Origin of the sequence: Agrobacterium sp. P15N1-A (assembly GCF_044626815.1) — a bacterium.
Taxonomy (GTDB): Bacteria; Pseudomonadota; Alphaproteobacteria; order Rhizobiales; family Rhizobiaceae; genus Agrobacterium; species Agrobacterium leguminum.
In genome coordinates, this window is the sequence record NZ_JBIUPF010000011.1 from 1 (window position 1) to 165,748 (window position 165,748).

153 protein-coding genes, 3 tRNA genes, 3 pseudogenes and 2 riboswitches are annotated in these 165,748 nt (G+C 59.7%); of the genes and pseudogenes, 75 read left to right on the plus strand and 84 right to left on the minus strand.

Going from position 1 to position 165,748, the window contains the following annotated elements; translation table 11 throughout:
- The coding region (locus ACIK7D_RS26225) for a hypothetical protein (RefSeq protein ID WP_400157980.1) at positions 1-1,091 on the plus strand (1,091 nt) is incomplete at its 5' end.
- The gene (locus tag ACIK7D_RS26230; protein ID WP_400157981.1) at positions 1,092-1,619 is read left to right on the plus strand and encodes a hypothetical protein; all 528 of its coding nucleotides are present in this window, start codon (positions 1,092-1,094) and stop codon (positions 1,617-1,619) included.
- A gap of 147 nt (positions 1,620-1,766) precedes the next feature.
- Here ACIK7D_RS26230 and ACIK7D_RS26235 read toward each other — a convergent pair.
- The 5 genes and pseudogenes from ACIK7D_RS26235 to ACIK7D_RS26255 form a co-directional block, all read right to left on the minus strand.
- Positions 1,767-2,000, minus strand: a pseudogene (locus tag ACIK7D_RS26235) (ATP-dependent Clp protease proteolytic subunit); the annotation flags it as partial.
- 18 nt (positions 2,001-2,018) lie between these two features.
- Positions 2,019-3,208, minus strand: a protein-coding gene (locus ACIK7D_RS26240; protein WP_400157982.1) for an IS3 family transposase whose coding sequence is annotated in 2 segments (ribosomal slippage) — positions 2,019-2,956 and positions 2,956-3,208 — 1,191 coding nt in all. Because the reading frame shifts where the segments join, the coding sequence is not laid out codon by codon here.
- Positions 3,209-3,272: 64 nt separating this feature from the next.
- Positions 3,273-3,650 (minus strand): annotated as a pseudogene (locus ACIK7D_RS26245) (ATP-dependent Clp protease proteolytic subunit); the annotation flags it as partial.
- 41 nt (positions 3,651-3,691) lie between these two features.
- The gene (locus ACIK7D_RS26250; protein WP_137451899.1) at positions 3,692-4,048 is read right to left on the minus strand and encodes an SRPBCC domain-containing protein; all 357 of its coding nucleotides are present in this window, start codon (positions 4,046-4,048) and stop codon (positions 3,692-3,694) included.
- On the minus strand, positions 4,045-4,359 hold the full coding sequence (locus ACIK7D_RS26255; protein WP_003524773.1) for a helix-turn-helix transcriptional regulator: 315 nt from the start codon (positions 4,357-4,359) through the stop codon (positions 4,045-4,047). The genes ACIK7D_RS26250 and ACIK7D_RS26255 overlap by 4 nt, the downstream gene beginning before the upstream one ends.
- Positions 4,360-4,518: 159 nt before the next feature.
- Between ACIK7D_RS26255 and ACIK7D_RS26260 the strand changes: the two genes are divergently transcribed.
- Entirely contained in the window at positions 4,519-6,075 is a 1,557-nt protein-coding gene (locus ACIK7D_RS26260; protein WP_400157983.1) for a phospholipase D family protein, read from the plus strand.
- A gap of 15 nt (positions 6,076-6,090) precedes the next feature.
- Here the strand turns inward: ACIK7D_RS26260 and ACIK7D_RS26265 are convergent, their stop codons facing one another.
- Together ACIK7D_RS26265 and ACIK7D_RS26270 are read right to left on the minus strand one after the other, a co-directional pair.
- Positions 6,091-6,924: a response regulator gene (locus ACIK7D_RS26265; protein ID WP_120947574.1), complete on the minus strand. Its 834-nt coding sequence runs from the start codon at positions 6,922-6,924 to the stop codon at positions 6,091-6,093.
- A 160-nt stretch (positions 6,925-7,084) separates the two neighbouring features.
- Entirely contained in the window at positions 7,085-9,598 is a 2,514-nt protein-coding gene (locus tag ACIK7D_RS26270; protein ID WP_400157984.1) for an FAD-dependent oxidoreductase, read from the minus strand.
- Between the two features lie 61 nt (positions 9,599-9,659).
- On the opposite strand from ACIK7D_RS26270, the gene ACIK7D_RS26275 reads away from it, so the two are divergent.
- The gene (locus ACIK7D_RS26275) at positions 9,660-9,785 is read left to right on the plus strand and encodes a hypothetical protein (RefSeq protein ID WP_269314738.1); all 126 of its coding nucleotides are present in this window, start codon (positions 9,660-9,662) and stop codon (positions 9,783-9,785) included.
- Between the two features lie 75 nt (positions 9,786-9,860).
- On the opposite strand, the gene ACIK7D_RS26280 is transcribed toward ACIK7D_RS26275, so the two are convergent.
- From ACIK7D_RS26280 to ACIK7D_RS26290, 3 genes are all read right to left on the minus strand, one after another.
- Positions 9,861-10,199 (minus strand): hypothetical protein, encoded by a 339-nt coding sequence (locus ACIK7D_RS26280; RefSeq protein ID WP_080816929.1) that lies wholly within the window; start codon positions 10,197-10,199, stop codon positions 9,861-9,863.
- Positions 10,196-11,245 carry a hypothetical protein gene (locus ACIK7D_RS26285; RefSeq protein WP_400157985.1) on the minus strand — a complete coding sequence of 350 codons (1,050 nt, stop codon included), beginning with the start codon at positions 11,243-11,245 and terminating at the stop codon, positions 10,196-10,198. The genes ACIK7D_RS26280 and ACIK7D_RS26285 overlap by 4 nt, the downstream gene beginning before the upstream one ends.
- A 531-nt stretch (positions 11,246-11,776) precedes the next feature.
- Positions 11,777-14,458 (minus strand): mechanosensitive ion channel family protein, encoded by a 2,682-nt coding sequence (locus tag ACIK7D_RS26290; protein ID WP_400157986.1) that lies wholly within the window; start codon positions 14,456-14,458, stop codon positions 11,777-11,779.
- A gap of 122 nt (positions 14,459-14,580) precedes the next feature.
- Between ACIK7D_RS26290 and ACIK7D_RS26295 the strand changes: the two genes are divergently transcribed.
- The 6 genes from ACIK7D_RS26295 (at position 14,581) to ACIK7D_RS26320 (ending at position 17,274) form a co-directional block, all read left to right on the plus strand.
- Complete coding sequence (locus ACIK7D_RS26295; protein ID WP_003524764.1) at positions 14,581-14,835, plus strand: GlsB/YeaQ/YmgE family stress response membrane protein; 255 nt, start codon at positions 14,581-14,583, stop codon at positions 14,833-14,835.
- Between the two features lie 155 nt (positions 14,836-14,990).
- Positions 14,991-15,066 (plus strand) — tRNA-Lys (locus tag ACIK7D_RS26300).
- A 395-nt stretch (positions 15,067-15,461) separates the two neighbouring features.
- Positions 15,462-15,947 (plus strand): hypothetical protein, encoded by a 486-nt coding sequence (locus ACIK7D_RS26305; RefSeq protein ID WP_080816927.1) that lies wholly within the window; start codon positions 15,462-15,464, stop codon positions 15,945-15,947.
- A gap of 172 nt (positions 15,948-16,119) precedes the next feature.
- Positions 16,120-16,371, plus strand: coding sequence for a hypothetical protein (locus ACIK7D_RS26310; protein WP_020810465.1), 252 nt, complete (start codon positions 16,120-16,122; stop codon positions 16,369-16,371).
- A gap of 200 nt (positions 16,372-16,571) precedes the next feature.
- Positions 16,572-16,802, plus strand: coding sequence for a hypothetical protein (locus ACIK7D_RS26315; protein WP_003524760.1), 231 nt, complete (start codon positions 16,572-16,574; stop codon positions 16,800-16,802).
- A 283-nt stretch (positions 16,803-17,085) separates the two neighbouring features.
- Positions 17,086-17,274: a hypothetical protein gene (locus tag ACIK7D_RS26320; protein ID WP_003524758.1), complete on the plus strand. Its 189-nt coding sequence runs from the start codon at positions 17,086-17,088 to the stop codon at positions 17,272-17,274.
- A gap of 132 nt (positions 17,275-17,406) precedes the next feature.
- On the opposite strand, the gene ACIK7D_RS26325 is transcribed toward ACIK7D_RS26320, so the two are convergent.
- Positions 17,407-17,655 carry a hypothetical protein gene (locus ACIK7D_RS26325; protein ID WP_003502962.1) on the minus strand — a complete coding sequence of 83 codons (249 nt, stop codon included), beginning with the start codon at positions 17,653-17,655 and terminating at the stop codon, positions 17,407-17,409.
- A gap of 680 nt (positions 17,656-18,335) precedes the next feature.
- Here ACIK7D_RS26325 and ACIK7D_RS26330 point away from each other — a divergent pair.
- On the plus strand, positions 18,336-18,773 hold the full coding sequence (locus ACIK7D_RS26330) for a PACE efflux transporter (protein WP_065656143.1): 438 nt from the start codon (positions 18,336-18,338) through the stop codon (positions 18,771-18,773).
- Between the two features lie 23 nt (positions 18,774-18,796).
- Here the strand turns inward: ACIK7D_RS26330 and ACIK7D_RS26335 are convergent, their stop codons facing one another.
- The 5 genes from ACIK7D_RS26335 to ACIK7D_RS26355 form a co-directional block, all read right to left on the minus strand.
- Positions 18,797-19,762 (minus strand): alpha/beta hydrolase family protein, encoded by a 966-nt coding sequence (locus ACIK7D_RS26335; RefSeq protein ID WP_400157987.1) that lies wholly within the window; start codon positions 19,760-19,762, stop codon positions 18,797-18,799.
- A 112-nt stretch (positions 19,763-19,874) separates the two neighbouring features.
- Positions 19,875-20,480 carry an ABC-type transport auxiliary lipoprotein family protein gene (locus ACIK7D_RS26340; protein WP_080816923.1) on the minus strand — a complete coding sequence of 202 codons (606 nt, stop codon included), beginning with the start codon at positions 20,478-20,480 and terminating at the stop codon, positions 19,875-19,877.
- 15 nt (positions 20,481-20,495) lie between these two features.
- Entirely contained in the window at positions 20,496-21,866 is a 1,371-nt protein-coding gene (locus tag ACIK7D_RS26345) for an MlaD family protein (protein WP_262535381.1), read from the minus strand.
- Positions 21,867-21,874: 8 nt separating this feature from the next.
- Positions 21,875-22,711, minus strand: coding sequence for an ABC transporter ATP-binding protein (locus ACIK7D_RS26350; RefSeq protein WP_035223193.1), 837 nt, complete (start codon positions 22,709-22,711; stop codon positions 21,875-21,877).
- A gap of 10 nt (positions 22,712-22,721) precedes the next feature.
- Positions 22,722-23,882 carry an ABC transporter permease gene (locus ACIK7D_RS26355; protein ID WP_269314743.1) on the minus strand — a complete coding sequence of 387 codons (1,161 nt, stop codon included), beginning with the start codon at positions 23,880-23,882 and terminating at the stop codon, positions 22,722-22,724.
- Between the two features lie 143 nt (positions 23,883-24,025).
- Here ACIK7D_RS26355 and dgcA point away from each other — a divergent pair, with 143 nt between their 5' ends.
- Positions 24,026-25,009, plus strand: a complete 984-nt coding sequence (gene dgcA, locus ACIK7D_RS26360) for an N-acetyl-D-Glu racemase DgcA (protein WP_400157988.1) — start codon at positions 24,026-24,028, stop codon at positions 25,007-25,009.
- A 531-nt stretch (positions 25,010-25,540) separates the two neighbouring features.
- Here dgcA and ACIK7D_RS26365 read toward each other — a convergent pair.
- Complete coding sequence (locus ACIK7D_RS26365; RefSeq protein ID WP_059760137.1) at positions 25,541-26,380, minus strand: UDP-2,3-diacylglucosamine diphosphatase; 840 nt, start codon at positions 26,378-26,380, stop codon at positions 25,541-25,543.
- A gap of 227 nt (positions 26,381-26,607) precedes the next feature.
- Between ACIK7D_RS26365 and ACIK7D_RS26370 the strand changes: the two genes are divergently transcribed.
- The 4 genes from ACIK7D_RS26370 to ACIK7D_RS26385 all read left to right on the plus strand — a co-directional run bounded on the left by ACIK7D_RS26370 (position 26,608) and on the right by ACIK7D_RS26385 (position 32,360).
- Positions 26,608-28,923 carry an NADP-dependent malic enzyme gene (locus tag ACIK7D_RS26370; RefSeq protein ID WP_020809546.1) on the plus strand — a complete coding sequence of 772 codons (2,316 nt, stop codon included), beginning with the start codon at positions 26,608-26,610 and terminating at the stop codon, positions 28,921-28,923.
- A 136-nt stretch (positions 28,924-29,059) separates the two neighbouring features.
- Positions 29,060-30,163 carry a DUF2865 domain-containing protein gene (locus ACIK7D_RS26375; protein ID WP_400157989.1) on the plus strand — a complete coding sequence of 368 codons (1,104 nt, stop codon included), beginning with the start codon at positions 29,060-29,062 and terminating at the stop codon, positions 30,161-30,163.
- A gap of 377 nt (positions 30,164-30,540) precedes the next feature.
- Positions 30,541-31,200 (plus strand): hypothetical protein, encoded by a 660-nt coding sequence (locus ACIK7D_RS26380; protein ID WP_080816920.1) that lies wholly within the window; start codon positions 30,541-30,543, stop codon positions 31,198-31,200.
- Between the two features lie 206 nt (positions 31,201-31,406).
- Complete coding sequence (locus ACIK7D_RS26385) at positions 31,407-32,360, plus strand: hypothetical protein (protein WP_137003604.1); 954 nt, start codon at positions 31,407-31,409, stop codon at positions 32,358-32,360.
- A gap of 68 nt (positions 32,361-32,428) precedes the next feature.
- On the opposite strand, the gene bluB is transcribed toward ACIK7D_RS26385, so the two are convergent.
- A complete protein-coding gene (gene bluB, locus ACIK7D_RS26390; RefSeq protein WP_127756902.1) occupies positions 32,429-33,142 on the minus strand; it encodes a 5,6-dimethylbenzimidazole synthase in 714 nt (237 codons plus the stop codon).
- A 76-nt stretch (positions 33,143-33,218) separates the two neighbouring features.
- Positions 33,219-33,402, minus strand: a riboswitch (cobalamin riboswitch).
- 116 nt (positions 33,403-33,518) lie between these two features.
- Positions 33,519-34,349, minus strand: coding sequence for a hypothetical protein (locus ACIK7D_RS26395; RefSeq protein ID WP_400157990.1), 831 nt, complete (start codon positions 34,347-34,349; stop codon positions 33,519-33,521).
- 191 nt (positions 34,350-34,540) lie between these two features.
- Here ACIK7D_RS26395 and ACIK7D_RS26400 point away from each other — a divergent pair, with 191 nt between their 5' ends.
- On the plus strand, positions 34,541-34,918 hold the full coding sequence (locus ACIK7D_RS26400; RefSeq protein ID WP_020809550.1) for a glyoxalase superfamily protein: 378 nt from the start codon (positions 34,541-34,543) through the stop codon (positions 34,916-34,918).
- 249 nt (positions 34,919-35,167) lie between these two features.
- Here ACIK7D_RS26400 and ACIK7D_RS26405 read toward each other — a convergent pair whose 3' ends face one another.
- Complete coding sequence (locus ACIK7D_RS26405; protein WP_080816915.1) at positions 35,168-36,847, minus strand: NAD+ synthase; 1,680 nt, start codon at positions 36,845-36,847, stop codon at positions 35,168-35,170.
- Between the two features lie 222 nt (positions 36,848-37,069).
- Between ACIK7D_RS26405 and ACIK7D_RS26410 the strand changes: the two genes are divergently transcribed.
- The 3 genes from ACIK7D_RS26410 (at position 37,070) to sthA (ending at position 41,817) form a co-directional block, all read left to right on the plus strand.
- Positions 37,070-39,010 carry an LTA synthase family protein gene (locus tag ACIK7D_RS26410; RefSeq protein ID WP_400157991.1) on the plus strand — a complete coding sequence of 647 codons (1,941 nt, stop codon included), beginning with the start codon at positions 37,070-37,072 and terminating at the stop codon, positions 39,008-39,010.
- A 116-nt stretch (positions 39,011-39,126) separates the two neighbouring features.
- Complete coding sequence (locus tag ACIK7D_RS26415; protein ID WP_080816914.1) at positions 39,127-39,660, plus strand: DUF1003 domain-containing protein; 534 nt, start codon at positions 39,127-39,129, stop codon at positions 39,658-39,660.
- A gap of 753 nt (positions 39,661-40,413) precedes the next feature.
- A complete protein-coding gene (gene sthA, locus ACIK7D_RS26420) occupies positions 40,414-41,817 on the plus strand; it encodes a Si-specific NAD(P)(+) transhydrogenase (protein WP_004433043.1) in 1,404 nt (467 codons plus the stop codon).
- Positions 41,818-42,065: 248 nt separating this feature from the next.
- Here the strand turns inward: sthA and ACIK7D_RS26425 are convergent, their stop codons facing one another.
- The 4 genes from ACIK7D_RS26425 to ACIK7D_RS26440 form a co-directional block, all read right to left on the minus strand.
- Entirely contained in the window at positions 42,066-42,716 is a 651-nt protein-coding gene (locus tag ACIK7D_RS26425; RefSeq protein ID WP_127756905.1) for a hypothetical protein, read from the minus strand.
- A gap of 263 nt (positions 42,717-42,979) precedes the next feature.
- Complete coding sequence (locus tag ACIK7D_RS26430; protein ID WP_400157992.1) at positions 42,980-43,507, minus strand: AAA family ATPase; 528 nt, start codon at positions 43,505-43,507, stop codon at positions 42,980-42,982.
- Between the two features lie 212 nt (positions 43,508-43,719).
- Entirely contained in the window at positions 43,720-45,198 is a 1,479-nt protein-coding gene (gene tig, locus ACIK7D_RS26435; RefSeq protein ID WP_400157993.1) for a trigger factor, read from the minus strand.
- Positions 45,199-45,437: 239 nt separating this feature from the next.
- Positions 45,438-45,520 (minus strand) — tRNA-Leu (locus ACIK7D_RS26440).
- 661 nt (positions 45,521-46,181) lie between these two features.
- On the opposite strand from ACIK7D_RS26440, the gene ACIK7D_RS26445 reads away from it, so the two are divergent.
- The 3 genes from ACIK7D_RS26445 to trmFO all read left to right on the plus strand — a co-directional run bounded on the left by ACIK7D_RS26445 (position 46,182) and on the right by trmFO (position 49,020).
- The gene (locus tag ACIK7D_RS26445) at positions 46,182-46,328 is read left to right on the plus strand and encodes a DUF1127 domain-containing protein (protein WP_004433052.1); all 147 of its coding nucleotides are present in this window, start codon (positions 46,182-46,184) and stop codon (positions 46,326-46,328) included.
- A gap of 481 nt (positions 46,329-46,809) precedes the next feature.
- Positions 46,810-46,953: a DUF1127 domain-containing protein gene (locus tag ACIK7D_RS26450; protein WP_003495735.1), complete on the plus strand. Its 144-nt coding sequence runs from the start codon at positions 46,810-46,812 to the stop codon at positions 46,951-46,953.
- Positions 46,954-47,562: 609 nt separating this feature from the next.
- Complete coding sequence (gene trmFO, locus ACIK7D_RS26455) at positions 47,563-49,020, plus strand: methylenetetrahydrofolate--tRNA-(uracil(54)-C(5))-methyltransferase (FADH(2)-oxidizing) TrmFO (protein ID WP_400157994.1); 1,458 nt, start codon at positions 47,563-47,565, stop codon at positions 49,018-49,020.
- A gap of 37 nt (positions 49,021-49,057) precedes the next feature.
- Here trmFO and ACIK7D_RS26460 read toward each other — a convergent pair whose 3' ends face one another.
- Genes ACIK7D_RS26460 through ACIK7D_RS26470 form a run of 3 tightly spaced genes read right to left on the minus strand, consistent with a single transcriptional unit; the run spans position 49,058 to position 51,475 of the window.
- Complete coding sequence (locus tag ACIK7D_RS26460; protein ID WP_137453171.1) at positions 49,058-49,627, minus strand: TadE/TadG family type IV pilus assembly protein; 570 nt, start codon at positions 49,625-49,627, stop codon at positions 49,058-49,060.
- 5 nt (positions 49,628-49,632) lie between these two features.
- Positions 49,633-50,166: a TadE/TadG family type IV pilus assembly protein gene (locus ACIK7D_RS26465; RefSeq protein ID WP_400157995.1), complete on the minus strand. Its 534-nt coding sequence runs from the start codon at positions 50,164-50,166 to the stop codon at positions 49,633-49,635.
- On the minus strand, positions 50,153-51,475 hold the full coding sequence (locus tag ACIK7D_RS26470; RefSeq protein WP_262535410.1) for a pilus assembly protein: 1,323 nt from the start codon (positions 51,473-51,475) through the stop codon (positions 50,153-50,155). The genes ACIK7D_RS26465 and ACIK7D_RS26470 overlap by 14 nt, the downstream gene beginning before the upstream one ends.
- Positions 51,476-51,906: 431 nt before the next feature.
- Between ACIK7D_RS26470 and ACIK7D_RS26475 the strand changes: the two are divergent.
- From ACIK7D_RS26475 to ACIK7D_RS26495, 5 genes and pseudogenes are all read left to right on the plus strand, one after another.
- Positions 51,907-53,031 (plus strand): annotated as a pseudogene (locus ACIK7D_RS26475) (S-(hydroxymethyl)glutathione dehydrogenase/class III alcohol dehydrogenase); the annotation flags it as partial.
- Positions 53,032-53,322: 291 nt separating this feature from the next.
- Positions 53,323-54,063, plus strand: coding sequence for a hypothetical protein (locus ACIK7D_RS26480; RefSeq protein ID WP_400157996.1), 741 nt, complete (start codon positions 53,323-53,325; stop codon positions 54,061-54,063).
- Positions 54,064-54,168: 105 nt separating this feature from the next.
- Positions 54,169-54,432 (plus strand): acyl carrier protein, encoded by a 264-nt coding sequence (locus tag ACIK7D_RS26485; RefSeq protein WP_080816906.1) that lies wholly within the window; start codon positions 54,169-54,171, stop codon positions 54,430-54,432.
- Positions 54,429-55,958 (plus strand): AMP-binding protein, encoded by a 1,530-nt coding sequence (locus ACIK7D_RS26490; RefSeq protein WP_400157997.1) that lies wholly within the window; start codon positions 54,429-54,431, stop codon positions 55,956-55,958. Before ACIK7D_RS26485 ends, ACIK7D_RS26490 begins: the two co-directional genes overlap by 4 nt.
- Entirely contained in the window at positions 55,942-57,219 is a 1,278-nt protein-coding gene (locus tag ACIK7D_RS26495; RefSeq protein WP_400157998.1) for a type III PLP-dependent enzyme, read from the plus strand. The genes ACIK7D_RS26490 and ACIK7D_RS26495 overlap by 17 nt, the downstream gene beginning before the upstream one ends.
- On the opposite strand, the gene ACIK7D_RS26500 is transcribed toward ACIK7D_RS26495, so the two are convergent.
- From ACIK7D_RS26500 to coaD, 6 genes are all read right to left on the minus strand, one after another.
- Positions 57,220-58,377 (minus strand): aminodeoxychorismate synthase component I, encoded by a 1,158-nt coding sequence (locus tag ACIK7D_RS26500; protein ID WP_400157999.1) that lies wholly within the window; start codon positions 58,375-58,377, stop codon positions 57,220-57,222. It lies immediately after the preceding gene.
- A gap of 37 nt (positions 58,378-58,414) precedes the next feature.
- Entirely contained in the window at positions 58,415-59,545 is a 1,131-nt protein-coding gene (gene tgt, locus ACIK7D_RS26505; protein ID WP_031233875.1) for a tRNA guanosine(34) transglycosylase Tgt, read from the minus strand.
- Positions 59,545-60,627, minus strand: coding sequence for a tRNA preQ1(34) S-adenosylmethionine ribosyltransferase-isomerase QueA (gene queA, locus ACIK7D_RS26510; RefSeq protein ID WP_400158000.1), 1,083 nt, complete (start codon positions 60,625-60,627; stop codon positions 59,545-59,547). Before queA ends, tgt begins: the two co-directional genes overlap by 1 nt.
- 323 nt (positions 60,628-60,950) lie before the next feature.
- Complete coding sequence (locus tag ACIK7D_RS26515; RefSeq protein WP_020810245.1) at positions 60,951-61,460, minus strand: peptidylprolyl isomerase; 510 nt, start codon at positions 61,458-61,460, stop codon at positions 60,951-60,953.
- 36 nt (positions 61,461-61,496) lie between these two features.
- Positions 61,497-62,066, minus strand: coding sequence for a peptidylprolyl isomerase (locus ACIK7D_RS26520; RefSeq protein ID WP_400158001.1), 570 nt, complete (start codon positions 62,064-62,066; stop codon positions 61,497-61,499).
- Between the two features lie 29 nt (positions 62,067-62,095).
- Entirely contained in the window at positions 62,096-62,590 is a 495-nt protein-coding gene (gene coaD, locus ACIK7D_RS26525; protein ID WP_059760169.1) for a pantetheine-phosphate adenylyltransferase, read from the minus strand.
- 436 nt (positions 62,591-63,026) lie between these two features.
- On the opposite strand from coaD, the gene ACIK7D_RS26530 reads away from it, so the two are divergent.
- The 9 genes from ACIK7D_RS26530 to ACIK7D_RS26570 all read left to right on the plus strand — a co-directional run bounded on the left by ACIK7D_RS26530 (position 63,027) and on the right by ACIK7D_RS26570 (position 70,670).
- Positions 63,027-63,206, plus strand: a complete 180-nt coding sequence (locus tag ACIK7D_RS26530; RefSeq protein ID WP_003522749.1) for a hypothetical protein — start codon at positions 63,027-63,029, stop codon at positions 63,204-63,206.
- Positions 63,207-63,246: 40 nt separating this feature from the next.
- Complete coding sequence (locus tag ACIK7D_RS26535) at positions 63,247-63,381, plus strand: hypothetical protein (RefSeq protein WP_003522748.1); 135 nt, start codon at positions 63,247-63,249, stop codon at positions 63,379-63,381.
- Positions 63,382-63,413: 32 nt separating this feature from the next.
- Complete coding sequence (locus ACIK7D_RS26540) at positions 63,414-63,626, plus strand: hypothetical protein (protein ID WP_162936548.1); 213 nt, start codon at positions 63,414-63,416, stop codon at positions 63,624-63,626.
- Positions 63,627-63,639: 13 nt separating this feature from the next.
- Positions 63,640-65,532 carry a peptidyl-prolyl cis-trans isomerase gene (locus ACIK7D_RS26545; protein WP_400158002.1) on the plus strand — a complete coding sequence of 631 codons (1,893 nt, stop codon included), beginning with the start codon at positions 63,640-63,642 and terminating at the stop codon, positions 65,530-65,532.
- Between the two features lie 16 nt (positions 65,533-65,548).
- A complete protein-coding gene (gene trpD / locus ACIK7D_RS26550; protein ID WP_262535425.1) occupies positions 65,549-66,562 on the plus strand; it encodes an anthranilate phosphoribosyltransferase in 1,014 nt (337 codons plus the stop codon).
- Between the two features lie 10 nt (positions 66,563-66,572).
- Complete coding sequence (trpC, locus tag ACIK7D_RS26555; protein WP_400158003.1) at positions 66,573-67,388, plus strand: indole-3-glycerol phosphate synthase TrpC; 816 nt, start codon at positions 66,573-66,575, stop codon at positions 67,386-67,388.
- Between the two features lie 7 nt (positions 67,389-67,395).
- Positions 67,396-67,887 (plus strand): cyclic pyranopterin monophosphate synthase MoaC, encoded by a 492-nt coding sequence (gene moaC / locus ACIK7D_RS26560; protein WP_020809135.1) that lies wholly within the window; start codon positions 67,396-67,398, stop codon positions 67,885-67,887.
- Entirely contained in the window at positions 67,888-69,105 is a 1,218-nt protein-coding gene (glp, locus tag ACIK7D_RS26565; protein WP_400158004.1) for a gephyrin-like molybdotransferase Glp, read from the plus strand.
- A gap of 494 nt (positions 69,106-69,599) precedes the next feature.
- Complete coding sequence (locus ACIK7D_RS26570) at positions 69,600-70,670, plus strand: GGDEF domain-containing protein (RefSeq protein WP_080816896.1); 1,071 nt, start codon at positions 69,600-69,602, stop codon at positions 70,668-70,670.
- A 224-nt stretch (positions 70,671-70,894) separates the two neighbouring features.
- On the opposite strand, the gene ACIK7D_RS26575 is transcribed toward ACIK7D_RS26570, so the two are convergent.
- The 3 genes from ACIK7D_RS26575 to ACIK7D_RS26585 form a co-directional block, all read right to left on the minus strand.
- Positions 70,895-71,503, minus strand: a complete 609-nt coding sequence (locus ACIK7D_RS26575) for a pyridoxamine 5'-phosphate oxidase family protein (protein ID WP_400158005.1) — start codon at positions 71,501-71,503, stop codon at positions 70,895-70,897.
- Positions 71,504-71,557: 54 nt separating this feature from the next.
- Complete coding sequence (locus ACIK7D_RS26580; RefSeq protein ID WP_080816894.1) at positions 71,558-73,369, minus strand: monovalent cation:proton antiporter-2 (CPA2) family protein; 1,812 nt, start codon at positions 73,367-73,369, stop codon at positions 71,558-71,560.
- Between the two features lie 278 nt (positions 73,370-73,647).
- On the minus strand, positions 73,648-74,016 hold the full coding sequence (locus ACIK7D_RS26585; protein WP_003522738.1) for a gamma-butyrobetaine hydroxylase-like domain-containing protein: 369 nt from the start codon (positions 74,014-74,016) through the stop codon (positions 73,648-73,650).
- A gap of 107 nt (positions 74,017-74,123) precedes the next feature.
- On the opposite strand from ACIK7D_RS26585, the gene moaA reads away from it, so the two are divergent.
- From moaA to mobB, 5 genes are all read left to right on the plus strand, one after another.
- Positions 74,124-75,173, plus strand: coding sequence for a GTP 3',8-cyclase MoaA (gene moaA / locus ACIK7D_RS26590; protein ID WP_262535435.1), 1,050 nt, complete (start codon positions 74,124-74,126; stop codon positions 75,171-75,173).
- Between the two features lie 172 nt (positions 75,174-75,345).
- Positions 75,346-76,314 carry a DMT family transporter gene (locus ACIK7D_RS26595; protein ID WP_003522736.1) on the plus strand — a complete coding sequence of 323 codons (969 nt, stop codon included), beginning with the start codon at positions 75,346-75,348 and terminating at the stop codon, positions 76,312-76,314.
- 1 nt (position 76,315) lies between these two features.
- On the plus strand, positions 76,316-77,515 hold the full coding sequence (locus ACIK7D_RS26600) for a multidrug effflux MFS transporter (protein WP_400158006.1): 1,200 nt from the start codon (positions 76,316-76,318) through the stop codon (positions 77,513-77,515).
- Positions 77,512-78,138, plus strand: a complete 627-nt coding sequence (gene mobA / locus ACIK7D_RS26605; protein WP_400158007.1) for a molybdenum cofactor guanylyltransferase MobA — start codon at positions 77,512-77,514, stop codon at positions 78,136-78,138. Before ACIK7D_RS26600 ends, mobA begins: the two co-directional genes overlap by 4 nt.
- Positions 78,135-78,650 carry a molybdopterin-guanine dinucleotide biosynthesis protein B gene (gene mobB, locus ACIK7D_RS26610; RefSeq protein ID WP_080816891.1) on the plus strand — a complete coding sequence of 172 codons (516 nt, stop codon included), beginning with the start codon at positions 78,135-78,137 and terminating at the stop codon, positions 78,648-78,650. The genes mobA and mobB overlap by 4 nt, the downstream gene beginning before the upstream one ends.
- 289 nt (positions 78,651-78,939) lie before the next feature.
- Here mobB and ACIK7D_RS26615 read toward each other — a convergent pair whose 3' ends face one another.
- From ACIK7D_RS26615 to ACIK7D_RS26675, 13 genes are all read right to left on the minus strand, one after another.
- Positions 78,940-80,505, minus strand: coding sequence for a LysM peptidoglycan-binding domain-containing M23 family metallopeptidase (locus ACIK7D_RS26615; protein WP_162936636.1), 1,566 nt, complete (start codon positions 80,503-80,505; stop codon positions 78,940-78,942).
- 345 nt (positions 80,506-80,850) lie between these two features.
- Positions 80,851-81,504: a protein-L-isoaspartate(D-aspartate) O-methyltransferase gene (locus tag ACIK7D_RS26620; RefSeq protein WP_003522731.1), complete on the minus strand. Its 654-nt coding sequence runs from the start codon at positions 81,502-81,504 to the stop codon at positions 80,851-80,853.
- On the minus strand, positions 81,501-82,271 hold the full coding sequence (gene surE, locus ACIK7D_RS26625) for a 5'/3'-nucleotidase SurE (protein ID WP_400158008.1): 771 nt from the start codon (positions 82,269-82,271) through the stop codon (positions 81,501-81,503). The genes ACIK7D_RS26620 and surE overlap by 4 nt, the downstream gene beginning before the upstream one ends.
- Before the next feature lie 206 nt (positions 82,272-82,477).
- The gene (gene serS / locus ACIK7D_RS26630) at positions 82,478-83,761 is read right to left on the minus strand and encodes a serine--tRNA ligase (protein WP_174022421.1); all 1,284 of its coding nucleotides are present in this window, start codon (positions 83,759-83,761) and stop codon (positions 82,478-82,480) included.
- Positions 83,762-83,863: 102 nt separating this feature from the next.
- On the minus strand, positions 83,864-84,667 hold the full coding sequence (tatC, locus tag ACIK7D_RS26635; protein WP_080816887.1) for a twin-arginine translocase subunit TatC: 804 nt from the start codon (positions 84,665-84,667) through the stop codon (positions 83,864-83,866).
- Complete coding sequence (tatB, locus tag ACIK7D_RS26640; RefSeq protein ID WP_400158009.1) at positions 84,664-85,431, minus strand: Sec-independent protein translocase protein TatB; 768 nt, start codon at positions 85,429-85,431, stop codon at positions 84,664-84,666. The genes tatC and tatB overlap by 4 nt, the downstream gene beginning before the upstream one ends.
- A gap of 157 nt (positions 85,432-85,588) precedes the next feature.
- Positions 85,589-85,795, minus strand: a complete 207-nt coding sequence (locus ACIK7D_RS26645; RefSeq protein WP_003509722.1) for a twin-arginine translocase TatA/TatE family subunit — start codon at positions 85,793-85,795, stop codon at positions 85,589-85,591.
- Positions 85,796-85,923: 128 nt separating this feature from the next.
- The gene (scpB, locus tag ACIK7D_RS26650; RefSeq protein ID WP_137003629.1) at positions 85,924-86,658 is read right to left on the minus strand and encodes an SMC-Scp complex subunit ScpB; all 735 of its coding nucleotides are present in this window, start codon (positions 86,656-86,658) and stop codon (positions 85,924-85,926) included.
- Entirely contained in the window at positions 86,648-87,496 is an 849-nt protein-coding gene (locus tag ACIK7D_RS26655) for a segregation and condensation protein A (RefSeq protein ID WP_400158010.1), read from the minus strand. The genes scpB and ACIK7D_RS26655 overlap by 11 nt, the downstream gene beginning before the upstream one ends.
- A gap of 58 nt (positions 87,497-87,554) precedes the next feature.
- Positions 87,555-88,571 carry a beta-N-acetylhexosaminidase gene (gene nagZ, locus ACIK7D_RS26660; protein WP_400158011.1) on the minus strand — a complete coding sequence of 339 codons (1,017 nt, stop codon included), beginning with the start codon at positions 88,569-88,571 and terminating at the stop codon, positions 87,555-87,557.
- A gap of 260 nt (positions 88,572-88,831) precedes the next feature.
- Positions 88,832-91,873, minus strand: coding sequence for an SPOR domain-containing protein (locus ACIK7D_RS26665; RefSeq protein ID WP_400158012.1), 3,042 nt, complete (start codon positions 91,871-91,873; stop codon positions 88,832-88,834).
- A gap of 66 nt (positions 91,874-91,939) precedes the next feature.
- Complete coding sequence (gene argS / locus ACIK7D_RS26670) at positions 91,940-93,697, minus strand: arginine--tRNA ligase (protein ID WP_003522720.1); 1,758 nt, start codon at positions 93,695-93,697, stop codon at positions 91,940-91,942.
- 75 nt (positions 93,698-93,772) lie between these two features.
- Entirely contained in the window at positions 93,773-94,990 is a 1,218-nt protein-coding gene (locus tag ACIK7D_RS26675) for a deoxyguanosinetriphosphate triphosphohydrolase (protein ID WP_003522718.1), read from the minus strand.
- Between the two features lie 215 nt (positions 94,991-95,205).
- Here ACIK7D_RS26675 and erpA point away from each other — a divergent pair, with 215 nt between their 5' ends.
- Both erpA and xth read left to right on the plus strand, forming a co-directional pair.
- Complete coding sequence (erpA, locus tag ACIK7D_RS26680) at positions 95,206-95,538, plus strand: iron-sulfur cluster insertion protein ErpA (RefSeq protein WP_020811519.1); 333 nt, start codon at positions 95,206-95,208, stop codon at positions 95,536-95,538.
- A 96-nt stretch (positions 95,539-95,634) separates the two neighbouring features.
- On the plus strand, positions 95,635-96,432 hold the full coding sequence (gene xth, locus ACIK7D_RS26685; protein WP_400158013.1) for an exodeoxyribonuclease III: 798 nt from the start codon (positions 95,635-95,637) through the stop codon (positions 96,430-96,432).
- A gap of 74 nt (positions 96,433-96,506) precedes the next feature.
- Here xth and exoR read toward each other — a convergent pair whose 3' ends face one another.
- The 6 genes from exoR to ACIK7D_RS26715 all read right to left on the minus strand — a co-directional run bounded on the left by exoR (position 96,507) and on the right by ACIK7D_RS26715 (position 104,742).
- Positions 96,507-97,301, minus strand: a complete 795-nt coding sequence (gene exoR / locus ACIK7D_RS26690) for an exopolysaccharide production regulator ExoR (RefSeq protein WP_003509731.1) — start codon at positions 97,299-97,301, stop codon at positions 96,507-96,509.
- Positions 97,295-97,597, minus strand: a complete 303-nt coding sequence (locus ACIK7D_RS26695; protein WP_236776264.1) for a hypothetical protein — start codon at positions 97,595-97,597, stop codon at positions 97,295-97,297. Before ACIK7D_RS26695 ends, exoR begins: the two co-directional genes overlap by 7 nt.
- Before the next feature lie 268 nt (positions 97,598-97,865).
- The gene (locus ACIK7D_RS26700; protein WP_137003634.1) at positions 97,866-99,149 is read right to left on the minus strand and encodes an outer membrane protein transport protein; all 1,284 of its coding nucleotides are present in this window, start codon (positions 99,147-99,149) and stop codon (positions 97,866-97,868) included.
- Positions 99,150-99,609: 460 nt separating this feature from the next.
- Positions 99,610-102,453 (minus strand): valine--tRNA ligase, encoded by a 2,844-nt coding sequence (locus tag ACIK7D_RS26705; RefSeq protein WP_400158014.1) that lies wholly within the window; start codon positions 102,451-102,453, stop codon positions 99,610-99,612.
- A 219-nt stretch (positions 102,454-102,672) separates the two neighbouring features.
- Entirely contained in the window at positions 102,673-103,680 is a 1,008-nt protein-coding gene (gene popZ / locus ACIK7D_RS26710; protein ID WP_400158015.1) for a cell division protein PopZ, read from the minus strand.
- 390 nt (positions 103,681-104,070) lie between these two features.
- On the minus strand, positions 104,071-104,742 hold the full coding sequence (locus ACIK7D_RS26715) for a protein-L-isoaspartate O-methyltransferase (RefSeq protein WP_400158016.1): 672 nt from the start codon (positions 104,740-104,742) through the stop codon (positions 104,071-104,073).
- Positions 104,743-105,046: 304 nt separating this feature from the next.
- Between ACIK7D_RS26715 and ACIK7D_RS26720 the strand changes: the two genes are divergently transcribed.
- Positions 105,047-105,120 (plus strand) — tRNA-Cys (locus ACIK7D_RS26720).
- Between the two features lie 106 nt (positions 105,121-105,226).
- On the opposite strand, the gene ACIK7D_RS26725 is transcribed toward ACIK7D_RS26720, so the two are convergent.
- Positions 105,227-105,379 (minus strand): DUF3309 family protein, encoded by a 153-nt coding sequence (locus tag ACIK7D_RS26725; RefSeq protein WP_003495626.1) that lies wholly within the window; start codon positions 105,377-105,379, stop codon positions 105,227-105,229.
- Between the two features lie 708 nt (positions 105,380-106,087).
- On the opposite strand from ACIK7D_RS26725, the gene ACIK7D_RS26730 reads away from it, so the two are divergent.
- Together ACIK7D_RS26730 and ACIK7D_RS26735 are read left to right on the plus strand one after the other, a co-directional pair.
- Complete coding sequence (locus tag ACIK7D_RS26730; protein WP_127756938.1) at positions 106,088-106,393, plus strand: hypothetical protein; 306 nt, start codon at positions 106,088-106,090, stop codon at positions 106,391-106,393.
- Between the two features lie 94 nt (positions 106,394-106,487).
- On the plus strand, positions 106,488-106,733 hold the full coding sequence (locus tag ACIK7D_RS26735; protein ID WP_080816871.1) for a DUF982 domain-containing protein: 246 nt from the start codon (positions 106,488-106,490) through the stop codon (positions 106,731-106,733).
- Between the two features lie 513 nt (positions 106,734-107,246).
- Here ACIK7D_RS26735 and wrbA read toward each other — a convergent pair.
- Positions 107,247-107,846: an NAD(P)H:quinone oxidoreductase type IV gene (gene wrbA, locus ACIK7D_RS26740; protein ID WP_059760465.1), complete on the minus strand. Its 600-nt coding sequence runs from the start codon at positions 107,844-107,846 to the stop codon at positions 107,247-107,249.
- 277 nt (positions 107,847-108,123) lie between these two features.
- Here wrbA and ACIK7D_RS26745 point away from each other — a divergent pair, with 277 nt between their 5' ends.
- From ACIK7D_RS26745 to ACIK7D_RS26790, 10 genes are all read left to right on the plus strand, one after another.
- Entirely contained in the window at positions 108,124-108,915 is a 792-nt protein-coding gene (locus tag ACIK7D_RS26745) for a competence/damage-inducible protein A (protein ID WP_127757059.1), read from the plus strand.
- A gap of 222 nt (positions 108,916-109,137) precedes the next feature.
- Positions 109,138-109,983 (plus strand): universal stress protein, encoded by an 846-nt coding sequence (locus ACIK7D_RS26750; RefSeq protein WP_127756939.1) that lies wholly within the window; start codon positions 109,138-109,140, stop codon positions 109,981-109,983.
- A gap of 110 nt (positions 109,984-110,093) precedes the next feature.
- Entirely contained in the window at positions 110,094-110,591 is a 498-nt protein-coding gene (gpt, locus tag ACIK7D_RS26755) for a xanthine phosphoribosyltransferase (RefSeq protein WP_003523375.1), read from the plus strand.
- 553 nt (positions 110,592-111,144) lie between these two features.
- A complete protein-coding gene (locus ACIK7D_RS26760) occupies positions 111,145-111,276 on the plus strand; it encodes a hypothetical protein (RefSeq protein ID WP_272870571.1) in 132 nt (43 codons plus the stop codon).
- Positions 111,266-115,084 (plus strand): vitamin B12-dependent ribonucleotide reductase, encoded by a 3,819-nt coding sequence (locus ACIK7D_RS26765; RefSeq protein WP_400158017.1) that lies wholly within the window; start codon positions 111,266-111,268, stop codon positions 115,082-115,084. The genes ACIK7D_RS26760 and ACIK7D_RS26765 overlap by 11 nt, the downstream gene beginning before the upstream one ends.
- 253 nt (positions 115,085-115,337) lie before the next feature.
- On the plus strand, positions 115,338-116,567 hold the full coding sequence (locus ACIK7D_RS26770) for a nucleotidyltransferase (protein ID WP_400158018.1): 1,230 nt from the start codon (positions 115,338-115,340) through the stop codon (positions 116,565-116,567).
- Complete coding sequence (locus tag ACIK7D_RS26775) at positions 116,564-118,276, plus strand: ThiF family adenylyltransferase (RefSeq protein WP_400158019.1); 1,713 nt, start codon at positions 116,564-116,566, stop codon at positions 118,274-118,276. Before ACIK7D_RS26770 ends, ACIK7D_RS26775 begins: the two co-directional genes overlap by 4 nt.
- A 38-nt stretch (positions 118,277-118,314) precedes the next feature.
- Positions 118,315-118,752 (plus strand): Mov34/MPN/PAD-1 family protein, encoded by a 438-nt coding sequence (locus ACIK7D_RS26780; protein ID WP_400158020.1) that lies wholly within the window; start codon positions 118,315-118,317, stop codon positions 118,750-118,752.
- A complete protein-coding gene (locus ACIK7D_RS26785; RefSeq protein WP_400158021.1) occupies positions 118,749-119,828 on the plus strand; it encodes an SAVED domain-containing protein in 1,080 nt (359 codons plus the stop codon). Before ACIK7D_RS26780 ends, ACIK7D_RS26785 begins: the two co-directional genes overlap by 4 nt.
- A gap of 279 nt (positions 119,829-120,107) precedes the next feature.
- Positions 120,108-121,178, plus strand: a complete 1,071-nt coding sequence (locus ACIK7D_RS26790; protein WP_400158022.1) for a hypothetical protein — start codon at positions 120,108-120,110, stop codon at positions 121,176-121,178.
- Positions 121,179-121,546: 368 nt separating this feature from the next.
- On the opposite strand, the gene ACIK7D_RS26795 is transcribed toward ACIK7D_RS26790, so the two are convergent.
- Positions 121,547-122,188 (minus strand): winged helix-turn-helix domain-containing protein, encoded by a 642-nt coding sequence (locus tag ACIK7D_RS26795; protein ID WP_400158023.1) that lies wholly within the window; start codon positions 122,186-122,188, stop codon positions 121,547-121,549.
- A gap of 247 nt (positions 122,189-122,435) precedes the next feature.
- Here ACIK7D_RS26795 and phnC (ACIK7D_RS26800) point away from each other — a divergent pair, with 247 nt between their 5' ends.
- The 5 genes from phnC (ACIK7D_RS26800) (at position 122,436) to crcB (ending at position 127,377) form a co-directional block, all read left to right on the plus strand.
- A complete protein-coding gene (phnC, locus tag ACIK7D_RS26800; protein ID WP_400158024.1) occupies positions 122,436-123,287 on the plus strand; it encodes a phosphonate ABC transporter ATP-binding protein in 852 nt (283 codons plus the stop codon).
- Positions 123,288-123,359: 72 nt separating this feature from the next.
- Entirely contained in the window at positions 123,360-124,265 is a 906-nt protein-coding gene (gene phnD, locus ACIK7D_RS26805; RefSeq protein ID WP_400158025.1) for a phosphonate ABC transporter substrate-binding protein, read from the plus strand.
- A gap of 79 nt (positions 124,266-124,344) precedes the next feature.
- A complete protein-coding gene (gene phnE / locus ACIK7D_RS26810) occupies positions 124,345-125,304 on the plus strand; it encodes a phosphonate ABC transporter, permease protein PhnE (RefSeq protein WP_400158026.1) in 960 nt (319 codons plus the stop codon).
- Positions 125,305-125,315: 11 nt separating this feature from the next.
- Complete coding sequence (gene phnE / locus ACIK7D_RS26815) at positions 125,316-126,833, plus strand: phosphonate ABC transporter, permease protein PhnE (RefSeq protein WP_400158027.1); 1,518 nt, start codon at positions 125,316-125,318, stop codon at positions 126,831-126,833.
- Between the two features lie 38 nt (positions 126,834-126,871).
- A riboswitch (Fluoride riboswitch) is annotated at positions 126,872-126,945 on the plus strand.
- A 24-nt stretch (positions 126,946-126,969) separates the two neighbouring features.
- Positions 126,970-127,377 carry a fluoride efflux transporter CrcB gene (gene crcB / locus ACIK7D_RS26820; RefSeq protein ID WP_400158028.1) on the plus strand — a complete coding sequence of 136 codons (408 nt, stop codon included), beginning with the start codon at positions 126,970-126,972 and terminating at the stop codon, positions 127,375-127,377.
- Positions 127,378-127,459: 82 nt separating this feature from the next.
- Here the strand turns inward: crcB and arsB are convergent, their stop codons facing one another.
- The 4 genes from arsB to ACIK7D_RS26840 form a co-directional block, all read right to left on the minus strand.
- Positions 127,460-128,533 (minus strand): ACR3 family arsenite efflux transporter, encoded by a 1,074-nt coding sequence (gene arsB, locus ACIK7D_RS26825; protein ID WP_400158029.1) that lies wholly within the window; start codon positions 128,531-128,533, stop codon positions 127,460-127,462.
- 69 nt (positions 128,534-128,602) lie between these two features.
- Positions 128,603-129,037: an arsenate reductase (glutaredoxin) gene (gene arsC, locus ACIK7D_RS26830; protein WP_400158030.1), complete on the minus strand. Its 435-nt coding sequence runs from the start codon at positions 129,035-129,037 to the stop codon at positions 128,603-128,605.
- Positions 129,034-129,561: an arsenate reductase ArsC gene (locus ACIK7D_RS26835; RefSeq protein WP_400158031.1), complete on the minus strand. Its 528-nt coding sequence runs from the start codon at positions 129,559-129,561 to the stop codon at positions 129,034-129,036. The genes arsC and ACIK7D_RS26835 overlap by 4 nt, the downstream gene beginning before the upstream one ends.
- A complete protein-coding gene (locus ACIK7D_RS26840) occupies positions 129,558-129,911 on the minus strand; it encodes an ArsR/SmtB family transcription factor (protein ID WP_400158032.1) in 354 nt (117 codons plus the stop codon). The genes ACIK7D_RS26835 and ACIK7D_RS26840 overlap by 4 nt, the downstream gene beginning before the upstream one ends.
- Positions 129,912-130,190: 279 nt before the next feature.
- Here ACIK7D_RS26840 and ACIK7D_RS26845 point away from each other — a divergent pair, with 279 nt between their 5' ends.
- From ACIK7D_RS26845 to aioR, 3 genes are read left to right on the plus strand one after another with little or no spacing between them, the layout of a single operon-like run.
- Positions 130,191-131,114: a PhnD/SsuA/transferrin family substrate-binding protein gene (locus tag ACIK7D_RS26845; RefSeq protein ID WP_400158033.1), complete on the plus strand. Its 924-nt coding sequence runs from the start codon at positions 130,191-130,193 to the stop codon at positions 131,112-131,114.
- Positions 131,111-132,577 carry a sensor histidine kinase gene (locus ACIK7D_RS26850; RefSeq protein ID WP_400158034.1) on the plus strand — a complete coding sequence of 489 codons (1,467 nt, stop codon included), beginning with the start codon at positions 131,111-131,113 and terminating at the stop codon, positions 132,575-132,577. Before ACIK7D_RS26845 ends, ACIK7D_RS26850 begins: the two co-directional genes overlap by 4 nt.
- Complete coding sequence (aioR, locus tag ACIK7D_RS26855; RefSeq protein ID WP_400158035.1) at positions 132,567-133,880, plus strand: arsenic response regulator transcription factor AioR; 1,314 nt, start codon at positions 132,567-132,569, stop codon at positions 133,878-133,880. The genes ACIK7D_RS26850 and aioR overlap by 11 nt, the downstream gene beginning before the upstream one ends.
- 129 nt (positions 133,881-134,009) lie before the next feature.
- On the opposite strand, the gene ACIK7D_RS26860 is transcribed toward aioR, so the two are convergent.
- Positions 134,010-134,717 carry a cysteine hydrolase family protein gene (locus ACIK7D_RS26860; RefSeq protein WP_400158036.1) on the minus strand — a complete coding sequence of 236 codons (708 nt, stop codon included), beginning with the start codon at positions 134,715-134,717 and terminating at the stop codon, positions 134,010-134,012.
- A gap of 90 nt (positions 134,718-134,807) precedes the next feature.
- Here ACIK7D_RS26860 and ACIK7D_RS26865 point away from each other — a divergent pair, with 90 nt between their 5' ends.
- The 4 genes from ACIK7D_RS26865 to glp (ACIK7D_RS26880) are packed head-to-tail and all read left to right on the plus strand — an operon-like array spanning position 134,808 to position 139,763.
- Positions 134,808-135,338 (plus strand): arsenate reductase (azurin) small subunit, encoded by a 531-nt coding sequence (locus tag ACIK7D_RS26865; RefSeq protein ID WP_400158037.1) that lies wholly within the window; start codon positions 134,808-134,810, stop codon positions 135,336-135,338.
- A 13-nt stretch (positions 135,339-135,351) separates the two neighbouring features.
- Entirely contained in the window at positions 135,352-137,976 is a 2,625-nt protein-coding gene (locus tag ACIK7D_RS26870) for an arsenate reductase (azurin) large subunit (protein ID WP_400158038.1), read from the plus strand.
- A 56-nt stretch (positions 137,977-138,032) separates the two neighbouring features.
- Complete coding sequence (locus tag ACIK7D_RS26875) at positions 138,033-138,422, plus strand: c-type cytochrome (protein WP_400158039.1); 390 nt, start codon at positions 138,033-138,035, stop codon at positions 138,420-138,422.
- Between the two features lie 51 nt (positions 138,423-138,473).
- Entirely contained in the window at positions 138,474-139,763 is a 1,290-nt protein-coding gene (gene glp / locus ACIK7D_RS26880) for a gephyrin-like molybdotransferase Glp (protein ID WP_400158040.1), read from the plus strand.
- Positions 139,764-139,798: 35 nt separating this feature from the next.
- Here glp (ACIK7D_RS26880) and phnE (ACIK7D_RS26885) read toward each other — a convergent pair whose 3' ends face one another.
- The 4 genes from phnE (ACIK7D_RS26885) to phnD (ACIK7D_RS26900) form a co-directional block, all read right to left on the minus strand.
- On the minus strand, positions 139,799-140,617 hold the full coding sequence (gene phnE / locus ACIK7D_RS26885; RefSeq protein WP_400158041.1) for a phosphonate ABC transporter, permease protein PhnE: 819 nt from the start codon (positions 140,615-140,617) through the stop codon (positions 139,799-139,801).
- Complete coding sequence (gene phnE / locus ACIK7D_RS26890; RefSeq protein WP_400158042.1) at positions 140,617-141,435, minus strand: phosphonate ABC transporter, permease protein PhnE; 819 nt, start codon at positions 141,433-141,435, stop codon at positions 140,617-140,619. Before phnE (ACIK7D_RS26890) ends, phnE (ACIK7D_RS26885) begins: the two co-directional genes overlap by 1 nt.
- Positions 141,432-142,271: a phosphonate ABC transporter ATP-binding protein gene (gene phnC, locus ACIK7D_RS26895; RefSeq protein ID WP_400158043.1), complete on the minus strand. Its 840-nt coding sequence runs from the start codon at positions 142,269-142,271 to the stop codon at positions 141,432-141,434. Before phnC (ACIK7D_RS26895) ends, phnE (ACIK7D_RS26890) begins: the two co-directional genes overlap by 4 nt.
- A gap of 65 nt (positions 142,272-142,336) precedes the next feature.
- Positions 142,337-143,293, minus strand: coding sequence for a phosphate/phosphite/phosphonate ABC transporter substrate-binding protein (gene phnD / locus ACIK7D_RS26900; protein WP_400158044.1), 957 nt, complete (start codon positions 143,291-143,293; stop codon positions 142,337-142,339).
- A gap of 150 nt (positions 143,294-143,443) precedes the next feature.
- Between phnD (ACIK7D_RS26900) and ACIK7D_RS26905 the strand changes: the two genes are divergently transcribed.
- From ACIK7D_RS26905 to arsK, 3 genes are read left to right on the plus strand one after another with little or no spacing between them, the layout of a single operon-like run.
- Positions 143,444-143,764: an ArsR/SmtB family transcription factor gene (locus tag ACIK7D_RS26905; RefSeq protein WP_400158045.1), complete on the plus strand. Its 321-nt coding sequence runs from the start codon at positions 143,444-143,446 to the stop codon at positions 143,762-143,764.
- A gap of 52 nt (positions 143,765-143,816) precedes the next feature.
- On the plus strand, positions 143,817-145,238 hold the full coding sequence (locus ACIK7D_RS26910; RefSeq protein WP_400158046.1) for an FAD-dependent oxidoreductase: 1,422 nt from the start codon (positions 143,817-143,819) through the stop codon (positions 145,236-145,238).
- Positions 145,235-146,467, plus strand: a complete 1,233-nt coding sequence (gene arsK / locus ACIK7D_RS26915) for an arsenite efflux MFS transporter ArsK (RefSeq protein ID WP_400158047.1) — start codon at positions 145,235-145,237, stop codon at positions 146,465-146,467. Before ACIK7D_RS26910 ends, arsK begins: the two co-directional genes overlap by 4 nt.
- A gap of 535 nt (positions 146,468-147,002) precedes the next feature.
- Here arsK and ACIK7D_RS26920 read toward each other — a convergent pair.
- The 10 genes from ACIK7D_RS26920 to ACIK7D_RS26965 all read right to left on the minus strand — a co-directional run bounded on the left by ACIK7D_RS26920 (position 147,003) and on the right by ACIK7D_RS26965 (position 156,796).
- On the minus strand, positions 147,003-147,689 hold the full coding sequence (locus ACIK7D_RS26920) for a winged helix-turn-helix domain-containing protein (RefSeq protein WP_400158048.1): 687 nt from the start codon (positions 147,687-147,689) through the stop codon (positions 147,003-147,005).
- A gap of 14 nt (positions 147,690-147,703) precedes the next feature.
- Positions 147,704-148,387 carry a phosphate regulon transcriptional regulator PhoB gene (phoB, locus tag ACIK7D_RS26925; RefSeq protein WP_400158049.1) on the minus strand — a complete coding sequence of 228 codons (684 nt, stop codon included), beginning with the start codon at positions 148,385-148,387 and terminating at the stop codon, positions 147,704-147,706.
- A 19-nt stretch (positions 148,388-148,406) separates the two neighbouring features.
- On the minus strand, positions 148,407-149,120 hold the full coding sequence (gene phoU, locus ACIK7D_RS26930) for a phosphate signaling complex protein PhoU (RefSeq protein WP_400158050.1): 714 nt from the start codon (positions 149,118-149,120) through the stop codon (positions 148,407-148,409).
- A gap of 46 nt (positions 149,121-149,166) precedes the next feature.
- A complete protein-coding gene (gene pstB / locus ACIK7D_RS26935; RefSeq protein ID WP_400158051.1) occupies positions 149,167-149,982 on the minus strand; it encodes a phosphate ABC transporter ATP-binding protein PstB in 816 nt (271 codons plus the stop codon).
- Between the two features lie 13 nt (positions 149,983-149,995).
- Positions 149,996-151,306 carry a phosphate ABC transporter permease PstA gene (gene pstA / locus ACIK7D_RS26940; RefSeq protein WP_400158052.1) on the minus strand — a complete coding sequence of 437 codons (1,311 nt, stop codon included), beginning with the start codon at positions 151,304-151,306 and terminating at the stop codon, positions 149,996-149,998.
- The gene (gene pstC, locus ACIK7D_RS26945; RefSeq protein ID WP_400158053.1) at positions 151,306-152,685 is read right to left on the minus strand and encodes a phosphate ABC transporter permease subunit PstC; all 1,380 of its coding nucleotides are present in this window, start codon (positions 152,683-152,685) and stop codon (positions 151,306-151,308) included. Before pstC ends, pstA begins: the two co-directional genes overlap by 1 nt.
- A 57-nt stretch (positions 152,686-152,742) precedes the next feature.
- Positions 152,743-153,780, minus strand: coding sequence for a PstS family phosphate ABC transporter substrate-binding protein (locus tag ACIK7D_RS26950; RefSeq protein ID WP_400158054.1), 1,038 nt, complete (start codon positions 153,778-153,780; stop codon positions 152,743-152,745).
- Between the two features lie 625 nt (positions 153,781-154,405).
- Positions 154,406-155,035, minus strand: coding sequence for a hypothetical protein (locus tag ACIK7D_RS26955; RefSeq protein WP_400158055.1), 630 nt, complete (start codon positions 155,033-155,035; stop codon positions 154,406-154,408).
- Between the two features lie 22 nt (positions 155,036-155,057).
- On the minus strand, positions 155,058-155,690 hold the full coding sequence (locus ACIK7D_RS26960; RefSeq protein ID WP_400158056.1) for a 7-cyano-7-deazaguanine synthase: 633 nt from the start codon (positions 155,688-155,690) through the stop codon (positions 155,058-155,060).
- Positions 155,687-156,796 carry a nucleoside 2-deoxyribosyltransferase gene (locus ACIK7D_RS26965; RefSeq protein ID WP_400158057.1) on the minus strand — a complete coding sequence of 370 codons (1,110 nt, stop codon included), beginning with the start codon at positions 156,794-156,796 and terminating at the stop codon, positions 155,687-155,689. The genes ACIK7D_RS26960 and ACIK7D_RS26965 overlap by 4 nt, the downstream gene beginning before the upstream one ends.
- 18 nt (positions 156,797-156,814) lie before the next feature.
- Here ACIK7D_RS26965 and ACIK7D_RS26970 point away from each other — a divergent pair, with 18 nt between their 5' ends.
- Positions 156,815-157,126, plus strand: a complete 312-nt coding sequence (locus ACIK7D_RS26970; protein WP_400158058.1) for a hypothetical protein — start codon at positions 156,815-156,817, stop codon at positions 157,124-157,126.
- Positions 157,127-157,783: 657 nt separating this feature from the next.
- Here ACIK7D_RS26970 and ACIK7D_RS26975 read toward each other — a convergent pair.
- From ACIK7D_RS26975 to ACIK7D_RS26985, 3 genes are all read right to left on the minus strand, one after another.
- On the minus strand, positions 157,784-159,643 hold the full coding sequence (locus ACIK7D_RS26975) for an AAA family ATPase (RefSeq protein WP_400158059.1): 1,860 nt from the start codon (positions 159,641-159,643) through the stop codon (positions 157,784-157,786).
- Positions 159,644-159,654: 11 nt separating this feature from the next.
- Complete coding sequence (locus tag ACIK7D_RS26980; RefSeq protein ID WP_400158060.1) at positions 159,655-160,281, minus strand: hypothetical protein; 627 nt, start codon at positions 160,279-160,281, stop codon at positions 159,655-159,657.
- A 360-nt stretch (positions 160,282-160,641) separates the two neighbouring features.
- Positions 160,642-160,845 carry a hypothetical protein gene (locus ACIK7D_RS26985; protein ID WP_045022592.1) on the minus strand — a complete coding sequence of 68 codons (204 nt, stop codon included), beginning with the start codon at positions 160,843-160,845 and terminating at the stop codon, positions 160,642-160,644.
- Positions 160,846-160,955: 110 nt separating this feature from the next.
- Here ACIK7D_RS26985 and ACIK7D_RS26990 point away from each other — a divergent pair, with 110 nt between their 5' ends.
- Positions 160,956-161,552: a type II toxin-antitoxin system VapC family toxin gene (locus ACIK7D_RS26990; RefSeq protein ID WP_400158061.1), complete on the plus strand. Its 597-nt coding sequence runs from the start codon at positions 160,956-160,958 to the stop codon at positions 161,550-161,552.
- Positions 161,553-161,659: 107 nt separating this feature from the next.
- Here the strand turns inward: ACIK7D_RS26990 and ACIK7D_RS26995 are convergent, their stop codons facing one another.
- The 4 genes from ACIK7D_RS26995 to ACIK7D_RS27010 all read right to left on the minus strand — a co-directional run bounded on the left by ACIK7D_RS26995 (position 161,660) and on the right by ACIK7D_RS27010 (position 164,122).
- Positions 161,660-161,848, minus strand: a complete 189-nt coding sequence (locus tag ACIK7D_RS26995; protein ID WP_400158062.1) for a hypothetical protein — start codon at positions 161,846-161,848, stop codon at positions 161,660-161,662.
- Positions 161,848-162,891, minus strand: coding sequence for a serine/threonine-protein kinase (locus ACIK7D_RS27000; RefSeq protein WP_400158063.1), 1,044 nt, complete (start codon positions 162,889-162,891; stop codon positions 161,848-161,850). The genes ACIK7D_RS26995 and ACIK7D_RS27000 overlap by 1 nt, the downstream gene beginning before the upstream one ends.
- The gene (locus ACIK7D_RS27005) at positions 162,884-163,339 is read right to left on the minus strand and encodes a hypothetical protein (protein WP_400158064.1); all 456 of its coding nucleotides are present in this window, start codon (positions 163,337-163,339) and stop codon (positions 162,884-162,886) included. The genes ACIK7D_RS27000 and ACIK7D_RS27005 overlap by 8 nt, the downstream gene beginning before the upstream one ends.
- Before the next feature lie 390 nt (positions 163,340-163,729).
- Positions 163,730-164,122, minus strand: a complete 393-nt coding sequence (locus ACIK7D_RS27010) for a hypothetical protein (RefSeq protein ID WP_400158065.1) — start codon at positions 164,120-164,122, stop codon at positions 163,730-163,732.
- A gap of 282 nt (positions 164,123-164,404) precedes the next feature.
- On the opposite strand from ACIK7D_RS27010, the gene ACIK7D_RS27015 reads away from it, so the two are divergent.
- On the plus strand, positions 164,405-165,706 hold the full coding sequence (locus ACIK7D_RS27015; protein WP_400158066.1) for a DNA cytosine methyltransferase: 1,302 nt from the start codon (positions 164,405-164,407) through the stop codon (positions 165,704-165,706).
- The last annotated feature ends 42 nt before the right edge of the window (positions 165,707-165,748 follow it).

Here is a 165,748-nt window from a genome sequence, read left to right on the forward strand (position 1 = left end):
TTAAAAGTCCCATGTGGATCACTCCGTTGCCCCCGTCGCTCTCCGCGTTGGGGGGGAAGGTTCACATGGCTCAATTCTCAATGGAAATTATGCGCCTAACCGGCTCAGTTCTGCGCGGAAACCAACATTCAAAGACCTTTCAGGCAAATCTTGGTAATTGCGGGACGCAAGGTTTTGCCTCGCCCTGCGGTACAAATCTTGAGACGCTCGCCGAGCATGCCCGGAACAATCCTCAGCTCTTTGCCCAGGAAGTCCATCACATCATCGGCGATGCCGTCGCCGATGTTCTGGCTCGCTATGAGCCGACACTTGACGGCCATGCGATGTCTAACGGACAGAGCCGCGAATTCCAGGAAAGTTTGGCAACAGCGTATGCCTGTGCAATCGCCTGGAGTTCGCTCACTGGCGATCCGTCTTTTATCCGCAACCTAAACATGAGCCTGTCATCTATCGACAATCAGTCCGGCATCAATGCCTATCGCGGTATGGCGGGCATCGTACTTGAGAAGATTGGCCCTGCAGACCCTGCGACTGGCAAAGGGACACCCGTGGATCTCGCGTATGTCGATGACTGGATGGGGCAAGGAATCTCGAATGAAGGTGAGTTGGCAAACCGAGCGGATCGTAGAACAGCAGCAGGTATCGTGTTGAGCGGTGTTGTTGCGACACCGGCAGGAACACAGCTCGCGGTTGACAGGGTTGTTGCAAAAATACTTCCGGATAATGTGACGGTATACCGTGTGGAAGGCGCTGCCAATCAACGTCTTGTCGTAGGCATTGACGGTAGCGTGGCAATTATCGGAGATAACACGTTGTTTCTGAATTTTGGAAACGCACAGCGTGCGCAAGACTTCTTCTCTAAACGGATAACGCAAGGAATGACTGACGTATCTGTAAAGACCTTTAAGGTTCCGAAATCGTTTTTGGATGAGTTACGACAAGCCGCGGTGGTTGAGCGGCAAGCGTCACAGTTTCCTGATGCTCCGATTGTTGTTGACCAGACAAAGGCAACTGATCAGTTCGGCTTGAGAAAATCACACTTTGAGCAGTTAAATAGTGTGATTATTCAGGGCAGTGGGAGATTGAATTAAATGGAGAGCTTCCGTTTAAGCTTGCTGAATGCAGAGAGCGACGCGTTAGCAGGAAAGGCAAACGCATACTGCATGTTGGACGGAAATTTTGTTGACGTCGAGGTAGCGGTGTTGCTGGGCCACGCAGGGGAGTTGGTTTCGAAACTGGAGGAGCTATTCGTTCTGGTTAATTCAGTGTCCAGAACTTCTCCATCACTCGAAGTTTGGAACGCTGTCTTACCAAAATGGTTCATCGAGGCTTGTGCGCCGGAAGCAACTCAAGACCAACTCGAGGAAGAGATGTCTTTAAAGAGATCAATGATCTTTGAAGAGTGGGTTAACATGATGAATTCAAAACCATGGTCAGTTAGCAGTTGGGTGTACTGGTTTGAACCAGCTCGACGGAATTGGTTTTGGAACAAAGGAAAAGAGATAACCCCAAAGAATATTTCCTTGAATATTTTTACTATTGATCACCCCCTTACTACAGATTCATTGAGGTGGGCAGTAAAAACTGCAGGCGGCGAAGTTAAGAGCATTGATTGTTGAACCTGGTTTTTAGTCGGCAACATTCTCGATAAGACGCGCCGGTAGTATGCGACAATATCAAACCAGCTTTGTGAGAATTTGACGTGGCAGGAACCATCTTGGCCGCCGTCCGTCCCGGCCCGCAATATGCGGGCGGGACACTTTAACTTATGCCGCAACATCCTCACGAACGCCCAGAATGCGGTCGATCAGGCCCCATTCCAGAGCTTGCTCCGCCGTCATGAAAAAATCCCGGTCCATGGCCGCTTCGAATTTCTCATAGCTGCGTTTGCAATGTTCGGAATAAAGCCGCGTCATACGATCCTTAGTCTGCCGCATCTCTTCGGCATGGATCAGCATGTCCGACGCCTGTCCCTGAAAACCGCCCAGCGGTTGATGAATTGACCTGCCACTGAACCTTCATCCAGCGGCGACTAGAGCCTCGGCGGTTTTGAATACGCCAAGTGGCGTGGTGGGAGCAACCGGCGGAAACGCGAAGCTTTCATCTTGCGCAGCGTTGGAGCCGGTTGCGGCGATGGTCCCGGCAAAGTCTGCCGGGGTTTTGTATCCGAGCGATGAGTGCGGCCGGAAATGGTTGTAATCGTCCGCCCATTCAGCAATGGCGCTTCGGGCATGATCGAGGCCGAAGAACAGGCTTTCGTTGAGCAGCTCGTCGCGCATGCGCCCGTTGAAACTCTCGACATAGCCATTCTGCATCGGCTTTCCCGGCGCGATGTAGTGCCATTCGACCTTGTGATCTTTCGACCAGGCGAGGATGGCATTCGACGTTAGTTCGGTGCCGTTGTCGGAGACAATCATTCCTGGCCTGCCGCGTCGTTCGATCAGCGTCGTCAGTTCTCGGGCGACACGTCGACCGGAGATAGATGTGTCCGGGATCGCTGCCAGGCATTCGCGCGTGACGTCATCGACAATGTTGAGCACGCGGAAGCGTCTGCCGCAGGCAAACTGGTCATGGACGAAGTCCAGCGACCAGCGGGCATTGGCCTTCGCTTCAACCAGGATCGGTGCACGCGTGCCGACAGCACGCCGCCTGGCTTTCCGCTTGCGAACGGAAAGACCTTCCTCGCGATACAGCCGGTAGATGCGATTGACGCCCGACGGCTCTCCGTCCCGCCGAAGCAGGACGAACAGCCGCCGATAACCGAAGCGCCGTCGCTCATTGGCCAAGTCGCGCAGCTTTGCTCTCAGCGCCACCTCCGGCGGTCGGCACGACCGGTAGCGGATCATCTTGCGGTCAGCAGATATGATCTGGCAGGCCCGCCGTTCCGAAAGACCCATCACGGCCTTCAGATGCGTGACGGCGTCACGCTTGGCGGCAGGCCCTACCATTTTTTTGCAAGAAGCTCGCGAAGTGCGGCTGCATCCAGCATCTGTTCGGCCAGCAGCTTCTTCAGCCTCGCGTTCTCGTCCTCAAGCGCCTTCAGCCGCTTCGCCTCGGAGACTTCCATGCCGCCGTATTTGGCTTTCCAATTATAAAACGTCGCTTCGGAAATTCCATGCTTGCGGCAAAGGTCGGCCACCTTCGCGCCAGCCTCCTGCTCCTTCAGCACCGCAATAATCTGCTCTTCCGTAAATCTCTGCTTCTTCATGCGTCCGTCCTTTAATGGGCCGGACCCTAATCCATCCTGGAGGAAATTCTCAGTGGCAGGTCAGAATGTGGATGCTGGCATTGGGAAGGGCGCTCCGCTCGCCCGGTTCACCCGCCATCAGCAGAAACGATCCCATGGAGCGGGCCGTTCCCATGCAGAGCGTATGAACGGGTGCGCGGATATAATGCATGGTGTCATACATGGCGAGACCGCTGGTCACCACACCGCCCGGCGAATTGATATAGAGATGGATCGGTTTCTTCGGGTTTTCCGCCTCGAGAAACAGCAATTGCGCGCAGACCAGCGCCGAAACCGCATCGTTCACCTCACCGTTGAGGAAGATGATCCTTTCCCGCAACAGCCGGGAATAAATATCGAAAGACCTTTCTCCCCTAGACGATTGTTCGACTACCATAGGGACGAGTTGCATCGCTTCGCGCATCGGCGAACTCCTGTCGTTGAAATGTCGGGGAACGTTCCGGATCAGGCGGCGAGCTTGATCGGCGAACCGTTGTGGTTTGCGGCGGCCTGTATCATCCGGCCGGTATTGACGGGCAGGTCGTGAATGATGCGCAGGCTGGTGCCGCCATGGGCATTCGCCGCGATCCTGAAGGTGACGGTGCTTTCCAGAAATGGCGGATTATCCTCGCGCAGCCGGTAGCGCACCTCTTCGCCGGGCTTGATATCGATTGCGTCAGGTTCCGCCAAAACCTCCTTCGGCAGCCAGTTTTCACGAAACGCCGGAATGCTGATGGCGCGCCAGACCTTTTGCGGCGGCTCGTCCAGATCATATTCAAGCTCGATGCCGTTTTTCGGCGCTTCCGGTGTCTGCCTGTTCATTGGTCCATATCCTTCAGCAGGAGTTTGAGAGCCTCAATGCGCTGCGGCCAGTAGGCGCGATATTTGCCGAGCCAGGCCGCAATGCGCGTCAGCCCGTCCGGATCCACTTCATAATTGACGAAACGGCCCTGCCGCTTCTCGACCACCAGCCCCGCCCCGCGCAACACTGAAAGATGCTGCGACATGGCCGGCTGGCTGATCTCGATCCCCTCACGCAGGGCGGAAGCGTTCATGGCGCCATCCGCCAGCTTTTCGAAAATGGCGCGTCGCGTCGGATCGGCCAGCGCCCGGAAAATATCGTTCTCTGTCATGACAACACATAAGCACACACTTATGTGATTCACAAGCCCTTTCGGCGCGTGGAAAACGCGCCTTTTTCACGCCGAAGGCACGAGGTGCGGTGAACGCTTTATCCCCTCGCGCGTTTTCATCCCGCCTGATACTCTTAGGGCCGGGAGCGACCAAAACAAGTGACTGCATTTACGGTCTTCATCGTCATTCTTCTTATGGTCATCGGGCCGAGCCTGTTTGTCGTCATCGGCAAGCAGCGGGAAAAGGCCATTCCCAAGCGCCCCTCCACCGCCCTGCCCCTTGCCGAAGACGCGACGACGCTGGACCGGCACTGGCAATCGATAAGAAACGGCTGGAACGAGAAGAATGCGCTCTGCCTGCTGCATTCCAACCTCGATGCCTTTGCGGTGCGCGTGGCGGCGGCGCGTGCCGCCGGGCGCAGCCTCGATCTGATGTATTATATGTGGAATGCCGACCTGACCGGACGGCTGATGATGCGCGAAGTCATCGCCGCGGCCGATCGCGGCGTGCGGGTGCGCCTGCTGCTCGACGATCTCGGCGTCTCCATCTCCGATCGCATCTTCCACGCCATCGACAGCCATCCGAATATCGAGTTGCGACTGTTCAACCCCACCCGGGCGCGGGAAAACATCCTGCATCGAAGCATCGAGCTGGTGCTGCGCTTCCGAAGCGTCAACCGGCGCATGCACAACAAGGCCTGGATTGCCGACGGGCGGGCCGTGATCGTCGGCGGGCGCAACATTGGCGACGCCTATTTCGACGCCGCCGAGCGAGCGAATTTCCACGATTTCGATATTCTCGGTTTCGGCAACATCGTCGCCGACGCGACCGAAATCTTCGACGATTACTGGAACAGCGCCGTTGCCGTGCCCGTGCGGTCGCTGCTGGCAAGACGGCCAAACAAACTCGCCAGATTGCGCCGCGAACTGGATGCCCTGCCGAAAAGCGAGGCCGCCAAACCCTATCTGGAGCGGATCGAAAGCCAATATGACCGCGACCATTTCCTGATGTCGGACCGCCTGCACTGGGTCGAAGCGGCGGATATCCTTGCCGACCCGCCGGAAAAGGCGGCTGGCAAACGCCGCAAGGGTCATAACTTCCTGATGGAGAGCCTGCTGCCGCTGATGCAGGCGGCAAGCGACAGCCTGCACATCACATCGCCCTATTTCATTCCCGGCAAACAGGGCGTGGGGATATTTCTACAGCTCGCCGAGAACGGCGTGTCGGTCGCCATCCTCACCAATTCGCTGGCCGCGACAGATGTGGCCGCCGTTCACGCCGGTTATGCCCGCTACCGAAAACCGCTTCTCTCGGGCGGGGTGCGCCTGCACGAGCTGCGCGCGCAGGCCGATCAGTCCAACTTCACCCTGCGCGGCTCGGGACAGGCGAGCCTGCACACCAAGGCTTTCACCCGCGATGGCAGGACCGGCTATATCGGCTCGCTCAATTTCGATCCACGCTCTGCCTCGCTCAATACGGAAATGGGCGTCGTCTTCAACTCGGCGCCGCTGGTTGCCTGTATGGACGAGATATTTGCCGGCGAAATCCGCCGCAGTATGAGCTTCGAGCTGGAAATCGACAAAGGCAGGCACATTGTCTGGATGACGGAAGAACAGGGGCGCACGAAAACCTACCGGCGCGAACCCGACGCCGCCATCAGCCGCCGCATCGTCGCCGGCATCATGCGCTTCCTGCCGTTTGAATCGCAGCTTTAACCGGGAAAGCCTAGCTCAGGCCGCCGGCCTTACCCCCGCTTTCGCCAGCTGTATCTGCACCAGCGTATCGAGGTTCTGGTTGACCCGGCAATAAAACTCCTCGTCGATGAAGGGGCGCAGCATGAAATCATTGCCGCCGGCCTTCAGGAACCGCGCCGAAAGCAGCCGGTTGGTGGAGGAGGACACCCCGATGATGCGCAGCTCATGCGACCCGCGCACGGTGCGGATGCGCCGCGTCAGTTCGAAACCGTCAATATCGGGCATGTTGTAGTCGGTCACCACGAGGCCGATATCGGGGTTGGCCTTCAGGATATCGAGCGCCTTCGCACCGCTGTCGGCCAGGCTGACGCGGAAGTTATAACGCTTGAGGCGGCTGGAAAGCAGCGCCCGCGCGGTCGGGCTGTCATCGACGATCAGCACATGGTGGCGATGATTGGTGAGGAAGCGACAGACGGATTCCGTCAGCATATCCACGGCGAAAATATTGTCCTTAAGGATATAATCAACCACATCCTTGGCGATCAGCGTTTCGCGCGTCCCCTCGTGAAAGGTGCTGGTGAAAACGATGGTCGGGATCGAAAGATCGATCAGATATTCCAGCGCCTCGCCCTTTTCCGCCCCCGGCAGGTTGATGTTGGAAATCGCCAGCGTCACCGGTTCGGGAGAATGTTCGTAACAGGCCTGCAATTCCTCGAAATTGCGGCACACTTCCACGGTAACGCCCAGCAGCTCCTTCAGGCGCATGCTCACCATCTGGGTGAACACATTGGTATCTTCCGCCAGCAAGATGCGGCTGTTGGTAAAAGGCACGCCAGAATATTGCATGCCCGTAATGCCTAGAAAATTCATTCTGCCCCGATCCCCCATCGTATGTCAGGGAAAGATAGCAGGCTCATTTTTCAGAATCATTAATAACACTTTTGCCGGAAAAGCAGTTGAGCACATGCTTACCTAAACGGAAATACGGCCCACGAGGGGCCGTATTCCAACTTTGGGAGGGGATTGGATCTTACACGCGCAGAAGCGCATTGTCGGTGTCGAACGGGCTCTCTTCCACCACTTCGGCATCATAGGACGTACCGAGAATGCGGATTTTGAGCTTGGTGCCCACGGCTGCATAGTCCGGCTTGAGCATGGCAAGTGCGATGGATTTGCCCATACGCCAGCCGAAACCGCCGCTTGTCACACGGCCGGCAAGCGCACCGTTTTCATCGACGATCGCTTCCGAACCGCGCGCATCGACATCCGTATTGCCTGACACGGTGAGCGTCGAGAACACCCATCTCGCGCCGCCTTCCTTGTAAGCAACCAGCGCATCGCGGCCGATGAAGGATTTTTCCGGGCGCACGAAGCGGTCGAGACCCGATTCATAGGCGTTATATTCGACCGACAGTTCACGTCCCATGTTGCGATAGGATTTTTCGAGCGACATGGAGACCATGGCGCGGATACCGAAGGGCTTGATGCCGAATTCGGCACCTGCTTCCATCAGCCGGTCGAAGATGTAATTCTGCATCTCGATCGGGTGGTGCAGTTCCCAGCCAAGCTCGCCCACGAAGTTGACGCGCAACGCATGCGCCGTCGCCACGCCGACGGAAATCTGCTTGCCGGTGAGCCAGGGGAAATCCTTGTTCTCAAGGCTGGTGCGGGTCAGCTTCTTCAGGAGATCGCGCGACTTCGGACCGGCAAGAACCAACACGCCATATTTCTGCGTGATCGGCTGCAGCACCACGGAACCGTCTGTGGGCGCAAGGCGGCGCAGAACGTCATGGTCATGCGCTTCGAGACCACCGGCCGAAACCATGTAGAAGCGGCCCGGCGCCCATTCATAAACCGTGAATTCCGCCTTCACGCCGCCATTCGGCGTCAGAAGATGGGTGAGCGCAATACGGCCGCGCTTCTTCGGCACGATGTTGGCGAGAATGCTGTCGAGCCATGCCCGCGCGCCGGGACCGGACACTTCCATCTTGGCGAAGGCCGACATATCGAGCACGCCGACATTCTGGTGGACATTCTTCACCTCGTTGCCGACATGTTCGAAATAATTCGAGCGGCGGAACGACCATTTCTCGACGATACGGCCGTCCTCCAGAGCCGGCGCATGGTTGTGGCTGGTGATGACATCCGCACCGACGCCGAGATCTTCTTCGCGCAGCGCATAACCTTCCGGCGCATACCAGTTGGCACGCTCCCAGCCATAGACCGAGCCGAACACGCCGCCGAGCTTCTTCAGGCGGTCATAAACCGGCGTCGTCTTCAGCGGGCGGGCGGCGGAGCGCTCTTCGTCCGGATAATGCATGGTGAAGACGTTGGCATAGGCTTCCTCGTTCTTGGCGATGAGGTAGCCTTCCGTGGCGTAAGGGCCGAAGCGGCGCGGATCGACACCCATCAGGTCGAGCGTCGGCTCGCCATCGACGATCCATTCGGCCAGCTGCCAGCCGGCGCCGCCGGCAGCGGTGATGCCGAAGGAATGGCCTTCGTTCAGCCAGAAATTCTTCAGGCCCGGTGCGGGGCCGACAATCGGGTTGCCGTCGGGCGTATAGGCGATGGCGCCGTTATAGACCTTCTTGATGCCCACTTCGCCAAAGGCCGGAACACGCACCATGGCGGTTTCGATATGCGGCATCAGGCGGTCGAGTTCTTCCTGGAACAGCTCATATTCGCTGTCGTCGGAGGGACCGTCGACATAACAGACCGGCGCGCCGACTTCATAAGGACCGAGGATCAGGCCGCCCGCTTCCTCGCGCATATACCAGGCCGAGTCGGATTCGCGCAGGACGCCCATTTCCGGCAGGCCCTGGCGGCGACGCTCCTGAATGGCCGGGTGCGGCTCGGTGACGATATATTGATGCTCGACCGGGATGACCGGGATGTTGATGCCGACCATCTCGCCGGTCTTGCGGGCAAAGGAACCCGTGCAGGAGATGATGTGTTCGGCGATGATCTCGCCCTTGTCGGTCGTCACCTTCCAGTGACCGTCTTCCAGCTGCTCGATGGCGGTGACGGTGGTGTTGCGATAGATCGTCGCCCCGCGGTCACGCGCGCCCTTGGCGAGCGCCTGCGTCAGATCGGCGGGCTGGATATAACCGTCATCGGGATGCTGGATGGCGCCGAGCAAGCCGTCCGTCTCGCAGAGCGGCCAGATTTCCTTCACCTGCTCCGGCGTCAGCATGTTGACGCGCACGCCGATGGTCTCGGCAATGCCGGCATAATACATATATTCGTCCCAGCGATCCTTGGTGCGGGCGAGACGGATATTCGAAACCTTGGAGAAGCCGACATTCATGCCGGTCTCTTCCTGAAGCTCCTCATAAAACTTCACGGAATATTTGTGAATCTGGCCAACCGAATAGCTCATGTTGAACAGCGGCAAAAGCCCGGCCGCATGCCAGGTGGAACCCGAGGTCAGCTCCTTGCGCTCGATGAGAACGCTGTCGCTCCAGCCCTTCTTGGCAAGATGATAAAGCGTCGAAACGCCAACGACGCCGCCACCGATCACCACCGCCCGTGCATGTGTCTTCATTTACAGAACCCCTGAAAAGCGCCGGCCTTGCCTTATTCCGCCGACATTGGATGGGAGGAATATGAAGCGCTTGCGGGTTGTTCAGCCGCCTGATTGCGACATGGCCATAGGGTGCTGCGACAGGGAAGAAATTGCCGCCATCGAGCTGGGCTTTCGTATTGCCGCCGCCCAGCAGGACGACGAATGAGAGGATGTCGGAAAAATACCTACTATGGCAGCGTCGGGATTTTCAAACCTCATGGCACCCAAGACCAGCAGACGCCTATTTGGACCACCTGTTCTGAAGCTCCTTCTGCATATCAAGCATTTTAGGCTCATCCAGCTTGAAGTCCTTCAGCATGTTATTGCCTGGGATAATGATCGTTTCCTTGAGCACGGGGGCACCCGGCAAGTTATGGATACCGCCGCCGCCCGGTGCCGGTGGTGGAATGGGAATAGGACTCCTGGGACCGGGCGGTGGTGGAGGCTCGCAAGGTGGAATCTCATATCGGCAGTCTATGGCAAATGGGAGGAAGACACCATTGACGGGCTGTGCAAACACCTCTTGCGAATTCATCAAAAATGAAACGGCAAGTCCGAAAAAAATCGAAGCGCTTTTCATTTCCCTGCCTCCGTTGAGGTCGCACATGCCAGCACGGTGCCTTTTACTTTTTTATCAGCGGAGGCTTTCGCCAGATCGTCCCTCCAAGCAGGCGTGCTGCCACGCATACCCAGTGAAACGGAATTGAACCCGATAACTAGTGGCCGCGCAAAACGACGATCAGAAAATAGGCCCGAACTATTGGCGCTGCGGATGGCGTTTTCAGCCGCAAGCCTGTCCTTTATGGCGGCCTCTGCCGGAACGTCTTTGGGCGGTTCCGTGGCCGATGACGTCACAGCGTCCTGCAATTTCTCCATGTCGGGCTGACGGCTGGCCAGATTGGCTTCGATCAGCCGACCACGCCCGTTAGTGACCTTCACACCGCGCGTGAGGAATGCCTGGCGCACCACAAGCAGCCGGATGTCATAGATGTAGCGCAGACCGCAATCTTTGGTTTCCGCACTTCTCAAAATGTCGCGGCCGAGAATATAGGACAGCTTCTCCCGCAGATATTCATCGTTACAAAGAAGCTGCGTCTTCTCGCCGGCACAAAACTGAATCAATGCGTATTGAGCGTGAAAAGGATTGATGGCGTAGGTCTGGACGTTCTGCAGCTCGATTTCCTCGACATCAGCACGCGCGCCACCGAAACCGATAGTGTTCCAGAGGCCGGCCATGCCTTCCCTTCGCTCGATCTTGATAACCGGGAAGAGCACATCCTTTACCTCAAGACCCGAGGTCGTGCCATTATTCTGGACTTCGCTGCGCGGCTGCGAAAGGGCAAGCTTTTCCTCACCCTGCTGCCAGGTATTGTCACCGAAATAAGGGGCTTCCGATTTCAGGGAAAGATATTGTCGAAGATCCGGTATCTGCGTCACCTTGACGTAGCGGCCAATGAAGGATTCGCTCTGGAGATCGTCCGGCAGCGATTTAAACTTATGGCCTGAATCTACGACTTCGGCGATGATATCGCCGACGTAGATATCCTCCTGGGGCGGATAGACCGGCGTTATGCCCAGCCTTCGGATGGATTCGTTCCAGCGCTTCGGCAGGTAATCGTCGGTCACATCCGTCTCACCCATCAGGAAAAACAGACCCGCCGAGCCGATAACGACCCCCGCCGTTAGAAGGGACAGCCGGGCGGCATGGGGCTGCGTGCACGCCCAAAGCCCCTTCAGCTTCTCACGAAGAGATGTTTTTGCAGGAACCGGGCCCGGAGGCTGGGCAGGCTGGGCAGGCTGGGCAGGCTGGGCAGGCTGGGCAGGCTGGGCAGGCTGGGCAGGCTGGGCAGGCTGGGCAGGCTGGGCAGGCTCGGCATTCTCATCGACTGGATCCGGCATTTGAACCCCGACAGGAAAGAAATAAACTAAATAATAACTATAATATATCAACTTACAGTTTACTTATCAATACAGTCATTGCGGGTATTTCGATTGTTTTTCATGACGGCAGCCGCGCATATCCGGCCTCCATCAAAATAAAAAGCTGCCCCGGGAAGTATCCATCATTCACCGCAACGCAGCCGGGTGCGAGATTTGGTCCCGCACCCATCGGAACCGATACCGACGGCCCCAATGATCGGCATCGGCCGTAGCCGCTCAATTGTCCTTGCCGACCACCTTCGCCGCCGTCGGCTGTTCCGCAACGGCCTTGTCGCCCGTCTTGTCACCTGCCTTGCCCGCATCCTTTTCCGGCACAGCGCCGGCAACGGGCGCTGCGGCACCCGTATGGGCCACCACCGCCTTGTCACCCTCCTCCGAAAGCAGCGCCGCCAGCATCTGCGGGTTGGCGTCGCCTTCCACGTGGATGTTGAGGTTGCGCTGCGGGAACGGGATATCGATCCCCTCCTCCCGGAAGCGCTGGAGGATTGCGATACGGAGCGCGTTTTTCACGCCAAGACCGTTCGAGAGATCGGCAAGATGGAAACGCAGTTCGAAATCCAGCGAAAAATCGCCGAAGCGGAGGAACTCCACATGCGGCTCGGGATTGCGCAGAACCGGCGGCTGGGCGCGCACGAGTTCCAGCAGAATATCCATGACCTTCTGCGGATCGGAATCGTAGGAGACGGAAACGGGAATTTCCGCGCGCATGATGCGGTTTCGGTGTGTCCAGTTGCCGACCGAGGAATTGATGAATTCAGAATTCGGCACGATGATCGACTGACCGCGGAAGGTTTCGATTTCGGTGGCGCGCACGGAAAGCCGCTTGACGGTGCCTTCCGTCGTGCCTGTCACCACCCAGTCCCCCACCTTGAAGGGGCGTTCGACCAGCAGGATGAGGCCGGAGACGAAGTTGGAGACGATGTTCTGCAGGCCGAAACCGATACCGACCGAAAGGGCCGACGCCACCAGCGCCAGGCTGGAAAGGTTGAGACCGGCCGAAGACACGCCGAAGATGGCCGCCACCGCGATACCGAGATAACCGATACCGGTCTTGACCGAATTGCGCACCCCGGCATCCACCTGGCCGCGCGCCATGACGTTATTGTCCAGCCACTTCTGGAACCAGCGGGTGATGATGTAACCGATGGCGAAGACGAGGACGCCGCCGAAGAGGCCGATCAGCGAAATGGAGGCATTGCCGACGGTGATGCCGGTCAAGAGGCGATAGGCCCAGCTTTCGATATCGCCCGGCTGGAAGCCCCAGGAAAACAGGATGAGCGGCACGCCGAAGGCAAGCGCGACGGCATAGATGCCAAGCCCCGCGGCAAGGCCGGCCTGATCGAGCGCGACCACGCCGAGACCGAAACGCCGGGCGAGATAACGGCCGGCAAGCGATTCCGCAAAGGCGCCCTGTCGGGAAATCGCCTTGCCGGAGAGAATGCCGATATACATCGTCGCCAGCACCGCGCCGGTGGCGACGATCTGCGTGGCAAGGAAGCGTGCAAGCCCGACATAACCCGTCAGGCAGGCGCCGATGAGAACGAGGCCGCCCACCCGCAGCAGGATGACCAGCCAGCGCGGCAGACGCTGGTTGCCGGTCTCGTAATCCTGCCCCTCGCCGATCACCGGCCGCAGGAACGATACGGTCAGCAGAATGAGGCCGATGATGATCGAGGCGAGGAAGCTTTTGGCAACGGTGACGATCAACGGCGAATAAAGCGTCTCGCTGATCGTGCCGAACAGGTAATCGAGCCCGTTGACGAGCGCCATCAGCAGCACCGCCGAGGACAGCGTGTGCGCGCCCTTGTTGGACACCTTCAGAAGCCGCCATTCCGGCTGCGTCGGCGCAAAGATCGCATAGCTCAGCCGCGAGACGAAATAAACGAAACCGGTGACCGCCATCGCCCCGAACAGGATCGGCGCGATGTCTGATCGCAGCACGTTGAAATTATCGAGGAAGAAGGCGGAAGTGACGAGAAACAGGAACAGTGACAGCGACTGCACCATGGTGGACCAGAAGGCCACCGAAAGCCGTCTAAGATAGGAAGGCTCGCCCGTAAAGGCCCGCCGGTCCATGCGGCTGCCGAAAAAGCGGTAACCGCCCACGAGAAACAGCAGGGCGGCCATGATCGACAGCGTCACCGCCCCGAACATCGGCAGGCGCTTGTAATTCCAGACGAAGCTCGCCCAGCTGCTGAAAGCGTTGTTGAGGTTGGTCAATTCGGTCAGAAAGGCGGAGGAGGCATCGCCCAGTGTCTGCGCCGAAACTTCGGTGCGCTTGAACAGCGTGGCGGCGAAAAGCGCCCGGCGAACGGCGGTGATGTTATTGGAAATCTGCGCGGCATTGGTGGCCGTGCTCTCCACCTCGCCGGCAATCGCATTCACCTCGGCCCGTTCCGCCGTCAGCCGGTTTCGCTCCTCCGTCACCATACTCGCCTCCGGCGGCTGGTCGTCCGCAGGCGCCGCACCGAGCGCATCCAGCCGGGTCTTGATCTGGTCGAGGCGGGTGCGCAGCTTGGTGTTGGCGGCGGCGGCATCGGCGGCAATGGTGTCGGCGCGGCCCTTCAGGTCCACAAGCTGCACATCGTCGCTGCCGCCCGCTTCCACCTGTTTGGCGATCGCGGCGACATCGGCCTTCCATTTCTCCAGTTCCGCCCTCGCCTGTTCGACGGTCGAAGCCTGGATAGCCACCGGGGCGGGCGATGTTGTTTCCCCCTGCGCCGCCACCGGCATTGGCGACAAGAGACCGCCGGCCAGAAAAAGCACCATGGCCATTATCGCCGCCATGGCGCTCCTTTGCCGCCGATCCCGCACCAGGCCGTCGAACACCCTTCTGCCGTCCATCAATCCGCCGAACATCAACCGCACATCCATGCCTTTCGTCTCTTTGCGCCGCATCAGGCTTTTTAGCGCCTGCCGCGCGGAAAACCACCCGCATAAAGCGAGGTTTTCAGGAGTTTGCCTTGCTTTTCACCACGAGAATCATCACCTTTGATGATGCAGCAACATGGGAGGAAATCATGGAATCTGCTGGCATTGGCTGGATCGCAGCCATCATCATCGGTGGTGTCGCCGGGTGGCTCGCCGAACAATTCATGAAAAGCAATATGGGTGTTTTCATGAACATCCTTCTTGGAATCGTCGGTGCGATCGTCGCCAACGCCATCCTTTCGGTGTTTGGAATCGTTTTGACGGGTTGGCTCGGTTATCTCATCGCCGGCTTCATCGGCGCCTGCATCCTCATCCTTATCGGCCGGGCTTTCAGGCGCGGATGAATAAAAGGAAAAATCCGTAAAACCCCGGATTTCCAGACTTTTCCAGCGCGACTGAAATTTTTTCGTCACAAAAATCGAAGAAATTTCATTTCCGCGCTGGACAAGCCCAAACTTCCCCTTTATACGCCCCCTCACACCGCCACACGGTGCCGGTCGGGTGATTAGCTCAGTTGGTAGAGCAGCTGACTCTTAATCAGCGGGTCGTAGGTTCGAGCCCTACATCACCCACCAAATTCTCTTATTAAAGAACTGAATAATAAGAGAATTTTGCATGCCGTGACTATTTATGTCCGACGATTGTTTCTAATTTATATTCCGTTCTGTTCTCTTCTGTATATTAACAACAGCTGCCCAACGACAAAGCACCAGAATGGACCGCCTCAGTATTTTGTCTGGAACGTTTCAGCCTGCTGCATCGTGAGACGTTCCAAGTGTAACTAACGACTCGACAGTAAACCCAAGTCATGCGCAAATAAGACTATCCATACACACTCTCTTGGATGGGGATGATGAGAAGGGTTACCTGTGCCGCGTTGTTTCTCTGTCTCGGGACCGTTCCAGTGTGGGCGGAAACATCGTCCCAAGAGACAATACTATGGAAAGATCTACCGGGATGGTCGGTGCGCATGGACCCTTCTATGGGTAATGCATGCTACGTCTCGAGTGTCTATCAAGACGGAACAGTTGTTCGCCTAGGGTTCAATTTCCTCAACGACGTTCGCCAGCTTTATTTTTCTTTGGGCAACGCCAAGTGGAAATCCCTTGAGGCCGGTAAAGAGTATCCTGTTCGAATTCAATTCGACAACAACACTCCTTGGGATGCAACGGCTTCGGCCATAAACATGAACTCCGTGAATCATCTCCACATCAACACGAAAGACGCTGACTTCGCTCAAGAGTTCAGCAAGAAACTTGGTTTGCGTGCATACTACGCGGGGAAACAAATCGTAGCACTCCGGCTCAAAGGAACCTCGAGGGCGATTGAGGAGATGCTGAACTGTCAGGACACCGTAACGAAGTATCTGAACTCGAAAAGCGCCCCGCCAAAGAACGCCGATCCGTTCGCAACCACTCCTTCCGTTAAAACTTCTGAAGATCCATTCGAGTTGTAAAACGCAAACATCAAACCCATCACCGGTTCCTATGCCTTCGCACGCCGCCCGCATGTTGGCGGTTCGCACTGTCGCCCCAACGAAAAGCATGCCCCGGGATTTCAGTAGCTCTAAAAGCTGGAAACAGGCCCTCCACCGGCAACCTTTCCCCAAAGCTGTCTCAATCGTCCTTATGATCGGGACCATGAGATTGCTCATCAACATATTGCTTTTCATTCTCGGCGCGGTCGGGAGCGGGATATGTGCGTTTTTATTATCGGCAGCGCTTGCCGATTCCGGATTTCTCGGCTCCTGTTTTGAGGGAAACTGCGCCTATGCGGCGCTTTTCATGGTGCTGCCCGTCACATGGTTCGTGCTTTTTGCGCTTTATGTGATGGCGCTGCTGATCTGGCGGCGAAAGCCTTTCCGGAACGGAAGGCTCTGAAAACGGAGGTGGCGACGTCATCGCCGCCGCGCACGCGTTGACAGCGGTTAAGACTTGCCGCTAACGTCCGCCTGCTGGGGGATTCGCTGCCAGTGATATGCGGGCCTCATGAGCAACCCGATATCACCGGCCTCTGAATGTGCATGTTCCGATTTGCGTCTCGCGTATGTGGGCATGACGGAAAACAGGGAGACCAAAGGATGCGGGCCGCAATCAATTCCCCGTCGCTTTCGATCGACACCATGGACTACCAGGCCGAGTGCCAGTTCGCGCTGGAACCTTCCATTCACGGGCTGATCGAAAAAGCGGAACATGCCGGCTGGAACCGCCAGCAGGCCGCCCTCGCCATCGTCGCTCTCGCCAGCGAGCATCTCACCGATCTATTGTCCGCCGGCGGCGTTCCCGCGCCGGATCAACGCCCCCTCTCCTGATATCCTCCTTAAGCCGGGCGGATCAGCGCCTGCGTCATCGAAACATCATCGCAAAAATCAACACAACATGTCCGGAGTGTCCCTGTCGACACTGCCGGAACAGGTTTGTGCCGTGAAGGTCAACGTGTGGGCAAAGCCGATCCCGCACGGCACCCGACGCCGCCTGTCGCGCCCCGGTCCTTTCATCGCGCCGGGCACCCAATCGCCCGCCAGCAACCCTGCCATAGTGTTGACACAAGCCACCAATAATGAGAACATAAAGTGAACATTATGGAGGTCAGCGATGAACACAGCAGACGCAGCCATAGAAAATGCCCTCTCCGTTGTCGCCCGCTCCCGCGATATGCGCGAACGCGCGCTCGAGCGGCGGCGCGAGCTGCAACGGCGAACGGAAGTCATCATTACCCGGCCGCTTTACGTGCTCAAAAAGAACGAAGGGCCGAAACAGCTGTCGCTGAAACTCGACAGCTAGTCGCCGATGCAAAGAACGGGCAAGAGCGGCGCTGTGAAAGCGGAGGTTGCCCCGCCTTCCTCCTGAAAGCAAAATCCCGTGCGGATCACCTCACGCACGGGATTTTCAGAATGAAGAGGTTGTTGTTCCTGTTTATTGCATGCGTTGCATTGCGGCTTCTGGTTCACCGGTCGTCGCAACCGCTGCCGGAAGGCGGTCGGTCTTTTTCAGGATGACAACTGGCTTTTCCACCGGATCTGTCGGCGGAACGATGCTTGCGGTTTTGAATTCACGGTCTACGGCAGGAACGGAAGCGTTGATCTGTTGATGACCTGCGCATTCCGCAAGCGCTGCACTGGCGGAAAAACCAAAGACAGCGGCGATAATGAGAACTGATTTCATGTCATTCTCCCTTCGCTCTGGTGGCAATCTCCAGTCTAGGTGGAGACGGGCCGGATTGAAAATCACACTTTAGAGACATCTAAAGCTCATCATCATTTCGGCAGTCGTCGTCATCAATGTGCGGGGGCAGGCAACAGGCAAATGCCTTAGCCCTTATTTCTTCCGCACATCCAGCGGATTTCGGCAAAGCGGTCTGCGAAATATCATCGCCACATAACTTCCCTTAAGAGAAATGAGGCTTGGCGTGTAAGTCGAAACCTTCGCCGTGTTGGCGGCCTTTATCGTTCTCCCCTCAGAGGAATTCTGCTGCATGGCACGCCTCCTTCCATAAGCGATAACGAAAATGCGCCCGTCTTGTTCCGCATCGTCCTCTCTTTGCTCCGAGAGAGATCGAGGTGCTGCCGCGTATTTCTTCTCCCCGCCGGGGAGAAGGTGGCCCGAAGGGCCGGATGAGGGGCTAGCGCAGAGATATGCGGAGAGCTTGCCCCCTCATCCCGCTGCCGCGGACTTCTCCCCGGCGGGGACAAGAAACAAGCGGCGACCTTCCAGCCATATCCAAGGCACCAAATGCACGCGCTTGAAAAATTCGCCCAAAACCTCTATATGACCCAGCGCGAGGACGACCTCGGCCATATCGGCGACAGCATGCGGGACGGCCCGGTCACATACCGGAGAATGAAATGCGTTCCCTGCAAGATCGTATCCGCCACGCCCTCAGTTTCGAAATCATCGGCCTTTTGCTCGTCATTCCCTTGGGCGCGCTGCTTTTTGGCATGCCTATGGAGGATATCGGCATTGTCGGCCTCGTCAGCGCCACGTTGGCGACGGTCTGGAACTATGTCTACAATCTCGGCTTCGACCACGCCATGCAGCGGCTGAAAGGCACGACGCTGAAGACGCCCGCCCTTCGGGTTGCCCATGCCGTGCTGTTCGAACTCGGTCTGCTGATCGTGCTGATGCCCTTCATCGCCTGGTATCTGAATATCAGCCTTGCCCACGCGCTGGTGATGGATATCTCGTTTGCGCTGTTTTACGTGGTCTATGCTTTTGTCTTCAACTGGAGCTACGACCGCGTTTTCCCCCTGCCGGAATGGAAGTCGCAGCAGGACGCCGCCTGACCGGCGCGGAGAGGAACGATGCCTCAGCGCAGCGACGCCTTGAAGAAGCCGACGACATCGGTGTTGAAGCTGCGGTGAAACCCCGCCCGGTCGAAACCCGCCGCATCGCTGCAAATCTGGGGCACGACCTTTTCCATCTCTGCGGGGCAAGGGGCGATAAAGGAAAAGTGCCCCGCCCCTTTTACCATTCGATAGTCCGGTTTTACCGGCAGATCGTCGCGCAGCCTTGCAACATCCTGCGGCGCGACACCATCGCCGCCGCGTTCCGAACTCCAGAGCTGGACCGGGATCGTGATATTCTTCAGGTCGCCCGCGCCGGGAAAGGCATTCAACGGGTCGGCGGCAACCACAGCCTTTATCCGCGCATCCTGACCGCCATGCTGCGGCAATGTCGTCTTCTGCCGCATCTGCGTGCAAATCGGCGCCTGCGGGTCGGGACAGGGCAGCCCGGCATTGGCAAAATCAGGCGTGCCGCCGGCAAGCACCAGCGCGGTATAACCGCCGCGCGAAAATCCGAAGACACCGATCCGCCCGGCATCGATGGAACCGGCGTCGCTAAAACCTTCAAGCAGATGATCCAGCAACCGGGCAATATCCGCCGGACGGCCCGTCAGCGCGGAAAGCTCGCCGGCCTTCTTCATTTCAAGCGCATTGTCTCCGGGGTGATTGATCGCCGCGACAATGAAGCCGGCATCCGCGAGCGCCGCCGCCGTATCCCGATGGCTGAAATAGGTGCCGCCAAAGCCATGAGAGATGACGACGAGCGGATACTTCCCTTCAGGAACAGGGCAATCGCGCACGGCGGGCAAAATAAAGGGACCGATCCTCACCTCTTCCGGGGCGGCCGCGCAGGGCGACCACACCGCAGCCTTCATGGCAGCCTTGCCATTCGCGGCTGGAATGTCGATCAGCCGGAGACCGGCCGCCATGGCGGCGCCCGTTCCAGACAGGGCGGAAAACATAAGGCAAAGCAGCAGCAGAAATCGCATCACCAACTCACGGATCGGGCTCACGGATCGGGACCATTATGCATAGGCCGATCGGTGACCGGCGCTACGCGAACATAAAGCGGTTTCCTGTGGCGGCAATAACGCCGAGCGCTTAAAGCGATTTCAGCGTCCAGGCCACGATATCGCGCGTGGCGGCGGCAAAGGCCTGATCCAGCGCCTTCACGAAATTGGCGTTGCCGGAACCGCTGACGCGGGCGCTGGCGCGGAACACTTCCTGCGCCTTCACCGTGCCGTTGCGGTCGTTCAGGAGCTTCACCGATATTTCGATATTGGCGATATTCTTCGCCGTGTCGATTTCAAAGGCGCGAATATCGGTCACGACCTGATAGTCGATTGCCAGCCCCTGCCCCGGCCGGCCGACGCCGCCGAGCTTGCCGGTATCCTCGAAGGCTTCCACCAGCTTGGATTGCACCATGCGCGGCAGGCGGTCGCTCCATTGCGAATTGCCGAGATATTGCACCTCCGAGCCGGAAAGGCGCACCACGATGTTTTCACTGTCGAGCGCCTTCAGGGCGGTCGGATCGGCGATCAGCAATTGCCGGCTTTTCAGCGAAGGTCCCTGCGCCACCGCCGCCGAAGAGACGGAGAGATCGAAAGTATCGTTCTTCGGCGCACCCGCGCAGCCCGCCATCAAGGCGGCAAACAGCGGAGCCAGAATGAGGGCGCGGCGCAGACGGCCGTTCATCAATCGTGTCATTGGCCCATACCCCTCTTAGCGCCTTGTTCTGCCATCATATTGTTTCACGGTTTCGCCGCCGAAAATCAACCGCTGCGGATCGCGGTCGATATTGGTGATGGCATTGTTGAGATTGTCGACCGTGACCCGCGTGCTGCCGATCAGCGCCTGGAAATCCTTCAGGCCCGAGCTGGAGAAACGGGTCAGATTGTCGGCAATCGGCCCGATGCGGGCATTGAGATTGTCAGCCACCGCCTTGAACGATGTGAGCGTCTCGCGCGCCTTGGCAAACAGCGAATTGGCGTCATCGGTACCGAGCATGCCGTCCACCTTGGCGAGAATGCCGTCGACGCGGCTGGAAGCGAGGTTCAGCTTGCGGCCCATTTCGGTAAAGTCGGAAACCGCCTGGTCGATATCGGCACGGCGGGCGCCGACATCGTCGGCGATCCGTTTGAAGTTCGCCACGGCATCGCGCGCATCGGCGGTCGCAGAGGAAACGTCGTCAACCACGGTGCCCACCTTGGCGGGATCGACGGAGGCGAGAAGCGCATCCGCACGCTTTACCACGGTCTGCACTTCCGTGCTCGCCGCTTCGAAATTGCGCGCCGTGCTCTGCACGGTTTCCATGATGCCCTGAATATCGCTGGAAGCGGAAGCGACATCCTTCGTCACCTTGTCGACATTCGACAGGATGGAATCGATCTTGCCGGCATCCACCGCCTTCACCAGATCCTCGATGGCCGTCAGCGTGCCGTCGAGACGCACCGAAACCGACTGTACCGTTGTAGAAAGCGAGCTGAGGCTGGCGATGAAATTCTTGATGCCGTCGGAATTGGCCGCCAGTGCATCGGAGAATTTCTCGGCATTGCGCACCGTCTGCGTCAAGGGGCCACGCGCATCCTGCACGAAACCCTGCAATTCGCCGATGGCGCCATCGGCGCGCTTCAGGATTTTGTCGGCGGTGGCAAGCAGGTTGGTGACGCTGGAAAGATCGGCCGTCAGTTCCGCCGGAACGCCGCTTTCGACGGCTTTCTGCAGAATGCGCTCGCCATCCTTGTTGCCGCCGGAAAGCTCGATATAGGCAGCGCCCGTCAGGCCCTGAATTTCAAGCACCGCGCGCGTGGATGGGAAAACCGGCGCATCGGCCTGCACTTCGGTAAAGGCGATGGAATAGGCCGGGTCGTCGCGGTCAATGGCAAGGCCGCGCACGGTGCCGACCGGAATACCGTTGAAGCGCACGGGAGAACCGACGGAAAGGCCGTTCGCGGAGCCGGGAATACGCACGACAAGCTGGGCCGTCGGGCCACCGCGACCGAACTCGGCCATCCAGTAAACGAAGCCGAATGCGGCGGCGATCACGATCAGCGTGAAAATTCCGACTATGGTGTAGTTCGCCTTGGTTTCCATGCTTCTTGTTACTCCACCGGATTTTCGTGTCTGCCGTCCGGAAGAACGACAGAGCGCGCCCGTTTGCCGCGGAAATAGGACTGCACCCATGGGTCGTCGCAGGCGAACATGTCCTGCAATGTCCCTTCCACCAGCACCTTCTTCTGGCCCAGCACCGCAATGCGGTCACAGACGGAGAAGAGGCTGTCGAGGTCGTGCGTCACCATATAGACGGTCAGGCCGAGCGAATCGCGCAAGCGCGCAATCAGCATATCAAATTCCGCCGCCCCGATGGGATCGAGGCCGGACGTCGGCTCATCGAGGAAGACGAGGTCGGGATCGAGCGACAGCGCCCGGGCAAGCGCCGCGCGCTTGATCATGCCGCCGGAAAGCTCGGAAGGATACTTGTCGCCCGCATCGGGCTTCAGCCCCACCATCTCGATCTTCAGATAAGCAAGCTCGTCCATCAGCTTCTTGGGCAGATCGAGATATTCGCGCATCGGCAGCTGGATGTTTTCCTTCACCGTCAGGCCGGAAAACAGCGCGCCCTGCTGGAACAGCACACCAAGCCGCTGGTCGAGCATCATGCGGTCGTCTTCGCTCGCCTTGTCGTAATCGGTACCAAGAATGCGGATCGCACCCGCCTGCCGCGGCAGGAGCCGCAAGATCGCGCGCATCAACACGGATTTGCCAGCACCGGAGGGGCCGATGAAACCGAGGATTTCACCGCGATAGACATCAAGATCGAGATTTTCGAGCACGTTGCGGCCGTTGAAACCGACGGTCACGCCCTCGACGGAAAGCACCACCTCGCGCCCGTCTTTCCCGGTTCTGGTCTCCTGCGGTTTCTGGTCCAGTTTCTCCAACGCGCCCTCCCTAGAAATCGATGGCTGCGTAGAAGATGGCGAAAAGACCATCCACCAGAATGACGACGAAGATCGACTTCACCACCGAGGAGGTGACGTGCTGGCCGAGCGATTCGGCCGAACCGCCCACCTTCATGCCTTCAACGGCCGCGACGATGCCGATGATGAGCGCCATGAACGGCGCCTTGATCATGCCCGCAGCAATGGTCGATTCTTCGACAGCGCCATGCAGGCGCGACAGGAACACCTCAAACGTGATGCCGGAATAAAGCAGCGCCACGATGGCCGCACCGAAAAGCGCTGCAAAATTGGCGAGAATGGTCAAAAGCGGCAGCGCTATGGTGAGCGCCACCAGCCGCGGAAACACCAGCACGCCCACGGGGTTGAGGCCGATCACCTTCAGCGCGTCGATTTCCTCGCGCATCTTCATCGAGCCGATTTCCGCCGTGATCGCACTGCCGGAGCGGCCGGCGATCATGATCGCGGTCAGAAGCACACCGATTTCGCGCAATTGCAGAATGCCGACGAGATCGACAACGAAGACTTCCGCACCGAAATATCTGAGCTGGAACGCGCCCTGCTGCGCGATGATCGCGCCGATCAGGAACGACATCAGCATGATGATCGGCACGGCGCGCACGCCCATATGGTCGATCTGGTTGACGATCGCAGCCGGCGAGACGCCGCGCCCGCGCCCAAGCTTCATCTGCGCACCGCGCACGGCCGAGCCGAGAATATACATGCCCGCCAGGAAATCCGCGCCATTCTGGATGACGGCCTTGCCGACGGGCGCAAAAATACGCTCGGCGAGCCCCACCTTCGCAGCGGCTTCGCCTTCCATCTCCACCTTTTCCGGCAACTGGCCGATGACCTCTTCGATACGGTCATTGCCCGTCACGGTGACGGTGGCGCCATTTGCCTCGAGGTCCTTGCGCAGACGCTGGATGATCCATGCGCCTGTCGTATCGATGGCCTCGACGGAAGAAAGATCGATTTCCACCGGGCCGGCGGATTTGCTCTTTTCGATCTTTTCAAGATTGGGGAAAACACCGGCGAGATTGCTGTTGCGCCAGGAACCGCTCATGACAAAACGCAAGCCGCCGCCGGAGACGCTGTCGTCTTCGGTGATTGCGGCCGGGTTCGCCTGTTGCCGTGTGTCCTGTTCTTGCATAATGCTCCGAGCGAGTGCAGCCGTCACGAGATTCTTAAAGGTTTCATAACGTTTTGGCCTCCGGCAAGCCACAGTGACGGCCGACAATTCGTGATAAATTTGGCGTCATGTGTCTTTTGCCGCCCAATCGGAAGTGAAAAAACATGCCCCGTTACCTGCAAGCCACAACAGAACGTTTTCCCGTCGCCGGCAGCTTCACCATTTCACGCGGCACCCGCACGCATGCGGATGTCGTAACGTGCACCATCCGCGATGGTTCCTTCGCTGGCATTGGCGAATGTGTGCCCTATCCGCGTTATGGCGAAAGCATCGAAGGCGTCATCGCCGATATCGAGGCGATGGCGCAGCAGATCGCCGGCGGTGTGACACGGCAGGAACTGCAGCAGGCGATGCAACCCGGCGCCGCCCGCAATGCGGTCGATTGCGCGCTGTGGGACCTCGAAGCCAAGATCAGCGGCAAAACCGCCGCCGAGCGCATCCTTGGACAGGCGGCAAAGCCGCTCGTCACCGCCTACACCATCTCGCTTGCCGACCCCGAGACCATGGCCGCGAAGACGGCGGAAAACGCAGGCCGCCCGCTGCTGAAGATCAAGACCGGCACGGCGGATGACGAAGCGCGTTTAAGAGCCGTGCGCGCCGCCGCACCCGAAGCGCGCATCATCATCGACGCCAATGAGGGCTGGAACGATTATAATATCGAATATTATCTGCGGCTTGCGGCAGAACTGAAGATATCCCTGATCGAGCAGCCGCTACCCGCCGGCAAGGATGACATCCTCGCCCGCATCGACCATCCGGTGCTGATCTGCGCCGATGAAAGCGTGCATTCCACGAAGGACCTCGCCGCCCTGCGCGACCGTTACGATGCGATCAACATCAAGCTCGACAAGACCGGCGGCCTGACCGAAGCGCTCGTCATGAAGGCCGAGGCCGAAAGGCTCGGCTTCACCATCATGGTCGGCTGCATGCTCGGCACCTCGCTCGGCATGGCGCCTGCGGTGCTGGCAGCACAGGGCGCGGCCTTCGCCGATCTCGACGGGCCGCTGCTGCTGGCGCAGGATCGTGAGCCGGGACTGGTTTATGAGGGTTCGCTGGTTTATCCGGCGCGGCCGGAACTGTGGGGGTAAGCCACTAATATTGGAAGTAGTGAGTCAAGGTGAGCCGCAACGTCGCCCCTTGTTTCTTCTCCCCGCCGGGGAGAAGGTGGCCCGAAGGGTCGGATGAGGGGGAGGCTGTGCCGGATGTCGGAGAGCAAGCCCCCTCATCCCGCTGCCGCGACCTTCTCCCCGGCGGGGAGAAGACGAAAGACGCACCCGCTCGCCTTAAATGCCGGAATGGCTCGTCTATGAGGAAGGCATGGTTATCCGGTCCCGCCGGAATTGCGGAAGTCTCGCCCAGGCACCGCACGCCAAGGCGGCATGTTCCGCGCGCCTTACCCAAAGAGTCACAGGGAAGATTGTAGAACCTCTCCTCCGTCATGCCGGGCTTGATCCGGCATCCAGCCACGGCGCGTCTGCGCGGTGAGAGTCTTACGCGATCAAAGACTTGATCGCGCTGGATCCCGGCTCAAGGCCGGGATGACGGTGTGCGGATATTGCCACTCATCGAATGCGGCATTCCATACGAGCCTATCGTCAGCGCCCGTCAAACGCGCCAACTCAGGCCGCGTGCTTCCCGATCAGCCCCGGAATATCCACCGGCTCCATCTCGTCCGATGCCTGTTCGGCGGTAACGTCGCTCGTCTGCATCCAGGTGATCAGCTCGAAGCTGCCATCGGCATTTTCGGCAATCGCCGTGCAGCTTTCCACCCAGTCGCCGGTGTTGATGTAGCGGATGCCGTCCATGTCTTCCATGACAGCGTGGTGAATGTGGCCACAGATGACACCGTCGACATTGTTGCGGCGCGCCTCTTCGGCCACCACGCGCTGGAATTCGCCGATGAAGTTGACCGCGTGCTTGACCTGCAGCTTGGCCCAGGCCGAAAACGACCAGTAAGGCAGGCCGATGCGGCGGCGCACGGCGGCGATGGCGATGTTGAGCGCAATCGCCGCGTCGTAGGCCCAGTCGCCGAGATAGGCGAGCAGGCGGGCGTTGCGCACCACCACGTCGAACTCGTCGCCATGGATGATGAGGTACTTCTTGCCGTCGGCCGCCTCATGGATCATGCGCTCGGCCACTTCGATGCCGCCGAAATGCATGCCGGGAAATTCCCGCAGGAATTCGTCATGATTGCCGGGAATATAAACGATGCGCGTTCCCTTGCGGGCCTTGCGAAGAAGCTTCTGCACCACGTCGTTGCAGCCCTGCGGCCAGTACCAGCTGCGGCGCAGACGCCAGCCGTCGACGATGTCGCCGACGAGAATGATCGTCTCGGCCTCGTGATATTTCAGGAAGTCGAGCAGATAGTCCGTCTTGGCCGCCTTGGAGCCGAGATGAACATCCGAAATGAAAAGCGTTCTGAACTGTCTGGTTTCGATTTGACCGGCCACGGATTTCATCCCCCTGTTCGGTTGCGTCCCTGCGGCTTTCTTACCTCTCAGAACCAGACTCGTGTTTCAGCAACATGACAGACGCCGGTTTTTATAGGGAATATGACGAAAGCCTTCACGAAAACGCGAATAAGCCATGGCCGCATTTGCATAAGGTGCGGTCAAATAACGGCTGTACCACGGGGAAGTTTGTTGTATTCAGGGGTCCGGAATTGAACCAGACATGACGGTGGAAAATGACCTCTCACGATAAGAACAACACGCCCGCCAACACGGCAAAGGCCGACATCGAGGAACAGGCGCTCTTTTTCCACCGCTATCCGCGCCCCGGCAAGCTGGAAATCCAGGCCACCAAGCCGCTCGGCAACCAGCGCGATCTGGCGCTCGCCTATTCGCCGGGTGTTGCCGCCCCCTGCCTCGCGATCCACGAAAATCCGGAAACGGCGGCGGAATATACCGCCCGCGCCAACCTCGTCGCCGTTATTTCCAACGGCACGGCGGTGCTCGGGCTTGGCAATATCGGCCCGCTCGCTTCCAAACCGGTGATGGAAGGCAAGGCCGTCCTCTTCAAGAAATTCGCCGGCATCGACGTTTTCGATATCGAAATCGATGCACCCGGCATCAACGACATGGTCTCCACCATCGCAGCGCTGGAACCCACCTTCGGCGGCATCAACCTTGAGGACATCAAGGCGCCGGAATGTTTCGAGGTGGAACGCCAGCTGCGCGAAAAGATGAATATCCCGGTCTTCCACGATGACCAGCACGGCACCGCGATCATCGTCGCCGCCGCCGTCACCAATGCGCTGGAACTGGCCGGCAAGTCGCTCTCGAGCGTCAAGATCGTCGCCTCGGGCGCAGGTGCGGCAGCCCTTGCCTGCCTCAACCTGCTCGTCGCCATGGGCGCGAAAAAAGAAAACATCTGGGTCCACGACATCGAAGGCCTCGTTTATGACGGCCGCAACACGCTGATGGACGAGTGGAAGGAAGTTTACGCCCAGAAGACCGACAAGCGCGTCCTGGCCGAAACCATCGACGGCGCGGATGTCTTCCTCGGCCTTTCCGCCGCCGGCGTGCTGAAGCCGGAACTGCTGGAGCGCATGGCGGAAAACCCGCTGATCCTGGCGCTTGCCAACCCCAATCCGGAAATCATGCCGGAGGCGGCGCGCGCTGCCCGTCCGGATGCGATGATCTGCACCGGCCGTTCGGATTTCCCGAACCAGGTCAACAACGTTCTCTGCTTCCCCTATATCTTCCGCGGCGCGCTGGATTGCGGCGCAACCACGATCAACGAGGAAATGAAGATGGCCGCCGTGCAGGCCATCGCCGAACTCGCGCGGGAGGAAGTCTCCGAAGTGGCCGCCAAGGCCTATAGCGGCGAAACGCCGGTCTTCGGCCCGAACTACCTCATCCCCTCGCCCTTCGATCCGCGTCTCATCCTGCGCATTGCACCAGCCGTTGCCCGCGCCGCCGCCGCAAGCGGCGTCGCCGCCCGGCCGATCACCGATTTCGAAGCCTATCTCGACCAGCTGAACCGTTTCGTCTGGCGCTCCGGCTTCATCATGAAGCCGGTCTTCAATGCCGCGAAAGCCGCCGAAAAGAAGCGTATCATCTTTGCCGAAGGCGAAGACGAGCGCGTGCTGCGCGCCGCCCAGGTGCTTCTGGAAGAAGGCACCGGCATTCCGATCCTCATCGGCCGCCCGCAGATTATCGAAACGCGCCTGAAGCGCTTCGGCCTGCGCATCCGCCCGCATACGGATTTCGCCGTGGTCAACCCGGAAGACGATCCGCGCTACCGGGACTATGTCGATGACTATTTCGCCCTTGTCGGCCGCGTCGGCATCAACCCGGAAGCAGCCCGCACCATCGTGCGCACCAACACGACCGTCATCGGCGCGCTGTCGGTGAAGCGCGGCGAAGCGGATGCGCTGATCTGCGGTCTCGAAGGCCGTTATGACCGCCACCTGCGCGACGTGAACCAGATCATCGGCAAGCAGGAAGGCGTTCGCTCCTTCGCCGGCCTCAGCCTGCTCATCACCCAGCAGGGCGCGCTGTTCCTGACCGATACTTTCGTGAACTATGACCCGACCTCCGAGGAAGTGGCGGAAATGGCCATTCTCGCGGCCAAGGAAATCCGCCGCTTCGGCATCACGCCGAAGATCGCCCTCGCCAGCCATTCCAATTTCGGTTCGCGCGATTCCGAAAGCGCCCGCAAGATGCGCCGCGCCCTGAAGATCGTGCAGGAAGCCGCACCGGAACTGGAAGTGGACGGCGAAATGCAGGGCGGCTCGGCCCTTTCGGAAGCGCTGCGCAAGCGCGCCATGCCGAACAGCGTGCTGACCGGCGAAGCGAACCTCCTGGTTTTCCCGAACCTCGATGCCGCCAACATCACGCTCGGCGTCACCCGCACGCTGACGGAAGGCCTGCATGTCGGCCCGATCCTGCTCGGCACGGCCCTGCCCGCCCATATCCTGTCGCCCAGCGTCACCTCGCGCGGCGTCGTCAACATGGCGGCGTTTGCCGTGGTGCAGGCCTCGCATCCTTCGGTGTGATAGAGGGCGCATTAACGCAATTTTGAACAGGCTGTTGCCGCCTTGCGGCAACAGCCTATGTTATCTTCCCGAAACACGGATGTCGTGAAGTATAACGCCCCTGCCACCGGCCGGGGACATCGAACGGATCGAACAATTGACCCGCCGCAGCCGCATCATCGGCCTCCTGCTTCCCCTTGTTTTCACCGCACCGGCCGCCGCTTTCGCGGATCAGGTCTGCGACATGCTTTATGCGCAGTTGCGCGAACCGCCCCGCGTCATCGGCAATACGGCCGAGGTGCGGCGTTACGCCAATGCGCTCGCCCGCCAGAATATCGTCATCCGCAAGATCAGGAACGACCTGCGCGGCTATGGCTGCTCGTCCGGCAGCGTCATCGTCTATGGCAATCCCAATGCCGGTATCTGCGCCGAAATCGGCGATGCGCTGGCGGAAGCGGAAAGCGAGCGCGACGCCATCATCCGTGACCGCGACGACGCCATGGCGGCCGCGCGTAGCGACGACGGCGACATCAGGCGTCAGCGCATTCTCGCCGCCCTCGATGCCAATGGCTGCAACACCCTGCCGCAGACGGAAACGCAATTGCCGCCGCCTCCGGATGTGACGCGTTATCCCGACGCCTTTCGGCAGAACGGCGACGAACCGGGACAGGCGGGGCTTTCGCCCTACCCCAACGCCGCCGCCGAGGGCGGGCTGCGGACGCTGTGCGTGCGCACCTGCGACGGCTCGTTTTTCCCCATCGCTTCCAATGCCTCACCGCTCGATTTCCGCGCCCAGGCGGAGCAGTGCGAGAAAATGTGCCCGGGGACCGAGACGGAGCTTTATTTCCACTCCATGACGGATCAGGAAACCGCCGACATGGTGTCTGCGGAAACAGGCAAGCCCTACAGGGACCTGCCAACCGCATTCGCTTACAGAAACGCCACGGCAAAAGCGCCGGGCTGCGCCTGCAACATGGCCGCCTATCACAAGGAAATGCAAAAGCAGGAAGAGGCCGCCCGGCCGCAGCCCGAAAAACCCTATTCCGGCATCACCACCATTCCATCACCGCAAGGTGACAAGGCTGAGAAACCCGCCGAACAGCAGCAGGCCGCCAAGCCGCCGGAACAGCCCGTTCCCGAACGCGACTATGACCCGAACGACAGCCGCGTCCGCGTTATCGGTCCGAAATTCCTGCCCGACCAGACAGGCCGGATCGACCTGAAGAACCCGGCATTGAAGGGCATTCAGCCGCAGCAATAATGGCGGCACCACCAGCCCTTGCATATTCCAATGCACCAAACGCGATGCGTCACTTCCGTACAGGCCGCGCCCATCCCCGTGGCCTGCTTCGAGCCAGCCACAGCCATGGATAAACACATTCTTCACCTCATTTGCCGACAAATATTCATATAGAAGTTGTATGCGCGAACGCGATTGACTTCGCTGTAAGAGTGCATATTATTAAAAAATCCACTTAAAGTGGATCAGCATCACATGCAAAATATATATACGCCGTGCGGCTTTAGCCGCGCGCGCCTTTCATGCATCTCCAGACGACCATGTCGCCCACCTCGAACCCGAGTGGACGATCAGAGTTTCATTGACCTATGAAACACACAACCATCAGGAGTATAGCCATGACATCCATTCAGATCACCGCAACCGGCGTCAAATTGCTCGATCCTTTCGTCCCGGTCATTGCAACTTTGCCGACAGGCGAAGCGAAGGAATCCTATTCCATCTCGGTTTCCGGCATGGGACAGCTGACCGGCATTTCCTATACCGTGCCGGCGCATACCACGGGAAAAATCAAGGCCCAGCTGCAAATCTCGGCCCTTTCCAGCCAGGATGTGAAGGACCTCAACACGCTTGCGCTCGGAATGCTTGATGCTTCCTACCGCGAGGAGATCAACGAATACGAAAAGACCACGGCCAGCGCCAATCTTTCAGTCTGGACGTGGTTCTTCGGCGGCGGCGGCGCTTCCGCCTCTTATGAAAAGACCAAACAGGAAATGCGCTCCAAGGGCCTGACGGATCAGCAGATCACCATGCTGATGGACGCCTTCCTGGAGCGCGCGAAAAACATGTCGACGGTCGAGATCGAGTTCTATGTGAACAATCAGAGCAACGACTACGCCGTCTCCGGCGACGTCTATCTCTACACGGTTTCCGGCACCATCAGCACTGAAAAAGGTACCTCCCAATACCGCATGCTGGCCGATCAGGCGGCGGCCGGCGGTCCTCCGCCGGCCGGCGGCGGCGCTCCCTCCAGCGGCAAGATCATTCCGCTGAATTGAGGGCTCGCAGGCATGGGCGGCGCAGCCCTTCACCCCCCGGGGCGCGCCGCCCCTTTTGAGCATTTCCCGGAAAAGCGGAGCCCGGTTTTCCGTCCGGAAATGCGTGAAAACAAAGAGTTAGAGTGTTTTCGTGATTCGAGGAAAAGCGAAAAAACTCTAAAAAACCGGACATCCGTCCTTCACCCCCTTTTCCATGAGGCAAGCGAATGACTTTCGAGGAACTCACGGCGCTCAAGGAGCGGCATTACCATCAGCTGACAGGCATACCCGGTGTCACGGCGATCGGCGTCGGGTTGCTTGAGGACGCCGCCGGCGAACTGACACAGGAGCTTGGCCTGATCCTTTACCACCGCGCGCCGGACCCATCGCTGAAGGCAGGTCTGATGACGACGCTCGGCGGCGCGCCGCTGCAGGTGCGGGAAGGGTCCTTCGACCGCCCGAGCGAGGCGGTGCGAGAACTGCCCGCGCCCGGGACGGCATGGAAGGATCACCCCAGACGCCTCTCCGACAACCCGCGCGAAAAAGTCGTGGAGCCGATGGTCGGCGGCATCAGCGGCAGCCCGGATTACTGGTCCTGGACGGATACCGTCGGCACCATCGGGCTGGTCGTGCGGGCCGCCAACGGAACGCCGATGATCATGAGCAATGCGCATGTCATCTGCCGGGACAATGCCCAGGTCGGCGATGACGTGTCGCAGCCGGCGCGCACCTGGTTCGGCGATCTTGCCGCCAATATCGTCGCGTTCCAGAAGGGCAACATCGTCTATCAGGGAACGACCTATGGCGTCGATGCGGCCGTCGCCAGCCCGGCAAATGGCCGGCTCGCCACCATCGGCGCAATCTACAACCTCCCCTCGCCGGTGGGGGCGGCCGTTGCGGCGCTCAACATGAATGTTACGAAATCGGGTGTGACGACCAATATCACCAATGGCGTCGTTTCCGGCTTTTACGACGTGCAGCAGCCGAATATGCGCAACCAGATCGGCATATCGCCGCGCCGCGCCGGCGAGGTCTTCAGCCAGCCGGGCGATAGCGGCAGCGCCGTCATCGACACCGCCGGCAATAATGTCGTCGGATTGTTCTGGGGTGCAAGCGGCGCGATCAGCCTCGCCAGCCCCATTCACCCCATCCTCAATCTTTTTAACTGCACCGTCGTTTGAAGAGACGATGGCCATCCTTCCCGGCCCACCCTTCCCGGTTTCGTCCGGGAGGGGTGGATTGCGCCCGGTCAACCGCCCCAGCGGTTACGAAACACCAGCTCCTCCAGCGGCACGCGCTGCCGCCAGCCCTTCACCGCCAGTTCCGGCTCGTTATAGAGCGCATCGACACGGCCGAGGCAAAGCCAGGCGACGATTTCGATATGGTCGGGAATATCGAGAATGGTGCGAATGTCGCTATCGTGGAAAATGCTGACCCAGCCGACGCCGATGCCTTCGGCGCGCGCCGCGAGCCAGAGATTCTGGATGGCGCAGACTGTGGAATAGACATCCGTGCGTGGATTATGGGTGCGGCCCAGCACCACCTTGCCGCCGCGCGTCGGATCGCAGGTGACGCAGATGCTGAGCGGCGCCTTGCGGATGCCTTCGAGCTTGAGACTGCGATAAAGCGCCTGCTGCTCGCCCGTAAACATCGCCGCCGCCTCCTCATTGGCGCGGCTGAAGGCCACAAAGGCCGCCTGACGGACAGCGCCATCGGTGACGAGGGTAAAATTCCATGGCTGCATGAAACCAACCGAGGGCGCGGAATGGGCCGCCTTCAAAAGACGCTCCACCAGATCCTCCGGCAGCGGGTCCGGCAGAAACTGGTCGCGCACGTCGCGACGGGTCTCGATGGCGCGGTAAATCGCCTCGCGTTCCTCACCGGAAAACGGGCGGGCGGGCGAGAGAGCATGATCGAACGAACTGGCGCCGGGCGGATTGCTTACGGACGAATCGGCTGGCATCGTTTATCCCCAACAATGCGAAGGCCGGGCGCAAATGCGCACCCTGCCTAGACAACAACCTGCCGCCGTCCGCGCGGTTCGGTCTATTTCGTCAGGCCGGTCTTCTGACTAGGCTTCATCCGCCCTTTTTGCCTTCCCGAATTGCTCCAGTGGCTTTTAAAAAAGAACGTCCGCCTCACAGCGCTGGGCACGTTCCGGTCTTTCACCGGATTCCCGATTCTCCCGCCGCATGGGCAGGCACCTGACAGGGAAGCTATGGGCAAGAAAGCTTGCGGATGCAAGCTTCTTTGCGGGCGGTGCGACGATGTGACCATGGCACCCCCCACCTCCGTCATTCCGGCCTTGAGCCGGAATGACGGGCCCTCCTTTTACCGCATCACTCCACGGGGAAATACCTGACATAAGCGAACTCATCCCCGTCAGGCGACCAGTTGGGCGAATTCATCGTTCCCTGCCCGCCGAAAAGTTCGAACAGCGTCTCGGCATTGCCGCCATCCATATCCATCAGCCGCACCCGCACATCGAGATCGCGCGGATGGTCGAAAACGTCACCGTCATAGGAAACGAACACCACCTTGTCTCCCTTCGGAGACGGGTGCGGAAACCAGTCGCCATAGGGGCTGTCGGTGATGCGCTCGACGGCGGAGCCATCCACCCGCACGCGCCAGATCTGCATTTGCCCGGTGCGGCTGGAATTGAAATAGATCCACTCACCGTCAGGCGAATAATCCGGCCCGTCATTGCGGCCTTCGCCATGGGTCAGCCGCGTCTCGACGCCGCTTGCTATATCCATCGAATAGATATCGAAGACCTGATCGCGAATGCCGCAATAGGCAAAGCCCTTCCCATCCGGCGACCAGCCATGCCAGTAGGAAGGAAGATTTTTCGTCATCAGCCGCGGCGCACCGCCCGCCGAGGGCATGAGATAGATGGCGCTCTTGCCGAATTCCACCTTGTCGGAAATGGCGTAAAGCGACCCATCCGGCGAAATGCCGTGATCGTTGTTGCAGAGCGTGGCAAAGCCGGTATCGACCTTTTCCTGCGAAATATCACCGGTAAGAGACAGGCGATAAAGCAGCCCTTCGCTGTTCAGCAGCAGGTATTTTCCATCCGGCGACCAGTTCGGCGCTTCGAAGAGATCGGGTGTCTGCCACACCACCCGCATCTGCCGGGTGCGGATGTTGAAGATTTCGATGGAGCTGCGCATTCTGCCTCCCGGGCGTGTCCGTGTCTCGTTCAAAGCGCCCGACAATGCAGACATTCCGTTTGCATCCGCCATCGCCTCGATTATGATCCTAGGGCGGCAGGCACCGTCCTGCAAATTCAAACCGGAAAAAACGCCAGCGCTTCGGCACCGTCCGTGACCTTTGCCGTTTCTCCCAGATCCGAGGTTCCGCGATGAATACCATCGCCGATCACGGCATCCGCTTCGGCCGGATCGCCGCAATGCTTCCTGTCAAAAATATCGAAAAGGCCCATGATTTTTATGTCGGTGTTCTAGGCTTTGAAAAGACCTTCGAAAACGGCACCCCCGTCGGCTTCATGATCCTCAAACAGGGCAATGCCGAGCTGCACCTGACATTGCAGCCCACCCACAAGGCAGCGCCCTTCAATGTGGCGCATATGATGGTGAGCGATGTGGACGCGCTGCATGCGCTCTGCAAGAGCCAGGGCTTGCGCATCATCAAGGGCCTGCAGGACAAGGATTACGGTCTGAGGGCCTTTGTGTTTGAAGACCCGGATGGCAACCGCATCGATGTGGGGCAGGTTATTTAAGGCAAGTGAACGGCGCGGCGTGTCCGCGCCGTCTGTTTAAACACGAAGCCCCACTGTGGAACGAGCGCATGCCACTTGTTTCTTCTCCCCGCAGGGGGGAAGTCCGCGGCAGTGGGATGAGGGGGCGACGGTAGAGATAAATCGAGAGGTTGCCCCCTCATCCGACCCTTCGGGCCACCTTCTCCCCGACGGGGAGAAGAAACGGCGGCAACGCCGGGCAAAACATCCGCTACCAGCGCCTTCCTTCAATCACCGATCCCGGAACCGGTTGGTGATCGGATAACGCCGGTCACGCCCAAAGTTCTTCTTGGTGATCTTCACACCCGGGGCCGATTGCCGGCGCTTGTATTCGGCGAGATAGAGCAGATGCTCCACCCGGTGCACGGTCGCCACATCATGGCCGCGAGCCAGAATTTCCTCGACCGACATTTCCTTCTCGACCAGGCATTCAAGAATATCGTCCAGCACCGGATAAGGCGGAAGCGAGTCCTGGTCGGTCTGGTTGGGGCGCAATTCGGCCGATGGAGCCTTGGAAATGATATTGGCCGGGATCACCTCGCCGGAAGGGCCGAGCGCGCCGGGCGGCACATGGGCATTGCGCCAGCTGGAAATGGCATAGACCTGCATCTTGTAGAGGTCCTTGATGGGGTTGAAACCGCCATTCATGTCGCCATAAAGCGTGGCATAACCCACCGACATTTCCGACTTGTTGCCCGTCGTCACCACCATGGAGCCGAACTTGTTCGAAACGGCCATCAAAATGGTGCCGCGCGTGCGGCTCTGCAGGTTTTCCTCGGTAATGCCCTCTTCCGTGCCCTCGAAGAGATCGGAAAGCGCCGAGAGGAAACCCTCCACCGGCTCGACGATCGGCACGATATCGTAACGGCAGCCCAGCGCCTTGGCGCAATCGGCCGCGTCCTTCAGCGATTCTTCCGATGTATAACGGTAAGGCAGCATGATGCAGCGCACCCGCTCCTCGCCAAGTGCATCGACGGCTAGGGCGGCACAGATCGCCGAATCGATGCCGCCGGAAAGGCCGAGAACCACGCTCTTGAAGCCGTTCTTGTTGACGTAATCGCGAAAGCCTAGCATGCAGGCGCGGTAATCCGCCTCCTCGCCTTCGGGAATCTTCGAGAAAGGCCCGCTGTCGCAATGCCAGCCATCGGCCGTACGTTTCCAGTCGGTAACGGCAAGTGTGGCCTCGAACTGGCTCATCTGGAAGGCAAGCGTCTTATCGGCATTGAAGCCAAAGCTTGCACCGTCAAACACCAGCTCGTCCTGCCCGCCCAGCTGGTTGGCGAAGACCAGCGGCAGGCCGCTTTCGATAACCTGCCGCAGCGCCACCTGATGGCGCACATCCAGCTTGCCGCGATAATAGGGCGAACCGTTCGGCACCAGCAGGATTTCCGCCCCGCTTTCGGCCAGCGTCTCGCAGACACCCATATCGTTCCAGATTTCCTCGCAGATCGGAATACCGATCCGCACACCCCGGAAATTATAGGGGCCGGAAATCGAGCCCTCAGAGAAAACACGCTTCTCGTCGAACTCGCCGTAATTCGGCAGGTCGATCTTGTCGCGCAGCGCGATGATCTTGCCGCCATCCAGAAGCGCCACGGAATTGTGCCGGCCCGTCTCACCCTGTCGTGGAAAACCGATGACGACGCCCGGCCCGCCATCGGCGGTTTCCGCCGCCAGCTCTTCCACGGCCTTCAGGCATGCTTTCAGGAAAGCCGGCTTCAGCACCAGATCTTCCGGCGGATAGCCGGATATGAAGAGCTCCGTCAGCAGCAGAAGATCGGCGCCCTGCGTCGCCGCATCGGCCCTCGCCTCGCGCGCCCTGGCGAGATTGCCCGCCACGTCGCCAACAGTGGGATTGAACTGCCCAACGGCAATCCGGAGATGGTTCTCTATATCGTGTCTGTCGCTCATGGCTTTTCAATACCGCGCCCTTGCCCGCTCCGCAACGCGGCAATTGCATGGCGGCGTCCGTTACGCTTCGTCCGCGCGCGTTCACGCTAAGGTTATCGCCGCACCCGCCAGACTCTTCAAAGTTCATGTCGCGTTCATCGCGCTTATGTGACAGTTACATGACACTTTTGCGACACCCGATTCACCTCCCCGGATCGGCCGTGCCGCCTGCAATACCGGAGTATGGGTTTGAGAGATTCGGCGCCAAAAACAACGGCTTCCGAAAAGGCTGGTTTCGTCTTTTCGCCTGCATGGACAAGGAGCCTTTCCAAGCTTTCGGGCATCGCCTATCCGCTTGCCAATCTGACGGTCGCGTCCGTCGTGCTGGTCGTGGCGCTGGAGTGGATCGCCCGCGGTTCGCTCACGGATGTCGGCGCTTTCCTCACCTCCTCCGCCCGCCCCGGCATGACCACCATTGCCGCCGTGCTTGCCCTCCTCGTGGCGCTGGATGCACTTCTTGGCAGGCGTTACCTGTCGCTAATCGCGCTTGCGCCGCTCTGCGCGCTGACGGGGCTGATTTCGGCGCAGAAACAGACCTATCTTTCCGATCCGCTTTATCCATCCGACCTGCTGTTTGGCCGCCAGATCCTCGAGCTTCTGCCGACCATGCTGAAGGCCCAGCCGCTGACGGCAGCCCTCGTCGCCCTCGGCATCTGCGCCACGATTGCCGCTCTCGCAGCGCTGTGGCTGCTGGCGCGCCGCCATTCACCGGGCTTGAGCTGGCGCGAACGCACCGCCGGTCTCGCGCTGGCGCTGCCGCTTCTTGCCGGTCTTGCCTCGCTTATGGACTATTCGCATTATTCCTGGGTGCGCGATCGCCTCAACATCATTCCTATGATGTGGGATCAGCAGGAAAACTACCGCCATAACGGCTTCCTGATGGCCTTTGCCTTCAATATTCCGATGGCCAATGTCTCGGCGCCGCAGGGTTACGGCGAAAACACCATTGCCGACCTGACCTCCGAGCCCGCCGCCTTCGCCGCCAACAAGGGCGATTACCCCGATGTCATCATGCTGATGAGCGAATCGCTGTGGGATCCGACGCAGCTGGAAAATGTGAACCTCTCCGCCGATCCCATGCCGACGATCCGCGCCAAACAGTCCGGCAACGTCTTTTCCCCGGAATTCGGCGGCATGACGGCGAATGTGGAATTCGAGGCGCTGACCGGCTTTTCCAACGCCTTCCTGCCCTATGGCAGCATTCCCTATCAGCAATATATCCGCCGCCCCGTGCCCTCGCTCGCCAGCTTCTTCCGTGGCGAAGGTTATTCCGCCATCGCCATGCACCCGTTCCAGGAATGGTTCTGGAACCGCAAGCAGGTCTATCAGAATTTCGGCTTCGAGGAATTCCGCTCCGAAGAGACGCTGCCCGCCATGGAAAAACGCGGCAACTTCGCCTCCGACGATGCGCTGATGGACGAGATCATGGCGACGGCCGAGAAGGCGCAGAACCCGCTCTTCCTCTTCGCCGTCACCCTTCAGGGACATGGTCCCTACGAGGCGACCCGTTATGCCGAGAACACCATTGGCGTCGAAGGCGCCCTTTCTGCCTCGGCCTCGCAGGCGCTCGCCACCTATTCTCAAGGCGTGGCGGAAGCCGACGAAGCGCTGCTGAAACTGATGCGCTGGGCGAAGAAGCGCGACCGTGAAACCATCATCGTCCTCTTCGGCGATCACCTGCCGCCGCTCGGTCAGACCTTCGTGGAAAGCGGCTATATGCCGGGCATGGTGGCCAGCCGCCGCGCGCCGCTGGAGGTGATGAAGAAGGAACACGAGACGCCGCTCGTCGTCTGGTCCTCAAAGAAGGGCGTGCGCAAGAATATCGGCACCATCAGCCCGGCGCTTTTGCCCTATCACGTGCTGAAGACGGCTGGCTTCTCCGATCCTTTCTATACCGGCACGCTTGGCGAAGTGCAGCAGGCCTTTTCCGTCATCGACCGGCATATGCTGGTGACGACCGACGGCAAGGCCCTGCCCGACTGGTCGATCGCGCCCAATGCCGTTCCCGACGTGGTGCGCGATTACCGCCTGCTGCAATTCGACATGATGTTCGGCCAGCAATATGGCCGCGAACGCTTCTTCCCCGGTTTCAACTGGCTGCACGAGGGCGCGCCATCGGTCTGATGTTTTTCGGCGGGGACGCCTGAACCGCATGGCGGTGGAAATCGTTTGAATTCCACCGCCATGCGGGTTTATCTCGGGAAACATCCGCATCGCCCCATCAGAACCGGAGACACACCGTGTCAGATATCTCCGACTATATCGTTTCGCATTTCAAGCGTTCCTCCCGCGAAATCGGCGAAGTGGAGCGGCGCATTCTGGAACTGTCGCACCAGAAAAAACTGATTTCGCGCGACACCAATGCCGAATTTTCCGCCGGCGCCAGTCTCGGCGACAGGTTGGCCGATAATATCGCCAGGGTCGGAGGCTCCTGGGGTTTCATCCTCGGTTTCTGCTTTTTCCTGATCTTCTGGGCAATCATCAACACCATCATCCTGACCACCGGCGCTTTCGATCCCTACCCTTTCATCTTCCTCAACCTGCTGCTTTCCATGCTGGCGGCCATTCAGGCGCCGATCATCATGATGTCGCAGAACCGCCAGGCCGCCCGCGACCGTTTCGAGGCCGCCAAGGACTACGAGGTGAACCTGAAGGCCGAGCTTGAGGTTCTTTCCCTGCATGAAAAGATCGATGTGAAAGTGCTGGCCGAACTGGCCGCGCTCCGTCAGGACCTTGCCGCACTGCACCGCCATGTCACCCGCAAGGAAGACTGACGCCGGAAAAATTCATCCCCGCTTTTCCCCACTCCGCGACGCGCTGTTAGATTAAACGCAGTCCCGCCGGGTGGACGCCAGACGTGGCGGAAACCGAGGGACGGTTCTGATAGGGACGGTGGCGCGTTCGTGACGACAGGACCATTTCGCAAAGCGCGGTGCACGGCCCTTTGCGAAATACGGCATGGTGAAAGACCCGGCTGCGCAACGCATCCGACCCACACCAACCTCAACCGAAGCGCAGCCGGGCAATCGCCCGACGCACGCTGCCCCATCCCCGACCGGCAGCGCCGGGCGGGATGAAGCTGTTGGGGTTTTAGGGCGTTTTCAGGAGTGAAGGGAGGAGCGTGGGGCTTTACCCCCTCTGCCCTGCCGGGCATCTCCCCCTCAAGGGGGGAGATCGGCAGGAGGCGCGAACACCACTTCATTCGCAAATATCGAGATGGGCGAAACCTGCCCGCAGATCGATCTCCCCCCTTGAGGGGGAGATGCCCGGCAGGGCAGAGGGGGGTAAGCCCCACGCTCCTTCGCCCTCCATGAATCGCACAACCTCCTGAAACCTCACCCCCAGTTACGAATCCGTCAGATTCTTGCGCTACAGATTGACGCAGGCGTTTGTTGCATTGCACTCTTGCGGGCAAGGCTGAGGGGGAATCACTCCCCATCGTCAAAATGGCATCACGACCATTTCGCGGCGACGCCGTGCCGGATGCGACATCCGGTCATTGCAATAATTCTGTTCCGGGGTTTTTCATGCACCAGTTCGATCTGATTGTTGTCGGCAGCGGTCCGGCGGGAAGACGGGCCGCCATTCAGGCCGCCAAGCTCGAAAAGAGGGTTCTGGTCATCGAGAAGGGCAGCCGCGTCGGCGGCGTTTCCGTGCACACCGGCACCATTCCATCGAAGACCCTGCGCGAGACGGCGCTCAACCTTACCGGCTGGCGCGAGCGCGGTTTTTACGGCCGCGCCTATCGCGTCAAGCAGGAGATCGATGCGGAAGACCTGCGCCGCCGCCTGCTCATCACGCTGGATCACGAAGTGGAAGTGCTGGAACACCAGTTCGCCCGCAACCGCGTGCAGCACATTCGCGGCACGGCGAGCTTCATCGACGCCAATACGATGAAGGTGGTGAAGAGCGACGGCGAGATCATGACCGTGACGGGCACCTCCATCCTGCTGACCATCGGCACCCGCCCCTACCGGCCGCCGCATATTCCCTTCGATGGCGAGGCGGTGCTCGACTCGGACGAGATTCTCGAGATCAAGGAACTGCCGCGCTCCATGGTCGTGGTCGGCGCCGGCGTCATCGGCATCGAATATGCCACCATCTTCAGCGCGCTCGACACGCAGGTGACGGTGGTGGAGCCGCGCGAGACCATGCTGGAATTCATCGACAAGGAAATCGTCGAGGATTTCACCTATCAGCTGCGCGACCGCAACATGAAGCTGATCTTCGGCCAGAAGGCGGAAAAAGTGGAGCGCGACGAAAGCGGCAAATGCCTCGTCTCCCTCGGCAATGGCCGCGTGCTGAAGGCCGAGACGGTGCTGTTTGCCGCCGGCCGCGTCGGCGCCACCGATACGCTCAACCTTTCGGCCTGCGGGCTGGAGGCCGACAGCCGCGGCCGCCTGAAGGTCGATCCCGAGACCTTCCAGACCTCGGTGCCGAACATCTATGCCGCCGGCGACATCATCGGTTTCCCGAGCCTTGCCTCCACCTCCATGGAACAGGGCCGCATCGCCGCCCGCCACGCCGTCGGCGCACCGGCCGGCGAACCGCCGCAATTCTTCCCCTATGGCATCTATGCCGTGCCGGAAATCTCCACCTGCGGCCTGACGGAAGAAGAAGTCATTGAACGCGGCATTCCCTATGAATGTGGCATCGCCCATTTCCGCGAGACCTCGCGCGGCCACATCATGGGCCTCGACAGCGGCCTCTTGAAGATGATCTTCTCGCTGAAAACCCGCCGCCTGCTGGGCGTCCACATCGTCGGCGAAGGCGCGACCGAACTGGTGCATATCGGCCAGGCGGTGCTGAACCTGAAAGGCACTGTGGAATATTTCGTGGAAAATACGTTCAACTATCCGACCCTTGCCGAAGCCTACAAGATTGCGGGGCTGGATGCGTGGAACCGCATGGGTGAGATCAAGAAGGATTGAGCGGAGTATTCGGCAGAACTGCCAAATGCCATGCGGCCGCTCGTGGCAAGGTCGTAGCCTCCTCTCCCCGTCACCCCGGACTTGATCCGGGGTCCAGCCAGCCCAAGTCCTTGGGCTGAAAAGACTCCCCTCACGGCGCAGACGCGCCGTGGCTGGATGCCGGATCAGTCCGGCATGACGGAAGAGAGACATTCATCTGCAGCTTCCCATTTATCTAGAGACGACCCCGGCGCAGACAGCCAGTCCCCTCACCACCGAATACTATACCGCGCGCTCACCCCCGGCCGGAAATGATCCGCATAACCCTGATCGAGCGTCCCCCGCACCGTCAGGTGATCGCCCAGTTTCTGCTCCACCGCCACGCCGCTGCTGAACTCGTTGAAACTATTGCGGCTCGCCCCCGTCAGCACAAACGCCGTGCCGGTTTCGGAGCGGGAAAGGCGCAGCGACTGCGATACATCCAGCCCGTTCCATTGCTGCGCCGTGCCGTCATAACGCACGGTGAAATTGCGGTTCGCCTCGATATCCAGCTCCGGAGTGACGATGCGCTTCTGCTGCGAGGTCACGGAAACGCTGCTCGATCCCGTCAGCGCGTTGACGATCACACCGACATCGCGCGCAAGCGAGACGCCGGGCAATTGTTCGGCCAGCAGCGTGACATTGCCCCATACCCGCACCGGCGTATCCACCACCTGCCCCGTCTTCGAGGCATTCATGCCCATTTCCAGTCCCGCCCGAATGGGCGTATCGACCGGCAGTTTCGCGCCGATGCGCGCCGTATAGGAACGGTCGGAATTCTTCACCGGCTTCCAGATCAGCCCCGCCTCATCGGCATGGGCCGTGGTGCCCGTGGCGGTGAAAAGAGACAATAGAAGGGTAAAACCCGTTCGTGGCGACATATCCTGTCCCCTTGCAAATTAAGGGCGCACCGGGAGAACCCGGCAGGCACGGTAAAAGCTTAAGGCCAATGGTTTGGCAGCGATAAGGCCGCACAAGAGCGGCACATAATGCCCGAACGACCGCATGCAGCGGCCGGGGCAAATCATGCTGAGCAGGGTGCCAGATGAACGGGAGATGAACAAGAGCAGATGCAGCAAAAAATTATGCTGCACTGCATTGTGATCGAAACGAAGATATGGAAGCCCGCGCGCTGCAAGTTTCCTCAGGCTGAGACAACGCAGCGGGCCAGAATATCGTCGACCACCATGTCCAAGGACCTTGATGAATCAATGACCGTTGCATCTGCGGGAAGGTCTTCTTTCCTCGCATGGAGTTGCAGGACAAACTCGCGTTCGGCCGGTTTTCCGCCGAACTCGCCCTCGGGCCTTTCTGTCAACCGTCTTCGCAGGGTCGCGACGTCGACATCCAGAACGAAAACCTGATCGAAGAGCTCTATAAAACGCTGAAAGTTTCTGGAGCCGCCGCAGAAGAACGTGTTTGTATGACGCCGATCCGTCACAAGCGCCTGAACTTTTTCGACATCCCAAATATGACGCCGGTGTCGGTAGACCATATCCCCATCGCCCTGAAACAGGGAGAGATCGACCGGTTCGCCGGTTTCAGGATCGCCCTTGTAGGCAAGCTCACGGTCGCCGTGGATGACATGATAGCCACGCCGCTGGAGTTCCGTTGCCACCGAGGTTTTACCCGTGCCGGAAACACCCTCGATCAAATAGTTTCTGACACCCATGGCACGACCCTTCAACCTTCCCAGGCATTGTGGCGATGGTGCCGATACTTTCCGATCCGGCAGCCACGGTTTCTGACGATAGCGATCCAGAATAACGCAACGATGTCAAAAGTCTGAAACCGCGCAAACAGCGCCAGGAAACCAGACGCCCAAACAAAAAGGCCGCAGCTTTCGCCACGGCCCCTTGTTCAATCAGCTTACACTGAAGAAGATTATTCGGCGTCGCCTTCAGCGGCCTTCTTCTTGGCCGGAGCCTTCTTCTTCGGAGCGGCTTCTTCGCCTTCAGCGGCGTCGTCAGCCTTGGCGGCAGCCTTTTTCTTGGCCGGGGCCTTCTTCTTGGTTTCCGTTGCTTCTTCGGCGTCGTCAGCCAGCAGCTCTTCCTTGGAAACGGTCTTGTCCGTTACCGAGATTTCGGAGAGCAGCTTGTCGATGACCTTTTCTTCGAAGATCGGAGCGCGCAGCGAAGCGGAAGCGCCGGGGGTGTTGCGGAAGAAATCGAGGATTTCCTTCTGCTGGCCCGGGAACTGCTGCAGCTGCTGGAACAGCGCGCGCTGCATTTCTTCTTCGGTCACTTCGACGCCGGCCTTTTCGCCGATTTCGGAGAGAACGAGGCCGAGACGGACGCGGCGTTCAGCCAGCTTGCGATATTCTTCGCGGGCTTCTTCTTCGGTCGTGTCTTCGTCAGCGAAGGTCTTGCCGGACTGGGCAAGATCGGTGTTGATCTGGCGCCAGATGTTGTCGAACTCGGCGTCAACCAGGCCAGCCGGCGTGTCGAACTTGTACATCTCGTCCAGCTGGTCGAGAATCTGGCGCTTGACCTTCTGGCGGGTGACGTTGCCGTACTGGCTTTCGATCTGGCCCTTGACGATTTCCTTCAGCTTTTCAGCCGATTCGAGACCGAGCTTTTCAGCCAGTTCGTCGTTGATTTCAACGGCAGCAGCAGCGGCAACTTCCTTGACGGTGATGTCGAAGTTGGCTTCCTTGCCGGCAAGGTTTGCAGCCGGGTAGTCAGCCGGGAAGGTAACGGTGATGGTCTTTTCATCGCCAGCCTTGACGCCGACCAGCTGGTCTTCGAAGCCGGGGATGAAGCGGCCCGAACCGAGAACCAGTTCAGCATCTTCAGCAGCGCCGCCGTCGAAGGCAACGCCGTCAACCTTGCCGAGATAGTTCATGGTGACGCGGTCGCCGTCAGCGGCCTTGCCCTTCTTGGTCTCGTAGGTGCGGGCGCTTTCAGCGATCTTGAGAATCTGCTCGTTGATTTCGTCTTCGGAGACTTCAACAACTTCGCGGGTAACCTTGATACCGTCATTGGCCTTCAGTTCGATGGCCGGGATGATTTCATAGGCAACGGTGAATTCGAAATCGGATTCAGCCGACAGGATCTTTTCGGCTTCCTGCTCGTCTTCAGTCATGGAGATGGCCGGCTGGGTAGCAGACTTTTCGCCGCGGCTGGAGAGAATTTCGGTCGGCTTTTCACGAACCAGTTCATTGACGAGGTCAGCCATGATGGACTTGCCGTACATCTTCTTCAGGTGGCCCATCGGCACCTTGCCGGGACGGAAGCCGTTGATGCGAACCTTGTCCTTGGCGTCAACCAGGCGCTCGTCCAGACGGGCCTTCATGTCGGCGGCCGGAATAACGACCTTGAGTTCGCGCTTCAGCCCTTCAGCGAGCGTTTCGATAACCTGCATTTTCCTAACCTTCACATCATGGCGGCGGTGCTCAGACAGCCGTTGGTTTACTTTCGAGCACTGCGCCGGAAACATCGTTCCCCGGCCGTGGCTTCCCTTATTTCTTTACACAAGCGCCTGCCGGACACCATTCAGCCTGCACCGGAGAAAAGACCAAAGGGGAGAAATGAACCCCGAAGCTCCCCGCATCTTATAAAGATGCACTCTGGCGCAAGCGTGGCACAGCCATGCCTTGCTTGTGGTGCGGGTAGAGAGACTCGAACTCCCACGCCGAAGCGTTGGTACCTAAAACCAATGCGTCTACCAATTCCGCCATACCCGCACGTTGGGCGGCGGTATGTCACAATGTTCAGAAAGGGTCAAGCACGCCTTATCGCCGCCTTTCGTTTCCTCCGGACTTTTCTCATCCCCGCGCCGGTGGCAGAAGCCGGCCGCCCTCTCCGCTTATTCGCCGCCCGCACCGGGGGACAGGGCGCAACAGCCGGGCGGAGGCGATTCCGGGCGGAAAACGGCAAGCCGCACCGCATCCGCCTCTCATCGACTTCCCGATCCGCCTCACCCGGCATATCGCATGCAGGCAGGCGCGGAAAACTGGCAATATTTATGCGGCTACATTGACATTATATAGCGCGCGCCGCAGTCCACATTGCCAGATTGCCGGCCCATGCTCCAAACCAGCGATTCAGGGCTTCCGCACCCTGCCCCGCCCCTTATCCGGTCATCCCTCACGCCTTCGCACTGCCGAAGCCCCGGACGATCACCAAAAGCACACAAATTGGTCACAAATTATGCATGAATCGCCGAAATCGGCCTGATTTACCGGCTTGCATTGCAATGGGTGCATAGGTGACATCTTGCTTTGTCTGTTTTTGTTTTGATTAAACCGATTATATTCATGGTCATACAGAGATCGAGTTCAGCCCCGGACCAAAGCCTCCCAAGACTGGCCGCAGAGACTGAACAGCACGAAGAGGAAGATGAAAATGAACATTGCACGCTCGCTCACCAACTGGCGCAAGTATCGTCAGACCGTAACCGAACTCGGCCGCATGACCGACCGCGAACTGAGTGACCTCGGCATTGGCCGCCAGGACATCCGCCGCGTCGCCAAGACCGCCGTCGGCTTCTGATTATACGCCCCGCCGCTCCTTGCGGCGGACGCGAGACGACCTACCCAAAAAGGCCTGAGGCTCCCGCCTCCGGCCTTTTTTTCGTTTTGGGCGGTTCTCCGGGTGGAAGCGGCACTGCCGCAGCCGCCCGCAGTGTCAGCCGATGAAAAATGCATCGATGGCCGACCATTTGCGCAGCGCCCGGATAGCGTCCGAGCCCCTCCCGATGCGCCTTTTTACACCGGAAAGCCTCTTTAGCGCCGCCAAAGGCTGCAAAACCCGTCAAAACCGCCTGAAACACAGGCATTTCCGCTCATATTTTGTCCAGATGATATTCAAAGCCGCAAATTTAGCCGACATACTGCACAAATGCATGGCAGTAGCCTAAATTCTGCACTGCACAACATGGCTCAATGTCTATATATAAACCTCAACAGCCGAGAGCACAGAGAAACACTGAGCCGGCAGACGAAATCAACAGAGATAGATTGAGGAAACGACCATGAACCCCATCCGCATCGCAAAGAACTGGATCTCCTACCGCCGCACGATCAACGAACTTGGCAGCCTTTCCAACCAGGCTCTGAGCGACATCGGCCTGACCCGTTACGACATCCGTAACGTAGCAGCCCGTTCGTTCCGCTAAGGCGTAAACGATCGTCCCGCTGCCCGACCTCCAGGGCGCGACGATTGAGCGACAGGTAAAAAAAGCGGCGCCTCTGGCGCCGTTTTTGATTCTGGCAGGATCTACTGGAAATTCTCGCCAGTCGGTGATTGACGAACATCGGCCCGGCGCACCACGCCATGCGGCACCGCCCCCCCTTTCTTGTCGGTTGCTGGTTCGCTACGCTCCTCTCCCGTCATGCCGGTCCCCGGAACAAGCCCGAGGATGATCCGGCATCCAGGCACGGCGCGTCTGTGCTGTGGGAAGAGTCCTTTCAGCCCAAAGACTTGGGCTGGCTGGATTCCGGCTCAAGGCCGGAATGACGGAGGAAGATGGTCCACTACCAAAAACGCTGCCAACCATCACAGCAAATTACACATCCAGGACGGAAACGAGATCGCTCGTTACATTCGGGCGGCTCGCGGGCATAAAGACCACATCCTCTCTCACATCCCTATCCTCAAAAACATTTGGCTGCCCCGGCCATGCATGCTAGTGCATCCGCAAACAATGCCGCGTCCTTCGGGACCCGCGCGGAACAATCACTCGAAAGACAGCCGCCGGACGGGAGCCTTTGCCCCGCGGCCGCCCATGGACGCCAGCATGCAAGACAAGACCACTTCTCCCATTCACGTCGTGGGCGGCGGACTGGCCGGTTCGGAAGCCGCATGGCAGATCGCACAAAGCGGTGTGCCCGTCATCCTGCATGAAATGCGCGGCGTGCGCGGCACGGATGCGCATAAGGGCGATACGCTGGCGGAACTGGTCTGTTCCAATTCCTTCCGCTCAGACGATGCGACGGCCAATGCGGTCGGCGTCATCCATGCCGAAATGCGGCTTGCCGGTTCTCTCATCATGGCCTGCGCCGACAGGCACCAGGTGCCGGCCGGCGGCGCACTCGCCGTCGATCGCGACGGGTTTTCCGAGGCCGTAACGAAAGAGCTGGAAAGTCACCCTCTGGTGACGATCGTTCGCGAAGAGGTAAATGGCCTGCCGCCGAAGGAATGGGGCAACTCGATCATCGCCACCGGCCCGCTGACCTCGCCGGATCTCGCCGCCGCTATTCAGGCCGAGACGGGTGAAGATGCGCTCGCCTTCTTCGACGCCATCGCCCCCATCGTCCACCGCGACAGCATCAACATGGATATCTGCTGGTACCAGTCGCGTTACGACAAGGTCGGCCCCGGCGGCACCGGCAAGGATTATATCAACTGCCCGCTGAACGAGGAGCAGTACAACGCCTTCATCGACGCGCTGATCGCCGGCGATACGGTGGGTTTCAAGGAGTGGGAAGGCACGCCCTATTTCGATGGCTGCCTGCCTATCGAGATCATGGCCGAGCGCGGCCGCGAAACGCTGCGCCACGGCCCGATGAAGCCGATGGGCCTGACCAACGCCCATAACCCCACCGTCAAGGCCTATGCCGTCGTGCAGCTGCGCCAGGACAATGCGCTCGGCACGCTCTACAACATGGTCGGTTTCCAGACCAAGCTGAAATATGGCGTTCAGGCGGATGTATTCCGCATGATACCCGGCCTCGAAAATGCGGAATTCGCGCGCCTCGGCGGCCTGCACCGCAACACCTATATCGATTCCCCGATCCTGCTCGACCGCTCGCTGAGGCTGAAATCGCGGCCGGACCTGCGTTTTGCCGGCCAGATCACCGGCTGCGAGGGTTACGTGGAAAGCGCCTCCGTCGGCCTCCTCGCCGGCCGCTTCGCCGCCGCCGAACAGAAGGGCGAGACCCCGAGCCTGCCGCCGGCCACCACCGCGCTCGGCTCGCTCCTCAACCACATCACCGGCGGCCACCTTTCCTCCGATGATGAGCCGGGCAAACGCTCCTTCCAGCCGATGAACATCAATTTCGGCCTCTTCCCGGAACTGGCGCCGGGTTCAATCGTCAAGCCGGAAGGCGTGAAGCGTTTCCGCGGCAAGGACAAGACGATCATGAAACGCCAGCTCATTGCCGCGCGGGCGTTGCAGGATTGTGCGGCGTGGCTCGGAACTGACGAAACGGCACCGGAGACCGACAACGTTCAACATCGTTGAGCGAACTATCGCTATGAAAAGTCTGTAGCCAATTCCATCAGCGAACATTCCAGAACGACCAGTCCGACTTGCCCTTCTGATATTTGTAATGTCGGGAGAAATACGGGTTGACTGCCGTCACATACTCGAACTCGATGGTCGTATCGCTCAGCAACGAAATGAGCGGGCGATATTTGTAGCGACCCGAAATCACGATTGCCGTCTCTTCGGCCTTGAAGTTTCCTGCCGTCAATACCTTGTCCCACTTCACATTTTCGGCGTTGCCAAAAAAATTGTGGGGAGGAAATTCGGTCACGGGGACGTCACCCACGAGCTTGGCGCTCCTGAGCGTCAGATCGAGCTTTTCGGGATCGAGCGGCCGGCCAGCTTTCATGACAAAGGATTTGACTCCGCTTCTGACGCGCTCCTCGAATTCCGGAAAGCGGGCGGACCAGCGAGCTGTATTGTCCACCAAAGTCACGAAACGGTCGTAGCTTAGCCAGCCGCGCCCGAGTTCGATTGCCAGCGCCAGCACCAGAATCAGCACAGGCATCAACAGGGCGAATTCCACGGCGGCCACGCCGGAACGGGAACGCAGCAGCAGGACAGAGAGAGATTTCAGCTGCATCGCGATCACTCCGTCACCCGAACGGCGGTGATCGCCAGCGACACATTTTGCAATTGCGGATTCTTTCCAGAGCCGGAGAAAAGCAGATGGGTGGTGGGAAGAATGAATTTCCACTCATAACCAAGCGCCAGCAGATATTGTCCGGCCGCCGCGCTTGGCGTTTCGAAGCTGTTCTCAATCGGAAATTTCACCGGTGAAGCAGCAAGGTCCGCATCCGCAATAGCGGTAAGCGATATCTTCATATTCTCTTCCGTAGTGGGGAGCAGAAAATTGGACGCAATTATGTCCCTGAAGTCCACCTTGCTGACGACCGTTCTGTTGGCCGCGGCCTTGCGAAGATATTCAGCGCCGGCACCGGCGGCCGTCGACATGTTGAGGCTGAAAAAAAGCGCAAGGCTAACTTCGATGGTGCCAAAGATCAGCACGAAATAGATCGGCAAAAGCAAGGCGAATTCGATGGCGCTCGCCGCCCGGACATCGGCAGCGAATGGCCCAAACAGATCGCGCAGACGGCGACGCAATGTCTCAAAGAGAGTCAAGATATGTGACCTCGAATGCAGTGATGATACCGCCCAGACTGTCGCTCGTCCCGGCAGCCGCAATCGACAGTTTGTAAAGCGAATAGGTATCGACTGTGACTTTGTAGCTACGGCGCTCCCAGCGGATTTCATCCGCCTTCTGGCTCATCTGAATGATTTTTTTTGCTGGACCCGTTTGCGGACGCAGCACCTGCAGTGAAATCTCGATATCGTTCGAGCCTTCGTAATCTCGGTTACGCCCGTTATACCACACCGAGATTTCATATTTGCCTGGATGCATCTCCACATATTTGAAGATCGAGCTGTTGGCGTCGCGTCTTTTTTGCCCTTCCCAATGGCTGTCGAGTTCGACGGCATAGCGGGTTGGCGGTATTCGCTCGTTTTTGCTGACAAACGAAGTTTTGTCGCTGTTCTCTTCCTCTTTATCGCACTGCTGCGCCTCCGGCGGCTGGGAGGCCTTTTCCTCCCGCTTTGAGGGTTTGCTGCCGGCGGTCGATGCTTTTTCCTCGGACTTCGAGGCGTCCTTGTCATTTGGCTGCTCTTTGCCGGCGACCGTCGTGTCGGTTTTCTCTTTGGGAGTAGCGATCTGCGGCTCTGAAGTGCACGCTATCCCGGCAGTCGTCGGTTTTTCCTGTTCCTGCTCCCCATAACCCTGCCAGCCATGGTTCTTTCGGCAATCGGCATTGCTCCAGTCCTGGAGCTCGATACCCGGCCCCGTACCGCCATCCCATCCCAGTTCGGCATAGGTATAAACACCCCAGCAGCCGTTGGGTGTTTTGGCTCCTTTGCCGTTTTTCAGTATACGTTCCGTGCCGTTCAGCGATTTTTCGAAAGTGTTGTTGACGATGACCTCACCGTCATGGGGATAGGGCGGAATACCGCCGCAACGATAGGACAGCCGGTAGTCCAGTTTTTCGGTCTGGAACATCTTGCCGAACACGGTCTTGTAGCTGAACTTCGCCTCTATATCCGTCGTCAACCAATCGATCTTGACATCCCGGCTCACCACATCCTGCTTGGTGGAACGGATCATGGCATCGAAGGTGTCCAGTACGTTTTTACGGCGGACGTCGTCCAGCGGCACATTCGTTCGCGTCGGTTTCGTCGAACGCTCGCAGGCCTGCGCAATCACACGTTTGGACTGGCTGTAATAGGCCAAGGCCCGGCCACCTTCGAACAGAAGCCCAAAAAACAAAAGGAAAACCGGCAGAAGCAACGCCGTCATGATCGCGAAGGAGGCCGCGCGGTCCTTCATGAAAAGCGAAAACAGCCCTTCACGAACACCCTTTTTTCTTGTCCACTCAAACATCCTGAAAACACCGTCTCATGTCGCTCATCGCGGCGGGAAAGGCGCGCTGTGAAAAGCGGTGCGCCAGGGTTTCTGCCACGCTAAAAAATATCCGGCCTACCGCCGGGTGCTAAAAATTGCCTGTCGATTGGCGACTGCTTTTTTCGCAAGCAGTTCTCGCCAACCTCTCAAAATCCACGGGGTTGTTAGCATGGAAACCGTAAACCAAAGACCAACAAAAACCGGAAAATATGCTGCAAATTCATATGCTTAATTCATTTATTAATAAATTAGAACATATGAATTATTGTGGCCGTGCCGGTCATCGCCGGGCCGTTTTCGGTAATGCAGTTTTCTTCGGGGCGACAAACTTGGGCTCGCCCCTTGTCCCTCCAGCCAAGCTCGGGCAAAACAGCCCTGTTCAATCACAAGACAATGCCAGGAGATAAGATATGGACGTTCGCGCCGCAGTTGCCATTCAGGCCGGAAAGCCGCTTGAGGTCATGACCGTTCAACTCGAAGGCCCGCGCGCCGGCGAAGTGCTGGTTGAGGTCAAGGCGACCGGCATCTGCCATACCGATGATTTCACCTTGTCGGGCGCCGATCCGGAAGGCCTGTTCCCGGCCATTCTCGGCCATGAGGGCGCGGGCGTCGTCGTCGATGTCGGACCGGGCGTCACCTCGGTCAAGAAGGGCGACCATGTCATTCCGCTCTACACGCCGGAATGCCGCGAATGCTATTCCTGCACCTCGCGCAAGACCAATCTGTGCACCTCCATCCGCGCCACCCAGGGTCAGGGCGTGATGCCGGACGGCACGTCGCGATTCTCCATCGGCAAGGACAAGATCCATCATTATATGGGCTGCTCGACCTTCTCGAACTATACGGTTCTGCCGGAGATCGCGCTCGCCAAGATCAATCCCGACGCGCCCTTCGACAAGGTCTGCTACATCGGCTGCGGCGTGACGACCGGCATCGGTGCGGTCATCAACACCGCCAAGGTCGAGATCGGCTCCACGGCGATTGTCTTCGGTCTCGGCGGCATCGGCCTTAACGTGCTTCAGGGCCTGCGCCTCGCCGGCGCGGACATGATCATCGGCGTGGACATCAACCCCGACCGCAAGGCCTGGGGCGAGAAGTTCGGCATGACCCACTTCGTCAACCCGAAGGACGTCGGCGACGACATCGTGCCCTATCTCGTCAACATGACGAAGCGCAATGGCGACCTGATCGGCGGCGCGGATTACACATTCGATTGCACCGGCAACACCAAGGTCATGCGGCAGGCGCTGGAAGCCTCGCATCGCGGCTGGGGCAAGTCGGTCATCATCGGCGTTGCCGGCGCGGGCCAGGAAATCTCCACGCGCCCGTTCCAGCTCGTCACCGGCCGCAACTGGATGGGCACCGCCTTTGGCGGCGCACGCGGCCGCACGGATGTGCCGAAGATCGTCGACTGGTACATGGAAGGCAAAATCCAGATCGACCCGATGATCACCCACACCATGCCGCTCGAAGACATCAACAAGGGCTTCGACCTGATGCACAAGGGCGAAAGCATCCGCGGCGTCGTGGTTTATTGTTTGTATAAAACAAGGGGGGGCGCGCGCAACCGCGCGCGCCCGCCATTTCATGCAAATGTGATCGCCTCCAACCCGCTGCAGCCATTGCGATTAACGGGACGGTAAATCTATCGTCGTAAGCCGATACTGCGCGGTGGAGTTGAAAATCCCTCCCCGCCCAGAGCGACGCCAGACCTGCGGAGAGCGACCCTGAAAATCGTACCGATCGACAACGGAAACCGCGTCGCCGCCGTCGCTCTTCTGGCGAAAGGCTTCCCGGAAAAAAGCGAGGCCTTCTGGTCGCGCGGATTGTCGCTCGTCAGCGAACATCATGAACGGCGCGAACTCGGCGCGATCGGGCAATTGCTGATGAAGGGCGACGATGCCGTAGGTGTGCTGCTGACGATCAAAAGCCGCCTGTCGGAGACCGAAAGGATCGTCGTCAACCTGTCGAGCTGGTATGTGGAGCCTTCCTGCCGCTGGTTCGCCCCGCGCATGTTGCAGATGGCCTCCTCCAATGAGGGCGAAATCTTCACCGATCTCACCCCCTCTCCCGAAGCCTGCAAGCTGAATGAGAGGCTGGGCTTTGCGACGGTGACCGATTGCACGCTTTTTTATCCGCTGCCCCTTGCAGCGCTTCGCCCGGCAAGCGCACGGCTGCGCCCGCCAGGCGAGATAAAACCGGAAATACTCTCCGCCGAAACGCACGACATGCTGGAAGACCACGCCCGTCTCGGCTGCATCGTGGCGGTTATGGAGGCGGAGAACCGCCATTACCCGCTGGTCTTCCTGAAAACCACGACCAAAAGATTGCCATCCGCGCGCCTCATCCATTGCGAAGACCGGCAGGTCGCGCAAAGGCACATATCCGCAATTGCCCGCCACCTTCTCGGCCATGGCCGGCTTGCGCTGACCATGGCGGCAACGGGCGCAGAGCGAAAGGCCGGCGGGCTTGCCGCACATAAATCTGCACCGATACAAGTAAAAGGCGCATGGAACCCACGATTTATTAACGAAGCATACTCAGAGTTGGTGTTATTGCCACCGTAGGTATTTTAGTGAGTCGTGCGCGACTTGATGGAATCTTGGCCTTTACAGAAAAAGCGCCGTTCCGGGCAGGTCATTGGGAAACACGCGGGAAATGGGAGAACGAGCATGCTTGCAGCGAAAAAGAGTGAAATCGACGTTGCCGATACCATCTATTCCTATCTCTCCAACCGTTTTCCCGCCTATGCCCCCTTTTCCGCCGACACGCTGCTGCTCGAAGGAGGCGTGATCGATTCGCTCGGCTTTCTGGAGCTGATGATCTTCCTTGGCGAAAGTTTTGGCATCATTCTCGATGACGAACATTTCACGCCTGAAAATCTCGGCACGCCGGCCGATCTCATCGCCTTCGTCCTCAGGGAACGGAGGAGATGACACCCCATTTCCTGCTGCACCACCTGCTTACCGCACATGCGCTAAACGACGATCAGGCCCTCGTTTATAAAGAACACTCAGTGAGTTATCGCGGATTCGCGGTGGCTGCTGCGTGGTATGCCGCAGCATTACAGGCAAAGGGAGCGGAACGCGGAGACCGCGTCGTCATCTATCTACCGCGCGGCCTTGAGGAATGCTGGTCGATCTTCGGTGTGAGCATGGCCGGCGGCGTTTTCGTCCCCGTCAATGCGCTGCTGAAGGCGCAGCAGATCCGCCATATCGTCAGCGATTGCGGCGCGAAAATCGTCATCAGCAGCGCGGCGATGATGGATGAGTTGAAGACGGCGCTGGAAGACCTTCCCGATGTCACGGTGCTGCTGGCGGAAGAGATCGAAACCCGCGCAACGCCTGCCCGCCCTTCGGCGGCAATCGGCGAGGACCTCGCGGCGATCCTCTATACCTCCGGCTCCACCGGCTCGCCGAAGGGCGTGATGCTGTCGCACCGCAATCTTCTGGCCGGCGCCCGCATCGTGCGCACCTATCTGGCAATCACCGGCAGCGACCGCATTCTGTCCCTCCTGCCCTTCAGCTTCGATTATGGCCTGAACCAGTTGCTGACGGCGGTTGAACAGGGTGCGGCCACGATCATCTCCACCTTCCGGCTGGGCGATGAGATCGTCCGCGATCTGCGCGACCATGCCATCACGGGTCTCGCCGGCGTGCCGACGATCTGGGCGATCCTGACAAAAGCGGCCCCGTCGCTTGCAAAGACGCCTCTGCCGCATCTGCGTTACATCACCAATTCCGGCGGACGCGTGCCGCAGGAAACCGTAAAAGCGCTGCGCGAGAAGCTGCCAGATACGAAAATCTACCTGATGTATGGCCTCACGGAAGCCTTCCGCTCCACCTTCCTGCCGCCCGATGAAATCGACCGCCGCCCGACCTCCATCGGCAAGGCCATTCCCGAATGTGAAATCTTCATCGTCACCGCCGAGGGACAAAGGGCGAAGCCGGGTGAGCCCGGCATTCTCGTCCATCGCGGCCCGACCGTCTCGCTGGGTTACTGGAACCGGCCGGAGGATACGGCAAAGGTGCTGCGCCCTCACCCCTTCATTCCGGCGGCGCTGGGCGGCGAGACCGTGTGTTATTCCGGCGATCTGGCGGTAGAGGACGAGGATGGTTTCTTCAGTTTCGTCGCCCGCAACGATGCGATGATCAAATCGTCCGGCTATCGCATCAGCCCGACCGAGGTTGAGGAAAGCCTGATGTCGACAGGCCTTTTCCAGCAGGTCGCCGTCATCGGCCTGCCGGACCCCTTCGCGGGTGAAAAGGTCCATGCCGTGGCGACTGCCGCCAACCAGAATATCGATGTAACGGCGGCGCTGAAGAAGGCCGCCGAAATGCTCGCCCCCTTCATGATCCCGCGCGCCATCGAACTGGTCGAACGGCTGCCGGTCACGGCCAATGGCAAGGTGGATTACCGCGCGCTGGTGCGCGAACGGACGGACAATGGCGCCAACGGATAAACCCCAGAGCCACGGCCCGGCTTTTGCGGCCGGGTTGTTCGACATAAGCGAGAACGATCTGATGATCGGCGGACTTCCCGTGCGCGATATTGTCGCCGGGACCGGAACGCCTTGCTTCCTCTATGACGCCGCCGCCATGCGCCGCGCCTATCGCGATCTCGAAACCGCGCTCGGCGGTTTTGCCGATATCTATTATTCGGTGAAGGCCAACCCCCTGCCCGCCATCGTCTCGCTTTTCCGGCAGGAAGGTGCGGGTGCGGAAATCGCTTCCGTCGGCGAATACCGCGCCGCCATCAGGGCCGGCGTCGCAACGCAAAACATCATCTTCGCCGGCCCCGGCAAAGGCATGGCCGAGCTGCGCGAAGTGATCGAGGGCGGCATCGGCGAAATCCACATCGAAAGCGCCGAGGAAATCGCCCGCATCGAGGCAATCGGCAAGCCGGTCAAGGCTTCGATCCGCATCAATCCGGTGCCGGATGCACAGGCCGGCGCGATGCGCATGGGCGGCAAGGCCACCGCCTTCGGTTTCGATGAGGAAGAGCTGGAAAATGTCCTGCCGCTCTTCAAGGACGCCCGATATATCGATCTCGTCGGCGTCCATATTTACGGTGGCACGCAGATCCTCGATGCCGACATGCTTGTCTCCCAGTGGCGACACGGCATTTTCCTTGCCGCGCGCATGGCCGGGATGCTCGGCAAGCCGCTCGAAACCATCGATCTTGGCGGCGGTCTCGGCATTCCCTATTTCGCAGGCGAAACGCCGCTCGATCTTGAAAAAGTCAGCGCCGCCATTCCCGACCTCAAGGCGCTCGTAAAGGCGCATCCGCTGATAACCGACGCCCATGTCATCGTCGAACCCGGCCGTTTCCTCGCCGGTCCCGGCGGCGTCTATGTGGCGGAGGTGAATTCGGTAAAGACCTCGCGCGGCACCACCTTCGTGGTGATGGATGGCGGCATGCACCACCACCTCGCCGCCTCCGGCAATCTCGGCCAGATCGTCAAGCGCAACTATCCCATCGTCGCACCGGCCATGATGCTGGCGGAGCATGAAGAGACGGCAACCATCGTCGGCCCGCTCTGCACGCCGCTCGATACACTCGCCCGCAATGCGGCGCTGCCAAAGCTCAAGGCCGGCGATCTCCTCGCCATCCTGCAATCGGGCGCCTATGGCGCCAGCGCCAGCCCTGCGGGTTTTCTGAGCCATGCGGCGGCGAAGGAGGTGCTGGTGGAGAATGGGGTGTTTGAGGTGATCGGGCGATAATCACCCCCGCAGCAACCTGTCCCCCACCGCGAACTTCGATTTCAACAGACACTCGTCATATTCCGCCTCGGCAACGGAATCGAACACGATACCGCCGCCGACATTGAAGACGGCGCGGCCGTCGTCAAACAGGCTGAGCGTGCGGATCGCCACGGAGAACCGCATCTCACCCCTTGGAGACATGAAGCCGATTGCGCCGCAATAGGCGTCGCGCGGCGTTGCTTCCAGCTCTCGCAGGATTTTCATCGCCCACATTTTCGGCGCGCCGGTAACGGAGCCGCAGGGAAACAGGGCGGCGAGGATATCTTCCACCGTCATGTCAGGCAGAAGTTTCGCCCGCACATGGCTGACCATCTGGTGCACGGTCGGATAGGTCTCGATATCGAACAGCCGTGGCACATCAAGGCTGCCGACTTCGGTGATGCGGGAAATATCGTTGCGCAGCAGATCGACGATCATGCGGTTTTCGGCGAGCGTCTTTTCGTCCGCCAGCATTGCGGCGATAATCGCCCGGTCTTCTTCCGCATCGGCCCCGCGCGGCGTCGTTCCCTTCATCGGATGGGTTTCGATGAAACCTTCCCCATCAACCGAGAAGAATAGTTCCGGTGAGCGCGACAGGATGACCGGCCCACCAAGATCGACCAGCGCGCCATATTTCACCGGCTGCCGTTCGATCAGCGACCAGAATGCCGTCAGCGGATCGCCGCTCCAACGGGCATGGACCGGCATAGTCAGATTTCCCTGGTAACAGTCGCCGCGACGCAGATGGTCGTGCAGCCGCACGAAGCGCTGGCAATAGTCTTGAAGGGTCCATGCGGGCACGGGATCGGACAGAAACGCATCCGCATCCGGCAGATTTGCCGGGCGCGCAAACCGTCCCTCATCCGGCTGCGGGCCGGAAAAGACGCCGAAATTGAGAAACGGCACGTTGCGAGGCTCGTCCGCGAAAGGCGCAAGCTTCGGCTCGAACAGGAAACCCGCTTCGTAGGACATATAGCCGGCGAGGTATTTCCCGGCCCGGCGCAGCTCTTCCATGCGCTTGAGCGCAGCAAAAAACGACGCCGACTCGTCCGCGACGATGATCTCTTCCGGCTCGGTGAAGGCTGTCACCGTGCCGGTCGTATCATCCCGGAAAAGAACGTAAGGCGCGTGTGCCAAGGAAAGCGTCCGAAACAGGAGAAAAACTCGGGAAGAGTCAGATGGGGTCTATATCGCCCCGCGCCCACATTTCGATAGTTTCCGCATAAAAATCGGCGAAACGGCCTTCCTCGATAGACTTGCGGATACCCTGCATCAGCTCCTGATAATAGGCAAGATTGTGCCAGGAGAGCAGCATGCCGCCCAGCGCCTCATTGGCGCGGGTGAGATGATGCAGATAGGCGCGGGAATAATCGCGCGAGGCCGGGCAATTGGACTGCTCGTCGAGCGGGCGCATATCCTCGGCATGGCGGGCATTGCGGATATTGACCTTGCCGCGCCGGGTAAAGGCAAGCCCGTGGCGACCGGAGCGGGTCGGCATCACGCAGTCGAACATGTCGATGCCGCGCGCCACCGATTTCAGAATATCGTCCGGCGTGCCGACACCCATCAGGTATCGCGGTTTTTCGGTGGGCAGCACCGGCAGGGTGATGTCGAGCATGCCGAGCATCACATCCTGCGGCTCACCGACGGCAAGGCCGCCGACCGCATAACCCTTGAGATCGAGCTGCTTGAGGCCCTCTGCGGAACGAATGCGCAGATCCGGCTGGTCGCCGCCCTGCACGATGCCGAACATGGCCTTGCCGGGTTGCTCGCCAAAGGCGACGCGGCAGCGCTCGGCCCAGCGCAGCGACATTTCCATGGCGCGCTCGATTTCCTTGCGCTCGGCCGGCAGCGCGATGCATTCATCGAGCTGCATCTGGATATCCGAATCGAGCATGCCCTGAATTTCAATCGACCGTTCCGGCGACATGTGGTGCAGCGAACCGTCCACATGGCTCTTGAAGGTCACGCCCTGCTCGTCGAGCTTGCGCAGGCCGGAAAGCGACATCACCTGAAAACCGCCGCTGTCGGTGAGGATCGGATGCGGCCAGCGGATCAACTCGTGCAGGCCGCCAAGGCGGGCGACACGCTCCGGACCCGGCCGCAGCATCAGGTGATAGGTATTGCCGAGAATGATATCGGCGCCCAGCTCGCGCACCTGATCGAGATACATGGCCTTGACGGTGCCGACCGTGCCGACCGGCATGAAGGCGGGCGTGCGGATGACGCCGCGCGGCATGGCGACTTCGCCGAGGCGCGCGCCGCCGCTCGTGGCTTTCAGGGTGAAGGTGAATTTGTCGTGCATCAGTTTTTCCGGAACAACAGGCTGGAATCGCCATAGGAATAGAAGCGGTATCCGGTTTCGATGGCGTGCTTATAAGCGTCACGCATCGTTTCGAGACCGCAGAAAGCCGAAACCAGCATGAACAGCGTCGATTTCGGCAGGTGGAAATTCGTCATCAGAATATCGATCGCGCGGAAGCGGTATCCCGGCGTGATGAAAATGCCGGTGGCATCGGACCATGGGTGGATAACGCCATTCTCGTCGGCAGCACTTTCGATCAGGCGCAGCGAGGTCGTGCCGACACAAACAATCCGTCCGCCGCGCGCCTTTACGGCATTCAGCCGGTCGGCGGTTTCCTGCGACACATGGCCGATCTCGAAATGCATCTTGTGGTCGTCGGTATCGTCGGACTTCACCGGAAGGAAGGTGCCTGCCCCAACGTGAAGCGTCACGAAATGCCGCTCGATGCCCACCTTGTCCAGCGCGGCAAACAGATCGGGCGTGAAATGCAGCCCGGCGGTGGGGGCGGCAACGGCTCCCTTTTCGCGGGCGTAGATGGTCTGGTAATCGATCTGGTCCTGCGCATCTTCCGGGCGCTTGGCGGCGATATAGGGCGGCAGGGGAATATGGCCGACGGAGGCAATCGCCTCGTCCAGCACCGGGCCGGAAACGTCGAACAGCAGCGTGATCTCGCCATCCTCGCCCTTTTCCTCGACGGTGGCTTCCAGGTGGGCAAGGCCGCAGGCATTGTCGCGCTCATAACCGAACCGGATGCGGTCGCCCTGCTTGATGCGCTTGCCGGGACGCGCGAAGGCCTTCCAGCGGGATTGATCGGTACGCATGTGCAGCGTGGCCGAAACCGCCGTCTCCGGCGCGCCTTCGCGCAGCCTGACACCTTCCAGCTGGGCGGGAATGACGCGGGTGTCGTTGAAGACAAGCGCATCGCCGGGCTTCAGGAAGGATGGCAGGTCGAAGACGCGGTGGTCTTCCATACGGTTTTCATTCGGATCGACGACGAGCAGGCGCGCGCTATCGCGCGGGTTCGCCGGGCGAAGGGCGATATTCTCCTCGGGCAGATCGAAATCGAACAGGTCTACACGCATGAAAGGGTCTTCCAGAAATCCAATTTGACACGGCACGGTGTTTTGCGCCCCGACGCATCCGCACCCCTCACCCCCTCATTCCTGTGCTTGTCACAGGAATCCAGTCGGCGCGCGTCTGCGCGGCGGGAGGAGTCCTTTCAGCCCAAGGACTTGGGCTGGCTGGATTCCTGTGACAAGCACAGGAATGAGGGAAGAAGAGAACGACGCGACGGATGGCAAGCGTCAAAACTGCTGCGTCCATCCTTAAAATCACGTACCGTCAATAAACGTCAAAACCCGCCTCGCATAGACTGCGAGACGGGTCGAACTGCAATTTCCGAAAATCAGGCCGCAGAAGCGAGCTTGATGGAAACGATCGAATCCGGGTCCTTCACCGGCTCACCGCGCTTGACCTTGTCAATGGCTTCCATACCCTCAATGACCTGGCCCCAGACGGTGTACTGCTTGTTGAGCCACGGCGAATCCGTGAAGCAGATGAAGAACTGCGAGTTGGCGGAGTTCGGGTTCTGCGAACGGGCCATGGAGCAGGTGCCGCGCACGTGCGGAATGGCGGAGAACTCGGCCTTCAGGTCCGGCTTGTCGGAGCCGCCCATGCCGGCGCGGGCCGGGTTGAAGCTTTCCGCACCCTTCTTGCCGAACTTCACGTCGCCCGTCTGGGCCATGAAGTCTTCGATGACGCGGTGGAAAACGACGCCGTCATAAGCGCCTTCCGATACGAGTTCCTTGATGCGGGCGACGTGACCCGGAGCAACTTCCGGCAGCAGCTGGATCACGACCTTGCCGGTCGTCGTTTCCATGATGATGGTGTTTTCCGGATCCTTGATCTCGGCCATGATTATTCTCCTCTGTTCGGGCTCTATTGCCCTACCTTACTTCTTGCCGACGGTGACCTTGATCATCCGGTCGGGGTTGGAAACTTCGCCGTTACCGCCGGCGCCACGCTTGATCTTGTCCACGGCTTCCATGCCGGACACGACCTTGCCGACCACGGTATATTGACCGTTCAGGAACGGACCGTCGGCAAACATGATGAAGAACTGCGAGTTGGCGGAATTCGGATCCTGCGAGCGGGCCATGCCGACCACGCCGCGCGTGAAGGGAACCTTGGAGAATTCGGCCGGAATATCCGGCAGGTCGGAACCGCCCGTACCCGCACGCTGGGCGTTGAAGCTCTTTTCCATGTTGCCATACTGCACGTCGCCGGTCTGCGCCATGAAACCGTCGATGACGCGGTGGAAGGCGACATTGTCATAAGCGCCCTTCTTGGCCAGCGCCTCGATCTGCGCCACGTGCTTGGGCGCGACTTCCGGCATCAGCTCGATGACGACGGGACCGTCCTTCAGCTGGACGGTGAGAAGTTCGGCGGCGGAAGCGAAGGTGCTGGCGGCGAGAGCGCCTGCAAACATGGCGCCGGCAAAGGCAAATCGAACGAGTTTCATCGGATTGGCTCCAGAATGTGGGGCTGAAGTCAGCGCTTCAGCTTGGCGTTGAGGGCTTCAAGCACGGCTTTCGGCACGAAGGCGTCGACATTGCCGCCCATGGCGGCGATCTGCCGGACCAATGTGGCTGTAATGGGTCGCGACGAGGTGCCGGCGGGCAGGAATACGGTCTGGATATCGGGCGCCATCTGGCGGTTCATGCCGGCCATCTGCATTTCATAATCGAGATCGGTGCCGTCGCGCAGGCCGCGCAGCAGAAGGCGCGCGCCGTGCTGGCGGGCGGCATCGACGACAAGATTATCGAAGGAGACGACTTCCATGCGCGCAGCTTCGCCCGGCAGATGTTCGGCAAGCGCCCGCTTTATCAGCCCTGCTCGCTCCTCGAAGCTGAACAGCGGCGCTTTTCCGGGATGAATGCCGACGGCGACGATGACTTTCGACGCCACGTTCAGCGCCTGAATAAGCACATCCAGATGTCCGTTGGTCATCGGATCGAAGGATCCTGGATAAAAGGCAATCGTCATATCGCTCTCAGGTGGTGGGCGCGTCTCGACGCTTCAGCATATGTGCCGCCTTTTGTCATGGAGAGGCACGCGGCGCAAGACTTTATAACCACCCCTCACAAGCGCGGCTGCGGCGTGAACCCCGGATGAATGGGCCGTTCAGTGCGGTTTCAGAGCTATTTTGTTTAAATGCACAACATCGGGAAACCGAAACGCCCCTCACTCGTTAAGCATCCGGAGAATTGAAAATGCTGGCCTTCATGATCGTCCTTTCGATCATCGCATCATTCGCTGCCGAGTATCTTTTTCTCGAATGACGACATCAGCCAGTTTCCTGAACGCCAGATGAACGAGCCATTCAAGGAAGTTTCACAGGCGCGATGCTAATCGATTTTTACGGTTGACGCGGAACATGTTGAGACATGGCGCGTTAAGAAAGAACCAAAGGAACGGACAGATGTTTATAAGAGAAAAACAGTCTACTTCGGCGAAAATCAGCGTCATCAGCACAGCCTGGACAGTACTGGTTATCGCAATGGTAGCAACCACGTTTAGCCTTTATGAACAGAAGCCTGAAAAGCTGGGACCGGACTATCCGCAGCTGACCGCCCGTTATCAGTATATGAATTATTACTGATAGCGGAGAGAATTTCCTCGAAACTCCCGGAGACGATATCATGTTCACATTTCTGACAATGCTTCTTGCCCTGATCAGCGTTATGTTCGTGACATCAATGGTCTCCGTGGTCGCCGAGATGCGACGTGAGGACGAGGAATTCAAGGCGATGATCCGGCGCGACCGCGCCTTCTGAGCGCGACGGGCCGGGCAGACGGCCGCTTAAAAGTGATTCTTTTCAACCGCCTGGACCTTCCGGGCGGTTTTATTTTGCGCCTCGCGGCAAAGACGATGGTGGAAAATCCCGCCTCCAATCACACAAGCGTTTTCAAAACCCCGTTTTTCCAAGGCAAATTCCCTTCAATTTCCGTTTGGATTGATTTAAGGAACGCCGATACGTTGCGGGCCGGACAGCCGGCGACCGCGATGACGTTCCTGTGAGGTTTGCATAACGATGCTCGATTCCCTGAGAAATGCTTCTCGAACCATGGCAGCCAAGCTGCTGCTTCTCCTGCTTGTTGTCTCTTTTGGCATCTGGGGCGTTTCCGCATCGCTTGTCACCGCCAATTCCCACGCCGTCATGACGGTGGGCGACCAGACGGTCAGTCCCGAGGAATTCCGCCTCGCCTATCAGCGCCAGATTTCCGATCTCAGCCGCCAGTTCGGCACAAGGCTGACGACCGAACAGGCCAAGGCCTTCGGCATCGACCGTCAGGTCTTCAGCCAGCTTGCGGCCGGTGCAGCGCTTGACGAGCTGGCCTCGAAGATGAATCTCGGCCTTTCGGAAAACCGCCTCGCCAACCTCATTGCCGAAGACCCGGCCTTCAAGTCGGTCAACGGCCAGTTCGACCGCAATCTCTTCAGCGAGCGTCTGCGCAATTCCGGCTTCCGCGAGGATGACTATATCAAGGAACGCAGCAAGGTCGCCGTCCGCAGCCAGATCGTCGAAGCCGTTTCCGACGGTTTTGCCGCGCCGCAGGTGCTGGTGGATGCGCTGAAGCAATATCGCAACGAGCAGCGCGCCGTCGATTACGTCATTCTTTCGAACGCCGTCATTCCGCCGGTCAAGGCGCCGGGCGACGACGTGCTTGCCCCCTGGTTCGAAACCAACAAGACGAAATATCGCGCGCCCGAGTTCCGCAAGTTCACCTATGTGAAGCTTGAGCCGTCCGATATCGCCGATCAGGCCGCCGTCACCGACGCCCAGATCGCCGATTATTATAACAGCCACAAGGACAGCTTCCGCACCGCCGGCCGTCGCACGGTGGAGCAGCTGACCTTCCCTGAAAAGGAAATGGCAGAGGCCGCCGCTGAGCAAATCCGCCTCGGCAACACCACCTATGACCAGGTGGTGAAGGATCAGGGCAAGACCGCTTCCGACGTGACCCTCGGCGAATTCACCAGGGATACCATCCCCGACCAGTCGATTGCCGACGCCGCTTTCGCCATCCAGAAGGATGGCGGCGTATCGCCGGTGGTCCAGGGTTCCTTCGGCCCGGTTCTCCTGCGCGTCACCGGCATCAAGCCGGAAACGACCCGCACGCTGGAGGAGGCGAAGGAAGATATCCGCAAGGACCTCGCAACCGCCGCCGCTGCGGAAGAAATCACCAATGTTCACGACCGTTACGAGGATCTGCGCGCCGGCGGTTCCTCGCTCGCCGATGCGGCAACGCAGCTGAACCTGAAACCCGTCACCATCGCCGCCATCGACGCTTCCGGCCTCGATGAAAAGGGCGATGCGGTAGCGGGTCTGCCCTCCCCGCAGCTGGCGCAGGAGGTCTTCAAGACCGAACCCGGCACGGAAGCGCTGCCGATCAATCTCGGCCGTGAAGGCTACATCTGGTTCGATGTCGACCAGATCATCGCCGCCCGCGACCGCACGCTTGCCGAAGTTCGCGACGATGTCGTGGCCGACTGGACGGCCGAGCAGCAGCGCAACGCGCTTGCCGCCAAGGCCGAGGAACTGAAGGCGCGCGTCGAAAAGGGCGACACGCTGGAAGCCGTGGCCGGTGAGCTGAGCCTTGCCGTCGAACAGAAATCCGGCCTGCGCCGCAACAGCGAAGACGCTATTTTCGGCCAGCAGACGATCGCGGCGGTCTTCTCCGGCGCGGAGGGCAAGGTGGGTACGGCGGCTGATGCCGACGGTTCCAGCCGTATCCTCTTCAAGGTCACCTCGGTCGACACCAATGCGCCTGCCGACGCGCTCGCCAATGACGACCAGCAGTTCGCCGCCATCGCCCGCGCGGCCGGCGACGACATGCTGGACCAGATGGTCAACCGCCTGCAGAATGACTATGGTGTCACCATCAATCAGGCCCTCGCCGATCAGGCGATGGTCGGCTTCTAACCCGGGGGGCGACAAGATGGCCGAACTGAAGCCGCTGATCGCCAAGGTCGCAAATGGAGAAAGCCTGAACCGCGAGGAATCGCGGGCGGCTTTCGACATTCTGATGTCGGGCGAAGCCACGCCGTCGCAGATCGGCGGTTTCCTGATGGCGCTGCGCGTGCGCGGCGAAACGGTGGACGAAATCGTCGGCGCCGTCTCCTCCATGCGTTCCCGCATGCTGCCGGTTTCGGCCCCCGCCAATGCCATCGATATCGTCGGCACCGGCGGTGACGGTATCGGCACCTATAATATCTCGACGCTCGCCTCGATCATCGTCGCCGGCACCGGCCTGCCGGTCGCCAAGCATGGCAACCGGGCGCTGAGCTCCAAATCAGGCACGGCGGATGCGCTCTCGGCGCTCGGCGTGAAGCTCGATATCGGTCCGGAACTCATCGCCCGCTGCATCAGCGAGGCGGGTCTCGGTTTCATGTTCGCGCAGCTTCACCATTCGGCCATGCGCCATGTCGGCCCAAGCCGCGTCGAACTCGGCACGCGCACGATTTTCAACCTGCTCGGCCCCCTCTCCAACCCGGCCGGCGCCAAGCGGCAACTGCTCGGCGTCTTTTCGCCGCGCTGGCTGGTGCCGCTTGCCGAAGTGCTGCGCGATCTGGGTTCGGAAAGCATCTGGGTCGTGCATGGCGACGGCATGGACGAGGTGACGACCACGGGCGTTACCCATGTCGCGGCACTGGAAAATGGCAAGATCCGCACCTTCGACCTGACGCCGAAGGATTTCGGTGTCGAGCCCGCTTCCATGGAAGATCTGAAGGGCGGCGACGGCATTGCCAATGCGGCGGCGCTGCGCGAGGTTCTGTCCGGCAAGCGCAACGCCTATCGCGACGTGTCGCTGTGCAACGCGGCCGCAGCGCTGGTTATCGCCGGCAAGGCGGAAACACTGTCTCAGGCGATGGCGATCGTCAGCGAGGCGCTGGACAGCGGCAAGGCCGCAGCCGCACTCGACCGTCTGGTTGCCGTGTCCAACGAAGAATGAGAGCGAGCTCATGAGCGACATTCTGAAAAAGATCGAGATTTACAAGCGCGAGGAAATCGCCGCCGCCAAGGCGAAGGTTTCGCTGGCCGATCTGAAGGCCATGGCCGCAGACCAGAGTGCGCCGCGCGGTTTCTACAGGGCGCTCCGGGCAAAGCAGGCCGAAGGCAAGTTCGGCCTGATCGCCGAAATCAAGAAGGCCAGCCCCTCCAAGGGCCTCATCCGTCCGGATTTCGATCCGCCGGCGCTGGCGGCCGCCTATGAAGCCGGCGGCGCCGCCTGTCTTTCGGTGCTGACGGATAGCCCAAGCTTTCAGGGCGCGCCTGAATTCCTGACCGCCGCCCGCAATGCCTGCGCCCTGCCGGCGCTGCGCAAGGATTTCATGTTCGAGACTTATCAGGTGCATGAGGCCCGCGCCTGGGGCGCGGACTGCATTCTCCTCATCATGGCCTCGCTTTCCGACGACGAGGCGAAACGCCTTGAAGACGAGGCTTTCGCGCTCGGCATGGATGTGCTGGTGGAAGTGCATGATGAGGAAGAGACGGAACGGGCGCTGAAGCTCTCCTCGCCGCTTCTCGGCATCAACAACCGCAACCTGCGCACCTTCGAAGTCAGCCTCGAAACCAGCGAGAAGCTGGCGGGCCTCGTGCCGGCGGAAAAGCTGCTGGTCGGCGAAAGCGGCATCTTCACCTTCGAGGATTGCCAGCGTCTCGAAAAAAGCGGCATCGGCACCTTCCTCGTCGGCGAAAGCCTGATGCGCAAGGACGATGTGACGGCGGCCACCAAAGCCCTTCTGACCGGCAAATCCGGCATTCTGGCAGCGGAATGATGCAGCGATGAGCGAGGCTGGAAAGCTCACCCATATCGATGCTGGCGGCGAGGCGCATATGGTCGATGTCGGCGACAAGGCCGAGACCGTCCGTGTCGCCGTCGCCGAAGGCTTCGTGAAGATGAAGCCGGAAACGCTGGCGCTCATCCGCGAGGGTAATGCCAAGAAGGGCGATGTCATCGGCACCGCACGCCTCGCCGGCATCATGGCCGCCAAACAAACGGCAAATCTTATCCCGCTCTGCCATCCGCTGATGCTGACAAAGGTGGCGGTGGACATTGCCGAAGACGCCGCCCTGCCCGGCCTGCGGGTTGAAGCGCTGGTAAAACTGTCCGGCAAGACCGGCGTGGAGATGGAAGCACTGACTGCCGTCTCCATCGCCTGCCTGACGATCTACGACATGGCCAAGGCCGCCGACAAGGCGATGGAAATCGTCAATATCCGCCTTCTCGAAAAGAGCGGCGGCAAATCCGGCGATTTCCGGCGACAGGAGACTTGAATGAAACCGCTGCTGCCCGTGGATGAGGCCATAAGACGCCTTCTGGAAGCAGCGGTTCCGGTGACCGAAAGCGAAACCCTGCCGCTCGCCGAATGCGATGGCCGGGTTCTCTCGGCCGATCTCATTGCACGCCTCACCCAGCCGCCCTTCGATGCCTCGGCCATGGACGGTTATGCGCTGCGCAGCGCCGATGCGGCGGCGATCGGCTCGGTCCTCACCGTCATCGGTCAGGCCGCCGCCGGCCATGCCTTTACCGGCACGGTGGGTGAAGGCCAGGCCGTGCGCATCTTCACCGGCGCGCCCGTGCCGCTGGGTGCGGATACCATTCTCATTCAGGAAGATGCCGAAGTGCTGGAGGGCGGAAAAATCCGCACCGCCTTCGACGTCACCGCGGGGCGACATATCCGCCCGCGCGGACAGGACTTTACCGAAGGCGAAGCGGCCCTGAAGGCCGGGCGGGAACTCGGTTTCACCGACCTGACGCTCGCGGCAGCGATGAACCATGCCGCGCTCACTGTCTATCGCAGGCCGCGCATCGCCATCCTCGCCACCGGCGACGAGTTGCTGCCGCCGGGAAGCGCGCCGCAGCCCGCGCAGATCATCGCCTCCAACACCTTCGGCGTCGCAGCCCTCGCCCGGCAGGCAGGTGCGGACGTTCTCGATCTCGGCATCATCGCCGATGATGACAGGCTGATCCGCGCCGCCATCGGCAAGGCCGTTGCGGCGAAGGTCGATGTGCTGGTGACGCTCGGCGGCGCCTCCGTCGGCGACCACGACCTCGTGCAGGCTGCCTTGAAGGCGGAGGGCATGCAGCTCGATTTCTGGCGCATCGCCATGCGTCCGGGGAAACCGCTGATGGTCGGGTCCATCGGCGCCATGCAGGTTCTGGGCCTGCCCGGAAACCCGGTTGCCAGCCTCGTCTGCGGCCTGCTGTTCCTCGAACCGCTGCTCCGCAGCATCGCCCGCCGCGCGCCGCTGCAACGCACGGCCACCGCCCGCACCGCCACGCTGTTGAAAGCGAATGATCACCGGCAGGATTATCTGCGCGCCCGTTTCAGCACGGACGAAAACGGCCTGCTGGTGGCGGAAGCCCATGCGAAGCAGGATTCATCGATGATGAAGATATTGGCCCATTCCGACGGGCTGATCGTGCGCCCGCCAAATGCGCCGGCGGCGGCGGCCGGGGCGGAATGCCCGGTCATCAGGCTGAAACCCTGACACGCAGGCGATGCGGCCGGCAGCATAACTGACCTCTTCCTGAACCCCACCGAATGGTTGCCGCGCCGTCACAAAACGGCGCTGCCGCGTGCCGCATGGCACAGAAACCGAAGATAAGACTGTAACATTCCTGTATCCCGGCACGAATGACAAAAAAAACCGCCTATAGGCAGGATTTCCACGAATTCAAAAACCACCGCGCCTTTCCGCCCAGGGATTATTTCTCCATATTGTTGTGCCAAAATAAATCACACGAATCCCGTTATTGGGATTGACAGAATAAATGCGATGCTGTCACCAAGGCGAATAGTAGAGGGAAAAAATTCCGGAATTCTTCAAAATAAAAATTACTTATATTTATCAATTAAATAAAATAAAAAGTGACAAAAATGAAGTTTCCGGGCACAAAAATTAGTTTCCCATAAATTAAGCTTTCCAAAACGAGCTTCATAATAATAATCATAGTCGATAAGCAGACTCACTGGAGTTTCTTGATGAACACGGCATCCACGCCCAAAACCACGGGGCCCGACATTGCCGGGCAGATTGCCTATGCCATGCGGAGCATGGGTGTTTCGCCGATCCCGCGTAACTACAGCCTCTTTTACGAAGCCTATATCGGTTCGAACCCTGCCCTGACGAAGGATCTGGCCGCGCTTGGAAACCGGGTCACGCAGGAGGATCTGGACGAGCTGTCCTCACGTTACGGGGAAGGCAATCCCGCCCGGTCCATCGACGATGCGCATGAGAAGCTCAGGCGCGAACTGGAGGGTCTTCTGGGCACGCTGAGGCGCGAACAATCCTCCATCGAAAACTACAACAGGATTCTCGGCGAAACGCGCCAGCGCATCGATGACAAGAACGCCGCCAGCAGCAATATTCTGAGGAATGCAATTTTGCTGCTGGCCGAGGCCACCGGCTCGAAGATCATCGACGGCGAAAAGGCCTTCAATGATGTCAACCGCCATGCCGAGGAAATGCACCAGGTGCGTCTGGAGCTGGATGAGTACAAGCGCATCGCCAATACGGATTCGCTGACGCGCCTGTCCAACCGGCGCGCCTTCGACGACCGGCTGGCATCCGTCTATGACAGCTCCATCGGCCTGCAATATACCACGCTCGTCCTGCTCGATATCGATCATTTCAAGCGGATCAACGACACTTTCGGCCATCCGGTCGGCGACAAGATTCTCGCCACCGTCGCCTCGGTCATCCGCGCCAATGTCCGCAAGGATGGTTTTGTCGCCAGAAGCGGCGGCGAGGAATTCGCCATCATTCTGGACGGCAATACGCCGGAAGAGGTGATGGTGATGTGCGAGCGCATCCGCCTGTCGCTGGAAAGCACGCCCTTCCGCAATTCGAGATCGGGCGCCGACTACGGCACGGTGACGATCTCCCTCGGCTTCGCTTCCGCCGCGCAGGCCACCAACCCGAGCGAGCTTTACGGCCATGCCGACACCGCGCTCTACCATGCCAAGGAAACCGGCCGAAACCGCTCCGTCTATTACGAGGACGGCATGCAGAAGAACTATACCGGCAAGAACTGGCTGATTTATCGGACGTGAGGATGGTGGTGTGCGCGCCACTATCTCCCCCGTCATGCCGGACTTGATCCGGCATCCAGTCACGGTGCGTCTGCGCCGTGAAAAAGTCTCTCGCGATCAAGGATTTGATCGCGCTAGACCCCGGATCCAGTCCGGGGTGACGGAGTGAGACGCTCCGCTTTCGCCAATGGCGTAAGCCTTGCGAGGATTGCCTCAGCGGCCCGATGGTCGGTCGTTACTGCGCCTCACCACATGGTCTTCGCCGCCCTCGCCGCCCATTCCCGGTCATAGGTCTCCTGATCGAATTCGGCTTTAGCCGCCTTGAGCAGAAGACCGGGTGTCGGAAGCGAGGCCGGATCGACGAAATTATCGGGGTTCCACAGTTCCGAGCGCATCAGCGCCCGTGCGCACTGGAAATAAACTTCATCGATTGTCACCACGATGACGGTGCGCGGATGTTTACCATCCATCTCGAAGCTTTCCAGCAGGTCGAGATCGACGGAGACCACGGCGCGGCCGTTGATGCGCATCGTCGTATTCGAGCCGGGTATCAGGAACATCAGCGCCACGCGCGGATCGCGCACGATGTTCAGAAGCGAATCGACACGGTTATTGCCGCGCCAGTCCGGCAGAAGCACGGTCCTCTCATCGGCCACCCGGACCACGCCGCCCTTGTCGCCGCGCGGCGAACAGTCCATGCCTTCCGGCCCGACCGTCGCCAGCGCCAGGAAGGGCGAAGTCTCGATCATCAGCCGGTATTCGGCCGTCAGCGTGGCTGTCACCTTGGCGATCGATGCCTCGCTCGTGCTGTCATAGATGGCCTTCAATTCCTCAACCGTGCGAATGATCGTCATGTCCGTTCCTATCCCTGCCAATTCCCTCTGTCGCCGCCGAAAGACCGGGGCGTCCTATTCCTCTGCGGCTTCCGCCTTTTCCCGCTCGGCCCGCTCGCGCGCGGTGCGGGCGGCAACGAGGTCGGCAGGCTGGGCGTTGCCACGGATCAGCGAACGGCCGGCATAAATGCCGCCGACGACTTCCATGGCGAAACGTTCCTCGTCGCGGTCGCGGAATTCTTCCACCAGACGCGCGGCGTCTTCCCGCTCCTCGCCCATGGCGCCCAGCACTTCCTCGCTGAAATTCAGCGCCGATTCCAGCGTTTCGCGGATCTGGTAATCGACGCCGGCCTTCAGCAGATCGATCGCGTGGCCGCGGTCGTAAGCGCGGGCGAGAACCGGAACCAGCGGGAATTCGTGCTTGACGATTTCCGCGATCCTGACGGCCGCCTCCTTGTCATCGACACAGATAAGCACGGCACGCGCCGTGCTCGCGCCGGCAGCATGCAGGATTTCCGCCCGCGAACCGTCGCCATAATAGACCTTGAAACCGAATTCCGCCGCATCGCGTACGAAGTCGGCATCCTTGTCGATCAGCGACAGCGTGTAGCCCCGCGCCAGAAGCGGCTGGCTGACGATCTGGCCGAAACGGCCGAAACCGATCAGCAGAATGCTGCCCTCGACATTTTCAGGTACGTCGAGATCGTCGGTATTGGGAACCGCCGCCGGCACCAGCCGGTCATGCAGAATGACCATCAGCGGCGTCAGCACCATGGAGATGATGATTGTCGCCGTCAGTATGGCGTTCGCCTCCCGGTCGAGAATGCCGGCGCTGACGGCGGCCGAATAGAGCACGAAGGCGAATTCGCCGCCCTGCGCCATCAGCACCGCCCGTTCCAGGCTTTCGCGCCGGGTGGTGCCGAGCGCCCGCGCCACGCCATAGATCAGGAAGGCCTTGAGCAGCATGTAGCCCGCGACGCTGATGACCACGAGCTGCCAGTTGGAGGCGATGACGGCAAGATCGATCGCCATGCCGACACCGAGGAAAAACAGGCCGAGCAGAATGCCGCGAAACGGCTCGATATCCGCTTCCAGCTGATGGCGGAAGGAGGATTCCGACAGCAGCACGCCGGCAAGAAAGGCGCCCATGGCCATGGAAAGGCCGCTGACCTGCATCAGAAGCGCCGAACCCAGCACCACCAGCAGCGCCGCGGCCGTCATCACCTCCCGCGCGCCGGAAGCCGCGAGCAGGCGAAAGAACGGGTTGAGAAGATAACGCCCGGCGAGGATGAGCGCACCGACGGCGGCAAGCGCAATACCGACGGAAGCCCAGCGCTCCGACGCCGTCACATGTTCGCCGCCCGAACCGAGGAAGGCGACAAGCGCGAGCAGCGGCACGATGGCCAGATCCTCGAACAGCAGGATGGCGATGATGCGCTGGCCTTTCAGGCTCGACATGCTGTTGCGCTCCTGCAGCATCTGCATGACGATCGCCGTCGACGTCAGCACGAAACCGGTGCCGGCGACGAAGGACATGATGACGGGAAAACCGAGACCGACCCCGATCAATGTCAGGCCCGCCATGCAGACCAGCACCTGCAGCGCACCCAGCCCGAAAATATCCTGCCGCATCGACCACAGCCGCGACGGCTGCATTTCAAGGCCGATGATGAACAGGAACATCACCACGCCGAGTTCCGCTATATGCAGAATGGCCTGCGAATCGGAGAAAAAACCGAGACCGTAAGGCCCGATCACCAGACCGGCGGCCAGATAGCCGAGCACCGAACCGAGACCGATGCGCTTGAAGATCGGCGCGGCGACAACGCCCGCCGCCAGCAGTACGACCACCTGGGCCAGATCATTTCCGTTCGCTTCTACAGCCACACGCCACCCCGTTTAAATAGTGAGACAAGAGCTTTGCCCTCGTCCGATTATCGGCAACGCGCAAGAACATTTCCTCCGTCATGCCGGACTGGATCCGGGATCCAGCCACGGCGCGTCTGCGCCGTGAAAGGACTCTCCCGCGATCAAGGACTTGATCGCGCTGGACCCCGGATCAAGTCCGGGGTGACGAAGCGCGAATGCAACAACGTTGTCAAACGCAGCAGTTCTTCAACCCCTTTGCCATCATTCTCACGAGGGCGTCTCCCTCGCTGTTTTCTCTACCGGTATCGCGGTTCCCTGCTCAAGCCCTTTTCGGCGAGCTGCCGCTCATAATCCGCAAACAGCGCATCCCCGGTCTCACCCAGTTCCTTCAGATATTTCCAGGTGTAGATGCCGCTATCGTGGCCATCGTCGAAAACGATGCGAACCGCATAATTGCCGGTGGCCACCATGGAACGGATGGTAACATCGCGTTTGCCGGGCACCGTGACCTTTTGTCCCGGCCCATGGCCCTGCACCTCGGCCGAGGGCGAAAGCACGCGCAGCATCTCGGCCTGAAGCCGGTAAACGCTTCCATCATCGAAGGAAACGGTCAATTCGCGCCGGTCTTTCGACACAAGCAGCTCGGTCGGCCAGGCATCGCTCATTTTTCACTTCCGTAAGCTTATAATATGCGTCAGAATTACGGACTTGCCTCACGATAGGCAAGCCACTACATCATTTGAAAGGCGCATCGCGCAATGAGGATGGAGACGTGAACAGTTTCCCCGGATCGCTTGAAAAAGCGCAATTCCTGACGGAAAACAACGCACCGATGATTGATCCCTTCGGCCGCGCCATCACCTATCTGCGCGTTTCCGTCACCGACCGTTGCGATTTCCGCTGCACCTATTGCATGTCCGAACACATGACCTTCCTGCCGAAGAAAGACCTTCTGACGCTGGAAGAGCTTGATCGGCTCTGTTCCGTCTTCATCACGCGCGGCGTGCGCAAGCTCAGGCTCACCGGCGGCGAGCCGCTGGTGCGCAAGAACATCATGTCGCTGGTAAGGAACCTCGGCCGCCATATTCGCACCGGCGCGCTGGAAGAATTGACGCTGACCACCAATGGCTCGCAACTTGCCAAATATGCTGATGAGCTGGCCGATTGCGGTGTCAAGCGCATCAACGTCTCGCTAGACACGCTCGACCGCGACAAATTCCGCCACATCACCCGCTGGGGCGATCTCGACCGTGTCATGGAGGGGCTCGACGCCGCCCAGGCCGCGGGTATCAGGGTCAAGCTCAACGCGGTGGCGCTGAAGGACTTCAACGACGCCGAAATTCCCGATCTCATGCGTTTCGCCCACGGTCGCGGCATGGACCTGACGGTGATCGAAACCATGCCGATGGGCGAGATCGAGGAAGACCGGACCGACCGCTACCTGCCGCTTTCGCAGTTGCGCGCCGATCTCGAAAAGAGCTTCACGCTCATCGACAGCGATTACCAGACCGGCGGCCCCGCCCGTTACGTGACGGTGAAGGAAACCGGTGGCCGGCTCGGCTTCATCACGCCGATGACGCATAATTTCTGCGAAAGCTGCAACCGCGTCCGCCTCACCTGCACCGGCACGCTTTATATGTGCCTGGGCCAGGATGACGCCGCCGATCTGCGCACCGCGCTGCGCGCCTCCGACAGCGACGCCTATCTTTCCAGCGCCATCGATGAAGCCCTTCTGCGCAAGCCGAAGGGGCATGATTTCATCATCGACCGCACCCACAACCGGCCTGCCGTCTCCCGCCATATGAGCGTGACCGGCGGCTGAGCGACGGCTGACACTGTTTCTCGTCCACCCACCCATATAAACGGTTGAAATGCCGGCTGTGCCGTGCCACGTCTCTTTACATGGAGGAATGCGCGGTGACGCCGGAAAGGCGGCCCAAATCGCCCCCGAAAGGGCGGCCGGGAAAACCGCGCATGGTCTGGGATATTTTGGAATGGCATTGACGGACAATACGCGCGGCGCCCTGTTGATGGCGCTCGCCATGGCAAGCTTCACGGCCAATGACGCCCTGACGAAATCCGTCACCCCCTATATCAACACCGGCCAGATCATGTTCGTCCGCGGCATCATGACGGTGGTGCTGATCTACATCGCCGCCCGCCATTTCGGCGCGCTCCGGCCGCTGAAAACCCTCATGCGCCCCATCATCATCCTGCGCTGTCTCTGTGAGGTGACGGCGGCCGTGCTCTATCTGACGGCGCTCGGCCTCATCGAATTTTCCAATGCCTCGGCCATATTGCAGTCCCTGCCCCTGGTGGTGACGCTGGGTGCGGCGCTGTTCCTGCGCGAACCCGTGGGCTGGCGGCGCTGGGTGGCGATAATCGTCGGTTTTATCGGCGTGCTCGTCATCATCAGGCCCGGCCCGGAAGGCTTCACGCCGGGCGCGCTTCTGGTCGTCGCATCGCTCGCCGTCACCGCCGCGCGCGATCTGCTGACCCGGAAAATGTATGCCGATGTGCCCTCGCTCGCCATCACCGTCATCACCGCCTTCGTCAACATGGCGGTGGGCGGCCTGCTGATCGTGCCCTTCGGCGGCTGGCAACCGATGAACTTCATGATCGTATCGCATCTGGCCGCTTCGGCCATTCTGGTGCTCGTCGGCTATCAGGCGATCATACTGTCGATGCGATCAGGCGAAATCTCCTTCGTCGCGCCGTTCCGTTATACCGGCCTGCTCTGGGGCTTCATGATCGGCGTGTTCTTCTTCAACGAAAAGATCGACAATTACACCATCGTCGGCGCCATGATCGTCATCGGTTCGGGCCTTTATACCTTCTATCGCGAAAGCCTGCGCAAGCGCTCGCAGATGGCCAAGCGCGCAGCCGCCACACCCACCGCCGCGACCACGGTACGGCCGGCTTCCGTAACGAAAACTGCCGTTACGGAAGAGGCGGGAGAATGACATGAACAGCGGCCGTTTTCTGGACAGGACCACCCCGCCCCACATCATCACGCTGGTGGTCATCGCCGGCGTGGCGGCGCTGTGCATGAATGTGTTCCTGCCCTCGCTTGCGGCCATGGCGGTTTATTTCGAGACCGACTACGCGGTGATGCAATTTGCCGTTTCGGGTTATCTTGCCGCCACCGCCTGCCTGCAGCTCATCATCGGCCCGCTTTCCGATCTCTTCGGACGCCGCCCGGTCATGCTGGCCAGCATCGCCATCATGATCGTCGCAACGCTCGTCTGCATGCTCGCGCCCAATATCACCGTCTTCATGATGGGGCGCGTTGCGCAGGCAGCCGTCGTTTCCGGCTTCGTGCTGGCGCGCGCCATCGTGCGCGACATGGTGCCGATGGAACAGGCGGCCTCGATGATCGGCTACGTGACCATGGGCATGTCCGTGGTGCCGATGGTGGGGCCGACGGTTGGCGGCCTGCTCAACGACATTTCCGGCTGGCAGTCGAGTTTCGCCCTCCTTGCCCTGCTCGGCGTCGGCATTCTGGTGCTCGCCTGGTTCGATCTCGGCGAAACCAACCACAATAAATCGGCGAGCTTTTCGCAGCAGTTTCACGCCTGGCCGGAACTTCTGCGCTCGCCGCTATTCTGGGGTTATGCGCTGACCTCGACCTTCTCATCGGGCATGTTCTTCTCCTTCCTCGGCGGTGCGCCCTTTGTCGGCAGCGTGCTTTACGGGCTTGCGCCGGCCATGCTCGGCCTGCAATTCTTCTTCATGGCCAGCGGTTACATGCTCGGCAACTTCATCTCCGGCCGTTATGCCAGCGAAATCGGCATTACCCGCATGATGCTGTCGGGCAATGTCATCGCCATTGCGGGCATCGCCACGACCATGCTGCTGATCTCCGCCGGGGCGGAAAGCGCCTATGCGTTTTTCGTCCCGCTCGCCTTGATCGGTGTCGGCAACGGCGTAACGCTGCCAAGCGCCAATGCCGGCATGGTCAGCGTCCAGCCGCATCTGGCGGGTTCCGCCTCCGGCCTCGGCGGCGCGATGACCATCGGCGGCGGCGCAGCGCTCTCGGTGCTCGCCTCCTCGGTCCTGTCCAGGGAGGACGGAACCTGGCCGCTTCTTCTGGTGATGCTGGCGACCGGCCTTGTCGCCCTCCTCACCACCTATGTCGTAAGGCTGCAGGAAAAGCGGGAATGACGGCCCCTTTCGAAATACCCGGTCTCGTGCTCGCCGGCGGGCTTTCGCGGCGCATGGGCAGCAACAAGGCGATGGTGCAATTGGGCGATGCGCCCCTCATCTCCCATGTCATCAGCCGCATCACCCCGCAGGTCTCAGATGTCACCATCAACGCGGCCAATGGCTGGGCGGAGAGTTTCGGCCTGCCGCTATTGCCCGATACGCTGAACGGCCATGCCGGACCGCTCGCGGGTATTCTGGCCGGCATGCGCCATTTCCAGCACCGCGGGGATGCGGTGAGCCACTTCCTGACGGCGCCTGCGGACAGCCCGTTTTTCCCGGACGATCTCGTGGCGCGGCTTTGCGAACACCTGTCGGACAATGCGATCGTCATCGCCGCCTCCAGCGGCCAGCTTCACCCGGTTTTTGCGCTGTGGCCGCTGGCGCTGGCCGACGATCTCGAGGCGTGGCTGAAGAACGATGCGAACCGGCGCATCCGCGCCTATCTCGCCCGGCATGTCACCATCGGCGTGGCCTTCCCGCCGCTGGAAACGGCAAAGGGCAGCCTCGATCCGTTCTTCAACATCAACACGCCGGATGAACTGGCGCTGGCGCGCAGCTATCTGGAGAACCTGGAATCATGACAGCACAAAAGGTCTTCGGCATCGCCGGCTGGAAAAACTCGGGCAAGACCGGCCTTGCGGTCCGTATCGTCACCGAGCTGACGGCGCGCGGCTACCGCGTCTCCACCATCAAGCACGCCCATCATGATTTCGATATCGACAAGGTCGGCGCGGATAGCTGGCGTCACCGGCAGGCCGGCGCACATGAAGTCACCATCGTTTCCGGCACCCGTTTCGCCATCATGCATGAATTGCGCGGCGAACCGGAACCCTCCTTCGAGGATATTCTCGCCCGCCTCGCCCCCTGCGATCTGGTGCTGATCGAAGGTTACAAATACGAGCCGGTGCCGAAGATCGAAGCACGCCGGCTGGAGGCCGCCAAGACCGAACCGCTTGCACCGCTCGATCCGCATATCGTCGCAATCGCCGCCGATCACGCGGTGACGGACACGGCGCTACCGGTTTTCGATCTCGACGATACCGGCGCGATTGCCGATTTCATCGAGAAGACGGTGGGTCTGGTCAGGGGTTAGACACGTAGCGGCTCGACGTGACTTGGGCTGCATCCCCACATCCGTCATACCGGCCTTGAGCCGGTATCCAGCCAGCCCAAGTCCTTGGGCTGAGGAGACTCATTCCGCCGCGCGGACGCGCGTCGACTGGATGCCGGATCGGGTCCGGCATGACGGAGGAGAAAACCGCGAGAAACCAATACCCACTAAGCCCGAGGCACCCATTCCAGAACTTTTTCCGCACGCATTACCCCAAAAATGAAAAAGCCGGGCTCTTCACCCGGCTTCATCATTCCTTGAGACGCAATACCTATTCAAGGAAACTGGAGGGGTTCACCGGCGTCGCATCCTTGCGAACTTCGAAGTGAACCTGCGGACGCTTGGCGCTGCCGGTCATGCCCGATGTGGCGATGGTCTGGCCGCGCTGGACCTTCTGGCCGCGCTGCACGTCGAGATTGGCGGCGTTGCCGTAAACGGTGACCTTGCCGTCGTCATGGCGGACGAGAACCGTGTTGCCGAGCTGCTTCAGGCCGTTGCCCGCATAGATGACCACGCCGTTTTCAGCGGCCTTGATCGGCGTGCCCTCGGGGACGGAGATGTTGATGCCATCGTTGCGGCTGCCTTCGACATTGTCGCCGAAATTGTTAATGACCGCGCCACGAACCGGCCAGCGATATTTGCCGATGCCCGTGGATTCCGGTGCGACGGAAGCCATGTCGGCCTTCTTCTCGATGTCGCTGACACTGGCGGTGGCCGGTGTGGCAGGCGCAGTCGGAGCCGCGGCAGCAGCCGGTGCCTTGTAGGGCTCAGGCTTGGCCGATGCGGTTTCGACCGGCTTGGCCGCTTCCTTGGCGGGAACGGAAGCCGTCTTGATGGCATCCGTCGAAGCGCCCGGCATGTTGAGCGTCTGGCCGACGCGGATGCTTTCGTTGCTGAGACCGTTCGCCGCCTTGAGGGCAGCGACCGACACGCCGTTCTCGCGGGCAATCTTCGCCAGGCTGTCGCCGGGCTGAACCTTGTAACCACCGGTGGGCGGCAGCGGCTTGCCGCCGGGAGGCGTCAGCTTGCCGGTCTCGGAGGAAACCTTGTCACGGGCGGCGGCCTGCGACGGCAGCACGGCCACATTCCCCTCGGGGCTACGCAGCGGTGTCGGCTGGTCGCCATTGCGGTTAAGGGCGATATCGCCAGCCGCGTCCTTGGCGGCATTGCGGATCTGACCGAACTTCGGAATGAGGATCGACTGGCCAGCCTGCGCCGAGGATGCGGTCTTCAGACCGTTGACGCGCAGCAGTTCCTTTTCCGGAACGCCGTAGCGGTTGGAGAGGGTCGCGATGCTTTCACCGGGACGCAGGGTCACGGAGGAAGCGCCATCGGTGTGCCAGCCGTTCTTGTCGGAACGAACGGTTGCGGTCGTCAGATTGTCGGTAACGGGAGCGGCAGCCTGCCGGGCGGGCGCTGCAAGAGATGGCGCGGCCTTGGGCTGAGCGGACGGGAAAGGCTGGGCCATGGCTTCGTTGCGGGTCGACGGATCGCGGTTTGCCACCGCCGTCGGCGCCGACAGCTCGGAGCGCTGCACCGGAGAGGCCGAAGCCGAGCGGGCCGTGGAAGGCTGGACGCCGCCATAACCACCCGATTGCGGGTAGGAATTACCCGCCATGTTCTGGTTGGCATAACCGCCCTGCGGTGCGGCAGAGGCGTAACCGCCATTCATGTCGCCCTGCGGAACCGGGGCCTGCCCGTAAGCACCGCCGCCCTGACGGGCAGGAATTGACGCCGTGGTCATCTGGTCCGGTCCACTGGAAAAGAGGCCGCTGAACCGCGTTGCATCCGAGCTACAGCCCGTTGCGACGCTTGCCAGCAATGCCGCTGCGAACATTTTTGCGACTGATTTTCCGATTTTAGACGAATGTCTCATACGCATGACTCGATCTACACTGACGCCAACCCGCCGCATCGAGACCGATCCGGCACAAATTTCACTTCTTGCAAGGCCCATTTCCCGAGGTGGGGAAAACCATGCGTCGATGTTTATGATTAAAGCGCGTTAGTGTTACCACGCCGTTAAAACGTTAAGCCGTTCAGCGCTTTTTTGACACTTCGATAACCATGACGAAAACCGGATGCGTCATGTTGATACAATAATGATATTGAAAATCAGATAGTTGCGGCAATTCAGAACATTAGGAGACAAAAATAGAATGTCTCCAAAATTTTCATTTTGTCACAAATGACGCGCAATATGGGTGCTGAGCGGCAGGTAAGGCGCCTCGAACAGCTCTTCCTTCTCGAAGCGGCTGCCGGTCTTGGAGAAGCGCGTCATCACGCAACGCTCGTCTTCGAGAATGATCGGCGCGATCATCATGCCGCCCGAAACGATCTGTTCGGCAAAGAAGCGGGGCATGGTGGTGAAGGCGGCGGTGGAGACGATGCGGTCGAAGGTACCCTCGCCCACGAGGCCGTTGCTGCCATCCGCCTGGCGGATGACGACATTGCGAATGGAGAGATCGTCTAGACAGTTCTGCGCCTGCTGCACCAGCGTCTTGTAACGCTCCAGCGAAAAGACGCGCTCCACCCGGCGCGCGATGATCGCGGTCATGAAACCGCTGCCCGTGCCGATTTCCAGCACGCGCTGGCCGGGTTTCAGCTGCAGGCGGGCAAGGATCTTCACCGCCATGTCGGCGCCTTCCATGAAGGCGCCGCAGTCGATCGGGATCGTGCGGCTGGAATAGGCGTCCGCCGCAAATTGCGGCGGCACGAATTTGGAGCGCGGCGTCTGCTCAACCGCCGTCAGAAGGTCGAGATCGGAAATCCCCTCGCCCCTTAGGCGGAGAACAAGAGCGGCAAAACCTTCCTTTTCGACCATTGCGGATTTCAATCGGCGACTCCGAATCCAAGTGCTTGCGCAACCCGATCCTTCACCGTGTAGTCCGTCAGGTCAAGCTTAAGCGGTGTGACGGAAATCTTGCCATGTTTCAAAGCGTGGATATCGGTGCCTTCGCGGAAGGTGCCGAGACGCTCGCCGAAGCGCAGCCAGTAATAGGGAAAACCGCGGCCGTCCTGTCGTTCTTCCACGGTCAGGCCGAAATCGAGCTTGCCCTGCCCGGTCACGGAAATGCCCTGCACATCCTTGGGCGCGCAATTGGGGAAATTGAGATTGAGGAACGTGCCATCAGGCAGATCGACATTCATCAGCTTGCGCAGAAGGTCCGGCGCATAGGTTTCGGCGACTTCCCACGGCACGACACGGCCGTCGACATGGCTGAAGGCCTGGCTGAGCGCGAAGGAACGCACGCCCTGCAGCGTGCCCTCGATGGCGCCGGCAATAGTGCCGGAATAGGTCACGTCATCGGCCATGTTGGCGCCGGCATTAACGCCTGACAGCACGAGGTCGGGCTTCTCAGGCAGAACTTCGCGAATGCCCATGATGACGCAATCGGTCGGTGTGCCGCGCAGCGCATAATGTTTGTCGGAAACTTTTCGCAGGCGCAGCGGTTCGGAAAGCGTCAGCGAATGAGCAAGGCCGCTCTGGTCGGTCTCGGGCGCGACGATCCAGACATCGTCGGACAGCGTGCGGGCGATACGCTCCAGCACGGCCAGACCTTCGGCGTGGATACCGTCGTCATTCGTCAGCAAAATCCGCATGTTTTCCTCCGCTGCTGTATCCCACTATGAGGACACAATGATTTCTCTCACAGAAGCACCCCCACGACCGTCATTCCGGCCTTGAGCCGGAATCCAGTCGACGCGCGTCTGCGCGGCGGGAAGATTCTTTTTCAGCCCAAGGACTTGGGCTGGCTGGCTTCCGGCTCAAGGCCGGAATGACGGCCGCGTCTTTAGCAGACGAACAGTCAGGCCGCCTTCTCGATGCGCTTCAGACCGCCCATATAGGGCAGCAGCACGTCTGGAATTGTGACGGAACCGTCCTCGTTCAGATAATTTTCGAGAACCGCGATCAGGCAGCGGCCGACGGCCGTGCCGGAGCCGTTCAGCGTGTGCACGAATTTCGTCGCCTTGTCGTCCTTGCCGCGATAACGCGCATTCATGCGCCGCGCCTGGAAATCGCCGCAGACCGAGCAGGACGAAATTTCGCGATAGGTGTTCTGGCCGGGCAGCCACACTTCCAGATCGTAGGTCTTGCGGGCGCTGAAGCCCATGTCGCCGGTGCAGAGCGTCATGGTGCGGAAATGCAGGCCAAGGCGCTTCAGCACCTCTTCGGCGCAGGCCGTCATGCGCTCATGTTCCGCAACGGCGCTTTCCGCATCGGTGATGGAGACGAGTTCGCACTTCCAGAACTGGTGCTGGCGCAGCATGCCGCGCGTGTCGCGCCCGGCCGAGCCCGCTTCCGAACGGAAGGACGGCGTCAGCGCCGTGAAGCGCAGCGGCAGCTTCTCCTGATCGAGAATTTCGCCGGAGACGAGGTTGGTCAGCGTCACTTCCGCCGTCGGGATCAGCCAGCGGCCATCCGTGGTCCTGAACAGGTCCTCGGTAAATTTCGGCAATTGGCCGGTGCCGAACATCGCCTCGTCGCGCACCATCAGCGGCGAGGACACTTCGGTATAACCATGTTCGCCGGTGTGGAGGTCGATCATGAACTGGCCGAGCGCCCGTTCCAGACGCGCGAGCTGGCTGGTCAGCACGGTGAAGCGCGCACCGGAAAGCTTGGCGGCGCGCTCGAAATCCATATAGCCGAGCGCTTCGCCGATATCGAAGTGTTCCCTGGCCTCATGGTTCCAGCCGGGCTTCTGGCCGACCACGCGGGTCACCACATTGTCATGCTCGTCATTGCCGTCGGGCACGTCGTCGAAGGGCATGTTGGGCAGGCGCGACAGGGCGTCGTTCAGCTCGGCGGTGACCTGACGGTCCTCCTCCTCCGCGCGCGGCATGTTGTCCTTGAGATCGGCGACTTCGGCTTTAAGCTTTTCGGCAAGCTCCATGTTCTTCTGCGCCATGGCGGCGCCGATTTCCTTGGAAGCGGCATTGCGGCGCGACTGCATGTCCTGCAGGGACTGGATGACGGAACGGCGCTTTTCATCCAGCGCGATCAGGCCGCTGGCGGCAGGCTCCGCACCTCGGCGTGCAAGCGCCGCATCGAAAGCTTCGGGGTTTTCGCGTATCCATTTAATGTCGTGCATCGTCGTTCCAGACCGTTGTTGCATCGTCCGTGTTTTACAGCAAAACGCCGGGCATCAGCCCGGCGCGAGGAAATGTCGTGAGCGGCGAGACCTTCAAGAATATCAGGTCTCCTCCAGCTCCGTGCTTGCGGATTCTGCCGCACGTTTCCTCTCCACGAGTCGAGCCATGTAGATGGAAATCTCGTAGAGAATGATCGCAGGCAGCGCAAGACCGATCTGGGACATGGGATCCGGCGGCGTCAGCACGGCGGCGACCACGAAGGCCATGACGATCGCGAACTTGCGCTTCTCACGCAGCCAGTCGCTGGTCAGAAGCCCGACACGCGCCAGAAGCGTGGTCACGACGGGCAACTGGAACACCAGACCGAAGGAGAGAACCAGCGTCATGATGAGGCTGAGATATTCCGACACCTTCGGCATCAGCGAAATCGCCACCTCGCCATCCTCGGGCAATTGCTGCATCGCGAGGAAGAACCACATGACCATGGGCGTGAAGAAGAAATAGACGAGCGCCGCACCGATGAGGAAAAGGATCGGCGAAGCGATGAGGAACGGCAGGAAGGCTGCCCGTTCGTTCTTGTAAAGCCCGGGCGCGACGAATTTATAGAGCTGCGAGGCGACCACCGGAAACGAGATCACCATCGCGCCGAACATGGCGACCTTGATCTGCGTGAAGAAGAATTCCTGCGGCGCGGTATAGATCAGCGACGATTTCGTGACATCGAGGCCCGCCCAGAGAACCGCCCATTTGTAAGGAATGACGAGCAGGTTGAACAGGTGCTTGGCAACGGCGAAACAGGCGATGAAGGCGACGAAGAACGCGCCGAGCGCCCAGATCAGCCGCGTGCGCAACTCCATGAGATGTTCGATAAGCGGCTGCGGCTTATCCTCGATATCCCCGCTCATGCTTCATCCTTTTTGGGCTTTGCGGCCTTGGTTTTTGCCGTTTTCGCCGGCTTGGTCTCGGCCACGACCGCCTTGTCTGCGGCAGACTTCCTGACGGTCGCCTTTTTGGCGACGGCCTTCACGGTGGGATTGGGAACAGCGGGCTTCGAAACGGCGGGCTCACTGGTTTTCGCGGCAGTTTTCACAACCGGGGCGGTTTCAGGCGTTGCCGCCGCGGCCTTGCTGCGGGCGGCGCGTTTGGGCTTGGCGGCAACCGCTTCGGCCTCCACGGTCGCAACCGATTTCGCCCGCGCGCGCTTCGGCTTCTCCTCCGTAGCGACGGCTGCGGCAACCGGCGCGGCGGATGCGGCGACAGCAGGCGGCGCATCCGGCAGCTTCATCTCCGGTTCGGGCACGCTGACCAGCGGCGCAACCGGCTCGCCTGCGACAGGCGCAGGGGTGGAAGACAGGCCGTCCGGCGGGGTGGTCGCCTTCTGCAGATCGGACTTGATCTCGTTGCCGAGCTGGCGAAGCGGGTTCATCGCATCGCGCAGCGAGCTGGTGGGGTTGAGATTGCGGACATCGGAGATGGTCTGGCGCACATCGTCCATGTCGGCCTCTTTGAGGGCCTCGTCGAACTGGGTGCGGAAATCCCCCGCCATCTTGCGAAGGCCGGCCATCGTCTTGCCGAAAGCGCGGATCATGGGCGGCAAGTCCTTCGGCCCGACGACCACGATCAATACGACCGCAATCACCAGAAGCTCGCTCCAGCCGATATCTAACATCAATATGCTCCCGAGACCCTAGCGCATCGGCCCCAAAAATCGGAATCGATTTTCGACCGGAACGATGCGCAACATACAAGTGGTAGAGCGTCCTTGTACGTCCGAAAGAACGCACGGCGCTCTAGCGCCAGTCCCACACCAAGCGGCGACAGGCCGCTTACTTGATCTCGTCAGCCTTGTGGTCGACGGTCTTCGTGTTGGCATCGGCCGGCGGCGGCGTCTGGTCTTCGTCAGCCATGCCCTTCTTGAAGCTCTTGATGCCCTTTGCGACATCGCCCATCAATTCCGGGATCTTGCCGCGTCCGAAGAGGACGAGAACGATCACCAGCACGATGAGCCAATGCCACACACTAAAAGAACCCATAACTGAAACTCCTGAATTTCGCTTTCAGACGATGTAAGACGTTTGAAAGGCTTTTTCAAACGACAAATCGTCGCTTCGACAGCGAGTGCGCATAAAGTTTTCGTGGCCCCGCCAACAGGATGGCGATATCAGTCGTCGCCATCGCCGCCGCCCGGCGCAAGCAGGCCCAGTTCCTCGAGATCGAGCTGCGTGATCGGGTCTTCGTCCTCCCGCAATTCGTCGCTCATCATCGGCAGAGGAACGCCGAAATTGGAGGGAATGCGGCCCGAAAGCAGCCCTGCCCCCTTAAGCTCCTCGAGGCCCGGCAGATCGCGCAATTCCTCAAGGCCGAAATGGTCGAGAAACTCCACCGTGGTGCCGATCGTCACCGGCCTGCCGGGTGTACGCCTGCGGCCACGGAACCTGACCCAGCCCGCCTCCATCAGCACGTCAAGCGTGCCGCGCGAGGTCTGCACGCCGCGGATTTCCTCGATTTCGGCGCGTGTCACCGGTTGATGATATGCGATAATCGCCAGAACTTCCAGCGCCGCGCGCGACAGCTTCTTCGGCTCCTTTTCCTCGGCGCGGATGACGAAGGAAAGATCGCCGGCGGTGCGGAAGGCCCATTGCCCGCCCACCTGCACGAGATTGACGCCCCGCTCCGCATAAAGAACCTTGAGATGCTGCAGAATGGCGACGACATCCATGCCGCGCGGCAGGCGCTCGGCGATGAAAGCCACGGAAACCGGCTCGGACGAGGCAAAGACCAGGGCCTCGGCGATCCGCTCGGCCTCCCTCAGCTGGCGCTCGGAAAATACCGTGGTTTCGGGCTCTGCCCCTTCGGCCGCGATGGTGGCCTCGGCGGTCTCATCGTCATTCATCATTGTCAGTCCTTTCGGCATTCACCGCACGGTCGTCTCGTCCACCCCTGCGCATATAAATCGGCTGGAAAGCGCCCTCCTGCCGGATTTGCAGCGAGCCCTCGCGCACCAGCTCCAGCGAAGCGGCAAAGGCGCTGGCTATCGCCGTCACCCGCATGGCGGGATCGGGCACATATTGCAGCAGATATTGATCGAGCACGGTCCATTCCCCGACATCGCCGAGGAGATGGGTCAGAAGCTCACGCGCCTCGACAAGCGACCAGACCTGCCGTTTTTCAATCGTGACCTGGGTAATCGCCTGCCGCTGCCGCAGATTGGCATAGGCGCTCAGGAGATCGTAGAGATTGGCCTCATAGGCCGAGCGGTTGATATGCGGAATATGCTCCGGCGCGCCACGGGCAAAAACATCGCGGCCGAGCTGGGCGCGGTTGACGAGGCGTTCCGCCGCCTCGCGCATCGCCTCCAGTCGTTTCAGCCGGAACGCCAGCGTCGCGGCCATTTCCTCGCCCGAGGGACCGTCATCCTTCGATTGCTGCGGAATGAGGAGCTTGGATTTGAGGAAGGCGAGCCAAGCCGCCATGACGAGATAATCGGCCGCAAGCTCGATGCGCACGCGGCGCGCGCTTTCCACGAATTGCAGATATTGTTCGGCGAGCGCCAGCACCGAAATGCGCGACAGATCGACCTTCTGCGTGCGGGCAAGATGCAGCAGCAGATCGAGCGGGCCTTCGAAACCCGCGACATCGATGACCAGCCCGGCCTCGCCCGTCAGCCGCTCCGGCGTCACATCCTGCCAGAGCTTGTCCATCGGTGTCGAATTGCGAGACTTGTCTGCGGCCATTGTTCCATCCGCCGGGCGTCCGGCCTGTCGTCCCGAGTAACGGGCCGCCGCCCGACTGTCAGGAAACGGCCCACATGGCGTTGAATTCGGCTCTCAGCTCCGCTTCGTCGGAAGGGTCCGCAGCGGGGAAACCCGCTTCCACGGCCCGCACCCGCTCCAGCGAACGGCCGGAAAGAACGGGAACCTCCTTCACGACCTCAAGCATTTCACCCATCACACCGTTGCAATGCAAGACTATATCGCAGCCGCCCGCAACAATATTCGCAGCTCTTTCACCGAGCGTGCCCTTCAGCGCATTCATGGAACTGTCGTCGGACATCAGCAGGCCGTCAAAGCCGATCCGGCCGCGAATGATGTCCTCGATCACCTTCGGCGAGGTCGTCGCCGGCCGTTCGCGGTCGACGGCGTTGAACACCAGATGCGCGCTCATCGCCATCAATTCGCGGTTCAGCGCCCGGAACGGCACAAAATCATGGGCGTCCAACTCATCGAGCGATACATCGACGACCGGCAGTTCATGGTGCGAATCCACCATGCCGCGGCCATGGCCTGGCATATGTTTCATGACAGGCAGCATGCCGCCCGCCTTCAGGCCGTCGGCCGCCGCCTGCCCCATCTCGGCCACCATTGTCGGCGTGTAGCCATAAGCCCGATTGCCGATGACATTGCTGGCGCCTTCCACCGGCACATCGAGCACCGGCAGGCAATCGACGTTGATGCCGAATTTCATGAGGTCGAAAGCATGCAGGCGCGACATCAGCCAGGCGGCGCGCAGGCCCGCCCCCCGGTCGCGCTCATAGATTTCACCGAGAATGCGGGCATTCGGATAGGCCTGCAGGATCGGCGGCTTGATACGCTGCACGCGCCCGCCCTCCTGATCGATCAGAACCGGCGCATCTGGCCGCCCGACGGCATCGCGCATGGCGGCGACGAGATCGGTAATCTGCTGCGGCTCGCCAATATTGCGCCCGAACAGGATGAAGCCCCAGGGCTGCTCATCGCGGTAAAGGGCAATCTCGTCGGCAGTCAGCGAAAGCCCGCTGCATCCGAGGATCATAGCTTTGCAATCGGTCATGGTGTCACGCCTGTTACAGAATAGATGGGAAGAACTTTGCCTGCTCCTCGGCCAATGCCGGTGCGGCGACGTTTACCGTCCGTCACCCCGGCCTCCGAGCCGGGGTCCAGCGCGATCAAGTCCTTGATCGCGTAAGACTCGTTTCACGGCGCAGACGCGCCGTGGCTGGATGCCGGATCAAGTCCGGCATGACGGAGGTTAGCTGCTCCGTCACTGTCGTTAGACAATCAGCGCCGGGGTACTACCCCCGGCGCGTATCTTCACCGCGCCACGAGGCAGCTACCGCCGGCCGAGCGGAACTTTTCGCACAGCGCCACGGCTTCGTTCTTGTCACCCGCCGGGATGCGGACGCGGTAGAACGTGCCCTTGCCGGCGATTTCAGCGGCCTTGATGTCGACGCCGCGTCCACCGATGACCGAGCCGAACTTGGCCGACATGTTCTGGTAGGACTTCTGGGCTTCGGCCTGGCTCGGCAGCGAGGCGATCTGGATGTAGTAGCCACCGGCGGAAGGCGTGCTGGTCGCTGCCGGCGTCGCGGCTGCCGTCTGCTGCTGCGCGGCCTGCGGCTGCGCCGGAGCGGTCGCGGGGCGGACATTGCCCTGGTTGGTCACCGTTGCCACCACATTGGCGGGCTGCGAGGACGGACGCGCCGCAGGAAGCGGTGCTGCCGACTGCGCTGCCGGCTTGGCGGCGGCGGCAGGCGTATTTGCCTGCGGCTGAGCCTGTTCCGGCGCGACCGGAACCCGCGATGCGGCGATGACGGCGGGAGCGCCCTCACCGGGCTTGGCGGTCTGCGGTGCTGCAAGCTCCTCGACCTTGTCGGCCTTCGGCGGCTGGGCTGCCGGCACCTCGACCTCCTGGGCAACCAGCGTGCCGTCAGGCTTGACGATCATGGTGCGGACCTTGCGCGGCGAAACGCCGGTTGCAGCCGAACCTTCGGTCTGTGCGGCCTTTTCTTCCGGCGAAAGCAGGCGCGGATCCTCGGTCTCGCCAACCGGCGTGCCGGCGGCTTCCACATCCGCGTCGTTTTCGCCTTCCAGCGGCAACTGTTCGGGGATCAGCGTGCGCTGAACCACATCCACCGGCTGCTCGTTGCTGGAAATCAGCGCCGGCTGCTTCGGATCGGCAGCGCTGCCACCGGCCACGCGGTCATAAACCGCCTTGTCCTGGTTCGGCACAACGCGACCGCCCGGATTTTCCGGAACGACCTTCATCGGATCGTTATCGGCGGAGATGATGACCGGCGCGCCATTGGAACCGGTGCTGGACGAACCGCCGGAGACCAGCGCGTAAACGCCGCCACCGATCAGCACCAGACCGATTGCGGCGGCAACCGGCATGATCCAGCGGCGACCGCCGCGTTCATCTTCCTCACGATAGGCCGCCTGATGGTCGACATAGGTGTTTTCGGCATCGCGCGGGGCGCTGCCGCGGGAAGCCGCAGCCTCCTGCATGGAGCGGCGGAAATCCTCTTCCAGCGCCCGTTCGAATTCGTCGGCCTCTTCCGGAGCCTGCGCGGGACGCGCCTGGGCGGCGCCACGGTTTTCCGCATGTTTATGACGGTCGAGACCGCCGGCAACCGCAGGCGCAAACAGCGTCGCAAGCTCGGTATCGATATCGAGATCTTCCTCATGACGGCGCGCGGCAGGCTTGGGTTCGAAAACCCCGACCGGCAGTTCCGGCACGTCCATCTCGACGATGTTTTCCGGATGTTCTTCCGTCTCGCCGATCTGCGAAGGATCGAAAGGCAGGCTTTCCAGCGTCTGCGGCGCGGCCGGCTGCGGTGCTGCGGCGGCCGGACGCGGCTGAACCGCAGCAGCGGCCACCGGTGCCACGGCGGCAACGGGGGCCGGGCGCGGCTGAGGTGCCGGCTGTTCCCTCACCGGCTGCGGCGCAACGGCAGCAGCGGCGACCGGAGCGGCCGGCGGCTGGCGAACGGGCTGCGGTGCGGGCGCAGGCGCAACTTCCGCCTCGGCAATTTCAGACAGGTCCAGATCAAGATCGAGATCGTCGAGCGCAAGCTCGAAATCATCGTCGTTGAAGCCGCCGAAATCCGTGAAATCAAGTTCTTCAACAGGTGCTGCGGGCGGAGCAGCGACAATCGGCGCCGCCTTCACCGGCGCGGCGGTAACCACGGGCGGCTCCACCTTTGCAGCCTGCGCAGCGGGAACATCCTGCACCAGCGGTGTTTCGCCGCGACCGGGAATGGAATATTTCGCGACGTCGTAAATCAACTCGTCCATCGGCGAGAGATGTTTCGCTGCCGGCTTCTCGGCAACCTCGAACGCCAGAGGCTCTGCGGCAGGCGCAAAGGTCTCGGCGACCGGAGGCGTAAAGGACGGCGCGGTCTCTTCCGCCCGCACGACGGCAGGCGCGGGAGCGGGCTCCACCTGCGGCTCGATACGGACTGCGGCAGGCTGCTGTTCTGAACGCGGCTCGACCCGCTTCGGATCGGCGGCTGAAACATCCCGGCGCGCGCCGAAATTGGCGAGCGGCAGCCGCAGGCTGGAAAATTCCAGCGAGGAACGGCCGCCATGCGACGGCGGACGCACGGAAACCGGTGCGAGCGCTTCCTCGGCGACAGCTATTTCCACCTCATCGGCGAGATCGAAAGCCTGCGGCTCCGGCGCATAGGAATGACCATCGGCGTGAATGTTGCTCGAAACATCGGCCGGAAGCTCCGGCATCGTGTGCCATTCTGGCTCGACGGGTTCTGCGGCCTGCGGTTCTTCCCATGCCACCTGCTGGGCGGCGGGCTGGTAAACCATCGGCTCGGCGGGACGCGGCTGGCGCGAATGCACATCGAAAACTTCCGCCACCGCGGAGGCATCGTCGCGGAAATCCGCACGAATGTCCTGCGTGGTCGTTTCGACATAGTTGTGAATATAGGCCTGATCGACTTCCGGGAGCGGCTCTTCCCTCACCTCCGGTGCGGATGCGGCCACGGGCGCGGGTTCGTCCGCCGGCGCAAGCTCGGGCTCGCGGCGGGCGAAAACCGATTCGACACGCTGCATGAAATCGTTGGGGTGGATGCCCGCACGAACATCGTTTGCCGGGTCAAGAACGACCGGATCGGCGTGCGGCGCATCGTAAACCTCGAACTCCCGCAGAAGCTCGTCCTCGAGGTTGAATTCCGGTTCGCGGCGGGTCACCGGCGAAGCGGCGCGCGGCGCAGCCTCGGAACCCGCATGCGAAGGACGATCTTCGAAGCCGACGATACGCGCCAGTTCTGCCAGAGGATCGTTGTCAGCGAACCCTTCGGACCGGGCGTCCCGGTTATACGCGACATTTTTTTCGACCATTACGTGTTCCACCATCTACGCATTGCAGCTCTTGCCAGCGTATTGTGAGCAAATAATGGTGATATGTTATCGCATTTCAGCAGGTGCGTCCGCTCCTAAAAGCGTAAGGCCGGACCTCAAAACATTTGCGACAGCATTCACCAGCCCAAGTCTGGCAATGCTCAATTCTCGGTTTTTATCGTTAATAAAACGTAATTCCGGCTGGTCTTTACCCTTGTTCCAGTGTCCATGGAAGGAACTGGCGAGATCGTAGAGGTAAAAAGCAAGCCGGTGCGGCTCATGCGAAAGGGCCGCAGATTCGATCAGGCGCGGATATTCCGCAAGCTTTGCAACCAGCTGCAACTCGTTGATATCGCTAATCAAAGCAACAGAGGCCGCCATCTCCTCAGCCGAAGGTGAAAGCCCCGGAAACGCTTCCTGCGCCTGCCGGAAGATCGACATCGAGCGGGCATGCGCATATTGCACGTAAAAAACCGGATTATCCTTCGATTGTTCGGTCACTTTCGCGAAATCGAAGTCCAGCGGCTCGGAATTCTTCCGATAAAGCATCATGAATCGCACCGGATCGCGACCCACTTCGTCGACAACATCGCGCAGCGTGACGAAGTCGCCAGAGCGCTTCGACATCTTCACCGGCTCGCCGTCACGGAACAGCTTGACGAGCTGGCACAGAAGCACCGTCAGTTTCGACTTGCCTTCGGAGACGGCGCGCGCAACCGCTTCCAGCCGCTTCACGTAACCGCCATGGTCAGCCCCGAGCACATAGATCATCTCGGAGAAACCACGGTCGAACTTGTTCTTGAAATAAGCGACGTCGGCGGCGAAATAGGTGTAGGAACCGTCCGACTTCATCAGCGCGCGGTCCATGTCGTCGCCCACTTCCGTCGAGCGGAACAGCGTCTGTTCGCGGTCTTCCCAGTCTTCCGGCAATTCGCCCTTCGGCGGCGGCAGGGTGCCCTTGTAGACATGGCCCTTGAAGGTGAGATCATTGATGGCCGAGAGGATCGGGCCGCCATTGCCCTCATGCAGCGTGCGCTCCGAGAAGAACACGTCGTGCCGTACGTTGAGCAGCGCCAGATCCTCGCGGATCATCGCCATCATCGCGTCGATCGCCTTGTCCTTGACGATCGGCATCCACTTTTCCTCGGGCATGGCGCGCAGCTTGATGCCATATTCATCCGCCAGCGCCTGACCGACGGGAACGAGATAGTCGCCGGGATAAAGACCGGACGGAATGGTGCCGATATCTTCGCCAAGCGCCTCGCGGTAACGCAGGAACACCGAACGGGCCAGCACATCGATCTGCGAGCCGGCATCGTTGATGTAATATTCCTTGGTAACGCCATAACCGGCAAAAGCGAGCAGGTTCGCCAGCGTGTCGCCGACGACGGCGCCACGGCAATGGCCGACATGCATCGGGCCTGTCGGATTGGCGGAAACATATTCGACGTTGATCTTCTGGCCCGCACCGATGGTGGAGCGGCCGAAATCGACGCCCTGCCCGATCATGTCGGCGAGAAGACGCTGCCAGTAACCGACGGAAACCTTGAGATTGATGAAGCCCGGACCCGCGACATTGACGCTGTCCACATCGCCATCGGCCTGAAGAGCCGGCACGATGAGTTCGGCAAGCGCGCGCGGATTGGTGCCGAGCGGCTTCGCCAGCACCATGGCGGCATTGGTTGCGACATCGCCGTGGCTGAGATCGCGCGGGGATTCGACGGTAATTCGACTGAAATCGACCTTTTCGCGGTTCTCTTTCACGAGATCGAGGGTCTCGAGCGCGTTTTTGATCCTGGTATCGAAATCGGCAAAAATGTTCATCGTTCCAACCTGCGCGAAGGGCTTCTGTTTATATCCGGCCTTTTAACCGGGTCGGCTTCGCGATCGCCCGCTGCCCTATCGCAAATCGGGGGTGTGGTCAAACAGCCGCTGGTGGGCGCGCAGTGCATAACTGTCGGTCATGCCGGCCAGATAGTCGCCCACATGCCGGGCTTTTGCGGCCACGCTCATGCCGGAAATGCTGTCCACCCAGTAATGGCTCTGCATTTCCGCCGGCGTTTCCATATAACGGTGGAAAAGATCGGTGACGATCTGTGTCGCGCCGGCGCGGATGCGCATGATTTCCGGATGCCGGTAGATATGGCCGAACAGCAGTTTCTTGATCTGCCGGTCGGTCTCGGCCATTTCCGGCGAGAAGGTCGCGACGGTGAAATCGGCAGCGCGGATATCCACCGCACTCTTCGGCTTCAGACGGGCCAGATTTTGCTGCGCAACGCCGATCACGTCTTCCACCATATGGGTGATCTGCCGACGCATGATCTCATTGGCGAAACGCTCCTTGTCGAGCACGGGATATTTCGCCCGTACCTCGGCCATCAGGCCGCCGAGGAATGGCACTTCCTCCAGCATCTCGAAGGTGAGATAACCGGCGCGCAACCCGTCATCGATGTCGTGGGTATTATAGGCGATGTCATCGGCAATCGCCGCCACCTGCGCCTCGAGGCTGGCATAGCTGCCGATTTCCAGATCCTGCAGCTCGCAATATTCGAGGATGGGCAGCGGAACTGGTCCCTTGATCCCCTCGCCCTTCGCATTCACCAGTGGTCCATTGTGCTTGACGAGACCTTCGAGCGTCTCCCAGGTCAGGTTGATGCCGTCATATTCGGCATAACGGCGCTCCAGCTTGGTGACGATGCGCAGCGACTGTGCATTATGATCGAAGCCGCCATAAGGCAAAAGCACCGCATCCAGCGCATCCTCGCCGGTATGGCCGAAGGGCGTATGGCCGAAATCATGCACCAGCGCCACGCCTTCAGCCAGATCCTCGTCGAGCTTCAGCGCCCGGGCGAGCGCCCGAGCGATCTGCGCCACCTCGATGGTATGGGTGAGACGCGTGCGATAATGGTCGCCGTCAGGGCTGATAAACACCTGCGTCTTGTGCTTCAGGCGGCGAAAGGCCGTCGTGTGGACGATACGGTCGCGGTCGCGCTGGAACTCCGAGCGCGTCAGGCTTCCGGTTTCGGGAAAAAGACGCCCGCGCGTGGTCCATGGATCCGAGGCGAAAACCGCCCTCTCGCCGCTTCCGAAACCCAATGCGCGCTGGTCTATGATCATGCATCCACCTGTTGTCTTCTCCAGCCGGGACTTCCTTTTGGTCTCGGCCATTGACCTTTTCATTCACCCTTCATACCTATCGCAGAGGACAGCGCAAAGCATCATCGCCGCGCTGACCGCCTTCACACAGGCTATAGACCGTTAATTTGACCGGTTTATAATGGTGACAACGAGATTATTGCTCTCCGGTTCTTGACCCCGGCAGGAGAAACGACATGGAAAACAGCGACATTACCCTTTCGGAAGCAGCGGCGAAGCGAATCGCCCAAATCGTCGCGGCCGAAGCCGGCAAACAGGCGCTGCGCGTCTCGGTGGAAGGCGGCGGCTGCTCGGGCTTCTCCTACAAGTTCGATCTGGCCGAAGACAAAGCCGATGACGACATCGTGATTGCCCGCGGCGACGCCAAGGTGCTGATCGACAGCCTGTCGGTCGTCTATATGGCCGGCTCCGAAATCGACTTCGTCGACAATCTGCTCGGCCAGTCCTTCCAGATCAAGAACCCGAATGCTGTGGCAAGCTGCGGCTGTGGCACCAGCTTCTCGATCTGACATCATCTTTCCACCACATCCACAGGGCCGTTTTCCAAAAACGGTGGCAATCGCTTTTGCATCGGGTAAAAGTACCCTCGCAAAAGGGAAACTCCGATGAAGATTGCCACCTGGAACATCAACGGCGTCAAGGCGCGTATCGAAAACCTCTGCCAGTGGCTGAAGGATTCATCGCCCGATATCGTCTGCCTTCAGGAAATCAAATCGGTCGACGAGGGTTTTCCCCGGCTGGAGCTGGAGGCGCTCGGCTATAATGTCGAGACCCATGGCCAGAAGGGCTTCAACGGTGTCGCCCTGCTCTCGAAGGTCAAGCCCGACGAGGTCAATCGCGGCCTGCCGGGTGACGATGCCGACGAACAGGCGCGTTTCATCGAAGGCGTGTTTTCCGTCGATGGCGGGGCGATCCGCGTCTGCTCGCTTTACCTGCCGAACGGCAATCCGCCGGACGATCCGGTGAAATATCCCTACAAGCTTGCCTGGATGGAACGGCTGCGGCGCTTTGCCGAAGATCGCCTCGCGCTCGAGGAGCCGCTGATCCTCGCGGGCGACTACAATGTCATCCCGGAGCCGTTCGATTGCCACGACCCACGCGTGTGGGAAGGCGACGCATTATTCCTGCCGAAGACCCGTGCAGCCTTCCGCAAGCTGGAAAATCTGGGCTTCACCGATGCGGCGCGTGCAACCACGGATGAAGCAGGACTTTATTCCTTCTGGGATTATCAGGCCGGGGCATGGCCGAAAAACAATGGCATCCGCATCGATCATCTGATGCTGTCGGCCGAAGCTGCCGACAGGCTACAATCCGTCAGCATCGAAAAACATGTGCGGGCCTGGGAAAAACCGTCCGACCATGTGCCGGTCTGCGGTTATTTCGATTTCAGTCCGGTCAGCTGACCGGCTTCCATCAGACGGAAGAAGCCGCCTCGATCGCCATTCTCAGTTAGGCCAATTCTCAGTCCGGCCCATTTTCAATCCGGATCATTGAACTGCATGTTCTGCGCCATGGCGATGGCGGCGCGGCGATCGTTCTCACCGGCGAGCGAAAAAGCCTGCTCCTGCAGGTTCTGAATCCAGGTGCAGTCCGCCGCCGTGCATTTGTCGAGCGCCGCCGTCATGAAGGCCAGCCCCTGCGTCGTCTGGCCTTCCTGGAAGATCAGGTTGCCGAAAATCGACATGGCGCCGGCATGGCCGTGCTTGCGGGCCTGGTTAAGCCACTTCTTGGCCTGCTGCACATCGGCGCGGCCGCCCTCGCCGGCGAGAATCATCTCCGCCAGACGGAACTGCGCCTCAGCGACGCCAAAGGTGGAAGCAACCTGGAAATAAAGCTGGCGGGCCTGCGACAGGTCCATTTTCACCGGGCTGCCGGGAATGCCGTGACGGTAATAATCGGCAAGGGAAAGCAGCGCATTGACGAAGAAGCCCGTATCTTCCGAACCCGGCTCCACGCCCTGATTGGCGATTTCGCTGTAGATCTTGAAAGCTTCGAAGTCATTCTTGGCGACGCCATCGCCATAGGCATACATATTGGCAAGCGCCCAGCGCGAGCCGGTATGGCCCTTTTCAGCCGCGTAGCGATAGGCCTCAACGGCTTCACCCTTGTTGCCGTTCTTGTAGGCCTTGAAGCCGAACTTGAACAGGTCGAAGGGGCCGGATTCCTTGGTCACGCCCGCATTGATGTCAAAAGCCGCAGCAGGCATTGCGAGCGACGCAAGCAACATGCCCATGAGGAGCGGCTTTAAAACGTTGGCTTCACATTTCAGCATTTCAGCGAACTTCTCTCAACTCTTCCCGGCATATAGCCAATACTTGCGGAATACTGCAAAGCCGAACCCCGCCGGGTCGCGATTTTTCGAACACACTGCGTCTTTCCGGCAGCACTTTCCAGCGCACCACCGGTGGTCTTTTGCGGCAATTGCCCTAATTTTCCAGTGAGACAGATATAGGCATAATTTCCGGCAATATAACGGCATTTCGCCATCCACCGGTCAGCGCCAAACAAGAAAGCCGGATGAAATTCCCGTATTACTTGCTTAAACCCTGAATCCAAACCCGTTTTCACTTTCCGACCTTGCGCACCACCACATCAAACGCCTGCATGTTCTTTCATTCCCGCGTCCCTAAACATAAGCCAAGCACCCTGTTTGTGGCGGGAAATGGACAGATATGCTCACATTCCAACGCGACCACACGCTTGCAGAAAAGTGTTGCCAAATCGTCACAAAACTTTCGGGCTAGAAATTTTTATCGAGCAGGAATCATAGTCGCGCATGAAAAAAGGCCCGGTTGGTAAACCGGACCTTTATTTTAGCATCTACGGAAGGATGATGTCAGAACTTGACCTTCACGCCGGTCGAGATCGCCGCCACGACATCGCTGCCGAAGCTATAGCCAGCCTCGTCGCCGCAGGTTGCGGTGCCGACGTTGCTGCAGCGGCCGCCGCTGATCGAGGATTCACCCGAGGTCAGCAGGCCGACAGCGCCGGCGATCTTGAACTCGACGTTCGGCGTGGGCGAATAAACGAGCTGGGTGCCGACCATCCAGGTATCGGTCTGCGTGCCGATAACCGTCGATGTGCCACGATCCCAGGTCAGGCTGACGGCGCCGCTCCACTGATCGTTGAACTTGTGGCCGATACCGCCGGTAACCGTCCAGCCGTCACGATAATAAAGATCGAGCGTGGTGAGCGAAGTGACGCCCGCAATACAGGACGGGACACCGACCTGGCAGAAAGGCACGACCTGAATCTGGCTCCAGTCCGTCCACTTGACCGAACCGAAAGCGAGCCAGTTCGGCGCAATACCGGACTGCACCTTGAGTTCCAGGCTGTCAGGCATGGAAACGGAACCGTAAACCGGGGTAACCTTGCCGCCGTAAGCGATGAGAGCCGGGCTGCCGGCTGCCGGAAGGCTTCTGAGGTCGACCGTACCGTTCAGATCGTGATCGACCGCGCTGTTATAAACGAGGCTCGTGCGGAAAGCGATTTCCGGTATCTCATAAGCGATACCTGCGCGCCATCCCCAGCCGTCGCCTTCCATATCGAGCTTGCCGACACCGGAATAAAGGGAAGGATAAGCCGGACCGAGAGCCGTCGGGGAAACCACCTGGCGGTATTTATAACCGCTGACTTCCTGATAGAAGCCGCCACCGATGATCGAGAAATCGCCCTTGCCGAGATCGAACTTCACGCGGCAGGTGGTGGCGTAGTTATGCGACTTGACCTTGGTTTCGATATTGTAGCTCGATCCCTGCCAGATGCCGGGGTTCAGATCCGCGCCCCAGGGCTGCGAATAGTCGAACATGCAGTCCCCGAAATCGCCGATGGCCGCCTTGGCGCCAACGCGCGTCGACCAGTAGTTTTCAGAATCGTCGGCGGTGGTCGACCAGGAACCGGGCAGCGGACCGCCGCTCTTCAGCGGATTGTCGCGCGCATTCTCCACCTTGCGCTGCGGCGCGACGAAAGTGGCGGAACTGTCGAGAACGTAATCGGACGGATCGAACAGTAGATCGATATTATAGCCGCCGCGCTCAAGGCCACTCGCCAGTGAGGGCGTTACCGCCGCGATGCTGACTGCGAAACATACCGCGCCGCGAAAAATTGCAGTTTTTGCCATCTCTCTCCCCAATCAAGGCAATGTGATCATCAAAAGAGTGAAGCGCTTCGCAGCAAATGACAATCTGCCGCACTCTGGCACAGTTCTGCGACACTTCTCCATTTTTTACGTAAGAATTTCATGTCAATCCCCTTGCATAATCATTTTAGGTTATTTTTCTAATCCAATTGAAGCAATCAGACATAAAATGAAACAAATTCCCACTTGAGACAGGAATTGTCGCCAAATAACCACACTCACGAGTTTCCCGAGGAAACACGCTTATCAGGCCGTTTTTGTTGGATTTTTCGGCTGTTTGAGAGATTTTTGGCCGGGCATGGCGTGAAATAATCGCTCTTTCGGGCGTTCATGATTCGCCATCGCACTGCAGCAATCAATCGAGACGAATTATTACACAGAAACAAAAACGCCCCGTTTCGAACGGGGCGTTTTGTTTTCATAAAAGAGCCGGAGGCAGCTATTACCCTGCTTCGCTGACCCGTGTGAGCGCCGTTCTCAGGCTTGCAAGCTGCACTTCCAGCTCCGCCTTGCGCTCGCGCTCGGCGGCGACCACTTCCGGATCGGCATTGGCCACGAATTTTTCGTTCGACAGCTTCTTGTCGATGCGTTCCATTTCCGCATCCACCTTGCCGATCGCCTTTTCGAGACGGGCTTCCTCGGCGGCCAGATCGATGAGCTTGCCGAGCGGCAGGCAGACCGTGGCCTCACCGACGATGATCTGCGCGGAGCCCTTCGGTGCGACATCGGCGGCGCGGATTTCATCCGCCCGCGCCAGGCGCCGGATGGCGGCGGCGTGGCGGTCGAGCCTCGCTTCGGTGGAGGTATTGGCGCCGACAACCACCAGCGAGGCGGTAGCGCCCGGCGGCACGTTCATCTCGGCGCGCGCGGAGCGAATGCCGGAGACGAGATCGATCAGCCAGTTGATTTCGGCCGCCGCGGCATCGTCGCGGAATTCCGGCACCGGCCAGTCGGTCAGGCAAAGCAGATTATCCCGCTCCTCGCCCTCGCCCGCCGTATGCGCCCACAGCTCTTCCGTCATGAAGGGCATGAAGGGATGCAGGAGCTTGTAGATCTCGTCCAGAACATAGGCCGCGCAGGCCTGCGATTCCTTCTTGGCCTTTTCGTCTTCGCCACTGAAGACAGGCTTCAGCAGTTCCAGATACCAGTCGCAGAACTGGTTCCAGACGAAACGGTAGAGAATGCCGGAGGCGTCGTTGAAACGGAAGTTCTCGAGCGCCGCCGTCACGTCGCGCGCCGTATTGGCAAGCTCGGTCAGGATCCAGCGGTTGATGGTCAGCGACGCGGTTTCGGCGAGGAAATGCGGATCGCGCTTCACGCCGTTCATCTCGGCAAAACGCGTCGCATTCCAGAGCTTGGTGCCGAAGTTGCGATAACCGGCGATACGCGCCGGATCGAGCTTCACGTCACGGCCCTGCGCCGCCATAATGGCGAGCGTGAAACGCAGCGCATCCGCACCATATTCGTCGATCAGTTCCAGCGGATCGATGACGTTGCCCTTGGACTTCGACATCTTCTGGCCGTTCTTGTCGCGAACCAGCGCGTGGATATAGACCGTGCTGAAAGGTTCGACCGGGTTGCCGGCATCGTCCTTCATGAAATGCAGGCCCATCTGCATCATCCGCACCACCCAGAAGGGGATGATGTCGAAACCGGTCACCAGCACGTTGGTCGGATAATAGCGCGCCAGTTCCGGTGTCTGCTCGGGCCAGCCAAGCGTCGAGAACGGCCAGAGCGCCGACGAGAACCATGTGTCGAGCACGTCTTCGTCGCGGGTCAGGATTTCGCCCGGCTTGAAGTTCTCAAGCTTCTCCTCGACCCAGGCCTTCCACGGACCTTCATGGGCAATATAATGCTGGATGGCTGCCTGAAGCGCCTCTTCTTCAGTCTTCTCAACGAAGACCTGTCCGTCCGGGCCATACCATGCGGGGATCTGGTGACCCCACCACAATTGCCGCGAAATGCACCAGGGCTGGATGTTTTCCATCCACTGGAAGTAGGTGTTTTCCCAGTTCTTCGGCACGAAATTGGTGCGGCCTTCGCGAACCGAGGCAATCGCCGGCTGGGCCAGCGTCTTGTTGTCCACCCACCACTGGTCGGTCAGGCGCGGTTCGATCGGCACGCCGCCACGGTCGCCATGCGGCACCACATGCTTGTGCGGCTCTATCTTGTCGAGCAGGCCGGCTTCCTCGAAGATTTCGACGATGACCTTGCGGGCAAAGAAGCGATCCTGTCCTTCCAGACGATCCCATGCGCCATGCAGCGCCGCGGGATGGCTGAGACCTTCGAGGAAATCCTCGTTCTCCTTGATGGAGATCGTGCCGTCGATATTCATGATGTTGATGGCGCGCAGGCCGCAGCGCTTGCCGACTTCGAAATCGTTGAAGTCATGCGCAGGCGTGATCTTAACCGCGCCCGTGCCGGCCGTCGGGTCGGCATAGTCATCGGCGACGATCGGGATCTTGCGGCCGACGATCGGCAGGATGACATGCTTGCCGATGATGCCCTTGTAGCGTTCATCCTTCGGGTTCACCGCAACGCCGGTATCGCCGAGCATGGTTTCGGGCCGCGTCGTGGCGACGACGATATAGTCGCGCGTTTCGAACTCGGTGGGCTTGCCCTCCTCGTCGAAAGCGACCGGATATTGATAGGTGACACCCTTTTCCAGCGGATAACGGAAGTGCCAAAGGTTGCCCTTCACCTCGATCTGTTCGACTTCCATGTCGGAAATCGCAGTCTGCAGCTTCGGATCCCAGTTGACGAGGCGCTTGTCCTTGTAAATCAGGTTCTGCTTGTAAAGGGTGACGAAGACCTCGAGAACGGCCTCGGAAAGCCCCTCATCCATGGTGAAGCGCTCACGCGACCAGTCGCAGGAGGCGCCGAGACGTTTCAGCTGGTTGAAGATCAGGCCGCCGGATTCGGCCTTCCATTCCCAGACTTTCTCCACGAAAGCCTCGCGGCCCATCTCGCGGCGGCCCGGAAGCTGCTGCTCCATCAGCTTGCGCTCGACGACCATCTGCGTGGCGATGCCGGCATGGTCCATGCCCGGCTGCCACAGCACGTCCTTGCCGCGCATGCGCTCGAAGCGGACCAGAATATCCTGCAGCGTGTTGTTGAGCGCGTGGCCCATATGCAGGGAGCCGGTCACATTCGGCGGCGGGATGACGATGGTGAAGGTTTCCGCGCCCGGCTTGGCGTTGGCGCCGGCACGAAAAGCGTTAGCCTCGTCCCAGGCTTTGGCGATCTTCGGTTCGACGGATGCGGAATCGTAGGTCTTTTCGAGCATTTCCTGACCTGAATTTTAGAGTTCTTGTGTGGATTTTTTTAAATAAGGATGGACGGGAGAGAGTCAACAGAAACCCGCCCGCGAGCCAACCATTGAGCGGACCCGTGGGTGACTATGCCCCCATAACACCTTCATCTTCAACAAAAAAGCCGCCCCGATGCCGGAGCGGCCCCTGTTTCGTCGCATCCGCAGCAATCGCACATGCGGCCGGAGCAGACCTTAGCGGCGCGAACCGCGCGCCACGCGCTCGATTTCCTCGCGCACCAGACGCTCCACGAGCGTCGGCAGATTGTCTTCCAGCCAGTCCTGCAGCATCGGGCGCAGCATTTCTGCGGCCATATCCTCGATTGAGCGCCGCTCGACGCCGTCGAAAACCTCTGCAAGCTCGCTGAACGAACGGGCGATCTGCGCACCGGCAGCGGCGGAAAGAAGATTGAGCGACAGACCGCCCTCACCATCCGCCACGTCTTTTGCCTGTGGCTCGGCCAGATCGAATGCCGGTTTCTCAACGGCAGGTTCCAGCACCGCTATGTCGAAACGCTCCGCCGTCAGCGGCGTTTCGAGGGCGCCGCGCAGCGAAAGCTGATCAAAGCGGTTTTCGGCCGAAGGCGCGCTTTCGATGGCGGCAGCAGCGGCGCGATCCTCAGCGGCAAAAGATACCGGCTGCTCGCTCACGCTGGACGCCGGCTGCTCGCTCACGCTCGCGGCGGCCGCAGCCGCCATCAGCGGCCGAACATCTGTCGGGCGCTGCGGTGCGGCGCGTTCGGAAGACGGCGCGGACGAAGGCTGCGATACAGTCGGCGCAGCAGCCTGCGGCGCGGTCTCGGCCGCGCTGCGCTGGGCCTGCGCGGCGAAAGCCTGCGGCCCCATGGCGGCGTTACGGTCTGCGGCGGCACGCACACGGGCGGCAACATCGGCAAGGGACATGGTCTTCTCGGCGAAGCTTTCCTGCCGTTCGGCCACCGACCCCTCAGAAACCGGCGAAAAATCCGGTGCAGGCCGTGCGCCAAAAGCCTGGTTTGCGGCGGGGGGAACGCGCGCCGGCGGGCTGATCGGCTCCGCCACGAAGGCCGCTTCGCTCGCAGCCTCGTCTTCATCGTCATAGACCGGCGGCAACTGCCCGGAAAACGCACCGGCAGGTCCGGTCTCGTTGCTTTCGATGATCCGGCGGATAGACGCCAGAATCTCTTCCATGGACGGTTCACGCGCTACGCTTGGCTGAGCCATATCAATCCCCGGTTTCCACTCTTCGAGCGCCCTTGCCGCATCCCTCGGACACCGGATGAGCGCTCCTTGACCTGTTCAATTTTCACATCGCGTTTTCGACAACCGAAATCGATCGTCACACCGATGCTCTGAAACATGGCCGGCCAAGCGCCTGAGCATTTCGCCGTCCCTGTCGCAGGATCATGCGGGGCAGAAATACGCACACCCCGAATCACCCTTAGTTTAGGTCAGCATAGCTAGGAACTAAATCACTGATTCGACAAGTTTCGTGATGATGCACAGCTTTGTGAGAACGGCCCGAAAGGAAGCGCTCCGCCGGCAAACCGAACATAAAAACGCCGGGGCGGAAACTCCACCCCGGCGTCAAAAAAGAAGATGATCGTTTGCCGATCAGAAAACGAATTCGGCCGCCTTGGCAAAGCCCGGCAGCGGCTTGACGGAAGCATTGAAGAAAGTGGCGGCCGATGTGCTGTTGCCATCGCGGCGATAGACGGTGGCCTTCGCGGCGCCGCCATATCCGACGACAACAACCAGACGACCGCCGTCACGCAGCTGGTCGGTCAGTGCCGTCGGCACTTCCTCCACCGCGCCGTTGATGAAAACGAGGTCATAGGGCGCTTCGCCCGCATAGCCCTTTTCGAGATCGCCGGTCACGACGGCAACGTTGTCATATCCGAGCGAGGCGAGCGTCTCGGTCGCCTGTGCGGCCAGCGCCTCATCGCTTTCGAGCGACACCACCGAACCGGCAAGCTGCGAAAGGATGGCGGCAGCATAACCTGCGCCGCCGCCGACTTCCAGCACCACGTCCTCCTTCGACACGGCCGAAAGCTGCAGCAGCTTCGCCAGCGGCGAGGTCTTCATGACATAACGGGCCGGACGGCCATCGCGGGCGGGACAGATCTGCAGGTCCTCGTCCACATAGGCAATCTGCCGCACGCCCGCCGGCACGAATGCCTCGCGCGGCACGCTCAAAAACGCCTTCAGCACGGAATGCGACGTCACGTCGGTCGTGCGCAACTGGCTGTCGACCATGTTGGCGCGTGCGGTTTCGAAATCCATCATATCGTATCGCCTCAATTTCACGGATGCCGGTCGGGAAGCCTCGGCTCCAAAAGCTCAAAACGGCAGGGTCTCACCCTCGCCTTTGGATAATCTCATAATTGCCCAAGCGCACGCTTTCAAGCGCGCTAAGCCGGATGTGTGGGAAAAAGCGACAGGATATCACGCCCATGAAGGAGACTTTTCATCGTAACGATCTGTCTTCGTGCGCAGAAACTAAAAAACAAGCGCATTCGAAATTAGGGCCTTGCACCCTAAATGGATTCGTTCTAAATGCCCGCCATCGCTCAAGACGACGAGCGGTTGAGGCCTCGTGGCGGAGTGGTGACGCAGAGGACTGCAAATCCTTGTACCCCGGTTCAATTCCGGGCGAGGCCTCCATATCTTACATCACACCCAATTTCGGTATGAACTGAGCAGCGCCACACAGGCGCTTGAGTTCAACTCGCCTCTCATCACGCGAGCGACGCTGCCCCTTTTTGTGTGATCAGATCCGCCCAAGCAGAACCAGGATCAGGACGATGACCAGAACCAGTCCGAGACCGCCTGACGGGCCATAACCATAATTATGGTAACCCCAGCTTGGCAGTGCGCCGATCAGGAAAAGAATGAGCAGGATGACGAGGATGGTGCCGAGCATGTGTAACCCTCCACTATTGGCATGTGTCCTGCCTGTTTGAATGATGAAACGGGCAAAAAGTTCCCTTTCCTGTATAGCGGGCAGCATAATGGTGGAAAGGCATCCTCTTCCGTTTCAACGGGTTACACCGGAAATTCGGGAATGCGGCCTTGTCTGCTCCGTCTCGGGAAGCAATTCTCTGGCTAATTATATCCCGACAAAAAGCCCTGAAGGACTGCAGCGGACCGGCATTCATCGGCCTTCACCAAAGCAGCGATTTATTCGAGGTAATTTCTCGGCCTATGTCTATCGGCAGTTGTCCGTCATATTAGCGCCAGTCCCCCGTACCCTGAAACTGGCGGGAGACGGAGAGATCTGGCATCACTGGCAGTGCGCCAGATCTCTCCCGCCCCTCCCCACGCTCCTCGAATTCTCTTTTGCAGGCACACGGATATTTTACCGGCTGTGTTCCGGGTTTGCCTTGCCTTGCCGGTTTCACTCCGGCTAGACCCCGGACCGGGAGGGAGAAACGAGAATCATATGTCCGGTTTTGCGAACCTCATCCCGCTTTTCATCTTCGGCCTCCTCGTCTACTTTTTCTTTCGCTGGGTCGCGCGCGACATTCAGAATCCGAAGAGCAAATAGTCGGGGAAATCGTCTCCGGCCCCCTGCCCGCCGGGAACCGCCGCGCCTTGACATCGTTTTCACGGACGCACTTCGGAGGACAGGATGAAAACGCTCGTATCATCGGCCGCTATCGCGCTTACACTGGCGCTTGCCGGATGCACCACGGCCGGACCGGCCGGCTATGTTGGCCCCGCGCCCTATGTCGAACCCATCCCCGGCAGCATCATCTACAGGGGCCAGCCGCGAACCAAACTGACGAAATCGCCGATCGGCAGCACCTTCACCCATGAATTCCGCATCGACGGCAGCACGAGGGCGGTCGAAACCTATCGCATCGCGCCGGACCGCTCGCTGGAGCTCATCGACCGCCGCATCATTCGCGACTGGCTGTTCGGGCGCGACGACTGACCGCACCGCAACCGGCAGAAACGCCCCCGCAACGGGATTGCGCATCCTGACCGCTTGGTTTAGAGCCGGGCGCGACAACCACTATGGATAGGCGATGAATACGCGCTGGCAAAAACCCGTCCTCATCGCGTTCGAAACGCCGGGCGACTATACAAGCATCGACACCACGCAGGCGGCCTCCTGGGCGCTGATCGAGGATTGGCCGATTGAAGACGGGGATGCGCTGGACAAGGCGCTGCTGATATGCGCCGCCGTCGATGCCGGCAGGAAAAAGCCCGAGGACGCGCGCAGGGCCTTCATCGCAGCCGCAATCGAAGCGGGCCTCGATATCAAGGCCTGACAGCGGAGCGACTGCCGGCCGTCGACTAAAAATGCCGCCTGCGGCGTCAGCTTTTCAGGATAAGACGTTGGATGGATCGCAACAGATGGAAGCTTCCGGAAACATGAAAAAAGCCCTGTTCATTTTTCTCCTCTCCTGCCTGGCGATCGGCCTTCTCGGCCACCTCGTGGTGGCCTTCGTCGTCACCGGCTGAAGCGCGAAAATCCTCTCCGCCGGAAGACGGCGCGACTGGACATTAGAATTTCCTGAATTTCATTCTTTCGTTATGGAACCGCGATAAACTCTGGCCGTTCTCTTTTCATCCAACAGGAGGAGGATTGGAATGCGTGACGGATTGAACGGCTTTCTCGAAATCTCGATGCTCGGCTTCGTGGTCGCAAGCTGCCTTTTCATGGTCAACCTACCGATCTGACCCACGGCAAAAATTCTTCTCCGACAGCACCGGCGACGTGACGTTCCGGGAGTAAAAAATGCGGCCTTGTGGGCCGCATTTCTTTTCAACGCATAACCCAATCAGGCGGAAAGCTTGGCGGCGAGTTTCGCCACATGCGCGCCTTGGAAACGGGCGGCTTCCAGTTCGATTGCGGAGGGCTGGCGCGAGCCGTCGCCATCGGTGATGGTGGAGGCGCCATAGGGCGAGCCGCCCTTGATTTCATCGACGCCCATCTGGCCCTGGAAAGCATAGGGCAGACCGACGACCGCCATGCCATGGTGCAGGAAGGTGGGGATGAAGCCGAGGATGGTCGATTCTTGGCCGCCATGCTGCGTGGCGGAAGAGGTGAAGGCCGAACCGACCTTGCCGACCAGCTTGCCGCCGAACCACAGGCCGCCGGTCTGGTCCCAGAAATTGCGCATCTGCGAGGCGACCGTGCCGAAACGCGTGCCGGCGCCGACGATGATGGCGTCATATTCGGCAAGCTCGTCCACCGTTGCGATCGGCGCTGCCTGATCGAGCTTGAAATGCGAAGACTTGGCGACTTCTTCCGGCACCAGCTCCGGAACGCGCTTCACGACGACATCGGCGCCCGTCGATTTTGCGCCTTCGGCGACAGCGTAAGCCATCGTTTCGATATGACCGTAAGAAGAATAATAGAGTACAAGAACTTTCGTCATTCTCTTCGTTTCCTTTGTTGTAACTGTTTCCGGCGTACCGGCGATAAGCTTCTTCAAAAATTCAATGATCATCGGCGTTGACCCGTCAAATGTATGTGAAGAAAACCTAGCCGAGAGGCCCTTATCCCGCCAGCCGGGGATTGGCATACGCACTGTTCACCATGAGTGAACGGAAAACCGAAACGTCAACCATTTACAAAAAGACATTTTTTCAAAACCGCTTTGCATTCCCCGGGAGCGGGGCTAACGTCGGGTGAAACAGATGACGAGTGCAACCATGTCCAGTCCCTCCTCCGCCCAATCCGTAGTGACCGCCGCCATGCTTGCCATTGGCGACGAACTGCTTTCGGGCCGCACCAAGGACAAGAATATCGGCCACCTCGCGGATGTCCTCACCATGTCCGGCATCGACCTGAAGGAAGTGCGCATCGTCGCCGACGAGGAGGAAGCGATCGTGGAGGCGCTGAACGCGCTGCGCGGCCGCTATGACTATGTCTTCACGTCAGGCGGCATCGGCCCGACCCATGACGACATCACCGCTGATGCGGTCTCTGCGGCGTTCGGCCTGCCCTGCGAGCACGACGCCGAGGCGCTGCGCCTGCTGGGTGACATGTATCGCGTCCGCGAGATGGAGTTCACCGAGGCGCGCAAGCGCATGGCGCGCATGCCGAGAGGAGCCGCCCACATCGCCAATCCCGTTTCCGTCGCCCCCGGCTTCGTCATCGGCAATGTTTACGTCATGGCCGGCGTGCCGCAGGTGTTTCAGGCCATGCTGGACAATGTCATGCCGACGCTGCGCACCGGCGCGAAGGTCATGTCGCAGGCGGTGCGCTCGCCCTATGGCGAAGGCGATATCGGCACGCCGCTGACGGCCATCCAGAAAGCCCATCCCGAAACCAGCATCGGCTCCTATCCCAAATATGACGGACAGCGCTTTTCGACGGAGATCGTCGTGCGCGCCCGCGACGCCGGCGTCCTGAAGGCGGCAGCAGACGCGGTTGCCGCCATGATCGAGACCATCGGCCATGAAAAAAGACAGGCAGCCAGCAAGGGCGATGCAACCGCCTGAGACAGAAGAGGCTTGAGACAGAAAAGGCTTGAGACCGGGAAGTTTTGACCAAAATCAAGGTGGCGGTCTTTAAAGGCGGCCACTCTCCCCCCTGAGCATTTCCAGGAAAAGCGGACCAGCTTTTCCGTCCGGACAATGCGTAAAACAGAGACTTGGATCGTTCTGACGATTCGAAGAAAAGCCAGAACGATCTGAAAACGACATGTCACCGAGGAGAGAGAAATGGGTTACAAGACGATATTGGCAGTGGTCGACAATGTTTCGAACACGCAGAAGCTTGGCGAATTCGTGGTAAGCCTTGCCGATCAGTTTTCCTCGCATGTGATCGGCCTGCATATGGAAACGCTGGCCGCCGTTCCCCTCGTCGCGCCGATGGAAATTCCCGATCCCGCCACCGTGCAGGCGCTGCAGGACGTAGCGCATAAGGAAACCACCGACGTCGGAACCATCTTCGAGCGTACGCTGTCCGCCAACGGCATCTCGCATGAATGGCGCAGCTTCGTCACATCGGTGGGTTACGCCTCCGCATCGGCAATCGACAGCGCCCGTTGCGCCGATCTCATCGTCGCCCGCCAGAGCAGCTCCTCCGCACTTTCCGACAGCCGCTCGGACATTGACGGCTTCCTTTATGAAAGCGGCCGTCCCGTTCTCCTCGTGCCGCATGTGCTGACCGTTGCGAAACCGATCAAGCGCGTCCTGATCGCCTGGAACGGCTCGCGCGAGGCGACCCGCGCCACCTTCGACGCCCTGCCCTTCCTCAAGGCAGCCGATAGCGTCGAAATCTTCTCCGTCGATCAGGCCGAGAGCGAAACGCAGTCTTCCGGCCTCGCCGGTGCGGAACTGGCCGCCACGCTCGCCCGCCACGGCGTCAACGTCACCGTGACCTCGCAGGAAAAGATCGCCGGCGTCTCGCCGCAGGCGGCCATCGAAAACCGGCTGTCCGATAACAGCATCGACCTTCTTGTCATGGGCGCTTACGGCCATTCCCGCTGGTGGGAACTGCTGTTCGGCGGTGTCACCCGCACCCTGCTCGATTCCATGACGGCGCTGACGCTGCTGTCGCGTTAAAACCGGTGGAAGTGGATTGAGCCATAAGACCGTGCGGAAAGCTTGCCTTTTTGCCGGTCTTGCGGCTATTAGCCAAAGCCATCGACAATTTTGACCAGATGGTAGACGACATGTCCCTTCCCGATAAAGCCTTTCCCGTCTCCTGGGACCAGTTCCACCGCGATGCCCGTGCGCTTGCCTGGCGTCTTGCCGGCCTTGAGCGGGAGTTCCGCGCGATCGTCTGTATCACCCGCGGCGGCCTCGTGCCGGCGGCGATCATTTCCCGCGAGCTGAATATCCGCCTGATCGACACGGTCTGCATCGCCACCCGCCATGATTACGTCAATCAGGGCGAAACGGTTCTGCTGAAGGGAGTCGCCCCGGAACTTTCGGCGGATGGCGGCGAAGGCGTGCTGGTGCTGGACGACCTGACCGATACCGGCAAGACGGCGCTCGAAGTGCGCGAAATGCTGCCCAAGGCGCATTTCGCCTGTGTTTACGCCAAGCCGAAGGGCGTGCCGACCATCGATACCTTCGTCACCGAAGTCAGCCAGGACACCTGGATTTATTTCCCCTGGGACATGGGCTTCACCTATCAGGAGCCGATTGCCAAGGGATCGCGCGGCTGACCAGCCCCGCAGAGAAAAATTAGGCTTTGAAACCGCCCCATCGGGGCGGTTTTTTTGTCTGGAAACGGCTTTATGGCGACAGCTAAAAAACACGGAAAAACCGCAGTGTCGCCTTTATGCCTCACCCCGAAAATGCGGGGTTTTGCCTTCCCCTTGCGGAAACCAGCCTCGCGCAAGCTTCAAACTTTCCCGCCAAGTCACTGATTTTTCTAAGAGCTTTTCCTATCCCCGTTTTCCACAGGCACTCCACACAATATCTTGTGGTTAAAAATGGGTTTCAATCTATGGCTTGACGAATCTGTGCCGCGAGAGGAAAGTGACAATTATGTTGCGGCGGCAACGGACCGGAAAGTAACGAGGCCGGTTCCTCTCCATCTTCAGCGCGCATGTCCAAAGCGGCGTCCCGGCCATGAGGGGGCGGTTCGCCGCAGGCTTTTGCGCGCCTTTCGGAACCGCCAAAAACATGACGCGGGGACTGGCGGCAGGAAGCTGTTGATACTATATTTAGTATTCCATGACATGCTTGCAGCCGAATAAGCCACGAGATACAGGGATGGCATCCAAGGATGAACATCCCTTTCAGATCGGCAACAACCGGCTGCGCGAAGGCATCGCACGGCTGGACCGGATTTTTGCGCCCTTCACCGGGCGCCCAATGGACGAGGACAGAAACCATGCGCATTGAACGCCGCTTCACGAAGCCCGGCCAATCGCCTTATGCGGAGATCGACTTCCGCAAGGCCGTCAGTGAAATCAAGAACCCGGATGGATCGATCGTGTTCCGTCTGGCGGATATCGACGTTCCCGCGCAGTTCAGCCAGGTCGCCACCGACGTTCTGGCGCAGAAATATTTCCGCAAGGCCGGCGTGCCGAAGTTCCTTAAGAAGGTTGAGGAAAACGACGTTCCTTCCTTCCTGTGGCGCTCCGTGCCCGATGAAAAGGCGCTGAAGGATGTGCCGGAAGCCGAGCGTTTCGGCTCCGAGACCGATGCGCGTCAGGTTTTCGACCGTCTGGCCGGCACCTGGGCCTATTGGGGCTGGAAGGGCAAATATTTCTCGTCCGAAGAAGATGCGCTGGCTTTCCGCGACGAGCTTGCCTACATGCTCGCCACCCAGCGCGTTGCGCCGAATTCCCCGCAATGGTTCAACACCGGCCTGCACTGGGCCTATGGCATCGATGGCCCCGGCCAGGGCCACTTCTATGTCGATCCCTTTACCGGCAAGCTGACCAAGTCCAAGTCCGCTTACGAACATCCGCAGCCGCATGCCTGCTTCATCCAGTCCGTTGAGGACGATCTCGTCAATGAAGGCGGCATCATGGATCTGTGGGTGCGGGAAGCGCGCCTGTTCAAATACGGCTCCGGCACCGGCTCCAACTTCTCCTATCTGCGCGGCGAAGGCGAAAAGCTTTCCGGCGGCGGCCGTTCCTCCGGCCTGATGAGCTTCCTCAAGATCGGCGACCGCGCAGCCGGCGCCATCAAGTCCGGCGGCACCACTCGCCGCGCGGCGAAGATGGTCGTTGTCGATGCCGATCACCCGGATATCGAAGCCTATATCGACTGGAAGGTGAACGAGGAGCAGAAGGTTGCCGCTCTCGTGACCGGCTCCAAGATCGTCGCCAAGCACCTGAAGGCAATCATGAAGGCCTGCGTCAATTGCGAGGCCGACAATGGCGATTGCTTCGACCCGGCCAAGAACCCTGCCCTGAAGCGCGAAATCCGCGCCGCCAAGAAGGACATGGTGCCGGAAAACTACGTCAAGCGCGTCATCCAGTTCGCCGAGCAGGGTTACAAGGACATCCAGTTCAAGACCTATGACACGGATTGGGATTCGGAAGCCTATCTGACGGTATCCGGCCAGAACTCCAACAACTCCGTCTCGCTGAAGGACGACTTCCTGCGTGCTGTCGAGAATGATGGCGACTGGAACCTCACCGCCCGCAAGGACGGCAAGGTGATGAAGACGCTGAAGGCCCGCGACCTCTGGGAAAAGATTTCCCATGCCGCCTGGGCGTCCGCCGATCCGGGCCTGCACTTCAACACCACCATGAACGACTGGCACACTTCGCCGGCCGCCGGCCCCATCCGCGCCTCCAACCCGTGCTCGGAATATATGTTCCTCGACGACACGGCCTGCAACCTCGCCTCGTTGAACCTGCTGCAGTTCAAGGATCAGGCGACGAAGCGCATCGATATCGCCGATTACGAACATGCCGTTCGTCTGTGGACCGTCGTGCTCGAAGTCTCGGTCATGATGGCGCAGTTCCCGTCGCGCCAGATCGCCGAACTCTCCTATGAATACCGCACGCTCGGCCTCGGTTACGCCAATATCGGCGGCCTCCTGATGTCCTCGGGCATTCCCTATGACAGCGCCGAAGGCCGTGCGATTGCCGGTGCGCTCACCGCTATCATGACCGGCGTTTCCTATGCCACCTCGGCCGAAATGGCCGGCGAGCTTGGCCCCTTCCCGGGCTTTGCGCCGAACCGCGACAACATGCTGCGCGTCATCCGCAACCACCGCCGCGCCGCTCACGGCCAGTCGGAAGGTTATGAAGGCCTGTCGGTCAACCCGGTCGCGCTCATCCATGGCGATTGCCCGGATCAGGACCTGATCGCCCATGCCGTCGCCGCCTGGGACAAGGCGCTGACGCTCGGCGAACAGCATGGCTACCGCAACGCCCAGACGACGGTTATCGCGCCCACCGGCACGATCGGCCTCGTGATGGATTGCGACACGACCGGCATCGAACCCGACTTCGCGCTGGTGAAGTTCAAGAAGCTCGCCGGCGGCGGTTACTTCAAGATCATCAACCGCGCCGTTCCGGATGCGCTGCGTTCGCTTGGGTATTCCGAAAGCCAGATCGCCGAAATCGAAGCCTATGCCGTTGGCCATGGCAATCTCAACCAGGCGCCCGGCATCAATCCCTCGACGCTGAAGGCCAAGGGCTTCACCGATGAGAAGATCGAGGCCGTCAATGGCGCGCTGAAGAGCGCCTTCGACATCAAGTTCGTCTTCAACCAGTGGACGCTCGGCGCCGACTTCCTCAAGGAAACGCTGAAGGTTTCCGACGAGCAGCTCTCCGACATGAGCTTTAACCTGCTCGAGCATCTCGGCTTCGGCAAGAAGGACATCGAAGCGGCAAACGTGCACGTCTGCGGCGCGATGACGCTGGAAGGCGCGCCGTTCCTGAAGGCCGAACACCTGCCCGTCTTCGATTGCGCCAACCCCTGCGGCAAGATCGGCAAGCGTTATCTCTCGGTTGAATCGCACATTCGCATGATGGCGGCGGCACAGCCCTTCATATCAGGCGCGATCTCCAAGACGATCAACATGCCGAATGATGCGACGGTGGAAGATTGCGGCGCAGCCTACATGCTCTCCTGGAAGCTGGCTCTGAAGGCCAACGCCCTTTACCGCGATGGCTCCAAGCTTTCCCAGCCGCTCAACGCTTCGCTGGTGGAAGATGACGACGAAGAAGATTTCGTCGAGGAGCTGATCCAGCAGCCGCTCGCCCAGCAGGCCGTGACGATCACCGAAAAGATCGTCGAACGCGTCATCGAGCGTGTCTCGCGCGAGCGTGAAAAGCTGCCGAACCGCCGTCAGGGTTACACCCAGAAGGCAACCGTTGGCGGTCACAAGGTCTATCTGCGCACCGGCGAATTCGGTGACGGCCGCATCGGCGAAATCTTCATCGACATGCACAAGGAAGGTGCCGCCTTCCGTGCGATGATGAACAACTTCGCCATCGCCATCTCGCTCGGCCTGCAATATGGCGTGCCGCTGGAAGAATATGTGGAGGCCTTCACCTTCACCAAGTTCGAACCGGCCGGCATGGTGCAGGGCAACGACGCGATCAAGAACGCCACGTCGATCCTCGACTACGTGTTCCGCGAACTCGCCGTCTCCTATCTCGGCCGCCACGATCTGGCCCATGTCGATACGTCGGATTTCTCCAACACGGCGCTCGGCAAGGGTATCCAGGAAGGCAAGACCAACCTCGTTTCCACCGGCTGGACCCGCGGTTACAAGCCGACGCTGGTTTCCAGCAATGGCGGCGAACGTTCGTCTTCCGAGCCGAAGGGCTCGGCAACGGCAGCCCCTGCCCGCGCCTCGGCCAACGTCACCTCCTTCGCCGGCTCCGCCGCCCGCAAGCTGGAACCGACCGTCTCCATCGCGACCTCCGAAATCGTCTCCTTCAAGCGGGACTATGAAGAGCGCGCCAGGGAACTGGCCGAAGAAATCGCCGAGGAAGTCATCGACGAGGTGGCTCAGGAATCCCAGCAGACGGCAACCGCCCTCTTCTCCGACAAGGCCGCCGCCGACGCTGCATCGGCCAAGACGGAAGCCAAGAAGGTGGAGAACGAACGCCGCATGCGCTCGATTGCTCAAGGGTATACGGGCAACATGTGCTCGGAATGCCAGAACTTCACGATGGTGCGGAACGGCACTTGCGAGAAGTGCGATACTTGCGGTGCGACGAGCGGTTGCTCGTAATATCGAGAATGGCCAATATGCTGGATGGCCCCCACTGAAAAGTCATAAAGTGGGGGTCTGGAGTCATAAAAGCCCCAACTGCTGAGTCATAAAACGACAGCAAAGGTTCTGAATTCACTCCACCACATCCAAAACAATAGGTTTTCCAGACACTTAGTTGTCTGGAAAATACATTACAGAACAAACAGTGAAACAAACGCTAGAGTTGGAATCAGACTACCAAGTTCACGCGTAACCATGAGGTCTCCCAGTCATGAACATGCATGTGAATTCCATTGAAGCATTCCTAGAAGCACTCCGGCAGGAACTCGAGGTTCCGGATCATCGCTACGAGCAGGCTGAGCGGAGTTACACCTCGCTTGGCGATTGGCTGCATCGGGAGTCGAGTACGGTTCAACAATATGACCCCCAGGTCTATTGCCAAGGCTCTTTCCGTCTCGGGACCGCGATCCGCCCCCACACTGAAGCCGAAGAGTACGATGTAGACTCCGTTGTTGAACTGCGCTTGCTGACAAAGCGCGATAAGACGCAGCACGAACTCAAGGCCATGCTCGGAGCCGAGATAAAGGCCTACCACGATGCCATGGGCATGCTGAAACCAGTTCGCGAGGGTAATCGCTGCTGGATTCTTGATTATGCCGACGGTGCCCAGTTCCACATGGATATCGTTCCCGCGGTTCCGAATCCGAACCAGCAGATAAGCCTTTTGAATTCGATGTATCTCGATAGCCGATGGGCATCCACGGCGATCTCGATCACGGACAGACGGGAGCCGAACTACAGGATTCTGACCGATGACTGGCCGCGATCGAATCCGAAAGGCTATGCCAACTGGTTCGCGTCGAGGCAGGCCGAAGTATTCGAGCGCCGTCAGCGTGTAGCTCTCGACTCTCTCAGGAAGCAGGGGCTCGTGACAGCGAGCGTGGAGCGCCTTCCCGCGTTCAAGGTGAAAACTCCTCTGCAGTCGGCGATCATGATCCTGAAGAGACATCGCGACAACATGTTCGCGCGCGAACTAGATATGCGTCCGATCTCCGTAATCATCACCACGCTTGCGGCGCACGCCTACATCAACCAGGACACCATTGCCGGAGCACTCTTCGCCGCTCTGAACGACATGGACAAGTTCATCGTTCAGCAGGGCGACAGGTGGATCGTAGCCAACCCCACCGACGCCTTGGAGAACTTTGCCGACAAGTGGAACCGCGATCCGAAGAAGAAGGCTGCGTTCGATGGTTGGCTACGCCAGGCAAGAACCGATTTCTACGCCGCGGCACAAGCTGGCACGTTCAAGGACATGGCCGACGCGCTCAACCCTCGCATGGGTTACGCGCTGTCGATGCGGGTAATGGATAGGCTTACCGGCGGTTCTCGTCTGTTGCGGGCCGCCACCGGAGCCTCGGCGGCGGCTGCAGGCACGGTTGCGGCACCGAGTTTTGCGAATGCCGAGCGTCGTCCTTCGAAGCCGCAGGGCTATGCATGATCTGGTGGTGGCTCGATCAGCAGAGGGCGAAAGCTGAGAAGGCAGCTTTCGTCACCCTCCAGGAAGAACATGATTGGCTGGCAAGCGTGCGCACGAGGCACCTCGCCGATTTCCAGCTTTGCGTGGATGTCGAAGTCATACACGCTGGGGAAACGTTCAAGCTGGCCGTAATCTACCCGGGCACGTTCCCAGACACACCACCCGTCGTGATGCCCTACGGCGAGAAGCGGTTGTCCTCCCATCAGTATGGCCCCGGTGGCGAACTTTGCTTGCAATGGCGGCCGGACAACTGGGATCCCTCGGTTACCGGTGCGATGATGGTCGAGAGCGCCTACGGCCTAATTGCTGGCGAGCGACCATCGGACGGTACGTCCGGTGCGGTCCCGTCGGAGCATCGCTCGACGCTTGCGGGAGAGCTGCGGTTCGAGACCTGGCGACTGATGGTTCCGGAAGGTGCCTGGCGATCACTCGATGGCCAGTTCCCGGAAGCTATTCTTCAGATCGCGGTCACGATGACCGTCCGTAGAACACAGAGGGTAGCTCACCTGACCGCCATCGGCGCGACGGGTAACGAGATCTGGAAAACACCGAGGCCTGCTCCCGATGCCCCAGGGGAGCGTGTCGGATATCTGATGCGGACCGCCCAGAACATGGATTCGCTGGCGCTGCACCCGGGCGGACACTTCAACGATCTCAGCAATCGGATCCCTGAACTCGCTTCACTCCTTGCCGGGCCGCAGTTACCGTTCATCGTTCTCTTCGAGCAGAGTGGACGGCGTACTGCTTTCGATATAGTGCGCAAGAACGGCCAGCCGTTCTTTGTCCCGTACCGGATCATCGAGGAGCAGGAGCTATCGAAACGGTCGGCTTCGAACCGCGAGTCCGTCTCCCGCAACCGTGTGGCCATCGTCGGTTGCGGCTCGATCGGCTCGAAAATCGCCGCCTCTCTCACACGAGCGGGTGTGAAGAAATACGTCCTCGTTGACGAAGACATATTCCTGACCGGAAACCTGGTCCGCAATGAACTCGATGCCTGGGCGATTGGGTGGCACAAGGTCGATGCATTGGCCGACCGCATCGGACAACTCGCATCCGATACCGACATAGTGGTGCACCGCGTAGAACTGGGAAGCCAGACATCGTCCTTGATGCTGGATTCGGTTCTGGAAGCTATTGGCGAGGCGGATTTTATCATCGATGCGACAGCCGACCCAACCTCGTTCAATCTATGTGCAGGCGCAGCAAGGCGGCACCGGAAGCCGATGATCTGGGCTGAAGTGTTCGGTGGCGGAATCGGGGGCCTTGTGGCTCGATCACGGCCGGATGTAGATCCGCCTCCCCTAGAGGCACGAAAACAGATCTCTGCATGGTGCGACGGCCACGCAACGCCTTGGGAATTCCGCGCAGGAGCAAACTATGATGCCATCGGGCATGATGAGGTTCCTTTCGTGGCGGATGACGCTGATGTTTCTGTCATCGCGGCCCACGCGACACGGCTCACGCTAGACATCCTTCAGGGAGGCGAAACGGCCTTCCCCCATTCGGCCTACATGATCGGCTTGCAGAAGGCCTGGATCTTCGAGGCTCCATTCGACACTTTTCCGATCTACCTCGCGCCGATCGGCCCATGGCAGGATTCACGTTCGACCCCCGATACCGGAGATATCGCGGGACTGATGGCAGAGATGATAGATGAGGGCGTTTCGTGACTCTGGAGCTTGTCCTCCCGTTATCGATAGTCGACCGGATGAAAGTCAGTCTCGCTCGATCTGTCGATCGTGAAATCGGCGGCGTGCTGATGGCGCGGCAGATCGTACCGGGATGCTTTGAGATCGTCGATTTCTCCGTCGATGAGCAGACGGGAGAACGAGCGCACTTCGTCCGGGACCCTGCCCTCCATGATTCCTTTCTGGACGATTTCTTCGCAAGGACGGGCCACGACTACGCGAACTACAATTACGTCGGTGAATGGCATTCTCACCCCCATCTCCCGGTCACTCCGAGCTTCACCGACCTCGGCAGCATGGAAGACCTCGTCAACGGCGAGCGGAACATCCCCTTCGCGGCCCTTCTCGTTGTCAGGTCGGACACTCCTTCCGAATTCATGGCTACCGCGACTTTTCATCAGCGTGGGATGTATCCGGGCCCCGCCCGCATCAGAGTTATAACCGAGGAACATCAGTGAATAGAGAGACAATCGACTGGGCATTCCGTGAGTTCATTCGCTTTCTGTTCAGGCCAAAAGGATTCGAGGTTCGGATCGCGGCAGGCTGTGTGGCGGTTCTCGTCGTTCTCCTCGGCTGGAGTTTTGTCGTCAAAGCCACTGCACCAGAGGGATATTCCATCGAAGTCGGTTCGACGAATGCCATTCCCGAATGGGTCCAGTGGCCGCTGGTCGCGATCTTTTCGGCGATTTTCGTCTTTTGCGCCTTCATGGGGTGGAGGCGTTCTACGCGCGAGAACGAACTGCGAAACAGGAAGAAGGTCATCGTCATCGAAGGACGCGGACTTCGAGAGGATGATGGTTCGCCGCTGACAGAGGCGGTATCTGCCGACATCGTGGGCAATCGTATCGGGGTTCTTATGGATCTTAGACAGCGGAAAGATGGCCTCGTGGTGGATCCTGAAGAACTGCTGCTTGATGTCGACAGCACCCGGAAGCAGGTCCAGCAGCATACGAAGCACGGTGATAGCCGCGACGTGACACTGGTCTACGGTGGACTGACCCCGGTCCCTTTCACCTTTCTCTCAGGTGTCGTCTTCGATGACGAAGGGCGTATCGTCGTCATGGATTGGGACAGGACTCGTGAAGCCTGGCGGAGTCTCGACAGCAATGATGATGGTCAGCGGTTCGAAGTCGAAGGGCTCGATGAGATTGAAAGCGCGAAAGAGGTCGTGCTTGCAGTTTCGGTTTCGTACCAGGTGCGGTCTGAGAACATCGCGACGACATTCAGTCATACGGTCGTCCGCATGAGGATGCCGGACCTCGCATCATCGCATTGGTCGCAGGCGAAGCAGAACGCTCTGGCGACACAGTTCTTCGAGGTCGCGAAGCGACTTGAGGCGAAAGGTGTTACCACCATCCACCTGCTTTTGGCCGGCCAGAACAGCGTGGTGTTCAACTTCGGCCGTAGATACGACAAGCGAAACCTTCCAGATGTGATCGTTTATCAATATGAAGGCGCTGGCGAAAAGAAGTTTCCTTGGGGGATCAAGATGCCTGTCCGCGGCGAACGCTCTCCGTCGATCGTCTTAACCTGAACAGGAACAGTTGGTTTCAATCCGCGGGGCTAGGAGGAAAACGGTTCACGAATTCATACAAGACATGGATGGACACATCTCACTGAAATCTGCGCCGTTCAGCAATAAATGCTTCAGATTTCATGTGTAGATTTGATGCCACCAACCTAAAATAGAAACACCAGGTGAGGACTAGCCTGACCTGGTGCACTAATAAGTTGCCGTGGGCGCGTAGCAGATGTTTTTCAACATCCACCAGAGAGGCCTCGTCGACTGCTTTGAACAAAAAATGGATCAAATATGGCCGAAAGTCAAGTCCCATTTCAATATGACCAGAGTTCGCTGAAGGAACTGCGAGACAGCCTGTCTGAACCTCGTTTCGAAACGTACCTGAAGGCTGCGGGTAACCATCCAGATCATGGGGCCGCCCTCTATCTCTACAACAGTAGGCTTGCAAAAGCGTTTCTATTTCCACTGAATATCGTGGAGGTCACGCTTAGAAATAGGACGAACCTGATCCTGGTCAAGGACTTTGGCGACAATTGGCCGACGAATCCTACCTTCAGAAACATTTTGGATCCCGAATATGGTATCCGGGCTCTCGACCTCGCGATATCTCGCGCAAGAGGAAAAGGTACAGGTAAAGTCGTCGCTGCCCTCACCTTCGACTTCTGGTCGAATCTTTTCAGGCCAGAATACGGAGATATCTGGCGGTTTACCCTAAATATAGCGTTCCCTCATCTGCCCCCGGGCACAACGCGTCAGAATATCCAGGATGCAGTGAAGGTCGTAAACGACTTTCGAAACCGAATCGCTCATCACGAGCCCATCTTGTCGGAAAACGCCACGACTGTTCAATCGACGATCTTGAAGCTCGTCGGCTACTGCAATCCCACTGTACGGGATTGGATGCGTCATCACACCACTGTTGGTGAGGTTCTGAGAACGCGTCCAACGCGTTCTGGCGCGAACGGAACAACTCTCACCTCAAAGCTCGACAAAACATTCCTTGTGGTGAACAAGGACACAACTCTCGATGATCTCTTCCATCAAATAGACCATGCTCATCCAGCAATAATTTGTGTCGACGCTACTGGTTCAGTTCAAGTCGCGTTCACCATCTTCGACGTCATCAGTTACGTAAGCGAAATTTCAAAATTGGAAGAGGGCCTACTCCTGCTATCGGCGTATAGCGTCGAAAACATAATAAAGTCCCATGTCAAGCCGGGGACATGGCGCCTTCTAAACGAAGCTCACTCTCTTGCAGACTCGATAAAGGTGCTTCAGGAACCCCTAGTTCGGTTGATCGTCGGAGTGAATTCACTCGGAGCTCCGACTGGTGCCATCGTCCGATCCCATCGACGCTATTAGATGTAAGCAATGACGTCATGAGCCACGGGCGGGCCGGATGGAACGCTGTCACTCCCAGCGGCGAGGACGTTGCTGCGAACTACGGCAGGCCTGTCCCTCCCCGCCTGGAGCGCTATGCCCGCGCCCGCGCCCACGAGAGCATCCAGCTCGTGCATCCCCCTTGATGGTCCCCAGGGAGTGTAGGTTGGTGAAAGCGTGACCTTGTCTGGGACGGCATCGTCCCTCGGTCATTCGAGACACTCTTCATGGCATCCCTAAGCCCTACCCGCAGTCAATCGCCACGTCCCGGACTTGATGCGCAAGTTCTGCGGCATCATGCATGCAGTTGCCAAAGACCTAAACCCATCGGCAAGTGCGCGCGACTACTTTTACGCCATGCCGTACCCTGCGCCGCGGACCGTCCGGATGGCGTCATTTCCTCCTCGCCGGTTCAGGGCGGCGCGTAGCTTCTTCACCGCAACGTCAACGATACGTTCGTCTCGGCCCGGCGACCATACCCTATCGACAATTTCTGCGCGGGACCACAATCTCTGAGGCTCGGCGAGGAAGAGCTGTAGGAGCCTGAACTCGGTAGGCGCGAGATGAATGACACGTGTCCCCCTCGTCACCCGGTGCGTCTCGAGGTTCATCGAAATATCCCCGGACGAGTACACGGTGCGGCGGAGTGGCACCTTGCCTATCAGTATGCTGCTCCGTGCGAGAAGATCCTGAACGGCGAACGGAGCGGTTAGCACGTCGTCGGCGACTCCGGCCCAACGTCGTTCTGCCTGCGCATCAGCGAGAACGAGTATGGGGGCGGAGGTTGCGAGTCTGATGTCAGTGCAGACATTTATACCGCTCGCTGCCGAGGTCTCATCGAGCACCACAAGATCCGCGAAGGTCTTTGCAGTGAGATGGCCGATGTCGCTGACAGACTCCAGCAGTGTGGCACTGAAGCCTTCACGCTGGAAACTCGCCTTGAGTATTTCTCCAAGACTGGAATTAGACTGAACGAGCAGGACGTTGCGCATGGTGCTCCTATCAGTGGGCGCTCGATGTCTCGGCACACGGGGTCGCCAATTCGGTATAGCTGAAATATCTGGATGCATCGATTTATTAATTCACTCAGAAGCAATTTTTGAGCAACAGGCTTCTGTATCGACCTTTTCTTCCACAGTACCTTTTAAGCCCTAAATTTCACAAAACCTACATCAACCTGACACAGCTCCGTCATTCCCTGCGGCTAGAAGCCCCCTCAACAGAATGAGGGGTATCAGTATGCGCTTGGATAGGCTCACTCGGAAGTTTGGCCAGCGAACGGCAGTGGACGCAGTGACGGTCGAGATTCCGCAGGGGCAGATGGTCGGGATCATCGGCAAATCTGGTGCGGGCAAATCCACGCTTCTTCGCATGCTGAACCGTCTGACCGCTCCGACTTCCGGTACCATTCATTTCGGCGACCTCGAGGTGTCGGGGCTGCGTGGCTCGGATCTTCGCCGCTGGCAGCGTGACTGCGCCATGATCTTCCAGCAATTCAACTTGGTGCCGCGGCTAGACGTCCTCACAAATGTGCTGCTTGGGCGCCTGAACCATCGCTCGACTACCATGAGTGTTCTCAACATCTATACCCGCGAAGAGCGCATCCTAGCGATCGCAGCTCTCGAGCGCCTGGGTATCGAGCAGACTGCTCTGCAGCGCGCGGGTACCCTCTCTGGCGGCCAGCAACAGCGAGTCGCGATCGCGCGCGCGCTCATGCAATCCCCAAAGGTCGTCCTTGCGGACGAACCAATCGCTTCACTCGATCCGCTGAACGCGAAGATCGTCATGGATGCGCTGCGCGACATCAACGACCGCGACGGCATCACCGTCGTCACCAACTTACATACGCTCGACACCGCCCGCGCGTACTGCGAGCGCATCATCGGAATGGCCGGCGGACGTGTCGTCTTCGACGGCCGCCCCTCGGAACTCACCGCGGCAGCGATAACGGAAATCTATGGCTCCGACCGAGATGGCGCAGGCATCGACGAGTCAATGACATCCACCAGCATCAATATCCGTCCGTCCACGAAGGATGCGGATGCTGCGCTCCCTCCGGGACCAATGGATCTGGCTTCCGCCCAGCTCTGATCGCCTGCACGTCTGCCCGCGTCAAGGGCATTATTCGAACCTTCCGGGTGTCCGGAACAAGGAGATAATTCCATGTTGAAGAAAGTATTGCTCGCCGCCGTTGCCCTTGCAGCGCTGGCCAATTCGGCTGTCGCCGAGGACCTCAAGGTGTTCCGCGTCGGCATCCTCGGCGGCGAGAACGAGGCCGACCGCCTTCGTAACTTCCAGTGCCTGAGCGAGAAACTTCCCGCCGCCATCGGCGTGGAGAAGGTCTCATTCTTTCCGGCCGCCGACTATGACGGCGTCGTCCAGGGCCTCCTCGGTGGCACCCTCGACTACGCCGAACTTGGCGCGTCTGCGTACGCAAAGGTGTACCTTGCCAAGACTGACGCTGTCGAACCAATCCTGACGACGGTGCAGACCGATGGATCGATGGGCTATCATTCGATCATGGTCGCCCGCAAGGACAGCGGCATGACCAAGCTCGAGGACATGAAAGGCAAGAAGCTTGGCTTCGCCGATCCGGACTCTGCCTCTGGCTACCTTGTCCCGCTCGTCACCCTCCCGGAAGCGGCCGGCGCACCGGTCAAGGAATACTTCGGGTCGACCGGTTTCGGTGGCGGACATGAGAACCTCGTTCTGGAAGTGGTCAAGGGTAACTTTGACGCGGGCACGACCTGGGGCTCCGGCGTAGGCGAATTCAAGGACGGCTACTCTTCGGGCAACCTGCGCAAGATGGTCGACAAGGGCGTGCTCAACATGGACGATCTCGTCGAGCTCTGGAAATCGCCGCTCATCCCGAACGGCCCGATCGTCGTCCGCACGTCGTTGAATGAAGACATAAAGACGAAGTTCAAGAAGTTCATGATGAACCTCCCGACGACCGACGCAGCCTGCTTCTCCGCCATCCAGGGCGGCAACTTCAAGGGCTTTGCGGAAGTCAACGTCGACTTCTACAAGCCGATCATCGATGCCCGCAAGGCGACCATCGGCGGTTGACCAATCCGAGAGTTATGCAAGGCCGCCAATCAGAACGTGATCGGCGGCCTTTTTCCAGAACAGCCGAGCGGGGACTGAAATGCCGACATCGATGACTCCGCCGCAGCTAGGCGAGAATGGCGCGCTGATCGAGCGCCACTGGCAGCAGTTGGCCAACCAGCGGATGATCTATTCCCTCCTCGCTCTCGGTTTGCTGCTTACCGTCGTGACCGGGTCTCTATGGTTTGCGAACGAGACGAACTCCGGAAAGTTCTTTGAGCGACTGCCCCATTTCTTCGACTTCGTCGACGATCTTCTGCCGCGCGACGGGATGGAGATATGGAGGGCGCTCTTCGACCTGCCCTCGCCCTATGATGACGGCAGCTTCAAGTACAACTATCCAGAAGGGCGCGCCTACCTGACGGAAAGCCTGTACCTGCCGGAATACTTCCACAAGATGATCGAGACGCTGAACATCGCTCTCACCTCAACGGGCATCGGCCTCGTTTTCGGCTTCGCACTTTCCTTTCTCGCAGCGAAGAACACGATGGCCAACGCGTGGATTCGCGGCCCGGTCAGGAGGCTGATGGAGGTTCTGCGTGCATTCCCGGAAGTGGTGATTGCAGGTTTCTTCCTCGCAATTCTTTCTCTTGGCCCCATCCCGGCTGTCATTGCGGTGTCGATCCACACAATCGGGGCACTGGGCAAGATGTTCTACGAGGTCATCGAGAATGCCGACATGAAGGCGGAGGAAGGCCTCCGCGCAGTCGGGGCCAACTGGTTCGAGCGGATGTGGTTCGGCCTCGTTCCGCAGGTGCTGCCGAACTTCATGAGCTATTTTCTGCTACGCCTCGAGATCAACGTCCGCGCCTCGACTATCATCGGGGCGGTTGGCGGTGGCGGGATCGGGGAGCTCCTTCGCCTCTCGATCGGCCAGGGCCACGAGGCGAAGACGCTGGCGATCGTCCTGCTCCTGCTGATGACGATCATCGCGGTTGATCAGTTCTCAGCGTGGCTACGCCGCAGGCTCGTCGGCGAACAAGCGTTCCAGACCATCTGACGGAGGCATCCATGACCATTCTCAATGCAGCCGAGATGGAAGCCGTCGCCGCACGCCATCCGGATATCCTGAAGCGCTCGCCGTGGCAGCGGTTCCGAACCCCCATCATCGCGCTCGCCTGCGTCTTCTACTTTGTGTTCGCTTGGTACTACTTTGCCGTTGGCAAGGTCGTAGGGGGAGCCAACTGGGGCATAGCTGGCAACTACCTCGCCGACTGGGTTTCGTATGAGATCAGGCCGGAAATCGGAATCAGCCCGGACGGTGCGATGCACATCACGTATCCGCGCTTCGATCCGATCGGCCCCAACCCGAATCCGGATTGGCTGAATGCCAAGCGGGAAACGATCACCCGTAAGATCGAGATACCTACGTCAGCAGGCGGTTCCTCGACAACGCCGAAGTCCGGCTTCAACTTCATGGCTCCAGCCCCACAACAGCAGACAGGCTCCGACACATCCGCGGCAGCGGCGTCCGCGCGTTCCGAGACGCGGACAGAGGAGGTGGTGACCGAGGCTGTCGTTGAGATGGGAACATCCCGGACGATCGAGATCAGGCCTGGTCAGGTCATTATGAAGCGCGGCAGCGAGACCGTCGTCATCGATCTGGACAGGGCCGGCGGAATGGTCCGCATCGATGGAAACATCCCTGCGTGGCTCGAGCAGCGGCTTCCGGGCGGCCGGGTCATCGCCTACTTCGGCATATCCGGATGGGCGGAGATCGGCGCCGACCGGATTAGAATCCGGAAGCGCTTTCTCGGTTGGGCGAATTTCGTCTTCGATACAAACTCCCCCTTCTTCGGAAAATCCGCCGGAGAAGTCGTATCCCTCGTAGTCTCCGGCGAGCGCATCAATCCGCAGCAGTCTAACCTGGCTCTGGCCTGGAACAACATCCTCTACAATGCGGAGTGGCAGCACCTGGACGTTTGGACCAAGCTCCTCCAGACCGTTGTCATGGCATTCATCGGGACTCTCTTCGCGATGTTCGTCGCGTTTCCCCTCTCCTTCCTCGCCGCCCGGAACATCTTCCGAAACCGTGCCGCCAACCAGGTCACGAAGCGCTTCTTCGACTTCCTGCGTTCGGTGGACATGCTGATCTGGGCCTTGTTCTTCACACGCGCCTTCGGGCCCGGACCGCTGGCCGGGATCTCCGCGATCTTCTTCACCGACACCGGGACGCTCGGAAAGCTCTACTCGGAATCTCTCGAGAACATCGACGAGAAGCAGCGCGAAGGCGTCCGGTCGGTCGGAGCGCCTCCGGTAGTGGTGCAGCGGTACGGGGTCGTCCCGCAAGTGATGCCAGTGTTCCTGTCCCAGGCGTTGTACTTCTGGGAATCGAACACGAGGTCGGCAACAATCATCGGCGCGGTTGGCGCAGGCGGCATCGGCCTGAAGCTCTGGGAAGCCATGCGCACGAACTCCGATTGGGAGAACGTCGCCTATATGGTCCTGCTGATCCTGATCGTGGTGTTCGTCTTCGATGGGATATCGAACGCCCTGCGATCACGACTGATGGGGAGCGGACGAGGTTGAGCGTCAGGATTGACACGCAGAGAACAGACAATTACAGATCGCTTCAAGGCAATGGATTTCTGCCGGGCCACACGGCCGAACCGCCCGCGAGGCTGATGATTCCTACTCGGTTTGCGACGTGCGAAAGAGTAGAGTCATGCCCTCATTTAGCTTTCTCCCCTACGTGGTAGTTTTTGTCGGCGCCGGTCTCGGCGGCGCGGCACGTCATGGTGTCAACCAAATGGCAGCGAACCTGATCGGCCTTGCCTTTCCCTATGGCACGCTGGCCATCAACATCGTCGGCTCGACGGCCATGGGATTGCTAACTGCCTACTTCTCGTTCCGGGGATATCTGCCTCAGGAACTGCGCCTGTTCCTCGCCACTGGCGTGCTGGGAGGATTCACGACGTTCTCGACGTTCTCTCTTGATACCGTGGCGCTCTGGGAACGTGGTGAGCCAGGGCTGGCAGCACTCTACGCACTTCTCTCGCTGCTGCTGTCGATCGCAGGTCTTGTGACGGGTCTTGTCATCGTGCGCGCTCTATCGCCCGGGGCCACCATATGAAACATTTCCGGTGAAGCGCCATTGCTCGGATTGGGACGCTGCCGCGCCAACTCCGCTGGAGTGACGTTCGGCAGCCAGCCAATCACTCCGCGGGAGCGCGTTCCATCTCAGGTCCGTAGTACCGCCTGCCCATCCACAGCGCGGCCTGCACCAGAATGATAAGCACGGGTACCTCGACGAGCGGACCGATGACCGCTGCGAATGCCACGGGCGAAGCGAGGCCGAAGGCGGCGATGGCGACGGCGATCGCCAGTTCGAAGTTGTTCCCGGCGGCGGTAAACGCGACCGCCGTCGTCCGTGGATAGTCGGTCCCGACGGACCGAGCCATCACGAAGCTCACGAAGAACATGACTAGGAAGTAAATCGTCAGCGGGATCGCGATCAGGACGACGTCGAACGGGAGGCGGACGACATCGCCGCCCTTGAGGCTGAACATCGCCACGATCGTGAAAAGCAAAGCCGCCAGGGTGATCGGACTGATCTTTGGAAGGAACGTCTTCTCGTACCAGTCCCTGCCCTTCGTCGCCGTGAGGATCCGCCGCGACAGGTAGCCCGCGAGGAACGGAATCCCGAGGTAGATGAGGACTGCTTCGGCGATCGTCCAGAAGGAGACGTCGACGACGCTGCCTTCGAGCCCGAACAGCGGCGGGAGGAATGTCAGGAAGAACCAGGCGTAGACGCTGAAGAAGAGGATCTGGAAGATCGAATTGAACGCCACAAGACCCGCGACATACTGGTTGTCGCCTCGGGCGAGCTGGTTCCAGACCAGCACCATCGCGATGCAGCGGGCAAGGCCGATCAGGATAACGCCCGTCATGTATTCAGGGTAACCGCGCAGGAAGATGATCGCGAGACCGAACATGAGTGTAGGTCCGATGATCCAGTTCTGCAGGAGCGAGATCGCCAGCACCCGCTTGTCCTCAAAGACGAGGTGCAGTTCCTCGTAGCGCACCTTCGCGAGCGGCGGATACATCATCAGGATGAGACCGATCGCGATCGGGACGTTGGTGGTGCCGACCGACATGCTGTTCAGCCACCCCGGCAGGCCTTCGAAGACCGTTCCGAGGACGAGTCCCAGAGCCATCGCGGCGAAGATCCAGACCGTGAGGTATCGATCGAGGAATGAAAGGCGGAGCGACGGCTTGGCGGACGACATGGAAGTATTTCCTCTGAAAAAGATGCTCCGCCCCGAAGCCGGAGCGGAGACTCAAGGTGCTGGAGGTATTCAGGCGACGCGCTGGCCTTCTGCGTCGATCACGACTTCGCCGTCTTCCTTGGAGAAGGCGGATCGCTGCGGCGAAGGAAGCATGTCCAGGACAACTTCCGACGGGCGGCAGAGCCTGACGCCGAGCGGCGACACTACGATCGGCCGGTTGATCAGGATGGGATGCTCCATCATCGCATCGAGGAGTTGCTCGTCCGTCAGGCTCTCGTCCTGAAGACCGAGGTCGGCGTAGGGCGTGCCCTTTTCACGCAGCAGCCCCCGAACGGAGATTCCCATCCGGCCGATCAACTGCGCCAGCAGCTCACGGGTGGGAGGCGTCTTCAGATACTCCACGACATGCGGCTCGATCCCGGCGTTTCGGATCATGGCGAGCGTGTTGCGGGACGTTCCGCAGTCGGGGTTGTGGTAGATGACGATGTCGATCGGGTTGCTCATGCGACATCGGACCTCTTCACGGAGGAGCCTTCCATCTGGCCGATTTCGTGGAGCTTGGCTGTGAGGCTGAGGCGTTCGAGGCTTTCCACAGGAAGGGCTGCGAAGGCGGCGATGCGAAGCTTCATGTAACGCAGCGTCTGGCCAAACGCGACGCGCCTTTCGGCATCGGATCCTTCGATGGCGGCGGGATCCTCGAGACCCCAGTGGGCAGTCATGGGCTGACCAGGCCATACCGGGCACGCTTCACCCGCCGCATTGTCGCAGACGGTGAAGACGAAATCGAGCTCCGGAGCGCCCGGCTGAGCAAATTCGTCCCAGCTCTTGGAGCGCAGTCCGTCCACCGGATAGTCATGGCCGGTCAGCGCCTCGATCGCCATCGGATGGACCTGCCCCTTGGGATAGCTACCAGCCGAATAAGCGACGAACTTGCCCTTGCCGTCCTTGTTGAGGACGCTCTCGGCAATGATAGACCTGGCGGAATTGCCAGTGCAGAGGAACAGCACGTTAAACGTAGTCTTGGTCATGACGATACCTTCTGTGGAATGCAGCACGGAGATAGTTCCGCCACGAGCGGGGCGCAGAGCTCGGCACGCCCGCCGCAGCAGTCCTTTACGAGGTAGAGCATTACCTCGCGAAGCGCCGAGATATCGGCCCGATATACTACCAGGCGGCTTCGCCGCTCGGCATTGATGAGTCCTGCCCGCGCGAGGACGCTCAGATGCGAGGACATCGTGTTCTGCGGGACCGCAAGAATCCTTGCGACATCGCCCGCGGGAATGCCGTCGGGTTCATGCTGCACGAGGAGGTTGAAGGCCTGGAGCCTCGTGGGTTGGGCCAGCGCTGCGAGGGCGAGAATTGCCTTTTCTTGTTCCATATATCCAGATTACTCGATATATGGTTTGAGTCAAGGTGCCGCCTTGATCGGACATGTCCGCGTGGAGGATACAATCGTCCCAGATGGACGTTAAGCTTGTCTGGATCTGCGTCGCCATCGGCGTGGCGCAAGTGGCGGCGACGACTGCGATGTACCCCGGGGAGCCGCATGCAGCGATCCGGCTCCTTCCAGCGACCGGAACACTTTTCGGTTGGATTCGGAAGATTTAAGGCTAAGGTGAGCTGTAGACCGCCTCGGAGGATAGAGCGGGAGGCATCAATGATACCGGCTGACACCGAGGACCACTGTCGGCATGCCAGGGCGGGAAGCCTGACACGCAGATCGTTCACGACCGGAATCCTCGGCGGACTTGTCGCGGCCTCCAGTCCCGCGGCCAGCTTCGAACTGAGCGCACCGCCACGGGAAGGTTCGATCCGCGTCGGACTGACGCCCGTGTTCCTTTCCAACGACCTCGAAGTTCTCGACGAGCTGCAGGCCTATCTGGCAGCCGCCATGAAACGGGACGTTCAGCTTGTTACCCAGCGGACATACCAGGAGGTCACTGCCCTCCTGGTATCCGGCAATCTCCATGCGGCCTGGATCTGCGGCTATCCCTACATGAAATTCCGCGACGAACTCGAACTGGTGGCGACGCCAGTCTGGCGTGGCCGACCGCTCTACCAGTCCTATCTCATCGTAGGGTCCGGGAGCACCGCAACCACATTCGACGACTGCAGCGGACACGTCCATGCATTCTCGGATCCGGATTCGAATTCCGGCTATCTGGTCACGAAAACCTATCTGGCCGAGCGCCGCATCTCCGAGGAGCAGTTTTTCCGCAAATCCCTGTTCACCTACGGACACCGGAACGTCATCAGGGCTGTCTCCTCCGGCCTGGCGGACTCCGGCAGCGTGGACGGTTACGTCTGGGAGATCATGCTCGAGACGGAGCCCGATCTCGTGTCCCGGACAAGGGTCCTTCTCAAGTCCGTCTGGCACGGGTTTCCTCCCTTCGCAGCGCCTCTCCGGCTGAAGGATACGTCCGTCTTCCAGGACATCCAGACAGCGCTTCTGTCGATGAACTCGGACGCGGTCGGCCGTTCGGTGCTGGACCGCCTTAGGCTCGACGGATTCTCGACGACCTCCGACGATAGCTACCAGAGCATCGCGGCGAGCATGGATATCGTGCGGAGGCTTGGATGACGGTGATCGAACGCCTTGCCCGGATCCCCCTCACCATTCGCGCGCCCGTTATGGTCGCCGCCCTGATGGTGGTCATCAGCGTGATCATTTCCGAGCGCGTTCTCACCAGACTGCACGAAATGCAGGAACAGCAGCTTGGAAACGTCGTCCGCACATACTTCGACGGTCTCTCGAGCGCGCTTATTCCACCCGTGCTCAGGCAGGATGTTTGGGAGACCTTCGACGTGCTCGACCGGACAGGATTGGTCTTCAGATCGGTCTCCCCACTGGAGACCGTAGTGACAGGGCGTGATGGACGCGTGCTCGCAGCCAGCGATCCGCGCAAGGTGCCGGTGCTGTCGGATCTTCCCGCTGAATATGCAACCAGCCGGGCAGACGGAGGAATTCAGATCGACTGGAACGCGCATACGGGTTTCGGCGTCCGCCCCCTCCTCTACCAGCAGAAGACCATAGGTGCGATCCATGCCTCCTTCGACATCTCCCATCTGATTGCCGAAAGGCGGCAGGTCCTGAACACCCTGCTTGCAACGAATGCGGTCCTCGCGGCCGTCTTCGCGACAGCCGGATATGTTCTCGCAAGGCGGATGGTGGAGCCGATCACCACTCTGGCGGCCCACATGCGTTCGGGAGCCGCCGGAACACCACGAACGATCGCACCGAATGAGTTTCCTTCCCGCGGCGGCGAGTTCGCCGACCTCTTCCATGGCTTCAACGACCTCGTCGAGGCGGAACGCCAGCGGAACGCCCTGACCCAGCGCCTCGCAGAGGAGGAGAAGTTGGCGAGTCTCGGGCGGCTAGCCTCCAGCATGGCGCACGAGATCAACAACCCACTTGGCGGGCTCCTCAACTCGATAGACACCCTGCGCAGGCACGGGTCGAACGACGGGGTGAGAGACACGTCGCTTTCACTTCTGGAACGAGGTCTCAAAGGCATCCGGGACGTGGTCCGGGCGGCGCTTGCCACCTATCGTCCGGATAGGACGACGCAGAGCCTCCGGCTTTCGGATCTGGAAGACGTCCGTCTGCTTGCCGGTCCCGTCATAGCCAGCCGCAACCAGACGCTCGACTGGTCGAGCATACCGACAGACGTTACGATCACCTCCCTCCCAGGTCCGACGATACGCCAGGCGCTGCTGAATTTGGTGCTCAACGCAAGCACGGCGGCGGGCGACAGAGGCAGCGTGGCTGTCAGGACCGGATTTGAGGACGGAGGAAGCGTCCTTGTCGTCGCTGTCTCGGACTCCGGACCCGGCCTTGGCAGCGCAGCCGCCGGCGTGCTGACCTCCCAGGATCCGTGGTCTGCCGCACAGGCCGCCGGCGGACTTGGTCTGTGGATGGTGCGGCGCATGGTGGACGATGTGGGCGGACGTGTGAATGTACGAGGCGGAGACGGGAGCCGGACCATGATCACTCTCCGCCTGCCGCTTTCTGATCGCGGAAAGGATGTGGATCATGCAGCTTGAAACCGGCCGTATCGCGATACTTGAGGACGATCCGATCATGGGCGAGTCCTTGTATCAACGTCTTTGCCTGGAAGGTCATCAGGTGGAGTGGTGGACGAAAGGCGAGGAAGCGCTGCGCAAGCTTGGCCGAGGATCGGATGCCTTCGACCTGGTGATCTGCGACATCCGGCTGCCCGACATGAACGGCGAGGACGTTTTCCGGCAAAGCAGCCGCGAATGTCCCACCCCTTTCCTGTTCATGTCCGGCTACGGCGACATCGACCAGGCGGTCCGCCTCATGAGAAGCGGCGCTGTCGACTTCATTACCAAGCCCTTCGAGATGCCCGCCCTTCTCGACCGGATCTCGTCAAGTCTCCGCACGCGAGCGGCAGCTAATGTTGATGGCGTCCTCGGCATCTCTCGTACCATGCGGGATGCCGAAATGATGCTTCGGAGGTACGCGTCCCATCCGCTCCCCGTACTCATCCAGGGAGAGACTGGAACCGGCAAGGAGGTGAGTGCTCGCTTCCTTCACCAGGCCTCCGCGAAAGCCGCCTCACCCTTCGTTGCAGTCAACTGCGCGGCCATTCCGACCGAGCTGCTCGAAAGCGAGTTGTTCGGGCACGAGAAAGGTGCGTTCACCGGAGCAAACCAGCTACACCGGGGTTACGCGGAGCGTGCAGGCGACGGGATCCTGTTCCTCGACGAGATCGGGGACATGCCGCCTCACCTTCAGGCCAAGCTGCTGCGGCTGATCGAGGACAACCGGTTCCACAGGCTCGGAAGCGAAAAGCCTGTCCCGTTCAACGCGCGCATCGTCTGCGCCACCCATCAGGAGATCGGCTCCGAGACCAGCACCTTCCGGAAGGATCTCTTCTTCCGCCTCTCCGCGCTGCCGGTCCTGCTTCCGCCTCTCCGGGAGCGCCCGGAAGACGTGCTCTGGCTCGCCCAGCGCTTTCTCGAAGACATCATGCAGGTTCGCGATACGAAAGTGCGCGGCATCAGCATGCTGGCGGAGGACGCGATGCTGGAACATCAATGGCCGGGCAATGCGCGCGAACTCCGCAACCGTCTGGAACGGGCGGCCGCGCTTTCCGAGAACACCCTGCTGCTGCCCGCCGACCTCTTTCCAGATAGGAAGACGTTCGAGAGCCATGCCGTCGAAACGCTGTCAGACGCGCGCGATGCCGCGGAGAAGCGTCAGATCCTGCGGGCGCTGAGTGCCACGGATGGACAGATTTCCCAGGCCGCGCGGCAACTCGGCATATCGCGGACTACCCTCTGGGAGAAGATGACGAGATACGGGATTGAGAGTGGACATTGATCGCCTGATCCAGCCGAGGCAATGACTACTCCGGCAGATTTCGAATCCTTGGTCGTGACCTCCTGACGCTTCCAGCCATCTGCGAACAGATGCGTTGGATCTGGCATGCGCCGCCAGACAGGAACGCCTTTATTCCGCTGGCAATGCCGCCACGTTCGAACGGAGGATGTCGTTGATCTCGGCGGCGGTCACGACCTTGGCGATCTTCCCGTCCATGTAATCCAGCGAGACCCGAGCGTGCTCGTCATTGTACGAGTCGATGCAATCCGCAACCAGGAGCACCCGGAGATCGCGTTGGTATGCGTCTATCGCGGCCATGCGTATGCATGCATGTGTGTTGATTCCGCACAAGACCAATTCGCCTACTTCATCTTCCGCCAGGAGGTGTTCGAGTTCCGTTTTGAAAAATGCGCTGTAACGTTTCTTGATGATTGTCACATCGTTCGGATTCCAATCGAGATCAGCGTGAAGCTGTGCTCCTCTTGTCCCCTCGATTGCAATTCTGATGTTCTTTTCGCGCATCTCAAGAAATGCGTCACTGAGGTCAGCCCTGAATTCCTGCCTGACCCAGATGACTGGAAGGCCCGACTGTCGAAAAGCTCTGACTACGCTGTTGGTATTCTCAATCAAGTGGCATGCTTTGTCGCTGTCCCAGTGATCGAGATAGTCGTTAATCAGATCGATGATGGCCAGGCAACGTTTGGTCATTCCCAACATATGGCGGATGCGAATGTATTTTTCGTGACACGATCGCCGCTCTCGAACGAGCCTCTGTCCGGATTTGCGAACAACTGAAAGCATGGCGCGTTTGAATATCCGAACATTCAAGCTTGCCATCGCGCTAGAATCCAACCTTTCTGGGCATCTCCGAACTGGCACACCCATTGCAGATCCCTCTGCATCGTCACCTTTGCGAGGGAGAGAGTAATGTCACGCTGTCGAAACATGGTTGATATTGGAAGGCGTCAGTTTCTGCGCGGCGGAGCCATTGCCGCCGCGAGCGCAACCGTAGCGGCGGTAGCGCCGGCTGCGGCACAGGAGGCGAAGGGCGTCATTCCCTCCGCGGGAGTCGAATATCCTTCGAACCGACTGGGGAACATCAAGGATCTAACCGTCAACGAACCGCTGGACGTAGCCTACCCCGACGACGACGCGGCGGGAGTCCTTTTGAAGCTCGGCGTGCGTGTCGAAGGCGGAGTAGGCCCCGACGGCGACATCGTCGGCTTCTCCACGATCTGTCCGCACAAGGGATACCCGCTCAGCTACTCGGCCGACCAGAAGACCTTGAACTGTCCCGGTCACTATTCGGTATTCGATCCGGAGAAGGGCGGCCAGCAGGTCTGGGGCCAGTCGACGCAGAACCTTCCGCAGTACGTGCTCCGTGTGGCCGACAACGGCGACGTCTTCGCCGAAGGCATAGACGAGCTGCTCTACGGCCGTCTTTCGAACGTGATCTGAGGAGGATCCTGCCATGGCTTTCAAACGTCAGATCGACCGTCTGCCGATCATCCCCGCAGACGCAAAGCAGCACAACGTCACATGCCACTATTGCATCGTCGGCTGCGGTTATCATGCCTACACTTGGCCCATCAACAAGCAGGGCGGCACCGCGCCGGACAAGAACCTATTCGGCGTCGACCTGGCCGCTCAGCAGCCCGCTGAGACCGACGCTTGGTATTCGCCGTCCATGTACAACGTCGTCAAGCAGAACGGTCAGGACGTGCATATCGTTATCAAGCCGGACCACGAATGCGTGGTGAACTCCGGTCTCGGTTCCGTCCGCGGCGCGCGGATGGCCGAAATGAGCTATTCGGAAGCCCGCAACACGCAGCAGCAGCGCCTGACCGATCCCCTGGTCTGGCGGTATGGCCAGATGCAGCCGACGAGCTGGGACGACGCTCTCGATCTCGTAGCGAGGGTCACCGCCACGATCATCAAGGAAAAGGGTGAGGACGAACTTTACGTCTCCGCCTACGACCATGGCGGCGCGGGCGGCGGCTACGAAAATACGTGGGGCACGGGCAAGCTCTACTTCGGAGCGATGAAAATCAAGAACATCCGGATCCACAACCGTCCGGCCTACAACTCCGAGGTCCATGCCACCCGTGACATGGGTGTCGGCGAACTCAACAATTGCTACGAGGATGCCGAACTCGCCGATACGATCTTCTGCGTCGGCGCGAATCCTCTCGAGACGCAGACCAACTACTTCCTCAATCACTGGATTCCGAACCTGCGCGGCACGACGGCGGACAAGAAGCAGGAGCAGTTGCCGGGCGAGGAGCATCCGCCAACGAGGATCATCTTCGTCGATCCCCGCCGCACGGTGAGCATCAACGCCGCCGAAGCCGAGGCTGGGGCAGAAAACGTCCTTCATCTTGCCATCAACTCCGGCACGGACCTTGCCCTTTTCAACGCGATCTTCACGCATATCGTCGAGAAGGGCTGGGTCGACAAGGCATTCATAGACGCCAGCACCAAGGGCTTCAACGAGGCCGTGAAGGCGAACAGGATGACGCTGCAGGAAGCGTCGGAAATCTGCGGCGTCTCCGCAGCGGATATCGAGAAGGCCGCCCAGTGGATCGCCGAACCTAAGTCCGACGGCAAGCGCCGCCGGACGATGCTGCCCTACGAGAAGGGCCTCATCTGGGGCAACGACAACTACCGCACCAACGCCGCTCTGGTGAACATCGCACTCGCCACTGGCAACATCGGCCGTCCGGGTGGCGGCTGTGTTCGCCTCGGCGGCCACCAGGAAGGCTACTCGCGACCCTCGGACGCGCATGTGGGCAAGCCCGCTGCCTATGTCGACCAGCTACTGATCGGCGGCAAGGGAGCCGTCCATCACGTCTGGGGCTGCGACCACTACAAGACAACGTTGAACGCACATGAGTTCAAGCGCGTCTACAAGCAGCGCACGGACCTCGTGAAAGACGCGATGAGTGCTGTTCCCTACGGTGACCGCAACGCAATGGTGATGGCGATCGTTGACGCCATCAACAGGGGCGGCCTCTTCGCGGTGAACGTCGATATCATCCCGACCAAAATCGGTCAGGCCTGCCACGTGATCCTTCCTGCGGCGACATCGGGTGAGATGAACCTCACCTCGATGAACGGCGAACGCCGCATGCGTCTCACCGAGCGCTACATGGATCCGCCCGGACAGTCGATGCCGGACTGCCTCATCGCCGCGCGTCTGGCGAACAACATTGAGCGGGTCCTGCGCGAGATGGGCGACGCTTCCTATGCCGACAAGTTCAAGGGCTTCGATTGGAAGACCGAGGAAGACGCCTTCATGGACGGCTACCATCAGCACGAAAAGGGCGGAGAGTACGTCACATACGCCCGGCTCCGCGCGATGGGCAACAACGGGTTCCAGGAGCCAGCCGTCCGCATCGAAGGCGGACCTGCCGCGGCGGGCAGCTCGCAAGGCGAAACAACCACGGGCGCACAGCCTGGGATGGTCGTGGGAGGTCCTGCCATCGAAGGAGCCCGCGGCAAGGAGCCAGTCCAGCAGGCGGACGCGAATGCTGCTGCGGCTTCGGTGTCTGACGCGGGAACCGAGCGGATCATCGGCACCCAGCGGCTCTACGCCGACGGGAAGTTCAACACGCCCGACGGCAAGGCGATCTTCAAGGACAGCGTCTGGCGCGGCCTCCAGGCTCCCGGCAAGCAGGCGCAGAAGGACAAGCACAAGTTCCTGATCAACAACGGCCGCGCCAACACCGTATGGCAGTCCGCATATCTGGACCAGGAGAACGACTTCGTCATGGATCGCTGGCCGTATCCCTTCATCGAGATGAACCCGGAGGACATGGCGGAGGCCGGGATCAAGCAGGGAGACCTCGTGGAAATCTACAACGACGCGGGTGCGACGCAGGCGATGGCATATCCGACCCCGACCGCCCGTCGAGGGGAGACCTTCATGCTGTTCGGCTATCCGACCGGGGTGCAGGGCAACGTCGTCAACGCCGGAACGAACGAGCTGATCATTCCCAACTACAAGCAGACCTGGGGCGAAATCCGCAAGATCTCCGACGCACCTCGCAACGTCGCCCACCTGACATTCAAGCCGAAGGAATACCGTTCGGCCTGATCCGCCGGAGGGCGGTCCACCGCCCTTCCCACATTCAATGCAACATGGAATTCGAAATGCGGAACATTCTAGCAGCAGCATTCGCATGTCTTGTCACAGTCGCCCCCTCCCCCACACTGGCAGCGGGCGACGCGGCAAAAGGGGAAGCCGTTTTCAAACGCTGTACCGCCTGCCATGCCGTCGGTGACGGCGCGAAGAACAAGGTCGGGCCCGAACTAAACGGCATCATCGGCCGCAAGGTGGCCGCCGCGCCCGGCTTCAACTATTCGCCGGCCTTCAAGGCCAAGGCCGAGGAAGGCTGGACTTGGGACGACACGCATCTCACCGAATACCTGGCGAATCCTAAAGCCTACATCAAGGGTACCAAGATGGCGTTCCCCGGTCTCAAGAAGCCGGAGGAGATCGCGGACGTCATCGAATACCTCAAGACGTTCCAGACACAGTGACGCATCCATGGCCGGGGAAATCTTCGGCCATTTCATCCAGGCGGGGGAGATATGAACATTCCATTCGAGGCCAATGCCGCCCAGAACGACTGCGGAAGCATCCGCCCTGAGAGCGGCAAGGCACCGATGCGGTTCGATGATGCCGTATCAGCCGCGATCGCAGCCGCTCTCTCGCCGACAGCGTCAGAACAACTTTCACTCGGCGGTGCTATCGGGCGTGTTCTGGCTGCGGATGTGACGGCTCCCGCATCGCTGCCGCGCTTCGACCATTCCGCGATGGACGGTTTCGCCGTCAGAACAGCCGACTTTGCCGGAAGCGGGCCATGGTCCCTGAGGGTTGTCCGCCGGGTCGTCGCAGGTGATGCGGCCGGAGGCTCCGCAGCGTGCGAAGGAACCGCAGTCGAGATATTCACGGGAGCACCCATACCGCCCGGCTACGACACAGTCGTGGTCAGAGAGCGATGTTCGAGGTTCGAGCCCGGAGAAATCCTTATATCCACAAAGCCCCGGATAGGAGAGAACATCCGGCGCAGAGGCGAGGACGTCGAAAAAGACGCGTTGATCGCCTCCTCCGGCGCGATTGTCACTCCACATGTAGCAGCTCTGTTTGCGGCTCTGGGCATCACGGAAGTGATGGTCCGCCCCAAAGTGCGGATCGCTGTCCTTGCGACTGGATCCGAGCTGCGCAGTCCTGGCGAACGCCTCGATGCGGGCCAGATCTACGACTCCAACAGCTCCATGGCTGCTGGAATGCTGTCGCAGCCGTGGATCGAGTACACGGATCTCGGAAGGATCCATGACGATTTCCATTCCATCAGCGAGACGGTCCGATCAGCGTCCGGCACCTACGATGTACTGATCACGTCGGGCGGCATGTCGCACGGAGGAGCCGATCACATTCAGACCGTGCTGGAAGCAAACAGCGCCAGGCTGGACGTGCTTCAAGTCGCCATGAGGCCGGGAAAGCCTGCCACGATCGGCCGGGTCGGTCGGGCCCTGTTCATCGGACTGCCTGGGAGCCCCATGGCGGCCGCGGTGGTACTGAGCCAGATCGCGTTGCCCGCGATCAAGAGGACCGCCGGACTGCGAGAATTGGAAACTCAGTGGGTTCAGGCTGCTCTCTCCTCCAGCTATTCGAAGCGCGCCGGCCGCACGGAGTTCGTTCCAGTCAAGGTCTCGGGGCGGGACAAATTCGGACGGCCGATCGTCATGGTTCTCGGCAGGGGATCGTCGGGAAGCCTGCTGCCGATGGCGCGCGCGACAGGTCTGGCGATCGTGCCAGAAGACGTCGTGGAGCTCCACGCCGGATGTCAGTTACGGTATCTGCCCTTCCAATTCTGACGGTATCATCCTGATGATCTAGGCTTCGTCCTTGATCACACGATCGCCTTGCGCACTGCTGCGGATATCCACTCGGAAACAAACACCGTGCCGAGTATCACCAGGAAGATGGCCGTCACCTGTGGCCAGGCGAGCATGTTGAGTGAGGATTGCAGCTTCAGGCCAAGCCCGCCAGCGCCGACGAGACCGAGTATGGCGGATTCGCGGATGTTGATGTCCCAGCGGAACACCGTCGTCCCGAGAAACGACGGCAGAACCTGAGGCACGATCGCATAGTCGATCACCTGAAGGCGGCTGGCTCCGGTGGAGACGACTGCCTCCACCTGAGTCTCGTCGATCTCTTCGATCGCCTCGTAGAGCAGCTTGCCGATGAAGCCGACCGAGCGAAGAGCGATCGCGATGATCCCGGCGAGCATTCCCGGCCCCAGGATCGAGACCAGCAGAAGGGCCCAGATAAGCGAATTGATCGACCGGGAAGCGACGATCACGAAGAGCGCAATCGGGCGCAGCACCAGGATGCTCGGCGTCGTGTTCCGCGCCGCCAGGAACGCCACTGGTACGGCGATCGCGGTGCCCGCAAGCGTTCCGAGGCTGGCCATGTTGATGGTGTCCCAGAGCGGAATCCAGAGCTGGCCAATGTAGTCGAGACGCGGGGGAAGCGCTCGGGCGAGGATGTCGCCTCCCTGCCTCGGCGCGTCGTGGACGAAGGCCCAGATCGTGTCCTGTGTCATGATCCGCCAGCAGAACACGAACGCCGCAACGAGCAGGAACCATCCCAGCCACTGCAGGAACTCGGACCTCGCCGTCATGTGCGTCCAGCGCTTCCGGCCTTCAGGCGTTGAGGAAACAGGCATCACTTAATCCGCTTGCGAATGAGACCGGAGCCGTATTCGGCCAGCATCACGATCACGATGATCAGGATCAGGACCGCGCCGGCACTGTCGTACTCGTAGCGGTCGATGGAGGTGTTCAGGGTGGCGCCGATGCCCCCTGCCCCGACGATGCCGATGACAGCGGATTCCCGAAAGTTGATGTCGAACCGATAGAGCGAGAGGCCGATCAGCCGCGGCATCACCTGGGGCTGGACGGCGTAGTTGATGAGTTGGAGCCATGACGCGCCAGTCGCCCGGATCGCCTCGGCCTGTGACACCTCGATCTCCTCGATGTCCTCGGCGAGGAGCTTGGCGATGAATCCGATGGTTGCGAAGGCCAGCGTGAGGAACCCCGCAAACGGTCCGAAACCGAACATGGCCACAAGGAGGATCGCGACGATGATCTCCTGGAACGCCCGGGAGACCGTGATGATTCCTCGGCAGACATAGTACACGGGAGCCGGAGCCAGGTTCCGCGCCGCGCCGATGCCGATCGGAATGGAGACGAGAATGCCGACGATGGTCGAGCAAACCGTCATCGTCAGGCTCTCGCGGAGACCAGCGACGATGTCGCGCCATCTCGAGGTGAAGTCAGGTACGAGGAAGCCCTGCAGAAAGCGCCAACCGCGGTCCAGTCCTTCGTAGGCCCGGAGCCAGTTGATCTCGACGCTGGAGGCCGCCGCAGCCAGGTAGATGAGCAGCCCGCCATAGACCAGCCAGCGCATGAAGCGGCTCTTGATGAAGAGCGGCGGTCGCTGCCACCGTCGAGGATCGCTCGTCGAGACCGCGTGCAGGCTCATACGGCACCCGCCATGCGTTCCTCGGTCCTCTGCGAGGCGATGGGGGCGGAATATTCGTCCTCGAAGTCTGCTTCCGCCTCGCGGCGCACCGCGTCCCAGTCCTCCTCGCCATAGATCCGGGTAAGCGCCGCGGTGTCCAGGGCCTGGGGCGGCCCGTCGAACACGACCTCGCCCGCCCGCAGGCCGATGATGCGCTCGACAAACGACTGCGCCAGCACCACGTCGTGGATGTTGATGATTGCCGGGAGACCGCGTTCGCGGCAGATCTCGACGATGAGGCGCATGATCTGGCGGGATGTCTTGGGATCGAGCGACGCCGTCGGCTCATCGATCAGCAGCAGCTCGGGTCCTTGCTCCAAGGCGCGTGCGATGCCGACGCGCTGGCGCTGACCACCGGACAGGGCGTCGGCACGCTTGTCCGCGTGCGCGCTCAGGCCGACGCGCTCCAGCAGCGCGAATGCGCTCTCGACAGCGTCCGCCGGGTATCGGCGCAGGAAACTCCGCCAGAAGGGCACGTATCCAAGCCTTCCTGACAGTACATTCTCCATCACGGTCAGCCGCTCCACGAGGGCATATTCCTGGAAGATCATGCCGATCCGCCGCCGCGCAACCCGGAGTTCGCTGCGAGACAGCCCCGTCACCTCCAGATCGCCCAGGAAGACCTTGCCGTTGCTGGGCTCGATCAGTCGGTTGATGCAGCGGATCAGGCTGGACTTTCCCGCACCGGAGGGGCCGATGAGACCGACGACCTGCCCAGCGGGTATCTCGAGATCCACACCCTTCAGCGCCTTGTCACCTGTCCTGTATGTCTTGGTTAGTCCGACAATCCGCAGCATCCGCATGTCTCCGAAGTTGAGCCGGAGGCGCCAGCCCTGTCGGGTGTCACCTCCCGGCACCTAGCTCACTTGCACTCGTAGGAGACGCCGGTCGCCTGGTCGATCTGACGGATGACGCTCCAGTTCTCCTTGAACGTGATCGGGATGAAGCTTTCCTGCGGAGGTTCCGAGCTCTGGAATTCTTTCAGGAGTGCCGATCCTTCCCAGTTGAAGGAGAAGAATGCGTCCTTGATCTTCTCCTGGAGCTCGGGCTTGAGGTTGTAGGCGACGCCGTATCCCGTGGTCGGGAACGTCTGGGACTTGAAGATCGATCTGATCTGATCCTCCTTGACGACCTCGCGCGCCACCATGCGCTTCAGCACTGAGTTGGCAACCGCAGCGGCCGGATAATCCTTGTTGGCGACCCCGAGGATCGAGTTGTCATGCTTGCCGGAGAACACGGGTTCGAAGTCCCTTCCGGCCTCCAGCTTGTATTCGGACTTGAGGAGAGCGGACGGAGCCTTGAAACCGGAATTCGAGGTTTCCGAGGTGAAGGCGAGCTGCTTGCCCTTCAGGTCCTCGATTTTCTCCACACCGGATCCCGGATAGGTGATGATCTCCATCTCGTAGCCGAATTCGCCTTTTTTGGAAGCCATCATGGCGAATGGGCGGAAGCCCGCACATGCGACGGCGATGGGATTCGATCCCGTATTGAAGCCGGATACATGGAGGCGGCCTGCGCGCATGGCCTCGATCTGAGCGGCATTTTCCTGAACGGGGAAGAACTGGACCTTCTTTCCTGTCTTTTCCGCTAGGTAGTCGAGAAAGCCCTTCCAGACGTCCGCATAGACCGCCGGATCTTCGACAGGGGTATAGGCGAAGACAAGCGTGTCCGGATCCACGAGCTGAGCCGGATCCGTGGGAACATCGGCGACGAGGTCGCCATCCGCGTCCGCGTAGCGGCTGTCGAGCTTGAACTCCGCATGCGCGGTATGCGCGAACATCGCCACCGACAATGCGAGCAACGCCATGAACTTCCTCATATCCCTCTCCTTGTTGGAAACCCTTGATTGAGCGTCCTGTTATTCGGCACTCCGACTACAGTTTTGTGACAGGCGGAACGCGAATCCCGTATTTCCACAATCATCGAAATTCCAGTTGACTTGAGTGGAGAGATTCGGCACCTTATTTCCATGAAACTCGAATTAGTAGCATCGCAAATGGAATCTCTCGGCAACCCGACACGGCTTCGGATCTACCGTATGCTCGTGCGCGCCGGCATTGACGGCCTGCCAGTCGGCGGCCTCCAGCAGCGCCTCGACATTCCAGCTTCGACACTGTCGCATCACTGCAAGAAGCTGCTCGACGCAGGGCTCGTGACGCAGGAGCGCAACGGCACGACCCTGATCTGCCGGGCCAACTACAAGGCAATGTCGTCGCTGATCGGCTACCTAGCCGACGAATGCTGCGCAGACGGCCGGTGCGAAGAGACCCTGAACGCCGTCACTGAGTGAATTTTTTTGAACTTATAATTCGATAAAACTAGAAGGATGGAAGGAGAGAAACATGACAGTTGAGACACATCTTCCCGTCGCGGTCATCGGTGCAGGCCCTGTCGGGCTCGCCGCAGCCGCCCAGCTTGTCCAGCGGGGGATCCGACCCGTAATCCTCGAGGCCGGGCCTTCCGCCGGGTCGTCGCTACGCAGGTGGGGCCACGTTCGCGTGTTCTCTCCATGGCGGTATATCGTCGAGAGCGCTGCTGCGAGCCTCCTCGGCTGTTCCAACTGGAGGATGCCCGATGTCGACGAGCTTCCAACAGGGGCGGAGATCGTCGAACGCTATCTCGAGCCGCTCGCAGCTCTCCCGGAAATCGAATCGAACATCATCTACGGCGCGACCGTAACGGCCTTAACCCGTGCCGGATTGGACAAAGTCACCAACCAGGGACGCGATGCCGCCGCCTATTGCATCCGCTATACCGATGACAATAACGAGGAGCGGACATTCGAGGCGAGAGCCGTCCTTGACGCCTCTGGAACATGGTCACGGCCGAATCCGCTCGGCGTGGATGGCCTCCCCGTCATCGGAGAGAAGACGGCAGCCGGCGGGATCGCATACGGCATTCCGGATGTTGCCGGGCGGGAGCAAGCGGACTATGCCGGAGCAACGGTCCTCGTCGTCGGAAGCGGCCATTCGGCGATCAACGTCGTGCTCGCGCTTCTTAATCTACAGAAGGCAGCTCCTGAGACAAAGATCCTGTGGGCGCTTCGTCGCAACAGGATCGACCGCCTTCTCGGCGGCGGCCTGAATGATCAGCTTCCCGCCCGCGGAGATCTAGGCCTGGCGGCCAAGGAAGCGATCGACAGCGGTCGGGTTACGCTCCTTGCTCCTGTTGCGATCCATTCGGTCCGGAGGGACGGAAACCGCCTCGGCGTGCAGGCGTCGAAGGACGGCACCGAGGTCAGTTTCGTCGTCGATCGGATCATCGCCTCGACAGGCTTCCGGCCCGATCTCGACATGCTGCGGGAACTCAGGTTGGACATGGATCCCGCGGTGGAGGCTCCTCGCCTGCTCGCTCCGATGATCGACCCGAACCTTCATTCTTGCGGGACGGTGCCGCCCCACGGCGTTGTGGAACTGACGCAGCCGGAAGCTGGCTTCTACATCGTCGGCTCCAAGTCCTACGGCCGTGCTCCCACCTTCCTCATGGCGACCGGGTACGAGCAGGTCCGTTCGGTGGTCGCGGAACTGGCGGGGGACGCAAAGGCTGCGCGGGAGGTGCATCTCGTTCTTCCCGAGACGGGCGTCTGCAGTGCTACGAATCCCGCCCTTGCGGAAGCAGCGTCCGAAGGCTGTTGCGGGGGGCCCGCCCCAGCCAAGGTCGACGCCTGCTGCGTCGCGGACATGGAAGCCAAGGTGGAAGGCGCGAGCGGCTGCGGCTGTGGCACGGCGACTGCCAGACATTCTGATCTGGAACCTGCAGAATGAATGATATGAAAGCGCCGGCGCGCCTGATCTGGGCGCTGGGTGTGACGCAGATCATCGGCTACGGCACACTCTATTATTCGTTCAGCATCCTCGCGCCGGCGATGGCCCGAGATCTCTCCATTCCAGAGGATAGGCTCTTCGGGCTGCTCTCGGTAGCGCTCCTGATGGGCGGCCTTCTGGCACCGAAAGCAGGCAAGTGGGCCGACAGGTTCGGTGCCGGCCGGCTGATGGTGCCGGGCTCTCTCGCGGCGGCCGTCTCGCTCGTCTGTGCGGCCTTCTCCACCAATGCGTTCATGTTCGGCGCGTCCATGATCGCAATGGAACTGGCGGCCACCGTCGTCCTTTACAGCACGGCGTTCGCCGCGATCGTCCAGGTCGGAGGCAGCAAGGCGCAGCGAAGCATCGTCCATCTCACCCTCATCGCAGGATTCGCGTCGACGCTCTTCTGGCCCCTCACGGCGACACTCCACGAGCATCTCGGATGGCGAGAAATCTATCTGGTGTTTGCCCTACTGAACGGTGCGGTCTGCATGCCTATCCACTGGTGGATCGGAAGATTTCCGCGCGAGCCGGCTGACAGCAGGCCAGCGGCCAATTCATCCGGAGATTCCGCGGTCCCGCCAGTAAAGTCTCCCCCGCAGAATGCCATCTTCCTGCTCATGCTGGCGGGGTTCGCCCTTGAAGGGTTCGTCCTTGCATCAGTCCTGGTACACATGGTCCCCCTCCTGACCGCTCTCGGACTGGGCACGGCTGGTCTCATGGTCTCCACCCTGTTCGGTCCGTCGCAGGTCGCAAGTCGGCTGCTCAACATGATTTTCGGCGGCAGGCTGTCGCAGACGGTACTCGCGGTGATCTCGGCGGGCCTGCTGGCCACGGCACTCGCAGTTCTGATGACGACAACGCCCTGGCTTCCAGGACTGATCGTATTTGCGATCCTGTTCGGGCTCGGATCCGGTCTTGCCAGTATCGTGGGCGGCACCCTGCCGCTGGAGTTGTTCGGGAGGAAGGAATACGGGGCGAGGCTTGGATGGGTCACCGCCGCGAGACAGTTCTCGTCCGCCCTCGCCCCTTTCGCATTCGCGGTGCTCCTGTACTCCTGGGGGGCGAAACCATCATTAACCCTCAGCATCGGTGGCAGTGTCCTCGCGGTGATCTTCTTCGGTTGCATTGCAATCTCCCGGCACAAGTCCGTGTCCACCGATCGAAACGCGGTCGCCGTCTCCCGGTGATCCAACTAAAAATATCGAGAACGCCGTTCGGTTCTAGCGATGGTTGGCCCTTTGCAACGCTACGGTTCCTTGCGCTCACTGGCCTGCATCGGAAGTGTCGCTGTTGGAGATTCATGGTCCGGACAAAGAGGCAACCAAGATCTAGTTGGTTGAGACTGCGGCTTCGCAAACTAGCCAGCGGGCGGGGTTCTCGATACCGCTTCCAAGTCTCAGTTGGGGTGTCGAGCCGAGCAACGCGGGACGAAATCTAACCTCAGGTTTCGAAGAAAAGGAGGAACTGAACTTGTCCGACTGTGCATACACTGTGATGCTGATGGCTAAGATCATTTGCTGATCGTGCGCTGATCAGATTGCGCAACATTGGGAGGGCGGAGAGCCGAGATCGAGACGTCCCCGCGCCTTCTGGACATGATGAGGCGCCGCAAGCGAGCAAGCCTGCCGTGCCTCATCAGCTCAATGAACTGTTCGACCAGTAGCCTGCCTTTGAGACTGATTTCCAAACTTGCCAGCGGGAGGCGTGCTTGCCCGACACTGCTCAGAAATCTCCCAACGAATATCCGGCTCCGCGGACGGTACGTATGACGTTGTCAGCCTTGCCGAGGCTGATAACCTTGCGAAGTCGACCAATATGGACATCAATCGCGCGCTCATCGACGGTCGCATCATCTCCCCACAGGGATACCTTGAGCTCTGATCGGGAATAGACCCTGCCGGGTGTTCGCATCAGGAATTCAAGAAGCTTGAATTCCTTCGGACCGAGCTTGACCTCACGCTTCTGCCTGTGAACTCGGTGGGCCTCCCGGTCGAGCGTGAGATCACCGACCTTTAGCAGATGGTCCAAGAGAGCAGGATTTACGCGCCTAAGCAGGTTCTTCACGCGGACGACGAGCTCGGCCGGCGAAAATGGCTTTATAAGGCACTCATCAGCGCCTGCCGCGAGAGCCGTAAGATGAAGACCCTCGCTCCCTGATGGAACCAGAAGAACTATGGGTAGCCTATAAAGGGCCTGGTCGAGGCGCACGTCGCGGCACACATCGACACCAGGCACCCCAGGAATATCCGAGCTCATCACCAGTACGTCCGGAGGAGCGGACTTCAAACGGTCGGAAATTTCTTTACCGTCTGAAAGCGTCGATACACTGAAGCCGTCTGCCGCAAAGGCCTTCTGTAGAACAAGACGAAAAGATTCGTCATCATCGACCAATAGGATGCGTGCGCTCATCTTCTGCTTACCGACTAACTTTCCATGGAGTATCCGGCGCCGCGAACGGTGCGGATGACATCCTGCATATTGGAGAAGTTGAGCGCCTTGCGAAGCCGTCCAACATGCACATCGACGGTCCGTTCATCGACGTAGATATCATGTCCCCATACGCCGTCGAGGAGCTGCGACCGGGAGAAAACCCGCCCCGGGGCGGACATCAGAAACTCCAGAAGACGAAACTCCGTCGGACCAAGCCGCACTTCTCGACTCTTGCGATGCACCCTGTGGGTTTCGCGATCCAGTTCAATATCGCCGCAACGTAGAAGACTTGAGAGCACCTCAGGTCGTGCGCGCCGAAGCATCGCCTTGACACGAGCCATCAGTTCCGGTGTCGAAAATGGCTTTACCACATAATCGTCAGCGCCGGTGGCGAGGCCGCGAACACGTTCGCTTTCCTCGCCCCTGGCCGTCAGCATGATGATCGGCAGCCGTTCCGTCTCGGGGCGCATGCGCAAACGACGGCAGAGCTCGATCCCCGAGACGCCAGGCAGCATCCAATCGAGAATCAGGAGATCGGGTATCCTCTCCTGAAGACGAATCTCAGCCTCGTCTCCTCGAAGGACGGTGTCGACCTCGTAACCCTCTGCTTCCAAATTATAGCGAAGAAGCACGCTCAGCGCTTCCTCATCTTCCACAACAGCTATTTTGGGCAGCATTTCAGCTCCACTTCACAGATCATTGACCAGTGGCACCAACGGTGTTGGACGAGTCGTCCTTCGGACGCTCGCCTTCCGGCTGGGCGCCTGTCGTCATGTAGTAGATCGTTTCGGCAATGTTGGTAGCATGGTCGCCGATCCGCTCAATATTCTTCGCACAGAACAGAAGGTGCGTGCAGGTGGCGATATTACGTGGATCCTCCATCATGTAGGTGAGGAGTTCGCGAAACAGCGAAGTATACATCGCGTCGATCTCTTCGTCGCGAATGCGGATCGCCTCGGCCTTCTCCACCAAACGGGTCGAAAAAACATCCAAAACATCCTTGAGCTGCACCAAAGCAAGCTCCGAAAGATGCTCGAGCCCTCGGGCCAGCTTGCGCGGCACGCCGGTTCCGGCAACCGCTATAACACGCTTGGCAGTGTTCTTTCCCAGATCGCCGACACGCTCGAGGTCCGCCGCTATGCGTAGTGTTCCGACGATCTCGCGAAGGTCTGCTGCCACAGGCTGCCGCTTGGCAATCATGGTGATCGCCTTATCCTGAATCTCTCGCTCGGAGTGATCGAGGATCACGTCATCGGAGATAATTCTCTGGGCGAGTGCTCCGTCGGAGTTGACGAGCGCGCGCACGGCGTCGCCGCACATCTGCTCAGCGAGCCCGCCCATCTCGGAGATGCTTCGGCTCAGGTATTTCAGTTCTTCGTCGTAAGCAGACATGATGTGTGTCGATGCCATCGTCTTGTTCCTTCCTGTTTCCAAACGTCCAGCGGCTACGACGGGATCAACCGAAGCGACCCATAATGTAGTCCTGAGTGCGCTGATCGTCGGGGTTGGTGAACATCTTGTCAGTCTCGTTCTCCTCAACGAGGTGACCGAGGTGGAACATGGCGGTGCGCTGCGACACACGAGCCGCCTGCTGCATCGAATGAGTAACGATTACGATGCTGAAATTCGTGCGCAGTTCGTGGATCAACTCCTCGACCTTGGCAGTGGCAATCGGGTCGAGAGCGGAGCAAGGCTCGTCCATCAGGATGACTTCCGGCGAGACGGCGACTGCACGTGCGATGCAGAGACGCTGCTGCTGACCGCCCGATAGGCCTGTACCGGATTCATGCAAACGATCCTTGACCTCGTTCCACAAACCAGCCTTCTGCAAGCTGCTTTCGACGATCACGTCGAGGTCAGGCTTGCTTCGGGCCAGACCGTGGATCCGAGGGCCATAGGAAATATTCTCATAGATGGTCTTTGGGAAGGGGTTCGGCTTCTGGAACACCATGCCTACGCGAGCCCGCAGCTCTACGACGTCGATGTCCGGATCGTAGATATCGTCGGCATCCAGGGTAATTTTGCCTGTGACGCGGCAGCTCTCGATCGTATCGTTCATACGGTTGAGGCATCGCAGGAAGGTGGACTTTCCGCAACCTGAAGGGCCGATAAGAGCCGTTACCGTATTTTCACGAACGTTGAGGTTCACGTCGTACAGTGCCCGTTTCTCGCCGTAGTAGACCGACACGTCCTTGCCGATCATCTTGTAGGAGGTCTCGCTCATCTTCTTGTCCAGGGCCTTCTCAACTTCTGCTTCTGACATCATGTTCATGGTCCTACTCCTTCTACCACCGACGCTCGAAGCGCTGCCTGAGGAAAATAGCGATTGCGTTCATTAGGACGAGGAAACCAAGCAGTACCAGGATCGCCGCCGAGGTTCTGGATACAAACCCGCGCTCCGGACTATCGGCCCACATATAGATCTGGCTCGGCAGCGCGGTGGACGAGGCAAAAATGCCGTCAGGTGGACTGGTGATGAAGGCGTTCATCCCGATCAAGAGCAGTGGCGCGGTTTCGCCGAGCGCGCGTGCGAGCGAAATGATCGCTCCCGTCATAATCGTCGGCATCGCAAGAGCCAGCACGTGATGGAAGATCATCTCGTGTTTCGACGCCCCAATACCCAGAGCTGCCTCGCGGATCGAAGACGGCACCGCCTTGAGCGACACCCGGGTGACGATGATCAGCGTCGGCAGCGTCATGAGCGACAGAACCAGCCCGCCGACGAGAGGAGCCGAGCGCGGTAGCCCGAAGCCGTTCAGGAAGACGGCAAGGCCGAGGAGGCCGAAGACGACCGACGGGACCGCCGCGAGATTGTTGATGTTGATCTCGATGAGATCGGTGAGACGGTTCTTCGGAGCAAACTCCTCGAGATAGATCGCCGCTGCGATGCCGATCGGGAAGCTTATGGCAAAGCAGACAAGCAGCGACCAGAAGGATCCCGAGATGGCTCCGGCCAGACCTGCTAGTTCGGGGAAGCGACTGTCGGCGTTGAAGAACAAGCCCCAGTTGAACGGCGACGAGATGATGCCCTTCGCCACGAGCTGGTCGTACATGCCAATCTGCTCGTCGGTGATGCGGCGTTGCGCTTCCGGAGTGTCTCGGCTGATCTCGCCCTTCGCGAGCTGGTCGGCTCGGTCGGAAAGCGGGATGACGTAGGTCGCGGGACCATCCAGACGTGACGGATTCTTGATAACCTCGTCGCGGACAAGGAACGGCGCCGACGATGTGTAAAGGTCGAAGTAGCCACGTTCCTGACGGCGGTTGAGATCCGGGATCTGGGCACGCAAGGCCTCGCGAACAACGTCGCGCCAGTTCGCGTCCATGAGATTGGCGCGGTCAATTTGCGCCTTGCTCAGGTCGATGCTCACTGTGGCCACGGTCTGCGTGAAAGCCTTGTAGCCGGTGAACGTCAGCGACGAGATCAGAAAGGCTAGGAAGCCGAGAGCGAAGACGATGGCCGCCAGACCGTAGCCTTTAAGGCGCTTCTCGGCAGCGTAGCGGGACTTGCGTCGCGCCTGCATCTCCTTGGAGTGCCAGTCGACGCGCTGGCTCTGTTTCGGGACCATGCCCGGGTTAGCAACTGCTATGTCGGACATCAGTATTTCTCCCGGTACTTGCGGACGGTCCGCAGCGCGATCAGGTTCAGCACGAGCGTGATCAGGAACAGGATCAGGCCGAGCGCGAATGCGGAGAGCGTTTTGGGATTGTCGAACTCAGAGTCGCCAATCAGCAGGGTAACGATCTGAACGGTCACCGTCGTGACTGCGTCGAAAGGATTGAGAGTGATCTTGGCGATGAGGCCGGCGGCCATGACGACGATCATCGTCTCGCCAACGGCTCGGCTGAGTGCGAGGAGCACGCCGCCGATGATGCCCGGCAGCGCTGCCGGCAGCAGAACCTTGCGGATGGTCTCGCCCTTGGTCGCGCCGAGAGCCAGCGATCCGTCCCGCATCGCCCGCGGCACTGCGGCGAAGGCATCGTCGGACAGCGACGAGATGAACGGAATGATCATCACGCCCATCACAAGGCCGGTGGCCAGGGCGCTGTTCGGGGACGAAGGAATTCCGATGGCGGCACCGAGATCGCGTATGGCGGGAGCGACGGTGAGGACAGCGAAGAAGCCGTAGACCACAGTCGGGATGCCAGCGAGGATTTCAAGCAGGGGCTTCACGACGGCGCGGAAGCCGGGATGCGCGTATTCGGTCAGGTAGATCGCCGAGAGGATGCCGATCGGGACGGCAACAATCATCGCAATCGCGGAGATAAGGAACGTGCCATAGAGAACCGGAAGAACACCAAAAGCGCCCTGCCCTGCAACCTGGTCAGCGCGGATTGCGATCTGCGGCTCCCAGCGGAGGCCGAAAAGGAATTCCGTAACCGGAACGCGGGCAAAGAAGTGAAGCGCTTCGAACACGAGCGATCCTACGATACCGATCGTGATGATGATCGCCACCAGCGACGAGAACATCATGAAGACCGTCACTGCCGTCTCGACACTGTGGCGAGCGCGGTAGCGCGGGCTTATGACCTTGAACCCCAGGAACGCACCGAGAGCGGCAATGCAGCAGGTCAAGGCGACCATGAGGTAGGAAGAAGTAGACTGGAGCGAGCGCATGTGCTCCGCGGCGGCACTCACCTCGGGCGTCGGTTGCTTGAAGATGTTGCCGGAGGCGACCTGCCGTATCTCGCTCAACTGGAGATCCCTGGCAGCAGCCTCCATGCCATCGGCGCCCGGAAACGAGGAAATGACGAGGTGGTTTATGATGCTGTTCTGAAACAGCAGCCAGACAAGCAAGAAAACGAAACCAGGCACGGCGGCCCAGATTGCTGCGTTCAGGCCATGATAGATTGGCCTCGAATGCGCCTTCAAGCGAACCTGCCCACCCGGAACAGCCGCTACGCGTGCACGATAAACTCCGAAATAGGCTGTCAGGACAGCAAGAACCGCCAGCAGGAGAAGTAGGTAGCCCGTCATGTTACCCCCAAATATGGAAAAAGCCGCCCGCATGCTGCGGGCGGCGATTTGAGCCCGTTAGGAGCCAATCTTCTTGCCGCTCATCACGGCCTTTTCGATGTCGGCGCGCTTGGCTTCGTCAAGCGGCGTGAGACCGCGCTCAGCGAGATATCCATCTTCGCCCATCGCACTCTTCGAGGTGTATTCCTGAAGGAAATCCTTGAGACCAGGGATAACATCACGGTGCGCGTTCTTGATGTAGATGAACAGCGGACGCGAGACGGGATAGGAGCCATTCTTGATGGTCTCGAAGCTTGCTTCGACGCCTTCAACCTTGATGTCCTTGAGCTTGTCCTCGTTCTCGTAGAGGAACGAATAGCCGAAGATGCCGACGGCGTTCTTGTCGGACTCGAGACGCTGGACGATCAAGTTGTCGTTCTCGCCTGCTTCAATGAACGGGCCATCCTGGCGCATGCGCGAGCAGGCTTCCGTGTACTTCTTTTCGTCAGCCTTCTTGATGTCGGCCATGCCTGGAACCTTGGCGCAGCCTTCGTGCATGACTAGCTCAACGAACGCGTCGCGGGTACCGGAGGTCGGCGGCGGGCCGAAGGCGACGATGTTGACGTCCGGAAGGGACTTGTCGATGTCGGACCACTTTTTATTCGGATTGGCCTTCAGGCCACCCTTGCCGTCCGGAAGCTCGGCAGCGAGTGCCTGAACGATCTGCGCCTTGGTGAAGTTCCACTCAGCCGTATTGGCGCGCGAAACGGCGATCGAAAGACCGTCGTAGCCGATCAGAGCTTCCGAGATGTCGGTAACGCCATTGTCCTTGCAGAGCTTGACCTCGGAATCCTTGATTGCGCGGGAAGCGCCGGTGATGTCGGCGAATCCTTCACCCACGCCACCGCAGAATGCCTTGAAGCCGCCGCCAGTACCGGTGGATTCAACAACCGGAGCAGGCTTGCCGGTCTTGTTGGCAAACTCTTCTGCTACAGCCTGCGTGTAGGGAAATACGGTGGAGGAACCGACGATCTTAATCTGATCGCGAGCGGTTGCGACGCCTGCGGTTGCCAGCAGAATAGCGGCTACAGCGCAACTTCCTAGATACTTCTTCATGGATTTCTCCCTTAGAATTGTTGACGCTTCGGCGTCGGCTACCCTCTATCTGCTGCACATTACAGTTTTGTGACAGTTTTATTTCATTTGCAAAAAGGACGGGCCCGCCCGCATTTGCAGAGGTTTGCACCCTCACGCGCTTGCTCAGACAGACACAGCGGAATCCGGGTTATGACATCAACGTGGTGGGGTATCTTGGCTGTTTACGGTATCTGCGGCAAAGGATATCGCGAACAAAATCTGTCACCATCTACCCGGCGATAATCGGGGGAATTCCGGCGACCCTCCAGCATCACAACCGCCAAGGAAGTGAATTACTGCCGTGGAGACTGGGAAATCCATGCCTTGATCGCCCTGCCACTGCGTTCGGACCCGCCCCCTAGAATGACCTACCCGATGGGTCGACGAGAAGATAGTCTGGTATCTCGAACGCCTTCTGATCCGGGCTGACAAGCTTCCCGTTATCGGCTTTGTCGGCGCAGACGACGATCTGGCGTTCTGGTTTCCAGACCAATCAATGGGGATGGGTCCACCTCGCCAAGCTGCCCCGGGGTGAAGGTCAGCTACTCCAGTCCGTCGAGAACGTGCCACGCGCGCGTGCGAAGCCCCTACTCCGATTGCGAACCTAGAAAGAGAACTCGATTTGATGACTCGAGAGTGACGATTCCCTGTGCCATACCCAGGCATCGAACTGGCGGCGCGAAAGCGACAGGAGGTCGGCAGCGCAGCAGAATACTGACCTGAGGAAATCGTAGTCGTCGTTGAGGACGCCCACCCTCCTCGCAAAGGTTCTGACGTGCCTGTCGACGGCAACGGAATCCAACCCGACAAGGCAACCCATGTAGTCGACTGTCTTGGGGCCGACTCCCCTCACGCCCCGAAGGAGCTCGACGAAACCTGGCTGCTGCAGCTCTTCTCCGAGATCCGACACCGTCTCGATGGAATTGCCGTCCAAGAACCTGACCAGCGACTCGAAGCGCCCGATCTTTTCCAGATGTGTCCAGTTGAGAAATGCCGCGGTCTTCCCCTCGCCCACCACCGGGAGAAGCGCGCTTGTCCTGTCACACTGCGGGAACTGCGCGAGGATCGCTTCCACTCTCGGTCGGACGACAGAGTTGTAGTTCAAGCCAGCTTGCAGGACAGAGTCCGCCAGGAGAGCGCCCATGTGGTTGTAGACTGGTCGCGTCTCTTGTCTCTCGGTGTCAGCGCCCAGTTCTCTGGCGTAGTCGGCGACAAGACGTGCCGCAAGCAACATTTGCACCGTCGTTGACTGCATCCTATCCAACCCTTGCATTGAGACCGGCGTCCTCTAGCGCATCGAGGCGATCAACACAATTGGGACAAGCGCCACAAGGAAACGTGCTGGCCGCTTGGCAGGAATAGGTCCTTCCGATCGGAACACCCAGTCGAACCGCCTCGCGCACAACCTCAGTCTTCGTTGAAAAACGGAAGGGCGATGTGAAGCGGACCGGACCGATGTTATCGATCAGGTTGTCCAGGCCGTTCATGAACTCCGAGGTGCAGTCGATTTCCTTGGCGTGATTGCTGTTGATGAACCCGGTGTAGACTTCAAGGATGCCCATCGTCTGCGCCCTGGCCGCGGCCGCGGCGAAGAACAGCATCGTCCTGTAGGGGACATACAGGTCTACGTCGCTCACCTCCTCCTCCCAGAGATCAGCCTCCTTTATGAGACGTGACGGTGATCCCCGAAAGATGTCCGAGATGTCAAAGCGTGCCGGACGGCGGACAGCAGACGGAAGGACCTCGTTGACACGGCTCCATTCCATTTCCACGCAATGCTGCCCGTAGTCGAAGAAGACCGGGTGCACGTCGATGTTCTCGCTCGACAGCGAATATGCGACGGTCGTTGAGTCCAAGCCGCCCGACGCGAGCAAAATGACCTTCTTCATCGTGAAGCCATCCAGAGTTTCGATATTTCGATGAACAACCCGTTGATGCAAATATCCAGATCATCAGAGTAGGCCGCGCTGCCGCCGGCCACCATCGTATTGTTGTTCTCCCGTCTGGGATCGAATGTGATGACCGGCTTTTTGCTTGCCATGGCGATCCCCATCTCGACCAAGGTTCCGGGATCACGTTCCAAAGGAACAGCAAAGATCACCCTGCACGCTTCAAGCAGCGCGATGTCTTTCGCGAACATTGCCCGCAAGACGGAGGGCGAACTTCCACGCGGAAGCTCGCCGTTCTCCTCGATCGGACGACGAACGGTGAAGTTATGGTACTGAAGGGCTTCGACGGCACGATCCACCTCCGGCTTGTCCACATAGGAAAAATCCGGTGCCGCAAGATAGATATCGAAGCTGGGTCGGGCATGCCATGGCAGCATAGTTCCACCTAGGTCCTGCATCTCCTCGAGCGATAGGGCGAGTTCACGTCGCACGTCTTCTCGGAAATCGTCGGGATACGTTGTGACCGCATACGAAGTCGCGGCCCTCGCACCGCGCCATGCTGCCTCCTTCCAGCCCCGCTCCCGAAACCCGACCATTACGGCCGAGTAGACATCCCCAACGCCGACGGAGTTCACGGTAGACGAAAGGATCGCGGGCACGCTCTCAACCTCATGCGCTCGCAGGTCGAAGAGACGGCTGCCACCGCGGTTTTCCTTGAGTAGGAACGCCTCTGCGCCAAGCGCGGTGGCGGCCTCGATCATAGGGTCGATGCCGACCGCACCGACACGGGAGAAAAGCGGCGAGGACGTCGAGATGGCTACCGCTCCCACCCGACCCGCAAAGGATTCGATCGACGAGAAATCCTCGGTGTCGTAGGCGACGTCGAAGCTTACGCGCGCCGTCGCGGAAAGCACCCTCGCTATCTCGGAAAGGTCGAACTTCCCGGGAAATATCAAGACCTCGGAGAATGACTTGAGCACCTCCCCGACTTCCAGGAACTCGACTGACTTTTCCTCCCGAAGGAGATCTTCATATCCCTGATCGGAGACTTCGGTCGCATCACCAATTACGATGACGTTCGGACTGCCCTTCGCTTCACCCAGCAAGACGAATTCCTGGCATCCATGAGCAGCAAGGAACCGCTGAGCTTGATCAACTATGTATCCTGGGCAAACAGCGGCGATGGAATAGGATATGCCGCAAGCCCACAATCCCCGTGCGGCGTGCACGATCCCACCAAGTCTGAGCTTGCACTCGGCACCGGGTCTGGCTACCGTAAAATCAACGATAATCTCACCGACAATAAGGATTGGCGCAGCGCTACTCGCGCTCATCTCGGTGTGAACACTGCTGACACGAATGGCATTGGGGCCGAGCCCGATGCAGTGACGGCGCCAATGTATGAATGGCCCGCCTTGATGCACCCGGCGATGTAGTTGTACGCCGTCGGAAGCGCGCCTACTTTCAGGCCGTCGGGAGCGACCGCAAAGATCCTGCGCTCAAGCACGAGTGTCAATTCGGTCCCCACCGGCGGGACAGCACCATGTGTTATAAAGTAGTCGCACTGCGCCACGTCTTCCAGCGAACAATCGAAGGACTGTCCGCAGCGATCGACCCCGCTGGTACCTCCGGTGCCGTTCGAGTTCTTCACGCCACTATAGTCCGTGAGACGGCCAGATGTCCTGCTGCCCATTGATCAAAATCCCCCCGATGCATATTGCATCTACGCAACCTGAGGTGATTCTCAGATCCCTGCAACTAACGTTTCCGAGAAGACGGGTGCGCAACGGTCTACGCCCTACGGCAGCCTTAGGGCGCGCTTCGATTGTCCCGATCCGCTAGTGATAAATCTGCAACCAGTAGAAGTTAAAACGTCCGACACCGCTTCCGCAAGGATTCCAACGATCGACCTCCAAGTTGCCTTGGCGCTCTAGCCCGGCCAGTGCCAATGGCCCTCACGTCCAGACCTCCTGATCCTGAGAACCTCCAATGTACTCCCCGGGGAGAAACTCCCGTTGCTCGCCCATGGATAGGCGATCATAGACAAGAGCATGAGGGACAACGCAGGAACAAAATCCCGATCACTGCCTACCTCATTTTGGCATGGAAACGATATCCATCACCTCACGTCCCCAGACCACGCCGCGATTTGCGATGGCTCGTGCAATCTCTTCGGCCTCCGGCCTCCGCGATTGGATAATTGTCGTTGCTCGCAATAGCTCGACCTCAAGCAACCGTTCGACCCGCCTCCGTAGAACAGGATCATCACGGCGCAGTTCGTCCAGCTCCCTGGAACTCGAGACATCACAGTATTGGAGTGATTCCAGCCCCAGACTTGCGAGCATAACCGTAGCGATATCCGACGCTCGCTGAAGATCGGATCCTGCGACACCGCCGGAGCCATCGAAAACATCACCGAGGATTACCTCTTCCGCGGCCATGCCGCCCAGCAGCATCGCAATCTCGTCCAGATAGGACTGCCGGCTTCGATTTGGTGTGTAACTCCGCCGCCATTGCACGTGTCCAATACTCGCGTCTCGATGGCTGGCCTCCCTCGCTACGACAATCATCTCGATCTCCGCAACAGACAGAACGGTACCGACGATCGCGTGACCGGCCTCATGTACAGATACTGACCAAAGCTCATCGTCGCCAACGCTCGCGATTGCTGGCACGACGGCAAGCACATCCGACAATCGGACTTCCCTACCCTGGCGACGGGCCAACCGACGAGCATCCTTCGCGACCTGCGCAATGTCTGCGCCGGAATACCCACTTGTTGCCAGAGCAGCTTTGGTGAGCTCCTCCGAAGCGCTGGCTGTACCCAGATGCATTGCGAGCATGTGCTCGCGAGCCGCTTGATCGGGCAGCTCGATCGCGATGTGGCGGTCAAGTCGGCCAGGTCGACGCAATGCCGGATCGATATTGTTCGGGAAATTCGATGCAGCGATGACGATCACCCCTTCCCTGTCCGTGGATCCATCGAGCAGCTCAAGCAAGGCGTTCACCACCTGAAGGCTGTAATTTGCGTTGTCTCCTCTGAATGTCCGCCTGTCGCCGATGCTGTCGAACTCATCAATGAGGAGCACCGACGGAGCTGCGGCGGCTGCTTCGCGGAAACTCTTCCGCATTGCGCCCAACATGTCACCGAGATGTCCCTTGGACTGCCATTGCGCGCTCGATGTACCGATGAATGTCGCCCCGCAGGAACGCGCGAGCGCTGATGCAAAGAGCGTCTTGCCGGTCCCGGGAGGACCGCTGAGAAGAAGCCCCGCATCAACATCGCGCCATGCGACCTTGCCATCCCTCCAGTCAGCGAGATCAACGACCAGGTTCGCCGCCCAATCGCGCGCCTCGCCATACCCTTCCAGGTCTTCCACCAAAGGCTCCCAAGCCATGGTCGCAGGAGCCCTCGAAGCGGCCGCAAGCCTTTCCAAGACGATTTCGATCGGCCGTCCTTTTCGCACCGCGCCGAACAACAGGCTTGGAGTATATTGGCAGAGTAGGCTAGCAGCATCGCTTGCAATATCGATCTGCCATACATTTTTCGCGGCAGAAATCAGGTGGTTCGGCTTGACGGGTCCGACGTCAACGATGCGGTCCAAGGTGATTGCAATCTCAGGCACAAGCTTGGCTCCATTCTCGATGAGGGCGACAACGGCCGATTTTTGCGCCAGGACTTTCCCAGCGTCCTCGTGATATGTCTCCCCCCGCCTGCCCAATTCAATTGTCGTAACTGCGTAGCGGATCAAAACGCTGGTCTCTCGCAGGACGAGTTTAGCCGCCTCCCTGTACGAGTCCATGTCTGCCTCGGGTGGCAGTACCAGACCGACTGCATGATCGATCTGTCCTTCGCTCAGGTAGACACCACATAACCTCAATGCATTCTTGAGGGCGACGGCATAAGTAGCCACTTCGAGCGAGGGCTCCCGCTCGGCAGATCTGTTTGACATCTTCGGCCACCCTACTTCGCCACGCGCCTGACGACCGTTTCCGGTCCCAGGAGAGCTTCATCGAGGTCGACTTCAAGGATGTTCCTGAGGATCATCGTTGCGATTGTTGGCATCGGCTTGCTTTCGCGAACGACAGAGAGGCATTCCGCAAGCGTTAAAGTCCCCATTTCCTCCAACGCAGAGAGAACTCGGATACGGTCACCCAGCGGTGCCTCATATCCAGCGTAGCGAATGAGATCCCTGGCATTCTGAATCCGGGTCGCGCCGACGATTTCGGAGAAGGACACCGCCAGATACCGGTAGCCCTGTTTTTCGGCTAACCTGGCAATCCAACCGACGATGCCGGCATCTCGTTGCCGGATATCGACGAGCAAGGCTTCGTTTTCCGTCTCGACAGCGAAATCAACATAGTGGTGTCGTGGGTTTCGTGCTCCGGAATCATTGATGATCGGCTGAGGCATGCAGCGCCAGGCGGACACCTTCGGATCCAGATCCAGCAAGCAAGCATAATCACGAGCCTCCCGCGAACGATAGACAGGGCGACCGACGCATTTGAGCGTCGCAGACGGAAAGAACGGGCGGTACTTCGAAAAAACGCAGGCTTCGTCACCCGCGACATGAGTGGACTCGGTCTTCATGACCCCACCTCCGATGAATAGCGATCTGGGCGGCACCGGGAACGGTCCCGGTCTCCGTCAGCGTATTCGGAAGGTGGGCGTAAAAGTCTTGCTCATGGACGGAACATTTAGTGAACGAAATTCTCGACGTCAACTAGGATTTGCCTGCGAGGTGAGAGCGAGTTTCACAAGCCGGGAACCACCAAGGCCCTTATGCCGCGAGAAGCAGAGACTTTTCCTGGATTTCGTGCCTGATGGCCTCGACGATTAAGCTATGTCAATCAGTGCGGTAGTCCGAAGCAGCCGAAATTCGATACGTCATATCTTGTTGGTTTTGCCATCGCCGGTTACGGTTTCTCACCGTAGCTGCAGAAATCTCGATCAGGGATTGGGATCGTCATCGTCGGGGAGAGGACCAGGGCGGGAGAACAACTCTTCAAGGGTCTTCTTTCCGGGTACGAACGTCACGTCAAATCTGCCGTCGGTGTCGATCAGTCTCTGAGTGCCGCGCGCTTTAGCTGCGTCCAGAACTTCCTGGATGCGGGCCTCGGCCTCGTGTCTCTGCCAATCGGAATCACGTGTCATCTGGGCCTCTCTCGGACGACATCATACCAACCTGTGCAGTATAGCGAACGAATTGGATCACACCTCGAATTTTTCAAGAAGAAAGTTTCTGACCACAGAAAGATGTTAAAGTGCGGACAGACCCTATTCTTTTACTGGATACGGACATCGTCAGCCTTATGGGCCGCGTAAAGCCGCCGCCCGGACTGCGTCCATGGCTCTTGCGCGTCGGCATACATCGTCTCGCACTCTGTTACCCGGTCATAGCAGAACTGCTGCGCGGAGCCCATCTCCGGGTGAAGGATGATCCACAGAAAGCACTTCTTATCACCAACTGGGTCGATGAACTCATCTCTATGGCCTTTCCGTTTCCGGAAATGACGACTGCGGTGGCAACAGTCTATGCCGGGATGACATCTGTACCCGCCTTGCGGCACATGTGGACCGTTCAGCACGGACAAAAAAGCAACAGGCTCGGACACGATTTGATGATATCCGCCGTCGCCATCGTACATCGGATGCCGATACTTACAGCCAACGTCGATGATTTTGTTGAGATCAACGAACATTTCCCGCTGCCCGGCGTATACCATCCGATGGAGGCGGAATGGTACGTTGAGCCCAGTTTCGATGTGCCGCTTCCGTATTTCGACGCAACCGAACCCGACCCACACGAGAGGTCGCTACCCAAGCTGCCGAATACTCCCGACACCTCGCCATCGGTATGACCGATGATCCACCTAGACACTGATCGTAGCTGAATCGTCGAAAGCGCGGCTTGTGGGAGCCGCGCTTTCCTCTCGCAGGATGGGCGCCATCCTCAGCGGAGAGGAGACTATTTTCGCTTCTCGACCTTAGGGTCTGAACGGAAGCTCACATAGAAGTTGCTATCGATGACTGCACTGGCAAAGTCTGCCGCCGTGCGCTTCCTCGGTGCTTCAGCCACGCGCTCGACCACCACGCACGCAGGTTTGATCTGCGAGCGCTTCACGTAGTTGGTGGGACTGTTCTTCACCTTGCGCATCAGTAATCCGTGAAGATCTTCCTGAGATCCTTGTCGCTGATATTGTTCTTGCAGGCATCGCCTACGCGGCGCGCCTGCCCTCCGTTAACGCTCTTGTAGCAGGTGCTGGTTCCATCGGCGTTAACGGTCATTTCATACTGGACGCCATCAATCGCCTTTGTCCAGACCTTCCGATCCGCGTGATCCACGAGGCGCCAGTCCAGGCATCCGCCGTCAATGCCCGCCATGGCATTCGCAACATCGAGCGCCGACTGGTACCGATCCTCGGCCTTCGTCTCCAAGCATCGCTTGATAACGTTACGGAGCGTTGATGGCACATGTGCGGCAAATGATTTCCGGTCAGGGAACCGGCCGTTCCGGACGTCGAAGCGGAAAGCGTTTCGGTCGAAGGCGTTCGGCGGCCCGTATTTTGCCATCTGGGCGCGGAAATGCTCATTACCATTGCACATGCGGTAGAGCGTGAGCCCAACCTGGTAGATGTCGAAGGTCCGGTCGAACTGATCGCGCTCCATCGCCTCAGGGGGCATCATCGGGCCATAATGCCTGTCCTGTGCCGCGATGCCTCGGTAGTTCATCTGCTTTGCCTGGCCGAAGTCCGAGACGAGTGCCTCGCGCCTCGGCGACAGGAGAATGTTGTCTGGCTTTACGTCGAAATGGACGAGTCCCTTGGAGTGGATGTTGTGCAAGCCGGCAAGGATCTGCGCCCCTAGACTGACGATCTCACGGACAGTCATGTGGCGTCCGGTGATCAGGTCCTTGATCGAGCCGTTCTGATAATATGGCATCGCCACATAGACATGATCATCGTCATAGCAGGCGTAGTGGATCTGTACCACGTGCGGGTGAGCGCTCGCGTAGAGAGCTTGGGACTCCGCGAAAAACTCGTCTGTCGAATTCAGGGAGTTCTTCTGAATCTGCTTCGTGACGATCTCCGCATTGAGTTGGTGATCGCGGGTCACGTAGGTGCGCGAGTTGCGTCCGTCCTGCCCGATTTCCTTTAGGATGTCGAACGTGAGTTCCGCCTTCTGGTATGGCTTAAGCATCCTTGGCCCCCATCGCGCACAGGATTGCTTCCCGCTCTTCCTTTCCCATCTTCTTCCAGTTCTCGACGCCTGGATCTTCATCGCCATCAACCAGCGGCTTGAACTTCTTGCGGTCGATGCCGAGACGCTTGGAGATCGATGAGATCTGCCCGACATAGTAGGATTGCAGCTCGCTGCTCGCGAATGCTTCCTGAATGACACCTTCTATCTGGATGCGTTCGATGCTGGGGTAGTTGGCCACCGACTCCGTCACCCTCACCCCCGCACGCTCAACCTGATATTCGCGGAGGACATCCAGAAGATTCGAGCGCACGTATTTCAGCGCGGCCGGCGTTTCGAAAGCTACCGGGATCTTGATCTCCTCGACGTTGAGGATGGAGCCCGCATCGGTGTCGTAGATCGCGAAGGTGATGACCTTCGGCGCGGCGCGAATGCCAATTGTGATCATAGTTCCCCCAGCTCCGGCGTCAGGATCGCTTCGCTGGCGAATCCTTGCCGAGTCGCAGGGATCTTACGTCACTGGCCGACCACAACTCAAGGTCATCGATATTAGCCGCCCTATGGCTCCTTGGGGAAGGAATTCCTTAAGCTACAGTTTGTAAATCGCCATCCTGCGGACAGCCAAAAGAGGAGTCGTGCAATGGCGGGAAAATGGATCCGGGTGAAGTTGAACGGTGAATACGATATCGAGGAAGAGAGGCCTTGTTCTGCAGGGCTATGCTTTCGGGTGAAGGGCCCCGGGATATTCGGATCGGGCTTGTGCCGTGACCTTAAAGAAGCGGAAGACATGATCCGCCAGGCCCGGAGCAACCAACAGAACAATCGTCCAGACGATGACTCAGACGAGGAGCCGTCCTTCCGACGCTAACGCCTCGGCGCGAGCAGCGTCCGCTGGGTTCATGGCGATGGCTTCCTGCCGACCGCGAATAGCCAGCAATTCCTTTGGGCTGATCACATTTTCGATCAGGATCGCCACGCTGGGATGAGAAAGGTCGAGGAGGCTCCCCGCGCCGAAGTGTTCTTCGAAGTCAGAGGCGCGCCTGCAATATGCTGCCAATTTGGAGAAGTCCTCCGACAACGCGCCTCGATCCTCCAGTTCCTTCAGCATTTCCCTCAGAGAACTCAGAGATCCAATACTGGCGCAGTGCCGCATTGCCTCCAGGTAAGGGATGCCCGTGATCGGCGTCACCGGAGTCTTCGTGCTGGGATTGGATACTGCGTTCATTGCCATTGGTCTCCTTTCCTTTGATTAGAGGTCGAACGGCGGATCCGGGCAAGTTCCCGTCTCAGGCGGTTACGTGGTGATAGGCCTTGCCCACTGCCCCCCGGGTAATCACTAGGCACCATTGGATTCGGGGTTTGCGATCAAAACTGAGTCCGCGTTTATGCTTCCCAGGTACCACCGCCCCTTACCCAGATGGAATTCGTTAAAATCAGAGGAAATCCCTTTCCGGGACATCAGGACTTGGCTGATACCGGTTCGCTACGGGTATGTGCGATAGGGGTGTTGGACATGGTGAAGACGAGTTTCTGCGAAGAGCGTTTACTTATCGAAAAGGCAGATGAGATCAAACGGAAGATGGTAAAGCTGGCCGACTCTTACCGTGAAATATCAGAACTCGTGCGAGAGCTTCACGATACGTCTGGCGATTCAATCCTTGTCGAGAGCCTCCTGATGGTGCGGGCCAACATCGCTCCCGCGGATACTCGGTTGTTCACCAACGTCGCAAACCTGCTGACTGAAAACGAAAGCCTGAAAGTTACGACGGCTTCACCTGAGACACTCCGAGCCTTGACAGCACTGCCCCGCGAGGCCCGTAGCATCGCCGTTGCGGCCGTCGTTGCGGGTCAACTCTCCGATGAAGAGAAGCTACAGGAGATCGAATCCTTCTCCGAACAGTTGCTTGACCGCCGTGAAAAATCTGCCGCGCGCGAAAGAGAGGAGTTTCTGAAGGGATTAGCACAGGCACTCGTTCCACAGGTGGTCGAAGATTTCGAGGAATTGGCCGCAGATCTCGTGGAAGAAATTCGAGAATTTCTCTACATCTGCCAGTCGCAGAATTCGTTCGAGGGTTTAGAGTTCTATAGTGAGCACGATTATGCCTGCGCGCACCAAACCGTCCGGATCCTCGCTGGTCTGGTGTTGGCGGACTTCGAAACGATCTTCGGAAAAGTCGAATCCTTCCTTAATCCACCGGAGAATGACAGTCAGGCGGGCATGCTGGCCAACGCATGCCGGGCGCTTCTCAGATTTGTCGAGGGACAGTTCGGCCACGATGGCGGACTCGCTCTCAACGAAAACGATCCGGGTTTCTCATGGGAGCTGTTCGACGCAGTAAGATATTTCTGCACGTGGCCGACGTCCGGAAGCTCCGCTACTGAAGTGCGCACTCGACCGTCAGAGCAGCTAAGGGTGCAGGAGTTCGGCGCAGGCGCAGGCGGGATGGCAATAGGTCTCATGGCAGCGGGATTCCAGCATGTCGGACTACTGGAAAACATGAAAACTCGGCTGAATACGCTGAAGGCCAATTGGCCGCGCTGGCCGATCCGCAAGGGGTTGATTACAGAGGTGTCAGACGAAGAGCTCAGACGTCATCAAGGGATTGACCTGCTTGCAGGAAGCATTCCAGGACACTCCTTTGCCCGCAAATCAGAGCCGGAGGGTCGAGTATCTGAAGACAATCATTTCCCCGGTGCCGTTCGAGCCGTGCGGCTCGCCAGACCCCGTTCTGAACCGCACCGGATTTGCCGGAGGCTCCAACTTCTGAGAAAGTGGAGCCGATATGAGCAAGACAACGAACAAGTTTTCACCTGAAGTCCGCAACCGCGCCATTCGTATGGTGCTGGATCACGAAAC

Excerpts from the sequence above, each read along its gene's own strand:
- bluB (WP_127756902.1), bottom strand. The coding sequence starts at position 33,142 with ATGCCAGCCGATTCGTCCGTAAGCAATCCGCCCGGCGCCAGTTCGTTC.
- ACIK7D_RS26795 (WP_400158023.1), bottom strand. The coding sequence starts at position 122,188 with ATGCGCAACGTCCTGCTCGTTCAGTCTAATTCCAGTCTTGGAGAAATA.
- ACIK7D_RS26725 (WP_003495626.1), bottom strand. The coding sequence starts at position 105,379 with ATGCTCGGCACCATCCTCGTCATCCTGCTCATTCTTTTCCTGATCGGC.
- gpt (WP_003523375.1), top strand. The coding sequence starts at position 110,094 with ATGTCCCTTCCCGATAAAGCCTTTCCCGTCTCCTGGGACCAGTTCCAC.
- ACIK7D_RS26460 (WP_137453171.1), bottom strand. The coding sequence starts at position 49,627 with ATGCAGCTGAAATCTCTCTCTGTCCTGCTGCTGCGTTCCCGTTCCGGC.
- exoR (WP_003509731.1), bottom strand. The coding sequence starts at position 97,301 with ATGCTGAAATGTGAAGCCAACGTTTTAAAGCCGCTCCTCATGGGCATG.
- ACIK7D_RS26575 (WP_400158005.1), bottom strand. The coding sequence starts at position 71,503 with ATGACGATCATTCGCACGGTTGAGGAATTGAAGGCCATCTATGACAGC.
- ACIK7D_RS26400 (WP_020809550.1), top strand. The coding sequence starts at position 34,541 with ATGAATACCATCGCCGATCACGGCATCCGCTTCGGCCGGATCGCCGCA.
- ACIK7D_RS26250 (WP_137451899.1), bottom strand. The coding sequence starts at position 4,048 with ATGAACAGGCAGACACCGGAAGCGCCGAAAAACGGCATCGAGCTTGAA.
- ACIK7D_RS26745 (WP_127757059.1), top strand. The coding sequence starts at position 108,124 with ATGTCCAGTCCCTCCTCCGCCCAATCCGTAGTGACCGCCGCCATGCTT.
- phnD (WP_400158044.1), bottom strand. The coding sequence starts at position 143,293 with ATGAGGAAGTTCATGGCGTTGCTCGCATTGTCGGTGGCGATGTTCGCG.
- ACIK7D_RS26665 (WP_400158012.1), bottom strand. The coding sequence starts at position 91,873 with ATGGTCGAAAAAAATGTCGCGTATAACCGGGACGCCCGGTCCGAAGGG.
- ACIK7D_RS26365 (WP_059760137.1), bottom strand. The coding sequence starts at position 26,380 with ATGAAATCCGTGGCCGGTCAAATCGAAACCAGACAGTTCAGAACGCTT.
- ACIK7D_RS26585 (WP_003522738.1), bottom strand. The coding sequence starts at position 74,016 with ATGAGCGATGCCTGGCCGACCGAGCTGCTTGTGTCGAAAGACCGGCGC.
- ACIK7D_RS26270 (WP_400157984.1), bottom strand. The coding sequence starts at position 9,598 with ATGAAGACACATGCACGGGCGGTGGTGATCGGTGGCGGCGTCGTTGGC.
- ACIK7D_RS26495 (WP_400157998.1), top strand. The coding sequence starts at position 55,942 with ATGGCGCCAACGGATAAACCCCAGAGCCACGGCCCGGCTTTTGCGGCC.
- coaD (WP_059760169.1), bottom strand. The coding sequence starts at position 62,590 with ATGACGATTGCCTTTTATCCAGGATCCTTCGATCCGATGACCAACGGA.
- ACIK7D_RS26450 (WP_003495735.1), top strand. The coding sequence starts at position 46,810 with ATGAACCCCATCCGCATCGCAAAGAACTGGATCTCCTACCGCCGCACG.
- ACIK7D_RS26730 (WP_127756938.1), top strand. The coding sequence starts at position 106,088 with ATGAAAACGCTCGTATCATCGGCCGCTATCGCGCTTACACTGGCGCTT.
- arsB (WP_400158029.1), bottom strand. The coding sequence starts at position 128,533 with ATGTCGTCCGCCAAGCCGTCGCTCCGCCTTTCATTCCTCGATCGATAC.
- ACIK7D_RS26765 (WP_400158017.1), top strand. The coding sequence starts at position 111,266 with ATGCGCATTGAACGCCGCTTCACGAAGCCCGGCCAATCGCCTTATGCG.
- moaC (WP_020809135.1), top strand. The coding sequence starts at position 67,396 with ATGAGCGAGGCTGGAAAGCTCACCCATATCGATGCTGGCGGCGAGGCG.
- ACIK7D_RS26955 (WP_400158055.1), bottom strand. The coding sequence starts at position 155,035 with ATGTTGCTTGCGGCACGTCTTGTCGCCGACTACGCCAGAGAACTGGGC.
- ACIK7D_RS26295 (WP_003524764.1), top strand. The coding sequence starts at position 14,581 with ATGGAATCTGCTGGCATTGGCTGGATCGCAGCCATCATCATCGGTGGT.
- ACIK7D_RS26615 (WP_162936636.1), bottom strand. The coding sequence starts at position 80,505 with ATGTTCGCAGCGGCATTGCTGGCAAGCGTCGCAACGGGCTGTAGCTCG.
- ACIK7D_RS26335 (WP_400157987.1), bottom strand. The coding sequence starts at position 19,762 with ATGCGATTTCTGCTGCTGCTTTGCCTTATGTTTTCCGCCCTGTCTGGA.
- phnC (WP_400158043.1), bottom strand. The coding sequence starts at position 142,271 with ATGCTGCGGATTGTCGGACTAACCAAGACATACAGGACAGGTGACAAG.
- glp (WP_400158004.1), top strand. The coding sequence starts at position 67,888 with ATGAAACCGCTGCTGCCCGTGGATGAGGCCATAAGACGCCTTCTGGAA.
- ACIK7D_RS26960 (WP_400158056.1), bottom strand. The coding sequence starts at position 155,690 with ATGAAGAAGGTCATTTTGCTCGCGTCGGGCGGCTTGGACTCAACGACC.
- phnE (WP_400158027.1), top strand. The coding sequence starts at position 125,316 with ATGACCATTCTCAATGCAGCCGAGATGGAAGCCGTCGCCGCACGCCAT.
- mobB (WP_080816891.1), top strand. The coding sequence starts at position 78,135 with ATGACAGCACAAAAGGTCTTCGGCATCGCCGGCTGGAAAAACTCGGGC.
- pstC (WP_400158053.1), bottom strand. The coding sequence starts at position 152,685 with ATGACGGGCTACCTACTTCTCCTGCTGGCGGTTCTTGCTGTCCTGACA.
- ACIK7D_RS26950 (WP_400158054.1), bottom strand. The coding sequence starts at position 153,780 with ATGAAGAAGTATCTAGGAAGTTGCGCTGTAGCCGCTATTCTGCTGGCA.
- surE (WP_400158008.1), bottom strand. The coding sequence starts at position 82,271 with ATGCGGATTTTGCTGACGAATGACGACGGTATCCACGCCGAAGGTCTG.
- ACIK7D_RS26760 (WP_272870571.1), top strand. The coding sequence starts at position 111,145 with ATGGCATCCAAGGATGAACATCCCTTTCAGATCGGCAACAACCGGCTG.
- ACIK7D_RS26425 (WP_127756905.1), bottom strand. The coding sequence starts at position 42,716 with ATGTCGCCACGAACGGGTTTTACCCTTCTATTGTCTCTTTTCACCGCC.
- ACIK7D_RS26835 (WP_400158031.1), bottom strand. The coding sequence starts at position 129,561 with ATGACCAAGACTACGTTTAACGTGCTGTTCCTCTGCACTGGCAATTCC.
- ACIK7D_RS26735 (WP_080816871.1), top strand. The coding sequence starts at position 106,488 with ATGAATACGCGCTGGCAAAAACCCGTCCTCATCGCGTTCGAAACGCCG.
- ACIK7D_RS26325 (WP_003502962.1), bottom strand. The coding sequence starts at position 17,655 with ATGAAATCAGTTCTCATTATCGCCGCTGTCTTTGGTTTTTCCGCCAGT.
- ACIK7D_RS26345 (WP_262535381.1), bottom strand. The coding sequence starts at position 21,866 with ATGGAAACCAAGGCGAACTACACCATAGTCGGAATTTTCACGCTGATC.
- ACIK7D_RS26870 (WP_400158038.1), top strand. The coding sequence starts at position 135,352 with ATGGCTTTCAAACGTCAGATCGACCGTCTGCCGATCATCCCCGCAGAC.
- ACIK7D_RS27005 (WP_400158064.1), bottom strand. The coding sequence starts at position 163,339 with ATGATCACAATTGGCATTCGCGCCGCGCCGAAGGTCATCACCTTCGCG.
- ACIK7D_RS26385 (WP_137003604.1), top strand. The coding sequence starts at position 31,407 with ATGACTTTCGAGGAACTCACGGCGCTCAAGGAGCGGCATTACCATCAG.
- ACIK7D_RS26675 (WP_003522718.1), bottom strand. The coding sequence starts at position 94,990 with ATGATCATAGACCAGCGCGCATTGGGTTTCGGAAGCGGCGAGAGGGCG.
- serS (WP_174022421.1), bottom strand. The coding sequence starts at position 83,761 with ATGCACGACATTAAATGGATACGCGAAAACCCCGAAGCTTTCGATGCG.
- ACIK7D_RS26470 (WP_262535410.1), bottom strand. The coding sequence starts at position 51,475 with ATGTTTGAGTGGACAAGAAAAAAGGGTGTTCGTGAAGGGCTGTTTTCG.
- phoB (WP_400158049.1), bottom strand. The coding sequence starts at position 148,387 with ATGCTGCCCAAAATAGCTGTTGTGGAAGATGAGGAAGCGCTGAGCGTG.
- popZ (WP_400158015.1), bottom strand. The coding sequence starts at position 103,680 with ATGGCTCAGCCAAGCGTAGCGCGTGAACCGTCCATGGAAGAGATTCTG.
- ACIK7D_RS26305 (WP_080816927.1), top strand. The coding sequence starts at position 15,462 with ATGGACCCTTCTATGGGTAATGCATGCTACGTCTCGAGTGTCTATCAA.
- ACIK7D_RS26595 (WP_003522736.1), top strand. The coding sequence starts at position 75,346 with ATGGCATTGACGGACAATACGCGCGGCGCCCTGTTGATGGCGCTCGCC.
- ACIK7D_RS26975 (WP_400158059.1), bottom strand. The coding sequence starts at position 159,643 with ATGTCAAACAGATCTGCCGAGCGGGAGCCCTCGCTCGAAGTGGCTACT.
- ACIK7D_RS26255 (WP_003524773.1), bottom strand. The coding sequence starts at position 4,359 with ATGACAGAGAACGATATTTTCCGGGCGCTGGCCGATCCGACGCGACGC.
- trpC (WP_400158003.1), top strand. The coding sequence starts at position 66,573 with ATGAGCGACATTCTGAAAAAGATCGAGATTTACAAGCGCGAGGAAATC.
- phnD (WP_400158025.1), top strand. The coding sequence starts at position 123,360 with ATGTTGAAGAAAGTATTGCTCGCCGCCGTTGCCCTTGCAGCGCTGGCC.
- ACIK7D_RS26860 (WP_400158036.1), bottom strand. The coding sequence starts at position 134,717 with ATGGCAAGCTTGAATGTTCGGATATTCAAACGCGCCATGCTTTCAGTT.
- ACIK7D_RS26370 (WP_020809546.1), top strand. The coding sequence starts at position 26,608 with ATGACCTCTCACGATAAGAACAACACGCCCGCCAACACGGCAAAGGCC.
- ACIK7D_RS27010 (WP_400158065.1), bottom strand. The coding sequence starts at position 164,122 with ATGGCAATGAACGCAGTATCCAATCCCAGCACGAAGACTCCGGTGACG.
- ACIK7D_RS26655 (WP_400158010.1), bottom strand. The coding sequence starts at position 87,496 with ATGGCCGCAGACAAGTCTCGCAATTCGACACCGATGGACAAGCTCTGG.
- ACIK7D_RS26790 (WP_400158022.1), top strand. The coding sequence starts at position 120,108 with ATGGCCGAAAGTCAAGTCCCATTTCAATATGACCAGAGTTCGCTGAAG.
- ACIK7D_RS26275 (WP_269314738.1), top strand. The coding sequence starts at position 9,660 with ATGAAGCGCTTGCGGGTTGTTCAGCCGCCTGATTGCGACATGGCCATA.
- phnC (WP_400158024.1), top strand. The coding sequence starts at position 122,436 with ATGCGCTTGGATAGGCTCACTCGGAAGTTTGGCCAGCGAACGGCAGTG.
- ACIK7D_RS26320 (WP_003524758.1), top strand. The coding sequence starts at position 17,086 with ATGAACACAGCAGACGCAGCCATAGAAAATGCCCTCTCCGTTGTCGCC.
- arsC (WP_400158030.1), bottom strand. The coding sequence starts at position 129,037 with ATGAGCAACCCGATCGACATCGTCATCTACCACAACCCCGACTGCGGA.
- ACIK7D_RS26545 (WP_400158002.1), top strand. The coding sequence starts at position 63,640 with ATGCTCGATTCCCTGAGAAATGCTTCTCGAACCATGGCAGCCAAGCTG.
- ACIK7D_RS26645 (WP_003509722.1), bottom strand. The coding sequence starts at position 85,795 with ATGGGTTCTTTTAGTGTGTGGCATTGGCTCATCGTGCTGGTGATCGTT.
- crcB (WP_400158028.1), top strand. The coding sequence starts at position 126,970 with ATGCCCTCATTTAGCTTTCTCCCCTACGTGGTAGTTTTTGTCGGCGCC.
- ACIK7D_RS26330 (WP_065656143.1), top strand. The coding sequence starts at position 18,336 with ATGCGTTCCCTGCAAGATCGTATCCGCCACGCCCTCAGTTTCGAAATC.
- wrbA (WP_059760465.1), bottom strand. The coding sequence starts at position 107,846 with ATGACGAAAGTTCTTGTACTCTATTATTCTTCTTACGGTCATATCGAA.
- ACIK7D_RS26530 (WP_003522749.1), top strand. The coding sequence starts at position 63,027 with ATGTTTATAAGAGAAAAACAGTCTACTTCGGCGAAAATCAGCGTCATC.
- ACIK7D_RS26430 (WP_400157992.1), bottom strand. The coding sequence starts at position 43,507 with ATGGGTGTCAGAAACTATTTGATCGAGGGTGTTTCCGGCACGGGTAAA.
- aioR (WP_400158035.1), top strand. The coding sequence starts at position 132,567 with ATGCAGCTTGAAACCGGCCGTATCGCGATACTTGAGGACGATCCGATC.
- ACIK7D_RS26355 (WP_269314743.1), bottom strand. The coding sequence starts at position 23,882 with ATGCAAGAACAGGACACACGGCAACAGGCGAACCCGGCCGCAATCACC.
- ACIK7D_RS26570 (WP_080816896.1), top strand. The coding sequence starts at position 69,600 with ATGAACACGGCATCCACGCCCAAAACCACGGGGCCCGACATTGCCGGG.
- ACIK7D_RS26600 (WP_400158006.1), top strand. The coding sequence starts at position 76,316 with ATGAACAGCGGCCGTTTTCTGGACAGGACCACCCCGCCCCACATCATC.
- ACIK7D_RS26290 (WP_400157986.1), bottom strand. The coding sequence starts at position 14,458 with ATGCGGCGCAAAGAGACGAAAGGCATGGATGTGCGGTTGATGTTCGGC.
- ACIK7D_RS26985 (WP_045022592.1), bottom strand. The coding sequence starts at position 160,845 with ATGACACGTGATTCCGATTGGCAGAGACACGAGGCCGAGGCCCGCATC.
- ACIK7D_RS26310 (WP_020810465.1), top strand. The coding sequence starts at position 16,120 with ATGATCGGGACCATGAGATTGCTCATCAACATATTGCTTTTCATTCTC.
- ACIK7D_RS26875 (WP_400158039.1), top strand. The coding sequence starts at position 138,033 with ATGCGGAACATTCTAGCAGCAGCATTCGCATGTCTTGTCACAGTCGCC.
- ACIK7D_RS26845 (WP_400158033.1), top strand. The coding sequence starts at position 130,191 with ATGATACCGGCTGACACCGAGGACCACTGTCGGCATGCCAGGGCGGGA.
- ACIK7D_RS27015 (WP_400158066.1), top strand. The coding sequence starts at position 164,405 with ATGGTGAAGACGAGTTTCTGCGAAGAGCGTTTACTTATCGAAAAGGCA.
- ACIK7D_RS26750 (WP_127756939.1), top strand. The coding sequence starts at position 109,138 with ATGGGTTACAAGACGATATTGGCAGTGGTCGACAATGTTTCGAACACG.
- ACIK7D_RS26840 (WP_400158032.1), bottom strand. The coding sequence starts at position 129,911 with ATGGAACAAGAAAAGGCAATTCTCGCCCTCGCAGCGCTGGCCCAACCC.
- phoU (WP_400158050.1), bottom strand. The coding sequence starts at position 149,120 with ATGGCATCGACACACATCATGTCTGCTTACGACGAAGAACTGAAATAC.
- pstB (WP_400158051.1), bottom strand. The coding sequence starts at position 149,982 with ATGAACATGATGTCAGAAGCAGAAGTTGAGAAGGCCCTGGACAAGAAG.
- ACIK7D_RS26515 (WP_020810245.1), bottom strand. The coding sequence starts at position 61,460 with ATGGCCGAGATCAAGGATCCGGAAAACACCATCATCATGGAAACGACG.
- ACIK7D_RS26395 (WP_400157990.1), bottom strand. The coding sequence starts at position 34,349 with ATGCGCAGCTCCATCGAAATCTTCAACATCCGCACCCGGCAGATGCGG.
- arsK (WP_400158047.1), top strand. The coding sequence starts at position 145,235 with ATGAATGATATGAAAGCGCCGGCGCGCCTGATCTGGGCGCTGGGTGTG.
- ACIK7D_RS26380 (WP_080816920.1), top strand. The coding sequence starts at position 30,541 with ATGACATCCATTCAGATCACCGCAACCGGCGTCAAATTGCTCGATCCT.
- ACIK7D_RS26920 (WP_400158048.1), bottom strand. The coding sequence starts at position 147,689 with ATGAGCGCACGCATCCTATTGGTCGATGATGACGAATCTTTTCGTCTT.
- xth (WP_400158013.1), top strand. The coding sequence starts at position 95,635 with ATGAAGATTGCCACCTGGAACATCAACGGCGTCAAGGCGCGTATCGAA.
- dgcA (WP_400157988.1), top strand. The coding sequence starts at position 24,026 with ATGCCCCGTTACCTGCAAGCCACAACAGAACGTTTTCCCGTCGCCGGC.
- ACIK7D_RS26850 (WP_400158034.1), top strand. The coding sequence starts at position 131,111 with ATGACGGTGATCGAACGCCTTGCCCGGATCCCCCTCACCATTCGCGCG.
- argS (WP_003522720.1), bottom strand. The coding sequence starts at position 93,697 with ATGAACATTTTTGCCGATTTCGATACCAGGATCAAAAACGCGCTCGAG.
- ACIK7D_RS26905 (WP_400158045.1), top strand. The coding sequence starts at position 143,444 with ATGAAACTCGAATTAGTAGCATCGCAAATGGAATCTCTCGGCAACCCG.
- sthA (WP_004433043.1), top strand. The coding sequence starts at position 40,414 with ATGCACCAGTTCGATCTGATTGTTGTCGGCAGCGGTCCGGCGGGAAGA.
- ACIK7D_RS26980 (WP_400158060.1), bottom strand. The coding sequence starts at position 160,281 with ATGAAGACCGAGTCCACTCATGTCGCGGGTGACGAAGCCTGCGTTTTT.
- ACIK7D_RS27000 (WP_400158063.1), bottom strand. The coding sequence starts at position 162,891 with ATGCTTAAGCCATACCAGAAGGCGGAACTCACGTTCGACATCCTAAAG.
- ACIK7D_RS26445 (WP_004433052.1), top strand. The coding sequence starts at position 46,182 with ATGAACATTGCACGCTCGCTCACCAACTGGCGCAAGTATCGTCAGACC.
- ACIK7D_RS26405 (WP_080816915.1), bottom strand. The coding sequence starts at position 36,847 with ATGAGCGACAGACACGATATAGAGAACCATCTCCGGATTGCCGTTGGG.
- ACIK7D_RS26490 (WP_400157997.1), top strand. The coding sequence starts at position 54,429 with ATGACACCCCATTTCCTGCTGCACCACCTGCTTACCGCACATGCGCTA.
- queA (WP_400158000.1), bottom strand. The coding sequence starts at position 60,627 with ATGCGTGTAGACCTGTTCGATTTCGATCTGCCCGAGGAGAATATCGCC.
- ACIK7D_RS26265 (WP_120947574.1), bottom strand. The coding sequence starts at position 6,924 with ATGAATTTTCTAGGCATTACGGGCATGCAATATTCTGGCGTGCCTTTT.
- mobA (WP_400158007.1), top strand. The coding sequence starts at position 77,512 with ATGACGGCCCCTTTCGAAATACCCGGTCTCGTGCTCGCCGGCGGGCTT.
- ACIK7D_RS26280 (WP_080816929.1), bottom strand. The coding sequence starts at position 10,199 with ATGAAAAGCGCTTCGATTTTTTTCGGACTTGCCGTTTCATTTTTGATG.
- erpA (WP_020811519.1), top strand. The coding sequence starts at position 95,206 with ATGGAAAACAGCGACATTACCCTTTCGGAAGCAGCGGCGAAGCGAATC.
- scpB (WP_137003629.1), bottom strand. The coding sequence starts at position 86,658 with ATGATGAATGACGATGAGACCGCCGAGGCCACCATCGCGGCCGAAGGG.
- ACIK7D_RS26340 (WP_080816923.1), bottom strand. The coding sequence starts at position 20,480 with ATGACACGATTGATGAACGGCCGTCTGCGCCGCGCCCTCATTCTGGCT.
- ACIK7D_RS26315 (WP_003524760.1), top strand. The coding sequence starts at position 16,572 with ATGCGGGCCGCAATCAATTCCCCGTCGCTTTCGATCGACACCATGGAC.
- tgt (WP_031233875.1), bottom strand. The coding sequence starts at position 59,545 with ATGCACGACAAATTCACCTTCACCCTGAAAGCCACGAGCGGCGGCGCG.
- ACIK7D_RS26700 (WP_137003634.1), bottom strand. The coding sequence starts at position 99,149 with ATGGCAAAAACTGCAATTTTTCGCGGCGCGGTATGTTTCGCAGTCAGC.
- nagZ (WP_400158011.1), bottom strand. The coding sequence starts at position 88,571 with ATGACCGATTGCAAAGCTATGATCCTCGGATGCAGCGGGCTTTCGCTG.
- trpD (WP_262535425.1), top strand. The coding sequence starts at position 65,549 with ATGGCCGAACTGAAGCCGCTGATCGCCAAGGTCGCAAATGGAGAAAGC.
- pstA (WP_400158052.1), bottom strand. The coding sequence starts at position 151,306 with ATGTCCGACATAGCAGTTGCTAACCCGGGCATGGTCCCGAAACAGAGC.
- ACIK7D_RS26230 (WP_400157981.1), top strand. The coding sequence starts at position 1,092 with ATGGAGAGCTTCCGTTTAAGCTTGCTGAATGCAGAGAGCGACGCGTTA.
- ACIK7D_RS26535 (WP_003522748.1), top strand. The coding sequence starts at position 63,247 with ATGTTCACATTTCTGACAATGCTTCTTGCCCTGATCAGCGTTATGTTC.
- ACIK7D_RS26865 (WP_400158037.1), top strand. The coding sequence starts at position 134,808 with ATGTCACGCTGTCGAAACATGGTTGATATTGGAAGGCGTCAGTTTCTG.
- glp (WP_400158040.1), top strand. The coding sequence starts at position 138,474 with ATGAACATTCCATTCGAGGCCAATGCCGCCCAGAACGACTGCGGAAGC.
- ACIK7D_RS26485 (WP_080816906.1), top strand. The coding sequence starts at position 54,169 with ATGCTTGCAGCGAAAAAGAGTGAAATCGACGTTGCCGATACCATCTAT.
- ACIK7D_RS26770 (WP_400158018.1), top strand. The coding sequence starts at position 115,338 with ATGAACATGCATGTGAATTCCATTGAAGCATTCCTAGAAGCACTCCGG.
- ACIK7D_RS26995 (WP_400158062.1), bottom strand. The coding sequence starts at position 161,848 with ATGCGCAAGGTGAAGAACAGTCCCACCAACTACGTGAAGCGCTCGCAG.
- ACIK7D_RS26410 (WP_400157991.1), top strand. The coding sequence starts at position 37,070 with ATGGGTTTGAGAGATTCGGCGCCAAAAACAACGGCTTCCGAAAAGGCT.
- ACIK7D_RS26775 (WP_400158019.1), top strand. The coding sequence starts at position 116,564 with ATGATCTGGTGGTGGCTCGATCAGCAGAGGGCGAAAGCTGAGAAGGCA.
- phnE (WP_400158026.1), top strand. The coding sequence starts at position 124,345 with ATGCCGACATCGATGACTCCGCCGCAGCTAGGCGAGAATGGCGCGCTG.
- phnE (WP_400158042.1), bottom strand. The coding sequence starts at position 141,435 with ATGAGCCTGCACGCGGTCTCGACGAGCGATCCTCGACGGTGGCAGCGA.
- ACIK7D_RS26705 (WP_400158014.1), bottom strand. The coding sequence starts at position 102,453 with ATGCTCGAAAAGACCTACGATTCCGCATCCGTCGAACCGAAGATCGCC.
- ACIK7D_RS26910 (WP_400158046.1), top strand. The coding sequence starts at position 143,817 with ATGACAGTTGAGACACATCTTCCCGTCGCGGTCATCGGTGCAGGCCCT.
- ACIK7D_RS26715 (WP_400158016.1), bottom strand. The coding sequence starts at position 104,742 with ATGATGGATTTCGAAACCGCACGCGCCAACATGGTCGACAGCCAGTTG.
- ACIK7D_RS26970 (WP_400158058.1), top strand. The coding sequence starts at position 156,815 with ATGAGCAGCAAGGAACCGCTGAGCTTGATCAACTATGTATCCTGGGCA.
- trmFO (WP_400157994.1), top strand. The coding sequence starts at position 47,563 with ATGGACGCCAGCATGCAAGACAAGACCACTTCTCCCATTCACGTCGTG.
- ACIK7D_RS26780 (WP_400158020.1), top strand. The coding sequence starts at position 118,315 with ATGAAAGTCAGTCTCGCTCGATCTGTCGATCGTGAAATCGGCGGCGTG.
- phnE (WP_400158041.1), bottom strand. The coding sequence starts at position 140,617 with ATGCCTGTTTCCTCAACGCCTGAAGGCCGGAAGCGCTGGACGCACATG.
- tig (WP_400157993.1), bottom strand. The coding sequence starts at position 45,198 with ATGCAGGTTATCGAAACGCTCGCTGAAGGGCTGAAGCGCGAACTCAAG.
- ACIK7D_RS26520 (WP_400158001.1), bottom strand. The coding sequence starts at position 62,066 with ATGAAACTCGTTCGATTTGCCTTTGCCGGCGCCATGTTTGCAGGCGCT.
- tatC (WP_080816887.1), bottom strand. The coding sequence starts at position 84,667 with ATGAGCGGGGATATCGAGGATAAGCCGCAGCCGCTTATCGAACATCTC.
- tatB (WP_400158009.1), bottom strand. The coding sequence starts at position 85,431 with ATGTTAGATATCGGCTGGAGCGAGCTTCTGGTGATTGCGGTCGTATTG.